Source organism: Nonomuraea sp. NPDC049684, from assembly GCF_044465345.1.
In the GTDB taxonomy this organism is placed as follows: Bacteria; Actinomycetota; Actinomycetes; order Streptosporangiales; family Streptosporangiaceae; genus Nonomuraea.
Genome location: NZ_JBITLO010000001.1, coordinates 614,122 through 844,807, shown reverse-complemented (window position 1 = coordinate 844,807; position 230,686 = coordinate 614,122). Strand labels below are relative to the sequence as shown.

At 73.3% G+C, this 230,686-nt stretch carries 175 protein-coding genes and 2 tRNA genes (2 of these 177 running past the window's edge); 97 read left to right on the top strand and 80 right to left on the bottom strand.

Features of this window, described 5'->3' with window-relative positions; translation table 11 throughout:
- From ACIBST_RS03740 to ACIBST_RS03725, 4 genes are all read left to right on the top strand, one after another.
- Positions 1-1,469 carry the 3' portion of a CATRA conflict system CASPASE/TPR repeat-associated protein gene (locus tag ACIBST_RS03740; protein WP_397168804.1) on the top strand. The gene continues 217 nt to the left of window position 1, outside the view, so 1,469 of the gene's 1,686 nt are visible here — the last part of the coding sequence; the start codon falls outside the window, past its left edge; it ends in the stop codon at positions 1,467-1,469.
- Positions 1,470-1,561: 92 nt separating this feature from the next.
- Positions 1,562-4,174, top strand: coding sequence for a CHAT domain-containing protein (locus tag ACIBST_RS03735; RefSeq protein WP_397168802.1), 2,613 nt, complete (start codon positions 1,562-1,564; stop codon positions 4,172-4,174).
- Complete coding sequence (locus ACIBST_RS03730) at positions 4,171-7,269, top strand: tetratricopeptide repeat protein (protein ID WP_397168800.1); 3,099 nt, start codon at positions 4,171-4,173, stop codon at positions 7,267-7,269. Before ACIBST_RS03735 ends, ACIBST_RS03730 begins: the two co-directional genes overlap by 4 nt.
- Before the next feature lie 403 nt (positions 7,270-7,672).
- Positions 7,673-9,280, top strand: coding sequence for a sensor histidine kinase (locus ACIBST_RS03725; RefSeq protein ID WP_397168798.1), 1,608 nt, complete (start codon positions 7,673-7,675; stop codon positions 9,278-9,280).
- A gap of 33 nt (positions 9,281-9,313) precedes the next feature.
- On the opposite strand, the gene ACIBST_RS03720 is transcribed toward ACIBST_RS03725, so the two are convergent.
- Both ACIBST_RS03720 and ACIBST_RS03715 read right to left on the bottom strand, forming a co-directional pair.
- Positions 9,314-9,988, bottom strand: coding sequence for an alpha/beta hydrolase (locus ACIBST_RS03720; protein WP_397168797.1), 675 nt, complete (start codon positions 9,986-9,988; stop codon positions 9,314-9,316).
- A 162-nt stretch (positions 9,989-10,150) separates the two neighbouring features.
- Positions 10,151-11,254, bottom strand: coding sequence for a hypothetical protein (locus ACIBST_RS03715; RefSeq protein WP_397168795.1), 1,104 nt, complete (start codon positions 11,252-11,254; stop codon positions 10,151-10,153).
- A gap of 106 nt (positions 11,255-11,360) precedes the next feature.
- Here ACIBST_RS03715 and ACIBST_RS03710 point away from each other — a divergent pair, with 106 nt between their 5' ends.
- The gene (locus ACIBST_RS03710; RefSeq protein ID WP_397168793.1) at positions 11,361-11,942 is read left to right on the top strand and encodes a hypothetical protein; all 582 of its coding nucleotides are present in this window, start codon (positions 11,361-11,363) and stop codon (positions 11,940-11,942) included.
- A 46-nt stretch (positions 11,943-11,988) separates the two neighbouring features.
- Here the strand turns inward: ACIBST_RS03710 and ACIBST_RS03705 are convergent, their stop codons facing one another.
- The gene (locus ACIBST_RS03705; protein ID WP_397168791.1) at positions 11,989-12,771 is read right to left on the bottom strand and encodes a helix-turn-helix domain-containing protein; all 783 of its coding nucleotides are present in this window, start codon (positions 12,769-12,771) and stop codon (positions 11,989-11,991) included.
- An 86-nt stretch (positions 12,772-12,857) separates the two neighbouring features.
- On the opposite strand from ACIBST_RS03705, the gene ACIBST_RS03700 reads away from it, so the two are divergent.
- On the top strand, positions 12,858-13,700 hold the full coding sequence (locus tag ACIBST_RS03700) for an NAD(P)H-binding protein (protein WP_397168790.1): 843 nt from the start codon (positions 12,858-12,860) through the stop codon (positions 13,698-13,700).
- A gap of 31 nt (positions 13,701-13,731) precedes the next feature.
- On the opposite strand, the gene ACIBST_RS03695 is transcribed toward ACIBST_RS03700, so the two are convergent.
- The 3 genes from ACIBST_RS03695 to ACIBST_RS03685 all read right to left on the bottom strand — a co-directional run bounded on the left by ACIBST_RS03695 (position 13,732) and on the right by ACIBST_RS03685 (position 16,692).
- Positions 13,732-13,950: an EF-hand domain-containing protein gene (locus ACIBST_RS03695; protein WP_397168788.1), complete on the bottom strand. Its 219-nt coding sequence runs from the start codon at positions 13,948-13,950 to the stop codon at positions 13,732-13,734.
- Positions 13,951-14,191: 241 nt separating this feature from the next.
- On the bottom strand, positions 14,192-15,622 hold the full coding sequence (locus tag ACIBST_RS03690) for an endo-1,4-beta-xylanase (RefSeq protein ID WP_397168786.1): 1,431 nt from the start codon (positions 15,620-15,622) through the stop codon (positions 14,192-14,194).
- A 470-nt stretch (positions 15,623-16,092) separates the two neighbouring features.
- On the bottom strand, positions 16,093-16,692 hold the full coding sequence (locus tag ACIBST_RS03685; RefSeq protein ID WP_397168784.1) for a TetR/AcrR family transcriptional regulator: 600 nt from the start codon (positions 16,690-16,692) through the stop codon (positions 16,093-16,095).
- Positions 16,693-16,745: 53 nt separating this feature from the next.
- Here ACIBST_RS03685 and ACIBST_RS03680 point away from each other — a divergent pair, with 53 nt between their 5' ends.
- Positions 16,746-17,156, top strand: coding sequence for a DUF4345 domain-containing protein (locus tag ACIBST_RS03680; RefSeq protein WP_397168782.1), 411 nt, complete (start codon positions 16,746-16,748; stop codon positions 17,154-17,156).
- Positions 17,157-17,165: 9 nt separating this feature from the next.
- On the opposite strand, the gene ACIBST_RS03675 is transcribed toward ACIBST_RS03680, so the two are convergent.
- The 3 genes from ACIBST_RS03675 to ACIBST_RS03665 all read right to left on the bottom strand — a co-directional run bounded on the left by ACIBST_RS03675 (position 17,166) and on the right by ACIBST_RS03665 (position 20,323).
- On the bottom strand, positions 17,166-17,708 hold the full coding sequence (locus ACIBST_RS03675) for a hypothetical protein (protein ID WP_397168780.1): 543 nt from the start codon (positions 17,706-17,708) through the stop codon (positions 17,166-17,168).
- 152 nt (positions 17,709-17,860) lie between these two features.
- Entirely contained in the window at positions 17,861-19,108 is a 1,248-nt protein-coding gene (locus tag ACIBST_RS03670) for an alpha-L-fucosidase (RefSeq protein WP_397169421.1), read from the bottom strand.
- 27 nt (positions 19,109-19,135) lie between these two features.
- Entirely contained in the window at positions 19,136-20,323 is a 1,188-nt protein-coding gene (locus ACIBST_RS03665; protein WP_397168778.1) for an ROK family protein, read from the bottom strand.
- Positions 20,324-20,418: 95 nt separating this feature from the next.
- Here ACIBST_RS03665 and ACIBST_RS03660 point away from each other — a divergent pair, with 95 nt between their 5' ends.
- The 8 genes from ACIBST_RS03660 (at position 20,419) to ACIBST_RS03625 (ending at position 30,995) form a co-directional block, all read left to right on the top strand.
- Positions 20,419-21,708, top strand: a complete 1,290-nt coding sequence (locus ACIBST_RS03660; RefSeq protein ID WP_397168776.1) for an extracellular solute-binding protein — start codon at positions 20,419-20,421, stop codon at positions 21,706-21,708.
- Positions 21,705-22,673: a carbohydrate ABC transporter permease gene (locus ACIBST_RS03655; protein WP_397168774.1), complete on the top strand. Its 969-nt coding sequence runs from the start codon at positions 21,705-21,707 to the stop codon at positions 22,671-22,673. Before ACIBST_RS03660 ends, ACIBST_RS03655 begins: the two co-directional genes overlap by 4 nt.
- The gene (locus ACIBST_RS03650) at positions 22,670-23,521 is read left to right on the top strand and encodes a carbohydrate ABC transporter permease (RefSeq protein ID WP_397168773.1); all 852 of its coding nucleotides are present in this window, start codon (positions 22,670-22,672) and stop codon (positions 23,519-23,521) included. Before ACIBST_RS03655 ends, ACIBST_RS03650 begins: the two co-directional genes overlap by 4 nt.
- Positions 23,522-23,538: 17 nt before the next feature.
- Entirely contained in the window at positions 23,539-24,513 is a 975-nt protein-coding gene (locus tag ACIBST_RS03645; RefSeq protein ID WP_397168771.1) for a Gfo/Idh/MocA family protein, read from the top strand.
- On the top strand, positions 24,510-25,478 hold the full coding sequence (locus ACIBST_RS03640; RefSeq protein ID WP_397168769.1) for a Gfo/Idh/MocA family protein: 969 nt from the start codon (positions 24,510-24,512) through the stop codon (positions 25,476-25,478). Before ACIBST_RS03645 ends, ACIBST_RS03640 begins: the two co-directional genes overlap by 4 nt.
- Positions 25,475-29,098, top strand: coding sequence for a carbohydrate-binding protein (locus ACIBST_RS03635; RefSeq protein WP_397168767.1), 3,624 nt, complete (start codon positions 25,475-25,477; stop codon positions 29,096-29,098). Before ACIBST_RS03640 ends, ACIBST_RS03635 begins: the two co-directional genes overlap by 4 nt.
- Positions 29,099-29,226: 128 nt before the next feature.
- A complete protein-coding gene (locus ACIBST_RS03630) occupies positions 29,227-29,745 on the top strand; it encodes a SigE family RNA polymerase sigma factor (RefSeq protein ID WP_397168765.1) in 519 nt (172 codons plus the stop codon).
- Complete coding sequence (locus ACIBST_RS03625) at positions 29,742-30,995, top strand: hypothetical protein (RefSeq protein WP_397168763.1); 1,254 nt, start codon at positions 29,742-29,744, stop codon at positions 30,993-30,995. The genes ACIBST_RS03630 and ACIBST_RS03625 overlap by 4 nt, the downstream gene beginning before the upstream one ends.
- 275 nt (positions 30,996-31,270) lie before the next feature.
- Here ACIBST_RS03625 and ACIBST_RS03620 read toward each other — a convergent pair whose 3' ends face one another.
- On the bottom strand, positions 31,271-32,131 hold the full coding sequence (locus ACIBST_RS03620; RefSeq protein ID WP_397168761.1) for a hypothetical protein: 861 nt from the start codon (positions 32,129-32,131) through the stop codon (positions 31,271-31,273).
- A 90-nt stretch (positions 32,132-32,221) separates the two neighbouring features.
- On the opposite strand from ACIBST_RS03620, the gene ACIBST_RS03615 reads away from it, so the two are divergent.
- The gene (locus ACIBST_RS03615) at positions 32,222-35,275 is read left to right on the top strand and encodes a tetratricopeptide repeat protein (RefSeq protein ID WP_397168760.1); all 3,054 of its coding nucleotides are present in this window, start codon (positions 32,222-32,224) and stop codon (positions 35,273-35,275) included.
- A gap of 563 nt (positions 35,276-35,838) precedes the next feature.
- Here the strand turns inward: ACIBST_RS03615 and ACIBST_RS03610 are convergent.
- A complete protein-coding gene (locus ACIBST_RS03610; RefSeq protein ID WP_397168758.1) occupies positions 35,839-36,765 on the bottom strand; it encodes a DUF6924 domain-containing protein in 927 nt (308 codons plus the stop codon).
- A gap of 308 nt (positions 36,766-37,073) precedes the next feature.
- On the opposite strand from ACIBST_RS03610, the gene ACIBST_RS03605 reads away from it, so the two are divergent.
- Together ACIBST_RS03605 and ACIBST_RS03600 are read left to right on the top strand one after the other, a co-directional pair.
- Positions 37,074-38,426 carry a DNRLRE domain-containing protein gene (locus tag ACIBST_RS03605; protein WP_397168756.1) on the top strand — a complete coding sequence of 451 codons (1,353 nt, stop codon included), beginning with the start codon at positions 37,074-37,076 and terminating at the stop codon, positions 38,424-38,426.
- 248 nt (positions 38,427-38,674) lie between these two features.
- Positions 38,675-39,265 carry a pyridoxamine 5'-phosphate oxidase family protein gene (locus ACIBST_RS03600; RefSeq protein WP_397168754.1) on the top strand — a complete coding sequence of 197 codons (591 nt, stop codon included), beginning with the start codon at positions 38,675-38,677 and terminating at the stop codon, positions 39,263-39,265.
- A 42-nt stretch (positions 39,266-39,307) separates the two neighbouring features.
- On the opposite strand, the gene ACIBST_RS03595 is transcribed toward ACIBST_RS03600, so the two are convergent.
- A complete protein-coding gene (locus ACIBST_RS03595; RefSeq protein WP_397168752.1) occupies positions 39,308-39,496 on the bottom strand; it encodes a hypothetical protein in 189 nt (62 codons plus the stop codon).
- Positions 39,497-40,493: 997 nt separating this feature from the next.
- Between ACIBST_RS03595 and ACIBST_RS03590 the strand changes: the two genes are divergently transcribed.
- Both ACIBST_RS03590 and ACIBST_RS03585 read left to right on the top strand, forming a co-directional pair.
- Positions 40,494-42,158, top strand: a complete 1,665-nt coding sequence (locus tag ACIBST_RS03590) for a TROVE domain-containing protein (protein WP_397168751.1) — start codon at positions 40,494-40,496, stop codon at positions 42,156-42,158.
- A gap of 141 nt (positions 42,159-42,299) precedes the next feature.
- A complete protein-coding gene (locus ACIBST_RS03585; protein ID WP_397168749.1) occupies positions 42,300-43,202 on the top strand; it encodes a WD40 repeat domain-containing serine/threonine protein kinase in 903 nt (300 codons plus the stop codon).
- Between the two features lie 37 nt (positions 43,203-43,239).
- On the opposite strand, the gene ACIBST_RS03580 is transcribed toward ACIBST_RS03585, so the two are convergent.
- Both ACIBST_RS03580 and ACIBST_RS03575 read right to left on the bottom strand, forming a co-directional pair.
- Positions 43,240-44,145 (bottom strand): S41 family peptidase, encoded by a 906-nt coding sequence (locus ACIBST_RS03580; protein WP_397168747.1) that lies wholly within the window; start codon positions 44,143-44,145, stop codon positions 43,240-43,242.
- Positions 44,146-44,257: 112 nt separating this feature from the next.
- Positions 44,258-45,232 carry a DUF5937 family protein gene (locus ACIBST_RS03575; protein ID WP_397168746.1) on the bottom strand — a complete coding sequence of 325 codons (975 nt, stop codon included), beginning with the start codon at positions 45,230-45,232 and terminating at the stop codon, positions 44,258-44,260.
- A gap of 68 nt (positions 45,233-45,300) precedes the next feature.
- On the opposite strand from ACIBST_RS03575, the gene ACIBST_RS03570 reads away from it, so the two are divergent.
- Positions 45,301-46,308 (top strand): alpha/beta fold hydrolase, encoded by a 1,008-nt coding sequence (locus ACIBST_RS03570; RefSeq protein WP_397168744.1) that lies wholly within the window; start codon positions 45,301-45,303, stop codon positions 46,306-46,308.
- Here ACIBST_RS03570 and ACIBST_RS03565 read toward each other — a convergent pair.
- Positions 46,206-47,732 (bottom strand): carboxylesterase/lipase family protein, encoded by a 1,527-nt coding sequence (locus ACIBST_RS03565; RefSeq protein WP_397168743.1) that lies wholly within the window; start codon positions 47,730-47,732, stop codon positions 46,206-46,208. The two genes, ACIBST_RS03570 and ACIBST_RS03565, sit on opposite strands and share 103 nt — an antisense overlap.
- 92 nt (positions 47,733-47,824) lie before the next feature.
- Between ACIBST_RS03565 and ACIBST_RS03560 the strand changes: the two genes are divergently transcribed.
- The 3 genes from ACIBST_RS03560 to ACIBST_RS03550 all read left to right on the top strand — a co-directional run bounded on the left by ACIBST_RS03560 (position 47,825) and on the right by ACIBST_RS03550 (position 50,032).
- The gene (locus ACIBST_RS03560) at positions 47,825-48,430 is read left to right on the top strand and encodes a TetR/AcrR family transcriptional regulator (protein ID WP_397168741.1); all 606 of its coding nucleotides are present in this window, start codon (positions 47,825-47,827) and stop codon (positions 48,428-48,430) included.
- 96 nt (positions 48,431-48,526) lie between these two features.
- Positions 48,527-49,498, top strand: a complete 972-nt coding sequence (locus ACIBST_RS03555; protein WP_397168739.1) for a helix-turn-helix domain-containing protein — start codon at positions 48,527-48,529, stop codon at positions 49,496-49,498.
- 129 nt (positions 49,499-49,627) lie between these two features.
- Positions 49,628-50,032 (top strand): hypothetical protein, encoded by a 405-nt coding sequence (locus ACIBST_RS03550; RefSeq protein WP_397168738.1) that lies wholly within the window; start codon positions 49,628-49,630, stop codon positions 50,030-50,032.
- 67 nt (positions 50,033-50,099) lie between these two features.
- Here ACIBST_RS03550 and ACIBST_RS03545 read toward each other — a convergent pair whose 3' ends face one another.
- Positions 50,100-50,942, bottom strand: coding sequence for a universal stress protein (locus tag ACIBST_RS03545; protein ID WP_397168736.1), 843 nt, complete (start codon positions 50,940-50,942; stop codon positions 50,100-50,102).
- Between the two features lie 366 nt (positions 50,943-51,308).
- Complete coding sequence (locus ACIBST_RS03540; protein WP_397168734.1) at positions 51,309-53,129, bottom strand: M4 family metallopeptidase; 1,821 nt, start codon at positions 53,127-53,129, stop codon at positions 51,309-51,311.
- 218 nt (positions 53,130-53,347) lie between these two features.
- Between ACIBST_RS03540 and ACIBST_RS03535 the strand changes: the two genes are divergently transcribed.
- Positions 53,348-54,661, top strand: a complete 1,314-nt coding sequence (locus tag ACIBST_RS03535; protein ID WP_397168733.1) for a hypothetical protein — start codon at positions 53,348-53,350, stop codon at positions 54,659-54,661.
- A gap of 293 nt (positions 54,662-54,954) precedes the next feature.
- Entirely contained in the window at positions 54,955-55,512 is a 558-nt protein-coding gene (locus ACIBST_RS03530; RefSeq protein WP_397168731.1) for a GNAT family N-acetyltransferase, read from the top strand.
- Between the two features lie 84 nt (positions 55,513-55,596).
- Here the strand turns inward: ACIBST_RS03530 and ACIBST_RS03525 are convergent, their stop codons facing one another.
- From ACIBST_RS03525 to ACIBST_RS03510, 4 genes are all read right to left on the bottom strand, one after another.
- A complete protein-coding gene (locus ACIBST_RS03525) occupies positions 55,597-56,142 on the bottom strand; it encodes an NUDIX hydrolase (protein WP_397168730.1) in 546 nt (181 codons plus the stop codon).
- A gap of 60 nt (positions 56,143-56,202) precedes the next feature.
- On the bottom strand, positions 56,203-56,688 hold the full coding sequence (locus tag ACIBST_RS03520) for a hypothetical protein (RefSeq protein WP_397168728.1): 486 nt from the start codon (positions 56,686-56,688) through the stop codon (positions 56,203-56,205).
- A 279-nt stretch (positions 56,689-56,967) separates the two neighbouring features.
- Entirely contained in the window at positions 56,968-57,360 is a 393-nt protein-coding gene (locus tag ACIBST_RS03515) for a peptidase inhibitor family I36 protein (RefSeq protein WP_397168726.1), read from the bottom strand.
- Positions 57,361-57,679: 319 nt separating this feature from the next.
- Positions 57,680-58,105: a hypothetical protein gene (locus ACIBST_RS03510; protein WP_397168725.1), complete on the bottom strand. Its 426-nt coding sequence runs from the start codon at positions 58,103-58,105 to the stop codon at positions 57,680-57,682.
- A 204-nt stretch (positions 58,106-58,309) separates the two neighbouring features.
- Here ACIBST_RS03510 and ACIBST_RS03505 point away from each other — a divergent pair, with 204 nt between their 5' ends.
- Positions 58,310-59,869, top strand: coding sequence for a hypothetical protein (locus ACIBST_RS03505; protein ID WP_397168723.1), 1,560 nt, complete (start codon positions 58,310-58,312; stop codon positions 59,867-59,869).
- Positions 59,862-61,223: a WD40 repeat domain-containing protein gene (locus ACIBST_RS03500; protein ID WP_397168722.1), complete on the top strand. Its 1,362-nt coding sequence runs from the start codon at positions 59,862-59,864 to the stop codon at positions 61,221-61,223. The genes ACIBST_RS03505 and ACIBST_RS03500 overlap by 8 nt, the downstream gene beginning before the upstream one ends.
- On the opposite strand, the gene ACIBST_RS03495 is transcribed toward ACIBST_RS03500, so the two are convergent.
- Complete coding sequence (locus ACIBST_RS03495; RefSeq protein ID WP_397168720.1) at positions 61,119-61,763, bottom strand: TetR family transcriptional regulator; 645 nt, start codon at positions 61,761-61,763, stop codon at positions 61,119-61,121. The genes ACIBST_RS03500 and ACIBST_RS03495 overlap by 105 nt on opposite strands.
- Before the next feature lie 75 nt (positions 61,764-61,838).
- Between ACIBST_RS03495 and ACIBST_RS03490 the strand changes: the two genes are divergently transcribed.
- Together ACIBST_RS03490 and ACIBST_RS03485 are read left to right on the top strand one after the other, a co-directional pair.
- On the top strand, positions 61,839-62,768 hold the full coding sequence (locus ACIBST_RS03490; protein WP_397168718.1) for a zinc-binding dehydrogenase: 930 nt from the start codon (positions 61,839-61,841) through the stop codon (positions 62,766-62,768).
- Between the two features lie 176 nt (positions 62,769-62,944).
- Positions 62,945-64,795, top strand: a complete 1,851-nt coding sequence (locus ACIBST_RS03485; RefSeq protein WP_397168716.1) for an N-acetylmuramoyl-L-alanine amidase — start codon at positions 62,945-62,947, stop codon at positions 64,793-64,795.
- A 31-nt stretch (positions 64,796-64,826) separates the two neighbouring features.
- Here the strand turns inward: ACIBST_RS03485 and ACIBST_RS03480 are convergent, their stop codons facing one another.
- Positions 64,827-65,648 carry an MBL fold metallo-hydrolase gene (locus tag ACIBST_RS03480; RefSeq protein ID WP_397168715.1) on the bottom strand — a complete coding sequence of 274 codons (822 nt, stop codon included), beginning with the start codon at positions 65,646-65,648 and terminating at the stop codon, positions 64,827-64,829.
- Between the two features lie 113 nt (positions 65,649-65,761).
- On the opposite strand from ACIBST_RS03480, the gene ACIBST_RS03475 reads away from it, so the two are divergent.
- Positions 65,762-66,370, top strand: coding sequence for a helix-turn-helix domain-containing protein (locus ACIBST_RS03475; protein ID WP_397168714.1), 609 nt, complete (start codon positions 65,762-65,764; stop codon positions 66,368-66,370).
- 4 nt (positions 66,371-66,374) lie between these two features.
- Here ACIBST_RS03475 and ACIBST_RS03470 read toward each other — a convergent pair whose 3' ends face one another.
- Positions 66,375-66,911, bottom strand: coding sequence for a LuxR C-terminal-related transcriptional regulator (locus ACIBST_RS03470; RefSeq protein ID WP_397168712.1), 537 nt, complete (start codon positions 66,909-66,911; stop codon positions 66,375-66,377).
- Between the two features lie 98 nt (positions 66,912-67,009).
- Between ACIBST_RS03470 and ACIBST_RS03465 the strand changes: the two genes are divergently transcribed.
- Complete coding sequence (locus tag ACIBST_RS03465; protein WP_397168710.1) at positions 67,010-67,411, top strand: rhodanese-like domain-containing protein; 402 nt, start codon at positions 67,010-67,012, stop codon at positions 67,409-67,411.
- The gene (locus tag ACIBST_RS03460) at positions 67,408-67,824 is read left to right on the top strand and encodes a hypothetical protein (protein WP_397168708.1); all 417 of its coding nucleotides are present in this window, start codon (positions 67,408-67,410) and stop codon (positions 67,822-67,824) included. Before ACIBST_RS03465 ends, ACIBST_RS03460 begins: the two co-directional genes overlap by 4 nt.
- A gap of 69 nt (positions 67,825-67,893) precedes the next feature.
- On the opposite strand, the gene ACIBST_RS03455 is transcribed toward ACIBST_RS03460, so the two are convergent.
- Positions 67,894-69,144 (bottom strand): cryptochrome/photolyase family protein, encoded by a 1,251-nt coding sequence (locus tag ACIBST_RS03455; RefSeq protein WP_397168706.1) that lies wholly within the window; start codon positions 69,142-69,144, stop codon positions 67,894-67,896.
- A 154-nt stretch (positions 69,145-69,298) separates the two neighbouring features.
- Between ACIBST_RS03455 and ACIBST_RS03450 the strand changes: the two genes are divergently transcribed.
- Complete coding sequence (locus ACIBST_RS03450; protein WP_397168705.1) at positions 69,299-70,801, top strand: SDR family oxidoreductase; 1,503 nt, start codon at positions 69,299-69,301, stop codon at positions 70,799-70,801.
- A gap of 414 nt (positions 70,802-71,215) precedes the next feature.
- Here ACIBST_RS03450 and ACIBST_RS03445 read toward each other — a convergent pair whose 3' ends face one another.
- Both ACIBST_RS03445 and ACIBST_RS03440 read right to left on the bottom strand, forming a co-directional pair.
- Positions 71,216-71,719 carry a beta-class carbonic anhydrase gene (locus tag ACIBST_RS03445; RefSeq protein ID WP_397168703.1) on the bottom strand — a complete coding sequence of 168 codons (504 nt, stop codon included), beginning with the start codon at positions 71,717-71,719 and terminating at the stop codon, positions 71,216-71,218.
- A 68-nt stretch (positions 71,720-71,787) separates the two neighbouring features.
- Entirely contained in the window at positions 71,788-73,107 is a 1,320-nt protein-coding gene (locus ACIBST_RS03440) for an MFS transporter (RefSeq protein ID WP_397168701.1), read from the bottom strand.
- Positions 73,108-73,207: 100 nt separating this feature from the next.
- Between ACIBST_RS03440 and ACIBST_RS03435 the strand changes: the two genes are divergently transcribed.
- Positions 73,208-74,293 carry a DUF5937 family protein gene (locus tag ACIBST_RS03435; protein WP_397168699.1) on the top strand — a complete coding sequence of 362 codons (1,086 nt, stop codon included), beginning with the start codon at positions 73,208-73,210 and terminating at the stop codon, positions 74,291-74,293.
- Positions 74,294-74,311: 18 nt separating this feature from the next.
- Here the strand turns inward: ACIBST_RS03435 and ACIBST_RS03430 are convergent, their stop codons facing one another.
- Positions 74,312-74,434, bottom strand: a complete 123-nt coding sequence (locus tag ACIBST_RS03430; protein WP_397168697.1) for a hypothetical protein — start codon at positions 74,432-74,434, stop codon at positions 74,312-74,314.
- A gap of 253 nt (positions 74,435-74,687) precedes the next feature.
- Positions 74,688-75,515: a universal stress protein gene (locus ACIBST_RS03425; protein ID WP_397168696.1), complete on the bottom strand. Its 828-nt coding sequence runs from the start codon at positions 75,513-75,515 to the stop codon at positions 74,688-74,690.
- Between the two features lie 192 nt (positions 75,516-75,707).
- On the opposite strand from ACIBST_RS03425, the gene ACIBST_RS03420 reads away from it, so the two are divergent.
- The 9 genes from ACIBST_RS03420 to ACIBST_RS03380 all read left to right on the top strand — a co-directional run bounded on the left by ACIBST_RS03420 (position 75,708) and on the right by ACIBST_RS03380 (position 85,105).
- Positions 75,708-76,961: an FAD-dependent oxidoreductase gene (locus tag ACIBST_RS03420; RefSeq protein ID WP_397168694.1), complete on the top strand. Its 1,254-nt coding sequence runs from the start codon at positions 75,708-75,710 to the stop codon at positions 76,959-76,961.
- Between the two features lie 51 nt (positions 76,962-77,012).
- On the top strand, positions 77,013-78,032 hold the full coding sequence (locus ACIBST_RS03415) for a zinc-dependent alcohol dehydrogenase family protein (protein WP_397168692.1): 1,020 nt from the start codon (positions 77,013-77,015) through the stop codon (positions 78,030-78,032).
- A 14-nt stretch (positions 78,033-78,046) separates the two neighbouring features.
- Complete coding sequence (locus ACIBST_RS03410) at positions 78,047-78,829, top strand: HisA/HisF-related TIM barrel protein (RefSeq protein ID WP_397168690.1); 783 nt, start codon at positions 78,047-78,049, stop codon at positions 78,827-78,829.
- Complete coding sequence (locus tag ACIBST_RS03405) at positions 78,826-79,461, top strand: hypothetical protein (RefSeq protein ID WP_397168688.1); 636 nt, start codon at positions 78,826-78,828, stop codon at positions 79,459-79,461. Before ACIBST_RS03410 ends, ACIBST_RS03405 begins: the two co-directional genes overlap by 4 nt.
- Positions 79,462-79,495: 34 nt before the next feature.
- Entirely contained in the window at positions 79,496-79,744 is a 249-nt protein-coding gene (locus ACIBST_RS03400) for an Lrp/AsnC ligand binding domain-containing protein (protein WP_397168686.1), read from the top strand.
- Positions 79,745-79,840: 96 nt separating this feature from the next.
- The gene (locus ACIBST_RS03395; protein ID WP_397168685.1) at positions 79,841-80,509 is read left to right on the top strand and encodes a hypothetical protein; all 669 of its coding nucleotides are present in this window, start codon (positions 79,841-79,843) and stop codon (positions 80,507-80,509) included.
- Positions 80,510-80,526: 17 nt separating this feature from the next.
- Positions 80,527-83,607: an amino acid adenylation domain-containing protein gene (locus ACIBST_RS03390; RefSeq protein WP_397168683.1), complete on the top strand. Its 3,081-nt coding sequence runs from the start codon at positions 80,527-80,529 to the stop codon at positions 83,605-83,607.
- A gap of 78 nt (positions 83,608-83,685) precedes the next feature.
- Complete coding sequence (locus ACIBST_RS03385; protein WP_397168682.1) at positions 83,686-84,417, top strand: BTAD domain-containing putative transcriptional regulator; 732 nt, start codon at positions 83,686-83,688, stop codon at positions 84,415-84,417.
- Positions 84,418-84,442: 25 nt separating this feature from the next.
- Entirely contained in the window at positions 84,443-85,105 is a 663-nt protein-coding gene (locus tag ACIBST_RS03380; protein WP_397168680.1) for a hypothetical protein, read from the top strand.
- A gap of 30 nt (positions 85,106-85,135) precedes the next feature.
- Here ACIBST_RS03380 and ACIBST_RS03375 read toward each other — a convergent pair whose 3' ends face one another.
- The 4 genes from ACIBST_RS03375 to ACIBST_RS03360 are packed head-to-tail and all read right to left on the bottom strand — an operon-like array spanning position 85,136 to position 94,155.
- On the bottom strand, positions 85,136-85,375 hold the full coding sequence (locus ACIBST_RS03375; protein WP_397168679.1) for an acyl carrier protein: 240 nt from the start codon (positions 85,373-85,375) through the stop codon (positions 85,136-85,138).
- A complete protein-coding gene (locus ACIBST_RS03370) occupies positions 85,372-86,814 on the bottom strand; it encodes an amino acid adenylation domain-containing protein (RefSeq protein WP_397168677.1) in 1,443 nt (480 codons plus the stop codon). Before ACIBST_RS03370 ends, ACIBST_RS03375 begins: the two co-directional genes overlap by 4 nt.
- Positions 86,811-90,515, bottom strand: a complete 3,705-nt coding sequence (locus tag ACIBST_RS03365) for a type I polyketide synthase (protein WP_397168675.1) — start codon at positions 90,513-90,515, stop codon at positions 86,811-86,813. Before ACIBST_RS03365 ends, ACIBST_RS03370 begins: the two co-directional genes overlap by 4 nt.
- Positions 90,508-94,155 carry an amino acid adenylation domain-containing protein gene (locus tag ACIBST_RS03360; protein ID WP_397168673.1) on the bottom strand — a complete coding sequence of 1,216 codons (3,648 nt, stop codon included), beginning with the start codon at positions 94,153-94,155 and terminating at the stop codon, positions 90,508-90,510. Before ACIBST_RS03360 ends, ACIBST_RS03365 begins: the two co-directional genes overlap by 8 nt.
- 227 nt (positions 94,156-94,382) lie before the next feature.
- Here ACIBST_RS03360 and ACIBST_RS03355 point away from each other — a divergent pair, with 227 nt between their 5' ends.
- Together ACIBST_RS03355 and ACIBST_RS03350 are read left to right on the top strand one after the other, a co-directional pair.
- Positions 94,383-95,069, top strand: a complete 687-nt coding sequence (locus ACIBST_RS03355; RefSeq protein WP_397168672.1) for a hypothetical protein — start codon at positions 94,383-94,385, stop codon at positions 95,067-95,069.
- A gap of 237 nt (positions 95,070-95,306) precedes the next feature.
- Positions 95,307-96,572, top strand: a complete 1,266-nt coding sequence (locus ACIBST_RS03350; RefSeq protein WP_397168671.1) for a valine--pyruvate transaminase — start codon at positions 95,307-95,309, stop codon at positions 96,570-96,572.
- A 68-nt stretch (positions 96,573-96,640) separates the two neighbouring features.
- Here the strand turns inward: ACIBST_RS03350 and bla are convergent, their stop codons facing one another.
- Together bla and ACIBST_RS03340 are read right to left on the bottom strand one after the other, a co-directional pair.
- Positions 96,641-97,579 carry a class A beta-lactamase gene (bla, locus tag ACIBST_RS03345; protein WP_397168670.1) on the bottom strand — a complete coding sequence of 313 codons (939 nt, stop codon included), beginning with the start codon at positions 97,577-97,579 and terminating at the stop codon, positions 96,641-96,643.
- 131 nt (positions 97,580-97,710) lie between these two features.
- On the bottom strand, positions 97,711-100,398 hold the full coding sequence (locus ACIBST_RS03340; protein ID WP_397168669.1) for an ATP-binding protein: 2,688 nt from the start codon (positions 100,396-100,398) through the stop codon (positions 97,711-97,713).
- A 168-nt stretch (positions 100,399-100,566) separates the two neighbouring features.
- Between ACIBST_RS03340 and ACIBST_RS03335 the strand changes: the two genes are divergently transcribed.
- From ACIBST_RS03335 to ACIBST_RS03320, 4 genes are all read left to right on the top strand, one after another.
- Complete coding sequence (locus ACIBST_RS03335) at positions 100,567-100,974, top strand: hypothetical protein (RefSeq protein WP_397168668.1); 408 nt, start codon at positions 100,567-100,569, stop codon at positions 100,972-100,974.
- A gap of 94 nt (positions 100,975-101,068) precedes the next feature.
- Positions 101,069-101,431 carry a hypothetical protein gene (locus ACIBST_RS03330; protein ID WP_397168667.1) on the top strand — a complete coding sequence of 121 codons (363 nt, stop codon included), beginning with the start codon at positions 101,069-101,071 and terminating at the stop codon, positions 101,429-101,431.
- Positions 101,432-101,465: 34 nt separating this feature from the next.
- Positions 101,466-102,509 (top strand): DUF5937 family protein, encoded by a 1,044-nt coding sequence (locus ACIBST_RS03325; protein ID WP_397168665.1) that lies wholly within the window; start codon positions 101,466-101,468, stop codon positions 102,507-102,509.
- Positions 102,510-102,598: 89 nt separating this feature from the next.
- Positions 102,599-103,126, top strand: a complete 528-nt coding sequence (locus ACIBST_RS03320; protein WP_397168663.1) for a hypothetical protein — start codon at positions 102,599-102,601, stop codon at positions 103,124-103,126.
- Positions 103,127-103,171: 45 nt separating this feature from the next.
- On the opposite strand, the gene ACIBST_RS03315 is transcribed toward ACIBST_RS03320, so the two are convergent.
- Positions 103,172-103,789 (bottom strand): hypothetical protein, encoded by a 618-nt coding sequence (locus ACIBST_RS03315; RefSeq protein WP_397168661.1) that lies wholly within the window; start codon positions 103,787-103,789, stop codon positions 103,172-103,174.
- Positions 103,777-104,358, bottom strand: coding sequence for an RNA polymerase sigma factor (locus ACIBST_RS03310; protein WP_397168659.1), 582 nt, complete (start codon positions 104,356-104,358; stop codon positions 103,777-103,779). The genes ACIBST_RS03315 and ACIBST_RS03310 overlap by 13 nt, the downstream gene beginning before the upstream one ends.
- Before the next feature lie 468 nt (positions 104,359-104,826).
- On the opposite strand from ACIBST_RS03310, the gene ACIBST_RS03305 reads away from it, so the two are divergent.
- Complete coding sequence (locus ACIBST_RS03305; RefSeq protein ID WP_397168657.1) at positions 104,827-106,218, top strand: S41 family peptidase; 1,392 nt, start codon at positions 104,827-104,829, stop codon at positions 106,216-106,218.
- Here ACIBST_RS03305 and ACIBST_RS03300 read toward each other — a convergent pair.
- The gene (locus ACIBST_RS03300) at positions 106,196-106,873 is read right to left on the bottom strand and encodes a DUF4386 domain-containing protein (RefSeq protein ID WP_397168656.1); all 678 of its coding nucleotides are present in this window, start codon (positions 106,871-106,873) and stop codon (positions 106,196-106,198) included. The two genes, ACIBST_RS03305 and ACIBST_RS03300, sit on opposite strands and share 23 nt — an antisense overlap.
- Before the next feature lie 28 nt (positions 106,874-106,901).
- Entirely contained in the window at positions 106,902-107,276 is a 375-nt protein-coding gene (locus ACIBST_RS03295; RefSeq protein ID WP_397168655.1) for a nitroreductase family deazaflavin-dependent oxidoreductase, read from the bottom strand.
- Positions 107,277-107,402: 126 nt separating this feature from the next.
- On the opposite strand from ACIBST_RS03295, the gene ACIBST_RS03290 reads away from it, so the two are divergent.
- Positions 107,403-108,071: a TetR/AcrR family transcriptional regulator gene (locus ACIBST_RS03290; protein WP_397168653.1), complete on the top strand. Its 669-nt coding sequence runs from the start codon at positions 107,403-107,405 to the stop codon at positions 108,069-108,071.
- A gap of 118 nt (positions 108,072-108,189) precedes the next feature.
- Here the strand turns inward: ACIBST_RS03290 and ACIBST_RS03285 are convergent, their stop codons facing one another.
- Genes ACIBST_RS03285 through ACIBST_RS03270 form a run of 4 tightly spaced genes read right to left on the bottom strand, consistent with a single transcriptional unit; the run spans position 108,190 to position 115,815 of the window.
- Complete coding sequence (locus ACIBST_RS03285; RefSeq protein ID WP_397168651.1) at positions 108,190-109,128, bottom strand: hypothetical protein; 939 nt, start codon at positions 109,126-109,128, stop codon at positions 108,190-108,192.
- Positions 109,125-113,474 carry an NEW3 domain-containing protein gene (locus ACIBST_RS03280; RefSeq protein WP_397168650.1) on the bottom strand — a complete coding sequence of 1,450 codons (4,350 nt, stop codon included), beginning with the start codon at positions 113,472-113,474 and terminating at the stop codon, positions 109,125-109,127. Before ACIBST_RS03280 ends, ACIBST_RS03285 begins: the two co-directional genes overlap by 4 nt.
- Before the next feature lie 42 nt (positions 113,475-113,516).
- Positions 113,517-114,737: a glycosyl hydrolase gene (locus tag ACIBST_RS03275; protein WP_397168648.1), complete on the bottom strand. Its 1,221-nt coding sequence runs from the start codon at positions 114,735-114,737 to the stop codon at positions 113,517-113,519.
- Between the two features lie 46 nt (positions 114,738-114,783).
- Entirely contained in the window at positions 114,784-115,815 is a 1,032-nt protein-coding gene (locus tag ACIBST_RS03270; protein ID WP_397168647.1) for a LacI family DNA-binding transcriptional regulator, read from the bottom strand.
- Between the two features lie 98 nt (positions 115,816-115,913).
- On the opposite strand from ACIBST_RS03270, the gene ACIBST_RS03265 reads away from it, so the two are divergent.
- From ACIBST_RS03265 to ACIBST_RS03250, 4 genes are read left to right on the top strand one after another with little or no spacing between them, the layout of a single operon-like run.
- Positions 115,914-117,194 carry an ABC transporter substrate-binding protein gene (locus tag ACIBST_RS03265; RefSeq protein ID WP_397168646.1) on the top strand — a complete coding sequence of 427 codons (1,281 nt, stop codon included), beginning with the start codon at positions 115,914-115,916 and terminating at the stop codon, positions 117,192-117,194.
- A complete protein-coding gene (locus tag ACIBST_RS03260) occupies positions 117,191-118,090 on the top strand; it encodes a carbohydrate ABC transporter permease (RefSeq protein ID WP_387676257.1) in 900 nt (299 codons plus the stop codon). The genes ACIBST_RS03265 and ACIBST_RS03260 overlap by 4 nt, the downstream gene beginning before the upstream one ends.
- A gap of 1 nt (position 118,091) precedes the next feature.
- Entirely contained in the window at positions 118,092-119,012 is a 921-nt protein-coding gene (locus ACIBST_RS03255; protein WP_397168644.1) for a carbohydrate ABC transporter permease, read from the top strand.
- A gap of 30 nt (positions 119,013-119,042) precedes the next feature.
- Entirely contained in the window at positions 119,043-122,039 is a 2,997-nt protein-coding gene (locus ACIBST_RS03250) for an alpha-mannosidase (protein WP_397168643.1), read from the top strand.
- Between the two features lie 54 nt (positions 122,040-122,093).
- On the opposite strand, the gene ACIBST_RS03245 is transcribed toward ACIBST_RS03250, so the two are convergent.
- Complete coding sequence (locus tag ACIBST_RS03245; protein ID WP_397168642.1) at positions 122,094-122,996, bottom strand: endo-beta-N-acetylglucosaminidase H; 903 nt, start codon at positions 122,994-122,996, stop codon at positions 122,094-122,096.
- 232 nt (positions 122,997-123,228) lie between these two features.
- Between ACIBST_RS03245 and ACIBST_RS03240 the strand changes: the two genes are divergently transcribed.
- The 10 genes from ACIBST_RS03240 (at position 123,229) to ACIBST_RS03195 (ending at position 131,366) form a co-directional block, all read left to right on the top strand.
- Positions 123,229-124,143: a ketopantoate reductase family protein gene (locus ACIBST_RS03240; protein WP_397168641.1), complete on the top strand. Its 915-nt coding sequence runs from the start codon at positions 123,229-123,231 to the stop codon at positions 124,141-124,143.
- A complete protein-coding gene (locus tag ACIBST_RS03235; RefSeq protein ID WP_397168640.1) occupies positions 124,140-124,496 on the top strand; it encodes an ArsR/SmtB family transcription factor in 357 nt (118 codons plus the stop codon). The genes ACIBST_RS03240 and ACIBST_RS03235 overlap by 4 nt, the downstream gene beginning before the upstream one ends.
- A 291-nt stretch (positions 124,497-124,787) precedes the next feature.
- The gene (locus tag ACIBST_RS03230; protein WP_397168639.1) at positions 124,788-124,940 is read left to right on the top strand and encodes a hypothetical protein; all 153 of its coding nucleotides are present in this window, start codon (positions 124,788-124,790) and stop codon (positions 124,938-124,940) included.
- Positions 124,941-124,998: 58 nt separating this feature from the next.
- Positions 124,999-125,400, top strand: coding sequence for a hypothetical protein (locus ACIBST_RS03225; protein WP_397168638.1), 402 nt, complete (start codon positions 124,999-125,001; stop codon positions 125,398-125,400).
- 68 nt (positions 125,401-125,468) lie between these two features.
- A complete protein-coding gene (locus tag ACIBST_RS03220; RefSeq protein WP_397168637.1) occupies positions 125,469-126,338 on the top strand; it encodes a hypothetical protein in 870 nt (289 codons plus the stop codon).
- A 104-nt stretch (positions 126,339-126,442) separates the two neighbouring features.
- Complete coding sequence (locus ACIBST_RS03215; protein ID WP_397168636.1) at positions 126,443-127,858, top strand: hypothetical protein; 1,416 nt, start codon at positions 126,443-126,445, stop codon at positions 127,856-127,858.
- 19 nt (positions 127,859-127,877) lie between these two features.
- Positions 127,878-127,951, top strand: a tRNA-Lys gene (locus ACIBST_RS03210).
- Between the two features lie 156 nt (positions 127,952-128,107).
- Positions 128,108-129,376, top strand: a complete 1,269-nt coding sequence (locus tag ACIBST_RS03205) for a serine hydrolase domain-containing protein (RefSeq protein ID WP_397168634.1) — start codon at positions 128,108-128,110, stop codon at positions 129,374-129,376.
- Positions 129,377-129,553: 177 nt separating this feature from the next.
- The gene (locus tag ACIBST_RS03200) at positions 129,554-130,783 is read left to right on the top strand and encodes a serine hydrolase domain-containing protein (RefSeq protein WP_397168633.1); all 1,230 of its coding nucleotides are present in this window, start codon (positions 129,554-129,556) and stop codon (positions 130,781-130,783) included.
- A 112-nt stretch (positions 130,784-130,895) separates the two neighbouring features.
- On the top strand, positions 130,896-131,366 hold the full coding sequence (locus ACIBST_RS03195; protein WP_397168632.1) for a hypothetical protein: 471 nt from the start codon (positions 130,896-130,898) through the stop codon (positions 131,364-131,366).
- Between the two features lie 453 nt (positions 131,367-131,819).
- On the opposite strand, the gene ACIBST_RS03190 is transcribed toward ACIBST_RS03195, so the two are convergent.
- Positions 131,820-134,825 (bottom strand): BTAD domain-containing putative transcriptional regulator, encoded by a 3,006-nt coding sequence (locus ACIBST_RS03190; RefSeq protein WP_397168631.1) that lies wholly within the window; start codon positions 134,823-134,825, stop codon positions 131,820-131,822.
- Positions 134,826-135,024: 199 nt separating this feature from the next.
- On the opposite strand from ACIBST_RS03190, the gene ACIBST_RS03185 reads away from it, so the two are divergent.
- Complete coding sequence (locus ACIBST_RS03185; RefSeq protein ID WP_397168629.1) at positions 135,025-137,772, top strand: AAA family ATPase; 2,748 nt, start codon at positions 135,025-135,027, stop codon at positions 137,770-137,772.
- A gap of 4 nt (positions 137,773-137,776) precedes the next feature.
- On the opposite strand, the gene ACIBST_RS03180 is transcribed toward ACIBST_RS03185, so the two are convergent.
- From ACIBST_RS03180 to ACIBST_RS03165, 4 genes are all read right to left on the bottom strand, one after another.
- Positions 137,777-138,292, bottom strand: a complete 516-nt coding sequence (locus ACIBST_RS03180) for a hypothetical protein (RefSeq protein ID WP_397168628.1) — start codon at positions 138,290-138,292, stop codon at positions 137,777-137,779.
- The gene (locus ACIBST_RS03175) at positions 138,289-138,753 is read right to left on the bottom strand and encodes a hypothetical protein (RefSeq protein ID WP_397168626.1); all 465 of its coding nucleotides are present in this window, start codon (positions 138,751-138,753) and stop codon (positions 138,289-138,291) included. The genes ACIBST_RS03180 and ACIBST_RS03175 overlap by 4 nt, the downstream gene beginning before the upstream one ends.
- 20 nt (positions 138,754-138,773) lie before the next feature.
- Complete coding sequence (locus tag ACIBST_RS03170; RefSeq protein WP_397168625.1) at positions 138,774-140,219, bottom strand: purine-cytosine permease family protein; 1,446 nt, start codon at positions 140,217-140,219, stop codon at positions 138,774-138,776.
- Between the two features lie 168 nt (positions 140,220-140,387).
- Positions 140,388-141,548 carry a PucR family transcriptional regulator gene (locus ACIBST_RS03165; RefSeq protein ID WP_397168623.1) on the bottom strand — a complete coding sequence of 387 codons (1,161 nt, stop codon included), beginning with the start codon at positions 141,546-141,548 and terminating at the stop codon, positions 140,388-140,390.
- 236 nt (positions 141,549-141,784) lie between these two features.
- On the opposite strand from ACIBST_RS03165, the gene ACIBST_RS03160 reads away from it, so the two are divergent.
- The 10 genes from ACIBST_RS03160 (at position 141,785) to ACIBST_RS03115 (ending at position 156,921) form a co-directional block, all read left to right on the top strand.
- Positions 141,785-142,618 (top strand): alpha/beta fold hydrolase, encoded by an 834-nt coding sequence (locus ACIBST_RS03160; protein WP_397168621.1) that lies wholly within the window; start codon positions 141,785-141,787, stop codon positions 142,616-142,618.
- 25 nt (positions 142,619-142,643) lie between these two features.
- Positions 142,644-143,504 (top strand): VOC family protein, encoded by an 861-nt coding sequence (locus ACIBST_RS03155; RefSeq protein ID WP_397168620.1) that lies wholly within the window; start codon positions 142,644-142,646, stop codon positions 143,502-143,504.
- A 26-nt stretch (positions 143,505-143,530) separates the two neighbouring features.
- Positions 143,531-145,300, top strand: a complete 1,770-nt coding sequence (locus ACIBST_RS03150; protein WP_397168618.1) for an FAD-dependent oxidoreductase — start codon at positions 143,531-143,533, stop codon at positions 145,298-145,300.
- 6 nt (positions 145,301-145,306) lie between these two features.
- Positions 145,307-146,863 (top strand): FAD-dependent monooxygenase, encoded by a 1,557-nt coding sequence (locus ACIBST_RS03145; RefSeq protein WP_397168616.1) that lies wholly within the window; start codon positions 145,307-145,309, stop codon positions 146,861-146,863.
- Positions 146,864-146,958: 95 nt separating this feature from the next.
- Positions 146,959-148,998 carry an acetate--CoA ligase family protein gene (locus ACIBST_RS03140; protein WP_397168615.1) on the top strand — a complete coding sequence of 680 codons (2,040 nt, stop codon included), beginning with the start codon at positions 146,959-146,961 and terminating at the stop codon, positions 148,996-148,998.
- Entirely contained in the window at positions 148,979-150,664 is a 1,686-nt protein-coding gene (locus tag ACIBST_RS03135) for a (2,3-dihydroxybenzoyl)adenylate synthase (RefSeq protein ID WP_397168613.1), read from the top strand. The genes ACIBST_RS03140 and ACIBST_RS03135 overlap by 20 nt, the downstream gene beginning before the upstream one ends.
- Before the next feature lie 260 nt (positions 150,665-150,924).
- Positions 150,925-151,236 (top strand): acyl carrier protein, encoded by a 312-nt coding sequence (locus ACIBST_RS03130; protein ID WP_397168612.1) that lies wholly within the window; start codon positions 150,925-150,927, stop codon positions 151,234-151,236.
- Positions 151,233-155,192 (top strand): amino acid adenylation domain-containing protein, encoded by a 3,960-nt coding sequence (locus ACIBST_RS03125; RefSeq protein WP_397168610.1) that lies wholly within the window; start codon positions 151,233-151,235, stop codon positions 155,190-155,192. The genes ACIBST_RS03130 and ACIBST_RS03125 overlap by 4 nt, the downstream gene beginning before the upstream one ends.
- Positions 155,189-155,923 carry a thioesterase II family protein gene (locus ACIBST_RS03120; protein WP_397168608.1) on the top strand — a complete coding sequence of 245 codons (735 nt, stop codon included), beginning with the start codon at positions 155,189-155,191 and terminating at the stop codon, positions 155,921-155,923. Before ACIBST_RS03125 ends, ACIBST_RS03120 begins: the two co-directional genes overlap by 4 nt.
- The gene (locus tag ACIBST_RS03115; protein WP_397168607.1) at positions 155,902-156,921 is read left to right on the top strand and encodes an LLM class F420-dependent oxidoreductase; all 1,020 of its coding nucleotides are present in this window, start codon (positions 155,902-155,904) and stop codon (positions 156,919-156,921) included. Before ACIBST_RS03120 ends, ACIBST_RS03115 begins: the two co-directional genes overlap by 22 nt.
- On the opposite strand, the gene ACIBST_RS03110 is transcribed toward ACIBST_RS03115, so the two are convergent.
- The 12 genes from ACIBST_RS03110 to selA all read right to left on the bottom strand — a co-directional run bounded on the left by ACIBST_RS03110 (position 156,890) and on the right by selA (position 186,754).
- On the bottom strand, positions 156,890-158,158 hold the full coding sequence (locus tag ACIBST_RS03110; RefSeq protein WP_397168606.1) for an MFS transporter: 1,269 nt from the start codon (positions 158,156-158,158) through the stop codon (positions 156,890-156,892). The two genes, ACIBST_RS03115 and ACIBST_RS03110, sit on opposite strands and share 32 nt — an antisense overlap.
- On the bottom strand, positions 158,139-161,759 hold the full coding sequence (locus tag ACIBST_RS03105; RefSeq protein WP_397168605.1) for an amino acid adenylation domain-containing protein: 3,621 nt from the start codon (positions 161,757-161,759) through the stop codon (positions 158,139-158,141). Before ACIBST_RS03105 ends, ACIBST_RS03110 begins: the two co-directional genes overlap by 20 nt.
- The gene (locus ACIBST_RS03100) at positions 161,756-164,788 is read right to left on the bottom strand and encodes an amino acid adenylation domain-containing protein (protein WP_397168603.1); all 3,033 of its coding nucleotides are present in this window, start codon (positions 164,786-164,788) and stop codon (positions 161,756-161,758) included. The genes ACIBST_RS03105 and ACIBST_RS03100 overlap by 4 nt, the downstream gene beginning before the upstream one ends.
- Positions 164,781-167,909 (bottom strand): amino acid adenylation domain-containing protein, encoded by a 3,129-nt coding sequence (locus tag ACIBST_RS03095; RefSeq protein ID WP_397168601.1) that lies wholly within the window; start codon positions 167,907-167,909, stop codon positions 164,781-164,783. The genes ACIBST_RS03100 and ACIBST_RS03095 overlap by 8 nt, the downstream gene beginning before the upstream one ends.
- A complete protein-coding gene (locus tag ACIBST_RS03090) occupies positions 167,906-171,046 on the bottom strand; it encodes an amino acid adenylation domain-containing protein (protein WP_397168599.1) in 3,141 nt (1,046 codons plus the stop codon). Before ACIBST_RS03090 ends, ACIBST_RS03095 begins: the two co-directional genes overlap by 4 nt.
- Positions 171,039-171,266, bottom strand: a complete 228-nt coding sequence (locus tag ACIBST_RS03085; RefSeq protein ID WP_397168597.1) for an MbtH family protein — start codon at positions 171,264-171,266, stop codon at positions 171,039-171,041. Before ACIBST_RS03085 ends, ACIBST_RS03090 begins: the two co-directional genes overlap by 8 nt.
- Complete coding sequence (locus ACIBST_RS03080) at positions 171,263-176,722, bottom strand: SDR family NAD(P)-dependent oxidoreductase (protein WP_397168596.1); 5,460 nt, start codon at positions 176,720-176,722, stop codon at positions 171,263-171,265. Before ACIBST_RS03080 ends, ACIBST_RS03085 begins: the two co-directional genes overlap by 4 nt.
- On the bottom strand, positions 176,719-181,329 hold the full coding sequence (locus ACIBST_RS03075) for an amino acid adenylation domain-containing protein (protein ID WP_397168594.1): 4,611 nt from the start codon (positions 181,327-181,329) through the stop codon (positions 176,719-176,721). Before ACIBST_RS03075 ends, ACIBST_RS03080 begins: the two co-directional genes overlap by 4 nt.
- Positions 181,326-182,864, bottom strand: coding sequence for a thioesterase domain-containing protein (locus ACIBST_RS03070; protein WP_397168593.1), 1,539 nt, complete (start codon positions 182,862-182,864; stop codon positions 181,326-181,328). The genes ACIBST_RS03075 and ACIBST_RS03070 overlap by 4 nt, the downstream gene beginning before the upstream one ends.
- A gap of 617 nt (positions 182,865-183,481) precedes the next feature.
- Complete coding sequence (locus tag ACIBST_RS03065; protein ID WP_397168591.1) at positions 183,482-184,771, bottom strand: phosphatase PAP2 family protein; 1,290 nt, start codon at positions 184,769-184,771, stop codon at positions 183,482-183,484.
- A gap of 119 nt (positions 184,772-184,890) precedes the next feature.
- Positions 184,891-185,328 carry a DUF6463 family protein gene (locus ACIBST_RS03060; RefSeq protein ID WP_397168590.1) on the bottom strand — a complete coding sequence of 146 codons (438 nt, stop codon included), beginning with the start codon at positions 185,326-185,328 and terminating at the stop codon, positions 184,891-184,893.
- 115 nt (positions 185,329-185,443) lie between these two features.
- Positions 185,444-186,754, bottom strand: a complete 1,311-nt coding sequence (gene selA / locus ACIBST_RS03055; RefSeq protein WP_397168588.1) for an L-seryl-tRNA(Sec) selenium transferase — start codon at positions 186,752-186,754, stop codon at positions 185,444-185,446.
- Between the two features lie 128 nt (positions 186,755-186,882).
- Between selA and selD the strand changes: the two genes are divergently transcribed.
- The 3 genes from selD to selB all read left to right on the top strand — a co-directional run bounded on the left by selD (position 186,883) and on the right by selB (position 189,824).
- Positions 186,883-187,875 (top strand): selenide, water dikinase SelD, encoded by a 993-nt coding sequence (gene selD / locus ACIBST_RS03050; protein WP_397168587.1) that lies wholly within the window; start codon positions 186,883-186,885, stop codon positions 187,873-187,875.
- A gap of 63 nt (positions 187,876-187,938) precedes the next feature.
- A tRNA-Sec gene (locus tag ACIBST_RS03045) sits at positions 187,939-188,032 on the top strand.
- A 55-nt stretch (positions 188,033-188,087) separates the two neighbouring features.
- Positions 188,088-189,824 (top strand): selenocysteine-specific translation elongation factor, encoded by a 1,737-nt coding sequence (gene selB, locus ACIBST_RS03040; protein WP_397168585.1) that lies wholly within the window; start codon positions 188,088-188,090, stop codon positions 189,822-189,824.
- Positions 189,825-189,848: 24 nt separating this feature from the next.
- Here selB and ACIBST_RS03035 read toward each other — a convergent pair whose 3' ends face one another.
- From ACIBST_RS03035 to ACIBST_RS03005, 7 genes are read right to left on the bottom strand one after another with little or no spacing between them, the layout of a single operon-like run.
- Complete coding sequence (locus tag ACIBST_RS03035; protein WP_397168584.1) at positions 189,849-190,892, bottom strand: hypothetical protein; 1,044 nt, start codon at positions 190,890-190,892, stop codon at positions 189,849-189,851.
- Complete coding sequence (locus ACIBST_RS03030) at positions 190,874-191,266, bottom strand: MauE/DoxX family redox-associated membrane protein (protein WP_397168582.1); 393 nt, start codon at positions 191,264-191,266, stop codon at positions 190,874-190,876. The genes ACIBST_RS03035 and ACIBST_RS03030 overlap by 19 nt, the downstream gene beginning before the upstream one ends.
- Positions 191,263-191,805 (bottom strand): hypothetical protein, encoded by a 543-nt coding sequence (locus ACIBST_RS03025; protein WP_397168580.1) that lies wholly within the window; start codon positions 191,803-191,805, stop codon positions 191,263-191,265. Before ACIBST_RS03025 ends, ACIBST_RS03030 begins: the two co-directional genes overlap by 4 nt.
- Before the next feature lie 18 nt (positions 191,806-191,823).
- Positions 191,824-191,997, bottom strand: a complete 174-nt coding sequence (locus tag ACIBST_RS03020) for a hypothetical protein (protein WP_397168579.1) — start codon at positions 191,995-191,997, stop codon at positions 191,824-191,826.
- Between the two features lie 9 nt (positions 191,998-192,006).
- A complete protein-coding gene (locus ACIBST_RS03015; RefSeq protein ID WP_352328891.1) occupies positions 192,007-192,519 on the bottom strand; it encodes a hypothetical protein in 513 nt (170 codons plus the stop codon).
- The gene (locus tag ACIBST_RS03010) at positions 192,516-193,025 is read right to left on the bottom strand and encodes a hypothetical protein (RefSeq protein ID WP_397168577.1); all 510 of its coding nucleotides are present in this window, start codon (positions 193,023-193,025) and stop codon (positions 192,516-192,518) included. Before ACIBST_RS03010 ends, ACIBST_RS03015 begins: the two co-directional genes overlap by 4 nt.
- Position 193,026: 1 nt before the next feature.
- Positions 193,027-193,776 (bottom strand): hypothetical protein, encoded by a 750-nt coding sequence (locus tag ACIBST_RS03005; protein ID WP_397168576.1) that lies wholly within the window; start codon positions 193,774-193,776, stop codon positions 193,027-193,029.
- A gap of 331 nt (positions 193,777-194,107) precedes the next feature.
- Between ACIBST_RS03005 and ACIBST_RS03000 the strand changes: the two genes are divergently transcribed.
- The 3 genes from ACIBST_RS03000 to ACIBST_RS02990 all read left to right on the top strand — a co-directional run bounded on the left by ACIBST_RS03000 (position 194,108) and on the right by ACIBST_RS02990 (position 197,225).
- On the top strand, positions 194,108-194,635 hold the full coding sequence (locus ACIBST_RS03000; protein ID WP_397168575.1) for a hypothetical protein: 528 nt from the start codon (positions 194,108-194,110) through the stop codon (positions 194,633-194,635).
- A gap of 175 nt (positions 194,636-194,810) precedes the next feature.
- On the top strand, positions 194,811-195,467 hold the full coding sequence (locus ACIBST_RS02995) for a CBS domain-containing protein (RefSeq protein ID WP_397168574.1): 657 nt from the start codon (positions 194,811-194,813) through the stop codon (positions 195,465-195,467).
- 87 nt (positions 195,468-195,554) lie between these two features.
- Positions 195,555-197,225, top strand: coding sequence for a GAF domain-containing protein (locus tag ACIBST_RS02990; RefSeq protein ID WP_397168572.1), 1,671 nt, complete (start codon positions 195,555-195,557; stop codon positions 197,223-197,225).
- A gap of 165 nt (positions 197,226-197,390) precedes the next feature.
- On the opposite strand, the gene ACIBST_RS02985 is transcribed toward ACIBST_RS02990, so the two are convergent.
- Entirely contained in the window at positions 197,391-198,656 is a 1,266-nt protein-coding gene (locus tag ACIBST_RS02985) for a cation:proton antiporter (RefSeq protein ID WP_397168570.1), read from the bottom strand.
- 173 nt (positions 198,657-198,829) lie between these two features.
- Positions 198,830-199,162 (bottom strand): STAS domain-containing protein, encoded by a 333-nt coding sequence (locus tag ACIBST_RS02980; RefSeq protein WP_397168568.1) that lies wholly within the window; start codon positions 199,160-199,162, stop codon positions 198,830-198,832.
- Between the two features lie 284 nt (positions 199,163-199,446).
- Here ACIBST_RS02980 and ACIBST_RS02975 point away from each other — a divergent pair, with 284 nt between their 5' ends.
- Positions 199,447-199,974: a hypothetical protein gene (locus ACIBST_RS02975; protein WP_397168567.1), complete on the top strand. Its 528-nt coding sequence runs from the start codon at positions 199,447-199,449 to the stop codon at positions 199,972-199,974.
- An 85-nt stretch (positions 199,975-200,059) separates the two neighbouring features.
- Here the strand turns inward: ACIBST_RS02975 and ACIBST_RS02970 are convergent, their stop codons facing one another.
- From ACIBST_RS02970 to ACIBST_RS02955, 4 genes are all read right to left on the bottom strand, one after another.
- Positions 200,060-201,511 (bottom strand): non-reducing end alpha-L-arabinofuranosidase family hydrolase, encoded by a 1,452-nt coding sequence (locus ACIBST_RS02970; protein ID WP_397168565.1) that lies wholly within the window; start codon positions 201,509-201,511, stop codon positions 200,060-200,062.
- Positions 201,512-201,527: 16 nt separating this feature from the next.
- Positions 201,528-203,546 carry an RICIN domain-containing protein gene (locus ACIBST_RS02965; RefSeq protein WP_397168564.1) on the bottom strand — a complete coding sequence of 673 codons (2,019 nt, stop codon included), beginning with the start codon at positions 203,544-203,546 and terminating at the stop codon, positions 201,528-201,530.
- A complete protein-coding gene (locus ACIBST_RS02960; protein WP_397168562.1) occupies positions 203,543-206,263 on the bottom strand; it encodes a beta-L-arabinofuranosidase domain-containing protein in 2,721 nt (906 codons plus the stop codon). Before ACIBST_RS02960 ends, ACIBST_RS02965 begins: the two co-directional genes overlap by 4 nt.
- Before the next feature lie 469 nt (positions 206,264-206,732).
- The gene (locus tag ACIBST_RS02955) at positions 206,733-208,190 is read right to left on the bottom strand and encodes an endo-1,4-beta-xylanase (protein WP_397168560.1); all 1,458 of its coding nucleotides are present in this window, start codon (positions 208,188-208,190) and stop codon (positions 206,733-206,735) included.
- 409 nt (positions 208,191-208,599) lie between these two features.
- On the opposite strand from ACIBST_RS02955, the gene ACIBST_RS02950 reads away from it, so the two are divergent.
- Positions 208,600-209,919 carry a PHB depolymerase family esterase gene (locus ACIBST_RS02950; protein ID WP_397168559.1) on the top strand — a complete coding sequence of 440 codons (1,320 nt, stop codon included), beginning with the start codon at positions 208,600-208,602 and terminating at the stop codon, positions 209,917-209,919.
- Here ACIBST_RS02950 and ACIBST_RS02945 read toward each other — a convergent pair.
- Both ACIBST_RS02945 and ACIBST_RS02940 read right to left on the bottom strand, forming a co-directional pair.
- A complete protein-coding gene (locus tag ACIBST_RS02945) occupies positions 209,812-210,240 on the bottom strand; it encodes a hypothetical protein (RefSeq protein WP_397168557.1) in 429 nt (142 codons plus the stop codon). The genes ACIBST_RS02950 and ACIBST_RS02945 overlap by 108 nt on opposite strands.
- A gap of 146 nt (positions 210,241-210,386) precedes the next feature.
- Positions 210,387-210,992, bottom strand: a complete 606-nt coding sequence (locus ACIBST_RS02940; protein ID WP_397168555.1) for a CBS domain-containing protein — start codon at positions 210,990-210,992, stop codon at positions 210,387-210,389.
- A gap of 204 nt (positions 210,993-211,196) precedes the next feature.
- Between ACIBST_RS02940 and ACIBST_RS02935 the strand changes: the two genes are divergently transcribed.
- On the top strand, positions 211,197-212,378 hold the full coding sequence (locus ACIBST_RS02935; protein WP_397168554.1) for an acetate/propionate family kinase: 1,182 nt from the start codon (positions 211,197-211,199) through the stop codon (positions 212,376-212,378).
- 24 nt (positions 212,379-212,402) lie between these two features.
- Here the strand turns inward: ACIBST_RS02935 and ACIBST_RS02930 are convergent, their stop codons facing one another.
- Positions 212,403-213,647, bottom strand: a complete 1,245-nt coding sequence (locus ACIBST_RS02930; protein ID WP_397168552.1) for a hypothetical protein — start codon at positions 213,645-213,647, stop codon at positions 212,403-212,405.
- 228 nt (positions 213,648-213,875) lie between these two features.
- Between ACIBST_RS02930 and ACIBST_RS02925 the strand changes: the two genes are divergently transcribed.
- From ACIBST_RS02925 to ACIBST_RS02915, 3 genes are read left to right on the top strand one after another with little or no spacing between them, the layout of a single operon-like run.
- Positions 213,876-214,718, top strand: a complete 843-nt coding sequence (locus tag ACIBST_RS02925) for a universal stress protein (protein ID WP_397168551.1) — start codon at positions 213,876-213,878, stop codon at positions 214,716-214,718.
- On the top strand, positions 214,715-215,191 hold the full coding sequence (locus tag ACIBST_RS02920) for an HPP family protein (protein ID WP_397168549.1): 477 nt from the start codon (positions 214,715-214,717) through the stop codon (positions 215,189-215,191). The genes ACIBST_RS02925 and ACIBST_RS02920 overlap by 4 nt, the downstream gene beginning before the upstream one ends.
- Positions 215,188-215,706, top strand: a complete 519-nt coding sequence (locus tag ACIBST_RS02915; protein ID WP_397168548.1) for a flavodoxin family protein — start codon at positions 215,188-215,190, stop codon at positions 215,704-215,706. The genes ACIBST_RS02920 and ACIBST_RS02915 overlap by 4 nt, the downstream gene beginning before the upstream one ends.
- A gap of 46 nt (positions 215,707-215,752) precedes the next feature.
- Here ACIBST_RS02915 and ACIBST_RS02910 read toward each other — a convergent pair whose 3' ends face one another.
- The gene (locus ACIBST_RS02910; RefSeq protein WP_397168547.1) at positions 215,753-218,290 is read right to left on the bottom strand and encodes a cation-translocating P-type ATPase; all 2,538 of its coding nucleotides are present in this window, start codon (positions 218,288-218,290) and stop codon (positions 215,753-215,755) included.
- A 216-nt stretch (positions 218,291-218,506) separates the two neighbouring features.
- Between ACIBST_RS02910 and ACIBST_RS02905 the strand changes: the two genes are divergently transcribed.
- From ACIBST_RS02905 to ACIBST_RS02885, 5 genes are all read left to right on the top strand, one after another.
- Positions 218,507-219,067, top strand: a complete 561-nt coding sequence (locus ACIBST_RS02905) for a universal stress protein (RefSeq protein ID WP_397168545.1) — start codon at positions 218,507-218,509, stop codon at positions 219,065-219,067.
- Between the two features lie 16 nt (positions 219,068-219,083).
- Complete coding sequence (locus tag ACIBST_RS02900; RefSeq protein WP_397168543.1) at positions 219,084-219,932, top strand: universal stress protein; 849 nt, start codon at positions 219,084-219,086, stop codon at positions 219,930-219,932.
- A 73-nt stretch (positions 219,933-220,005) separates the two neighbouring features.
- Complete coding sequence (gene mgtA / locus ACIBST_RS02895) at positions 220,006-222,771, top strand: magnesium-translocating P-type ATPase (RefSeq protein ID WP_397168542.1); 2,766 nt, start codon at positions 220,006-220,008, stop codon at positions 222,769-222,771.
- 42 nt (positions 222,772-222,813) lie between these two features.
- Entirely contained in the window at positions 222,814-225,099 is a 2,286-nt protein-coding gene (locus ACIBST_RS02890) for a phosphoketolase (protein ID WP_397168540.1), read from the top strand.
- Between the two features lie 134 nt (positions 225,100-225,233).
- Positions 225,234-225,944, top strand: a complete 711-nt coding sequence (locus tag ACIBST_RS02885; protein WP_397168538.1) for a universal stress protein — start codon at positions 225,234-225,236, stop codon at positions 225,942-225,944.
- A 10-nt stretch (positions 225,945-225,954) separates the two neighbouring features.
- Here ACIBST_RS02885 and ACIBST_RS02880 read toward each other — a convergent pair whose 3' ends face one another.
- The gene (locus ACIBST_RS02880) at positions 225,955-226,866 is read right to left on the bottom strand and encodes a universal stress protein (protein WP_397168536.1); all 912 of its coding nucleotides are present in this window, start codon (positions 226,864-226,866) and stop codon (positions 225,955-225,957) included.
- A gap of 222 nt (positions 226,867-227,088) precedes the next feature.
- Here ACIBST_RS02880 and ACIBST_RS02875 point away from each other — a divergent pair, with 222 nt between their 5' ends.
- The 3 genes from ACIBST_RS02875 to ACIBST_RS02865 are packed head-to-tail and all read left to right on the top strand — an operon-like array spanning position 227,089 to position 229,987.
- Positions 227,089-227,928 carry a universal stress protein gene (locus tag ACIBST_RS02875; protein ID WP_397168535.1) on the top strand — a complete coding sequence of 280 codons (840 nt, stop codon included), beginning with the start codon at positions 227,089-227,091 and terminating at the stop codon, positions 227,926-227,928.
- Positions 227,929-227,970: 42 nt separating this feature from the next.
- Positions 227,971-228,816, top strand: coding sequence for a universal stress protein (locus tag ACIBST_RS02870; RefSeq protein ID WP_397168533.1), 846 nt, complete (start codon positions 227,971-227,973; stop codon positions 228,814-228,816).
- Positions 228,817-228,862: 46 nt separating this feature from the next.
- On the top strand, positions 228,863-229,987 hold the full coding sequence (locus ACIBST_RS02865; protein ID WP_397168532.1) for a M50 family metallopeptidase: 1,125 nt from the start codon (positions 228,863-228,865) through the stop codon (positions 229,985-229,987).
- A 24-nt stretch (positions 229,988-230,011) separates the two neighbouring features.
- On the opposite strand, the gene ACIBST_RS02860 is transcribed toward ACIBST_RS02865, so the two are convergent.
- Positions 230,012-230,686 carry the 3' end of a pyridoxamine 5'-phosphate oxidase family protein gene (locus ACIBST_RS02860; protein WP_397168531.1) on the bottom strand. It continues 2,244 nt past the right edge of the window, so only the last 675 of its 2,919 coding nucleotides appear in the window; the start codon falls outside the window, past its right edge; the stop codon is at positions 230,012-230,014.

Below are 230,686 nucleotides of genomic sequence, written 5' to 3'. Positions count from 1 at the left end.
AGGAGGACCCGAGGGCCGACTGCCAGATCATCGCCCGGCAGATCCACGACGTGCTGAACCTGTCCTTGGTGTTCGCCTCTCCGCTGGACGCGGCCGACCGGGCCGCGCGACTCGGCTCGCGAACCTCCAACGGCTGGGTGGAATTCGATCGCTGGTGGGAGGAGCTGTCCGGCGGCGGCACCGGCGCACTGCTCGGTTCGGCCCGCATCTACCAGGCGAAGCACCAGAAGGAGCAGCCGATCTCCGCGCTGGGCGACGCCGTCCGGCTGGGGCTGCCCGCGGCGGAATGGCGGCCGGACTGGGACGAGCAGCGCCACGAGCGTGACGGTTTCCTTCTCTGGGAGACGGGGGCCGGTGGCGACGACCGTGCGGAACGGCGTCTCGTCATCCTCGCCTCCCCGGATCGGGACGCCGAGCTGAGCGCGTGGACGTGGAGCCGCGGGGACGTCAGCCTGCCGCCGCTCGCCCGTCACCTCATGCATGCCGCCAAGGTCCGTTACCAGCTGCGCATCTGGGGCGACGGGGAACAGACCAGTTCCCTGGAGCGGGAGACGGACGCCCGTATCAGCCGGATCCAGCGTCTGCTGCGGGATCGTCCGGCGAGCCCGGAGCTGCTCCTGGAGCTGCGAGAGCTGCGTGTCAGCATGGCGGATCTGGCGACGACCGGCGCTCAGCTCGACAAGATGCGGCACACCGTCACCATCGCGCTGGACAACATGACCAAATCGCCCGGCGAACCGCTGCCCGGTGACCTCGAGCTGGCCGAGTGGTTCATCAGGGAGTTGCAGGACGCGGGCCGCTACGCCCGGCTGACCCTGTCCAACGCCAGAAGCATCGAGGAGATCGCGCGGAGCGAACCGCCGCGACAAGCGGAACCCCCTCCTGGCCGCCCTGTCCGAAGCCGGGATCCAGGCGAGCGCGAGCTGGTCCGCATGGGGTTCGCGGTCGATGTCGTCGAGTACAGCGCCAGGTCGGGGCCCGGCAAGAGAGATGTCCAGGACCGGATGGCGGCGCTGTGCCAGCAGGTTCTGGACGACCTGGGCGTCGACGTCACCACGACCGACCGGCAGGACACCGGCGACGGGATGAACGTGTTCCTGCCCCAGGACCTCGAACTGCACGACACGCTCCCCCGGCTCCTCCACGCCTGGCGCGACCGGCTCGCCGCCGACAACCGGCGCTTCTCCGACCGGATGAGGTTGCGCCTGGCGGTGGTGCTCGGGCCGTTCGGGATAGCCGCGATCGGCTACTCCGGTCCCACCATCATCGAGGTCAACCGCATGCTCAACAGCGAGTCGCTGCGTGAGGTCGTGCGCGACAATCCGGAGAGCGACGTGGTCGCCGTGATCGCGGACGTGCTCTACAGGTACGTGGTGCGCGAGGGCTACCTGGACCCCGAGAACTTCCGCCGGTGCCGGGTGGAGAGCAAGGAGTACGCGGCGGACGCGTGGTCGTGGGTGGGGCGTTGAACCCCGGGCGATGGCGCGCCGACCGTCAGCGATCCTTGACGGCCTTCGCCGTGCCGCAGAACCCTTGAGACCACCATGCCCTGGAGACGCCGATGGTTCGTGACCTCGTTCAGGTGGACGCCATGCTGGCGCAGGTGACCACACTGGTCGACGCGCACCGGTTGCCCGAAGCCGAGGCCCTGCTCAAAGCACTGCTGGAGAGGCTGGACGAGCTGCCCGCCGACCGGCGCGTCCGCGTGCTGCTGGAGTGGGGCTGGCACCAGGGGGCCGTCCAGCGCAACGACGTGGCGCGCGCCGCGCTGGCCGAGGCCGTCGCCCTCGCGGAGCGGTTGGGGGAGCCCAAGCTCCTGTGCGAGGCGCTGCGCGAGGCGGCGATCGTGGCCCGCTATGACGGCGACTACCTGGCTGCCGACCGGCTGCTGGAACGTTCCGAGCAGGTTGCCCGGAAGGGGAACGACGATCTGGAGGTCGGGTACGCGCTGGTGCAGAGGGCCAAGACCGCCCACCTCGACGGCGACTTCGTCAAGGCCCGCGGGTTCCTGCTGGAGGCCCTGCGCGCCGCCGAGCGGTGTCCGCCCGGTCCGGCGGCCGAGCTTCTCCTCGCCGGGGGCCGTGGCGAGCTGGCGCTCTCGGCACGGCTGGCGCGCGACTACGACACCGCCCGCGATCTGCTCGTCCAGTCCTTGGAGGGATATCGCGGCCTCGGGCGCCGGGTGGGAGCCGCGAACGCGGAGCGTGAACTGGGCGCGGTGCTGGCGGAGGTCGGCAAGAGGGAGGAGGCGCGGCGGCACTACGCCGCCGCCTTCGCCGGCCACCTGCGGGCCGGTCGCCGTTTCGGCGCCGCCCAGGTGGCTCGCCGCATGGGGAACCTCGACATGACCGACGTCGCCGACGACCCCGCGGTGGCGGCTCGCGTACGCCGCAGATTCGCGCAGTCGCTGCGCCTGGGGGGTGGTGAGGCGGGCAACCAGGTGCTCACCACCCTGGGCCTGGCTCAGCTGGCCCGCCTCGAAGGCGACCTCGACGCGGCGGAGGAGCTGCTCGACGACGTCGTCCAGATGTACAGCGCCATGGGCGGCGGCCAGAACATCGCCCGCGGCCTGTCGCAGGCCGCCCTTGAGGCCGGACTCATCGCTCGTGGGCGCGCGGACCGCCCCACCGCGATCATGCGGTTCCGCGAGGCGCTCGCCGCCCTGCGGGTGAGCGACGACCCGGGCGCAGCCGGTCTCGTCCACTACCATCTGGCCACCGAACTGATCCTCGCGGATCAGGTGGACGAGGCCACCCGCCATGCCGTGGCCGCATTCGAGCTGGACGAGGAGCACGGCCGGCGGCTGCGGGCGCCCGATGAGCGCCGCTCCTTCTACGAGTCCCACCGGCACACGTACGGGCTGGCCCTGCACTGCGCCGCGCGGGCGGGGGACGGGCGTACCGCTCTGAAGGTCGCGACCGCGGCCCGGTCGGACGCGCTGGCGGCGTTCGTGCGCGCCGGAGCCACGTTCGCCCCCGCGCTGCGCGAGCTGATCGGGGAGATCACGCTGAGGAGGGCGGAACTCCGGTCGCGGGACGCCCGCCCCGAGGACGCCGACCGGCTTCGGGAGCTGTACCGGCGCCTGGAGGACGAGACCTCCCGCCAATTACGGCAGACCGTCGAGGGCGGCGCCGACCTCGACGAGATGATCGCGAGCCTGCCGGAGGGCGGCCACGCGCTGCTGGTGGACGTCCTGGAGGAGGACGACACCTTCTGCCACCGCATCTGGGTGACGTCCGAGGGGGTCCGGGCCGTCGAAGAGGTGATCATGCCGACGGGCGTGCGGCGGCACCTGGACGCCTACCACCAGGCTCAGGACGAGATCGCCTGGCAGCCGCAGGAGACAGAGCTGGCCGAGCTCGGCCGGACGCTCGTCCCCGGCGAGCTGGCGGAGACGCTGGCTGCGGGCGCGAACCCGCCGCTGATCGTCTCCACGGGCAGCGTCCTGGGGCCGGTGCCCGTGGCGGCCCTGATGATCGACGGCCGGTACCTCGCCGAGCTGGCGCAGATCTCCGTGGTGCCGTCGCTGGCCCTGTGGTCGGCGTTACGGGCGCGTCCTCCCCGCCGCGGCCGGGGAACGCTGGCCTTCCTCGATCACGGCCTGCCCGGCTGGCGGCGGGAGAAGGACGCGTTGCGGTCCATGCCGGGCCCGGTCGAGCTGGCCGGGCAGCAGGAGCTGCGCGACCGGCTCGCGGACGCGAGCGGCTACGCGGCGGTCGTGCTCAGCGCGCACGGCGCGGAGCCACGGTCCGGGGACGACGGCCCGTCGCCGCACGCCGGCCTCGCGCAGGCCGTCGAACTCGGCCCCGACGACCTGCTGACGGCGGCGCAACTGCTGGGCTGCCGGTTGCCCGACGCGTTCATCACCGCATCATGCTGGTCGGGCCGGCTGGCCGTACGGGCGGCGGTCGACCCCCTGGGCCTGCCGACGGCAGCGTTGCTGGCCGGCGCGCGGTGGGTCCTGGCCGGGACCGTGGACATCGGCAGCACGCCGACCGCGACGCTGCTGCGGACCTTCTACGAGCTCCTGCGGGCCGGCATCCCGCCCTCGGCGGCGCTCCAGCGGGCACAGCTCGACTACCTCCGGCGGCGGTCGTCGCCGGCGCCGGGAACCTGGGCCGGGCTGACCGTCATAGGCGACGGTCTCTCCCCTCTGCTGCCGGAGTCGTCGTGATCTTCAAGCGGAGGTCGGCCGACAGGGCCGTGCGGGCCGGCGAGGACGCCTACTTCGGCGGCGACCTGGACACGGCCGCAGCCGAGTTCGGCCGCGCCCTGGAGCTGTGGACGGCCCTCGCGCCGGGGTCGGACCGCATCGCCGCCTGCCTCAACTGGCTGGGACGCGTCCGCCAGGATCAGGGCGAGCTGGACGCGGCCGAGGACCTGTTCACCAGGGCGTTGCGGGCGGAGGGCGAGCGCACGGACGACCCGCCCGGCACGCCCGAGGCCGGCAACGCGCTCAACAATCTGGGCCGTCTGGCGTTCGCGCGCGGCGAGCACCGGACGGCCGTCGCGCTCTACCGGCGGGCCATCGCCATCTTCGAGGACGGCGGGCGGCCGACGGCCGAGTCGGCGGTCATCGTGAACAACCTCGGTTCCGTGCACGACGCCTTGGGGGAGTACGACCAGGCGCTGTCCTGCTACCAGGAGGCACTGCGGCTCGCCGGGGACGACGCGCCCGCCTTCGTCGCCACCTGCCTGAACAACATCGGCGGGGTGCATCACGTACGCGGTGACCTCGATCAGGCGCTGGCCGCCTACCGGGAGGCGCTGGAGTTGTGCCGTCGCGCCCGCCGTCCCGCCGCGGGAGCGACGGTCCTGGCCAACCTCGGCCATGTCACCCTGGACCAGGGCGATCACGCGGCTGCGCGGCGCTTCTACGAAGCTGCGCTGGAAACCAGCCGGGCAGTCGACGCCGGGTCACTGCAGACGGCGAACGCGCACGTGTCGCTGTCGCGGGTGCTGCTCGCGGACGGCGATCCGGACGCGGCGAAGCGGAGCGTACAGCGGGCGATGGACATCGCGGTGGCCTCGGCCCCCGGCTCCGCGACGCACGCCGGAGCGCTCGGCGCGCTGGGCCAGGCGTACCAGTTGTCCGGAGACCTCGGCCATGCCCTCGAAGCGCACCGGCAGGCTCTGAAGCTGCATCGCGATCTCGCCGAGCGCTCGACCGGGACCGCCGTCGCGCTCAACAATCTCGGCGCCGTCTATCACGACATGGGTGACCTGCGGCGAGCCTTGAGCTACTACGAGCAGGCCCGTGACCTGCAGCACGCCCTGGCTCCCGTCGCGGTGGCCACCGCCAGCACACACAGCAACGTCGGCTCCGTCCTGCGGACGCTGGGGGAGACGGACGCGGCGCTCTCCGCGTACCGGACGGCTCTGGACATCGATCAGCGCGCCGCGCCGGCATCCCGCGAGCACGCGACGGACCTGACCAACATCGGCGGGGTGTACGCCGCCCGTGGTGACCTGGACGAGGCGCTCGACCACCTCACCCGGGCCTACCAGGCCGACCGGGACCGGCTGCCGGACTCGCCCGCGGTGGCGGCCTCGCTCGCCAACCTGGCCTGGGTCCGGCACCTGCGCGGTGAGGACGACGAAGCCCGGCGACTGGCGGAGCGGGCGCTGGAGATCGACCGGCGCCGCGTGCCCGGCTCGGACCGGGTGGCCGGCGACCTCATGCTTCTCGGGGAGATCGCCAGGGCCCGCGGCGACCTCGACATCGCCGCCGAGAACCTCAGAGAGGCCGTGAACCTCAGCGAGGCGCTGCGCAACCGGTCCGGTACGACGCCGAGCGCCCGTGAGCCGGCGCTGACCGAGCGGCACATCGCCTATCACAAGCTGGTGGCCGTCCTGCACGCGCGGGGCGAGCACGCCGACGCCTTCGACCAGGCGGAGCGCGTCCGCGCGCGGACGACGAGCGACCTGCTCGCCGAGCGCGGGATCGATCTGACGCCTGCCACGGACGAGCAGCACGCTCTCGTGGCCGACGACCGGCGGCTGCGGCACCGGCTGTCCGCGCTCCGCAAGCAGTCCGCGTACCACGGCGAGAACGGCGTCGAGGCCGAGATCCAGCGGGTCGAGGAGGAGCTGGAGAGCGTTCTGACCCGCCTGCGGAAGGTGTTTCCCGGATACGCCGACCTACGTGCGCCCGACCCGCTCACCCTCGGGCAGGCGCAGGCCGTGCTCGGTGACGGCGAGGTCATGCTCGCCTACGCGGTGACGGGCGACATGGTGTTCGGCTGGTCGGTCACTCGCACCGGCTTCCACATGGCGGAACTGCCCGTCTCCCCGGCCGGTCTGGCGGAGCTGGTGGACACGGCCACGGCGGCGTACCGGCGCGGTGAGCCGGGCGGCGACGCCGAAAGAGACGCGCAGGAGGAGCTCGCCCGGCTGGTGCTGCGCCCGCTCCTGCCCGGCGGCGCGGGCCGGGGGCGACGGATGATCGTGGTCCCCGAGGGCCGGCTGGCCTACCTGCCGTTCGAACTGCTCCCGCATCCGGACGGAGGCCACCTGACCGACCACAGCGTGGTGTCGTACGCGCCTTCCGCCACCGTGCTGAGCCAGCTCCGCGGGACGCCCCCCGCACAGGCGGGCAAGATGTTCCTCGGGTTCGGCGACCCCGTGCTGCCGGACCCGGGCGGTGAGGCGGCGCAACCGCTGTGGCCGGGGACGGACGAGGCGTTCTCCCGGTTGCCCGGCACCCGCCGCGAGCTGCGTGCCATCGCCGAGGTGTTCGGCGACCTCGCTCGGGTGCGTCTCGGGCCGTCTGCGACCGAAGCGGCGGTCCGGCGGGAGGCGCCGGAGTACCGGTTCGTCCACTTCGCCACGCACGGCGTCCTGGATGACGTCAATCCGCTCTACTCGGGACTGGTCCTGTCACCTCCGGCGCCTGAGGAACTGGCGGACTTCGACAACCTGGACGAGGTCCTGCAGATGCACGAGATCTTCGACCTCAGGCTGCGCGCCCAGGTCGTCACCTGCTCCGCCTGCGACAGCGGACTGGGCCGGATGCGCGCCGCGGAGGGCATGGTGGGGCTGAGCCGCGCCCTCCTGTACGCCGGGGCGCGGAACGTCGTGCTCACGCTCTGGCCCATTCAGGACGCGCCGGCCCGGCGCCTGATGCGGCGCTTCTACGAGGAACTGGCGCGCGGCCGACCGGCCGCCGAGGCGCTTGCCGTCGCCAAGGCCGCGGTCCGGCGCGCCCACCCGCGGGTCTACCGCGACCACGGGACGTGGGCGCCGTTCATCGTCATCGGCGCCAACTGATCCCGCCGGCCCCGGTGAACTCGTCTGTTCCGCATGCGAGAGGTCCGACAGGGCATCACGCGCCCAGGCCGCGCGCGAGCGGTGTCGCTCCCGGCGCTTGGGGTGCACCAGAGCAGGCGCTGGCGGTCGTCCTCGCTGAAGAGGCCGAGGCAGGTGAGGGCGAGCAGGCCGACGGCAGGGGGGACGATCCGCTTGCGCTCGTCCCTGCGCACCGCTGATGGAGGTGACCTCCGCCCGCGCGTCGGCGCAGCCCGTCGTACGGGCCCAGCCAGCCGCGTCGTCCTCATGTTCGACGTTCCTTCAGGTGGCACCGAAATCAGGCTGATCCGCCGCGCGGCGAATCTGTCGACGTGACGGTAGTTCGGGAGTATCGATCTCCGGGCTGTCTGGATACCGTTGGCGCATGCGATGGCGTGGCAAGGCGCTGGATGTCCTGCTGGTGACGGCCGCCATCGGCTTCGACGTCCTGACCACGTGGCAGACCTGGGGGACCGCGGCGGCGCCCGTGGTGATCTGCGGCGCCTTCTCCGTGCTGGCCGGGGCTCCCATGGGGTTCCTGCGGCGGTGGCCGGTGGCGGTGGCCGGCTACCTGGCGGGGCTGCTCGTCCTCACCGACCAGCTCGGCGCGTTCACCGTCAACACCGTGCAGATCCTGCTCCTGGCGGCCCTCGGCGTCGTCGCGCACAGGGCGCGGCCGCTCACCGTGTCCTGCTCGGCCCTGGTCGTGGGCGCGGCCACCCTGGTCAACCTGGCCGATCCCGGCCACCCCGTCACGGCCGGCGCCTGGTGGTACTGCGCCGCGGCCGTCGTGGTGCCCGTCCTGATCGGCGTCTACCTGCGCGGCCCGGCCGGACGCCTGCCCGAGCGCGACGTCACTCCAGACGTGCTGCTGGCCGGCGGCGGGCTCACCCTGACCGTCCTGAACACCTGGACGGGCTGGGACACCGCCGGGGGGCCGGTCTGGGTCACCGCGTCGGTGGTGGTGCTCGCGGGCCTGTCCCTGGGCGTCGCGCGGCGGCTGCCGGGGCTGGTGTTCGTCCTTCAGGTCGTCCTCATGCCGCTGGCCGGCCGGTACTTCGAGGAGGCGACGGCCACCTGCGTCATGCTCGTCCTCGTCGCCCTGGGCGTGTTCGCCATGCGCGTGGCCTCCCGGCTCTGGACGATCGTCGTCTACCTCGTCGCCGTTCTCGTCGTCGCCGCCTTCACCGCCGCGCCGGCCGACGCCGGGCTGGGCGCCGAGGGGCGGCCGATGCGTGTCCTGGCGCTGATGACGCTCGTCGTGGCCCCCGTGGCGAGCGGCCGCTACCTGCGGGCCCGGCAGGCCGCGAGCCAGGCGGAACGGCTGCGCCTGCGCGAGTCGCGACAGCGCGCGCTGGCCCAGGTGCGCGCCGACCAGCTGGCCGAGCGCGAGAGCATCGCCCGCGAGATGCACGACATCGTCGCCCGCCACGTCGGCGCCATGGTCCTGCGGGCCGGCGCCGCCCGCCACGCCGACCCCGGCGGGCCCTCCGGCCAGGTGCTCACCGACATCCGTGACACCGGCCACCAGGTGCTCGAAGACCTCCACGGCCTGCTCGACCTGCTGCGCGACCCCGGAAGGCAGCCCGGCCCGCCGGCCGACCCGGCTGCCGTGATCCGCCAGTCGGCCGAGCGCATGAGCGCGGCGGGGCTGCTCGTCGAGCTCGACCTCGGCCCCGAAGTGGCGCGGACGCCTCTGCCGGCCCGCGCCGCGGCTGCCAGGATCGTCCAGGAGGGGCTCACCAACGTCCTCAAACACGCGGGGGCGGGCACCCGGGTGCGGGTCAGCCTCACCGCGGCCCCCGGCGGGCTGGCCGTCGAGGTGCGCAACGGCCGCCCGCCCGCCGCCCCGCTCGGCCTGCCCTCCTCCGGGCAAGGGCTGCGCGGCGTCCGCGAACGCGCCCACGCGCTCGGCGGCACCCTCACCGCCGGCCCGGACGAGGACGGCGGCTGGCTGCTGACCGTCCTGCTGCCCACCGGGCACGCGTCGTGATCCGCACGGCCTGGAGATCGGGCGATCCGCGGTTCAGCCGGGCGATGACCGCACGATGCCGTCGACGAGAGCGGCCAGGCGGTCCGGCTGGGACAGGAACGGGCAGTGGCCGCTGGTCAGCCTGCGGATCTCGGCGGCTCGGGCTGCCATCCGCTCCTGCAGGACGGGCGGGAGTGCCCGGTCCCGCTCGGTGATGACGTAGGTGGAGGGGATGTCGTGCCAGCCGGCCGCGCCGGTCTTCTCCGTGAAGGACCGCGCGCTCTGGTTGACCAGGCGGCTCATCTCCCGCTCGGCCTCGGCGTCCGGCAGGTCGCCGTAGAACGAGGTGCGCGGCTGGTCGATGAGGGGGAACAGGCCGCTCGTGTCGTCGGGGTCCGGCAGGCCGTGGAGGGTGCACAACGACTGTCCCCGGTCCGGCACGTACGCGGCCAGGTAGATCAGCCGCTCGACGTTGCCCGCCCCGGCGGCGGCCTCGGTCGCCGGGATGCCCCCGTAGGAGTGGGCCAGCAGCACGATCGGGCCCCCGACCGCGGCCAGTTCCGCGGCCAGCACGGCGGCGTCGTCGTGCATGCCGGCGGTGGGACGTTCGCCGGCGCTCGGGAGGGCGGGCGCGCGCGTGGCGTAGCCGAGGGCGTGCAACTCGGGTTCGAGCCTCGTCCAGGTGCTCGGCCGGTGCCAGGCGCCGTGGACCAGCATCACGGTGGTCATGAAGGGACTCCTGGGCTCCTAGGGGGTCGATGGGTGATGCGTTCTCCGGTCGTGGCCGACGTGCTGCCGGAGCCGTCCTGGCGGAGTCGGCGCAGCCGGCCACGGCTGTATCCTCCGACGTGCGCGAGCCGAGGTCGAGACCGATGAGCGGGCGCGGCCGGGTCAGGGCCCGCCAAGGGGTCCGCGGCGGACCGCGCGGTCCGCATCCTGGACGCCGGGCGGGTGGTCGAGCAGTCGCAGGATCTCGCCGGACAGAAGCTCGTCCGGGCCCTTGAGTGCGTCGGCGAGCTTCGTGTCGGTGCAGAAGATCATCTCTGCGGCGACGTTGTCCTGCACGATCCGGGCGACGTTGTCCAGGGCGACGGCGATCGGCTCGGAGGGCAGCTCGGCCGTGGAGATGTCGATCAGGTGGGTGCCGGCCCGTGCCGGGTCCATGAAGCGCTTGATGATGACGGAGTTCTGGTTCAGGGAGGACGTGGTCCAGATCGTGAAGACGACGACGTACAGGTTCTTCCAGGCGTTGTCGCCGAGCTGCCCGCGCCAGCGGGTCATGACGTCCGTGACGCCGTCGATCTGCGCCTCGGACGCCCAGTACATGTTGGTGCGGATGTTCGGGTACACGCTGCCCGAGTAGTCCTCGAAGGAGTCCAGGTCGAAGGAGCGGCTCCGGGTGGCGTCCACGATGAACTCGCGTGATCTGTCGAGAATGTTCGCGCACGACTGCTGAAGGCCGGGTGGAAGTCTCGCCTCGTCGAGGTGCCGGCGGGCCGTGTCGATCGTGGCGGCGACGTCCTTGAGCGGCTGGATCCAGCCGTCCTCCGGACCCTTGAACGCGACCATGTCCAGGTCGTGCGGATCGATTCTGGCGCTCTGGAACGCCGGGACCTGCTTGGGCAGGTAGGGGGCGATGGCGGTGAAGATGCCCAGCGGGAGGTGGGCGATCGACTTCGCCAGCTCGTAGAGCTCGTCGACCGGGTGCAGCGACTCCACTGCCCGCCCGTTCGAGACGAGGCTGTACCGGCCACCCCGATGGTCGTTCTGGACGACGACGACCGGGCTCAGGTGCTTGGCGAGGTCGGCCTTCAGCGCGGCGTAGCTCCGCCGCGTGCCGGCGTTGACCGCACGGATCGCGTCGCGGGCCGGCCCTTGTCCGGCCGCGTCCGGCGGAGCGGCGACAGCACGCGCGACGGGCAGGACGGCGCCCCCGAGCAGCGTCGTCGCACCGGCTGCGGTGGCGGTGCCGAGGAATCCTCTGCGGGTGACCACTGGCTGACCTGCCTCTCTGGAGCCGCTGTCCGGGACCGGAATGTTGACGTAATGTTTGTGCATGCTAACGGTAAGTAGCCGGCCTGTGAGGTCTCCAGGCCGGGACATGCGAGTTCTCCCGAGCGTCCGGCCGGTCGTGTCCGCCTCGCGCGGGCCTCGGTTCGCCGGGCGGGCGATCGGCGGCCTTGCGCTGCTCGTCGCGATGGTCGCCGCCTTGCTCGGCCCGGCCGCGACCGGCGCGCGCGCCGCGATCGGGATCACCAAGTGCACGGGGTCCCAGACGGTGACCTACAGCCCCGGCCTCACCGACCAGCCCCGGGAGGTGACGGTCAGCGGGAAGGCCCCCTTGATCGAGTGCGCCTCCAGCAGTGATCCCAGCATCTTCCAGGCCACGTCGGCCTTCTCCGCCACGGGGACGTTCTCCTGCACCTCCGGCACGAGGACCGGGAGCCGGATGATCACCTGGAACAACGGCAACACCAGCACGCTGTCCTCCACCTCCACCGTCTCGCTCAACGGCGCGGAGAGCATCGTGCTGATCAAGGGGGTGGTGGTCGACGGCGAGTTCGAGGGGGCGCGGTGGACCGGCACGTTCACCATGTTCAGCACGAAGCCCCAGGCCTGCCTCACCGCGCAAGGGCTCACCGGCGTCTCCGGCCCGCTCGCCCTGAGCATCGGCCCGCTCTGAACCGTCCCGAACGTGAGGCGGGGGCCTTCGGACACCTGCCGGCGGGTCAGCAGGGCTGGAGGGCGGGCAGGCGGCCCTGGAAGTAGGCGGCCGGTGTGACGCCCATCAACGTACGGAACTCGGCCGTCATGTGGGACTGGTCGTAGTAGCCGGTGTCCGTGGCCAGGTCGGCCCAGCGGCCGCCGGCGCGACCGAGGGCGAGGGCTTTGCGGACGCGTTCGATGCGTTCGTAGCGTTTGGGCGACAGGCCGACGGCGTCGGCGAACAGGCCGCGCAGGTGACGTTCGCTGACGGCGAGGTGGCGGGCGAGTGCGGGCAGCGGTTCGCGCCGTGCGCCCGTACGACCGCGCAGCGCCCGGACGGCGGCCTGGACCAGTTCGCGTCTCGTCCCGTCCGCCGAGATCCTGGCGGGCAGCGCCGCCGCCAGATGCCGGAGCACCAGGCCGTGGTCGCCGCCCGCGCGCCTCAGGGCGGCGACCAGCGGCGCGCAGGAGGCGCCCCACAGCTCCCCGAGGGGGATCACCCGGTCCACGACCTCGCTCACCGGGACGCCGAGCAACGGCCGGGTGGCCCCCGGACGCAGCCGCAACCGCAGGCAGAACGGCAGGTCCTTGCCGACGTGGTACGAGGCACGGGTGCGCGGGCCCATGACGAGCAGGTCGCCGTGCCCGGCGCGGGACGTACGGAAGATCAGGGACGTGCCGGGGTCGGGGAGGTGCACCAGCGGCGGCCGCCCGCCCGCCGCGGGATCCTCCGCCCTCAGCGCGCTCACCGCCTCGACCAGCGGGCGCAGACGGTCCGGCACGGTCATCGGGACCTCGATGCTCATGACCCCACGGTAGCCGCGCCGCGGGCTGCGCACGTGTGCCGAAAGTTCCTATCAAGGCTGGTGGGCGGGGCGGCAGAGTGATCCGCATGATTGTTGTCACGGGTGCCACGGGCACGGTCGGCGGTGAGGTGGTCCGGCTGCTGGCGGGCCGGGGCGAGCGGGTCCGGGCGATGACGCGGGAACCGTCGAGGGTCGCGATGCCGCCGGAGGTGGAGGTCGTACAGGGGGATTTCGACGATCCGGGGTCGTTGGCCGGAGCGGCGCGCGGCGCCGGCGCCGTGTTCCTGCTCAGTGCCCCGGGCCCCTGGCTCGCCCGGCACGACCAGGCGATGGTCCGGGCGGCGCGGGCGGCGGGGGTGCGGAAGGTGGTGAAGCTCTCGGCGATCGGCACGGGAGAGGAGCACGGCGGCGCCAGGGTCGGGGACTGGCATCGGGCCGGAGAGCAGGCGTTGCGCGCGAGCGAGCTGGACTGGACGGTGTTGCGGCCGTCCAGCTTCGCCTCCAACGCCTTGAGGTGGGCCGCGCAGGTCCGGCTCGGGCGGCCGGTGCCGAACACGACGGGCCGGGGCCGGCAGGGGGTCGTCGATCCGCGGGACGTCGCGGAGGTGGCGGTGCGGGCGCTGACGTCCGACGAGCACGTGGGGTCCGTTCTCACGCTGACCGGGCCCGAACTGCTCAGCGTCCCGGACATGGCCAGGACGCTGGGCGAGACGCTCGGACGGCCCGTCGAGACGGTGGACGTGCCGCTGGAGGTCTACCGCGCGCAGCTCGTCGCCGCGGGGATGGATGCCGGGTTCGCCGACGTCGCGGTCGACGGCTCCCGGCTGGTGGCGCGGGACGGCAACGCCCGGCTCACCCCTGACGTCGAGCGGGTGCTGGGACGTCCCCCTCGCACGTTCCGCACCTGGGCGGCCGATCATCTCCGGTGACGCCGGCCGCCGGGTCAGGGCGAGCGCGCCGTCACCTGTTCCAGGCCACCAGGAACTCCGCCAGCGAGATGCGCCCGTCCACGTCCCCGTCGCGCTCGTCCGAGACGTGGAAGATCGAGTCGAGCTCGGTCGCGGTGACCTCCTCGCCGCGGGCGGTCATGGCGAGCGCGAACTCCTCGCGGGTGATGTAACCGTCCCGGTCGCGGTCGAACTCCCTGAACGTGGCGGCCGGGTCGTCAAGGTCTGGCATCGGTGACCTCTCCTTCGATGTACTGACAAAGCAACATCGAAGCACAAGCCCGAACCCGGGTGAGGGACGACGGGCCGAAAAGCGCTCACGGCCCCGCCCACCTCCGCGAGGACCCGGCCTGGGCGGCGAGGAGCTCGGCGTACCTGACCGTGCTGAGGCGGTGGGCGATGACGACGCGCGCCCGCCGGGCGGTGGCGAGGACCGGACCGCCCGGCGCCGGCGACCGGGTTCTTTCCGGCTGTTACGGGTGTCCCGGCATGTCGGGCAGCTCCCAGACCGGGGTGCCCGAGCACGGCACCAGTTCGAGGACGGCTCCCGCGGTGGTGCTCCGGTCCTCGACGGCGACGCATCTGGAGTTGCTGACGGACACGATCTGCTGCCCGTCCCCCGACGGACGCAGCTCGAACTGGTAGTCGGTGAGCAAGGGCGCGCACGAGCCGCGGGTCAGGGGGTACTGGATCCCCGCCCTCGGGATCCCGACCTTGAGGCACTGCTCTCCGGACGGGTCGGAGATCTGGTAGGTCTTCGTCGCCGTGCGGCGGAACAGCAGCCGCTGGTTCGTGCCGCACACCGCCTGGACGACCTGCGTGCCGGAGAAGGACAGGCACTTGTCGGAGTGGCCGGCGACGGCGGTCGAGGTGAAGTCCCGGTCCGTCAGCCCGGACCGGAGCTGGAGGTAGGCGGGCTTCTTGGCCAGCTTCTCGTCCAGAGGGTGGGCCGCACCCCAGCCGGAGATCCCGGACGGCACCCACGAGTACTTGTCGGTGAGGCTCCACATGGTCAGGGACACGCAGCGGGCGACGGCCAGGCACGCGGTGGCGGCCCGGCGGTAGACCTCGCCCTGGGCGGCCAGCTTGTCCGCGTCCACCGGCAGCTTGAGCCGGACGTCCAGCTCGGTGACGGCCACGTCGACGCCGAGCGTGGCGAACAGCTGCAGAGTGCTCTTGAGCTGCGTCAGCGGCAGCGTGCCGGGGATCGGGTCCTGGATCATGGAGTGGGTCTGGAAGCCGACGCCGTCGATCGGCACGCCCTGGGTCCGCAGGTCGTGTACGAGTTTGTAGAGGCCGTCCCGCTTGGGGGTGCTCCACTCGGCGCCGAAGTCGTTGATGTAGAGCTTGGCGGCGGGGTCGGCGGCCCTGGCCCACCGGAAGGCGTCGGCGATGTAGCCGGGGCCCAGGCGCTTGAGCCAGATGGACTGCCTGAGGGTGCCGTCCTCGGCGAGGACCTCGTTGACGACGTCCCACACGGCCACCCGGCCGGCGTAACGCTTGACGGTGGTCTCGATGTGCCGCTGGAGCGCGCCGCGCAGTTCCTGGTCGCTGAGCGAGCCGTCGCTGACCCAGGTGGGCAGGCCGCCGTGCCAGACGAGGGTGTGACCGCGGACCGTCTGCTTGTTCTCCTGGGCGAAGGAGACGATGGCGTCCGCCTTGGCCCAGGTGTACACGCCGCGTTGGGGCTCCACGTTGACCCACTTCATGGCGTTCTCGGGGGTCACGCTGTTGAACTCGTACTTGAGCTTGTCGCGGTAGCCGTTGTCGGTCTCCAAAGCGCGGTCGTTGACGGCCGCGCCGATGCGCAGATTCCGGGCCGCCGCCACGGTGCGCAGGGTCTCCTCGGCGGCGGAGGCGGGGATGACGGCCGTCGCCAGGACGCCGAGCAGAACGGCGCTCATCCCGGCGAGGGACAAAAAGGATATTTTCATCTCTTCTTTCGCTAATTGGCTCACGAGCTGGCAGCTCGTCGTGTGTGAGGGGGGCCAGGAGGCCGGGGGGCAGGAGGCCGGGGGCCGGGGCGTCGATCAGGAAGCGGGCCGGGCAGGTGCCGTCACGCGCCCCGCCTTCCACCGCGCCCGTGACGGACCGGGCACGACCGGTGAGGGCCGGTCCCCCCCCACCAGGCCGACAAAAATAGGGCAATCCGCCCTCGATTCGCCCTCGTCCACGCCTCGAACCGGCCTCGCCGCCGCGTCCCCCCGGGTCTCTGCACCGGCGCTCGGTGATCAAGGGTGAAGCATGATCGCCAAGGCCTGGTCCGGCATCTTAGGGCCGACGGACGTCCGGGCGGAAGGCGCCGCAAGAGCCACGGCGGGAAAGGACCCCGGCGGCGCCGCTGCCCGACGCGGGCCGGGGGAGCGCGCGTCTCTCAGCGGCCGGCCGGGTCGTCGGCGAGCAGGGGTTCGAGGGCGCCGAGGGCCGCGCCGACGCAGATGTCGCGCAGCTGGTCGCGCGGGCAGGTCTCGCGGGTGAGCCAGTCGACGCAGAGGACCTGGACGAAGACCAGCCAGCTCTTCAGGACCCCGGAGACGGCCTCGCGAACGTCGTCGCCCGCGAGCGGCAGGACCGCCAGCAGCCTCGCCCGCAGCGCGTCCAGCTCGTTCGACATGATCGTCTGGATCACCGGATCGCCCGCGAGGACCCGGTTCGCGGCCAGGACGGCGTTGCGGTTGGCCACGAAGTAGTCGAGATGGACGTCCATGCCCTGCGCAAGCTGCTCGCGCAGCGAGTGGGCGGGGTCGAGCCGCGTCTCGGCGAGCAACCGGTCGGCGGCCTGCTGGTAGACGGCGGCGAAGAGGGCCTGCTTGCTCGGGAAGTGCCGGTAGAGCAGCGCCCGTGACACGCCGGCCTGCTCGGCGACGTCCTCCATCAGCACGTCGGCGTAGGGGTGCGCGGCGAAGAGCCGGGCGCCGACGGCGAGGAGCTGGGCGTGGCGTCCGTCAGGGGTGAGTCGCCGGCGTGGAGGCATGGCCCCAGTCTAGTTGACACGCGTCTACTAGTGCGTGCACCGTTAGTAGACACATGTCAACCAAGGCGGGAGAGATCATGGTCAAGGCGCTCCGCACGCTCGCGCAGCTGATGGGGTGGGCCTGCGTGCTGATCGGCCTGCTGCACGTGGCGCTCGGCAACGCGGCGATCCCCGGCGCCGCTGCCGCGGGGCCGACGATCGACAGCTGGGGCCGGTTCATGGGGGCCGCCTTCGCCGGCTACGGGCTGGCGTGGGTGTGGGCGGCGCGGCAGCGCCCGATCCCGGCCCGGGTGGTGCGATGGCTGGCCGCCGTCTTCCTGCTGGGTGGGGTGGGACGGCTGCTCTCGCTCGCCGTGTCCGGCCGCCCCCACGGGTTCCAGATCGTGCTGACGGTCGTCGAACTCGTTCTGCCGCCGGTCCTCTTCTGGCTCGCCGGCGAGGACGAGCGCGCCCGCCCGGCCTGACCGGCGGGCTCAGCCCCAGGTCGCCCGCTGGAGGATCGCGCCGAGCCGGCTGTCGCTCCACTGGTCGAAGACGAGGATCTTCGACTTGGGCAGGTGCCAGATCCGCTCCTGGTAGGAGACGCCGGTCCGCTTGGCCGACTGCGTCGTGCAGCCGACGCGCCAGACGCGGTAGGTGGCCTTGTGCCCCGCGCCGACCGGGCGGATGCCACGGACGACGAGCTTGCCGGGGAAGTCCTCTATGTAGCGCTTGTCGGGTGCGCAGCTCGCCAGCCCGTTGCCCGGGTGGTACGGCTCCTCGGGGTCGTAGGGGTTGCCGTGGCGGGCCAGGGAGATGCCCTCCGGCCCGACGAGGTAGAACCCGCGGCACTCGACGGCGAGCCGGTCGCAGCCGCCGGTCCTGACGTGGATGCCCCACCTGTCCGCCTTCCCGGCCTTCCAGGTAGCGGGGATCTGGAGCGTCATGCCGCGGAAGGTCAGCGGCTTGGTCGCCGCGCTCTGCGCGGGGGCGCCGGTGAACAGGAGGGAGGCGGTCACCACCAGGGTCGTCAACATGATCCGAAGGCTAGGAAAGCCCGCTTGTGGCTCGGCTGCAACGCACTTGGAGCGCGCTCGTACGGCCTGGACCCCGGCGCCGTCCCGCGCCGTGCGCATCGTGCGGCGTCGCACGATGCGCTGCGGCTGCTGCCCTGCCCGGTCGGTGACGGCTAGTCGCGGCCGCTGCCGCGGTAGAGGTCCAGCTCGCCGTCGAGTTCCAGCGCGAGCACCGTGGCGTGCGGGTCGATCGCGTGCGCGGGGGGCGCGTCGATCCACAGGACGCCGGGCACCCCGTTGAGCTCCCCGGTGATCGAGTGCCCGAGCTCGCAGTCGGCGCCGACCACCCTGGCGCGCAGGACGGGATTGCGCAGCCCGCGCACCGTCACCGTGTCGCGGGGCGGGTCGAAGCAGGTCAGGTACAGGGTCCTGCGGTCGGCCGACAGCGTGCTCGGGCCGTAGTGATGGCCCGCCGGCAGGCCGGCGGTCGTGCCGTACACCGCCTCGGCGTGCCGTTCGATCCACGCGCCGAGGCCCTTCAGGCGGTCGGCCTGCTCGGGCAGGATGCGGCCGTCGGCGGTGGGGCCGACGTCGAGCAGGAGGTTGCCGCCCGCGCCGATGGTCTCGGTGAAGTAGCGGACGAGATGGCCCACGGGCTTGTGGTTGGTGTCGTGCGGGCGGAAACCCCAGTTGTCGTTGACGGTGAGGCACAGCTCCCACGGGCCGTCGGGCGGCGTGATGGGGACGCCCTGTTCCGGCGTCGCGTAGTCGCCGCGCGAGAGCATGCGCGCGTTGAGCACGGTCCGCGGCTGTACGGCGAGGATGCGGTCGGCGAGGGCGTCGATGCCCCACTGCTCCTCCGAGCGTTCCCATTCGCCGTCGAACCACAGCAGGTCGGGCCGGTACCGCTCGACGAGCTCGTCCACCTGGCCGTCGCGGTAGGCCAGGTAGCGGGCCCACGCGGCAGGGTCCTCCCGCCCCTCCGGAGGGGTCACGTAGGGGCTCGGGTGGGCCTCCGGGCCGACGACGCTGGGGTAGTCGGGGTGGTTCCAGTCGGAGTGCGAGTAGTACAGGCCGACCTTCAGCCCGCGCTCGCGCAGCGCGTCCGCGAAGGGGCCGACCAGGTCGCGGCCCGCCGGGGAGGCTGTGACGTTCAGCTCTCCGTACGCGCTGTCCCACAGCGCGAAGCCGTCGTGGTGCCGGGTGGTGAGCACGGCGTACCGGGCTCCGGCCTGGGCGAACAGCTCCGCCCACGCCGCGGGGTCATAGCCGTCCGCGGTGAATCCGCCGAGCTGGGCCAGGTAGGCCTCACGGGAGATGTCGCCGTAGTAGAACGACCAGGACTCGGCCACTCCTTCGACGGCGTAGAGGCCGTAGTGGACGAAGATGCCGAGCTTGGCGTCGGGAAACCAGGGCTGCATGGGCACGGGGGGATCCTTCTCCGGTTCTTACCATTTCCAGGGCGGCGTCGAGGCGCTGGAGAGCGTCTTGCCGCCCAGGGCCGAGGTGTAGAGCTGTTCCATGACCGAGGTGGCGGCCAGGCCGCCCGCGCCGGTGATCGACGCGCGGTCCTTCAACGCGGAGGGGACGATCGGGGGCGCGGGCCGTACGGTGCACAGCCTCTCGACGTGGCGGCGCAGCGGGTCGAGAAAGGTGTCGCCCGCCTGGACGTTGCCGCCGCCGACCACCACGATCTCGGGGTCGACGGTGAGCACCAGCGCGGCGATGCCGATCGCGATGACGTCGGCGAACCGGTCGACGGCGGCCACGGCGAGCGGGTCGCCCGCGGTGGCGGCGTCGAACACGCCCTCCCTGCTGACCCGCCGGCCGTCGGCGAGCTCGACGTCGTGCAGGTGCTGCTGGGCATGCTCCCAGCCCATCTGCGGCAGCGCGCCGATCTCGCCGGCGGCGCCGTTCGCGCCTCGCACGACGGCGTTGTTCAGGACGACCCCCGCCCCGGTGCGGTTGCCGGAGTGCACGTAGACCATCGAACCGGCCTCGGCGGCGCTGCCCTTCCACGCCTCGGCGAACGCGGCGAGGTTGGAGTCGTTCTCGACGGCGATGGGGCACTCGAAGGACGCCGCGAAGGCGGTGCGGACGTTGAGCCCCTCCCAGTCGTCGAGGCCGCGCGTCACGACGTCCTGGTAGACCACGGCGGGCACGGACACCCCCATCGCCCACACGTCGGCGCGCCCGCGGCCCTGCGCGGCGAGGAGCCGGTCGACGACCTCGACGGCGTCGGCCAGGACGGCCTCGGGCGGGTCGGCGGCGGAGACGGTGACCGACCGGCTGGCCAGCACCTCGCCGTTCAGGTCGGCGAGCTCGGCGCGGGTGGTGTGCTGGCCGATGTCGATGCCGGCGACGACGGCCGCGCCCGCGTTGAACCGGTAGCGGTTGGCCGGGCGCCCGGCTCCGGTGGGGGAGAGGGGCTCGACGCTCGTCACCCAGCCGAGGGTCACGAGGTCGCCCACCACCGTGTCGGCCGCGGTCTTCGACAGCCCGACGACCTGGGCGATCGCCGGGATGGTGAGCGGCTCATGGCGGATCGCCTCGATCACCGCCAGCGAATTGATGCGGCGCAGGCGCGACTGGCCTGCGGGCTGGCGCAGCAGGCTCGCTTCACGTCCGGTCAGCACTCACGTGGCCCTTTCGTTTCCTGGGACGTCTTCCATTAAAACACAAAGTGTATTTATTATTGCCAACCGTGCCTCCCAGCAAGAAGGGACCATCCATGCGCAATCGCGCCATAGCCGTCGCCACCTGCGCCTCCGCCGTGCTCGCCCTCGGCGCGTGCGGCCAGAAGCTCCAGGACGCCGGTTCGCCGGCGCCCGCCGGCGCCGAGCCCGCGAGCCTCCTGTATTGGGGCAAGTGGGCGAAGGGCACCCCGCAGGCGAACCTGTTCGAGAGCGTCATCGCCGACTACACCCGGCAGACCGGCGTCAAGATCGACGTCCAGTGGCTCGCACAGGGCCAGGAGCAGCAGGTCAAGAACGCCGTCGCGACCGGCGCCGGTCCCGATTTCTTCGACACCGCCATCGACCACACCGCCGAGTTCCGCGCCGCCGGCGTGCTCGGCGACCTGGCCCCGATCTTCCGGACCAAGATTCCGGGCGAGGGCAGGACCATCGAGGAGGTCCTGCCGAAGAGCGTGCTCAAGGCCATCAGCGACGACAAGGGGTACGGCTTCGTCCCGCACAGCGTCTTCTCCATCGGCCTCTGGTACGACTCCGCCAAGTATCCCGACTTCGCCCCCAAGTCGTTCGACGAGCTGCTGGAGATCGCCAAGAAGGAGAAGGCGTCCGGCCGCGCGCCGATCGCGCTCGACGGCTCGGTCAACGCCTACAACTCCTTCTGGATCCACCAGATGCTGCTGTCCACGGCCGGCCCCGGCATCCTGCTCAAGCTCGCCGCCGACCCGGCCGCCTGGGACCTGCCCGAGGTGAAGCGGGCGGCCAAGGCGCTGGAGTCGCTGGTCAAGGCCGATCTCTTCGAGCCCGACCACATGGCCACCAAGTTCCCGGCCGCGCAGAACGCCTGGGCGGCCGGCAAGCACAGCTTCATCCTGAACGGCTCCTGGCTCGGCAGCGAGACCGCCTCGCTGCGCGCCCCCGCGGTCAAGCCCCGCATCATCGCCTTCCCGCCCGTCGACCCCGCCAAGGGCGCGGTGGCCACGGTCGGCGCGCTCGGCTGGGGCGTGAACGCCAGGTCGAAGAACCAGCAGGCGGTCGCCGACTTCCTGGCCTTCGCCATGCAGAAGAAGTACATCGACCGCATCGGCACCGACGCCGCCAACATCCCCTCGCGCGCCGACTCGCCCGCCCCGGTGGAGCTCCAGCAGCTGCAGGCGTCCATCCGCGACGCGGAGCAGGTCACGCTCGACGGCGACGGCGTCTCGACCGTGCGGCCCAAGTGGCTGGCCGACGTCTTCCTCCCCCTCGACGACAAGTTCGTCGCCGGCAAGCTCAGCGCCGAGGAGTTCCTGGCCGAGGGCAAGGCGAAGACCGCCGCCATGAACGGATGACCGTGACCGTGTCCGACATCGCCCTGCGGGCTCCGTCCGCGGACCGGCGGGCGAAGGCGGCCCGCGGCGCGCTCCAGGGCGAGCGCCGCCGGCTGTACCTGCCGATGCTGCTTCCCGCACTGATCGCCTACCTGGTCCTCTTCGTGCTGCCGTCGTTGTTCGGCGTCGTGCTCAGCTTCGCCGAGTGGTCGGGGCTGGGGACCGAGCTGTCCTGGGTCGGCTTCGCCAACTACGTGTCGGTGGCCGGGAGCGAGCTGTTCCGTGCCTCGTTCGTACAGACGCTGGGCCTGACGCTGGTCGTGGGCCTGGCCCTGTTCCTCATCGCCGGCGCCTCCATGATCGTATTGCGTACGGCCCGCGGCAGCGCGTTCATCCGGGCGGCCGTCTTCCTGCCGTTCATGATCTCGCCCATCGCCGTGGGCCTGGCCGTCTCGTTCCTGTTCAACCCGGACGGACTGATCAACACCGCGCTGGGCGCCCTCGGCCTGGCCGAGCTGCGGCAACCCTGGCTGGCCCCCGAGCTGATCCTCAACGTGATCATGGCCGGGGTGGTCTGGAGCGCGGCCGGCTTCTACGTCGTGCTGGTGATGTCCGCGGTCGACGGCATCCCGCCGAGCTACTACGAGGTGGCCAGGATCGAGGGCGCCGGCGAGCTCCAGCAGTTCCGCTACGTCACGCTCCCGCTGACCAGGGACATGCTGGCCATCGCCGCCTCGCTCTGGGCGATCGCCGGCATCAAGACCTTCGAGATCGTCATCGCCTTCGTCGGCACGGCGGGCACCCCGCCCCCCGAGGCCAGGACCCTCGCCGTCGAGCAGTACCTCCGGGTCACCGGCGGCCGTGAGGGCGGACTGGCCCAGCTCGGCGAGGCCGCGGCGATCGGGATCGTGATGACGGTGATCACCGCCGTGCTGATCGTCCTGTCCCGCCGGATCCAGCGGCGCGAACGACTGGAGCTGGCGTGATCCGCGCCGGGCTCGCCCTGATCAGGGCGCTGATCTGGGCCTGGGTGCTGTTCAACGTCGGCATGGTGGTCTGGGTCCTGCTGAACTCGGTGAAGAGCTCGCGGGAGATCTTCGACAACCCGGCCGGCCTGCCCGCCACCTGGATGTGGGAGAACTTCGCCACCGCGTGGTCGGACTCCGGGCTCGGCGCCGCCGCGATCAACTCGGTGGTCCTCACGCTCGTGTCCGTCGCGCTCATCATGGCGCTGTCCATCCCCGCCGCCTACGCGGTGGCCCGGCTGGGCGGGCGCTCCAGCGGTCCCGTCGCGACCTTCTTCGCGGTGGGCATGAGCATCCCGTTCCAGGCGTTCGCCGTCCCCATGGTGCTCATCGGGGCGGGGCTGTCCCGGTTCATGATCGACTGGGTCACCGGCGCCTGGGACACGCGGATCACCGTCACGCTCTTCTACGTCGTGCTCAGCCTGCCGTTCAGCATCTTCGTGCTCATCGGCTACTTCCGCTCGCTGCCCGGCGACGTGGAGGAGGCCGCCGCCCTCGACGGCGCGTCGCCGTTCCGCACCTTCCTGCAGATCATGGTGCCGCTGGCCAGGCCCGGCGTCACGACCGTGGCCGTGCTGAACGCGCTCAGCCTGTGGAACGAGACCGTGATCGTGCTGATGCTCGTCCCCGACCAGGGCGCGCAGACCCTCAACGTCGCCCTGCTCAACTTCTACTCCAACATGCAATACACCTCGAACTGGGGTGGGCTCTTCGCCGGCGTCGTCATCGTGGTGCTCCCGATGATCGCGACCTATCTCTGGTTCGGCCGCCGCATCGTCAACGGCATGACGCAAGGCATCGGCAAATGAGAAGAAACGGATCTCCCATGCACGCAACGGTCGGACTCATCGGCGCCGGTGGCATCGCCAACGCGCACCTCCCGGCCTGGCTCGACCTCGGCCACGACGTCGTCGTCCACTCGATCGCCGACGACGCCGAGGCGCTGACCCGGCGCCACGGGGGCGGCCGGACCGTCCCCAGCCTGGACGCCCTGTTCGAGGCGGCGGACGTCGTCGACATCTGCACGCCGACGCACACCCACTACGAACTGGCGCTCGCCGCGCTCGGTCACGGCCTGCCGACGATCTGCGAGAAGCCGCTGACCCGTACGCTCCCCGAGGCGGAGGACCTGGTCGCCCGCTTCGCCGCCGCCCGGGTCCCGCTGTTCCCCGCGCACGTCGTCCGCTACTTCGCCGAGTACGCCGAACTGCACCGGGCCGTCACCCGCGGCGACATCGGCGACGTCGCCGTGCAGCGGCACACCCGCCAGGGCCGCAGCCCGGCCGGCGGCTGGTTCCTGGACGAGGCGCTCTCCGGCGGCGTGCTGCTCGACCTCATGATCCACGACATCGACATGGCCCGCTGGATCGGCGGAGAGGTCGAGCGGGTCTTCGCCCGCACCCACGCGGTCGGCGGCAGCCAGAGCACCCAGGCGTTCCTCACGCACGCGAACGGCTCGATCTCCGTGCTGGCGGCGACCTGGACCACCGCGCCGATCGAGTTCAGGACGCTGTTCGAGGTGGCCGGCTCGCACGGGCTGCTGCACGCCGACTCCGACGAGCGCCGCCCCTACCGCTACCAGGGCGACGCCGTGCCCGCGCCCGACATCCTGCCCCCCTTCTCCCCGCTGACCAGCCCCTACCGGGCCGAGATCGAGGACTTCGTCCGCTCGATCGCCACCGGTGTCCCGCCGCGTGTCACCGCGCTGGACGGCCTCGCCGCCATGCGCGTCGCCGACGCCGTCGCCCGCTCGGCCGCCGAAGGCCGGCCGGTCGACCTCAAGCCCCTGGAAGCCGCATGAAGATCGCCCTGCTCTCCTTCGCCCACCTGCACGCCGCCGAGTACGCCGCCGCGCTCCTGCGCCGCGGCGACGTGGAGGTCGGCGCCTACGCCGACGGCCACGACGGCGTCCCGGACGGCGTCACCGTCTTCCCGACCGAGGACGACCTGTGGGCCTGGCGGCCCGACGGCGTGGTGATCTGCGCCGAGAACACGCGGCACCGGGAGTTCGCGCTGCGCGCCGCCGCCCAGGGCGTGCACGTGCTCTGCGAGAAGCCGCTCGCCACCTCGCCGGCCGACTCCACCGCGATGCTGGCGGCCGCCCGCGCGGCGGGAACCGTCCTCATGACCGCCTTCCCCGTCCGCTTCGCGCCGGCCTACGCCGACCTGCGGGCCGCGGTACGGCGGGGCGACCTCGGCCGGATCGTGTCGATCGCGGCCACCAACTGCGGCGGCGTCCCCACCACCAGGGACTGGTTCACCGACCCGGCCGACAGCGGCGGCGGCGCCCTGACCGACCACGTCGTGCACGTCGCCGACCTGCTCGCCGACCTGCTGGACGACGACCCGGTCGAGGTCTACGCGATCGCCAACTCCATCCCCAACCCGGGCAAGGCCGTCGAGACCGCCGGGCTGGTCTCCCTGCTCTACCGCGACGGGGCCATCGCCTCCATCGACTGCTCCTGGTCGCGCCCGCCCGGCCGGCCCAACACCGGCGACCTGGTCACCCTCACCGTGATCGGCACCGAGGGCGTGGCCGACATCGCGCCCTTCTCCGGGGTCCTCACCGGATGGAACGACGGCCCGCTCGCCCACGGGTACGGCGCGCCGCTCGACGACCTGCTCATACGCGCCTTCCTCGACGCCGTCCGCGACGGCCGGGCCCGCCAGCCCGACGCCTGGGCGGGCCACCGGACCGTCGCCCTCGTCGAGGCGGCCTACCGCTCCCTGCTCGACGCCGCCTCCGTCCCCCTGGAGATCCGATGATCCGCCACGTCCTCGCCGCCACGACGACCGCAGCCTTACTGGTGGTGCCCGCGCACGCCGCCTCCGCCGCCGGACCGGCTGCCGGCCGTACGACGGTGACCTTCGCCGACACCCACGAGATCCTGCACGGCAACCCGTACACCGGCACCGCGTTCGACGTGAACACCCACCGGACGCCGGGCACGCCCGGCTACACCTTCACCAACGACCCGGGCATCACCGACTTCATCGAAGGCAGGAAGAAGATCCCCGCCGACGCCGACGTGGTCCGGCTCCAGATCGCCTGGGCCGACTTCGAGCCCGACGACGGCGTCTTCGTCTGGGACCGCCTCGACGCGTTCATGAAGCGCGTGAACGAGCAGGGCAAGACGGTCGAGTTCCAGCTGCTCATGTCGGAGGCGCCCGACTACAGGAACGACCCGGGCGTCTTCCCGTACGAGTACCCGCCGGCCTGGCTGTTCGACAAGGCCGGGGTGCCCTTCCGGATGGCGCCGTACAACGACCACTTCTCCAAGCAGCCCATCTACCACAACCCGATCTACCTGGACCGGCTCAAGCGCGCCGTGGACGCCTTCGCCGGCCGCTACGACGGCGACCCGGGCGTGGCGTGGGTGGACCTGCGCGCCTTCTCCCTGTTCGGCGAGTGGTCGGGCTGGAACGACGCGATGAACTTCCCGTGGCCCGACAACGCCACCCGCGTCTCGACGCTCCGGGCGATCCTCAAGATCTACGACGACGCGTTCGACAAGTCGATGGTCATGATGCAGAACGCCGGCGCGGAGGTGAACAGGAACGACCCCGATGCCGACACCCAGGCCAAGCGGTTCCACGTGTACGGCTACGACCAGGCAGGCACGTTCGACAACTGGGGCGTGCGGTCCGACACGGTCAACGCCGGCTTCGTCTGGCACAACTACGGCGACACCGCGCAAGCCCCGTACGTCAACCGCAGGTTGCGCCGCGACATGATCCAGGTGTCCGAGGGCTCCAACTGGGACAACCCCACGATCATGCTGAACAACCCCCGGCTGTTCGTGAAGAACTCGCTGGAGGGCTACCACTCCAACCTCCAGGGCATCAACAACACCGGCTTCGAGAACTGGCAGCCGATGAAGGACGCCTACGGCGAGTGGTTCGAGACGCTGGCGCGCTACACCGGCTACCGCTTCCTCATGCCCACCGCGACGTACGACACCGAGGTCAGGCCCGGCGGCGAGTTCCGCATCTCGCACACCTGGACCAACGGCGGGGTCGGCTTCAGCCCCCGCCGCTACCCGGTCGAGGTGCGCTTCACCGACAAGGCCACCGGCCGCGTCGTGTGGCGCGGCACCGACGCCGCCCTCGACCAGACCAAGCTCTTCAAGGGCGACGTCCGCCAGATCGACTCGGCCTTCACCCTCCCGTCCGACCTGCCCGAGGGCTCCTACGACGTGGCCGTCGCCATGCTCGGCCAGGACGGCAGGCCGCGCATCGAGCTGGCGATGCCGGGCGGCGAGGACAAGGTCTACCCGATCGGCGCCGTCCGGGTCGCCGCGGGAGCCGGGCAGGCCGGGCGGCCGGCGTCCCCGCTGACGCAGTTCACCATCCAGAACGAGGACTACACCGCGGCGAGCGGCGCCTACGGCGTCGAGGCCCCGCCCGAGGGCGGCCTCGGCGCGCTCTACATGGACGCGGCCGGCGAGTACGCCGAGTACGACAACGTCGACGTGCCCGCCACCGGCACCTACCGGGTCGAGTTCCGGGCCTCCTCCGAGGAGGCCAACCACCTGAAGGTCGAGGTGGACGGCAAGGAGGTGACCACCGTCAAGGTGCCGGACTCCGGCGGCTACAACACCTACAGGACCTTCGAACGGCAGATCCCGCTCACCCAGGGCCGTCACACGATCAGGCTCACCCGGCCCGACGGGCGCTGGTTCTTCCTCAACTGGATGCGCTTCACCCTGGAACGGCCCGAGTCGATCACCCTCCAGGCCGAGTCGGCGACCGAGCAGCAGGGCACCGAGAACACCGCCCTCACCGACAGCGACGACGGCACCCCCGGCGTCACCTCCGTGGACACCGGCGACTGGTCGCGCTTCGACGACGTCAGCGTCCCCGCCGACGGCAAGTACCTGCTGCAGCTTCGCTACTCGACCGTCAATGACAAGCCGCTGACGTTCCGCGTCGAGGTCGACGGCGCCGAGGCCACCGGACCGCTGAGCCTGCGCCCCACCGGAGGCGTGCTCAGCCCGCGGACCGAGGACTTCGTCCTGCCGCTGACCGCGGGCCGGCACTCGGTCAAGGTCGTCTGGATCGAGGCCGGCGGCGGCGTCGTCTGGAACTGGCTCCGGCTCGACCTGCAGGGCACGTCCGAGCAGACCGTCGAGGCCGAGCACTGGACCATGCAGTGGAACACCGACCAGGAGTGGAACTGGAAGGGCGCCGGCACCGGGGTCGTCACCGAGGGCGGCGTCGTCGGCGGCATCGACCCGAAGGACTACCTGCGCTACGAGAACGTGTTCGTCCCGAGCACCGGCATGTACAAGGTGACCTTCAAGGGCTCGACCGCCCAGGACACCACGTTCAGGTTCGAGGTGGACGGCGACCGCAACACGGTGCTCGTCCCCAGGTCCGCCGACGCGAACGTGACCACCTGGGTCAAGATGTCCGCCGGCCTGCACACCCTCCGGATCGTGAGCGAGGGCAGCGGCCTGGAACTCGACAGGTTCACCCTCACCGCCTCCACCGCCGCGATCAAGGCGCTCGACGTCGCGGGCGCCGGCACCCTCAAGGTCGGCGAGCCCGCCCGGCTGTCCGTCGCGACGGTCGGCGCGGACGGCACCCGCACCCCGGTCACCGAGGGCGTCACCTTCAAGAGCTCCGACCCGTCGATCGCCACCGTGGACGCGGACGGCCTCGTCACCCCCCGCAGCTGGGGCGCCGCCACGATCACCGCGATCCACGACGGATTCTCCGGCGAGCACAGGATCACCGTCACCGACCCGAAGGTGGTGCTCACCTACGTCAACGACACCGACAAGCGCATCGCCTACCCCGCCGACGACTTCACCTACAGCCCCGACCGCGGGATGGGCGACTACGGCGACGACGTCCACGCCGGCTGGCGCGCCGGGCAGGCCGTCGAGTTCGCCTTCACCGGCACCGGCATCAGCCTGCTGTCCGAACGCTACTCCGACATGAGCACCATCGACGTCTACGTCGACGGCGAGCTCAAGGCCACCGTCGACTGCGACTCGCCGATCCGGCTGGCCGCCCAGCGAGTGTTCCAGCTCACCGGGCTGCCGATGGGCGAGCACACCATCAAGGTCGTCAACGGCGCGGACAAGTTCATCGTCATCGACGCGTTCGTCGTCGAGACGCCCAACACCTGGAACGGCGCCGAACTCGGCGTCGGCAACGTCAACGCCAAGTCGGTGACCCTGACCTGGCCGTCCGTGCCGGCCGCCACCGGCTACGCGGTCCTCAACGGCGGCACGGAGGTCATGCGGGTGACGGGGACGACGGCTCGCGTCACCGGGCTCCGGGGCCGCACGAGCTACACCTTCACCGTCCGCCCGCTGGCCGCCGACGGCACGACCCTCCCGCTCGAACTGTCGGCCACGGTCCGCACCAAGGGCTGACCGTCCTGGCTCGAAGCGACCCGGCCGGGCCGGCCGGGTCGCCGGGTTTCTGCGCGCCCGCGCATCGGGCGTGGATCGCCTCCAACCGGTCTCCGACGTCCGACGTTCATTAGGGCGGAAGGAGTCGCATGGACAAATATGAGGGATTCAGGGAGTTCGTCAGCGCCCGCCAGCAGGCGTTGATGCGCACCGCGTACCTGCTCACGGGAGACGCCCACCGGGCTGAGGACCTCCTGCAGACCGTGCTGACCCGGATCGCCAGGCACTGGCCCAAGCTGGCCAGGGACGGAAACCCGGAGGCGTACGCCCGCCGGTCTCTGGTCAACGAGCACGTGTCCTGGCTGCGGCGCAGGCGTACGGACATCCTGACCAGCAGCCCGCCGGAACGGGCCTACGACCCGGAGTCCGCCGGGCTGCACCGGATGGTCCTGCAACAGGCGCTCGTCCGGCTGACTCCACGGCAGCGCGCCGTCCTCGTGCTGCGTTTCTACGAAGACCTCAGCGTCGAGGAGACCGCCGAAGCGCTGAACTGCTCACCTGGCACGGTCAAGAGCCAGACCCACTACGCCCTGGGCCGTCTGCGCGTCCTCGCGCCCGAACTGGCCGATCTGTTGTCCGAAATCGATCCGGTGGAGGTGCCGCGATGACGAGGTTCCGTGACGAGCTCGACGCGATCGCCCGGCAGGCACCCGACGTCGATCTCGCCGAGGCCGCGCTGCGCGGCGCCCGGCGTACGCGGACGACCCTGATCAGCGGCTCCGCGGTCGCGGCCGTCGCCGCACTGACGCTGGCCGTCACCCTTCTCGTCAAACCCGGCGGGCCCGCCGACGTCGGCGCCGTCCCGAGCGGTACGCCCTCGTCCGCTCCTACCTTCCGGGGCATCCCCGCGGGGCCGACGCCGTCGCCGGAGGACCTCGTCCCCGTCCGCGCCGTGCTGCCCGCGTCCGGGGTGGGGCCGGTGCGTTACGCCTACTACGACTTCTGCCAGGACGCGTGGAAGCCCGGCGGGGACAACGCGCCGGTGGCCGACGAGACGTGCCTGCAGTGGAAGGTGGTCCTGCAGGACGGAACCCGGTACCGGGTCGCCGACGCGCTGAGCGTCTACACCGACCAGACCAGGAAGAACTACATGAACACCGCCGCCCCGCTGGCCATCTCCCGCGACGGACGTCGCATCGCCTACTACGCCCCCGCGCGCGAACGCTTCACCGTCCGCGAGCTCGGCACCGGCCAGGTGTGGGAGATCCCGCAGGTGGTCAGGCGCAAGGCCATGGTCAAGGGCGGCGGGCTGATCACCTTCTCGCCGGACGGGCGCCGGCTCGGCCTGAACCTGGCCGGTCTCCCCCAGGTCGTCGTGGACGTGGAGAGCGGGCAGGTCGTCGAGCAGGTGCCCAAGGGCTGGAACTTCCTCTATCCCGCCGACGAGGGCGTGCCCCTGGTCGTGGAGCACGAGGACGGCCGGTTCGGCGTGCTCTCGGACGGCGAGGTGACGGTCTTCGCCGAGCCGAAGACCTGGGCGCTGACGGGAACCGTCGGCCCGGACGGCACGACCGTGGCCATGCTGACCGGCCCGGCGGCGCGGGGAGAGACCGTGTCGAGCGCCGACCCGTACGACAAGGTCGTCACCGTGGACCGGGCGAGCGGCCAGGTCAGGTCCGAGGTCAGGCTCGATCGGGCGCAGCGGCTGAATCCGCACCGGCTGGGGTACTGGCTCAACGAGCGCGAGGTCCTCGCCCTGGGCGGCACCGTACGCGATCCGAACTCCGACCGGTGGCCCGACCTGGGCGAAACGGTCCACGCCATCGACGTGACCACCGGCAGGATCCGGACCCTCGGCACCTACCGGCTGCCACCGTGGGGCGGCAGCGTCTCGGCGCCCGGCTTCCCCAGCGGCTGACCCCCAGGACGACAGCGGCCGGGGCGACGGCCCATGGCGTAGATTTCGTCGAACGTCCGTTTGATCACGAAGGGAGTGACGGGGAACAGTGGAAGCTCGCCGCCCCGGGAACGTGCGTCAAGTGGGGCGGCTATGCCTTCGGCTCCCGTACGAGCTGGAATTCCGACTGGTCACACTGCGGCTGACCGACCGGAAGCGCCCGGCGCGAGCCGCGCCGGGCGCCGCAAGCGATCGAACCCACCGCCCGCTCACCGGTGTTCGCGGTAGGTCGGGGTTCAGTCGTGGAAGCGGCCCTCGCGCGTGTACTTGCAGGAAAGGCAGTCCGGGTCGGAGCCCCAGGTGTCGTCCTGGATGACCCTGCGGTAGCGGTTGACGAGCCCCTTCTCGACGTGCTGCTCCTGACCCGGGTACACCACGGTGTCGCTCTGCTCCGCCCACTTGCTGAGGACGTTGTTGAAGTAGAAGAGCCGATGGCGGGCGGCGATCTGGGGCGGGTTGCCGGCCGCGGCACAGTTGATGAGCCAGCTGTCGGCGTGCACGTACTTGCCGCCGTAGCTGGAGGAGTAGGAGTCCCTGGGCAGCATGCCGGGGTGGCCCACGTCCCGCCAGTGGTACCAGGGGTAGTAGGTCTTGTTGCAGTTGACCGCGCCGGACATGGTCGGGACCGCGGGGGCGGCGAGGCCGTCGGCCTCCACCGGTTCCCCGGTGACCGTCCGGCGCTGGAGCTCGGCAGGCAGGGGCTCGGTGCCATGGGCCTCCACCAGCCGCTGCGGGACCGCGACCGAGACCGGGGTGATCTTCAGGTAGGTCTCGAGGAAGCTGTCGCCACGGTCGCGGACGAACAGGCCGGCGCGGCCGATGAAGGCGGTCTGGACGATGCCCACGTCGCCGGAGGGCCGGCTCTCGTTGAACTCCACGGTCAGCCCGTTGCCGTAGCGCAGCATCGCGAGCTTGACCTCGGTCTCCGCCTCTTCGGCGATCGGCGCCGCCCGCAGCTCCTCCGCTGTGGGCTCGCTCATGGCCTTCGTAGTGGCGGCGGCAGGGGCGGTGGCAGGGGCGGCGGCTGTGGCCGTGGCTGTGGCGGTGAGCATGAGGACGCCGGCGCTCGCCGCGAGCAGGCCTGGAATGACTCTCACGATCTTCTCCTCGTTGTTCGGGACCGGGAACAACGGTAGAAATGGATCTTTCAGTTGCCTTAAAGTCCAGCCCAGCAGATACTTCTCGCTGTGACGGCGACCGAGCCTCTGCTGGCACGAGCGCAACTCACCGCCCTTCTCGACCGGATCCCGCGACACCGGCTCACCGTGGTGACCGCCGGTCCGGGCGGCGGCAAGACCTCGGCCGTACGCGGCTGGACGCGGGCCCGGCCTGATCACCCGGTCGCCTGGCTGACCTGGGCCGACGACGCCACCCTGATCGAAGAGATCTGCCAGGCCCTGGGCGCGCCCGCCGGCTGGATCCGCTCCGCCGGGCTCGCCACCGAGCTGGCCGCCGCCGTCTGCCGGCCGACCGTGCTCGTCATCGACGAGGTGGAGCGGATCCAGCCGGGCACCCCCGGGGCGCGCCTGCTCGAAGAGCTCTGTCACCACGGCGGCGACGACCTTCACCTGGTGCTGATCTCCCGCTCCGCCGTGCCCTTCCCGATCCAGCGCATGCGCGGCCTGGGCCACGTCCTCCAGGTGTCGGCCGAACAGCTCGCCTTCACTCCCGCCGAGACCCGCGCGCTGTCCTCGATCGTTCTGGGGTCGGACGACCTGGCGGAGCAGGTGCACGAGCTCACCAAGGGGTGGCCGGTCGCCGTACGGCTCACGTTGAGCTGGCTGAGCGGCCTGCCCTCGGTGGACCGTGCCAGGCGGATCGCTGCCACGCCGGTGTTCGACTATCTGGTCGAGGAGGTGGTGAAGGACGAGCACGAGGAATTCCTCCGCGCGACCGCCCGGCTGCCCTGGTTCACTGACGAGCTGTGCCGGGCGATGGGGGTCGCCGTCTCCCGCGAGGAGCTGCGCGCTCTGGCCGCCCAGCACATCCTGATCACGCCCTGCGATCAGGGTTATGCGGTGTCGACCCTGGTCCGGGAGTTCATGGGCGAGGCCGGACGGAGGTCGGTGGCGGCCCATTGGTACGAGTCGCATGGATTCGTCCGGGAGGCGCTGGCGGTTTGTGACGACCCCGTCCATCGGGTGGCGATGATCGAACGGTGGCACGCGTCGCTGCTCGCCGAGGGGCACGCGGCTGAGCTCGTCCGGGCCTGCGCTGCCGTGCCGGCGGGGTCGCGGACGTGTGCCGTGGACATGGCCGAGGGGCAGGCACGCCAGGTTCAGGGGGACTGGGCCGGCGCGCTGGAGTGCCTGCGCCGTGTCGATGCCACCGACCCGGCGGTGGCCTGGCGGATGGGGATGATCTACTACCAGCGGGGGGACTACAAGGCGGCGTTGTCGACGTTCGAGCTGGCCGGCGGCTTCGACGGCTCGGCGTACCCGTCGCCCTCGTCGGGCTCCTCCGACCGGGCGATGTTGCTGGCCTGGTCCGCCAGCGCCCGCTGGCTGGTCGGCCAGAGCGCGGAGGCGGCCGAGCTGGCCGGACAGGCCCTGGCGATGGCCACCCTCTGCCAGGACGAGCGCGCCGCCGCCTGCGCCCACACCGCGCTGGCCATGGTCACCCACGACGCCGGCGACGGGGCCGGAAGCGAACGGCACAGCGCCCTCGCCCTCGCCGCCGCGGAGAGCTCGGGAGACCTGCTGCTGTCGGCCCGCGTCCTGGCCAACCGGGCCGCGAGCCGCACGGAGGAGGCCCGCTACGAGGAGGCCATCGCCGACTCCGACCTCTCGGTGCGGCGAGCCGACCTGGTCGGGGACCCCGTCCAGACCGCGATCGCCCTGCACAACCGCGCCGAGGCGCTCATGGGCCTGGGCAGGCTCGACGAAGCCCTGGCCGACTTCCAACGCGCGCGCGACATCTTCGGCCGGGTGGGCAGCGACAAGCTCGGCCACCCGCTGGCGGGGCTCGGCAAGGTCCATCTGGAACGCGGGGAGCTGATGCATGCCCGGATCGGCTTCGAGAACTCCCTGAAGCACGCCGAACAACTCCGAAACGCCCATCTGACCCAGACGGCCCTGGCCGGATTGGCCCGCGTCCACGCGGTCGACGATCCGGCGCTGGCCGTACAGCTGGCCGAACGCGCGGTCGCGGCAGGCGGCGGCTCCAGCCGGGTGGACGCGCTCTTGGCCGCCGGCTGGGTCTGGGCAGAGACCGGCGACCGGGCCAAAGCCGGCGCCTACGCCCGATCCGCCCACGAGGCGGCTGTCAGCCGCCGCGACCGGGCCAGGATGGCGGAGGCCCTGGAACTGTCGGCCTTCACCGTGGCCGAATCCCCGGGCGAGCGGGCGGACCTGCTGGCCTCCGCGGCGGAGATCTGGGCGCGGATCGGCAGCCCTGTGGACATCGCGCGTAACGCCTTCGCCCGCGCGCGGCTCAACGGCTCCGGCCTCGACGAGGCCGAGCAGGAGCTGCGCCGCGTCGGCATCCGCGGGCCGCACAGCTCCGGCGCCGGCCTGCTCCGCGCGATCACGCTCCTCGACCACGACGCCGTGCGGTTGTGCCTGCTGGGCGGAGTACGGCTCAGCCGCCGCGGCGGCGCCGTCGAATGGCAGTCCCGTAAGGCGCGCGACCTGCTGACCTGGCTGGCGTGCCAGCGCGGCCGCACGGTCGCCCGGGAAGCGGCGATGGAGATCCTTTGGCCGGGTGAGGAGCCCGCGTCCTGTTCCAACCGGCTTTCGGTCGCTCTGTCCACCGTGCGCTCGGTCCTGGATCCGCAACGGAAGTTCGGGCCCGGGGAGTTCGTACGCGCCGACAAGTACAGCATCCAGCTTGTCGGACTCCGTACCGATGTCGAGGAGTTCCTCTGCGCAGCCGCCGAGGCGCTCGCCGCCGGGGACGAGGATCTGCTTGTCGCGGCCGAGGCCCGCTACACCGGGGACGTCTGCGAGGACTCTCCTTACGCCGAGTGGCTGGTGCCTCTTCGTGAGGAGGCTCGCGCCGTGCACCAGGCCCTGCTCCGCGAACTGGCCGCACTCGCGGAGGCGGCCGACGACCCCGACCGGGCGGTTCGCTACCTGCTGCGGCTGCTCGAACGGGACGCCTACGACGAGACGGCCCATCTGGACCTGGTTCGAACGTTGACCAAGGCCCGCCGCCACGGTGAGGCCCGCAGACGCTACCGGCTCTACGCCGAGGCGATGAGAGAACTCGACGTGGAACCGGCCCCGCTCAGCCTCACCTGACCCCCCGAAGGGGCCGCGACCCATACTCCGTGATCAGGATGCTCCTTCGGACGGGAGCGGCGGCACTCGCCTCAGCGGCTGCGGGCAGCGACTGGAACGGCTGCAAGTCGGGCAATGTCCGCCTCTACGGCGGCGGCCCGATCCCGAGCTACTTGACGTATCAGACGTCTCGCGACAGATGCCGATGCGGTCGCCAGGCGGGCACGGGCGCAGTTCACCCACCGAAGGGACGAGAGGGGACGACATGACCAAGACGACGCTCAAGCTGGCCGCGATCGGGCTGCTGACCGCGGCCGGGGATCGCCCCGATGGGCGACGACTTCTGGCCCGGCACCGGCGGCTGAGGTCTGTGCGGGCGTCCCGGCGCGGAGCTTGGCCGGGCTCCGCGCCTGACAAGGGCGCGAGGCAGACGCGCGTGCACGGGCCTCGTCATCCTCGCGTTCCGCGACCCGTCCACATGCCCCGCGGCTGCTTTGTCTGCCTGGGCGAGCGCTCGTCGCACCACGGCCAAGCTGTCGACCGGCGGCAGGCGAGCTGTGGCGAGGCGTGATCGTGGCAGCCTTTCAGGAGCCCTGCCACCACGGCTGCGTGCCTTCCACGGCGATGAACTCGTGGAAGTCCATGTTGGCGATCTCCAGGTTGGCCGCCATCGATCCGACCATGCGGCAGGGGAGGACGGCGATCTGTCCCGGGGTGTCGTACAGGTCGACGACGGTCAGTGGGCGGCCGGGGTCGGCGAAGGTGCGGGCGTCGGCGAGGATGACCAGCGAGAGGTCGTCCGTGCCCGGAGGGACCAGCGCCGGGACCTGACCGGGCAGGAGACCCTCGAAGGCCCGGTCGTCGACGACCGACGCCGTGAGCGGATAGTGATCGACGTCGATCGCGTCCAGGTCCAGGTCCGCGCCGATCCAGCCGTCTTCGTCGGCGCCGCCGAGCTCGGTGAGCAGGGCCCGCCAGCCCTGCTCGTCGTCGAAACAGGTGCGGACCAGCAGTACCCCGGTGGGCAGCGCCGGGAACGGCCGATGCGGTACGGCAGCCGGTGTGGGGAAGGCCGGGCGGCCGCCGTCTCCCTGGTACAGGCCGTACACGTCCATGTCGCGTACCAGATGGTCGAATTCGAGTGTGCCGTCCAGCAGAGCCGCCAGGACCTCGCCGAGCCGGGCCGGCGACACCCGGACGCCGCGGCCGGGGGTCGCCGCCAGGTCCACCAGCAGCAGCCCGTCGCCGTACACCGCCGGAATGTCCACCAGGACGGCGACCGGGCCGCCGTCGGCGACCAGCGCCGGGACGTTTCCGCCGCGCAGGGACTCCCACCTGCCGTCCTCGACCGGCCGCAGCCGCACCCCGTCCCCGACGACGAGCACGTCGCCTTCCCGGCGGCCCCCGATCTCGCCGGGCAGCCCGCCCCATAGGTCCGTGTCGTCCTCGTGGCACACGTGGAGCAGCAGCACCTCGCCGGTCTGCGGCTGGGGAAGTTCGGGAAAGGACATGGCTCTCTCCTGCGAAGGGGGACGAACAGCTCATCAGCATCGCAGGCCAACGGAGGTCTCGGACTCCCGGCGGTCGTCGTGGCTGGGGTTGACAAACGTCGGTGACCGGCCGACGATCACCGGGAATGCAGACGTGCAGCCGGGCGAAGAATGGCCGCGGTCGCATTCCATCGATTCTCGCCATGGCATTCTTCGTCGCCTGGTTCGCCTTTTCCTGAAGGTCGCAAGTTCGAGCCGGGCAAGAGGCCTGAACGGACGACCAAAAGATGACAGGGAGAGACGTGCGACCAAGAATGCTCCGCCCAGCCGTGAGATTACGTGCCTGGGCACTGCTTCCGGGCCTGCTGCTCGGCGGCCTCGCCCCGTTGCCCGCCGCGGCACAGGCGGCACGGGACGGCATCGCGCCCGTCGCCGACACCTACGTGGTGGCCGAGGCGCCGGGAACCGTCTACGGGACGTCGGCCAAACTCGCGGCCTCCAACTGGAGCACGCCCTGGCACAGTCAGGCGTACCTGAAGTTCTCCGTGCCCGCCCCGCCCGCCGGGCAGAGCATCGCCTCGGCCCGGCTGGAGATGCTCTACCAGAAGACCGACCAGCAGGCCGGCGTCACGGAACTGCGCTCGGTCGCCGACAACTCCTGGACCGAGTCGATGACCTACCCCGTCCGGCCCGCGCCCGGACCCGTGGTGGCCACCGCCACCCTGCCCGCGCCGGGCGCCACCAGCATCGGCTTCGACGTCTCGGCCACGGTGCGCGCGGCCGGGACGTACTCCTTCGCGATGACCAACCCGAGCGCGGAGTCGGCGACCGTCGTGCACTCGCGCGAGGCCGGTGACCTGGGCCCCCGGCTGATCCTCAGCTACACCCGGCCGACCCTGTGCGGAGCCTCCTTCGCCGCCGAGACCGGCGAGACCTACCAGCAGGCGCTGGCTCGTGAGGACACCCTGTTCGGCGGGCTGAAGGCGGTACGCGTCTTCTACGGCGGCCTGCCCGACCCCTGGCCCGGCAAGCTGGACGCCGGCAAGCGGCCCATGGTCATCTCGTTCAAGGCCGCCCCCGCCGCGATCGTCGCCGGAACCCACGACGCCGCGATGCGCGCCTGGTTCGCCGCGGCACCACGCGACCAGGACATCTACTGGACCTACTACCACGAACCCGAGGACAACATCAGGAACGGCGAGTTCACCGCCGCGGCCTATCGTCAGGCCTGGAGCCACCTCGCCGCGCTGGCCGACGAGGCGGCCAACCCCCGTCTGCAAGCCACGCTCATCCTGATGGGCTGGACGGTGGACCCGGCCTCGGGCCGCGACTGGCACGACTACTACCCCGGCAGCGCCGCCATCGACGTCCTGGCCTGGGACGTCTACAACTACGACAGCGTCGCCGCCAAGGGCCAGTACCTCACCCCGGCCGCCCTGCTCGACCGCACGTACGCCGTCAACCAGGCCGAGAACCTCCCGCACGGCGTGGCCGAACTCGGCAGCCACATCGCCGCGGGCGACGACGGCACCCGCCGCGCCGCCTGGGTCGGCCAGATGACCGCCTACCTCACCCAGCACGCCTCCTTGTGGGCCCTGTACTTCGACCTCGACTGGTCCACAGGCGACTACCGCCTGCGCGACCCGGGGGGCCGTGCCGCCTGGACCTCCTTCTGCGCCTGACGATCCCGCCGCCGCGGGACGTCACGTGAGAATCCTCGGCGGACCGGGAATCGCCGCCCTCTTCTAATGGTTAGTGAGCTTTGCGGCCATTAGAAGAGGGTCGCTCGTCCGGCACGACCTCCGAGGAGGAGCCCCATGCCCCGCTTCCCGTACCAGTGGCACGACGACGGCGGCCGGCGGTCCGCCCCCGACGCGGCCCGCCGTGAGGCCGGCGGCGAGACCGACCGCGCGATCTCCGGGCCGCGGCGATGACCAGCAGGTTCGCCCAGCTCGCCTTCACGCAGGACGTCCAGCGGCACCAGCGCGAGCACGGCAGCGACCGCGCCTACCGCCGCCTGCTGGAAGGACCGCAGGACCCCGACCGGATCGGCGAGAACGAGCGGGCCTTCATCGAGACCCGCGAGAGCTTCTACCTGGCCAGCGTCGGCGAGACCGGCTGGCCCTACATCCAGCATCGCGGCGGGCCGCCCGGCTTCCTCAAGGTCCTCGACGAGCGGACGATCGGCTTCGCCGACTTCCGCGGCAACCGCCAGTACATCACCGTCGGCAACCTCGACCACGACGACCGGGTCTCCCTGTTCCTCATGGACTACGCCCACCAGGCCCGCATGAAGATCCTCGGCCGCGCCCGGGTGGTGGAGGGCGAATCGCCGCTGGCGGTGGCGGACTACCGTGCCAAGGTGGAACGCACCGTGCTCGTCACGGTCGAGGCCTTCGACTGGAACTGCCACCAGCACATCCCGCAGCTCTTCCCCCGCCAGGCGGTGGAGGGTGCGCTCACCTCGATGCAGGACCGCATCGAACGGCTGGAACGGGAACTGCGCGAGGCCCGCGGCTGACTGTCGCAACCACGCCGACCACGACCGTGGCTTCCCGGCCGTTCAGCAGAGTTCGCGGTACGGGGCGTCCGGGATGCAGCGGGACCAGTCCGCCCGGGACGGGGGGCCGCCCACGCGGCTGCACAGCAGGACGGCGGCGCGGGGGCCGTCGGCGACGTAGGCGAACAGGGCGCCGTCGCCGGTCAGCGCGTACAGGGTGCGGCCGTCGGTGGAGTAGGACAGAGCGAGCACGGGGCCCGCGGTGCCGCCCCGGCGTGCAGCACCTTGACCGCCACCCGGTCACCGGCCGGCCCGTACGCCTCGAACACGACGCCCTGGCCGCCCGCACCCAGACGTCCAGCGCGGGTGTACCCGCCGAGGCGCCCGGGGTCGCCGCCGAGGAGCGGGCTCCAAGCCACGACCCATTGTGTGCGCGCGGCCGTCACGAACGTCAATGCCCGGCCGTCCGGGAAGAGCCGGGCGATCTGCCCGCTTGTCCGTGAGGGCGAGCCGGTCATCGCGTGCCATTAAGCGCCGACATTTCCACATCTGGGGAATATTCAGATGTGCTGCGGCGCGCTGATCGCTAATGTGGGGACCAGCTTCGCGAGACCCGGACAGGCGCGGGTCGAATGGGCGTCGGTTATCTTTCTCCAACAAAGAACCCGCCGGTGCCCGTCACGCACATCCGCGCCTTTCCGGGCCGCGCGAGGCCGGTCAGGTCTGGTGTCGGCACGGGTCGAATCTCGTCGGTTATCGCCTTCTAAGCCGGTGGTTGCGGGTTCGAATCCCGTCACGGACTTCGGTTCGTGTAGCTCAATGGCAGAGCACCGTAACGGCCGGCGGGTCCCCCATATCCGTGCCGGTTCCAGACCTGATCGCGCGTCAGCCTTGCCGGCGGTACGGGTCGAATCCGATCGGTTATCGATTCTCATTCGAGTCGTCCGGGTTCGAGCCCCGGCGGCCCGCACTCGCGGGCCGTGGTGTAACCGGCAGCACGCTGAGACCGGTCGGAACCTCCACATCCGTACCGCCGGCAAGGCTGACGCATACAGGCGGGGGAGCGGGTCGAAGCTCGTCGGTTATCGGAACAGGTCGTCGCAGGTTCGAGTCCTGCCCACCCGGCCGGCAACGCCGGGTGGTAGCTCAGCCGGAAGAGCGCCTGTCATAAAAGACCGGCGGACATCACCACATCCGCTTCCCTTCGTCACATCCGCCCTCGGGCGGGTCGAAAGGAAAGGAGCCGACGATGGCGCATGACCCTCTCGCGAACGTCTCGGCGATCGCGACCCCGCAGACGCAGCCGATCCCCGGCCGTCCCGGCCAGGTGACGAACGCCGCCGGCGGCCACGCGTTCGCCAAGGACGTGTGGCGCAGGCTGGAGGACTTCCTCATCCTCGGCACCACCGGCGGCACCTACTACGTGGGCGAGAGCAAGCTGACCGCCGACAACGCCGGCGTGCTGTTCCAAGCCATCGCCGAGGACGGTCCGCGCGTCGTCAGGCTGCTCACCGACATCTCGACGGCCCGGCCGCCGCGGGCGCCGAAGCAGCGTCCGGCCCTGTTCGCCCTCGCCGCCTGCTACGCCGCGGGCGACGCCGACACGCGCCAAGCGGCCAAGCGGGCGCTGGCGAAGGTCGCCCGGACCACCGACCACCTGGCCCAGTTCTTCGGCTACTACAAGAACCTCGGCGGCAAGGCGACCGGCCGAGGCACCGCGCCGACGACGGGACGAAGCCTGCGCACGGCGCTCGGCTCCTGGTTCCTCACCGGTGAGGCCGACGCGGTCGCGTTCAAGGCGTGCAAGGCGGCCCAGCGCAGGACGCCGCAGGGCGAGGCGTTCGCGCTGCGGGACGTGCTGCGGATCGCCCACCCGGTCGCCGACACCGACCAGCGCAGGACGCTGTTCGGCTGGATCGCCGGCAACGTCTCCGATGACGAGGCGCGCGACGAGCTGCCCGCCGTCGACCGGTTCCTGACCGCGAAGGCCGTCACCACCGCCGAGGACGCCGTGCGGGTGGTCACCGAGGCGAAGGTGCCGTGGGAGTTCCTGCCGGACTCGGTCCTGAAGGAGCCGTCGGTGTGGGAGGCGCTGATCGAGACGGTCGGCCTGACCGCGCTCATCCGCAACCTGGCCCGCATGACCCGGCTCGGCACCCTCCAGCCGATGGCGGAGGCCACGTCGCGGGCGGTGCTCCGGCTCACCGACCGGGAGGCGATCCTGCACGCCCGCATCCACCCCATGGACGCCTGGCTCGCGATGCGCGTCTACGCCTCCGGGCAGGCGCAGCCCGGCCCGCGTGCCGACCTGCACACCTGGCAGCCCGTCCCGGCCGTCCTCGACGCGCTGGAGGAGACGTACGAGCTGTCGTTCGGCGCGGTCGAGCCGTCCGGGAGGCGGCTGCTGGTCGCCGTGGACTCGTCCGGGTCGATGAGCTGGGGCGGCGGGGTCCGGGTGGGCGGTTCCCCGATCGGCTCCCCTTACGAGGTGGGCAACGCGATGGCGGTCATGCTGTCGCGTATCGAGAAGGGAAACCTGCACGTCATCGACGTGGATACGTCCGTGCACGCCTCCAAGGTGACCCCGCGCACGAACCTGCGCCAGATCGCCTCGTGGCAGCCGTCGGGCGGCGGGACGGACCTGTCGCTGCCGTTCACGTGGGCGCGCGACCAGCGCATGGAGGTGGACGGCATCGTCGTCCTCACCGACAACGAGACCTGGGCGGGAGCCTCCCACCCGACGCAGGCCCTCGACGCGTACCGGCGCACCGTCAACGCCGACGTCCGCGTGGTCGTCGCCGCGATGACGGCCGCGGGATATTCGATCGGCGATCCCAAGGACGACGGCGTCCTGAACGTGGCCGGCCTGGACGCCTCGCTCCCGCTCATCGTCAACGGCTTCATCCGCGCCTGAAACCACGAAAGGCGTGACGCGTCACCGTTCCCCGGAAATGAATGCCCCGGCCAGGAGAACATCCCCGGCCGGGGCACCCGGTCGCTGGTGCCTTCGCTCCCGAAAACTCTCCCCGGGGGCTGATCCCTGAAACGATCTCCGGTGGACGGACGACCCGGTGACGGCGTGCCGTGGACTGGAACGCTGCCGGGACGTGAACACGGAGGTGCGAGGGACTTGCCGCGCTGGCCGGAGCCGCTGCGGCCGGTTTATCCGCGCCGGCCGGGGGCCTATCGGCTGGAGGGGCGGCTGGGGGGTGGCGGGATGGGGCAGGTGTTCCTGGGGCGCTTTCCCGGCGGACGTCCGGTCGCGGTGAAGCTGGTGCGGCCCGACCTGGCCGACGATCCCGGGTTCCGGCGCCGGTTCGCCCTGGAGGCCGAGGCCGCCCGCCGGGTCGGCGGGTTCTGCACCGCCCAGCTCGTCGACGCCGACCCCCAGGCCGACCCGCCTTGGCTGGTCACCGCCTACGTTCCCCGCCCGTCCCTGCAGCGGGCCGTCGATGCGCACGGCCCGATGCCCACGGAGGCGGTCACCGTGTTGGGCGCGGGGCCGGCCGAGGGGCTCGGCGCGATCCACGCCTGCGGCCTGGTGGACCGCGACCTCAAGCCGTCCAACGTGATCCTCGCCGCCGACGGCCCCCGCCTTATCGACTTCGGCATCGCCCGCGCACTGGACGACACCTCCCACACCCTCTCCCACGCAGTGGTCGGCACCCCGTCGTTCATGTCCCCGGAACAGGCGCGAGGCCGCGAGATCGGCCCGCCCAGCGATGTGTTCTCCTTCGGGCTCGTCGCCGTCGCCTTCAGCCCGGACGGCGCCACCCTGGCAGGGGCCGACAAGGACGGCATCCGGCTGTGGGACGCGGCGACCGGCCGGGCCAAGGCGACCGTGACCGACCGCAGGGCTGCCGCACTGGCCTTCCACCCCGACGGAACCTCCCTGGTCTCAGGAGGCTGGTTCGTGGACGCCGAGGGCTGCCGGCTGCGGCCGGTCGAAGGCCCGTGACCGGGTCACGGAAGGGCGTCCGGTGCCGCCGGCGGCGTCAGCCTGACAGCCGGGCGAGGGCCAGGGCGTGTGCCCGGTCGAGGGAGTCCGCGGCGGCGCAAGGGACGTCCGGCTGCACGCCGGCGCCCTCCCAGTTCGTGCCCGAGACGGGGTTGACGGCCCGGCCGGTGGGGACCGTGGCCTCCAGGTGCGGGTGCACGGTCCAGCCCCTGCACGGGTGCGCGCCGCCGCGGGTGGGCTCGCCGACGACCACGGCCCGGCCGAGCTGCTGCAGGTCGTAGGCCAGTTCCTCGGCGGCGGAGAACGTGGCGCCGCTGGACAGCACGTACAACGGCTTGCTGCCGCCGAAACGCGCGCCGGGGACGTGCGGCAGGCTCCAGGACTGGTCGCTGCGCCCGCCGCCGCGCCAGTGCATGGTGTTGAGGTGGGTGCGCTTGTCCAGGAGGTAGCTGCAGACGAAGGCGACGGTGTCCGGGTCGCCGCCCCGGTTGCCGCGCAGGTCCACGATGAGCGCCCGGGCGCGGGAGGCCAGGGTGAGGGCGGCGCTCAGCGGTTCGGCGGCCCAGTCCAGCGGGAACAGCATCGGCGCCAGCTCCACCACGGCGACCCCTCCGTCGAGCAGCTCCACCCGGGGCGCGCCGCCCAGCGAGGTGTCGTAGTCCCGGCGGATGGATTCCAGGGTCGCCGCGCCCTGCTCGGGCGACACCGGGTCGGCGTGGTGCTTCAGCCTCAGGTGTTTGTCGCCGTTGACGGACTGCAGGTCCGCGGTGACCAGACGGGCGAGTTCCGCCGCCTCGCCGACGTCGTAGGCGCCGTCGGCGAGACGTCGTCTCAGCAGGGCGGCGAGCTGCTCGGCTGTCTCGGGGAAGACGTAGTGCTCGGTCAGCAGGCGGGCAGTCTCGTCGATGACGGAGGCAGGCTGAAGGTTCGTCAGGGGCGTCATGGCGGGAAGTAGAGCACCGCCCTTCGGCAGACGTCAAAGAGCATGCATGTGCAACGCGGCGCGGCCCAGACTCCCCGTGATCCGGCGCCCGCCGGCCCCTGATCGCCGCCGGTCAGTGGCCGTCCGGGACCGGGCCGTCCATCAGGTGGTTGGCTCGGTCCGTACGCAGGTGGAGGGCCGTGCGGCCCATGCGTTGCGTCGACACCAGGCCCGCACCCCGCAGCGCGTTCAGGTGCTGTGACACCGCGCTCGGCGTGACGCTCAGCCGGACGGCCAGGGCCGCGGTCGTCAGGGGTTCGGCCAAGGCGGCGAGGATCAGCGTTCTCGTGTGGCCGAGCACCGGGATCAGGCCCGTCAGCGCCGGCCGGGGCGACTCCCACAGCAGGCCGACGCCCATCGCCGGATAGCGGATCGACGCGGCGGCGACCGGGGCCTTGTCGACGCCCACGTCCGGCCAGTTGAAGACGCTGGGCTGCAGGACGAGGCCATGCCCGCCGGAGTCCACCGTGTGCGCGGCGTGCGGGGTGCGCCGGCCGTGCACGACCAGCTGGCCGTCGTCCCAGGCGAGGTCGCGGTGCAGCTCGGCGAACAGCGCCTGCACCCCGCCCTCGACCAGGGTCAGCGCGCGCCGGCCGATGTCGGCCTCCAGCACGGCGCGCATCCGGCCCCAGTGTGGCGCGATCAGCAGCTCGTGGCAGCGACGCAGCGCCTCGGCCAGCCGCGGCAGGACCGCCGCGGGCTCGGGGGCGTCCTCGGCCGGCATGCCCAGGACCGCGCCGTACTCCTGCCGGAAGAAGTCCTCCCGCGTGGCGCGTACCAGGTCCAGCTCCGCCGCGATGGACGGCAGGCGCTGAGCCGGCGCCGGGAACAGGAACGACGGCAGCGGCCCGGCGATCAGCGCGCGCAGCAGCGGCAGCTCGCTCTCGCGCGCCAGCAGCGGGCGCGCCCGGCGCACCCAGGGCCGGTGGACGGCATGACCGCCCGTGCCGAACAGGATCCGCAGCGCCAGCACCGTCTCGCCCAGCGGCGAGACGGCGAAGCGCACCTTCGCGACCGACGCCGCGGTGAACCTGATCTCGACCGCCATCCGCCCTCATCATGTAGCTGTGGCTGAACGATAGCCGAGGCGCGCGGCTTCCCCGCAGGCTGGCGGGCATGGACTTCTTCACCGCCCACGACGGCGTCGAGCTCGCCTGCCACGCATACGGCGACGGCCCCCCGGTGGTCTGCCTGCCCGGCGGGCCGATGCAGGCCGCCGCCTACCTCGGCGACCTCGGGGGCCTCTCGGCGCACCGGCGGCTGATCATGGCGGACCTGCGGGGCACCGGGCGGTCCGCCGTGCCGCCGGACACCGCCTCCTACCGTTGCGACCGCCTCGTCGACGACGTCGAGGCCCTGCGCGAGCACCTTGGGCTCGACCGGATGGACCTGCTCGCCCATTCCGCGGGCACGAACCTGGCCGTCCTCCACGCGGCTCGCCATCCCGAACGCGTCGGAAGGCTCGTGCTGATCGCTCCGAGCGTCGCCGCCGTCGGCATCACGGTCACCGAAGAGGTCCGGCGGGAGACCGCCCGGCTGCGCGCGGGGGAGCCCTGGTTCCCGGGGGCGTTCGCGGCCCTGGAGCAGGTCATGTCAGGACAGGCCAGCCGCGACGCCTTCCGGGCCATCGCGCCGTTCTGGTACGGCCGCTGGGACGAGACCGCCCGGGCGCACAAGGCCGCCGAGGACGAGCAGCGGAACGACGAGGCGGCAGCCGTCTTCGCCGCCGAGGGCGCCTTCGACCCCGACGCCACCCGTGCCGCGCTCACCCGTCTCGCCTCGCCGGTGCTGCTGCTCGCGGGCGAGACGGACCTGAACTCCCCGCCCGCCGCGGTGGCCGAGCTCGCCGCGCTGTTCCCGCACGCCGAGCTCGTCGTGCAAGCCGGGGCAGGGCACTTCCCGTGGCTCGACGACGCCGGCCGGTTCGTGGCCACGACCTCGGCGTTCCTGCGTCAGGCGCCCATCCGGCCGGAGAGCGCGCCCGTCGCCGCAGTCCCTCGCGGCTTGTCCGCAGAACCGGCTCAGCGGCGCGGCGCCCCGGGGGCCGCGTCCCCGTCCGGCGGGAGGTCGAAGGGCGCGGGGGAGTGGCCCGCCCAGATCCGGCGGGAGACCTCCTCGGGGTAGGGCAGGGTCGCCGGCTCGGCGTCCAGGACGCGGGTCAGCCGCAGGCCGGGCCGGTGCGCGGCCCATCCCGCCTCGCCGGTGGTGACGAAGCGAACCCATGCCTCCTGGAGCTCGCGGGAGAGCGCGACGGCCTCGGGGGCGGGCTCGTCGCCGAGGAGCTGCGCGCCGACGGGGCTGTCCGGCGTGCCGAAGGCCAGGGGGACGTCGAGGCTGTGGCAGGCGCCCAGAGCGCCGCCGAGCGCCGGGGCGGCCCAGCACAGTTCGAACAGGTACGAGCTGCCGCCTGCCACGGCGTTCGCCTCGGCCAGCAGCTGTGACGGCATGCGGAAGAGCGCGTCGGAGTACACCGTCTCCACCAGCTCCTCCGGCCCGGCCTGCGGAAACCCGTCGCGGTACGCCTGCGGGCCGTGCGGCCGGGGCGCGAACAGGTCCAGGGCCGCGTGCGCGTCCTGCTCGGTGAAGGTGCCCTGCCGTCCGCTCATGACGCTGAACAGCCGGAACTCGTCCCGGGTGTGACCGGCCAGCAGCTCGATCCCGTCCGCGCGGCCGCCGGTCAGCGCGGACCAGGGCGTCTCGGGCAGCACCTCGCCGTCGACGACGGGGCACAGGGCTGTGCCGGTCGCCGCGAGCCGTCCCCAGCTCTCCCGGTGGGCATGGAGGCCGGCGTTGAAGGAGGTGAGCTCCGCGGCCAGGCGCCAGGGGTCGGTGTCGCGCAGGGCCGCGGCGGTGGGGGCCGCGCCGAGCCGGTCCGCGAGCGCGGCGGTGACCTGCCGGGCCAGCGCCGGGGTGCTGTGCAGCCCCGGCACGGAATGGGCGACGGCCCGCCGGAACAGGCCGCGCGCCGGCTTCATCGTCAGCAGGGCGGCCACCGACCCCGCCCCGGCGGACTGCCCGGCCACGGTGACCCGGCCGGGGTCGCCGCCGAACGCGGCGATGTTCCGCTGCACCCACTCCAGCGCCGCGACCTGGTCCAGGAGCCCGCGGTTGGGCGGCGCGTCGTCGAGGAACGCGAAACCCTCCGCGCCCACGCGGCTGTTGACGGTCACCACGACGAGCCCCGCCCGGGCCAGCGCCGCCGGGTCGTACATCGGGTCGCTCGACGCCGCCGAGACGTAGCCGCCCACAGGGAGCCACACCAGCACCGGCAGCCCGGCCGCGCCCGGATCCGGGGTGCCGACGTTGAGCGTCAGCCAGTCCGTGCCCTGCGGCGGGCCCACGTCGACCGGCAGGGACAGCGGCGCCGCGGGGCCGAACTCCGCCGCCTGCCGGGTCCCGTCCCAGCGGTGGGGCGGGGCGGGCGCGGCGAAGCGGAGCGCGCCGACCGGCGGCCGGGCGTACGGGATGCCGCGGAACACCGCGTGCCCCCGCCGCCGGCGCCCCTGCACCACGCCTTCCGCGGTGCGCACCCTCGGCTCTTCCGACATGACGGCTCCTTCCTCGAAACGGACCCCCAGGGTTATAGGTCAAGTGTATTATGTCAACTGTATGGAAAAGGCTGACGAGGGAGAGGCCCGCGATGCCGAAACAGGTGGACCACCGCGAACGCCGCGAAGCGATCGCCCGCGCGCTGTGGCGGGTGGTGGCGCAGCGCGGCGTCGCGCACCTGACGACCCGGGTGGTCGCGCAGGAGGCCGGCATCTCCCTCGGGCAGCTCCAGCACTACTTCGCCTCCCGGGCCGCCATGCTCTCCTTCGCCATGGACTTCGCCTCCGAGCAGACCTCGCTGCGCGTCGAACGGGGCCTCGCCCGCCTCGGCGACCGTCCGCACCCCCGCGACGTGCTGCGGCTGACGCTCGCGGAGATGCTGCCCCTGCACGCCGACGCCCGCGCCACCAGCCGGATGAGCGCCGCCTACGTCCTGGAGGCGCTGCACGACGAGGCCGTCCACGAGCAGGCCCGCCGCGGCCTCCTCCAGGGACGGGCCCTAGTCGAGCGGCTGGTCCGCCAGGCGATCGACGACGGGCACCTCGCCCCCGGCCGCGACCCGGCGACCGAGACGAACCTGCTCCTCGCCCTCACCGGCCTCACCCCCCTCCTCGAACTGGACGTGATCACTCCCGAGGACGCCCTCACCGCCATCGACCTGCATCTGGACAGGCTGTTCGCCGACGGGACCCGGTGAGCGCCCGCCGGGCGCCGGGGCCGGGCGGGTTGTGCGCGAGACCTTGAGCGGGTGATGCTGGGGCGGCCCCGGAGCGGAACTTCGATGTGGAGGCCCATGGACGTGGTCAGCTTCGCCGACGTCCCACCGCAGGAGCGGTTCGCCTACTGGCGCGAGATGAGCTCGAAGATGTGGATGCCGCTGGACGCGTCCTGCGAACCGGGCCGGGAAGACGCGTTCCAGGCTCACGTCGCGCTCGGCGGCATCGGCCTCGTGCAGGCGACCCTGCTGACCGCGCCGTCGCTGACGATCCGGCGCACGCCCCGGCTGATCCGCCGCTGCGACCCCGAGACCTTCTTCGTGACCTGCGCCGTCCGGGGTCACGCCGGCGGCGGGCAAGCCGGTCGGCAGGCGGAGCTGCAGGTCGGGGACCTGATGCTGCGGGACAGTTCGCAGCCCTATGTGACCACGTTCGGGTCGAGGGGCCCCGCCGGCGGCCAGGTGCTGTCGCTGCAGTTCCCGCGCTCCTTGCTGCCGCTGCCCGAGCGGGGCCTGCGGGAGCTCAACGCGGTGCCGATCCGGGGCGACCGGGGGATGGGCGCGCTGGCCTCGCAGTTCCTGCTCCAGCTGGCCCGGCGTCTGGAGGAGTTCAGCCCGGCCGAGGCGGCGCGGGTCTCCACCCTGACCCTCGACGTCCTGACCGCCGCGCTGGCCGGCGCCCTGGACGCCCGCAGCGCGGTGCCGCCGGGCAGCCGGCGACGCGCGCTGCTCGCCCGGATCCACGCCTTCGTCCAGGCGAACCTGGGCGAGCCGGACCTGACCCCGTCCGCCATCGCCGCGGCGCACCACATCTCCCTGCGGTATCTGAACAAGCTGTTCCACGCCGAAGGACACACCGTGGCCGGCTGGATCCGCGAGCGCCGCCTGCGGCAGTGCCGCCGCGATCTCGCCGAGCCGCAGCTGGCCGGCCAGCCGATCAGCGCGATCGCGGCCCGGTGGGGGTTCACCAGCCCGGCGCATTTCAGCCAGGCGTTCCGCAGCGCCTACGGGCTGTCGCCGAGCGAGTTCCGCCGGCAGTGCACGCAGTAGCGCACGCGGTAGTGCGCGCTGGCTGAACATCCGTGCACGCAGCCGAAAGCCCTGCTCCGGCCGCGGCGGGCATGCTTTTGCTGGCAGGCAGCACGCCACGGGAATTCCATGAGCAGAGGAGAAACCCCCATGAAGACAGCGGGAACGTTCAGGAAGGGCCGCCTGCTCGGCGCCCTCCTGACGATGGCGACCGCCCTCGCGGTCACCACGACGGTCGCCAACCCACCTGCCTCGGCCGAGGTCACAGACGCCCGGAAGGCGGCCGGGATCAGCAGATGCCTCGGGCTCTGGGCCCAGGACGGCAGGATCAAGCTCCAGCACCAGAGCCGGTGCGGCCCCAACGGCTCGTACCACATCCACGTCTGGAGCCCTGGTCGCGACACCAACAGCGGCACCTACACCTACAGCGGCGTCGCCCTGACGTTCAACAACCCCTGGCCGGTGCCCGCGGGCACCAACATCTGCGCCGAGCTCTGGCACCACGAGCCCGGCGGCGGCTATTCGAGCTGGGGCCTGCCCTGCGACAGGATGTGACGCCGGGCTGAACCGGCACGCGAGAGGCGGCTGCCCCGGTGGCCGCCTCTCGCTCGGCGCCGGCCCGTCAGCCGGACGCGGGGGAGTCACCGCCGGGAGGCACCACCGCCACCGGGCACGCCGCGTGGTGGAGCACCCCGTGGCTCACCGACCCCAGCATCGTGGAGGCGAACTCGCCCAGCCCGCGCGAGCTCACCACGACCAGGTCGGCCGCGGACGACGCGTTCCTGAGGGCGGCGACCGGATGATCGCACACCTGCTCGTCGACGATCCGCACGTCCGGGTTCCCGTCCCGCCACGGGACCACCTTCTGGGCGGCATCGCGGGAGTGCTCCTCGAAGCTCTCGCCGAACGTGCTGTAGGCGGAGGCGTAGGAGGACAGGATCGGCGGACGCCAGGCGTAGAGCACCAGGAGCTCCGCGTCCTGGGCGCGGGCCTGCTTCAGGGCGTACTCCATGGCGGCCGGTGAGCGCCGGCCGTCGAATCCGACCACGATCCGGCCGTGGCGCAGCGTGGCGGCCTCCCGGACGACCACGACCGGGCACGCGGCGTGCCCGGCCAGCGCCAGGCTCGTGGAGCCGAGCACCATCCCGGCGAACCCGCCCCGCCCCCTGCTGCCCAGGACCAGGCTGTCGGCCTCCGCCGACCCCCGCACCAGGTCGTGCACCACCGGGCCGGGCAGGATCTCCGTGCCGACCTCCATGCCGGGAAACAGGCCGCGCACCCGGTCCGCCGCCGATTCCAGCATCCCGGCGCAGTATTCGGCCGTCCCGGCGTCGCCTGCCCACGGCTCGCACACGTGCACCAGGCGCAGGTCCAGCGAGCGCCTGCGGGCGTCCGCCGCGGCCCACTCGACGGCCGCCATCGAGGGCGGAGAGCCGTCCACGCCCGCCACGATCCGTCCAGCCATCTTCCGCCTCCCCCGAGCCCCTGCCCTTCCCCCTACCCCGAAGCCACCCACCGTCATGTCTGGCCTGCCGTGCGTTCTCCGCCGGCGGGGAAGTGGAAGGCGCGGAAGAGCTGGCCGGGGCACACGTCGTCGTTGATCCGGACGCGGTCATGACGGTCCTGGCCTTCCTCCTCGGCCCGTTCCGGTGGCTCGAACCGGTCTTCTGGGCGGCGGTCTGGCCCTTCCGTCAGACCCTGCGGTTGTTCGCCTGGATCGGGCGGGTTCTGTCGGCGTTGGGGGATCTCTGGCGGCGGCGTGCGCGGCCGCCGGCCCCTGCCGGGGCACAGCCCGGCTGGGGTCTCCTGCCGTGCGGTGGGCGTCAGCGGCTCATGGGACCACGGTCACGGTGAGGGTGGCGGTGTGGTCGAGGGCGACGCCGTCGGCCAGCACCGTGATCGGGTACGTGCCGGATGCGGTGCTCGCGCCGGCCGTGACGGTCAGCGTGGAGGTGGCGCCCGTGGTGATGCTCGCCGGGCTGAAGGAGGCCGTCATGCCCGCCGGAAGCCCCTTGGCGTACAGCGAGATCTGCTGCGGGGCGCCCGAGACGACGGCGCTGCCGACGGTGACGCTCACGCTCTGCCCGGCCTGCACGGTCGCCGCGGCGGGGCTGACCGCGACCGAGAAGTCGCACGTGAACGGCTCACCGGCCCGGACGGGCACGCGGACGGCGTTCCACGCGGCCTTGACCGTGTTGTACTCCAGGCACGACCCCGGGAACATGTCCAGGGCCGCCTGCAGCGAGGCGCGGCGGGCCATGGTGTGCGGCCAGGCCGAGGTCTTGCGCAGCAGCGTGCCCATGTAGATCTGGCCCGCCTTGCGCGCGCCGAGCCCGACGATGGAGGAGGAGTCGCAGGTCGGGCTGGGCGGCTGGCCGTTCGCCGGGTTGCTGCCCTCGGCCAGCAGGTAGAACCAGTGGTTCTGGACGCCGGCCCCGACCTGGGGCGGCATCGACGGCACCGCGCTGCTGAAGCAGTCGGGGTGACCGGGGATCAGCGACGGCTTGTACATGTAGCGGATCGGGCCGTTCCCGTCGACGTCGACCTCCTCGCCGACGGTGTAGTCCGGCGGGTCGAGGGTGGCGGGCTCGTTGGCGTACTGCTCGGTCAGCGCGCCGAAGATGTCGCCGGTGGACTCGTTGAGTATGGCCTTCTCGTTGTCGCCGAGGTCGAGGCCGGGCGTGGTGGCGAAGACGGAGTGGCCGTACTCGTGCGCCACGACGTCCATCGCGGTGAGCTGGCGCCGGTTGTCGGAGGTGTGGCCGAAGGCGGCGTTGACGCCGTTCCAGTAGGCGTTGACGTCGTTCAGGCCGACGCGGGCGGGGTAGCCGTCGCCGGAGCCGTTGAAGCCGTTGCGTCCCAGCCAGGACTTGAGCATGTCCCATTCGGTGTCGATCGCGAAGAGCGTGTCGACGCAGGCGGTTTCGAGGTTGGTGCCGCTGCCGTTGCCCCAGAAGTCGTCGGGCCCGGTGAAGGCGGCGCCGTTCGGGCCGCCGCAGCGCACGTTCCGCCGTACCGGGTCGATCATGGCGAAGGACGAGCCGGTCGCCATGGTGCCGATGGTCACCGGGTTGCCGTTGTAGTAGCTGTTGCCCACCCCCTCCTTGACCTCGTCGGACTTCAGGACGACCGCGCCGGTCAGCGCGTCGACGAAGACGTGCAGCCTGCTCTCCCTGCCGTTGACGGCGCCGTGCACGAGCACCTCGTAGGCCAGCCGGCCGCGTCCCTGCGCCATGACCACCAGCCGGGGCGTGCCGATCGAGGACACCCGGGGAAGCTGGCTGCTGGCCACCCGGGCCGCTTCGGCCGCGCCGAGCCTGGGCGTGGTGGCCACGTCCAGGGGGCTTTCCTGGGAGACGGAGGTGCTCACGACCTCGCCGGTGGCGGCGCTGACCACGACGAAGTCGCCGCCGTAGACGGGCAGCCCGGCGTACGTGCGGGTGTAGGGCGTGTAGCGCAGGCCGCCCTGCCCTTCGATCGGGCCCTGCCGGACGTACGCGTCCTCGGGCGAGCTGTGGAGCAGTGCGGGCCTGGCCTTCACCAGGAGGTCGGCGGGATCGCCCTTGGAGGCGTCCGCCGGAGCGGGGACCGAAGTGGCCACGAGCACGCAGACGGCACTCGTGACCAGGGCTAACACGGCATTGCGTCTCATGGGGTCGCTCCTCTTGCGCCGCCGGGCGATCGATGGGGTCACCTGCATTTGAGTTGATGAACTACAGGAGGTCAATATCGAGGTAAATAGGCGGAAAAATCGGGATTTATGGGCTTTTTGGCGGGGGTAACTGGCGGAGCCGGACGCGGGCTGCACGTATCTGAGGCACGCCGGACCCGCTCGGGAGGGGCAGCCACACACATCCCCAGGAGGCGTCCATGCCAAGGATCGGGTTCGAATGGCAGTTCCAGCGTGACGAGCTGAGGTTTCTGGCGGAGACCAAGAACGGCTGGCAGACCGAGGCCGCCCTGCCGTCCAAGGGACGCGTCTGCTCCTGGCAGGACCCCGGGGTCGCCGTCGAGTCCGACGGCGGCGACGTCGAGATCATCACCGACCCGGTGACGACGTGGGCCGACCTGCGCCGTCAGCTCGTCTTCATCGGCGAGCTGATGACCCTGCTGACGGGCCGTTCGTCCGACGCCACCAAGCTCCCCGGCACGTTCCTGCGCTCCGACGAGCAGGAGGGCGACACGACGACCGGCTCCAGACGGTCGAGCAGGGCCCGGACGAGCACCAAGACGCAGGCCGTGCGCGTGGCCCAGGGACACCTGCGGCCCCACGACGACATCCAGCCGACCGACGCGCTGCACTTCGTGCCGGGCACCAACATGGGCAACGTCCTGGCCGTGTCCCTGGCGGCGCCCATCAAGCGGTGCGACTTCGACTCCACCGGCAACCCGGTGATGACGACCGTCTACGCCAAGGGCGACGTGCTGGGCCTGACCGCCGGCAGGGATCTCGCCCACGGCACGGCCCAGGCCACCCTGGACGTGCAGCTGGCCGAGCTGCCCGCCCGGCTCGGCGTGCTCGGCTTCGATCCGAGCGCCCAGGTGGGCGCCTGGCTGAGGGGACGCCACCAGACGCCCAACCTCATCGGGTTCGTCACGCTGATCCAGTACATCCTGTGGGTCTTCGCCCATCAGAACCTCACCACCGGCGACGGGCCGAAGGCGGGCTTCGCGCTGCTGCCGCGCACGAACCTGCGCTCGGTCTACATGAACGCGCTGACGGACGTGGAACGGTCCGCCTTCGACGCCATGGTCAACGCCCTGTCCGACGGGGACAAGAATTCCCGGGTGTGCCCCCGGCCGTACGGGCTGGGCGGGCGGCAGACGTATGACAACCAGCTCACCCTGTTCTGGTGGCTGCGCTCGATCCAGGCCGGCGACCCCGGCCAGGGCGACGAGACGCTGGCCGTCCACATGAGCGGCGACGGCCCGCGCGGCATCGCCTACGACGCGATGTCCCCGCCTCGCGGCTACCCCGCCCACGAGCCCTTCGCCGGACGGCCGGCGGAGTGGTTCACCTACTCCATGGGGCAGAAGACGACGCCGTACAAGGCGACGCACGTGGTCGTGGAGTACCGGCAGACCGACCTCTTCGGCCTGAAGAACGGCATGGGAACGTACGAACAGTTCGTCACCGCGGCGATGGACGCGGCCCGCAGCGCCGGCCTGGACATGCCGCACTGACGGCCCCCGGACCAGCCGGAACGGCTCAGGGGCGGGCGGGGCGGCAGGAATGTCGGGCGGCTCCGTTCTCCCGGGCAGGTTGAGCGGGGAGAGCGGGCTGCGGGCCGGTGTGTCGCCCTGAATTTAATCTACATTGTAAAGGCGTCCGGTCCGGCGGTTCTACCCGCGCATGGGCGCCCCGCTCGTCGGCAAGAAGATCGGCTGCTCGCAGCCGAGGTGACCCTCCGCACGACGCTCTGTCCGTGTCGGGAACGCCGACCGCTCGGCGCGGGCGGCCGGTAAGGTCAGCCTGCATGTACCCGGTCACGATCTCCTCCCCGAGGCTGGCCCTGCGGGAGTTCGTCCCGACGGACGTCGACGGGCTGCTGGCCGTCTACGGCGACCCGCGGGTCACCGAGCACATGAGCTTCGAGCCCCGAAACCGCGAGCAGGTCGAGAGCAGCATGACGGGCGTGATCGAGTCGGCCCGCGACGACCCGCGGACGGACTACAGCCTCGCCGCGGTCCTGCCGGACGGCGAGCTGGTGGCGTTCGCGCGCATCTCGATCGACTTCGGCCACCCGCTGCAGAACAGTGCCCAGATCGGGTTCGCGCTGCGTTCGGACCGGTGGCGTCAGGGATTGGGCGCCGAGGTCGTACGCCTGCTCCTGCGGCTCGGGTTCGAGCAGCTCGGCGTCCACCGCGTGTGGGGCGCGCGAAGCCCGTTGAACGAGGCGTCCGGGCGGGTCATGAGCAGGCTGGGGATGGTCGAGGAGGGCGTCATCCGCGGGCACCTGAAGCTCGCCGGCGGGTGGCGGGACTCGGTCGTCCACTCCATCCTGGCCCCCGAATGGCAGGCGACGTCCGGCTGACCTTCCTCGACGTCTCGTCTCCCGAACGGCGGTCCGAGGCCGTATCCATCCCGGAACTCGGCTGTCGGGACAATGCGCCGGTGCTCACGGCTTCAGGTATCCGGCGGCGACCAGCCCCGCGAAGGCGATGTCGGTGTCGGTCATCTGCCCGCTGAGCACGTGCTGGACGAACGCGTCCACCGGCATCAGCACGGTCTCGACGAACTCGCCGTCACCCGGCCTCGGCTCGGCGACCTTCCGGCATCCGCGGGCCAGGACCGCGTGGCGGCGATGCGAGGCGTACGACGCCAGGAAGGTCTGCATGACCACCTCCAGCGTCGCGGCTTCGTAGCCGGTCTCCTCCAGCAGTTCCCGCGCCGCCGCGGCCTCGACCTGTTCGTCCTGGTCCGCGTTTCCGCCCGGCAGTTCCAGCAGTACGCGTCCAGGCCCCGGCCGGTACTGCCGGGCCAGCACCACCTGCTCGTCGTCGGTGAGGGCGACGACCGCGACGGTCGCGCCGCCCACGAGGATGTCCCACACGTCCTCGTTGCCGTCCGGGTAGCGGTAGCGGCGGGCGCGGACCTCCAGGAATCCGGCCGGCTCGTCCAGTTCACCCGTCTGCGTCCACTCGCTGACCCTGGCATCATCCATATGCCAAGCCTACGGATCGACAGGCCCTCAGCGCGGACGCCGTCGCCGTGGACGGCAGACTCATCCGGAGGAAGAAACGAGATTCACTGTGTAGTCCACGACGATTTTTGCGTCGACATCTTCTGTGAAGGCGTGATAGTTGCACTCGATCGTCTGGAAGCCGTCGATCTCGTCGAAGCGTACCTTGCGGTTGTAGGGGCCCTGATAAGGAAGGTCTTCGTCGAGAAACGCTATGTGTTCTTCCAGGCTCTGGTTGAATACCAGCATCTGGTTGAGATGCCCGTCGGTCTCCTGGTCGAAGTGCGAAACCGTAAGCCGCTTCGTGACGTTGTAGGTGAGGCTCTCGCCTGGCTTGATGCGTGTCGCCCCGCTCGGATGCATGGGTTCTTCGAGGTTCAGGCGCAGATACAGGGATTCGGCCTCGAAGGTTTGCTCGTCGTCCGCGGCGCGGACGATCCTCGCGGTTATGCCGCCTTTCGGCGAGACGCTACGCGTGCCTATGTTGTGAATGGTCGCCAAAGAAACGTCGATTGTTTTGGTGGCCATGATGTCCTCGCCGCTACATCGTGCAATCGATCCATGCCGTACGGTAGCCACGTACCCAGCCGGCGGCGTCGGCAAAGACGTAGGCCGGGCTTTGCTGAGCGAGGCGGGCCTGGGAGGGGGCTCGGGCGGGGGAGTGATGCCGAGGTGCGTCAGGCTCAGATGCCCGAGCGGAGCTCCGTCGGCGATCTGGTTCCGGGTCGAGCGTCCCCGCAAGCCGGTCCGACGGCCTCCGTGGCGTCGGACCGGACTCTTTTCCGCTGGATCACCGGCGGATGCGGACTACATGGCGCAGTTTTCCTTTCTCCACTGGATCCGGGTGACGGTCACGGGGGAGCTGACCGTTTCGTATCCCGCTGCGGGGTGAATGCACTGCGAGACGGCGGTGCCGCTTGAGTAGACGTAAGAGACAAGGACGTGGTCATACGGGGAGGCCGTGCTGTTGTTGAAGAAGGCTCGGATATTTTCGTACTGGCTGTTGGCCGGGGTGACCGGCCCCCAGTCTTCGTCGCCGGTGACGATCATCTGCCCATCTGCCGTATACAGGCAGAAGTAGCCTCGCGGGCAACTGTCGATGGGGCCGGGAAGGGGGGCCGCGCTCGCGGGTGACGCGAACGCCGGTCCCGCCAGAAAGAGGGCGGCGACGACGGCTGCCGGGATGAGTCTTTTCAGCATGAGTTCTCCTCGCCTTGTTGCCTGAGCAAGCCCAGGCTGGGGAAGGGCCGCCTGCCGAGCGGGTAACGGCAGGCGGAGGCCGGTCCGGGTGGCTGGTGGAGTGTCCACTGGGGCCCGGCAGCCGCGCGAGGCCGAGTTCGAGTGCGTGGCCGCTGAGCTCGGCACGGCGCACACCGCATCACCGTCGGCCCCCCACCGGACGGCCAAGCCGACGACCGGGCCCGGTTGGGACGGTCCGGGGCGCGGCCCCGGCAGTCCGGTCCGACGGCCTCCGTGGCGTCGGACCGGACCGGTTCAGCTGGACTGTCGGCGACGCCCGTTACAGGGCGCAGTTTTCCTTTCTCCACTGGATCCGGGTGACGGTAACGGGGGAGTCCACCGTCTCGTGCCCCGCCCCGAGGTCACCGTCCTCCGCGCGGTGAATGCACTTCGAGTACGCGGCGCCGTTCGAGTAGACGTAAGAGACAAGGACATGGTCATAGGTGGCAACCACGCCGTTGTTGAAGAAGGATCGGACGCCCTTGTACGGGCTGTTGGCCACGCTGACCGGCCCGTAGTCCTCGCCACGGCCGATGCTGATCTTCGTGCCTTCGGAGATGACCTCGGTCGAATACATGCAGAAGTCTCCGGCCGCGCACCCGTACGCCTTGTAGGAGGAAAGGGCTTCCGCGCTCGCCGGCGACGCGAACGTGAGCCCAGCCAGAGAGGCGGCGGCGACGGCTGCCGGGATGAGTCTTTTCAGCATGAGTTCTCCTCGCTTTGTTGCCTGGGCGTTCCCAGGTCATGAAAGGGGCGGCCCGCCGAGCGGATAACGGCAGGCAGGGGCCAGTCTTAGCGGCTGCTGCATTGTCTGGAACCCCGATTCGCCACCTGAACAAAACTTGATCAACTCGCACCGGGCTGGGTACGTTGTGCTGGTTTGCCCGTATTCGGGGATATAGGGGATCGTGTGGGACGTCGTGAACGGCCGGTCGATCCGGCGGACGGCCCGGTAGCCGCCTTCGCCGTGGAACTGCGCAAGCTCCGCCAGGAGGCGGGCGGGCCGTCCTATCGCGCGATGGCCGCCCGGGTGCCGTGCTCGGCCGCGACGCTGGCGCAGGCCGCCGCGGGAGACCGGTTGCCGACCCTGCCCGTCACACTGGCCTACGTGCAGGCGTGCGGCGGAGACGTCGAACAGTGGCGGACCCGGTGGGAGCAGGCTCTGGCGACCGCCCGTGAGGCTACCGGCTCGGGCGGGGATCCGGGGCGGGCGCCGTATCGGGGGCTGGCCAGGTTCGAGACGGCCGATCAGGCGTACTTCTACGGCCGGACAGCGCTGGTCGAGCGCGTGGCCGAGCTGGTGCAGGCGCATCGCCTGGTCGTGGTGGTGGGGCCGTCGGGCTGCGGCAAGTCCTCGTTGCTGCGCGCCGGGCTGGTGCCGAGGCTGCGCCCGCGCGGGGTGCGGGTGGTGACGCCGGGCGCCCATCCGCGGGAGACGCTGGCGGAGGCGGCGCTGGCGGGGGCGTTGTTGCCGAAGGCTGGTGGGGAGATCGGTGGGGAGGAGGTGATCGTGGTCGACCAGTTCGAGGAGACGTTCACGCTGCGCCAGGACCCAGGCGATCAACGAGCGTTCATCGACGCCCTGGTCACCGCCGGCACCGACGACCGGGGCGGCCGAGTGGTGCTGGCCGTCCGCGCCGACTTCTTCGACCACTGCGCCCGCCATCCCGCGCTCATGGAGGCCGTCCGGGACTCCACGGTCCCGGTCGGCCCGATGAGCCGATCGGAGCTGCGCGAGGCGATCACCAAGCCGGCCGCGGCCGCCGGGCTGATCGTCCAGCGCGAGCTGACCGCCACCGTCATCGAACAGGTGGCGGGCGAGCCCGGCGGGCTGCCGCTGATGTCGCACGCCCTGCTGGAGACCTGGCGCCGCCATCACGGCAAGGCACTCACCCTGGCCGACTACGAGGCCACCGGCGGCATCCACGGCGCCGTCGCCCACACCGCCGAGAACCTCTACGCCGACCTCACCCCCACCCAGCGGCTGCGATTACGCGAGCTGCTGCTGCGCCTGGTCACACCGGGCGAGGCCGGCGCCCAGGACACCCGCCGCCCGGTCCGGCGCGCCGAACTGCTCACCGGCGACCCGCACGACCCCGGCCCGGTCCTGCTGGAACGACTGGCCGCCGCCCGCCTGATCACCCTGGACGACGACACCGCCGACCTGGCCCACGAGGCGCTGCTGACCGCCTGGCCCCGCCTGCGCTCCCGACGCCACGATCAGCGCGAACGGCAAGGTCATGGCGCTGTGCGTGCCCGGCGCGCCGGTACAGCTGTGGGACCTGGACGACGGCCACAAGACCACGGCGTCCTGGGCGCCGAGGCCGTCGGCCGAGCAGTGCCGGGAAGAACGCCTGTTCCTCGCCCCGGACGGGCAGCACCTGCTGCTGGCCGAGGACGGCCAGGTCCGGCAGTGGCGTCTGCCCGACGGCGAAGAGGCCCCCGCCCTCCCGGCGCCGGACGTGTATGAGATCGGGTTCAGTCAGGACGGCTCCTTCCTGGCCACGGCCGTCAGGGACGAGCTCCTGGTATGGCGGTCGGGCCAGGCCGGCGAGCTGCTGTTCCGGCACCCTCTCGGCGGCGAGCGCGCGTTCGACCTCAGGATCGACCCCGCCGCTGACCGTCTCCGCTACCTGGTCGGGGCGCTCACCGGTCTGACCACCGTCCGCACGCTGCAACTCAACGCCGCCTTCGACAGCGGCCGGCGAGACGACCTCGCCACGGGCGCGACCTTCAGCCCCGACGGCCGGCGCCTTGCCCTCACGTACGCAAACCGCGTGGAGTTGCGTGACGGCGCCGGCGGACAGCGCCTTCCCGGACCACCGCCGATGCCCTGTCCGGCGACCACCTCAGGACGGCCCGGATGCCGCGCCGTCGCCGCCTTCCGGCGTGACGGCCGGGTTCTGGCCTACGGCGACGTCCTTCAGGCCCCGTGGCTGAAGGCATGGCTGTGGGACCTCGACAGCCGGCGCGTCAGCGCGAGCTCGCCTCTGCTGCCGTCGGGACAGGATCTCGCCTTCGCGGGCAACAGCCTGCTGATCAGCGGCGTGACCTTCGCCGGCTTTCCCCCTGGCATCACGACGACCGCCGTCTGGGATCCGATCAAAGGCCGCATCTCCGCGACCGTGCCCGGCATCACCGGCCGCCTCGCCGTCGATCCCGCCGAGCGACTGCTGGTCACGACGCAGGGGCAGATCGCCGATCTCACCACCGGAACACCGGCGCGCCGTGAGGGCGGGACCGGTGTGGCCGGCGCGCTGGCCTTCAGCCCTGACGGACGTTTCCTGGCCGTCGGCAGCGGGGGCGGGCAGACCGCGCTGTGGGACGGCACAGCGCAACGACACCTCGGCACCCTGACGTCCACCGCCCTGGCCGCGGACGTCAGCGCGCTCGCGTTCTCCCCGGATGGGCGCGTGTTCGCCGTCGGGATGACCAACGGCGCGGTTCAGCTGTGGGACACCGACACCCGGCAGCCCATCGGAGCGCCCATCGCCACTCCTGGCGGCACCGTCCTGGCCATGAGCCTGCGCGGCAACGCCCTTCACGTCGCAGCGAGCGCATCCCGTACCAGCGCTTCGACCTCACCCCGGAGGTCGCGGCCGCCACGGTCTGCGACAGGGCGGGTCAGGGTCTCACGCCGGAGAACTGGGCCGCCTATTTCCCGGGACATCCCTTCCAGCCCACCTGCGGTCGTGAGGCCGGGTGAGGGTCCGCGTGGGTCAGGTGTGGACCGGCTCGTCGCCGGTGAAGGTGGCCGCCTGTGGTGCGGCGGTGAAGACGGTACGGAGTTCGGTGAGCAGGTCGTCGAGCGTGGCGCCCGGTGAGGCGGTGGTCCAGCCGCGCAGGGCGGCGTGGAAGGCCGCCACCAGCAGGTCGAGCGCCAGCCTGGGCCGCTGGTCGCGGTCGCCGAGGCCGAGCCGCCTGCGCAGGGTCGTCTCGAAGGCGGCGCTGGTGCGGTCGCAGAACTGCAGCCCGTGCGCGGCGATGGACGGCGTACGCTGCGACAGCTCCTGACTGAGCCGCACGCGGGTCACCCATTCCGGCCCCTCCGCCGCCATCCGGCGCACCGCCGCGAGCATCGCCTCCTGCAGCACCTCCAGCACGGGACGGCCGCCGAGCGGCGCGTGCTCGACGTCGTCGAGGAGCGCGGTCCACAGTGCCTCCAGCGGGGCGGAGGCGACCTCCTCCTTGCTGGCGAAGTTGCGGAAGAACGTGCGCTTGGAGACCTCGACCTCCGCGCACAGCTCGTCGAGGGTCACCTGGTCGAAGCCGCGCTCGGTGAACAGCGCGAGCGCGGTGTCCACCAGGGCGGCCCTGGTCTTGAGCTTCTTGCGCTCGCGGAGCGGCAGCAGGTCGGCGGTCATCGTCCCCAGTGTATCCCGAGGGCATATGCCTCCTATAGGCTTATGCCACTCAGTGGCACTTTGGAGGATGTCGTCATGCGCGCTCTGATCGTCGACCGTTCCGTTGCCGGTGGCCTGCGGGTGGGGCGGGCGCCCGACCCGGTGCCGGCGCCCGGCGAGGCGCTGGTCCGCGTCACCGCCACGTCGCTCAACTACGGGGAGGTCAGACACGCCCTGCAGGAGGCGCCCGAGGGCACGGTGCTGGGCTGGGACGCCGCGGGGGTCGTCGTCCAGGCCGCGGCCGACGGCTCGGGGCCCGCCGCGGGCACGCCCGTGGTCACGCTGGGCCCGGACGGCGGGTGGGCCGAGCTGCGGGCCGTCCCGGCCGACCGGATCGGGGTGGTGCCGCAGGGCGCGGACCCCGGCGCGATCAGCACGATCCCGGTCGCCGGCGCCACGGCGCTGCGCGCGCTCGACCGGCTCGGGCCGATCCTGGGGCGGCGCGTGCTGGTCACCGGCGCGACGGGCGGCGTCGGCCGGTACGCCGTGCAGCTCGCCCGGCTCGGCGGCGCGTACGTCATCGCCGCCACCGGCGACCCGGACCGGCACGGCGACGGGCTGCGCGCGCTCGGCGCGGACGAGGTCGTCGCCGCCCCCGCCGAGAGCGGCGGACGGCTCGACGGCGTCCTGGACATGCTCGGCGGCGTCCCGCTGGTCGAGGCGTTCGACCAGCTCGCCGAGGGCGGCACGCTGGTCGCCGTCGGCCATTCCACCGGCGAGGGGGAGAGCTTCCCGTTCGGCGCGCTGTTCGGCGGGCCCGACCGCCACGACCGCTCGCTCGTGACCTTCCACCTGCTCTACTGCCACGGCCTGCACCGCGACCTGACCTGGCTGGCCGGACGGGTCGCGGGCGGCACGCTGAGCCCGGAGATCACCTGGCGCGGCGGCTGGGACGACGCCGCCGAGGCGGCCACCGCCCTCCTCGACCGCCGCGTGCACGGCAAGGCGGTGCTCGACCTGACGTGAGAGCGGGCCGGACGAGTGAGGCGGAGAGCCTGCACGGGGTCCAGGGTCTCCCGGGGAAGGGGGCCGGGTCCCCGGAAAGAAAGGTCCGAGGTCTCCAGAAAGAAAGCGGAAAACTATGACATGTGACCTCCAGCTGGGCCCGTATCCGTGCGACGGTGCAGGTGGAGGTGGTGGTCATGACGACGACGATGACGATGCCGCAGGCGTTCGAACAGGCCGCGAGGAGACACGGCGTGCCGGAGAGCGTCCTGCTCGCCGTCTCGTACATGGAGTCGCGCTGGGACTGCAACGGCGGCAAGCCGAGTACGGCCGGCGGGTTCGGCCCCATGCATCTCACCGACGGCGCCATGCTGCGCACCTCGCGGCACCACCACATCGACGGGGAAGAGGACCCGCGCGGTGACGACGCGCGGCCCGTGCTGCGTCCCGCCGAGCCGGCGGAGCGGCCGGGCGGCCTGCCCGCGTCCCTGCACACTCTCGAACGCGCCGCCGAGCTGACGGGGGAGAGCGTCGAGCGGCTGCGCAAGGACCCGGCGGCCAACATCGACGGCGGCGCGGCGCTGCTCGCCGACTACCAGCGCGCCCTGGGCGCGCCGGCGAGCGCCGACCCCGCCGACTGGTACGGCGCGGTGGCGCGCTACTCGGGCGCCACGGCCGAGGAGATCGCCGCGAACTTCGCCGACGAGGTGTACGAGGTCATCCACGAGGGCGCCACCCGCATGACCGACAGCGGCACAGAGGTGCGGCTGCCGCCCTCTCCCGAGGTGTCCCCGGTGCGGTCCTGGCTGACCAGGCTGGACCTGCCGCGCCTGGCCGGCGCGGACGCCGTGGAGTGCCCCGACTCGCTGTCCGGCGAGTGGATCCCGGCGCCCTACAGCGAGCTGCCGGCCGGCAAGTACGGCAACCACGACATCGCCGACCGTCCCACCAGCCAGACGATCCAGTACATCGTCATCCACGACACCGAGGAGCTGTACGACAAGACGCTCGACCTCGTGCAGGACCCGAAGGAGATGAGCTGGCACTACACGCTGCGCTCGCACGACGGCCATCTCGCCCAGCACGTGCACACCAAGGACGTGGCCTGGCACGCCGGCAACTGGTACGTCAACGCCAAGGCGATCGGCCTGGAGCACGAGGGTTTCCTCGCCGCCGGCGGCACCTGGTACACCGAGGCGATGTACCGCACGTCGGCCAAGCTCGTGCGGTACCTGGCCGACCGGTTCGGCGTCCCGCTGGACCGGGCCCACATCCTCGGCCACGACAACGTGCCCGGCCTGCTGCCGGACAAGGTGCAGGGGATGCACGAGGACCCCGGCCCGTACTGGGACTGGGCGCACTTCTTCGACCTGCTGGGCGCTCCGCTGAGCCCCGACGGCGACGCCGGCACGGCCACGGTCATGATCCGGCCCGACTACGACACCAACCGTCCGCACTACATCGGCTGCGACAAGGACCATCCCGAAGCCGACTGCCCGGCGCACGGGGCGGGCTCGGTCTGGCTGCACACCGAGCCGCGCGAGGACGCGCCCCTGGTCAAGGACATCGGCAAGCATCCGACGGGCGAGTCCACGTTCAGCGTGTACGACCACGCCGCCCGCGCCGCCACCGGGCAGCGCTACGTCGTCGCCGATCGGCAGGGCGAGTGGACCGCCATCTGGTACCTGGGGCAGAAGGCGTGGTTCCACAACCCGGAGTCCGCGCCCGTGGCCGTGCCCAGCCGGGCCCGGACGGCGACGCCCCGCCCCGGCCTGGACTCCGTCCCCGTGTACGGCCGCGCCTACCCGGAGGAGGCGGCGTACCCGCCGGACGTGGAGGCGCAGCCGCTGGTCCCGCTGCAGTACACGTTCCCGGCCGGGCAGGCGTACACGGTCGGACTGACCACCACCGGCGAGTACTACAAGGCGACGACCTTCGACACCACCCAGCACCGGGTGGTCCGCGGAACCCAGGAGTACCACCAGATCCAGTTCGGCCACCGCGTCATGTTCGTCAGGAGCGAGGACGTCGTGGTGACCGACGCCTGAGCCGCCGCCGCAGCCGCGGCCCGGAACCGGATCAGCCGATCGGCGGCGCGAGGTACTCCAGCGCGTAACCCTCGCCGGAGGGGGTGACGCGGGCGATGCCGGGTGAGTCGAGGTGGGCGCCGGCCACGAAGTGGTGTGGCCGGCTCAGCCTTTCGAGCAGCGCCGCTCGCGCGGCGCGGGCCCGCGACTGGTCGCCGTCGAGCTCCCAGGACACCTCCGGCTGATCGAACTGCAGCGTGGGGACGTGCACGGTGTCGCCCCAGACGAGCAGGCAGCCGGCGCCGCTCCTGATCTCGTAGACGGTGTGCCCGGGGGTGTGGCCCGGCGTCGGGAGCGCGGTGGCCCACTCGTTGATCGCCGCCTTCTCCGACACGGGCACGACCCGGTCGCGGATCGGCTCCAGCCGCCGCCCGGCGAAGACCGAGGCGTCGCCCGCGCCGATCCACACGCGCTCCAGTTCCGGGAACGCCTCCGAGCCGTCCGGCGCGATCAGGCCGCTCACGTGGTCTTCGTGGTTGTGGGTGATGGCCGCGTCCGTCACGTCCGCGCGGTCGAGGCCCGCCTCGTCGAGCGCGTCGTAGATCAGCCCCATGGTGGGGACGTGCCAGGCGTCGGACGCGCCGGTGTCGATGAGCACCGACCGCGTGCCGTCGGTGACGTAGAAGGCGTTGACCGACAGCCGCAGGTTGCCGCCGGCCAGCGGGACGGCGGCCGGCAGCTCGCCGAGCGGGCGCCCGCCCTCGTCGCGCAGCCGCGTGGGCGGCATGTCGATGTACCCGTCGCGCAACGCGATCACCCGCAGCTCGCCGAACTCGAACGTGGCGTGGAGCCGGCCACCCGAACTGAAACGCATGGAACCTCCGTCATGTCGGGCGCGCATCGCCCGTCTTCGATAGAAGACTCTATCTTCTTTAGAAGAAACCCTACACTGTGGGACAGCGAGGTACCGATCGATCGAGGAGCACGGTGGTCGAGAAAGACGGAAACGCGGCCGAACCGCAGCACGGTGACGACCTGGCCGGCGCGTTCGGCGTCAACGTGCGGCGACGTCGCGAGGAGGCGGGGCTGACGCTGGAGCAGCTGTCCGCGCAGTCGTCGGTCAGCCGGGCGATGTTGTCCAAGGTCGAACGCGGTGAGAAGAGCCCGACGATCGGCGTCGCCTCCAGGATCGCCCACGCCCTGGACGCGTCGCTCTCGGACCTGATCGGCGCGCCGGCCGGGGCCGCGTCCGGCGTGGCCGTCGTCATGCGCAAGGACCATCGCCCGGTGTTCCGCGACCCGGAGACCGGCTTCGAGCGGCACATGGTGTCCGCGGCCCCGGGCGCGGGCGGAGCCGAGATGGTCTTCCACCACCTCCCCGCCCAGGTGTCCACCGGGCTGCTGCCCGCCTATCCGCCGGGTACGGAGAAGCAGCTCGTGGTGCTCGAAGGCACCCTCACCGTCGCGATCGGCGGGATCAACGAGACCCTGGAGACGGGCGACTCCCTGTTCTTCCAGGCCGACGCCGACCACGGCTTCGCCAACCGGACGAACGCTCCCTGCGAGTACATCATGTTCATCTCGCGCCGGCCCTGATCGCTCAGCCGGGTCCCGCGTCCGCGGTCTTGAGGGCTTCGAGCAGCTCGGCGGGTGGCGTTCCGCGGCCGGCGGTGAATACGGCGGCGAAGGCCCTCTCGACCGGCCTGCCGGGCGCGGCCGAGGCCAGATCGACCAGGACCGCGGGACCCGGCCCGGCCGCCTCGTGGGCCAGGCGCAGGGCCAGGCGCGTCTTCCCGATGCCCGCGGGCCCGGTCAGGGTCACCATGCGGGCCTCGGCGACCAGCCCGGCGAGGTCGCGGAGCTCGCGCTCCCTGCCGACGAACGACGACAACGCCCTGGGCAGGGCGTGCGCCCGGCTCCGCAGCCGCGCCGCGCGCTCGACCAGGTCCCGCCTGGCCGGATGGCCGAGCTTGCGCAGCAGGGACGACACATGGCTCTCCACGGTCCGCTCCGACAGCCTGAGCCGGTCGGCGATCTCACGGTTGGCCAGCCGGTCGCCGACCAGCCAGAAGACCTCCGCCTCCCGCCTGGTGACCCCGGCGGACCGTAACGCCTGCGGCAGAGCGGCGTCCTTCATGACGCGACCATCCCCCGGGAAGAGCTCCGTACTGAGCACGGATGTGCCGGCTTCGAGCGTGAGGTGTGATGGCGGAAGCCTCCTGGAAGGACCCGCGCATGGCAAGCTCCGTCAGCGAAATGATCGCGCACGCCCGCGCACGGGTGCCCAACCTGTCGGTCGCAGAGGTGGCCGAGGCCCTGGAGTCGGGCCCGGTGACCCTGATCGACCTGCGCGAACCGGGCGAGGTCGCCCGCGAGGGCAGGATTCCCGGCTCCGTCCTCGCGCCGCGCGGCATGCTGGAGTTCTGGGCCGATCCGGTCAATCCCCACCACCGGCCCGAGTTCGATCCCGCGGCCACGACCATCCTGTACTGCGCGTCCGGCGGCCGGTCCGCTCTCGCCGCCCTGGCGCTGCGGGAACTCGGCTACGCCGGCGTCGCCCACCTCGACGGCGGGCTCAACGCCTGGAAGGAGCACGGCCGTCCCGTGACCCTCCAGGCCGAGGGGGGACGCCGGTGACGGCGGACGCGCTCGGGGCGGCGTTCGCGCGGGCGCTCGCCGCCAAGGACCGCGACGCGCTGCACGCCCTGCTCGGCGACCCGATCGACTTCAGGGCGCTCACCCCGGGAGCCCACTGGGACGCCGACGACCCCGGCGAGGTCGTGGACCGGATCGTCCTCGGTCAGTCGTTCGGACCCGGCGACGACATCGAACGTCTCCTGCACGTCGCCACCGGCCGCGTGGGCGACAGGGAACACCTCGCCTACCGCCTCCAGGTGCGTACCGGCTCGGTCCGCTACCTGGTCGAACAGCAGGTCTACTACAGCGTCGCCGGCGAGCGCATCGCCTGGCTGCGTATCCTCTGCTCCGGCTTCCGCCCCGTCCCGGACGGGGAGCCGTCGGAGGACGGTTCCGGGAGAAGGGCCGGCTGACCGGCGAAGGTCCGGCGTCCGTCTCCAGCCGGGTGACGGCCGATCTGAGCCCCCGGTCGTCCTGAGCCGTCAGAGCATCGGACGCGGGTAGCCGGTCGGGGGCGTGTCCAGCAGCCACGGCTGGTGGACGTGGGCGGCCGGCACGCCGGCGAGCTCGGGCACGTACCGGCGCACGTAGTCGCCCGCCGGGTCGAACCGCTGCGCCTGCCGCAGCGGGTTGAAGGCGCGGTTGGGACGCGTGTCGTTGCCGGTGCCGGCGATCCACTGCCAGTTGCCCGAGTTGTTGGCCACGTCGCCGTCGAGGAGGTGCTCGAAGAAGTGCCGGGCGCCGGCCCGCCAGTCGATACCGAGGACCTTGACCAGGTAGGCGGCCACGATGAGGCGGGCCCGGTTGTGCATCCAGCCCTCGGCGAGGAGCTGGCGCATGCCGGCGTCCACGATGGGCAGCCCGGTCATGCCCTCCCGCCAGGACTGCAGCGCGTCCTCGTTGTCGCGCCAGCGGTGGCCGCGGGGGCGGTAGTCCTCCCGGTTGATCCGCGGGAAGGCGTACGCGACCTGGTGGTAGAAGTCGCGCCAGCACAGCTGGCGGACGAACGGCTCGCTGGCCGCGGCCAGGTGCGCCAGCTCCAGCGGGGACAGGCAGCCGAACCTCAGGTACGGGCTCAGGCGGGAGGTGCGGTCACCGGCCAGATCGTCGTGGCCGTCGGCGTACCCCGGCAGGGCGCGGCGGATCCACTGCCGGGCGCGGTCGCGGGCGGCGGTCTCGCCGCCGGGCACGGGTTGCGGCCGGGCCGGGTCCGGCAGCCGCCCGGCGTCGAGGTCGCGGGGCGTCGGCACGTGGCGGGGGGCCGCGAGCAGGGGGCGGCGCCGGTGCCGGCTCCAGGCGCGCCAGTACGGCGTGAAGACCCGGTAGTGATCCCCGCCCCCGGACGGCGTGAGCGTGCCGGGCGGCACCACCGTCACCCCCGGGAAGAGCTGGTAGGAGAGGCGTTCGCGGGCCAGCCGGTCCTGCCTGCGCCTGGCCAGCAGGCTGACGTCGGCACTGGCGAAGACCGCCTCCGCTCCCGTCGCGTGGACGAGCTTCATGGTCTCGGCCACGACGTCGCCGTGCCGTACGAGCAGGTCCCCGCCGCGTGCCCGCAAGGAGGCCCGCAGGTCGGCCAGGCACTCCAGCAGGAAACCGCGGCGGCGGCCGGCGGGGACGGCGTCGTCCAGCACGAACAGGGGCAGCACGGCGCGGGCGCGCTCGCAGGCGGCCGTCAGGGCCGGGTGGTCGTGCACCCGCAGGTCCCTGTTGAGCAGGACGATCACCGTATCCATCGACGGTCCCCTCATGACGGGACGGGATGCGGTCGCGGGAACCTCAGCCATGCCTCACAGATGCCCCGCCTGCCCCACCCGCACGCGCGCGGGGCACCGCTTGCGACCCGACCGCTCTGGCATGAGGCCCGGGGGACGGGGAAGGTGCGGGGACATGGCACTGTGCCTGGTGACAGGGGCGACGGGGTACATCGGCGGGCGGCTGGCGCCCGAGCTGCTGGCCGCCGGCCACGACGTGCGGTGCATGGTGCGCTCGGCCGGACGCCTGCGCGACCTGCCGTGGGCGGAGCGGGTCGAGGTCGTCGAGGCCGACGCCACCGACGCCGAGCGCACCCGCCGGGCCCTGGACGGAGTGGACGTCGCGTACTACCTGATCCACGCGATGGGGACGAGCGGCCGGTTCGCCGAGCGGGACCGCCTGGCGGCCCGCACGTTCGCGGCCGCGGCGGCCGAGGCGGGCGTGCGGCGGATCGTCTACCTGGGCGGGTTGACGGCGGACGAGCGGCTCTCGCCGCACCTGTCGTCGCGGGCCGAGGTGGGGGAGATCTTCCTGCGGGGCGCGGTGCCGGCGGTCGTGCTGCGGGCCGCGGTGATCATCGGGTCGGGGTCGGCCTCGTTCGAGATGCTGCGCCACCTGACCGAGCGGTTGCCGGTGATGACGACGCCGCGCTGGGTGCGCAGCCGGACGCAGCCGATCGCGGTGCGGGACGTGCTGCGCTATCTGGTGGCGTGGGCGCGGGTGCCGGGCACGGTCAACCGGGGGTTCGACATCGGCGGCCCTGATGTCCTCACATATGCCGACATGATGCACGGCTATGCCGCGGTGGCCGGGCTGCCGCCGAGGCTGATCATTCCGGTGCCGCTGCTCACCCCCCGGCTGTCGAGCCTGTGGGTGGGGCTGGTCACGCCCGTCCCGGTGAGCATCGCCCGCCCGCTGGTGGAGTCGCTGCGCAACGAGGCCGTGTGCGGCGAGCACGACATCGCCCGCCACGTGCCCGACCCCGAGGACGGGCTGGTCGGCTTCCGCCGGGCGGTGTCGCTGGCGCTGATGAAGATCAAGGAGGCCGACGTCGCCACGCGCTGGTCCTCGGCGTCCACGCCGGGCGCGCCGAGCGATCCGCTGCCCACCGATCCCGACTGGGCGGGCGGCAGCCTGTTCGTGGACGACCGCAGCCGGGCCGTGCAGGCGAGCCCGGAGGCGTTGTGGCAGGTGATCGAGGGCATCGGCGGCCGTAACGGCTGGTACTCGCTGCCGATGGCGTGGCAGCTCCGGGGCCTGGCCGACCGGCTGGTGGGCGGGGTCGGGCTGCGGCGCGGCCGGCGCGATCCGGCCCGGCTGCGGGTCGGCGACTCGATCGACTTCTGGCGGGTGGAGGAGGTGCTGCCCGGACGGCTGCTGCGGCTGCGCGCCGAGATGCGGCTGCCCGGACTGGCCTGGCTGGAGCTCGGCGTCATCCGCTCCGGCGGCCGGACGATCTACACGCAACGTGCCGTCTTCCATCCGCACGGCCTGCTCGGCCATCTGTACTGGTGGGCGATCTCACCCTTCCACGGCCTGATCTTCGGCCGGATGCCGGTCAACGTGGCCGCCGCGGCCCGCCGCCGGGACCGGCACCCGTGCGGTCAACCCGGCGAACGGGGCTTCCAGGCTCGGTGATCATGACCACAAGCGCGTCAAGGCGGCCGGCGGGAAGATCCGGGAGCGGATCGGCGACGCCGCCCTGGTCGTCGAGCACCTTCTGCGGGAGGCGGGAGCCCTCGGCGCAATGGTCGGCCGACCGGCCCCCTCGAGGACGAGCTCCACCATCTGGGCCATGTCCTCCGAGGCGCGCACGGGGTCCCGGCCGGTCCTACGGTCTTGAGGGCCCTCCGCTGGGAGGTCGACATGGTCGGACGGGAACCGGTCCGCATCGGTGCCTTCACCGTGGGGTGGGAGGGGCACGCGTCGACATCGGCACGTTCCCCATCGTGCGACGACCGTAGCCGAGGACCGGCCCCGGCAGGACGAGCCGTGGCCGGAACGTGGCCTCCGGCCTTCGTCATCAGGATCGCGGTCCCGATGCGGGCGTGCCTACGCGGCGTCCAGCTTGACCTCGTTCAGCCGGCCCGTGGCGACGTCGTAGACGAACCCGCGGACGGAGTCCTTGTGCGGGATGAACGGGTCGGCGTGGATGCGCCTGGCCGACTGGCGCACGTCCGCCTCCAGGTCCTGGAACGCCTCGGCGGACCAGTCGGGCTTGACGCCGACCTCCTGGTAGATGTCGTGCTTGAAGCCGTCGTCGGTGAAGGTGAGCATGCCGCAGTCGGTGTGGTGGATGAGGATGATCTCGCGGGTGCCCAGGAGGCGCTGGCTGATGGCCAGGCTGCGACGCTCGCCGGCGGTCACGACGCCGCCGGCGTTGCGGATCACGTGCGCGTCGCCCTCGCGCAGGCCGAGCAGGCCGTAGACGTTGAGCCGGGCGTCCATGCAGGCCACCACGGCCACCCCTCGGGCGGGCGGCAGCGGCAGGTCGCCGGAGTCGAAGGCGGCGGCGTAGCGTTCGGAGTTGGCGATCAGCTGGTCGGTGACGCTCATGGGGGACGTCCTCCTGTCACGTGCCGCGGCCCGCGGCCGTAGCCCACATTTCCTACTGACTGTACATGTTATTTCCGCGCTGTGGAGTCCCTGCGGCGGTCGGCGACGGCGGAGGCGGACAGGAGGGTGGCGGTGGTGAGGGTGCCCCAGAGGGCGGCCGGGCCGTGGGAGGCGAGGGCGGTGATGACCGCCGGGGAGACGGCGAGGCCGAAGCCCGTGGAGAGCTGGAAGCGGGCGAGGGCGCGTCCCAGGAGATGGGCCGGCGCGAGGGCGGTGACGAGCGCCGTCGCGCTGCCGGCGTAGGTGATCTCGCCGATGGTGCAGACCACGGACACCACGGCGACGGCCGGGACGCCCCAGCCCGGCCCCAGGGAGCTGGCCGCGAGGAAGCCGAGGTAGGACGCGGCGAGCACCACGCCGGCGAGGGCCAGCACGGTCCGCCGGGAGAAGCGGGACAGCAGGACGGTCACCGGCACCTGCAACGTGACCACCAGCACCGTGTTGGCCACGAAGACGGCCGCCGGCCACACCGGGGACGCGTGCATCTGCGTCACCAGGACCAGGGGCACCGCGATCTCCGGGACGTTGAGGCAGAAGACGTACACCACATTGGCGGCCAGCAACGCCCGCATCCGGGGCGCGGACCCACCGCTCATGTCCCCGCCCGGAACAGCGACTGGAACGGCGCCCGGAGCAGCGCCCGGAACAGTGGCCAAGGCAGCGGCCGGAGCAGCGCCCGGAGCAGCGCCCGGGACAGCGGCCGGAGCGGTGGCCGGAGCGGTGGCAGGACGGGCGCGCAGGCGCACCGACCACGCCAGGGCCGCCGCCGCGACATAGGCGACCCCGGTGACGGCCGCCAGCGCCTGCAACGCGGTGGCGCCGCCCGCCAGGCACGCGGTGGCGAGCAGGGCGCCCACGCCCAGAGCGGCGTTGCGCAGGGCGCGGCCCGCCGCGAGGGCGGCGTCGCGTTCGCGGCCGTGGGCGACCGTGGCCACGAGGGCCGCGTGGGCGGCCGGCCAGGACTGGTTGCCGATGCCGAGGAAGAGCGCCGCCGTCGCGAACAGCCAGACGTGCCCCGCCGGGGCGGCCAGCAGCAGCGCCACGCCCAGCACCCGCACCAGCATCGACGCCGCCACGACCGCGCTGCGTGCGCCCCGGTCCAGCCATCGGCCGACCGCGGGCATGCACACCAGGCCCACGACGACGCCGGCCGTCATGGCGACGCCGGTGGCCGGCGCGGACAGCCCCAGCACCGTCACCCCGTAGAGCAGGAGGAAGGGCCGCAGCAGGCCGGTGCCGAGCGCGTCCACGGCCAGGGCGACGGCGTAGCGGGGGCCTCCGGAGGCGCGGACGAGGGCACGCGGCCGGATCTTGGTGGTGGATGCCATGGCGTCAACCATGCGTTCGGCCGCCGCGGGTGGCTCCGCCAGTTGACGGACATCGTCAACCGACGCGGCCGCCCGCCGCCCGGCCAGGGATGATGTGGGGATGACGCTGAGGATCGACATCGGCGGGCCGCCGTCCGGGCGGCTGCGGTTCGCCGCCTCCCCGCTGGCCGAGCTGACCGCGATGCTGCACGTGCTGGCCGAACCCGGGCATCACCCGCAGCTCGCCGGCTGGGCCGGGGACGTCTGGGCCGGGCTGCGGCCGGAGCTGGCCGAGCGGCTCAGGGAGGCGGAGTTCCTCTGGCGTTCCTCGCGGGCCGACTTCCTGGTGCCCGCGCGTCCCCGGCCGACCCTCGCCGAGGAGCTGGACGACGTCGACCGGATCGACGACGAGACCTACGTGACCGCCGCGCTCATCACCACCTGCGGCAGCAACCGGGTGCACTTCGCCGCGCCGTCGCCGCTCAGCGACGCCACGGCGCGCGAGCGGGCGCTGGACCTGGCCCAGGCCCGCGGCGCGCTCCAGGAGGCGTTCGCCGAACGGCTGCTCGCGGACCCGGCCGCCGTGCGGGCGCGGGTGCGCGACACCCTCGAACAGTGCGCCGAGGCGTTCTTCGACGCCGCCTGGACGGGCGTCTCCGCGCAACTCGCCGCCGACCTGCGCCTGAAGAACGACCTGCTGAAGCGCCAGGGCGCCGGGGCGGCGCTGGCGTCCGTCTCCGGCGCGATCGCCCTGGCGCCGGACGGCGACCGCATCATCGTGGACAAGCTGCAGGACAACGCCACCACCGCCCACGGCGCCGGGGTCACCTTCCTCCCCAGCGTCTTCGGCCGCCCGCACCTGGTGGTGGTCCACGCGCCCGGCTGGCAGCCGGTGGTGCAGTACCCCGTGGCCGAGGCGGAGCCGTCGGAGCCGGTGTCGCTGGAGACGGTCACGCTGCGGCTGGAGGCGCTCGCGCATCCGGTGCGGCTGCGGCTGCTGCGCACCCTGGCCCGCGGCCCGCACACCACCGGCGAGCTGGCCCACGCCTGGGAACTGACGCCTCCGGAGGTCTCCCGCCACCTCGCCGTCCTGCGCCGCGCGGGCCTGCTCACGTCCCGGCGGCACGGCCGTTACGTCCGTTACACCGTCAATCTCCCCGACCTGACGGCGCTGGGCGCCGACCTGCTGACGGCCGTCCTGCGCTGAGCGGCTTCCATGAGGACGTCATCCGCGCACCCGCGCGCCGGGCCGCAGGACCCCCAGGTCGGCCCGGCCGAGCAGCCGCGCGGCCCGCGAGGTGGCGGCCCTGAGCACGGCCAGGGGCGTCATCCCCTCCGACACCGGCACCACGACCTCCCGCCGGCCGTCCTCGAACGGGACGGTCCCCGCATCGGTGCCAAGGCGACGGGGACCTGGCCCGACAGCAGGCGGCAGGCGTTGCGCTGGATGTCGTCGGCCACCGGCGCCACCTTGTCCCGGACGCCCGCGCGCACGGCCCGGCGGATGCGCGAGGCTGACGAAGCCGCCGGTCGCGGCGAACTTGATCCAGTGGGCGCCGAGCCGGCGTTCGATCCGAGCGCCGCCGGGGGGGCGGGCCGGGTCACCGGGAGCCCGCCGGCGCGGGGACGATCGCGACCGGGCACGCCGAGCGCCGGATCAGCCGAGCCAGCCCCCACGGCCGCCGCCACGCCGGCATCCCCGCCGGACGCCGGGACGCCACCACGAGCAGGCGGGCCGCGACCGAGGCCGCCAGGAGGGCGGAGCGGGCGTCCCCGTCGCAGCGCTGCTCGTGCACCCGCACCTCCGGATGCAGCCGCCGCCACCCGCCGAGCGAGGGCCCGGCGGCCGGTCCGGCGCGCAGGACGCGCAGCCTGACGCCGTGCGCGGACGCGGTCCGGAAGGCGTAGCCGAGGAGGGCGTCCGGCGCGGGCCCGGGCTCCAGGAGCACGACGACGTCGTCGTACGGACGCGCCGTCGCGCCCTTGGCCACGACCACCGGCGCGTCGGCCCTGGCGGCCAGCGCGAGCGCGACCGAGCCGAACAGCAGGTCGACCACCTCGTTGCGGGGACGGTGGCCGATCACGATCTCGACGGCGTCCCGCCCCGCCTCGCGCAGGACGGCCGCCGGCGCTCCGGGCGCGACGTGCGCCGTCACCGCCGGGTGCCGCCGCCTGCCGCGGACCCGGGCCAGCGCGTCGGCGGCGACCCCCACGGCGATCTCGTACGCCGATTCGACGATCATCGGAGCGGCGAACGCCTTGGCCGCCGGAGGCCCCGCGAAATATCCGGCCAGATCCATGGCATGCACGATCCGCAACGGCCTGTTCCGGCGGATCGAGTCCTCCGCCGCCCATTCCAGGGCGACGGACGAAGGCCCGGAGACGTCGGCGCCGACCACCACAGGAGCCCTGTCCGACGGCCCGTCCATGGAAATTCCTCCTTCGTCGCGCGGCATTGCCGACGATTCGCTGCCACGCATTCCTGACATGGCCCTGAATCCGCGCTGACATCCGCCGCACGCCTGTCGATTCCCCCGGAAGTCGCCGTGCGATCTGCGGGGCGACGGGTAATGGCGCGCTACCGGAGCACGTCCCCTCTAGCTTTCTCAAGGTGAAATGACATGCGCGTCGGAATCGTCGGAGCCGGTCTGTCGGGGCTCACCCTGGCCTGGCTCCTGGCCGACAGTTGCGAGACCGTGGTGCTCGAAGCCCGTGACCGCGTCGGCGGCACGATGCGGTCGGTCCGCGTCCGCGCCGGCGGCGGCGGCGAGGCGACGCTCGACCTCGGCGCCCAGGACATCTCGCCGGACCTGTTCCCCACCCACCGCAGGCTGCTGGAGCTGCTGGGGTACGCCGACGACCAGTTCGTGGACCTGCCGGCCTCGCTCACCGTCCTGAAAGCGGGACGGCGGGAGCCGCTGCTGGTCAGCCCGCACACCCCGGAGCCGTCCTGGCCCCGGGACGAGCGGCTCGGCCCGGCGTGGCAGGCGGTCGGGACGTTCCTCCAGCGGGCCGCCGAATGGGACAAGGAGGACGTCAGCTGGGAACGACCGCTGGCCGACCTGGTCGAGCCCCTGCCGGTGAGCCAGGAGATCAAGCGGGACGTGCTGTACGCCCGCCCGGCCTTCCTGTTCTGCTGCAGCCTCGAACAGGCCATGACCCTCTCGGCCCGCGCCGCCGTCGCCTTCTACGTCAGCACCTCGGGCGAGCCGAGATGGCAGCAGCTCCTCCCGGGGCTGGAGAGCACGGCCTGGGCCCTGGCGGCGCGCGCCCCCGCCGCCCGGATCAGGACCGCGGCCGGGGTGCGGCAGATCCGCCGCGCGGACGGGCGCTACGAGCTCCTCGACACCGCCGGCGAGCGGCACGTCGTGGACGAGCTGGTCCTCGCGGTGCCGCCGTGGGAGGCGGTGCGGCTGCTCGGGCCGCTGGCCGGCGCCCAGGAGGTCCGGGACGTCCTGGGCTGCTTCGAGCCGGTGGACACGACGTACGCGCTGCACCTGGATCCCGCGTACCTGCCCGAGAGCCGCGCCCACTGGTCGACCAGCGCCTTCGAGGTGCACGACGGCTGGAGCGAGAGCACCGACTGGTTCGGCCCGTCCAGGGGCGTCGAGGTCTTCAAGAGCCAGCTCACCCACCGCGACCGGCTGCCGAGGCAGGTGGTCCTGCGGGAGGACTACCGGCACCTGCTCATCACGCCCGCGGCCGTCCGGGCCCAGCGCCGCCTCGACGCGCTGCAGGGACGGGGCGGGCTGCACCTCGCCGGCCAGTACACCACGTGGGTCTCCAGCCAGGAGTCCGCCGTGCGGTCGGCGGTCGCCGTCGCCCGCAGGCTCGCGCCGCGCTCGCCGCGCCTGGCGCAGCTCCTGTCCGCCTGACGCGGGACAGGCCCCAATCAGACAAACCCGACCCAGGCAAGGAGGTATGTCATGCGCGCCGTGCGGTTCCATCATCACGGTGACCCCGCCGCCGTCCTGTCCGTGGACGACGTGCCCGTCCCCGTCAAGGGGCCGGACGACCTGCTCGTACGGATGACCACCCGGCCGATCAACCCCTCCGACCTCATGTACGTGCGAGGCGAGTACGGACGCGAGGCGACGTTCCCCTCACCGGCCGGGTTCGAGGGCGTGGGCGTGGTGGAGCGGGCCGACCGGGCGGGCACGTACCGCGAGGGCGCGCGGGTCGCCGTGGCCGCCACCGGCACCTGGCAGGACTACGTCAGCGCCGCGCCCGCCGAGCTGATCCCGGTCCCGGACGCCATGCCCGACGAGGTCGCCTGCCAGCTCACGGTGAACCCGTTCGCGGCGCGCCTGCTGGTGGACCAGCTCGACGTGCCGCCCGGCGGATGGCTGCTGCTGTCGGCGGGCGCGTCGGCCGTCTGCCGCATGGTCCTGACCTGCGCGGCAAGACGCCGGATCCGGTGCCTGCACCTGGTCAGGCGGCCGGAACAGGTGACGCCGCTGCGCCTGCTGGGGGCGGACGAGGTGATCGACATCTCCGCCGGCCCGTGGGTGGACCGGGTGCTGGCCCTCACGTCAGGCGGGGCGGACGCCGCGATCGACTCGGTCGGCGGCCAGGTGGGCCGGGGCCTGCTGGACTGCCTGCGTCCCGGTGGCCGGCTGGTCGTGTTCGGGGCGCTGTCCGGCGAGCCGATCCCGCTGCCGTCCCGCCAGGTCATCTTCTCCTCCCTCACCGTGAGCGGCTTCTGGCTGCCCGAACGGCTCGCCGCGCTGGACCCGCACGACCGCGCCCGCCTCACCGAGGAGGTGGTCGCCGACCTCGCGGACGGCCGGCCCGGCGTGGACGTGGCCGGCCGGTACGCGCTGCCCGAGATCCGGGCGGCGGTGCGGCACAGCGCCCGGACCGGCGGCGCGGGAAAGGTGCTGCTCACCGAACGACGACCGGACGCCCCCGCCCCGGGGCCGGCCGGCGACCCCCAACCCGAATGACGGAAAGGGACATCATGAACGACCTCATCATCCCGTGCATCGACGTGGCCGGCGGCAGGGCGACGCCGCCCTCGGGGATCGCCGGCCTGGCCGACCCCGCCGACGCCGTCGAGATCGCCTCGGTCTACCTGCGCGACGGCGCCGGGCCGATCTTCGTGGACGTGCAGGAGCCGTGGACGGAGCACGAGACGTTCCTCCCCCTGATCCAGGCGCTGAGCGGGACGGGCGGCACGTTCTGGGTCACCGTGGACAACGGCTACATGCCCTCCATCGAGGCGGCCGAGGCCCTGCTGGCGGCGGGCGCGGCTGCGGTCGGCCTGAGCACCACCTCGGTGGAGCACCCCTCGGTCCTGCACACGCTCGTGCAGCGGCACGGCTCCGGCCGCGTGGTGGGCGTCATGAACGTCGCCCGCGCCGGCGACGGCCGCTGGAACGTCGCCATCCGCGGCGGCGAGCAGGAGACCGACCTGGACGCCGTCGTCTGGGCGAAGATGCTGGCCGACCTGGGCGCCGGCCGGCTGCTGGCCAACAGCCTCGACCAGGAGGGCACCGGCAACGGCTACGACCTGGAGATGACGCCGGCCATCGCCGCGGCGGTGGGCGTCCCCGTCATCGCCTCGGGCGGCGCCGGCTCCGTCGAGCACCTGTACGAGGGGCTCACGACGGGCGGCGCCCGGCACGCCCTGGTCAACAACCTGTTCCACAGCGGCCAGGCCACGATGACCCAGGCGCACGAGTTCCTCGACAAGGGCGGCCTCAGGAACCCGGAGGACGGCGTGGAAGGCGCCGCGGAATGACCGCCGAAACGCTGATCAAGGAACTGGCGCGGGCCCGGGAGCAGTCGCCGCCGCCCAACCCGCTGCTCGCCCTGGCGGCCGACGGCCGGGCCACCGTCGGCCACCTGCGCCGCCTCGTCGCGATCGAGCGCTCCTACCACCATGCCGAGCTCGTGGCCTACGGCGAGCTGCTCACCCAGTTCCCGCACCCGCCGGCCGCCGGTTTCCTGCTCAAGGTGGCCGGGCTGGTGGAAGAGGCGCGGGCCGCGCTCGCCGTGGTGGCCGAGCGCCTGGGCGAGGCGCCGGACGTCGGCGACGACCTGGCCGCGCACGCCTTCTGCGGGTACGTCTCCTGGCTGGCCCTGCACGGCAGCCAGGCGGCCATGGCCCTGTCGCTGTACTCGGCCCCGGACGGCGTCTACTACGGCGGCGCCGTCGAGCTGGTGCGGCTGCTGGGCGAGCGCGGCGTGACGGTGCCCGAGGAGTTCACGGCCTACTACGGCAACACCCCCGACCCGCTGCTGTCCGAGGACGCCGCGGCGGTCGTGGACGACGGCCTGGCCCGGGGGGACGACCCCGGCGAGGCCCTGCGCGCGGCCCGGCTGTGCGACAGGTACATGGCCCTGCTCTGGACGGCGGCGGCCCGCACGTGAGGGGACGACCCGGGCGCCACGGCAGGAGCCCGGCATGACCGCCCCGGTCCGGGCCGACGTGCACGTCCGCCTGGCCCCCGGGGTGACGACGCGGGACTTCGAGCGAAGGCTGCGCGAGATGAGCGGCGTGGTCGGCGCGCACGTGGTCGTCGGCGACTTCGACCTGACCGTACGGGTGGCCTGCGAGGACGGCGGGCAGCTCCGGCGGACGATGGCGCGCCTGCGCCAGGCCGGCGCGCGGGACCTCGCCGCCGAGCTGATCGTCCGCACGCTGCTCGGTTAGGCCGCGCCGCGCGGCAGCCGGATGTCAGGCCCGCGTCAGGCCCTTGTCATGGCCCCGGGGAACGCAGACAGGTTCGCACAACAGAAAGGCTTCACCATGACCGCCATCGCAGACCTCACCCTGGCCACCTCCGCCGTCACCGAGCTCCAACGGCTGCGCGACCGCTCTCCGGTCGGCAACCGCCTGCTGGACCTGGCCGAGGTCGGCGGGCTCACCCTGGAGCACCTGCGCCGGCTCGTCGGGATCGAGCTGCAGTGCCACATCGCCGAGCTGGCCGCGTACGGCACCGTGATCGCCCGCTTCTCCGACAGCCCCGTCGTCGGCCTCTACCTGGACGTCGCCCGCCTGGTGTACGACGCGCACCCCAAGCTGCTGGCCTGCGCCCGCCGGCTGGGCATGGACCCGGACGCGGCGGGGCGGTGGCCGTCCGGGCCCGACGCGCAGGCGTTCAACGGCTTCGTCTCGTGGCTGGCCCTGCACGGCGGCCAGGCCGACAACGCGCTGGCCCTCCACACGGACATGACGGTCTACTTCCCCGGCTGCCAGGCCCTGCTCGAAGCGGTGCGCAAGCAGGGGCTGGAGGTGCCCGAGGAGTTCGTCGCCTACTACGAGGGCGGCCAGTCCGACGAGCTGGAACGGCGGGCGCTGGAGGTCGTCGAGCACGGCCTGCGCGACGGCGACGACAAGGCCACCGCGATCTCCCGCGCCCGGCAGATGGAGGAGCACATCGGCAGCTTCTGGAAGGCAGCCGCGCACACCGGCTGAGCTGGAGAGGACCCCGCATGAGCCTGAAGGAATGGAACGACACCGCCCGCCCCTACCCGCGCGACGCCGTGCTGCCCGAGCTGTTCGACGCCCAGGCCGCCCGGACCCCGGACGCGCCCGCGCTGACCGGCGGCGGCCGGACGCTGACCTACCGGGAGCTGGCCGGCCGCGCGGACGCGCTGGCCAGGGTGCTGCGGCGGCAGGGCGTGCGGGCGGGGACGCCGGTGGCCCTGCCCGTGGAACGGTCGGCCGAGGCCGTCGTGGGGATCTGGGCCGTGCTCAAGGCGGGCGGCGCGTACGTCCCGCTCGACCCCGAGGACCCGCCGGCCCGGCTGCGCGAGCTGACCCGGCGGCTGGGCGTCGAGCACGTCGTGACGCGCGCCCACCGGCCTGCGTCGCCGGACGCGCGGCACGTGCTGCCGCTGGACGGGCCGGTGCCCGAGGCCGGGCCGCTGCCGCCGCAGGTGGCCTCGGCGACCGATCCGGCCTACGTCATCTTCACCTCCGGGTCCACCGGCGTCCCGAAGGCGGTCGCCGTGCCGCATCGCGCGGCTGTCCGGCTGGCGACGGGCACCGACTGCGCCGCGTTCGGCCCCGGCGACGTCGTCCTGGCCGCCACGAACCCGACGTTCGACGTGTCCTGCTTCGAGATCTTCGGGGCGCACCTGAACGGCTCCCACCTGGTCGTGCCCGAGTCCGAGGCGTTGCTGTCGCCGCCGGACCTGGCCCGCGAGCTGCGCGAGCGCGGCGTGACCGTGCTGTGGCTCAGCGCGGGCCTGTTCCACCAGCTCGGCTTCGCCGACCCCGGCATGTTCTCCTCGCTGCGCTACCTGGTGGCGGGCGGGGACGTGCTGAACCCCGACTGCGTGCGCGGCGTCCTGGCCGCCGGCCCGCCCGAGCACCTGGTCAACGGCTACGGCCCCACGGAGAACGGCACGTTCTCCACCGCCCACGAGGTGACCGGGCTGCCGCCGGACGCCGACCGCGTCCCCATCGGACGGCCGATCGCCAACTCCACCTGCTACGTGCTCCGCGAGGACGGCAGCCCCTGCGAGCCCGGCGAGGAGGGGGAGCTGTACGTCGGCGGCGACGGCGTGGCGCTCGGCTACGTGGGCGACGAGGAGCGCACGGCCGAACGTTTCCTGCCCGACCCGTTCCTCGGCGGGGACGCGCGCATGTACCGGACCGGCGACCGGGCGGTCTGGCGGCCGGACGGCGTGCTGGAGTTCCTGGGCCGGCTGGACCGGCAGGTCAAGGTCAGCGGCCACCGGGTGGAGATCGGCGAGGTCGAGTCGGAGCTGGCGGCCCATCCGGAGGTGCGCGAGGCCGCCGTGACCGTCCAGGAGTCCGGGCGGGGGGACCGGGCGCTGGTGGCGTGGGCGGTGCCGCGGCGCGAGGGGGACCGGCGGTCCTTCGCGCTGCGGGTGCGGGCGTTCCTGCGGGACCGGTTGCCCGCGTTCATGGTCCCCGGCCGGGTGGCGGTCGCCGACGAGCTGCCGCTGAACAGCAGCGGCAAGGTCGACACGCGCGCCCTGGCCGAAGCCGGCGACCCGCCGGCCGGTCCCGCCGACCCGCCGCGTGGCGAGGACGAGCGGTGCGCGGCCGAGGTGTGGGCGGCCGTCCTCGGCACGCCGGTGGAATCCCGCGCCGACGACTTCTACGAGCTCGGCGGCACGTCGTTGCAGGCCGTCCAGATCGTCACCGCGCTGCGCGCCCGTCCCGGCATGGGCGGCCTCCCCGGCCCCGCGCTGGTCCGCGCGCTGCTGGACTCGACGTCGCTGGAGGGCTTCGCCACGCGCATCGCCGCCCTGCGCAGGGGGGCCGACGACGGCGGCGGAGGCGAACCGGCCGTGGACTTCGCCCGGGAGGCCCGGCTCGACCCCGGCCTCCGCTTCGGCCCGGCCGACCCGGCGCCCCCTCGCGAGATCCTGGTCACCGGCGCGACCGGCTTCCTGGGCGCCTTCCTGGTCCGGCGGCTGCTCGACGCCACGGACCTGCGCCTGTCGTGCCTCGTACGGGCGGCGGACGCCGAGGACGGGCTCCGCAGGATCGGCGCGGCCCTGCGCGGGTACGGCCTGCCCACGGCGGACCTCGGCACGAGGGTGACCGCGGTGCCCGGCGACCTCGCCCGGCCCGGCCTGGGGCTCACGGCGGCGGAGTTCGACGGGCTCGCCGGCCGCACGGACGCCGTCCTGCACGCCGCCGCCAGGGTGAACTTCGTCTATCCCTACGCCCGGCTCCAGGACGCCAACGTCGGCGGCGTGCGCTCGCTCATCCGCCTGGCCGCCCACGGCGGGCGCGCCCGCCCGTTCCACCACGTGTCCACGGTGGACGTGCTCGCCGCCGCGGACGGGCCGCTCACCGGCGGGCGCGTGCGCGAGGACGATCCGCTGCCGCGCCCGGAACGGCTGCGGCAGGGGTACGCGGAGACCAAATGGGTGGCCGAGGCACTGCTGGCCGAGGCCGCGGGGCGCGGGCTGCCGGTCGCCCTCTACCGGCCGTACGAGATCACCGGCAGCCGGGACCGGGGCGTGTGGAACACCGGCACCATGATGGCCGCCGTGATCAAGGCCATCGCCGAGACCGGGCTCGCGCCGGACGTGCCGCTCCGGCTGGACTTCGTCCCCGTGGACTACGTGGCGCAGGCCGTCGTGGCGCTGCTGACCGGGACGCCCGCGCGCGGCCGGGTCTACCATCTGGCGAACCCGCGCCCCGCCGCCCTGCCGCTGCTGGTCGAGCGGCTGCGCCGGCACGGCTACCCCGTCCGGGTCATCTCCCGGCAGGACTGGGTGCGGGAGATGGAACGTCTGTGCGCCGCCGACCCGGCCGCGCCGCTGGCCGGGTACCTCACGCTGGTCACCGGCGAGGAGGCCCCCGACGGCTCGGTGGCGGCCCGGCAGCTCACCGGCGCCCTGCCCGAGCCGGATCTCGCGAACCTGGCCGAGGCGGCCCCGGACGTGCCGGGCCGCCTGCCCGCCCGTGGACGCCGCACTGCTCGACCTCTATATCGGCTGGCTGCGCGAAACCGGCTACCTGAATCAGAGCACAACAGCACCCCGGGAAACACATTCTCCGCGCGGTTCACGTGGGTAAGTTAATATTTACAGGAATGCCTGCGTGGCGGCGCGGCACAATCGATGCGGGCGATGATGATCTCATTTGACATTCTGGGCCCATTGGAAGTCAGAGTCGATGAAGACCGGATCCAGATAGCCGGCCCGAAAAAACGCTCGTTGTTCGCCGTGCTGCTGCTCCGGCACGGCGACGTCGTTCCGGTCGAGGACCTGGTCGCCGAGTTGTGGCGGGGCGACCCGCCCAGGCAGGCGGCGAACGCGCTGCACGCGCACGCGTCCCGGTTGCGAATGTCCATCATGCGCTGGCGGGAACGCCACGGCCTGGAAATATCGCTGCAGACCCGCTATCCCGGATATTGCCTCCAGGTTCCGGCCGACGCGATCGACGCCGTGCGCTTCGAAAAGCTCGACGCGGCGGCGAACACGCTGAAGTCGGCCGAGCCGGACAAGGCCGTCGCCCTCCTGCGCGAGGCGCTGGCGCTGTGGCGCGGCCCGGCGCTGCAGGACGTGCCGCGCGGCCCGATCAGGGACCAGGCCGCGCAGCTGCTGGAGAGCCGCCGGATGCTGACCACGGCCAGCCTCATAGAGATCAACCTCGAACTGGGCCGGCACGTCGAGATCATCCCCCAGCTGGAGGCGCTGGTGCTGCAGAACCCCCTCGAAGAACGGCTCTATTCCCAGCTGATGGTCGCGCTGCACCGCGCGGGCCGTCCCGCCGACGCGCTCGGGATCTACCAGCTCGCCCGCGTGTCCTTCGCGAAAGAGATCGGGCTGTCCCCCTCACCCGCGCTGGAAAAGCAAATGCTGGCCATTCTCAATCGATCCACCAAATAGCCCGACCAGACAAGGAGAAATCGATATGAAGACCGACCGCAGGCTCGACGCCGGCTCCCTCGTGCGGGAGATCGACCGGCGGACGGCGGAGAACCCGATCGACAATCCGATCGCCGCGAAATTGCGTGACGGACGGTTCACGCCGGCGGATCTGCGGCGGCTGCTGGAATTCGAGGTGCGGCTGAACCGCACCGAACTGGCCGCCTACGCGCTGGCCTCGTCCAGATTCACCGGCCGGCCGGAGGACGTGTACTGCCTGCAGCTCCAGGAAATGGCGTCGCGCGCCCGGAAGAAACTGCTGGACTGCGCGCGCGTGCTGCCCATCGAGCCGCGCACCGGAGCCGACGGCCAGGCCGAGGGCTTCACCGCCTACGCCTACAGCTCCTACCTGAGCTGGCTCGCGCTCAACGCGAACCGGGCCGGTCTGGGCGCCGCCTCCCTGGTGGACGTCCGCTCGTACTTCTCCACCTCCGACGAGCTGGGCGCCTGGTTGCGCGGCCCCGGCGCCGGCGCGCCCGAAGAGGCGGTGGCCTTCTACGGCGGCGAGCCGGAGGGGCTGAGCGCGTCGGCCGTCGCCTTCATCCAGGCCGGCCTCGACGCCGGCGACGACCCGGACGAGGCGCTGCGCCTCAGCGACGTGATGCGCGACGTCATGGGCTACTTCTGGCGGTCGGTGTCGACCGGCTGACGCCCCGGCGACCGGGCCCTGCCCGCATCCCTACCCCCGGCCCGTGTCCAGCGGGCCGGCGACGAGGGCGGTCAGGGCCTCGGGCGTCGGATGCTCCTGGACGGCGGACACCGGAAGCCGGACGCCGCACACCTCCTCGATCCGCTGGACGATGCGGGTGGCCGCCAGCGAGTGGCCGCCGAGGTCGAAGAAGTCGGATCGGGGGCCGACGTCGTCCACCATGAGGACCTCACGCCAGATCTCCACCATGCCGGTCAGGGGGATGGTCATCGTCCGCTCCTGTTCTGCTCCTGCGCCAGCCTGCGCCGCACGCCGGGCCGGTCGATCTTGCCGTTGGGCGTCAGCGGGATCGCCGGGCCGGGCACGACCCGGGTGGGGATGGCGCTCTCCGGCAGTTCCGCCGACATGAAACGCCGCAGTTCCCCCACGGTGGGGCAAGGCCCGGACACCACGACGAGCGCGCCGAGTGCACGCGTGTCGCCGACGGTGGCGACGGCCGCCTGGCGGACGCGCGGATGGCGCAGCAGCGCGGCCTCGATCTCGGCGGCCTCGACGCGGACGCCGCGCACCTGGAGCTGGCCGTCGTCCATCCGCCCCTGGAACTCCAGCTCGCCGCGGGCGTTGACGGTCGCCAGGTCGCCCGTCCGGTACCAGTGGCCGGGAAGGCCGGGCAGGGTGACGAAGCGGCGGGCGGTCTCCTCGGGCCTGCGATGGTAGCCGAGCGCGAGCACCGTACCGCCGATGTGGATCTCCCCGGCGCTCCCCGCCGGCACGGGCCGCCCCCGCGGGTCCACCAGGACGACGCGAGCGCCGTCGATGGGCCGGCCGATGGGCGGCAGGCCCGAGTCCGGCACCCGGCCGACGGTGTGCCAGGTGGCGCAGACGGTCGCCTCGGCGGGCCCGTAGTGGTTGACCAGGTCCCAGCCTCGGGGGAGCCGGCGCAGGCGCAGCGCGTCGCCGCCGGTGAGCATCGTGCGCCAGGGGATGTCGTCGTCGGCGTCCAGCTCGACGATCATCTCGGCGAGCGGGGTGGGGGCGAACAGGATGTCGATCGCCTGCTCGCGGCCGAACTCGACCAGCTCCGCGGGGGAGACCCGCACCTCGTCGGGAGCCACCACGAGCGTGCCACCGGCGCACAGACAGGGCCAGATCTCCCAGACGGCCGCGTCGAAACCCAGGCCGGCGGTGTGCAGCTGGCGGGTGCGCGGGCCCGTCCGGTAGGTGCGGTGGTGCCAGGAGACCAGGTTGGCCAGGCTCGCGTGGCCGACCAGGACCCCCTTGGGCGTCCCGGTGGTCCCCGAGGTGTGCACGATGTACGCGGCCCGGGACAGGGGGCGCCGGGACCCCGTCCCGCCCCGGTCGAGCTCGCCAGGCGTGCGGCCCGAGCGGCCGGACACCAGGATCGTGCCCGGCCCCAGCTGGTCGAGCAGCGCCCGTTGCCGCCGCCGGGGGAGCGCCCCGTCCATAGGCGCGTACGGGCGGCCGGACAGCATGGCCGCCAGCGCGGCGACCACGAAGTCGCGCCCCCGCGGCAGGCGCACGCAGACCGGCGCGCCGGGCGGGCCCGCCCGGTCCAGGGCCGCGGCGCCGCTGACGGCGCGCCGTAGCAGCTCGCCGTACGTGAGGCCGCCGCGGTCGTCCTCGATCGCGACGCGGCAGGGATGGGCGGTGGCGATCCGCGTCACCATGTCGGGCACGGTCACGTTCATGGGCGGCTCACCTCTCGCGTGATCGGGGGCAGGACGTCCTGTACGGCGCGGGCGATCGCGGCGGCCCCCTCGTCGGTCAGCACGCTCCAGTGGTCGCCGGGGATCGGCCGCACCCGTACACCGGCCGGGTACAGGGACGACAGCCACCGTTCAAGCCACCGGCAGCGGCGCGGCGATGCGCCGGCCCGCAGGACGACCGCCGGGCAGGGCGCCGGGCGTGGGCGGTGACGCAGGAGCGCGCGCAGGTTGCGGCGGTAGACCCCGGCGAGGTCGAACCCGTCGCCGGACGCCTCGACGAGCCCGGCGATGCGCCGCCCGGCCCCGGTGGCAGCCCCAGTGTCGGCCCCAGTGTCGGCCCTGGTGGCGGTTCCGGTGGCGTCGGGGCCGGGGCGGCGGCGGGCACGGCGCAGGTGGCGCAGGTGGCTCAGCGCGTCGGCCAGGTGGCGGGGATGAGCGCCCACGGGGATGCCGGGCCCTGGTGGCGGATGGCCGTCCACGCAGATCAGGAGGGCGACCGGGTCACCGTCACGGGTCAGTTGCCTGGCCATCTCGTGGGCCACGACCGCCCCCATCGACCAGCCGAGCAGGACGACGGGCCGCCCGTCCGGCCGTGTCCGCCGGAGCTGTCGCACGTGGGCGGCGGCCAGGGCCTCGACCGTGCCGGGGTGGCGGGTCCCGGGGACGAGCCCAGGTGTGTCGAAGGCGTGGCAGGTCCGGCCGGTCAGGGCGGCGGCCAGCGGCCGGTAGGCGAGAGAGCTGCCCGACGCGGGCGGTACCAGGAAGATCGGGTCGGGCGACGTGCCACGGGCGAGGAGCGTGGGCCGGTCGTCCGGCTCGTGGTCCGGCCTGTCGTCCTGCTCGTCATCGGTGGAGGGCCGGTCGGCGTGGTCGAGCAGCTCGCCGAAGGCGCGGCGTCCGGCGAGGTCGAGCAGATGGCCGAAGGTGGGGCGTTCGGCGAGGACGCCGACCGGGACCTCGGCCCCCAGCCGCTCCCGCGCCGCGGCGGCCAGCCGGACCAGGCCCAGGGACTCGCCGCCCAGCCGGTAGAAGTCGTCGTCGAGGGAGACGGCGTCCACGCCGAGCGCATCCCGCCACAGGTCCTCCAAGGAGGTGCGGGCGGCGTCCGGACGGTCGCGGGTGGTCGCGGGCGGCAGGAGCGGGGTGGCCTCGTCCGGCGTGACCGGGTCGAACGGCGGGGCCGGGAGCGGGCGCCGCCAGGCCCCGGCGTCGTCCCGGCCGTGGTCCTCCACGTCCGCCCAGTTCACGGGGGCGCCGTGGGCCCACAGGGAGCCCAGCGCGTCGAGCACGCCGGTCCGGTCCGTGCCGTGGCGGCCGGGGAGGGCGACGGCCGCGAGATCGGCGTTCCAGAACGGATGGCGTCGCAGGGAGCCCGTCGTCGCGGTCCCCGCGCCCAGCTCGGCGAACAGCTCGGCCGGGCCGGACAGCAGGTTGCCCACGCAGGCGCGCATCCGGACGGTGCCGCACAGCTGCGCCACCCAGTAGCCGGGATCGGCCGCGGTCCCGGCGTCCAGGGGCTCGCCGGTGAGGCCGGACAGCACGGTGAAGTCGAGGCCGCCGCGCACGGGCGTCCGGGCGACGGCCCGCGACAGCGCGTCGGCGGCGGCGCGCATGGACAGGGAATGGAAGGCGTGGCCCGTGCGCAGCGGCGCGTGTGCCACTCCGACCGCCGCCAGCTCCGCGCGCAGCCGCTCGACGCGGTCGCGCGGCCCGGCCAGGATTGTGCGGCCGACGTCCTCGACCGCCACCGACAGGCCGGTGTCCCGCCCGAACCCGGGCACCGCCTCCGCCACCCGGTCGAGCGGCAGATCGACGGCCAGCATCCGGCCGGGCGGGCAGCCGCGCATCGCGGTCGCGCGCTCCGCCACCAGGACCAGGGCGTCCTCGAACGTCCACAGCCCGGCGGCGGCCACTGCGGTGTACTCGCCCAGGCTGGAGCCCAGTGCGGCGACCGGCCGCAGTCCCCAGTCCATGAGCTGGCGCGCGATTCCGTAGCCGAGCACGAACAGGTTCACCTGCTGGACGAGCGTGTCGCCGCTGTCCCGGCCCAGGACGTCCGGGTCGAGCCCGAGCCGCTTCGCGAGGACGGTCCGGGCGCGCGCGTCGGCCTCCCGCACGGCCGGCAGGCAGGCGCGCAGCGCCTCGGCGACGCCGCCGGACCGCGGGCCGCCCTGGCCGGGGAACAGCAGCGCGACCCGCCCGGCGTCCCGCGCCCGCAGCGGACTGGTCTCCCTGGCCAGCTCACGGACGGCCGCTTCCGGCGTCTGCGCCACCACCGCCCGCCGCAGGGGCAGTTCGCGGCGGCCGAGACTTAGCGTGCGGGCGGCGTCTGGCAAGGAGGGGGCGTCCGCGGCGCCGAGCCGGTCGGCGAGGTCCTTGCGGTAGGCGGACAGGGAAGGCCCGCTGTGCGCTGACAGGCACAGCACCCGCGGCCCAGGAGGGGGCGTGCCCGCCGTCGGCGCCGGCGGCGAGGCGAGCACGACGTGGACGTTGGTCCCGCCCATGCCCAGCGAGCTCACCCCGGCCAGCGCGGGGCCGGGCCACGGCCGCCGCTCCGTCACGACGTGGAAGGGGCCGCCGTCCAGGCCCAGGTCCGGGTTGGGGCGCTCGAAGTGCGCGCTCGGGACGATCTCCTCGTGCCGGAGCATCAGCGCGGTCTTGATGAGGCCCGCGACGCCGCTCGCCGCGCCCGCGTGCCCGATGTTGCCCTTGACCGAGCCGAGGCCGCAGAACCCGGCCCGCCCGGTGCGCGCCCGGAACGCCTGGGTCAGGGCCGCCACCTCGACGGGGTCGCCGAGCCGGGTCCCGGTGCCGTGCGCCTCGACGTAGGACACCTCGGCCGGATCGACACCCGCCGCGTCGAGGGCGCGCGAGGTCACGTCTCGCTGCCCCTGCACGGACGGAGCGGTGAAGCCCACCTTGCGGGCGCCGTCGTTGTTGACCGCCGACCCGCGGACGACCGCGACGATCTCGTGCCCCTCGCGCAGGGCGTCCTCCAACCGCCTCAGCACCACAACGCCCACGCCGTCGGCGGGCACGGTGCCGCGGGCCCCGGCGTCGAAGGGGCGGCAGTAGCCGTCGGGCGAGAGTACGTCGCCCTCGGTATGCCGGTAGCCGCCCTCCGGATGGACGCCGATGCGCACGCCCCCGGCCAGCGCCACGTCGCACTCGCCGTCGCGCAGGCTGCGGCAGGCCAGGTGCACGGCCAGCAGCGAGGTCGAGCACGCCGACTGCACCGTGATCGCGGGCCCGCGCAGGCCGAGCTTGTAGGCGACCCGGGTGGCCAGCATGTCCTTGTCCCAGGCGGTCTCGGGAGCGCCCTCCTTGACCAGCGGAGGGTCGCAGCCGGCGAAGACGCCGATCGCGCCGTCGAAGCGGGCCGGGTCGAGGGCGGCGTCGTCGAGCGCGAGCGAGACCGTCTCCAGGAACACCCGCTGCTGCGGATCGATTGACGCCGCCTCGGCCCGGCTGTAGCCGAAGAAGCGCCAGTCGAAGAGGGCCGCCCCCGGCATGACACCGTACGCCGCGACGAACCCGTCACCGGACGGCTCCGCGCCGCCGGGCGGGCTCGGGCGGCGCTCGATCGTGTCGGCGCCGGTGCGCAGGTTGTGCCAGAACCGCCGCACGTCCGCCGCGCCGGGGAAGCGGCAGGCCATGCCCACGATGGCGATCAGGTCAGGCATGCCCGCCTCCTTCCACGGCCGCCGCCACGCCGTCCGCGGCCAGGCGGGCGGCCAGGGAACGCACGGTCGGGCAGGCGAAGAGCACCGTCACGGGCACCTCGGCGCCGAGCTCGTCCTCCAGCCGCACCTGGACGCGGGTGAGCAGGCCGGAGTCGCCGCCGGCCTCGAAGAAGTTGTCGTCTACGCCGACCCCCGGCAGGCGCAGCACCTCGCGCCACACGCCCAGGACGTGCTCCTCCAGCGCCGCCGCCCGCCCGGCCGGGCGGACGGGGCCGTCCACCCGGGGCGGGGCGGCCGCCGACGGGCCGCCGGGTCTCAGCGGCGTGGTCCGGCCCCGGACGAGGTCGTCCAGGGCCGCGGCGACCAGCTGCGCGAGGCGGGCCGCCGCGCCGTCGTCCAGCAGGCCGCCCCGGCAGGTGACCGTCCCTTCCAGGCCGCCGTCCGCGGTCGTCCAGACCGTGATCATGACGGGGTGAGCGGCGTGCGGCCGGATCTCCGGGAAACGCATCCTGGTCAACGGGCGTCCGCCCAGTTCGGCCGGTTCGTCGGCGTCGCCGGTCTCGAAGGCGAGCAGGACCTCGCAGTACGGCGCCGCCTCCAGCCGCCGGGCCGGACGCAGCCGGGCCACGACCCGCTCATAGGGCACGTGCTGGTCGTCGAGTGCTTCGGCGAGCTGGTCGTGCAGGACGGCGACCAGCTCGTCCGGCGTGCCGGCCGGCTCGGCGCGGGAACGCAGGACCACCAGGTTGACGCACGGCCCGACGGCCTGGGCGAGCGCGGGATCGGCCCGGTTCTCGGCGGGCACGCCGAAGGTGACGTCGTCGCGTCCGGTCCAGCGGTGCAGAGCGGCGGCCACGGCCCCGGCCACCACCGTGAACGGGGTCGCCCGCAGCCGCCGCCCGGCGGCACGCAGCTCCTCACCCCGCACCGGCGGCAGCGGAACCATGACGGGCTTGTCGCCGGGATGTGCGGACGGCCGCAGGATCGTGCCCGGCGCGCCGGCGAGACGCCGTTCGGCGCGGGCGAGCGCGGCCTCGTCGTCCCCGGCGAGTTCGGCCGCCGCGACGCCGCGGAACTGCGGCCCCTCCCACGGCGGCGGCGCGTCGCCCGCCAGCGCGGCGGCGTAGCAGCGGCCGAGGTCGCGCACGAGGATGCGTACGGAGCCCCCGTCGGTGACCAGGTGGTGCTGGCGCAGCACCAGCACGTCGTCCCCGGCGGCCGGGCGCAGGACGGCCAGGTGCAGCAGCCGTCCGGCGGCCGGGTCCAGAGCGGGAGCCCCGGCCGTCCACCGCGCGACGTCGTCCTCGGACACCTCCCGCGCCCGGATCTCCCGCACGTCCACGTCCGGCTGCCATGGTTCGCCGACGAGCCGGCGCAGCCCGTGCTCGCCGGAGCGGAAGCGGGTGCGCAGGATCTCGTGCCGCCCGGTCAGCTCGGCCGCGGCCCGGCGCAGCGCGTCGTCGTCCAGCCGCCCGGCGGCCCGCCAGGCGACAGTCTCCTGGTAGGAGCCGGGCAGCAGGCGGTCGGCCAGGTGGATCTGCCGCTGGGTGGCCGTGGCCGGCGTCTCGTCCGCGCCCGTCTTGCGCAGGTCGGCGGCTTTCTCGGCGAGCGCCCGGACGTCGAGCTTGCCGTTGGCGGTCAGGGGCAGCCCGGGCACGGTCGCGTAGGCGTGCGGCATCATGTACGGCGGCAGCCGCCCGGCCAGGTGGCCGCTCAGCTCGTCGGGCGCCGGCGGCGCGCCCGAGAGCACCAGGTAGGCCACGATCCTGCCCTCGGAGCCGCCCTCCAGCCGCACGGCCGCGTCGCCGACGCCGGGGTGCTCGCGCAGCCGGGCGGCGATCTCGCCCGGTTCGATCCGGTAACCGTGCCACTGGAACTGGTCGTCCACGCGGCGCAGGTAGAGCAGGCCGCCGTCGGGGCCGCGGCGGGCCAGGTCACCGGTCCGCAGGAGCACGTCCTCGCCGAACGCGTCCTGCACGAACCGTTCCCGGTCGAGCTCCGGTCGGCGCAGATACCCCGCGGCGACGCCCGCTCCGCCGAGCCACATCTCGCCGGTCGCGCCCTCCGGGACGAGCCGCCGTCCCGTACGCGGGTCCACCAGGCGCACGCTGGTGTGCGGGAGGGGGTGGCCGATCGGGCTGACGTCCCGCTCGCAGTCCTCGGCGGTCACCTCGTGGACCGTGGCGTGGATGGTGGCCTCGGTGATCCCGTACAGGTTGACCAGCCGGGCGTGCCGATGGCGGCGGCGCCATTCGCGCAGGCGGGGCGGGTCCAGCCGCTCGCCGCCGAACAGCACGTACCTCAGGTCCGGCAGCGGTACGGGGTCGGCGTCGTCCACGGCGACGAGTCGGGCGAAGGCCGACGGCGTCTGGTTCAGGACCGTGACGCGCTCGCGCAGCAGCGTCTCGCGCAGTGCCCGGGGGTTCTGGACGTCCCCGTCCGGCAGGACGACCAGCCGGCCGCCGGTGGCCAGGCAGCAGAAGATCTCCCAGACCGACATGTCGAAGGCGCAGGAGTGGAACTGCGCCCACACGTCGTGGGGCGAGAAGCCGAAGGGGAAGTGCGGGCCCGAGATCCGGGCCACCACGTTGGCGTGGGTGACCAGGACGCCCTTCGGCTGCCCCGTCGTGCCTGAGGTGTACAGGCAATAGGCGGGCGACGATCCGGGGACCTTCGGAAACGGGCCGGTCCCGGCCGCTGCCCGGAGGGCGTCCAGCGTGACGGCGCTGTCCTCCCCGGACGGGGTGTCCTCGACCAGCAGCCGGCTGCGGCTGTCCTGGACGATGAACGAGGCCCGCGAGCCGGGATGGCGGGGATCGATCGGGACGTACCAGGCGCCCGCCAGGAGCGTGCCGAGGATGGCCGCCACGGTGGCGGGGGCGGGCGGGAGCCTGAGCGCGACGGGATCTCCCGGCCGTACCCCCATCGTGGCCAGACCGCCGGCGATCTCTGCGGCCCGTCGCCACAGCTCGCCGTACGTGACGCGCTCGCCGTCCCCGACGACCGCCATCGCGTCCGGCTGCGCGTCGACCTGCGCCCGGACGAGACCGTGGATGGTCCCTCCGGACGCCTGCCGCCCCGCCGGTCGCGGATCTGGGGGTGTCACGAGGTCGAGGTCGCCCAGCCGCAGGTCCGGCGATCCCTCCACCGCGTCCAGCAGCGCGCCCAGGTAGCCGGCCAGCTGTCCGACGCGTTCCGCTGCCGGGCGGGGGCCGGACACGCCCAGCCATGCCCTTGGCCGGCCGTCCTCCAGGGCCAGGCGCACGTGCAGCGGGCCGGGTGCGTCCCGGCCGGGATCGGCCGTCCGTACCGTGAGGGTGTCCGGCGATGGGGAGAGCGCGGGGCACTTCGCCACCTCCCGGCACAGCACGGAGAACGGGACGTCCACTCCCACCCGTACCTCGACCGTCCGGGCTGAGCCGTCGCCGGGGCGGTGCAGGGCGAGCCGCACGCCGCCGTCCGCGCCGTACAGGGACAGCAGCGCGGTCAGGCCCGCCACGAGCAGGACCGCCGGCTCCCGCGCCGCGTCCGGCGGAACGGTGACCGGCCGTTCCACGGTCGTCTCGCGCACTCCCGGAGAGGCGTCGCCGCCCACCTCGGCCAGGAATGCCTCGATCCCTTCCTGCGGTCGTCGTGTCACTGGGAGCTCCCGTTCGACTGGTCAGATGGTCGCGTGAGCGGCTGCTCGCGTGACCGTGTGCCCGCCGGATTCCGCGGGCCAGGCGGCCGCCCCTACCCGGCCCTCCGTGGGGGCACACGGCGACCGCCGCGCACGTCAGAGCCCTGTCACAGCACGATCAGCCCCACGTCAGACCCGGTTGGCAGAGGGGGAGGCGGACGCACGTCCCCATCGACGACGGGAGAATCATGTACACCGACTTCGAGCCCACCCCCCTGGCCGGCCAGGCCGTACGACGGCTGCGGCAGATGCGGGACGACAACCCCGTATGCAACCGGTTCCTCGAACGCATGGACGACGGGACGCTCACGATGGACCACGTCAGGCAGCTCGTGGGCGTGACCCACAAGTGCCACCAGGCCGAGATCGCGGCGTTCGCCACGCTGATCGCCCGCGATCCCCACCCGCTCGCGGTCGAGTTCTTCCACGACATGCTCGGCCTGATCCACCGGGCCCGGCCCAAGCTGCGCAGGGTGATGGCCGCCCTGGACCTCGACGAGGAACGCCTGCGCCACTGGCCTGCCGACCCCGCCGCCTATCAGGTCGCCGGGACGTGGGGCTGGCTCAGCCTCCTCGGCACCCAGGCCGACGCCGCGCTCGCGCTGTACTGGGACATGGTCCGCTACTTTCCCGACAGCGACGATATGCTCGCCCGCCTGCCCAAGACCGGGCTCGACGTGCCGGAGGAGTTCGTCGTCTACTACGGCGGCGGGCAGTCCGACGAGCTCGAACGGCAGGCGCTGGCGGTGGCCGAGCACGGTCTGCGGCGGGGGGAGAGCGCGGACGACGCCGTGTTCGCCGCCCGCCTGATGGAGGAGAGCATCGGCCAGTACTGGGCCGCCGCGGCCGCCGGCCCGCAGGAGCCGCGGTCCTGATCCCGGCGATCCCTTCTCGGAGGCGCGGCTCTCGGCCCCGCGACCTGGACCTTCGTGCGCCCCACCAGGCGGCGCGGGCGGCCCGTGCCGGCGCGCGCCGTCACCGTCTTGTGCGGCGGCACCGTCTTGTGCGGCACCGTCTTGTGCGGCGACGACTAATGCGGTGGACTCGCTTGATCACTACGAACCGCGGGTGTGCGCCGGCGGCGGGCCAGATCCCAGAAGGGACACGCAAGAATGAAGTTATCGCGGAGCGGCCAGAAGATGTCTGACATGTCGGGCCTGCGCAGCATCATGGAGGACGTCGCGACCTCCACCGCCTCGGGCGCGTCCGACTGGCTGAACCTGAGCATCGGCAACCCCGCCCAGATCAAAGAGGTCATCGACGCCTGGCGGGACCTGACCGCAACCGTCGTGGCCGAGGACTTCGCCGCGACCAGCAGCCGCTACGGGCCCTCACGCGGCATGCCCACCCTGGTCGAGGAGATCGTCACCGCCTTCAACGCCCGCTACGGCTGGGGCATCACGGCCGACAACGTCGTGGTGGGACCGGGCAGCCAGATGCTCTTCTTCATCGCCACCGCGCTGTTCTCCGGCCAGACCGCCGACGGCTCGTTCCAGCGCGTGGTCCTGCCCATGACCCCCGACTACCCCGGCTACCTGGGCCTGTCCACGGACCCCGACGGCGTCACCGGCATCGCCCCCGAGATCGAGCTGACCGGCGAGCGGTCCTTCCGTTACGCCTTCGACTTCGAGGCGTTGGAACGCTGCCCCGAGATCGGCATGCTCCTGCTGTCCAGCCCCAGCAACCCGACCGGCCGCAGCATCGACGGCGACGAGCTCTCCCGGTTGCTCGACGTGGCCCGCCGCCGTGACGTGCCGCTGATCGTCGACCACGCCTACGGCGCCCCCTTCCCGCGCGTCGCCGCCTCCCGGGTGGGCCCGCAGTGGGACGACCACCTGATCAACTGCTTCACCCTGTCCAAGGCGGGCATGCCCGCCGAACGCGTGGGATTCGCGATCGGGCCGGCCCGGTACGTCCGCGCGATGGTGTCGTTCATGGCCAACTCCGTCCTGCACGCGCCGCAGCTCATGCAGCGGGTGGCGGCCAGGGCGCTGTCCTCGGGGCTGCTGGACCGGCTCGCCGCCACGGTGATCAACCCGTTCTACCGGGCCCGCCGCCTGTACGCCGAACGCCTGCTGGCCGACCTCCTGCCCGAGTCCGTCACCTGGCGGCTGCACGCCGGGGAGGGCGGCATGTTCTGCTGGCTCTGGATCGATCACGACTGGTTCGACGACATGGCCCTGTACCGGCTGATGAAGACCAAGAAGGTCTTCGTCGTCCCCGGCCGCCACTTCTTCGCGAACCCGACGCCGGACGCCACGGCCGCCTCCCACGCCAGGCGGTGCTTCCGGATCAGCCTCACCGCCGACGAGCACGTGATCGCCGAGGGCGTCGGCAGGATCGCCGAAGGTCTCCTGGAGCTGCGGCGCAGCTCCTGAAGGCCCGTGCCGCCCGGACCTGCCGCTCATGAGCCCGGGCCCGGCGCGGCCCCGCCGCCGTGACGCCGCTACCCGGCCAGGCCGAGCCCGCGGACCAGCACGGCGGCCGCCTTGGCGATCACGCTGTTGTCCATGGTCGCGGCCGGGTCGGTGCGATGGGTGAAGATCGCGATGATCACCGGCGCGCCGGAGGGCGGCCAGGCGACGGCGATGTCGTTGCCCGGCGCGTACGCGCCGGCGCCGCCCCCGGTCTTGTCGCCGACGACCCAGTCCCGCGGAACCCCGGCACGGATGCGCTCGGCGCCGGTGACGCTGGCCCGCAGCCAGCCGTTCAGCCGCTGCCGGTCCTCCGGGACGAGCGCGTCGCCCAGGCTGAGCTTGCGCAGGTTGCGGGCCATGAACGCGGGCTTGACGGTGTCGCGCTTCTCGCCCGGCTTCCAGTCGTTGAGCTCCGGCTCCCAGCGGTCCAGGCGCCCGGCCGGGTCGCCGAGCGAGCGGTAGTAGCGGGTCAGCCCCGCGGGGCCGCCGATCTGCTTGAGGAGCACGTTCGCCGCGGTGTTGTCGCTGGCGGTGACGGCCGCGTGGCACAGGCGGTCCACCGTCATGCCGTTCCTGACGTTCTCCGGACGTCCGCTGATCGGCGAGTTCACGACCACGTCCTTGGCCGTCCAGCGCAGTGTGCGGTCCAGCAGGCCGGGGTCGCTCGTCCGGGCCTGGTCCAGGATGGCGCCGCACAGGACGGCCTTGAAGGTGGAGGCGCCGGCGAACCGTTCGCCGCCCCGGTAGGAGAGGGTCTTCCCGGTGCCGGTGTCGATCGCGTAGGCCCCGATCCGTCCCTGGTAGGAGGTCTCCAGCGCGCGCAGTTCCTTCCTGACGGCGGCCTGGCCGCTCTCCGGCCGCGCGGCGTCGGCCCCCGCCGGTCCCGCGACGGCCGCCATCGCCGTGCAGGCCGCGAGCACGGAGGCGCCCAGCCTGGTACGCAGCCCGCCATGACGAACGTGTCTCATCCCGACTCCCCGATCTCGATCTTCCTGAGCGCGACCAGAAGACCAGAGGCGGCAGCGGGATGTCCAATAGCGATATGAGACCCGAAGCCATAGGGATTCGGATATTCACCCAGGTGATCGTACCTCAGAGCTCAGGCGACGATCCCGGCCAGCTCCGCCCGCGAGGAGATGCCCAGCTTCGGGAAAGCCTTGTAGAGGTGGTAGCCGACGGTGCGCGGGCTGAGGTACAGCCGGGCCGCGATGTCGCGGTTGGACGCGCCCGTGGCGGCCAGCCGTACCACCTGCCTCTCCTGCGCCGTGAGGACGCTGAGCGGGTCATCCGGCCGGCGCGGCGCGGCGGGCACGTCGCCGGTGGCGCGCAGCTCCGCGCGGGCCCGCTCGGCCCAGAGCGCCATGCCGAGCCGGTCGAAGGTCTCCAGCGCGGCGCGCAACTGGGCGCGGGCGGCGGCGCGCCGGCGCGCCCGCCGCAGCCGCTCGCCGTAGAGCAGCCGCGTGCGGGCCTGCTCGTGCGGCTGCTCGCCCTGCTCGTGCGCCCGGACGGCCTGCTCGTACAGGTCCTCGTCGTCCTCGACGAGGGCGCGGCAGCGCAGCGCCACCGCATCGGCGGACGGCACGCCGACGCCGGCCGCCCATTCCAGGTAGGACGCCAGCGGCTCGCCCGCCAGCTCGGGCTCCTTGGCCCTGACCGCGGCCTCGATCCGGTCGGGAGCGGAGAAGACGGACACCGGCGCATCGGTGGGCAAGATCTTCTCCAGGATCCGCAGCGACGCCTCCGGACGGCCGAGCGCGAGCTCCAGCCGCCCGAGCCCGGCCACCGCCACCGCCTCGGCCGTGCGGAGCCCGCACGCTCTGGCCTGTTCCAGCGCGGCCGTGGCCGCCGCCCGGCAACCGGGCTCGTCGCCCAGTTCGCCGCGCGTCACCGCGAGCAGCGCGGCGAGCACGACGGCTCCGTTCCGCTGCCCCAGGTCGCCGACCACCGCGAGGCTCTCCTCCAGCCGGGACGCCGCCTCGCGATACCTGCCGAGCAGCATCTGCGCCTCCATCCGGATCTCCACCGCGACGGTCAGCCAGCCCCCCATGTCGTGCGCCCTGCACTCGGCCTCGACGCGCGCCGCGACGGACTCGGCCAGGCCGTAGCGCCCGATCGGCGCGCACAGCCCGGCCATGAAGGTCAGGCCAGGCACCTGAAGCCCGGACAGATCGGGAGCCAGCACCAGCCCCCGCATGAGCGGGACGGCCTCCGACAGCTCGCCGTTGGCCAGTGCGGACAGCCCGAGCGCGCCGCTCACCAGCGGAGACCCCACCTCGGGCAGCGCCCTGAGCAGCTTCGCCGCCCGCGCGGCCAGGCCCGGGTCACCGGCGTACCACGCGCAGCGCATCGCCTCCACGAGCAGGTAGGCCGCCCGTTCGGCGTCGAGCGGGGCGACCCGCTCCGCGCCGGCGATGATCAGCTCGCCGGCCGTGGCGGGGCTGCCCTGCTCGAACTCCCGATGGGCGCGCACCTGGGTCAGGTGGGCGAGGGCCAGCGGGTTCCTGATCTCCTCGCTGGCCCGGCCGGCCAGCGCGCCCGCGCGGGCGAGTTGTCCCGCGTCGCTGGCCGCCACGGCCGCGGCGGCCAGCCGGGCCGACCGCCCGGCGGTGCCGGGGGTGAGCTCGGCGGCCCGTTCGTAGGCCGCGGCCATGGCCGCATAGCCCGACCGCGTGCGCGCCCGCTCGGCGGCCGACTCCAGCTCGGCCGCCACGTCCTCGTCGGGCGTGGTCGCCGCCGCGGCCAGATGCCAGGCCCGGCGGTCGGCGTGCTCGCCGCCGTCGAGCGCCTCGGCGAGCGCGCGATGCACGGCCAGCCGCGACGTCAACGGCGCGCTCCGGTAGGCGGCGGCCCTGATGAGCGGGTGCCTGAAGGTCACCGTGGCCCCGTTCACCGTGACCAGCTTGGCCTGCTCGGCCGTCTCCAGGTCCGCCAGCCGGGCGGAGAAGGACCGCGCGGCGCGCAGCACGATGCCGAGGTCGCCAGTGTCGTCGGCGGCGAGCACGGCGAGCAGCGTCCGCGCCGTGCCGGGCAGCGCCCTGATCTGCTGCTGGAACGCCTCCTGCACCCGGCCGGCGACCGGGATCGCGGTGAACGGGTTCGGCTGCCCGGCCTGCTGCTCCGCGGTGAACGCGGACGGCAGTTCGAGGAGCGCGAGCGGATTGCCGCCCGCCTCGGCCAGGACGCGGTCACGCACCTTCGGCGCCAGGTCCCCGGCCGACTCGGCCAGCAGCGCGACGGCGGCCTCGCGGTCGACGCCGTCCAGCCACAACTCGGGCAGCCCCTGCGGGTCGAACTCCTCCCGGCCCGCGAACACCAGCGCGACGCCTTCCGCGTCCAGCCGCCGCGCCACGAACGTCAGGGCGTCGGCCGAAGCCCGATCGAACCACTGGGCGTCGTCGACCAGGCAGAGCAGCGGCCCGTCGTCCGCGATCTCGGCGAGCAGGCTGAGCAGGGCGAGCCCGACGAGGAACCGGTTCGCCGGAGCCGCCGCGCCCAGCCCCAGCGCGCCTCGCAGCGCCCCCGCCTGCGGTTCGGGCAGCGCGCCGATCCGGTCGAGCTCGGAGCGCAGGAGCAGGTGCAGGGCGGCGTACGGCAGCTCCGCCTCGGACTCGATGCCGACCCCGTGCAGCACCCGCACGCCCGCGGCGCGCTCGGTCAGGTGGCCGAGCAGGGCGGACTTCCCGATGCCCGGCTGCCCGCGCACCACCAGCACCCCGCTGCGCCCGGACCGGGCGTCCGCCAGCAGCCGGTCCACCTGCGCCTGCTCCGCAGCCCGCCCATACAACATGGCCGAAAATCTAGCGGAACGGACATTTGCCCCTTCCGGGTGGTGGTGGTGAGCAATGGCCGTGACCTGGCGCTACCGTCACGATGACAGATTCGGCGCGCCACCGGCCTGCGTAGCTTCGACGGCAGCAGGGATGACGGCATCCCGCACCGACGAAAGGATCTGATCATGGCAGCCCTCGCCGCCGCGCCCACCGCCGCCGCCGGCTCCAAGTTGCTGCGTTTCGCGCTCAGGCAGGACGCGATCGGGTCGGGCGCCAACGGGCTCCTCTTCCTGGCCGTCGCCGCGATCTCCGGCTCGATGTTCGGCCTGCCCGCCGCCCTGCTCGTGCCGGCCGGCGTGTTCCTGGTGGCCTACGCCGCGAGCCTTCTCCGCCTCGCCGCCCGTCCGGTGGTGAGCAGGGCGGCGGTGATCGCGGTGATGGCGGTCAACGTGGCATGGGTGGCGGCCAGCGCCGAGACGCTGATCGCCGGGTGGTTCCCGCTGACCGGGCTGGGCGTCGCCTACGTGATCGTCCAGGCGGTGGCGGTGGCCGGTTTCACCGGCCTGCAGTTCGCCGGCCTCCGCAGGGCCTGAGATGGCGACCATGCCTCTGGACGGACTCGTCCCTGCGGCCCTGTGAGATCCCCACGACGAGCTGGAACGCTGGTCCGGCTCGACCGGCATCGTCGTGGAGGTCTGGGCGCTGCCCGCCAGGCCCCTGCCCGGCGGCGTCGCGGAGCTCGTCCGTGCCACGATCCTCGACGTGCTGGACGGCCTGGCGGAGGACGGCTCGGTGCGGTCCGTGGGCGTCGCGCTCACCGCGAACGCGCGCGGGCTGCGCCTGACGGTCAGCGGCGACGGCGCCGGCCTGCTGCCGGAACGGCTCGCCGATCGCCTGCGCGTCCGGCGTGCCGGTTTCGCGGCGCTGGGCGGCGGGCTGTCGGCGAACGCGGTCCCCGGCGGCGGCGTCACCGTCAGCGCGGCGCTGCCCGCGAGCGGATCCCGCGCCGCCGGTGCCTGCGGGGCCACGGCGTTCCGCTCGGCCCGGTGACCGTCCACCGCGCGGGGATGATGGGATCGGTGCCATGCCCACAGTGATCACCGGCCTCGACCGGTGCATGCAGGCGGGGACCCTGCTGCCGGCGGTGTCGGCGATGACCGAGTTCGGCTCGGCGCTGCATGTCCTGCGCGACCCCCGTCACCACGGCCTGGACGACTGGGCGGCGAAGATCCTCACGGCGATGAGCCCCGGCCTGGCGGCCTGGACACGATCGTGGTGGTGGACGGCGCAGGCCATCAGGGCCACGCCGTTCGTCACCCCCGCACCCCCGGCGGACAGCTTCGACGACCGGCTCGCACAACTGGACGCCATGCCCGCCCGGGAGCTGGCGGGCCAGCTGCTGCGGCCGATCGCGCCCTCGGGCGACCGGCAGGTCGCGCTCCGGTGGTCGCGCGCCCGGGATCCGGCGGTGGCGGCCCGCGTCGAAGCGCTGGTCAGGCGTCCGCGGGAGGCGGTCGCGGACTTCCTGTCGTTCCTGCGTCGCAGCCGGCAGGAGTGGTTCGAGGCCGAGTGGACCCGGATCCGGCCGGCGCTGGCCGGGCGGGCGCGGCGCTTCGCCGACCTGGCGTCCCGGCAAGGGCCCGGCCCCGCCCTCGCCGCCCTCGACCCCGCCGTCGAGCTCGCCCCGGCCGGGGTGGCCGTGCGCATCGCCAAGATCCAGGCCGCCCGTCATGACGTGTCCCGGCGCGGGCTGGTCGTCGCGCCCAGCACCTTCATCCGTCCCCACCTGTACGTGGCCGACGTTCCCGGCCGGCCGCTCCTTGTCCTGCACCCGGTCGACGCGGGCCTCCCCGTGCCCTCCGCCGCCGTGGTGCGGCGACGGCTGGAGGCCCTCGCCCACCAGGGCCGCCTGGAGGTCGCCCGCGCGATCGCCACCGAACCGCGGACGGCCGGCGAGATCGCCATGTTGTGGAACGTGGACCCGACCCAGGTGAACCGGCACCTGCGCGCCCTGGCCGCGGCGGGACTGGCCACCACGGCCCGCCAGGGACGGTTCGTGCGGTACCGGCTCGCCGCCGGCGTCCTGGAGGAGCTCGGCAAGGACGTGCTGTCGCTGCTGGTGCGCTGAGCACGATTGATCGCATCCGTCAGCCCGCTGGCCGGACGGTCGCGGTGGTGCTGAAGTCCTCCCAACCACTTCATCGAGGGAGAACCACCGTGACGATCCTGTCCCCGGAAGAGGCGATCGGCCGCCTGAACGCCGATCGGGACCTCCTCCTCGCTCGCGTCACCGGACTCAGCGAGCAGCAGCTCGACGCCGACCACCTGGTGGATTCCGGGCCGCTCGGCGACTTCTGCCGGTCCCTGCACGACCTCATCGCGCACGTCCTGATGTGGGACGAGATCAACCTGGCCGTGCTGACCGAAGCCGCCGCCGGCCGGTCGCACTGGAGCCTCGATCCACGCTGGGAGGACCCCGCCGTCGGGCGGGCGCTGAACCTCGGCGGCGTGGAAGCGGGCCGGCGCCTCCCCGCGTCGCTGCTCCTGCACCGGTTCGGGGCGGTGCACGACGCCATCCTGGCGGACCTGAGCCGGTACGGCTCGGGGTCCTGGGACGCGTCCGGGCTCGGAGCGGTGGTGCAGAGGGCGTGGACCGTGCCCGGGAACCCGGCGTACTGGCACGCCGCCATCCACCTCCGTGAGCTGCCGTCCGCCCCGCTTGCCGCCGGCCACCGGCCGGGATGATGAGAACGGTGGGCAGAGCGGTGGTGAGCCGGCCCGTGGCGGCCTCTATTGGGCGCCCGGGACGGGCGTGCACGGCTTCACGGGGGTGCCCGCCTGGGCCAGCCACGCGCCGAGTCGCCAGGGCATCTGCGGGTCCCTGTTGTCGCGGAACTCCACCACGAGCGTCTCGTCCGGCTTGATGTACTGCGGGAAGATCTCGATCGTCCGGACCGACTTCACCCGGGTGGCCCTGTACGATCGCGACCCTTCCACCAGCGAACGCAGCTCGCTCGCGTTCGAAGCGGGTTCCCCGCCGTAGGCGCGGTCCGCGCCGGTGAATCGCGGGCCCGCGCACCGCGTGGCCGGGGCCAGGAAGGTCACGTCGGCCTTGATGCCCACCGCGTCGAGCTTGGCCTCAAGACCGGCGGGATCGCGCAGCTCGTTGACGGTGACCTCGACCGTGCCGTCCGGGCCCCTGGTCACCGCGTGGGCGGCGGGCCCGGTTGCGACGATCAACGGCGTGACGGTGAGTGCCGCCGCGACCCCGGCCGCGACCAGCAGCCGAGGGCCGGTGACGACGCGTCGCCGCGGGTGCATCCTGCGGAGCAGCCGCTGCCGCGCGCCGGCGAGTTCGGCCGGGGTGGCGGGGGGAACGGTCTGCCACATGGCCTTCAGGGCGTCCATCGGCGTTCTCCTTGTTCACTCAGGGCTTGCCGGATCCGAAGACGGGCCCGGTTGAGTCGCGAGGCGACGGTTCCCGGCGGGATGGCCAGCGCGTCGGCCACCTCCTGGTAGCTCAGTTCGGCCCAGGCGACGAGCAGCAGCACGTCCCGATCGGCCGGTGCGAGCTCCATCAGGGCCAGCGCCAGCGGGCGGTTGACGGCCAGGGTGTTGACCCCGTCCTCGACCCGGGAGCCGGACAGCTCCGCGGGGTGTACGCCGCTGCGCACGTAGGCGCGGTAGAGGCTCATCTCGGTACGCCGCCGCCGGCCGATCAGGTTGGAGGCGATGCCGTACAGCCACGGTCGGGCGTCGGGGCGATTCCTGTCGTAACCGCCGCGGTGCTGGAAGGCGGCCAGAAAGGTGTCGGCCACGACGTCCTCCGCTTCGCTGGGGCCCAACCGTCTGGCCACGTAGCGGTGGAGGAGCGGCGCGTGCCGGTCGAACAACGTGGCGAAGATCTCGGGTTCGTTCAGCGACCTCTCGATGAGGAGCGCGTCGTCGACCTCGACTGCTTCGCGAGGGATTGTCATGCATACCGACCTTTCCTGGCGTATGCGGTCACCCGTACTTACCGCCCCAGGCCGAATTCCTTCACGGGAGAACGCGGTCGGCACGGGTACGAATCGGTTCGACGAAGCATCCGCAGGCCAGGTGCGCGCGCATCGCCCCCACCGAAAACCCGACGCATCCCAGTGACCACCGAAAACACTGATACGAGGTGCAGGCGTGGCAGACGGACAGGTACGACTGCTCGCCATCTCGGCCCAACCGCCGACGTACGCCTGCGCCACGTTGCGAGCGGTGACGGAGGAGAGACGCCCCTGCTGCCCTCGGTGACGATGAGCCAGGCGGCGCTGCGGCCCAGACCGAGGCTCCGCGCCCGCAGGCACAGGACCACGGACAGCATGTTCTCGTCGCTAACAGCAGCAACGTAAAAGCCGCGCTACAGCGGCGACGGCAGCAGGGGGCAGTGACGGCGACGGCGACGGCAGGGGTCAGTGACGGCAGTAGGGCCAGGGGCGGTAACGCCCGCGGACGCCGCCGCCGGACGGCAGCCGCTGGACGGCCTCTGGCGGGCCGACGGTCACGGCACCGTCTTCGGCATCGGCCAGGGGCGGCTCACCACCTACGACACGACGGCGATCAGCTGCCTGCGCGGAGTGCTCTCGGCGGAACAGACGGCGCGGACCCGGGACTCGGCGTCCTTCACGGCCCGGGAAGGCGGGCGGCGGATCGTCGTCGAGACGCGGGGGCCCGGCCGGGCGCGGCTACGGTATGCGGGCAGCGTCGGCGCCATCGACCTGCGGAGGCTGCCCCGCCTGCCCCGGGCCTGCGCCACCCCGACGCCCGCTGACCCGGTGCAGGTGTTCGACGTCTTCTGGACGACCTTCGCCGAGAACTACCCGTTCTTCGCCACCAAGGGCGTCGACTGGCGAGCCGTACGGGACCGGTACCGGTCCAGGATCGGCCCGAGCAGCGGGGACGAGGAGCTCTTCGCCGTCCTGCGCGACGTCCTCAAGGAGCTCGGCGACGCGCACACCGCGCTCATCGCGGGCGGCAGGCAGTTCGCCAGACCGTTGCGTCCGGGCACCAGGCAACTGGACGGGGTGCCGGCCTTCATCGCCTTCAACGAACGCGTCCAGAAGTTCGTCGAGAAGAACGACACCCGCAAACCCCTGCAACAGTGGGGACGAGGCGTGATCGGGTACGCCGACCTCCCGGACGGCCTGGGCTACCTGCGGCTGGGCGCGTTCGACGGCTACGCCGACGGCGGCTACGAGCCCAACGCGGCCGAGCTGGACCGGGCGCTCGACGAGATCTTCACCGAGTCCCGCACCTCGGGGCCCGGCCGGCTGCGCGGTCTCGTCCTCGATGTGCGCGTCAATCTGGGCGGCTACGACGCGCTCGGCCTGCGGCTCGCCGCCAGGCTCACCGGCAGGCCGTACCAGGCGTACGCCAAGCAGGCCCGCAACACCCCCGGCGATCCGCCCGGGTTCACCCGCCCCCGGCAGGTGCGCGTACGGCCGGCGACCGCCCCGGTGTACACCGGCCCGATCGCCCTGCTCACCAGCAGCCTGACCATCAGCGCGGGCGAGACCTTCACCCAGGCCATGACGGGACGGACGCCCCGGCCCGAGCGGATCGGGGAGAACACCCAGGGAGCCTTCTCCGACTTTCTGTGGCGGAAGCTGCCGAACGGGTGGAGTTTCGCACTGCCCAACGAACGTTTCCTGACCCGCGACGGGACCTCCTTCGACGTCACCGGCATCCCGCCGCACCTGTCCGTTCCCGGCGTCCTCAGCGACGAGGAACTGAACGGCGACCACGACGCCGCCTTCGCCAAGGCCCTCTCCTACCTGACGAACCTCAGGCGTCACGGATCTTCGTGACGAAGCCCCTGGTCATCAACCACACGGCGAAGACGAAGCTCTGCAGGGCCAGGGGCGCATTCATGGCCAGGTAGAGCGGCGTGACGACGTCGACCACGCCGAACAGCACCAGGAGACTCGCGGACACGGCTGCTGCGATCGCCACAAATCCCCACCCGGACAACCATCGTGGGACAGATCTCGACCGCCACAGAATGCGGAACAGCAGCAGGTCTCCAAGGCTCAGCGCGACGATCAATGCGACGTGATTGACCAGGTCGCGAGCCGTCCGCAGTAATTCGCCGACGACCTCGATGCTGGATGCTGCCGCGGCGTCGGCTTGGGTGAGTTCCTGGCCCAGCACGAGAAACAAGGGCAGGAGGATGACGCCGATGAAGTGGAACGTCGCCGCGATCAGTCTGAACCCGAGAAAACCCAGACTGAGTGCTTCGTTCTCCGCCCGTAAAATCGGATACAGGTACAGTGCGAACCCGACATAGGCCGGGATCATGACCGTCTGAGCGACTGCGCCGAGGATGACCTGGCCCTCGTGTGCGGAAATGAGCGCGAGACGGCGTGGTTCGTCGACGGCGGGAACGACGCTCAGCGCGCCGGCGATCATACCCAGGATGACGAGGGCGCCGGCGATTGCGGTTGCCCGCCTGTTGGTGTGCACGATTGTGGTCCCGAAAATGTCGTGGTGGTCAGCGTGTGCGCAGGTCCATGCGCAGGAATTCGGTGATGCGGAGCACCTTCGGCGGGCGCGCCACCTTGTCGGGAAGGGCCTGGAACGCCTCGTCCTTGCCGACAAGGCGCGGGGCGGTGAGTTCCACCTCCCTTCCGTCGGCCCGGAGGCGCGCACTTCTGGCCGCCAGGACGTTCTGCACCCAGTCCGAACGCGATCCGTACACCAGGACGAACAGGTAACCGCCGTCGACGGGATGGGCGTCGAGCGGCGTGCGGTACGTGGCGCCGGAAACGCGGCCGACGTGAATCAGCACCGGCCATTTGCCGCCGGCTATCGCGCGGGGGTTGAACACCTTCTTGTTGACGCGCCCCCACCATTTCGGCATCGGCATGGAAATCTCTTTCTCTCGACACGGACCAAGTGCATCAGGGGAGCCTTACACCAGTAAGGCCACTTACAGGTGTAAGGCTGGCTTACGCTTGTAAGGCTGTCAACCCGTCCACACCCCGGAGCCGTCATGCCGCCGCAACCGCTCAGCAGAGCCCTCGTCCTGGAAGCCGCGATCCGGGTCGCTGATCGCGGCGGCGCGGAGGCGATCACGATGCGCCGGGTGGCGCAGGAACTGGGCGTGGAGGCGATGTCGCTGTACCACCACGTGCCGAACAAGGGCGCGATTCTCGACGGCGTGGTCGACATGGTGTTCGCGGCGATCAAGCTGCCGGGCGCCGAGGGCGACGACTGGCGCGATGCCATCCGTACGCGAGCCGTCTCCGCGCGCGCGGTCCTGTCGCAGCACAGCTGGGCCCTCGGGCTCATGGACTCCCGCCGCGACCCGGGGCCGGCGACGCTACGCCACCACGACGCCGTCCTGGGCGTCCTGCGGGAGGCGGGGTTCACGCTGGCGCTGGCCGCGCACGCCGTGTCGCTGATCGACAGCTACGTCTACGGGTTCGTCCTGCAGGAGACGAACCTGCCGATGACGACGCCGGACGACGTCGAGGACGTGGCCGGCGACCTCCTCCGGCAGTTGCCGGAGGAGGAGCTGCCGTACCTCACCGAGATGATCCGCGACCACGCCCTGCGCAAGGACTACGACCACACCAGCGAGTTCGGCTACGGCCTCGACCTGATCCTGGACGCCCTCGAAGCGCGCCGGAGCGCCCGGCGCTCGGGCGCATCGGGCTGACGTCCTCGGTGCGGGCGGCGAGCGGGAGCGCCACAGGGGCGCCCGGCCGCGTCGGACAGTGCCGTCGCCCGGTCGAGCGCGAAGGGCTTGGACGGGTCCGGCTGGGGCGATGGCGGGATCAGTGGCGGTGGTGGTTGTCGGGTTGTGCGGGGTCGCCGGGGTGTTCGAGGCCCGGCACCAGGCGCAGGCGGTGGGCGCGGGCGTGGTCGAGCCAGCGTACGAACGCCACTCTGCGCGCGGAGTCGAGGAGGCCGTCGGCGGGCGCATCTCGGTTCGCCGGGACGGGGGCGTGGCAGGTGACGAGGGTGGCGGTCCAAGGGCCGGCCGTCACCGTCTGGCCCGGTACGGCGGCGGCCAGGGCTTCGGCCAGGGCGACGGGCAGCGAAGCGGGGTCGGCGTCGAACTCGCCGTCCGGGGTGCGTAGCCGCCATGCCGGTCCGGTGGGCGGTCGGGCGGTGGCCTCCCGGTACGCGGACGCCTCCGACGCGGAGACGGTGACGTCGGCGGTGACGGCCTCGTAGACGGCCCGGACGGCGGCGCTGCCCTCGTAGGCCGCCGCCGCGATCGAACCCAGCTCGACAGCCGCCCGCTGGTCGAGCCGTACCGCGATGACGTCGGTGGGGGGCTGGTCGGGCCGTGCCCCCATGGCGTCGGTGGTGGGTTGGTCGGGGCGGGGTGGTGGGGGCTGCTCCAGGGGGAGTCCGCGGGCTGTGGCCTCGGCGGCGCACAGTTGCTCGGTCAGCACCACCTGGGCCACCCAGCGCGTGAGCTGCCGGTCCTCGGCCGTGCCCGGTGCCGGAAGCGCCGATGACCTCGGTCCGTCCCGCAGGGCTGCGAGCCGTCGGTCCAGCTCGGAGCGGGGGAGCGGGCGGCCGTCGAGCCACCCGAGCACCGGCCCCACACCAGGCGCGACCGGCTCGCCGGTGACGGGCGCATGGGCGGAGGTCGGATGGCCGACGTGAGGAGGGTGGGCGGAGGTGGGGTGGTTCGTCTGGGGGGTGGGGGCGGGGGGTTCGGGGTGGGAGGAGGGAGGGGTGGGGTGGGGAGTGGGGGTCATGGGGTCACCAGCAGTTCGACGGTCGGGGCGTACTGGCAGCGGCCGAACCACATGACCTTGCCCAGTGCCCACGCGGAGCCCGGGGCGGCGTCGCGGGGTGCGGACACCTCGAACTCGGCGACCGTGCTCTCACCGGCCGCCAGGACGAACCCGCGCACCGGGGCGGCGATCAGGTCCCACGTGCCCCAGGGCGAGACGACCTGCAACTCGCCCCGGATCTCACCGTTCGTGCGATTGTGCAACGCCAGCCCCAGCACGGCACGCCCGCCGGGAGCGACGCGCACCGACGGCGTCGTCACGCCCACCGACAGGCCGGTGTCGCGGCCGGGACGGTCCTTGCTGCCCTGCGCGGCCACCCAGTCCTCGGGGACGTCACCGGGCACGGGCAGCACGCCGGGCAGCTCGCCGGACAAGCCGTCGGACAGGTCGCCGACGGCGATGGTGACCACGTCCTCGACGGTCTGGCCGTCGTGCTGGATCCGGGCGGCGACGAAGTACAGGCCGGGCTCGACGCCACGGGGCGGGGTCACGGTCACAGGGAACCGTACGTGCCCGCCCGCCACCAGCCGGTACGGGCGCCGCGTCAGACCGGCCGTCCAGCCCTCGGGGACGAGGATCTCCACGGCTCCTTCCACGTCGGCGTCGAGCAGGTGCGAGGAGAGCACCACCGACAGGTCGGCGGGCTCGCCCTCGGTCCGCACCAGGCCCGGCGACGCCGTGACGCTCACCGGCAGGTAGCCCATCGGCGCCGGCCCCCGGTTGTGCAGCCAGTACCGCGCATGCACCGGCTGCGCCACCTCGGCCGCGGGCCCCAGCACCGCACCACCGCGGGCCGCCTCACGCAGCGGGAGGGCGGCCTCGGTGGGCGGGCCGGGCTCGGTGGGCGGGCCGGGCACCGCCGGCAGGCCCGGGACGGCGATCACGGTGGCGACCTCGGCCCCGTCCAGGGCGACGGCGCCATGGACGGGGCCGAGCCGCCGTTCGAGCAGGTCGGCGCGGTGCGTCTCGGTGAGGGCGAGCGCACCGGAAAGGACGGCGTCGCGGCCGAGCCCGGTGGACTCCATCAGGCGCACGGTCACCCCCGAAGCCGGGTCCGCCGCGGCGGCCGACCCGTGCGCGGTCGGGTTCCCGGCCGGTTTGACGGTGCCGACCAGCACCTCCCGGGCCGGCTCGACCTTCAGGTACGACCGGGTCGGCGGCAGCGGCCCCTCGTGCGGCTCGGCGAGCACGGCGTACAGCGGATGGTTGAACTCCTGCCCCCGGGCGGGCAGCGTCAGCGCGCGCCAGTCGCCCTCGCCGGAGACCAGCGCGTAACGGAACTCGTGGGTCCAGTGCATGAGCTGGAAGCCGGCCCCGTCGGGCAGCGTACGGCGGGGCGGGTCGATCCACACCCCGGACGGCCACCCGGTGCACGAGCGCATCAGCGACAGGTGCAACGTGCCGGCCGGATCGACGGCGAAGCCCGGCAGGCCGTAGGTGAGCAGCGCGACGGTGTGGCCGGTGAGCAGCTCGGACTCCGGGACCTCGCCGGGACAGGCGGAGCTCACGCGGGCGTCGGCGAGGTCGGCGGCCAGCGCGGCGGGGTCGGTGGTGATCAGGGCGGGCAGCGCCCGCAGGTCGCGCAGGTCGGCGTTGGGCCGCCAGACCTCGCGCAGCGGCCGGGCGGCGGGCACCCAGACGCGCCCGTCCCGCTCCAGGACCTCGGCATAGGCCGGGCCGGCGCGGTCCAGCAGCTCGCGCACCGCGTCGTTCTCCCGCGGGCCGCCGATCATGATGCGGAAGTCGGGGAGGTTGGAGTCGACGTCGAGCCAGCCGTACCGGGACCAGTCCGCACCGGCCGTGGTCGCGGTGACCCCGGCCCTGACCAGGGCGACCAGCAGCTCGCGCACCTCAGCGCCGTCGTCCCGGCCGGGGACGATCGCCTGTGCCGCGCCGAGCGCCTGCTCGTCCGGAGAGTGGCCGTCCGGGCCGGGGACGACCACCTCGGCCACGCCGAGCGCCCGCTCGCCCAGCGGCCGGCCGCCGGGGCCGGTGAGCGTGACGCGGGCGGTGGAGCCCAGGCCGAACCAGGTGTTGGCGGGGTTGTCGAGGGTCCACGGCGCCTCGGCGGCGTCCACGTCGGGCAGGGCGAACCCGCGCCCCACCACGGCACCGGCCACCTCGCTCACCGGCAGCGCGCCGGGCAGGTCGGCCGGGAAGCTCAGCCGCAGCAGCCGGTCCGCGCCCCGGTAGTCCAGGACGCGGGTGGTCAGGTCCACGTGGTCCACGCCGTCCCAGAGCGTGACGGTCTGCTCGTAGCCGATGCCGTCCACCGTTCCGGTGATCAACAGGCGCTCGCCGAGCGGGCAGGTCTCGCGCCGCACCTGGGCCGCGCCCTCCGCAGCGCCGACGACCGGGCCCTTGGGCACCAGGTGCCAGGGGCCCTCGCCGAAGTCGGGATGGGCGGGGTACTCCTCGTAGACGCGCAGCTCGTTGCCGACGCAGCCGGGCCGGAGCAGCTCGCGCCCCGCCTTCTTGTCCAGGACGGCCGACAGGCAGCCGCCGCGGCCGGGGTCGGCGGTGACGCGGTAGCGGGCGTTCTCGACGGTGACGCCGGGCGCGGGCGTCCATCCGGACGCGCCGGGCCGGGACGGTCCCGGGAGGAGGCGCCAGGTGCGCCACCCGGTGGCGGGCACGTCCTCGGCCAGGAAACGCAGGGTCCCGCGGTCCACGACGCACGGCACGTCCGCGCCGGCATCGTCGAGCACCCGTCCGCCGTCGATCCCGGCCGGCAGCCGTACGGCCACCGGCGCCGACCGGTCGAACGACAGCGTGTTCGCCACGACCACCGCGACGCCTTCGCCGCCGGTGTCCACGCGGGCGACGAGCGAGGCGAGCGAGACGTCGCGCACCGCGCCGGCCAGGTCGTACGCCTCGCGCCAGCCGGACAGCAGGTCCAGGTAGACCTGGTCGGACTCGCTGCCGGTGATCGCGTCGTGGTGCGCCCCGTAGGCGAGCTGCCGCCACACCTTGTCCAGCGCCGCCTCGGGGTAGGTCCCGAGCCCTTCGAGCGCGGCGAGGGTGGCCAGCTTCTCCGCGTCCACGGCGGCCACCTCGCCCGCCCGCTGCGCCTGCTTGGTGTCGATGTAGGAGACGTCCTTGCCGGTGTAGACCGGGTTCATGTCGCGGGTCTGCGGGCTGGGACGGCGTCCGGTGGCCGCCAGCTCGGCCCGGACCGCGTCGAGGAAGTCGCGCGGGGTGCCGCAGACGAAGCGCGGCCAGACGTAGCGGGCGTTCCAGGAGCGGTGGATCTCGGTGACCCACTTGTTGGGCGGGGTGTAGTCGGTGCCCACGGGCAGCAGCAGGTTCCGCGTCGCCCCGACCGGCTTGAGCTTGCGGTACAGCTCGTACACGGCCTGCTCGGCGCTCGCCAGGTCGGCGGCGGAGTCCATCCACCAGCCGGCCGAGTAGTGGTGCGGCATGAAGTGCGTCAGCACGCCGAGCCCCGACGGGGCGATCCACTCGAACTCGCTCGGGAACTGCATCACCCGGGCGTCGTCCTTGGCCGCGCCGAAGTTCTTCTGGATCGGCCCCCACTGGTGGAACGGCCCGCGCGCCCACGCGCTGCCGGTCAGCCCCGCCGCGGCCAGGTATCCGGGGAACTGCGGGTCGTGCCCGAACGCGTCGAGCTGCCACGCCGTCGCCGGATCCCCGCCGAGGATGTCGCGCTGGTAGCCGATGCCGTACACGATGTTCCTGATCGTGACCTCGGCGCCGGTCAGGTTGGTGTTGGGCTCGTTGTACGTCCCCCCGACCAGCTCGACCTGCCCGCGCTCCATCAGCAGCCGCAGGTCGGCCCGGCGCTCGGGATGGACGTCGAAGTACGGCTTGAGATAGTCGATCTCGGCCAGCACGAACTTGTAGACCGGGTCGCGCAGCGCCAGGTCCAGGTGCGCCTCCACCAGGGCGAACCCGTTGCGCTCCCACAGCGGGCGGGTGGTGGCGTCCCCGGACAGCAGCTCCCACGGCGAGGTGTAGGCCGCCTGCGTGTTCCACCACACCGGGTCGTAGTGGAAGTGGGAGACCAGGAACATCGTCCAGCCGGGCTCGGCCACGACCACCACGGCCTCGGCCCGCGCGCCGCCCGCCGTCACCACGACCGGCAGCTCGGCCCCCGGGACCGGGTCGGCGATCTCCAGCGGGACCTCGACCTGGCCCGAGCCCTCCGCCTCCCCGGACACGCCCGGGCCGGTGACGGCGACCCGGGCGGGCGGGCCGTCGAGCGTCACGCGCAGCACCTGGCGCGGGGCGTGCTCGGCGCCCGCGAACAGGTCCGTGGACTCCACGGAGACGATGGTGACTGACACGGGTGTCCTCTCTGAGTCGGTGATCACATGGTCGGCCTGGCGTCACTCCGGAGTGAGGACGGTGCCGATCCCCCGGGCGGCGAGGTGGCCGGGGTCGTCGGCGCGGTCGCCGGCCACGATGGCCACGGGCCCGGCCTGCCGCAGCCGGACCCACGCGGCGTGGAAGGCGCTGCCCGGCGCGACCTCGGCCCGGCGTCCGGGCTCGGTCCGCAGGTCCACGTCGCACCGCAGGGCCGGACGCGGCGCCTCGGCACGGCCGCGGCGCTCGTCGATGATCGCGGCGAGCTCCTTGGCCGCCGGCTTGGGACGGTGGTCCACGGTGAACAGGCCCAGCTCGTACTCCCGCTCGGGGAAGTCGGAGAGGGAACGGTCCAGGTCGTGGGAGCACCACCAGGTGACGCCCCACAGCGCGGGGTTGGCGGTCACCGCGTCGAGCGTGCGGCGGACGAACTCGGCCGTCCGGGCCTCGGGCACGTCGGGCCTGGGCACCCCGATCTCCTGCAGCCAGACGGGCCTGGCCGGGTCGAGCGAGGTGGCCGCGGCCAGCTCGACCAGGTAGTCGGCGTGCGAGACGGTGGCCGGGCCGAGCGGGCCGTCGATGGCGGAGACGCCGTTGAACACCCAGGAGTGCACGGTGGTCAGGTCGCCCAGGTCCACGTTGTCGGCGGGCAGGAACGGGTGCTCCGGGTCGTACCAGGTGGCGTCGTACAGGGAGTGGAGGGCGAGCAGGCCGGGCGCGGCCGCGCGCACGACGTCGATCAGCTCGGCGGCCCACGCCGTGGACGCCTCGGGGGTGGTGGCGTTGCTGGGGTAGAGGTTGTTGACCTCGTTGCCGAGCGTGACGGCGAACACGTTGCCGCGCGTGGCGACGGCGCGGGTGAGCCGGTCGGCGTAGGCGGCGACGGCGTCGCGCGCGCCGCGGTCGGTGAACAGGCTGCGCCGGTGCCAGGTGAGCACCCAGGACGGCAGGAAGTCGAAGCTGGACAGGTGCCCCTGGAGCAGGTCCACGGCGACGGACAGGCCGAACTCGGCCGCGACGTCGATCACGGCCAGCAGGTCCGCCACGCCGCGCTGCCGGACCAGCCCCGGGTTGGGCTGGATCCACGGCCAGATCGGGAACACGCGCACGTGGTCCAGGCCGATCGAGGCCAGGTCCTCGAAGTCGCGGCGGACCGCGTCGAGCGACAGGTCGAGCCAGCTGTGGAACCAGCCGGCGGAGGGCACGTAGTTGGCGCCGTGGCGGATGGGGTCGAGCAGGGGCACGCGTCCTCCGGGGGTCGTACGATCTCCCGGCGGAGCCTAAAGCGATTTAGTCGCCCTGCCAAGTCCCCGGCGCCGCCGTGCTCTCGCGGACGGTCAGCCGGGGGGTCTCGGTCTTGACGTCCTTGCGCTGTCCGGGGTCGGCGATGACCTCCAGCATCACCTCGGCCAGCCGCTTGCCGAAGGCGAAGGTGTCGCGGGAGAGCGCGGTGATCGCGGGGTGGGTGATCCGCGTGAGCACCGAGTCGTCGAAGGCCACGATGGACAGGTCGTCGGGCACCTTCACCCCCATCTCGCCGGCCACCCCCAGCCCGGCCAGGGCCATCACGTCGCTGTCGTAGACGATGGCCGTGGGCCGGCGGGGCCGCGACAGCAGCGCGCGCGTCGCGGCGGCGCCCTCGGAGTCGCTGAAGTCGGTGTGCACCGACACCGCCTCCTCCAGGGCCAGCCGCCCCGCCCGGTCACGCAGCGCGCGGGCGCGCCGCTGGGTGTGCCGGAACGCCGGCAGGCCCGCCACGTGCGCGATCCTGCGGTGGCCGAGCGCGGCCAGGTAGTCCACGATCGACAGCATGGCCTCCCGGTCGTCGGCCCAGACGCTCGACAGCGACCCGTGTCTGCCCGGCCCGCCCAGGACGACGGCGGGCACGCCCAGCTCCTCCAGCACGGCGATGCGCGGGTCGCGGACCATGAGGTCCACCATGACGAAGCCGTCGACCCGGTGGGCGGAGGTCCACTCGCGGTAGATCTCCATCTCGGCCTCGGCGTCCTCCACGATGAGCAGTTGGAGCGCGACGGCCTGGGCCGACAGCCCCGACTGCAGGCCGGACAGTAACTGGGCGAAGAACGGCTCCACGCCGAGGGCGCTGGCGGGCCGGGCGATGACCAGGCCCACCGCCTCCGCGCGGGCCCCGCCCAGGGCGCGGGCGGCGCTGTGCGGACGCCAGTTCATCTCTTTGGCGACCTGCAGGATTCGCGCGCGGGTGGCCTCTCCGACCCCGGGGCGGCCGTTGAGCGCGAAGGACACCGCGCCCTTGGAAACCCCGACCCGCTCGGCGATGTCGGTGATCGTCGGTCGGCGCACCACTGCTCCTTCACGAATTCGTCTCAGCTATTGACACACGAGTCTAGCCAGGTGAATAGTCCCGCAACTAGAGCGATTTAGTAACCAAGGAGAGCGCCATGCGTAGGTACTGGACGGGACCGGCGGTGGCAGCCGTCATGGTCGTCTCGGGCTGCGGCCTCGGCGGGTCCGGCGAGTCGGGAGCCGCCGCCCCGACCGCCGCGGCCACGGGAGAGGTGAAGGGCACTGTCAGCCTCCAGACGTGGGCGCTGAAGCCCAAGTTCACGGCGTACGTCGAGGGCGTCGTCGCCGCCTTCGAGAAGAAGTACCCCGGCACGAAGGTCGAATGGCTCGACCAGCCGGCGGACGCCTACTCCGAGAAGGTACTCAACCAGGCGGCCTCCGGAACACTCCCGGACGTCACCAACCTGCCCCCGGACTTCGCCAGGCCCCTGGTCCAGCAGGGCATGCTGCTCGACGTCGCCGCCGCCGACCCCAAGCTCGCCGACGAGTACGTCGCGGGCGGCATCGAGGCCTACACCTTCCGCGGCTACCCCGGCACGTACGGCTATCCCTGGTACCTCAACACCGACGTCAACTACTGGAACTCGGAGTTGATGAAGAAGAACGGCCTCGACGCGGACAAGCCGCCGACGACGTTCGACGAGCTGGTCACGCAGGCCCGGACCTACAAGGAGAAGTCCGGCGGCAAGACCTACCTGATGAGCCGCCGCCCCGAGCTGGGCGACCTGGCCCAGGCCGGCGTGAAACTGCTGTCCGACGACGGCAAGAGCTTCGTCTTCAACACCCCCGAGGCCGTCGCGGTGATCGAGAAGTACCGGGCCGCCTTCAAGGAGGGCTTACTGCCGCGCGACGTGCTGACCGACACCTACGCGGGCAACGCCAAGCTGTTCAACGAGGGCACCGTGGCCTGGACGACGGCCGGCGCCAACCACATCATCGCCGTCAAGACCGACAACCCCTCCCTGGCGCCCAAGGTCGTGCCCTCGACCGCGATGGGCACCCCGCCGCTGTACGTGCAGGGCCTGTCGGTGTCGAAGAAGAGCAAGAACCCGGCCGCGGCGATCGCGCTGGCCCGCTGGGTGACCAGCGCCGAGAACCAGGCGGCGTTCGCGCACGAGGTCAGCGTCTTCCCCAGCACCAAGGCCTCGGCCGGCGACCCGTTCTTCACCCAGAGCGACGGCACCAACGCCGGCGACGCCAAGGTCATCGCCTTCAGGTCGCTGGCCACGGCCAAGATGCTGCAGCCGGTCGAGGTGACCGACGCGATGAGCAAGTTCGTCCGCCAGCAGATCGCCCTCGCGCTCAACGGCGACGTCTCCGCCAAGGAGGCGCTGGACGCCGCGGTCGCCAAGTGCAACGAGCTGCTCAACCAGTGATCACCCCCGCTCTCCCCGCGCAGGGCGCCCTCCGCCGCCGGCTCACCCCCTGGCTGCTGGTGGCGCCCGCCGCGCTGTGGCTGCTCGTCTTCAACGTCTGGCCCTCGCTGAACACGCTGGTGCTGGCCTTCACCAACGCCAAGCCGCTCAGCGGCGGGCACTTCACCGGGCTGGCCAACTTCGGCCGCATGCTCGACGACGACCAGCTCGGCGACGCGCTGCTCAACAGCGTCGTCTTCATGCTGGTCTGCCTGCCGGTGCTCACCCTGCTGCCGCTGCTGCTGGCGATCCTGGTGGAGAAGAAGATCCCCGGCATCACGTTCTTCCGCACCGCCTTCTACACCCCGGTCGTCGCCTCCGCCGTCGTGGTCGCGCTGATCTGGAGCTGGCTGCTGAGCGACCGGGGCCTGATCAACGGGCTCATGCAGGCGCTGGGCGTGCTGCAGGGGCCGCTGCCGTTCCTGACCGACCGGTGGCTGCTGGTCCTCAGCGCCATCACCCTGACGGTGTGGAAGGGGCTGGGCTACTACATGATCATTTACCTGTCGGCGCTCGGGAACGTGCGGCGCGAACTGCACGAGGCCGCGGCCGTGGACGGGGCGGGGGCCGTACGCCGGTTCTGGAGCGTGACGGTGCCCGGCGTGCGCAACACGATGTTGCTGGTGTCGGTGCTGGTCTCGGTGTCGGCCCTGCGCGTGTTCTCCGAGCTGTTCGTGCTGTCCAACGGCACGGGCGGCCCCGGCGGGCGGGCGATGTCGCTGGTCATGCTGATCCAGATGTACAGCCGCGGCTTCTACGGCCACTTCGGCTACGCCTCGGCGCTGAGCATCCTGCTCTTCGTCATCACGATCGGCCCGATGCTCCTGCTGACCCGGCTCAACAGGAAGGCGGACTGACATGGCGGCCATGAAGGCGAGCGCGCCACCCGCCGCGACGGCCCGGACGGCCCGCCCGGGGCGGCACGGCCGCAGCCGGGGCCGGGGCGGGTTCGGCGCCACCACGCCGGGCGAGCTGGCCCTGCGGTACGCGCTGCTGCTGCTCGTCCTGGCGATCACGATCCTGCCGTTCCTGTGGCAGTTGTCCACCTCGCTCAAGGGCCCGTTCGAGGACGTCTTCGCGCAGACCCCGAGCTTCGTCCCGCACCAGCCGACGCTGGAGAACTACGCGCGCGTCGCGGACACCATCCCGGTGTGGACGTACGCGCTCAACTCGGTGATCGTGGCGGTCATCGTGGTGGGCGGCAACGCGGTCGGCGCGACGCTGGCCGGGTTCGCGCTGGCCAGGCTGGAGTTCCGGGGCGCCAAGCTGCTCCTGGTGCTGTTCCTGTCCACGCTCGTGCTGCCGGGCGAGGTGACGATCGTCTCCCAGTACGTCACCGTCCGCGGCATGGGCCTGGCCGACACGCTGCTGGGCGTGGCGCTGCCCGGCGCGATCGGCATGCTGAACGTGCTGCTGATGCGCACCGCCTTCCAGGCCATCCCCAAGGAGATGGACGAGGCGGCCGTCATCGACGGGGCGACCCCCTGGCAGCGGCTCGTCCGGCTGGGGCTGCCGAACGTGCGCGGCATGCTGAGCGTGATCACGATCTTCGCGTTCATCGGCGCCTGGGACGACTTCCTGTGGCCGCTCATCGTGCTCAACGATCCCAAGAACTTCACGCTGACCGTCGGGTTGCAGTACCTCAACGGCACGTTCAGCGCCAACCCCCGTCTCATCGCCGCTGGGACAATGATCTCCTTCCTGCCCATCGTGCTCCTGTTCGCCTCGCTGCAGCGCTTCTTCTTCCGTGGCGTCGCCGAGGGCGCGATCAAGGGCTGAGCCGGTTCCGAGAACGAGGAGTCTCTCTCCATGCATGACGACCGCACACTGGTCGAAGCCCGTCTCAAGCGCGTGCTGGACGAACGTCTGCGCCCGGCCCTCTACCCCGAGTCCGTGCCGATGGACGTGCGCGTCTGGACCGCGCCGGGCGAGCCCGTCCCCGTCGCCGAAGGGCTCGCGGCCCCTGCCGAGTCGATCGCGGTCGGCTCGGCGTGGGGCGCGCCGTGGGCGACGAGCTGGTTCACGGTGACCGGCACCGTCCCGCTGTCCTGGACGGGCCGGACCGTCGAGGCGGTGCTCGACCTCGGCTTCGACGAGAACATGCCCGGCTTCCAGTGCGAGGGCCTGGTCTACCTGCCCGACGGCACGCCCGTGAAGGGGCTCAACCCGCGTAACCAGTGGGTGCGCGTCGGCGCGCCGGTGACCGGCGGCGAGCAGGTCGAGCTGCGGATCGAGGCGGCCTCCAACCCGGTCGTGCTCGACTACAAGCCGTTCGTGCCCACCCTGCTCGGCGACAAGGAGACGGCGGGCAGCGAGCCGCAGTACCGGCTGGCGCGCATGGACCTGGCCGTGTTCGACGAGACGGTATGGAACCTGATCCTCGACCTGGAGGTGGCCGGCGAGCTGATGCACGAGCTGCCCGCGGACAGCGGCCGCCGCGCGGAGCTGACCCGGGCGATCGACCGCGCCCTGGACGCGATCGACCTCCAGGACGTCAACGCCACCGCCGGGGCGGCCCGCGGTGAGCTGGCCGGCGTGCTGTCCGCGCCCGCGGTGCCCTCGGCGCACCGGATCAGCGCGGTCGGGCACGCCCACATCGACTCGGCCTGGCTGTGGCCGCTGCGCGAGACCGTCCGCAAGGTCGCCCGCACGGCCGCCAACATGACGGCGCTGCTGGCCGACGAGCCGGAGTTCGTGTTCGCGATGTCGCAGGCCCAGCAGTGGGCGTGGCTCAAGGAGCACCGGCCCGAGGTGTGGGCCAAGGTGACCAAGGCGGTGGCGGCCGGGCGGTTCGTCCCGACCGGTGGCATGTGGGTGGAGTCCGACACGAACATGCCCGGCTCCGAGGCCATGGCCCGCCAGTTCGTGCACGGCAAGCGCTTCTTCATCGACGAGTTCGGCGTCGACAACGAGGAGGTGTGGCTGCCGGACACGTTCGGGTTCGCGGCCGGGCTGCCGCAGATCATCAAGGCGGCGGGCTCGAAGCGGCTGCTCACCCAGAAGATCTCGTGGAGCCGGACGAACACGTTCCCGCACCACACGTTCCTGTGGGAGGGCATCGACGGCACGCGGGTGTTCACGCACTTCCCGCCGGTCGACACCTACAACTGCTCGATGACCGGCCGGGAGATCGCGCACGCGGCCCGCAACTTCAAGGACAAGGGCGTCGCCCGGCACTCGCTGGCCCCCACCGGCTGGGGCGACGGCGGCGGCGGCACCACCCGCGAGATGGTGGCCAAGGCCGCCCGGCTGCGCGACCTGGAGGGCTCGGCCACCGTCACGTGGGAGACCCCCGCAGGCTTCTTCGCCAAGGCCGAGGCCGAGTACCCCGACCCGCCGGTCTGGGTGGGCGAGCTCTACCTGGAGCTGCACCGGGCCACGCTGACCAGCCAGGCCAAGACCAAGCAGGGCAACCGGCGCAGCGAGTCGCTGCTGCGCGAGGCCGAGCTGTGGGCGGCCACGGCCGCCGTCCGGGCCGGCGCGCCGTACCCGTACGAGCAGCTCGACCGCATCTGGAAGACGGTGCTGCTGCACCAGTTCCACGACATCCTGCCCGGCTCGTCCATCGCCTGGGTGCACCGCGAGGCCAGGGCCACCTACGCGGCGCTGGCCGAGGAGCTGACCGGCCTGATCGACGACGCCCAGCGGGCGCTGGCCGGAGACGGCCCCTACGAGCTGGTCTTCAACGCGGCCCCGCACGCCCGCAACGGTGTCCCGGCCGGCGGCGCGGCCCCGGCCGCACCGGCGACCCCGGCGGCCGTGGAACCCCGCGAGGGCGGCGGCTTCGTGCTGGACAACGGCCTGCTCAGGGTCGAGGTGGACGGGCGCGGCCTGATCGTCTCCGCCTACGACCTGCGGGCCCGGCGCGAGACCCTGCCCCCCGGCCAGGCCGCCAACCTGCTCCAGCTGCACCAGGACTTCCCCAACATGTGGGACGCCTGGGACGTGGACGAGTTCTACCGCAACACCGTCGCCGACCTCACCGCGGCCGACGAGGTGACGGCCGGCGAGCGGCCCGGCTCGGTCCGCGTCACCCGCTCGTTCGGCGGCTCGTCCGTCACGCAGGTGATCGCGCTGGACGGGCCGCGGGTCGACATCGCCACCGAGGTCGACTGGCACGAGACGGAGAAGTTCCTCAAACTGGCCTTCCCCCTGGACGTGCGCGCCGAGCGCTACGCCGCCGAGAGCCAGTACGGCCACGCCTACCGCGCCACCCACACCAACACGAGCTGGGAGGCGGCCAAGTTCGAGGCGTGCAACCACAAGTTCGTGCACCTGGAGGAGCCCGGCTGGGGCGTGGCCGTGGTCAACGACTCCACCTACGGCCACGACGTGACCAGGACCGTGCGCGAGGACGGCGGCACCACCACGACCCTGCGGGTGTCGCTGCTGCGCGCCCCCCGCTTCCCCGACCCCGAGACCGACCAGGGCAGGCACACCTTCCGGCACGCCCTGCTGCCCGGCGCGACGATCGGCGACGCGGTCCGCGAGGGCTGGTTCCTCAACCTGCCCGAGCGGGTGCTGACCGGCGCCGCCGAGGTGGCGCCGCTGGTCACGGTGGACGACGACGCGGTCGTGATCACCGCGGTCAAGCTGGCCGACGACGGCAGCGGCGACGTCGTGGTGCGCTTCCACGAGTCGCGCGGCGGCCGGGCGGCGGCCACGCTCACGGCCGGCTTCCCCGTCACCTCGGTGACCGTGACCGACCTGCTGGAGCGCCCGCTGGCCGAGCCGGAGCGGCCCGGCCGGTCGATCCCGGTGACGTTGCGGCCGTTCGAGCTGGTCACCCTGCGGCTCGGCCGCTGACCGCGCGTTCCCGGTGAGGGGCACCCGTCGGGGTGCCCCTCGTTCGCGTCCGGGTCAGGGGGTGTAGACCGCGGAGCTCCCGTACAGCTTGTTGGTGAACGCCGAGATGTAGGAGGCGGTGTTCGCCGAGGTGAGGTTGTAGGTGAGGAAGACGCCGTACCCCTCGTTGACCGTCCGGCGGGCGAGGGACGCGGCGGTGGACGAGCCGGTGCCGGTGAACGACACGGCGGCCGGCGACAGGCGGGACTTGGAGGTCGGGCCGTTCGGCACGGACCAGGTGCCGTACCAGGGGTTCCAGGCGTAGTCGAAGGTGTTGTTGATGCTGACGCCGTTGTAGGACAGGCGGTCGGCGGCCGGGCCGATGTCGTACAGCGTGATGAGCTTGTTCGGCAGCTTCTGGCGCAGGGCCTTGACCAGGTAGACGAAGGAGTAGGCGTTCGGCTGGCCGGTGCCGTTGTTGCCGTACTCGGCGTACTCGTCGTCGAAGTCGATGCCGTCGAGCCCGTACGTCGTCACCACGTCGGCCAGTTCCTGGGCGAAGGCGTCGGCGGCCTGCTGGGACGGGAAGTTCGCGAAGCCGGCCCCCTGGTGGTTGCCGAGGATGGACAGCAGGACCTTGACGCCCTTCTGCTGCAGCGGGCGGACCTCGGTCGCGACGTTGTCGAGCACCCGCTGCACGTTCTCGTTGCAGTGCAGGTAGGCCTTCGTGCCGTCGTAGTTGATGTTGGCGGCGAAGATGACCGCGATGTCGAACACCTGCGCGCCGCCTCTGGCGAGCGTGTACTTCGTGACGTTGGTCATGCTCTCGCTGTTGACCTCGATGTAGACCACCGAGAGCGGGCCGGTCTTGGCGGCCGCGCGGCGCTCGGCATGTGCCGCGGTGGGTAACGCGGCACCGGCGGCGGCCGCGGCCAGCGCTGACAGCAGGGTCCTTCTCCGCATGAGCGGTGAACTCACGATCGGCTCCTCAGGGCATGGGGGGATGATTTGCTATATCGGTTAAGTCCAGTCCACTCGTTCTGGCGAGGCTGCGGGAGGGCTGGAGATAAATCGGTATAGCGCCTCGATCATCGGCAGCCCGGGGCCCGCTGTCAAGGTGTCGCCGGCGCGGAAAAGACGTCGCGGACGCCGGAGATCTTGGCGGTGATAATGTTCTATACATCCAAATATTTAGATGTATGGAGTACGAATGACGAAGGTGCTGATTGTCGGTGCCGGCGCGCTGGGGCAGGTCTTCGGGGCGTGGCTAGCCGCGGGCGGGGCCCGGGTCAGCTATCTCGTGCGGCCGGGCCGGGAGGGCTGGGAAGGGGGCCCGCTGTACCGGCTCAGGCGGGGGCGGGCGCCGGTGACCGAACGGATCGAGCCGCACGAGGTGCGCAGCGAGCCGCCCCGCGAACGGTGGGACATGGTGTGGCTCTGCGTGGACTCCCCGGCGCTGCGCGGCGACTGGACGGCCGCGCTGCGCGCGGTGACCGGCGCGGCCACGGTGGTCACCATCGGCCAGGACCCGGGCGACCTGCGCACCCTCGCCGGGATCTGGCCGCGGGAGCAGATCGTCCAGGTGACCCCGACGCTGCTGGCCTACCAGGCGCCGCTGGAGCGCGAGGTCCCCGCGCCGGGAGTGGCGTACTGGGTGCCGCCCGGTACGGCGACGGGCGTCACCGGGGCGCGCGCGCCGCAGGTCGTCGCCGCGCTGCGGGCCGGCGGCGTGCGGGCCAGGCGGGTGACGCGGGCCGGCGCGGGGGAGCTGACCGCCGCCCGGATGATCCCCTACATCGCCGCGCTGGAGTCCTCCGGCTGGCGGCTGCCCGCGTCCGGCACGCGGTTGCGGGGCGCCGCCGCGGCCGTCCGGGAGGCCGTCGCGGTGGTCTGCGCCCAGCACGGGCTGCGCGCTCCCGTCGCCGCCCCGTCCTGGGCCGTGGGGCTGGCGTTGCGCGTGCTGCCCCGGCTGCTTCCGTTCGACCTGCGCCGCTACCTGGAGACGCACTTCACGAAGGTGGGCGCGCAGACGCGGCTGATGCTGGACGGCTGGATCGCCGAAGGGTCCGCCAGGGCGCTGCCGGTCGGCCGCCTGTCCGCCGTGCGCGACTCGCTGCCCGCATGAGCGGCTCGATCGAGGCCCGGGACGTCCTCGCGCTGTTCGCGCGGACCCGGCCGCTGTTCACCGCCCTGGGGGACGAGCGCAGGCAGGAGATCGTCGTCCACCTGCTGGAGTCCGCGTCCCCCCGCAGCGTCGGCGACATCGCCGCGCACCTGGAGCTGTCCCAGCCCGCCACCTCCCACCACCTCAAGATCCTGCGCGACGCGAATCTGGTGACGGTCCGGCGCAAGGGCACCCTGCGCCTGTACGACCTCAACGCCGACGCCTATCCGGAGCTCCTGACCCCCATGCGCGACCTCATCACGTTGATCATCTCGTGCGCCTCCGACCTGGGCGAACAGGCGGGCGGCCACTAGCGGTCGACGACCGCCCGAGCGCCTGTCACATCGGGACCGGCTGTCCCGTCCTCCCAGTGCTGTCCATCCGGCTGAGGAGACTCCCGTGACACACCACCACGGGCGAAGGAGCAGGGGCGATGATGGTACTGCTGGCCGGGGCGACCGGCGCGATCGGGATCCCGCCGCTGTCGGCGGCCATGGAACGCGGCGGCGCTGGGCAGGCGTACAACGTCGTGGACGACCGGCCGATGAGCTGGCGCGACTTCCTGACCGCGGTCGCCCGCGCGCACGGCACGCCGCCGTCCCGTCGTGATTCCGAGATGGCTGGTCAGGCTGACCGTGCCGTACCTGGGCTGCCTGCTGATGGACACCACGACGCGGGTCTCGCACGCCAAGGCCACCCGCGACCTGGGCTGGATCCCGGTGCACCGCAGCGCGCCCGACGGGCTGAAGGCGCGCTGAGCACCCGCCCGGCCGGTGCCCCTCCTCTCGCAGAGCAAATCCACGAAAGGGACATGACATGACGAACGGCTACAGCAGGCCGGCCAGGATCTTCGTCCAGGCGGCCGTGGCGGTCGGCGCGCTCATGATGCTGGGCTTCGGCGTGTGGATGCGCCTCGACCCGGCGGGGTTCGCGGTCTTCGCCCGCTTCCCCAATCACGTGCACTTCCTGCACGACGCCGGGGTCTTCCAGATCGGCATCGGGCTGACGATGCTGAGCGCGCTGGTGTGGCGCGACGTGCTGTCGGTCGTGCTGGTCGGCTTCCTCGTCGCCAACACGCTGCACGCGGTGAACCACGCGGCCGACCTGGACCTCGGCGGCAACCCGGACAACTGGTGGCAGCTCGCTCTGGTCTCCCTGCTGACGCTGGCCGGGCTCGTGGTGCACCGCCGGCAACTCGGCCGCCGCCGTGAGCGGTGATCCCGGCCCGCCGGGAAATGCCGATAGTTTGCGACAGCCCGCGCGACACGACATAAGGAGCGTTCATCGTGACATCCCAGACGGTTCCCGCGCCTGACCCCCGAGAATGGGACGCCGCGCTGGCCGATGCCTTCGCGATCCTGCTGGGCAGCGAACCGGCCGCCCACCCTGCCGCCGGGTACGGCGTGTACTACGCCTCGGACACCTTCGACGAGTTCCTGTTCCCCAACCCCTGGGCCACCGCCGCGGCGCTGTCGGACCGGAAGGCCAGGCACCTTCCGGACTCCGACGGCGAGCACCCCTTCTCTCCCTGGACCTGGCGGTTCGACCTGAGCGAGTCGCTGTTCCGGTTCGAGGCCGAACTCGTGGCGGGAACCGGGGCGTGGGGTGACGGCGGGCACAAGGGCCCGCGGCCGTTCGACGACGCCTTCGCCGCCGGGCTGCGGGCCGTCTCCTGGGTCGACGAGGCCGACGGCGTGCTGGTGCGCGGCGCGCTGCTGGGGCCGCTGCTGGACCGTCACGGCGTCGACCTGACCGGCCGGCAGGCCGAGAAGCTGAACGGCTGGCTGAGCGTGCTGCTGCGGGTCGCCACCGACGGCACCCTGGACGACGCGATGCGGGCCGCCACGTTCACCGAACGCGGCCCCGGACACCTGGTGTCGATCTCCGACAGGGGACGCCCCCGCTCCGCCGCCGAGCCCTGGGAAGAACGGCTGGGCGCGGTCACGCACCCCGCGCTGCGCGACCACCTGCGCATGCTCTGCCTCGGCGAGAACGACGCGCGCAGCGAGGGCGGCTTCTACTGCGACGCCGGTCAGTGGCCGTGGTCCGACGTCGTGGAAGCGGCCGGCTGCACCGTCGTCGCGGGCTGGGGGTTCGGCGAGTCGCAGGCCGGCACCGCCGTCGTACGGTTGCCGGACGAGCCGGGAACGCGCTGAGCAGGCCGGTCCGAGCACGGGCGCGGCCGCCGGGGCCGAAACGGCGTCGCGCCCGGTGGCACCTGCGGGCTAACCTCCCCATGACTGCTCAGGGAGCCCGCACGATGACCGCCACGCCTCTGCTCGACCTGCACCGCTCGCTCGACCGCCGCATGCGTCCCGAAGACGTCGCGGACCTGATCTCGCTCGCTCTCGACGGCTCGCTCTCCTCGCCGGAGCGGCTGACGCTCGATCGGGCGGCCACGCGCTCCCAGCGGCGCCGCGGCCACGTCAGCTCCATGACGGAGGAGTTCGTGCGGCCCCGGGGCGGCGGGCAGCAGCTCGCCGCGGTGGCGCGGCTGTTCACCCACCCGGAGTGGACGGTGCGGAACGCCGACGACCCCGTGTCGCTGGCGGAGGTGGCGCGGCTCGCCGGGCAGGAGATCGGGTGGAGCCCGGACCGGGCCGACTACAAGTACGACCGCCTCAACCGGGCGGCCCGGCGGGAAAGCGGCATCGACCTGCCCAAGCGGCAGTACAACCGGCGGTTCCGCGCGCTCGGCCGCCTCTCGGCCAAGTCCGCCAAGCTCAGCGACGGCCAGGAGTTGCGGCGGCTGGTGCTGGTCGGCCGCGGCGGTTTCGCCGCCGGCATCTCCTGGGACAGGTTCGCCGCGGATCCGGACGCCGCCTGCTTCGTCGCCTACTTCACCGCCCGCCGCAACCTGCGCCGCCAGTTCGCCCTGCACGGCAAGGACAACCCGTTCGACGACGTCGCGCGGACGCTCCTGGCCCGCTGCGAGAAGAACCCGGACACCGACTGGGCAATGATCGCGCTCGTGTACGCCAAGCCGTCCGTCCTCGCCCGGCTGTCCGACGCCGACCGGGGGGAGATGCTGGGCGCCTGGTACGCGGTCATGCGGCAGTGCGCGCAGCGGCTGGAGAAGGCGTGGCCGGCCCGTCCGCCCGACCGGCAGTCGATGGTGGTGCGCCGCGGCGACGACTCCTCCACCTGGAACACCGTCGCCCAGGCGTACAACGCGGCCCGCGCCGGCTGGCTGGCCTGCCTCCAGTCGATGGACGCCCTGCCGCTGCTGGACGCGGCCTGCCCCGGCAAGGCGATGCGGCTCATGGCCGCGGACCTAGCCTGGTGGCACCAGCGGACCGGCGGCGGCCTGAACCCGGACACGAAGGTCTGGGCGGCGCTGCCGCTGCCGTGGGAGGTGCTGTCCGGGCGGGTGACGTGCACCCGCGCGGATGTGGAGCGGGCGTGCCGGGAAGCGGGGCTCGACCCGGCGGAGAGCGGCTGGACCGCCGGTCCCGCCGGGCACCGGGTGGCGCGGTTCGCCCCGACGCCGGAGCTGGTGCACGGGGTGACGATCGCCGATCCGGTGTGGGCGTCGCTGCTGCGCCGGGCCGGAGTGTTCAGCGGCAGGCGGATCAGGCCCGACCTGGCCGACGACGCCGCTCACGGCCTGGCCGCCGGCGTGGTCGTGTCGGATCTCCCGTCGCCTCCGATTCCGGGTGGCGAGGACGAGCCCTGATGCGCGATGCTCGGAGGATCTCGCTGTAGCTCAGTGGTAGAGCGCCCGGCTCTTCGGACCGGGTGGACGCTGGTTCGAGCCCAGTCAGCGAGGCGTCCAGCAGGCCGGCGAGGCTGGCGGGGGTCGCATCCAGGCCCGGCTCCGGCGAACGCGCGCCGCCCTGCCCGGAGCCCTTCATGACTCCTGTCATGTGCAGCCGATGACAGCCGGGACTGACCCCCGCAACCGCGTCTCGATCATGCTGGGGCCATGAACATCCGGACGCTTGGAAAGAACGCCACGGCCGCCGCCCTGACCGCCGGAATGGTGCTGGCGGCCACCCCGGCCCAGGCCGCAGTGGCCGCCCCTGCGCGGGAGACCGGGCTCGACCGGCAGGCGCTGCGGCAGTCGCTGGACGCCGTGCACGAGGCCGGGATGTACGGCATCTACTCGACCGTCCGCGACGGCGAGCGCGGCTGGCGGGGCGCCTCCGGCGTGGCCGACGTCGCCACGAAGCGCCCCGTGCGCCCCGGCATGCTGCACCGGGTCGGCAGCATCACCAAGACGTTCACCGCGGTGGCCCTGCTCCAGCAGGTGGCCCGCGGCGCCGTCGAGCTGGACGCCCCCATCGCCCGCTACCTGCCCGACGTGGTGCCGGGGGAGCGCGGCCAGAAGATCACCGTGCGGATGTTGCTCAACCACACGAGCCACATCGCCGACCACGTGGGCCCGGCCTTCCCCTCGCTGCTCCGGGGCACGTTCGAGAGCCTCGACGACAACAGGTTCCGCACCTTCACCCGCCGGGAGCTGGTCGAGCTGGGCCTGGCCGCCACGCCCACCGGCGAGCCGGGCGCCACGCCGGGGATCTACTCCAACACCAACTACCTGATCGCCGGCCTGCTCCTGGAGAAGGTGACGGGCGAGAACGCCGAGCGGTACATCACCCGCAACGTCATCCGCAAGGCGGGGCTGCGGCACACGTCGTTCCCGCGCACGCCGGTCATCCCCGGCCCGCACTCCAAGGCGTACGAGTCGATGTTCGGCTTCATCGACCCGCCCAAGGACTACAGCGTCTACAACATGTCGTGGATCACCACGGCGGGCGCCGTCGTGTCCACGATGGAGGACCTCAACCAGTTCTACCGGGTGCTGCTGCGCGGCGGCCTGATCGGCCCGGCCGAGCTGGCCGAGATGCAGAAGACGGTGCCCGTGGCCGGGGTGTCGGGGGCCTACGGCCTCGGCATCTACGCCACCGACCTGCCGTGCGGACGGTTCTGGGGGCACAGCGGCGGCGTCTTCGGCATGGCCACCGACTCCTACACCAGCCCGGACGGCGCCCGCCAGCTCTCCATGGGCGTCAACCGCACGAAGTACCAGAGCCTGGACGAGAACGGCAACATCGTGATCAGCCCGATCGACTACGCCACCGTCGACTACCTGCTGCTCGGGCTCTGCGGCGAGAGCGCGGCGCGCACGAAGGCGGCGCAGCCGCAGGTCGTCCCGTTCGCCGTGGACCGGCTGGTCTCCGTCAAGCGCTAGCCTCACGTCCCTCGAAGGGCGGCCGGACCCGCTCCAGGACGGCCGGCGCCCGGTCGTGTCAGCGGCGGCGTCAGTGCGGTGACGGCCCCGTGTCAGGGCTCCTCGCCAGGGTTGACCCATGAACGCCGGACCGGAACGGATCCGGCGGATCGACCACCGCGACAAGGAGACACGATCATGGCAATCGGCGGGAACGGCTTCTCCGAGCAGGGGCTGCGCAGGCTGCGCGAGGTGCTGGCCCGGCACGTCGACTCCGGGCGGATCCCGGGCCTGGTCGCCCTGGTGAGCCGCGGCGAGGAGACGCACGTCGAGGCGCTGGGCACGATGCGGCACGACGGCGGCGCGCCCATGCGCCGCGACACCGTCTTCCGGATGGCCTCCACGTCCAAGCCCGTCTCGATCGCGGGGGCCATGGTGCTGCTGGACGAGTGCCGGCTGCGCCTGGACGACGTGGTCGACCCGTGGCTGCCCGAGCTGGCCGACCGGCGCGTGCTCACCAGCCCCGGCGCGCCGCTGGACGACACCGTCCCGGCCAACCGGCCGATCACCGTGCGGGACGTGCTGACCTCCACCTTCGGGCTCGGCATGGACTTCACCGCGCTGGGCAAGCCGATCATGAACGCCATCTTCGAGCGGGGCCTCACCCCGAACCTGCCGGTCGAGATGCCCGGGCCGGACGAGTGGATGCGCCGCCTGGGCGAGCTGCCGCTGATGTACCAGCCGGGCGAGCAGTGGCAGTACCACATCAGCAGCGACCTGGTCGGCGTGCTCGTCTCCCGGGTCACCGGCCGGCCGTTCGAGGAGTTCCTGCGCGAGCGCGTCTTCGAACCGCTCGGCATGACCGACACCGGCTTCCACGTGCCCGCCGACCAGATCGACCGGCTGCCCGCCCTGTACGCCCCCGACCCGGTCACCGGCGAGTTCCTCGTCTGGGACGAGCCCGAGGGCGGACGGTGGAGCACGCCGCCGGCGTTCCAGGGAGGCGGCGGCGGCCTGGTCTCCACCGCCGACGACTACCACGCCTACTTCCGGATGCTGCTCAACGGCGGCACCCACCAGGGCACCCGCATCCTGTCCCGGCCCGCCGTCGAGCTGATGACCACCAACCGGCTCACTCCGCAGCAGAACGACGCCCGTACCGCCCTGGCCAGGAACAACGTGCACATCTCCTTCGGCCAGGGGCAGCAGGGCGGCTGGGGCATGGGCATGGCGGTGCGCACCTACCGCGGTGACTACGCCCCGGTGGGTCAGTTCGGCTGGGACGGCGGCAGCGGCACCTCGGCCTACGCCGACCCGGTCAACGGGCTCACCGGCATCCTGCTCTGCCAGCTCGGCTACTCCGTCCCGAACCCGGCCCACCTGATGAACGACTTCTGGACCACCCTCTACCAGGCCCTCGAAGACTGACCCGGGACGGCCGACGAGCGCGCTGACCGGCGGTGCAAGCGCGGGGGCAGCCCCGCGCAACAGCGGTCCTCTTTGCTGAGGCTGTCCGACGTCAGTCTCACAAGGGGGACCCATGACCAGATCGGTGATCGGAACCGGCAGAGCGGCCGGGGCGGCCGGGGCGGCCGTCGCCGCGAGCACTCTGCTGCTCGCGATGGCATCGCCGGCGCAGGCCGCGACTGACATCAAGCTCGACTGTCACACCTACGGCGGCACGGCGCTGCGGTACGAGCTCGACGCGACCGCCACCTTCGAGAACCTGCCGGGCGGGGGCCGCGCGTGGCACAGGCTGACCTTCCGCGTCAACCACGGCGGGTCCACGACCGTGGTGAAGATGCGGATCAGGGACGGCTACCGCAACGCCTGGGCCTTCGAGCGCACCGTCGAGCCGGGCACGACGTACACCGCGCTGCCGCTGGTCGACGGCGGGCGGCCGCTCGTCACGAACACCGGCCGCAAGGACGACCAGGTCGTGTTCGCGGCGTTCTTCGCCACCGCCCAGGAGCCCGCTCCCCGCTGCGTCGTCCGCTCGGCGCCGATGTAGCCGTTGCGCCCATGGGGGAGCAGCGGTGCAACATTCCGGCAACCGCGGCCGCGTAGCCCTGGTCCTGAGGACGACGGCACGGAACGTCGAAGGAGGCACCGAGGTGGCATCCCAGCACACCCCCGATCAGCGAACACCACCCACCCCACGCCGAACAGCCCCGCGAAGGCCCGACGAGGGGCTGTCACGAGAGCCGGGTGAAGACGCGCCACGGGAACCCGCCGAGAAGGCGCCCGGAAACGGCGGTGAAGTGCCGGGAGACGGCGAAGAGGCGCCCGGAGATGGTGGGGAGGCGCCTGGAGGCGGTGGGGGGCCGGTGGAGGTCCGGCCGCCCGGCCGCCGGTTCCTCGCCACCGGCTCGGCGGCGGCGCGGGCGTGACGTGGCCCGCGTCGCGTCGCGGCGGCCCCCGGGCGTGACGTGGTCCGCGTCACCTCGCGGCGGCCCGCCGGGCGTCACGTCGCCGCCTCTTCGGTGGCGGACAGGGCCGTGGCCACGGTTCGGGCGATGGTGCGGCGGCGGCCGGTGGTGTGGCGGGCCTGGTAGGCGTCGGCGCCCAGGGCCGTACGCAGGCCGGTCTCCAACGCGGCGAGGTCGGCCGTCTCGCACGGCGGCACGGGCGCCGAGATCGTCTCGCGGATCGCCGCGGCGCCGCCGAGCAGTTCGGCCGCGGCGGCGTGGGAGCCGTCCAGGTGCAGGGTGCGGGCGATGGCCTCCACCACGCTCGACGACCGGCACAGGTCGCCCAGGCGGTGCTGGACGTCGAGCGCGCGGCCCAGCCGCCGGGCCGCGGCCCCGAGGTCCGCCCCGGACGACCCGGCGCCGGTCAGGTCGGCCAGGTCGGCCAGGGCCAGCAGGTTGTCGGCCCAGCCGAGCCCTTCGGGGAAGCCGACGTCCTCGAAGAGCGCCAGTGCCTCCAGCAGCAGGTCACGCGCGTGTGCGGGGTCGCCGTCGTACAGGTCGCAGGCGGCCAGGTCGAGCAGGGTCCAGCCGATGCGCTCCTTGTCGCCCAGCCGGACGAACTCGTCGTGCGCCTCCCGTGCCCAAGCCCGTGCCTCGGTGAAGCGCCCGGCCAGCCACGAGGCCAGGGCGAGCAGCTCGACCTGGAACGCCTCGCCCCACGCGTCCCCGGCGGTCCGGTACTCCTGCCGCGCCTGCTCGTGGGTGCGCAGGGCGCGGTCGAAGTCGCCGGTCTCGCGGGCGATCTCGCCGAGCATGCTCAGCGCCCGCGCCACGCCGGCCGCGTCGCCGAGCCGCCGGCACGCGGCCAGGGCGCGTTCGGCGTACCCGGTGGCGGGCGCGTAGTCGCATTCGTAGGCGGTCAGCGTCGCGGCGCCGCCCAGCGCCTTGGCCACGTACGGCTCCGGGGCGGCCCCGGCGTGCCGCAACGCGGTCTCCAGCCAGTGGCGGCCTTCGGAGTAGTGACCCCGCAGGTGGCAGTAGCGCCAGACGGCCCCCGCGATGCGCAGCGCCACCTCGTCGGCCGCGCCGTAGGTGCACGCGGCGCGCAGGTTGTCGTGCTCGGCGGCGATGCGGTCCAGCGCCGCGCCGAGCCCCGGCCCCCTGAGCTCGCCCTCCGCCTTCTCGGCGAAGGCCAGGTAGTGCTCGGCGTGCCGCCGCGCGATCAGGTCGCGCCGCTGCGGGGTGAGCTCCCCGGCGGCGAACTGGCGGATCGTCTGCGACATCCGGTACCGGGCGCCGGCCGGCGTGGGTTCGACGGTCAGCAGGGACTTGTCGACGAGCCGTCCCAGCAGGTCGAGAACGTCGGGCTCGGCCGAGACCGCGGCGGCGGCCGACAGGTCGCAGCCGCCGGGGAACACCGACAGGGCGCCCAGCAGCTCGCGCTCGCCGGCGTCGAGCAGGGCGTGGCTCCAGTCGATGACGGCCCGCATCGTCCGGTGCTGCGGCGGCGAGGTGCGCGGGCCGCCGGTCAGCAACGTGAAGTGGTCGTGCAGCCGTTCGGCGATCTGGGGCAGCGTCAGCACCCTGGCCCGGGCCGCGGCCAGCTCCAGGGCCAGCGGAAGCCCGTCCAGGTCGGCGCAGATCAGCGACAGCGCGGCCCGCTGGTCGTCGTCCAGGCGGGCGGCGGGGCCGAGCCCGGCGCGTTCCAGGAACAGCTCGGCCGACGGCGGCGCGCCCAGCGGCGGCACCCGCCACACCAGCTCGCCTCCCACGCGCAACGTCTCCCTGCTGGTGGCCAGGATGTGCACCGACGGGCAGCTCGTGAGCAGCTCGTGCACGACGGCGGCGCAGGCGTCGGCCAGGTGCTCGCAGTTGTCCAGCACGAGCAGCACGCGCCGCGCCCCCAGGTGCTCGGCCAGCGCCCGCAGCGTGGAGTGGCCGCCGGCGGCGTGCACGCCGAGCAGGTCGGCGATCGCCGGCGCCACCAGCTCGGGGTCCTCGACCCGGGCCAGTTCCACGAAGTGCACGCCGTCGAAGCCCGCGTCCACGGCCGCGTCCAGGGTCGCTTCCATGGACAGGGCCACGGCCATGGCCAGGCGGGTCTTGCCGACGCCGCCCATGCCGGTCAGCGTCACCAGGCGGTGGCCTTCGACGAGGGGACGCAGCTCGGCCAGGTCCGCCGCACGTCCGACGAGCCGGGTGATCGGAGCCGGGACGCCGGTGCGCCCGCCCGCCGGGACGGCCGGCGCGGCCGTCACCTGCCGCACGACCGGCGCGCCGCCGGGGGGCAGCAGGTCCTCGGCGGCGAGCCGGCGGCGCAGCACGTTCGCCTCGATCGCGCGCAGCGCGGGGCCGGGCTCGACGCCGAGCTCGTCGTCGAGCACCCGGCGGGCCCGCTGGAAGGTGGCCAGGGCGTCGCCCTGCCGTCCCGACAGGGCATGGGCGATCATGAGCAGCTCCCACAGGTGCTCGCGCAGCGGATGCTCCACGACCAGGTGCTCCAGCTGCTCGGCGGCGGCCCGGTGCAGCCCGAGGCGCAGCCGCGCGGTCAGGACGTCCTCCGTCGCCGACAGCCGCATCTCCCTGAGCCGCTCCATCTCCCCGTGCGCCCAGCCGTGCACCTGGCAGTCGGCGAGCACGTCGCCCCGCCACAGCTCCAGCGCGCCCGCGAGCACGCCGGCCGCCCGGTCCGAGACCTCCTCCGCCAGCAGCCCGCGCCCGAGCAGCACCTCGGACTCGAAGACGGCGGCGTCGACCTCGCCGGGCACGAGCGCCAGCCGGTAGCCGGGCGCGCGGGTCTCCAGCACGCCGGGCAGGCCGGCCTCGCGCAGCCTGCGGCGCAGGTGGGAGATGTAGGTGTGCAGCGTGCGCACGGCCTCGGCCGGCGGCTGCTCGCCGTACAGGCCGTCCACCAGGCGTTCCACCGACACCACCCGGCCGGGCGTGAACGCCAGCAGGCCGAGCACCGCGCGCAGGCGGGATCGTGGCAGGCCGGTACGCCGGTGTCCGGCGACGAGCTCGACGGGTCCGAGTACGGCCACGCGGATGTTTGCGGCCACCGGGTGCTACCTCCGGGCAGGGGGCTGACATCGTCGACGACGAGTAAAGGCGCCGGGGTCTGTCACGTCCTCAGGGAAACCCCTGAACCCGCGGGACGTTTTCCCCGAGGATCATGCTTTGTTACGCTCCACGAGCCGTGACGGGACGATGCCCCAACCGTCCCGGCGGCGCCGAGGGGCGGTTCCACGGCAGGAGAACATGGGCGAACGCCTCCTCGGAAGAGACGCCGAGCTGGACTCGGTGCGCGCATGGCTCGATCTTCCGCACGCCGGCCCCCGCATGCTCATGATCAGCGGCGCGGCCGGCATGGGGAAGACGTCGTTGTGGACGGCCGCGCTGTCCACCGTCAGGGCCGGCGCGGGCCGGGTGCTCGCCTGCCGCCCGGGGGAGACGGAGACCGGGCTGATCTACTCCGGCCTCGGCGACCTGCTCGACGGCCAGCAGGACTCCCCGGCGGTGCGCGCGCTGCCCGCGCCGCTGCGGGACGCGCTGGGCGTGGCGCTGCTCTGGCGGCAGCCCGGTCCCACGCCGCCGGACCAGCGGGCGGTCGCGCTGGCCGTGCTGCACCTGCTCAGACGGTACGCCGACGAGGGGCCGCTGATCGTCGGCGTGGACGACCTGCAATGGCTCGACCCGTCCACCGAGGCGGTGCTCGGCTTCGCGCTGCGCCGGCTGGAGCAGCCCGCCGGCGTGCTGGCCACGGTCCGCACCGGCGCCGGCGACCTGTCCCGCCCCCCGCTCGCCCACGCCGTGCCCCCCGACCGGGTCGACCGCCAAGAGCTCGGCCCCATGGACGCCGACGCCATCGGCGCCCTGCTCACCGCCCGGTACGGCCGGCCGCCGCGGCCCGCCCTGCTGCGGGTCGTCCACGAGGCCGGCGGCGGCAACCCGCTGTTCGCGCTGGAGCTGGCCAGAACCCTGGACGACCGGCTCGACCCCGATGCGCGGCTGCCCGTCCCGGAGAGCCTGCGGCACCTGCTGCGCACCGCGATGGACGGCCTGTCGGAGGCGGCGGCCGAGGTGGCGCTGATGCTCGCCTCCGCCTCCCGCGCCCACGCCGGGCTGCTCGACGGCCTGCCCGCCGCGCACGAGGGCCTGGCCGAGCTGGTCGCCAGGCACGTCGTCGTCACCGGCGGCCCGGTCCCGCGCTTCGCCAACCCCCTGTACGGCGCCGCCGTCCTGGAGTCGGCCGGAGCGGCGAGGCGGCGCGAGATGCACGCCAGGCTCGCCCGTACGGCGGCCGGCCCGGAGGAGCGGGCCAGGCACCTGGCGTTGGCCGCGACCGGTCCCGACGCGGTCGCCGCCGACGCCCTGCACGAGGCGGCGCGGGCGGCGGTGGCGCGCGGGGCGCCGTACACGGCGGGCGAGCTGGCCGAGTGGGCCGCCCGGCTCACCCCGTCCGAGCAGGACGACCTGGCCACCAGGCGGCGGATCGAGGCCGCGGCGAACCTGATCACCAGCGGCGGCGCGTCCCGGGCCCGCGCGCTGCTGGAGGACGTCGCGCAGCGGTGCCCGTCCGGGCCGGTCAGGGCCGAGGTGCTGTTCCTGCTGAACCGGGCGATCTTCTGCGACGGGGACTACGCCGGCGCGCTCGTCCCCAACCAGCAGGCCAGGCTGGAGGCGGGGGAGTCGACCGAGCTGCTCGTGCCGATCCTGGCCGACCTCGCGTACTCGCGCATGCACGTCGGCCACCTGGCCGGAGCCGCCGGGCACGCCCGCGAGCTGCTGGCCGTGGCCGCCCGCACCGGGGACGCCGCCCTGCGCGACGAGGCCACCATCGCCACGATCACCATCGAGTTCATGCGCACCGCCAGGCCGCCCGCCGCGGTGCCCGAGCCGTCCTACGACAACCCGCTGGACCGCTCGCCGTTCGCCGCCCTGCACGTGGCCGGATACCTGTACCGCTCGCTCGGCGACCTGCCGGCGGCGCGGGCGGCGCTCGACACCGTCCGCACGGCGGCGGTGGCGGCCGGCGTGGAGGCATACATCCCGTCCGCGCTCATGTGGGCCACCGAGGTGGAGTGCCTGGCGGGCGACCTCGACGCCGCCGCCGAACGCGCCGCGCTCGCCCGCTGCGCCGGGCAGGAGACCGGGACGCCGTCCACGTCCGCCCTGTTCACCGAGGCGCTGGTGCTGGCCCACCGGCGCGAGCTGGACCGGGCGCGGCCGATCGCCGAGGAGGGGCTGGCCGTGGCGTTGCGGTCCGGCATGGGCACGGGCGCGCTGTGCCTGCGGGCCCTGCTCGGCTTCGTCGAGCTGGCGGCGGGCGACCCGGCCGAGGCGGCACGGCACCTGGAGCACATGGAGCAGGCGGCCACGGCCCTCGGAGCGGCGCTCGAAGTGGTGTGCCCGACCGCGGTGTGCGACCACGTGGAGGCGCTGGTGGCGCTCGGCCGCCTCGACCGGGCGGCCGAGCTGGCCGAGCGGGCCGCCAGGTCGGCGCGGCTCATCGGCCGGCCGCTGGCCAGAGGGGTGGCGGGCCGGGCCCGCGGCCTGCTGCTCGTCGCCACGGGCTCGCCCAAACGGGCCGCCGAGGAACTGCGCGCCGCCTGCGCGGAGTTCACCGCCGCGGGCATGCCGTTCGAGCTCGCCCGCACGCTGCTGGCGCTGGCCCAGGCGCAGACGCGGCTGCGGCAGCGGGCCGCGGCCAGGCAGAGCGCCGAGCGGGCCGCCGCCGTCTTCGCCGGGCTCGGCGCGGACCGCTGGGCCGAGGCGGCGGCGCAGCCCGTCCGCCCGGCCGAGCCGTACGGGCTGACGCCGTCGGAGGGACGGGTGGCCGTGCTCGCGGCGCGCGGCCGGTCCAACCGGGAGATCGCCGAGGAACTGGTGATCGATGTGAAGACCGTGGAGACGCACCTGTCCAGCGCCTACCGCAAGCTGGGCGTGCGCGGCCGCACGCAGCTCGCGGTGCGGTTCGGCGACGACGCGGGCACGGGCCGCGCCTGACCGCTCACCTGTGCCGGGCCGCGGCGGTCAGCTCGCGCAGCCGGGCCAGGAACGCCTGCCCGGCGGGCCCGGTGTCCAGCGGCAGCAGGTACGAGCTGGCCTCCGACGACCCGAACCAGCGCGCCTGTACGTCGACCCCCGCGGCCCGCCCGTCCGGCACGGGGCCGGCGACGTGCAGCGACACGTCCGCCAGCCGGGCGCCCAGCCGCACCTGCGTGCCCCGGTCGGTGACGGTGGCGATCACGATCACGCCCGGCGTGACGACGGCCGCCGTGGTGAACGGCCCGATCTCCAGCCCGGCCGCCCTGGACGCGGCGCCGAACAGCCCGTTCAGCAGGCCGCGCCGCCCTCGGCCCGGCTGCGGGACGGGGACGCTGCGGGTCTCGCAGCACACGTCGGCCGTCTCCGCCAGGTCGCCGAGAAGCTGCTGCGCGGCGTAGTCCGTGACCGCGGCCCGCAGACGGTCGTCCAGGTCGTCCACCGGGCACAGCCGGGTCGCTCGGGTGTGATCGAGGCTCATGACGCTCCCCTGATGAGGTCGGGCAGGTGGGCGCCCAGCGGCGTGCCGGCCAGCAGCCGGGCGGTGAGGTCGGTGTCGAAGCCGCTGAAGTGGCCCAGCAGCCAGGAAGCGTACAGCCCGTAGGCGTCGAAGTAGCGCACCTCTCCGTCGCCGCCGGTCACGTACCGGTAGGCGGGGACGCGGCCGGCCTCCACCGCGGCCGCGTCGAGGGCGCAGCACGGGACCGGGCGAGGACGGGAGTTCCCGCCCGGCCGCCACACGACCGTCTCCGTGGACGGCCCGTGCGCCGGGTCGAACAGGCACGGCGGGCTCTTCCCCGCGTCGGGGTCGAGCCGCCGGCCGGCCTCGGCCAGCGCCTCCGTGCACGCCGCGCCGGACGTCCTGAGCCGGTCGCGGACGAGCGTCCACACCGCCATCGGCACGGCGACCACCGCGATCGACAGGACGACGATGACCGTCATCTCGGTTCTCCTTCCAGGCTTCAGCGGCCGGCGGCGGGCCACAGGTACGTCTGCCGCCAGTCGGGGATCGGCTCGCCGGCCCGGTGCCCGGTGCCGAGCAGCAGGTAGACGCAGGCCGCGACCAGCGCCGATAGCAGGAAGCCGACGTCCAGGCCGCCGGTCAGGCCGACCAGCGGGCCGGTGTAGAGGGGGCTGTCGGCGTCCAGCAGGCCGACGGCGGCGCCGGCCAGCCAGGCGGCGCAGGCGCGCGGGTTCCAGCCGCCGGCGTACCAGTAGCGGCCGCCCGACAGGCTCTTGTTGTGCACCTGCAGGTCCCGCACGTCGTACACCCGTCCGCAGCGCAGGTGGCCGATCAGCGCGATGACCGCCCACGGCGTGGCCAGCACGGTCAGCACCACGACGAACCCGGTCACGGCCTGCTCCACCCCCACCGTGGAACGGCCGGCGAACACCAGCCCGACCGTGAGCGCCGTCGCCACCGCCGCTCCGGCCGTCCTGGACGTGCGCGGGAACAGGCCGTGCAGCTCCAGCCCCATGTTGTACAGCGGCACGCCCGCCGCGCCCAGGCACCCGGCCACGCCGGCGAACAGCAGCAGCGGCACGTACCAGGCCGGGGCCGCCCGCACCAGGCTCTCCAGGTACGCGCTCCCCGCCCGCGTCGAGATCGCCACGAAGGCGCCGAACAACGTGGGCGCCAGCAGTCCGCAGAACAGCCCGGCGGCCGACGACCACACCACGCTCGCCGCGCTGTGCCGTCTGGGCGACAGGTAACGCGTGTAGTCGCCGATGATCGTGGCGTAGGCGACCGGGCCGCTGATCCCGGCCGTGACCAGGGCGAGAATCCACGCCGATGCGCCGCCCGGCCCGTCCGCGACGGCCGCGGACCAGGACGGGTCGAAGCCCGGCGCGTACGCGACCACCCCGGTGGCCAGCACCAGCGCCATCGGCGCCACCAGCAGCGCGCTGATCCGGGAGATCAGCTCGAACCCGCCGACGGCCAGGGCCGCCACCAGCACCGCGATGCCCGCGTAGGCCGCCGCGCGGGCCGCCTCGCCCGGCATCGCGCCGCTCACCCGGGCGAGGACGACCACGACGGCCTCGCCGCCCGTCCAGATCGCCACCGCCGTGTATCCCAGGGACAGCAGCAGCCCGATCAGCGAGCCCACCAGCCGGCCGCGCACGCCGAAGTGCGCGCCCGCGGCCACCGTGTTGCTCGTCCCGGCCCGGAAGCCCAGCAGCGCCAGCGGCGCCGCCGCCAGCAGGCCGAGCGCGGTGCCGGTCACGGCGGCCGCGACGATCTGCCACCAGCTCAGGCCGTACGTGACGGGCAGCCAGCCGAACACCGTCGCGCTGAGCGACAGGTTCGATCCCACCAGCACCCACGTCACGCTCGCGGGGCGGGCGGTGCGGCGATGCTCGGGCATGGCCGAGACGCCGTGCCGTTCGATCACCCTGCGCTGTTCCATGGCGGCCGTCCCTTCCGATCGCGGTCCGGACCACGATCGGCGGAGCCGGTTGCGCGCCGGTCGACGCCGGGCTTGCCGGTGGCGGGCAAGCGGGCGGCAACACGACGGCAACATGACGGCAGGACCCGTCTCGCCCTCCGGAACGGTCCTACAGCGCGGCCACGGCGCTCACTCGTGCGGCCACAGTCCGGCCAGGCGGGCGATGCGCAGACCGGCGTGCAGTTCCAGGCGGACGGACCCGTCGGTGATGTCGCAGCCGATGACCTCGCGGATGCGGTCGAGCCGGTAGTAGAGCGTGCTGCGGTGGATGCGCAGCCGCCGTGCCGCGCTCTGGACCTCGCCGCCGCTGTCGAGGTAGCCCTCCAGCGTCGCGGCGAGCTCGACGCCGTGCGGCGCGGCCAGCAGGCGCCGCACCCCGTCGGGGAACTGGCTCGGCGTCAGCCGGTCGAGCGGCAGTTGCAGGAACAGGCGGTCGAGGCCCAGCTCGTCCCAGAAGACGCGCTTGCCGTACCGCTGCGGATCGAGGCGCGCGGCACGCTGGGCGAGGCGGGCCTCGTGGTAGGAGTCGACCGCCTGCGCCAGCGACGGCTTCACGCTGCCCACGCCCGCCACGACCGCCTCCAGACCCGGCCCGGCGAGCGCGCGTTCGAGCCTGTCGTGATTCACCGGACGCGGGAAGAGCACAATTCCCTCGGCCCCCAGGACCGCGCCGACGATTTTCACCGTGGTCGATCTCGTGGTGAATTCGAGGGTCGCCTCGACGGCCAGCCGGGTAATGGATCTGGGCGCCGACTCAGGGGCCCGGAGAACGAGCACCGAATAATGCTCGACATCGTCGATGAGATTGTCCCGGACGAGTTTCCCGGCCGCCTCCGCGCGTTTCTCCGGCGATTCTCCGAGCAATTCCGCGAGCAGCTGACGGGAATTCTCGGTGCCGTGCCGGCGGTCGGATATGCGCAACGACAGCAGCGCGCCCATTTCCGGCGCGGCCGATTCCAGCACCGCGAGGTCGTCGGCCCGCGGCGTCTCCCGGTCCTCGACGTAATAGACGTAGCCGAGCAGTTGCTGCTCATGGCGCAACGGCAGCACGACCAGCTCGCCGTCGTCCTGGGGGACCCGGACGCCGTGCCTGGCCTGGCGCAGCCGACGCTGCTCCACCAGCGGCTTCGTCAGCGGGGCGGTCGAGCCGGCGAGCAACCGGGCCAGCCGGGCGAGCCGCCCGTCGGTGTCGTGGACGCTGAACGCCGCGGTCCTCAGGTCGCGATCGACCACCACGAGCGCCACGCCCAGGCGATCGGCCAGATCTTGCACGGCGTCATCAAGGCTCACCGGGGTTGCTCCTCTCCTGCGACACAGCGTCGGATCGGCGCCGACAACTAACGACAGATCGTACGAAGCGCATCAACGTGGTGTCCGTCTACGGTGGTGCGACAGCGCACAAGTTAGCAATGCGAGGGGTGCGAGTGGCAAGCCCGCCGTCGCCCCGCGGGCCGATCACAGCCGTCCGCCCGATCAACAGATCATGCCGGGCAATGCCCGTACAGCACGGGAAGGAAACCATTCCAGTGACCGAGCGCATCGTCGAGACCAACGGCTATTCCACGTTTTTTCTGGAAAGCGGCGACGACAACCGCGAGACCGTGATCCTGCTGCACGGCGGCGGCCCCGGCGCCAACGCGGTGTCGAACTGGAGCGGCTTCATCCCCGCACTCGGCGACGACTATCACGTGCTGGCCCCCGACCTCGTCGGCTACGGCCGCACCGACCATCCCGAGGACATGCCGGGCAGCCTGACCGGCTGGATGCGCATGCGGGTCGAGCAGGTGCTCGCCCTGATGGACGCCCGCGGCGTCGAGCGGGCGCACCTGGTCGGCAACTCGATGGGCGGCGCCCTGGCCATGCACCTGGCGATGACGGCGCCGCAGCGCTTCGCCCGGATCTCCCTGATGGGCAGCGCGGGCGGGCACTCGCAGCCGACGCCCGAGGTCATGCGGATGGTGTCCTTCTACAAGGACCCGACGATCAGCGCGCTGGAGAACCTCACCAAGTGGTTCGTCCACGACGAGGACGCGCTCGGCACGTCGATCGCGGAGATCACCGAGACGCGTTACCAGGAGGTCATGCGGCCCGAGGTGCGGCGGTCCTTCGAGCGCTTCTTCTCCTCCTCGCCCGCCGAGATGGCCGTGCCGCCGTCGGCGCTGCGCCGTATGCCGCACCCGTTCCTCATCGTGCACGGCCGCGAGGACCGGTTCGTCACCCCCGACTCCAGCGTCTTCCTCCAGCAGCACCTGCCCAACGCGCAGCTGCACGTCTTCCCGCACTGCGGCCACTGGGTGCAGATCGAGCGCGCCGCCGAGTACGCGGCGCTGCTGCGGGGCTTCCTCACCGACGCGTTCTGACCTCGTACGACAGGAGACATCAGGCATGGACATCAAGCAGCTCGGCTACCTCGGCCTGTCCGCGCGCGAGCCGGACGCCTTCACCGCCTACGCCACGGACATCCTCGGCATGCAGCGGGTCGCGGGGGAGGACGGCGCCACCCACTTCCGCATCGACGACGTGCACCACCGCATCACCGTCGAGGCCGGCGAGCAGGACGGCGGCGCCTACTACGGCTGGGAGGTCGCCGACGCCGGCGCGCTGAGCGCCGCGCTCGACGAGCTGAGCGACCACGGCGTCGTGGCCCACCAGGCGACCCAGCGCGAGCTGGAGATCCGCCGCGTGGCCGGCATGGCGCACTTCCTCGACCCGGCGGGCAACCGGGTGGAGCTGTTCCACGGGGCGTCGGCGGGCGAGGGGCAGTTCACCTCGGCGCGGGACATCGAGCGGTTCGTCACGGGCGACCTCGGCCTCGGCCACGTGGTGCTGGCCAGCCCGGACGTGGCCGCCCAGCAGCGGTTCTACACCGACGTCCTGGGCTTCAAGATCAGCGACACGATGCGCAGGCCGTTCCAGGCCACGTTCCTGCACACGAACCCGCGCCACCACAGCATCGCCTTCGTGGACGGCCCGTTCTTCGGCATCCACCAGCCGTTCCTGCACCACTTCATGCTGGAGGTCCCCGACATGGACCAGGTCGGGCGGACCTACGACCTGGTGCTCGACCGCGACGTCCCGGTCACCATGACGCTCGGCCGGCACAGCAACGACCAGATGTTCTCCTTCTACGCCGAGTCCCCGGTGGGGGTGCACACCGAGTTCGGCAGCGGCGGCGTGCTCATCGACGACGCGACCTGGCAGGTCACCGAGATCCCCGGGCCCGACCTCTGGGGCCACCGGCACTGACGTCCCCCCTTCTAGGAGCCATTGACATGGAAACCCTCACCCCCGTCGTGGAGACGGACGTGCTGATCGTCGGCGCCGGGCCGGCGGGCGCCACCGCCGCGGCGCTGCTCTCGACGTACGGCATCGCCAACGTGGTGCTCAACAAGTACGCCGGGGTCTCGAACACGCCGCGCGCGCACATCACCAACCAGCGCGGCGTCGAGGTGCTGCGCGACCTCGGGCTGGAAGGCGAGGTGACCAAGAACGCCACCCCGCAGCACCTGATGGGCGAGCACGTGTACGCCACCAGCCTGGCCGGCCAGGAGCTCGGCCGCCTGCGCACCTGGTACACCCACCCGCACTTCAAGGCCGAGCACGACCTGGCCAGCCCGTGCTCGGTGTGCGACCTGCCGCAGCACGTGCTGGAGCCCATCCTGGTCAACGCCGCCGCCGCGCGCGGGTCGTCCGTGCGCTTCAACACCGAGCTGCTGACGTTCACGCAGGACGACGACGGCGTGACCGCCCTGGTCAAGGACCGGCTGACCGGCCAGGAGTACGGCATCCGCAGCAAGTACCTGATCGGCGCGGACAGCGGCAACTCGACCGTCGCCGCGCAGGCGGGCCTGCCGCTGGTCGGCAAGATGGGGCTCGGCGGCTCGATCAACGTGGTGTTCGAGGCCGACCTCACCCGCTTCGTCGAACACCGTCCGGGCGACATGTACTGGTTCATCCAGCCGGGCGTCGGCCACGACGGCAACGGCATCGGCGTGCTGCGCATGGTGCGCCCGTGGACCAAGTGGGTCGGCGTCTGGGGCTACGACGTCGAGGCCGGGCGGCCCTCGCTCACCGAGGAGGACGGCGTCCGCATCGCCCACCAGCTGATCGGCGACGACCAGGTGCCGGTGAAGGTGGAGTCGATCTCGACCTGGGCGGTCAACGATGTCTACGCCGCCGACAACATGGCGGGCCGGGTCATCTGCGTCGGCGACGCCGTGCACCGGCACTCGCCGATGAACGGCCTCGGCTCCAACACCTCCATCCAGGACAGCTACAACCTGTGCTGGAAGCTCGCCATGGTGGTGCGCGGCGAGGCCACGCCCGCGCTGCTCGACAGCTACCGGGACGAGCGGCTGCCGGTCGCCAGGCAGATCGTCCAGCGCGCCAAGCGCAGCGACGGGCTGATGCCGCAGCTCTTCATGGCGCTGCGCCTGCCGCCCGCCTCCGGCGCCGAGGAACTGCGCGCCGCCCTCGACGGCCTGCTCCCGCCGACGGCCGAGGGCGCCGAGCGGCGGCAGGCGTTCGACGCCGCGATGCAGGCCACGATCATGTGCTTCAACACGCACGGCGTCGAGACCAACCAGCACTACGCCTCCGGCGCGATCGTGCCCGACGGCACGCCCGAGCAGCCCGCGCCGCGGGACGAGGAGGTCTACTACTTCGCCTCCACCCGCCCGGGACGCCACCTGCCGCACGTGTGGCTGACCCGGGACCAGCAGCGCGTCTCCACCTTCGACCTGTGCGGCCGGGGCCGGTTCACCCTGCTCACCGGCGTCGGCGGCGCGGCCTGGCGGGAGGCGGCCGAGCGCGTCTCCGAGCGGCTGGGCGTGCCCGTCCGGGTGCGGTCGATCGGCCGCGGCTGCGACTACGAGGACGGCTACGGCGACTACCGCGCCCTGTCCGAGGTCGGGGAGGACGGGGTGCTCCTGGTCCGTCCCGACCACATGGTGGCCTGGCGGTCCGCGTCGATGGCGGATGATCCGGAGGCGGCGCTGAGCGCCGTGCTCGGCCGGATCCTCGGCCTGGCGACCAAGGAGTAGCGGGCCATGCGCATCGCGGTGGCCGGCGGCGGGCCCGGCGGGTTGTTCTTCGCCGCGCTGATCCGGCAGGCGGACCCGTCGTCGGAGGTGACCGTCTTCGAGCGCAACCGCGCCGACGACACCTTCGGCTTCGGGGTGGTCTTCTCCGACCGGACCCTGGAGGCGATCCACGAGGCGGACCCCGTGCTGCGCGCGGCCCTGGCCGAGCACGGCAGGCACTGGGACGACATCGAGGTCCGGCTGAAGGGTGAGCGGATCAGGTGCGGCGGCAACGGCATGGCCGCGGTCGTCCGGCGCACCCTCCTCCTGCTCCTGCAGGAGCGGGCCCGCGCGGTCGGGGCGGACCTGCGCTTCTCCACCGAGGCGCGGCTCGCCGACCTGACCGGCTACGACCTGGTGGTGGCCGCCGACGGGGCCTCCTCGCGGATCCGCGAGGAGCTCGGCCCCGGCCTCGGCTCACAGGTGGAGACCGCCGCGGCCAAGTTCATCTGGTTCGGCACCGACCACCTCTTCGACGGGCTCACCTTCGTCCACGAACGCGGCCCCGACGGCGTCTTCGCGGTGCACGGGTATCCGATCTCCGACACCATGTCGACGTTCATCGTGGAGACCGACGAGGCGTCCTGGCGGCGGGCCGGTCTCGACGCGTTCGACGAGAGCCTGCCGCCCGGCGAGAGCGACCTGCGCTCGAAGGCGTACCTGGAGACGTTGTTCGCCGAGCACATCGCGGGCGGCCGGCTGCTCACCAACAACTCCCGGTGGGCCAGTTTCCGCACCCGCCGCACCCGCCACTGGCACACGACGGCCCCGCGGCCCGTCGTGCTGCTCGGCGACGCCGCGCACACCGCGCACTTCTCGGTGGGCTCGGGCACCAAGATGGCCATGGAGGACGCCGTCGCGCTCGCGCGGGCGCTGGCCGACCACCCCGGCGACCTGGCGGCCGCGCTCGCGGGCTACGAGCGGGCCGCCCAGCCGCCGGTCCGGCACATCCAGGACTCCGCTCGGCCCAGCCTCGCCTGGTGGGAGAGCTTCGGCAGCTACCACGACGCCCTTGAGCCGTGGCAGTTCGCCTACCACTTCCTGTCCCGCAGCATCTCCGACGCGCGCCTGGCCAGACGCGCGCCGCGGTTCGTCGCCTCGGCCCATCGCCGGTGGCGTGACCTGCACGGCGCCGCGCCCCTGGAGACGGGCTTCGAGGCCGCCGGGTGGTCGGCGTCCGGCCGGCTGCTCGACGTCCTGCCCGGCGCGGACGGCGCTCCCGCCGCCGTCCGGGGGAAGAACGATCTGCCGCTCTCGGCGACGCCGCTGCCCGGCGCGTGGGGCGCCCTGCTGGAGGCGCCGGACGCCGAGGACGGCCTGCCCGACCTGTCCGGGTTCGCGGCGGCCGGGGCGATCCTGGTCGCAGTGCACGGCGGCACGGCCCTGACCCGTACCCGGCTGTGCGAGGAGGCACGGATGCGCGCGGGACTGCCCGCCCTGCTGATCGAACCGGAAGCCGACCGCGACCGGGCGCTGACCACGGTCCTCTCCGGCCGCGCGGACCTGGTCGGAGTGCTCTCATGAACGGCCTCGGCCCCGACCGGGGGGCCCGCGAGGGCGGCCTCGGATCCGATCGGAGTGCGCACGTGGGCGGCCTCGGCCCCGACCGGGGTGCTCGCGTGGGCGGTCTTGGGCCGTTGTTCGGGCCGCGGGGTGTCGCGGTCGTCGGCGCGTCCAGGGACCCGGGCAAGCTGGGCGCCGCCATGGCCCGCTCGCTGTCCGGTTTCGGCGGGTTCCTGGCGCTGGTGAACGCGCGCGACGACGCCATGTACCCCTCCGTCGGCGCCGCCGCCGCGGCGGGCCCCGTGGATCTCGCGCTGCTCTGCGTGCCCGCCGCGGCCTGCGCCGGCGTGCTCGCCGAGGCGGCGGACGCGGGCGTGCGGGCGGCCGTCGTGTGCGGCGGCGGGTTCGCCGAGACGGGCGGCGCCGGGATCGAGCACCAGCGACGGCTCGCCGCCATCGCCCGTGACGCGGGCCTGCGCCTCCTCGGCCCCAACACCAGCGGCTTCCTCGCCCCGCACGCGCGGCTGACCGCCAGCTTCGTCCCCGGCGCCCACCGGGTGCGGCCGGGCGCCGTCGCCGTCGTGGCCGCCAGCGGCGGCGTCAACCACGCCCTGGCGTTCGCGCTGACCGAGGCGGGGCACGGCGTCAGCCTCGCCGTCGGCCTCGGGAACGCGGCCGGCGTCACCGCCCCCGACGTCCTCGACCACCTCGCCGACGACCCCCGCACCGCCGCCGTCGCGCTGCACGTGGAGTCGGTGGCGGACGGGCCCCGGCTGGTCGAGAGCGTGCGCCGCCTCACCGCGACCCGGCCGGTCGTCGCCCTGGTCGTCGGCCACCACGACGTCGGGGCCTTCGCCGCCTCGCACACGGGGGCGCTGGCGACCTCCTGGCGCACCACGCGCGCCGCGCTGGCCCAGGCGGGGGCGGTCCTCGTGGACGACGAACGCGAACTCGTCGACGCCGTCGGCGCGCTCGCGGTGACGCGGGCCCGCCCGTGCGCCGACCCGGGGGTGGGGGTGGTGACCGCCCAGGCGGGTCCCGGCCTGCTGCTCCTCGACGACCTGCGCGGACGCGGGATCCGGGTGCCCGAGCTGGCTCCCGGCACCCGGGAGACCCTGGCCGGGCTGCTGCCGCCGCTGACCTTCCAGCGCAACCCGGTCGACACCGGCCGTCCGGGGCCCGAGCTGGGCGCGGTGCTCGCCGCCACCGGCGCCGACCCCGGCGTCCACGTCGTCGCGGGGTACGTCCTGCACGAACCGGACGCGGCCGACGTCGTCGCGGCCGTCGCCGAGGGGCTGAGCGGCGGCGTTCCCGTCGTCCTCGGGCTGGCGGGCACCGGCGACGACGTCGTCCGCGACCGGGCGGCCCTGCGCGGGTCGGGCGTGCCGGTGGCCGCCGACGCCCGGGGCGTCGCCGCCGCCACCGCCGCGCTGCTGGCCGACGCCCGCGCGCGGACGCCCCGCCCGGCCGCCTCCGCCCTCTGGCGGGCCCCGGCCGTCCCGGCCGCCCGGTACGACGAGCACACCGGCAAGGCCCTGCTCGGACGGCTGGGCGTGACGACCATGCCCCGCCACGCCTGCGCCGGCCGGGCCGCCGCCCACGCCGCCTTCGACTCCCTCGGGACGGCGGCGGCCGTCAAGCTGCTGGACGCCGACGTCCTGCACAAGACGGAGATCGGCGGCGTGCACCTGGACGTGTCCACCCACGCCGAGCTGGACGCCGCGCTCGACGCCCTGGACGCGGCGGGCGCGCGCCGCTACCTGGTGGAGGCCATGGCGCCGGCCGGCGTCGATCTGGTGGCCGGCGCGCGGCGCGACCCCGTCTTCGGGCCCGTGGTGCTCGTCGGGCTGGGCGGCACGGTGGCCGAGGCCCTGGCCGACGTCGCCGTCCGGCTCGCCCCGCTGTCTCCCGGCGAAGCCGCCGGCATGGCGGCCGAACTGGCCGGGCGGGCCCTGCTCGCCGGGTGGCGCGGCGGCCCCGTCCTCGACCCCGAAGACCTCGGCACGATCGTCTCCAGGCTCGGCGACCTGCTCGTCGCCAACCCGCTCCTGGACGAGATCGAGGTCAATCCGCTCCGGCTCACGCAGCGAGGTCTGATCGCGCTTGACGCCGTGATCCTCACCAGGAAGGCCGACGATGCCCGCACCGATCACTGAGCACACCGTGCCCTGGCCCGACGCCGACGTCACCCGATTCACCGAGCAGGGCTACTGGGCCGGGGTCGCGATCGGCACCCTGCTGCGCGAGGCGGCCGACCGCGATCCGGACGCCGTCGCGCTGGTCGACGGGCCGAACCTGCGCCTCACGTACGGCGAGCTGGCCGATCGCGCCGACGCCGCCGCCGTGCGCCTGCGCGACCTCGGCATCGCGCCGGGCGAGCGGATCGTCATGCAGCTGGGCAACTCGTGGGAGTTCGTCGTCCTGCTGCTGGCGTGCCTGCGCGCGGGCGTCGTGCCGGTGATGGCGCTGCCCGCCCATCGCCGGGCCGAGCTGACGTATCTGGCCGTGCACGCCGAGGCGGTGGCGATCGCCGTCCCCGACCGGAGCAGGGACTTCGACCACCAGCGGCTCGCCCACGACCTGGCGGCCGACGTGCGCGCCGCCACCGGGGCCGGATGGCGGGTGCTGGTCGCCGGGGACGACGTCGCGCCCGGCAGCGTCGACCTGCGGGCCCTGTGCGGCCCGCCCACCGGCCGGACCGGCTTCGACCTGCCCGCTCCCTCCTCCCGGGACGTCGCCGTCTTCCTGCTGTCCGGGGGCACGACGGGCCTGCCCAAGCTCATCGCCCGCACCCACGACGACTACGCCTACAACGCCCGGGCCAGCGCCGAGGTCGCCGGCGTCACCAAGGACTCCGTGTACCTGGTCAGCCTGCCCGCCGGGCACAACTTCCCGCTCGCCTGCCCGGGGATCCTGGGCGTCCTGCTCGCCGGGGGCCGGGTGGTCATGCTGCCCTCGCCCGAGCCGGTACGGGCCTTCGCCACGATCGAGGCGGAAGGCGTCACGCACACCGCGGTGGTGCCCGCGGTCGCCGGCCGCTGGCTGGAGCGGGCCGCCCAGCACGGCGCCGGGCAGCTCGCCACCCTGCGGGTCGTCCAGGTCGGCGGCGCCCGCCTCGCGGACGAGCTGGCGTGCCAGGTCGAGCCGGTGCTCGGGGCGAGGTTGCAGCAGGTGTTCGGCATGGCGGAGGGCCTGCTGAACTTCACCCGCCTCGACGACCCCGCGCAGACGGTGTGCGGCACGCAGGGCCGTCCCCTGTGCCCCGCCGACGAGATCAGGATCGTGGACGAGCAGGACCGGGACGTGCCGGACGGCCAGGCGGGGCTGCTGCTCACCCGGGGCCCGTACACCCCGCGCGGGTACTACCGGGCGGCCGAGCACAACGCCCGCTCGTTCACGGGCGACGGCTGGTTCCGCACGGGTGACATCTGCCTGCGCACCCCCGAGGGCAACCTCGTGGTGGCCGGTCGCGACAAGGACATGATCAACCGGGGCGGGGAGAAGATCTCCGCCGAGGAGATCGAGAACCTCGTGTACCGGCTTCCCGCCGTGAGCCAGGTCGCCGCCGTGGCCATGCCGGACCCCGTGCTCGGGGAGCGCGTGTGCGTGTACGTCGTGCCGCGGGCCGGGGCGACGGTCACGCTGGAGGAGATCCGGGCGGGGATGGAGCGCGCGGAGGTCGCCCGCTACAAGCTGCCCGAGCGGCTGGTCGTCGTCGAGGAGCTCGCCTGGACCAAGGTCGGGAAGATCGACAAGAAGGCCCTCAGGACCGACATCGCCGACCGCCTCAAGGCCGAGCCTCCCGGCGGCGCCACCGGGTGAGCGCCGCCCCCGCCGCCCCCGCCGCCGCTCCCGGTGCGCGTTCCCGGGGGTGCGGTGCGTACGGTCGGCGAGCGGTCCTGCTCGGTGCGTGCTCCCCGGCCGCGTCGCGCCATGTCAGGCCCGGCGCGGCGGCTCCACGGACTTATTGCGTGACCGAAATCCCGATAAATACGGGCTTGTGGTGGATTACGGCGCTCGGGAAGGATGCTGGGAGGCGGACGGTGATCCCGTCCGATCGCAGGCGAGACGAAGGACGCCGGATGACCCAGGCCGACGCGGTTGCATCACTCGTGGAGCGCAGGTTAGGCCGCGCCCTCGACCCCGACCTCAACTTCTTCGAAGCCGGTTTCGACTCGCTCGCGCTGGTCGAGCTGCACGAGGAGATCACCGAGGCGCTGGGCCTGAAGCTGCCGGTCACCGCGATGTTCACCCACCCGAACCTGCGTGCGCTCTCGCACCTGATCGCGAAGGGCCAGACGGCCGCCCCGGCCCGGCAGGACGGCGTCCGCCGCCGTCCGCTGGGCGGCAGCCGCCGCGACGTGCGCGCCAGGATCCGCGAGGAAGGTCGGTGACCTCGCACGAACAGCCCGTCGCGGTGATCGCGGTGGGGCGCTTCCCGCTGGAGCCGGGGGCCGCCGAGGAGGCCGGGCACGATCCAGGAGCGCAGGCCGTCGGGGTGTTCGGCGGGGTGGGCAAGGCGTGCGCGGCGCTGCTGGCCGGGGAGTGCGAGCTCGCCGTGACCGACGCCGCCGAGCTGCCGCCGGGAACGCTGCGCGGCACCCTGGTCCTGCGGCTGCTCGACCGGGCGCTGCTCGACGGCGACCTGGTGCACCGGGTGATCTGGCCCGACGACCTGGCGGTCGAGGAAGGCTACCCGCAGGTGCACGCGCCGGGCGACGGCCGTCCGCGGGTCGTGGTGTGGTCCGGCCGCACCCGGGAGGAGGCCGAGTCGGTACGGCGCGGCCTGGCCGGCTTCCTCGCCGGGCTGCCGGAGGACCGCTACGCCGACGTGGCCGGCACCCTCCAGCAGGGACGCGTCCACCACCCCGTGCGCGGCGCGGTGGTCTGCCGCAGCGCCGCGGAGGCCGCCCGCGCGCTGGGCCGGGAGCACGCCTACGAGCAGGAGCCGGTCCGCCCGGCCCTCTCCGCCGAGACGGCCGGCCTGTACGGCGTGGAACCGGTGTTCACCGAGGCCGTGGACGTGTGCGAAGAGGTCCTCGAAGCCCGCGGCGTCCAGGCGTCGCCCGCCCTCACCGCCGCCTACGGGCTGGCCGCCACCCTCGCCGCCTGGGGCGTCCTGCCGGACGTCCCGGACCCGGCGGCCCTCGCGGACGACCCCTCGCCGCACGACACGCTCGCCGCCCTCACGCGGGCGAACGCCGGGGCCGAGGTCGAGGCAGGTCCCGACCGGGCGGGGTTGCTGGCCGCCGTGGCCAGGTTCTGGACGGGCGGCGGCCGGGTGGACTGGGCCGCGCTCGACCCCGACCATCCGCTGCAACGCGTCCCCGTCCCGCGGCCGCAGCCGGAGCTGCCCGCCTCCGTGGAGGAGCCGCGCCCGCTGTCGGCGGTGCCGTACTCGTTCTGGGTGCTGGAGCAGCTCGCGCCGGACAGCGGCGTGTCGAACCTGGCGGTGGCGCTCAGGTTCGCGACGCCGCTGCGCCGGCTGCCGCTGCAGATCGCGGCGAACCGGCTGGTCAAGCGGCATCCGGCGCTGCGCCTGCGGTTCCCCGTCGTGGACGGGACGCCCGTCCGGCACCTGGTGGCGCCCCAGGACGCCCAGCTGAAGGTCGAGACCCGGGCCACGACGGAGGAGACGCTGGTCGCCGACCTGCGGTCCTTCCTGGACGAGCCCTTCGACCTCGGCCGCGACCTGCTCGTCAGAGTGGGACACTTCACCCTGCCCGACGGCGCGGGCACCGTGGTGTGCCTGGCCGGCCACCACATCATCATCGACGGCACCTCCATGCAGCTCCTGGTGGAGGAGCTGGGCCGCTTCTACGACAGCCAGACCGGGCACGGCCCGCTGCCCCCGGAGCTGGCGGGGCCCGCGCCGATGCTGGAGCCGGGGGAGCCGCCGGAGGAGTCGATCGCCTACTGGCTGGACCGGCTCGACGGCGTCGACCCCGACGCCATGGTGCTGCCGGGCAGCCGGCACTCGCCGGGCCGTCCGACGTTCGCCGGGCACACCTGCTCCTGGCAGGTGGACGCCGAGACGGTCGCGGCCCTGGACGAGCTGCGCGCCAGGCTGCGCACCACCGGCAACATCGTGCTGGCCACCGCCTTCCTGCTGACGCTGCGCGGGCACGGCGCCGGCCCGGACCTGGTGGTCGGCATGCCGGTCAGCACCAAGACCGGCGAGGAGCACCGGCGCGTCGGCTACGCCGTGAGCACCCTGCCGCTGCGCGTCCGCGTCGAGCTGGACGACGACTTCGAGCAGGTCGCCAGGCGCGTGGAGGAGGCGTTCGCCGAGGGCGTCGAGCACGCCGGGGCCTCGGTGGAGGCGGTGCTGACCCGCCGCGGGCACGGCACGGACGACTGGCGGGTCCCGCTGTTCCGGCACATGTTCAACTACCGGCCCTGGAGCGACGAGAAGGTGCACATCCAGGGCGAGGTGCCCGGATACGTCGACGACCTGATCGACCGCAGCCGCCTGGACATGCAGTGCAACGTCATCCAGGAGCCGGACCGGCTCACCGTCCGCATGGTGCACAGCACCGAGGTGCACGACGAGGACGAGATCGCGGCGTTCACCGCCAGGCTGTGCGCGGTGGTGCGGCAGGCGGCGCGCGGCGGCGTGCCGGACGGGTTCTCCCCGGCCGACCGGGCGTTGCTCGACCGGATCAACGACACGGGCCGCACCTGGCCGGGCACGCTGGCCGGGCGCATCCTGCCGGGCCCGGCCGTGGCGGTGCGCGAGGGCGGGCGCGAGGTCACCTACGACGAACTGCTGGGACGCGCGGCCGCCGTCCGCGACCTGCTGCGCGAGCGGGGGGTGGGCGACGGCGACGTCGTCGCCCTGGCCCTGGGACGCTCGGCGGACCTGGTGGCGGCGGTCCTCGGCGTGTGGCAGGCCGGAGCGGCCTTCCTGCCCCTGGACGTGCGGCAACCGGAGTCGCGCCTGGCCTACCAGGTGGCCGACTCGGGGGCGCGGCTGGTCGTCGCGGCGGGCAGCCCGCAGTGGGCGGGCGGGACGCCGGTCGTGCCGATGCCCGGCACGCCGGGGGAGCCCGGACCCGCCGAGGCCGGGAACATCGCGTATGTCATCTACACCTCCGGCTCCACCGGGCGGCCCAAGGGCGTGCAGGTCACGCACGGGAACCTGACGAACCTCGTGCTGGACTTCGCCGACCGGCTGGGCGCGCCCACCAGCGTCCTGTGGTCCACCACCACCTCCTTCGACATCTCCTGGCTGGAACTGCTGTTGCCGCTGGCCTCCGGCGGCACCGTGGTCGTGGCCTCCGACGAGGACCAGCTCCAGCCGGGCAGGTTCCTGGAGCTGATCGCCGCGAGCGGCGTCCAGGTCGTGCAGGCCACCCCCACCGCGTGGCGGCTGATCGCGCCGGAGGCCGGGCGCGAGCTGGCCGGGCGCACGGTGCTGTGCGGCGGCGAGCCGATGCCCGCCGTCCTGGCCAGGGACCTGCTGGAGCTGGGCTGCCGGGTGTTCAACGTCTACGGGCCGACCGAGACGACCATCTGGTCCACCGCCGCCGAGCTGCGCGAGCCGCCGTCCGACCCGGTGCCCGCCGGGGAGCCGCTGGCCAACACCCAGATCTTCGTCACCGACGCCGCGGGCCGCGAGCTGCCGCCGGGCGTGCCGGGCGAGCTGTGCGTCGCCGGCGCGGGAGTGAGCGCGGGCTACCTCGGCCGTCCCGAGCTGACGGCGCAGCGCTTCGGGCACCACGACCGGTACGGCCGGTTCTACCGGACCGGCGACCGCGCGCGCATCCGCCACGACGGCGGGCTGGAGCTGCTCGGCCGCGACGACCGGCAGATCAAGCTGCGCGGCCACCGCATCGAGCTCGGCGAGGTCGAGGCCGCGCTGCACGAGCACGAGGCGGTGCGCACGGCCGCGGTGATCCTCGACGGCGACCCGCAGACCGACGGACGGCTCGCCGCCTTCCTGGAGGTCACCGGCGAGCCCGCCGAGGAGGAGCTGTGGCGCTTCGCCAGGACGCGGCTGCCCGACTACGCCGTCCCCACCCGGTATGTCGTCACCGGCAGGCTGCCCACCACGGCCAACGGCAAGATCGCCTACCGCGAGCTGAAGGTGCCCGACGAGGGCCGCGCCCCGGCGCGCGAGGCGGGCGACGGGCTGGTCCGGCAGGTGGTGGCGCTGTGGAGCGAGGCGCTGAACCGGCCGGGGCTCGGGCCGCACGACAACTTCTTCCTCAACGGCGGCCACTCCGTGCTGGCCGTCCGGCTGATCGGCCCGCTGGAGGAGCTGGCGGGCCGCGCCGTCTCGGTACGGGCCGTGTTCGACCATCCGACGCCGGCCGAACTGGCCCTGCACCTGGGGGAAGCCCGATGACGCCGTGGTACGTCCAGGTCAAGGAGGGGGAGCGGGCGTTGATCGCCTTCCCGCACGCGGGCGGCGGCCCGGCCTCGCTCGGCGAGCTCGCCGGGCACCTCCCGCCCGAGGTGGGCCTGTGGTCGGTCAACCTGCCGGGACGTCAGGCCAGGCTCGCCGAAGAGCCGCGGACCGACCTCGAAGGGCTGGTCGACGACCTGGCGCGCGACCTGGCCGGATGGCGGGAGCCGTACACGCTGTTCGGCTACTGCAGCGGGGCGCTGCTGGCCTTCCTCGTCTGCCGGCGCGTGGTCGAGCTGGGCGGGCGGCCGGAACGGCTGGTCGTGGGCTCGTTCGCCGCGCCGGACGTGACCCTGCTGCTGCGCCGCCTGCCGTCGTTGCCGTCGTGGCTGTTCTGGGAGCAGCTGATCGAGCTCGGCGGCGTCCCGCCGGAGCTGGCCGACCGGGAGGCGCTCTGGCCGGTGCTGGAGCCGGCGCTGCGCGCCGACTTCGGGCTGCTGGCCGGCTACCACCACCGGCCGGGGCCGCCGCTGCCGGTGCCGATCTCCGTCCTGTACGGAGCCAGGGACGCCTCGCTGACCCGGGGCGGCCTCCTGGGCTGGCGGCGGCAGAGCGTGCACAGGCCCGCGTTGAAGGAGCTCGACTCCACCCACTGGCTGGCCGAGGAGACCCCGGACGCCCTGGCCGCCGCGATCGTTGAGGAGATGGGATGCGCCTCGGTTACAGCATGAGCTACTGGGGCGGCGCGGGCCTCGGCCCCGCCGACCACCTGGCGCTGGTCCGCGAGGCGGAGGCCCTGGGCTATTCGTCCGTGTGGGCGGCCGAGACCTACGGGACCGACCCGGCGAGCCTGCTGGCCTGGATCGCCGGGCAGACCGAGCGGATCGCGCTCGGCACCGGCGTGCTGCAGATGTCGGGACGCAAGCCCGTGGTCGCGGCGATGACGGCGGCCACCCTCGACCAGGTCTCCGGCGGCCGCGCCCGGCTGGGCGTGGGACCGTCCGGCCCGCAGGTGGTCGAGGGCTGGCACGGCGAGCGCTTCGAACGGCCGCTGGCCCGCGCCCGCGACTACCTCCAGGTGGTGCGCAAGGCGCTGGACGGCGAGCCGGTCCGGCACGAGGGGCCCACGATGACGCTGCCCCTGCCCGGCAGCGAGGGCAAGGAGCTGACGCTGGCCGTCGCGCCGGTGCAGGAGCGGCTGCCGGTCTACCTGGCCGCGATGGGCCCGAAGACCGTCGCGCTGGCCGGCGAGCTGGCCGACGGCTGGCTGGCCATCCACTTCCCGCCCGACCACCTGGCCCGCATGGCCAAGCACCTGAACGGCGCGGCCCTGGACGTCGCGCCCATGGTGCTCACGCTCGTCGAGGAGGACCAGGAGCTGGCCTACGACATGATGCGGCCCATGCTCGCCCTCTACCTCGGCGGCATGGGCTCGCGCCGGACCAACTTCTACAACCGCCTGGCCGCCACGCTCGGCTTCGAGCAGGAGGCCGCCCGCATGCAGGAGGCCTTCCTGGACGGGCGGCAGGGCGAGGCCATGGCGATGCTGCCCGACGCGCTCGTGGACGCGATGACCATGTGCGGCCCCGCGGGCAAGGTGCGCGAGCGGATGGCGGCCTACCAGGAGGCGGGCGCGACCACGCTGATCGTCGGCCTGGTCACGCCCACCCGGCGGCTGCGCAGCCGTCAGTTGCGGCTCATTGCGAGTCTGGCTGCGGCATCCCGATGAGCTTGGCCAGCGGCGACCAGGCCATCGCCGCGATCGGCACCAGCGCGCCGACGGCGATGACCGCCCACAGCGTCGTGCGCGTCCCCACGGCGCCGGCCAGCAGGCCGGCGCCGAGCGCGCCCAGCGGGGCGGGGATCAGGCCCAGGGAGTAGATCGAGGCCACCACCCGGCCCTGGAGGTGCGGCGGGGTGACCGTCTGCACCAGGCTGGTGTTGGTGACGAAGAAGATCTGCGAGCTGACGCCGCTGACCAGCTGCGCGACGACGAGCATCGCGACCGACACCCAGACCGGCCCGACGGCCAGCGGGATGAGGAAGAGCGCCAGGTTGCCGTACACCATCGACCACACCAGCACCTTGCCGATGGCGTAGCGGCGCATCACCTTGACGGCGACCAGCGCCCCGATGATCGCGCCCACGCCGCCGCCGGCCAGGATGCTGCCGAACCAGGCCGCGGGCACGCCCAGGTCGCGGATCACGTACAGGGCGTAGATCGAGTTCATCGAGCCCAGGATGAACAGCGAGTACACGGCCGAGGAGACGGCCAGCGGCCGGATCAGCTCGTGCCGCATCACCCAGCCCATGCCCTGCCAGATCGCCTTGTGCACCTGCCCGGGGGTGCTGTCGTCCGGCTCGGGACGGGCCTCCGGCCGCTTGATCAGGGACACCGCGATGGCGGAGGCCAGGTACGACACCGCGTCGATGATCAGCAGCGCGGGCGCGGCGAGCACCTTCAGCAGCGCGGCGGCCAGGCCGGGCCCGAACGTCTGGGCGGCCGACTCGGTCAGCTGCAGCTTGGAGTTGCCCTCCATGAAGTTCTCCCGCGGCACCAGGAACGGGAAGTAACTCCGGTAGGCCGTCTGGAAGAGCGTGCTGAGCAGGCCGAGCGCGAAGATGACGCCGTAGAGCCAGGTCAGCGTGAGCAGGTCGGCGAACCAGGCGACGGGGATCAGCATCAGCAGCACGAAACGCGCCACGTCCGTCCAGATCAGGATGGGCCGCTTGCGCACCCGGTCGGCCAGCACGCCGAACAGCAGGAAGAACACCATCGGCAGCCGCAGCAGGAAGCCGACGACGCCCATCTCCGCCTCGGAGGCGTTCAGGACGGTGACCGCGATGACGGGGAACGCGAAGAGGCTGATCGCCGAGCCGAACTGCGACAGGCTCTGGCCCGCCCACAGCCGCAGGAAGTCGGGGTGCTTCCACAGGCTCGTCTGCTCACTGGTCGGGGATGCCATGATCCATCCACCTTCTGATCTCGGTGGCCGCTCCGGCGACCAGGGGTTCGTACAGGATGGGGACGCGTTCCTCGGGGATCGCGACGTGGGCGAGCCGCCCCTTGGCGACGGAGGGCCAGTTGCCGTCCTCGCGCCTGGGCGCGAAGAGCGCGACGTCGCCGTCGTAGGGCTCGTGCCGGAAGCCGCCGACCGCGTGCGCGTTGGCCCGGAACACGGCCAGGTAGCGGCGCGCCTGCTCGACCTCGGCGGTGTCGGGCGCCAGCCGGTCGGCGGCGGAGGCGGCGCCCATGACCGTGAGCAGTTGCTCCTCCGGCGGCCGGGCGGCCAGTTCGGCCGGGTCCAGCCCGAGGGTCTCCTCGGGGCCGCCGGCCAGCGCGTGGAACAGCAGGACCGTGTCGTCCTCCAGCGACGCCTCGGCCACGGGCTCCTCGGCGTTGGCGTAGAGCAGCACGACCAGCGGCACCTGCTCGCCGCGCTCGCGCAGCCGCCGGGCCACCTCCAGGGCGATGTTCCCGCCGATGCAGAACCCGCCCAGCACGTACGGTCCCGCCGGCCGCACCTCCAGCAGGTCGGCCACGTAGGCGTCGGCCATCTCGGCGAGCGTGGCGTGCGGCTCCTCGCCGGGCACCAGCCCGCGCGCGGCGATGGCGTACACCGGCTGGTCGGGGCCGAGGCGGCGGGCCAGCGGGTGGTAGCGGAAGACCTGCCCGCCGAGCGCGTGGATGAAGAAGATCGGCGTGCGGTCGCCGTCCGGGTTGAGCGGCACGACGTGGCTCGGCGGCGCCAGGTCCTCGGGCTGGCGGAGCACCCTGGCCAGCTTGCTGATCGTCGGCGCGGTCAGCACGGTGCCCACGGGCAGGCTCCGCCCCAGCTCCTGGCGGATGCGGGCGGCCAGCCGCAGGGCGCTCAGCGAGTGGCCGCCGAGCTCGAAGAAGTCGTCCAGGATCCCGGCCGCGGGCACCTGCAGCACCTCTTCGTAGAGCGTGGCGAGGCGCGCCTCCACCTCGTCGCGAGGCGGCACGTACGGCCGGCCGCCCGCCGTCTCCGGCGCGGGCAGCGCGGCCCGGTCGAGCTTGCCGCTGCGGGTGAGGGGGAGGGCGTCCAGGCTCACCCACCGGCGCGGGATCAGGTGGTCGGGCAGGACGTCCTGGAGGTCGGGCACGTCGCCCACCACGTAGCCGACCAGGCTGTGCCCGTGCGCCGTGACGGCCGCGTCGCGGACCCCCGGCTGGGCGCGCAGGACGGCCTCGATCTCGCCGGGTTCGACGCGCATGCCGCGGATCTTGATCTGGTGGTCGGTGCGGCCGAGGTATTCGAGTTCGCCGGTGGGGAGCCAGCGGGCGAGGTCGCCGGTTTTGTAGAGGCGTTGTCCGTTGGGTGCGGGCAGGAAGCGTTCGGCGGTGAGGGCTGGTTTGCCGAGGTAGCCGCGGGCGAGTTGGATGCCGCCGATGTGGAGCTCGCCGGGGGTGCCGATGGGGACGTCCTGGAGGTGTTCGTCGAGGACGTGCAGGGTGGTGTTGTCGACGGGTTTGCCGATGGGGACGGTGGGTTCTCCGGGCTGGCAGGGGTGCCAGGTGACGTCGACGGCTGCTTCGGTGGGGCCGTAGAGGTTGTGGAGTCCGGGGATGTCGTGGCCGGGTGGGAGGGCTTCGCCGGAGCAGATGATCCGGGGTGGTAGCTGGATGTCCTCTTCTTCCAGGAAGGCTTGCAACATCGAGGGGACGAAGTGCGTGGTGGTGATGTTCTCGGTCTTGATGAGGTCGCGCAGGTAGGCGGTGTCGCGGTGGCCGCCGGGCCGGGCGATGACCATGGTGGCGCCGGTGATGAGGGGCCAGAACAGTTCCCAGACCGAGACGTCGAAGGTGGTGGGTGTCTTGTGCAGGACGCGGTCGTGCGGGGTGAGCTGGAAGGTGTCCTGCATCCAGCGCAGCCGGTTGACGATCGCGCGGTGGGAGACGCCCACGCCCTTGGGCCGTCCGGTGGATCCGGAGGTGAAGATGACGTAGGCCAGGTTGTCCTCGCGCACTGTCGGCGGCGTGAAGCGGTCTCCCGGATCCGCGCCGGTGAGCACGGTCGAGGCCCCCGCGTCGGCGAGCATGCCGCGCCGCCGTTCCTCGGGATCGGCCGGGTCGAGCGGCAGATAGGCGCCGCCCGCGGCCATCACGCCGAGGAGCACGACGGGCAGGTCCAGGCCGCGTTCCATGCAGACGCCGACGGGCTGGTCCACCCGCACGTCCAGCCCGGCGGCCACCGCGCGGGCCCGGTCGGCCAGCTCGCGGTAGGTCAGCCGGTCGCCCTCGAACACCAGCGCCGTCGCGTCCGGGGTGCGCTCGGCCTGGGCGAAGACCAGCTCGTGCAGGGTCCCGCCCGGATGCTCCCGGTCGGTGGCGTTCCACCGCGCGAGCTGGGCCGCGTCCTGCGGCGAGACGCCGGCCTCCCCGGACAGGGCGCGGATGTAGTGGTCCCGGATCGCCGCGATCTGATCGGCGGGGAACTGCGTGGTGTCGTAGGAGATGGTCAGCGTCAGCCCCTGGCCCGGCGTCCGGACGAAGGCCGTGCTGAAGGCGAAGTCGGTCTGCTCGAAGAAGTCCTGGCCCTCGATGGGCGTGGCGGCGGCGCCGTTCACGTGGAAGTCGCGGAAGTCCACGTGCGTGTCCAGCAGCCGCGCGCGACCGCTGGCCCGCTGGATCTCGAAGAGCGGGAAGTGCCGGTACGGCAGCGCCGCCACCTCCGCCCGGAAGACCCGCTGGACCAGGTCGGGCGCGTCGGCCCGCACCCGCAGCGGGACGGTGTTGAGGAACAGCCCGAGCACCTCGTCACCGGCCTCGCTCTCCGGACGGCTGTGCGTGAGCATCCCCGTCAGGACGTCCGGATCGCCGGTGAGCAGGGCCATGACGCGCACATGCGCCGCGAGCACCACCGAGCGCAGCGGCACCCGGGCGGCGGCCGCCTGCTCGGCCAGCGCCTTGGCCAGGTCGGCGGGGAGCGCCGTGGCGAGCACCGCGACCTCGCGCGGCCCGCCGGTGGGGTAGCCCGGCATCCGGGGCAACCGGCCCTCCGGCGCCTCGGCGATCGCCTCCCGCCAGAACTCCGCCGCCTCCGGCCGGGCGAGCATCGCCTTCTCGGCCGCCACCAGGTCGCGGAAGCGGGCCGCCGGCGGCTCCACCGGCAGCCCGGGGGTCGCATAGCGTGCCAGCAGCTCGCTGACCAGCCTCGCGACGCTCCAGCCGTCGAGGATCGCGTGGTGGAAGTAGACGGTCAGCGCGAACCGGTCGGCCTCGGGCCGCACGTGGACGCGGAGCAGGGGAGCCCGCGTCCAGTCGAACGGCCCGTACTCCGGCTCGCCGCCGGAGACGGTCAGCGGGATCTCCGCGCGGTCGTGCACGAGCTGGACGGGCTCGCTGAACCCGGTCAGGTCGAAGGACGTCCGCAGCACCTCGTGCCGGGCCGACAGCTCGTCCAGCGCCCTGACCAGGGCCCTCTCGTCGAACGTGCCGCGCAGCGTGAGCGTGGTGTGGTCGTGGAAGGTCACGCCGTCCAGCTCGCTGTGGTACAGCATCCCGGCCTGGAGGGCGCTGAGCGGGTAGGCGTCCATGATCATCGCGTGAGCCTCTCTCTGTCCGCCACGCTGAGCAGGTCGAAGGCTCCCGCCGTGGTCTCCGGTACGGCCTGCCGCGGCCGCAGCACGGCGGCCAGTTCGGCGACCGCCTGATGGGTGAACAACTGCTGCAGTTCCACGTCGTAGCCGGTGGCGCGCAGCCGGGCCACGACCTTGAGGCTGCTGATGGAGTCGCCGCCCACCGCGAAGAAGGTGTCGTGCCGGCCGGCCCGGTCGAGGCCGAGAACCTCCTGCCAGACCTGCGCGACGGCGATCTCCGCCGCGCCGCGCGGCGGCTCCCACGGCAGGTCGGCCGGGCGGTCGGGCGCGGGGAGGGCGGCGCGGTCGAGCTTGCCGTTGGCGGTGACGGGCAGGCGGTCCAGCCGCACCCACGCCGTCGGGATCATGTAGTCCGGCAGCGCGTCGGACAGGTCGGGGACGTCGCCGACGACGTAGCCGACCAGGCGGCCGTTCACCAGCTTGGCCGCCGCCGCCGTCACGCCGGGTTGCTCGCGCAGCACGGCCTCGATCTCGCCCAGCTCCACGCGCATGCCGCGGATCTTGATCTGGTGGTCGGTGCGGCCGAGGTATTCGAGTTCGCCCGAGGGGAGCCAGCGGGCGAGGTCGCCGGTTTTGTAGAGGCGTTGTCCGTTGGGTGCGGGGAGGAAGCGTTCGGCGGTGAGGGCTGGTTTGCCGAGGTAGCCGCGGGCGAGTTGGATGCCGCCGATGTGGAGCTCGCCGGGGGTGCCGATGGGGACGTCCTGGAGGTGTTCGTCGAGGACGTGCAGGGTGGTGTTGTCGATGGGTTTGCCGATGGGGACGGTGGGTTCTCCGGGCTGGCAGGGGTGCCAGGTGACGTCGACGGCTGCTTCGGTGGGGCCGTAGAGGTTGTGGAGTCCGGGGATGTCGTGGCCGGGTGGGAGGGCTTCGCCGGAGCAGATGATCCGGGGTGGTAGCTGGATGTCCTCTTCTTCCAGGAAGGCTTGCAACATCGAGGGGACGAAGTGTGTCGTGGTGATGTTCTCGGTCTTGATGAGGTCGCGCAGGTAGGCGGTGTCGCGGTGGCCGCCGGGCCGGGCGATGACCATGGTGGCGCCGGTGATGAGGGGCCAGAACAGTTCCCAGACCGAGACGTCGAAGGTGGTGGGTGTCTTGTGCAGGACGCGGTCGTGCGGGGTGAGCTGGAAGGTGTCCTGCATCCAGCGCAGCCGGTTGACGATCGCGCGGTGGGAGACGCCCACGCCCTTGGGCCGTCCGGTGGATCCGGAGGTGAAGATGACGTAGGCCAGGTTGTCCTCACGCACCCGCACCACGGACGCCGGGCCCGGCCGCACGTCCGCCGCCGTGACCATCAGGTCGGCGCCCGCGTCGGCCAGCATGCCGCGCGTGCGCTCCGCCGGGTGGGCCGGGTCGAGCGGCAGGTACGCGCCGCCCGCCGCCATCACGCCGAGGAGGACGACGGGCAGGTCCAGGCCGCGTTCCATGCAGACGCCGACAGGCTGGTCCACCCGCACGTCCAGCCCGGCGGCCACCGAGCGGGCCCGGTCGGCCAGCTCGCGATAGGTCAGCCGGTCGCCCTCGAACACCAGCGCCGTCGCGTCCGGCGTGCGCTCGGCCTGGGCGAAGACCAGCTCGTGCAGGGTCCCGCCCGGATGCTCCCGGTCGGTGGCGTTCCACCGCGCGAGCTGCTTCCGCTCCTCGTCCGGCAGGATGTCCAGGCGCCCCACCGGCACGTCGGGGGAGGCCACCACCGCACGCAGGAGCGCGGCGAACCGCCGCGCCAGCCGCTCGATCGTCTCCGGCCGGAACAGCTCGGCGTTGTAGACGAAGCGGCCCTCCAGCAGGTCGCCCCGCTCGGCGGCGTAGAGCTCCAGGTCGAACCGGGTGGTCGTGCTGTCCGGCTCGAAGCCCTCGCCGTCGCCGCGATAGCTCTGCAGCGCGAACAGCACCTGGACCAGCGGCGGGCGGCTGACGTCGCGTTCGGGGTCCAGCTCGGCGACCAGCTTCTCGAAGGGCAGCTCCTGGTGGCCGTAGACCTCGATCGCGCCGTCCCGCGTCCGGCGCAGCAACTCGGCGAAGCCGGGGTCGCCCGCCAGCCGCGCCCGCAGCGGGAGCAGGTTGACGAACAGCCCGACCATGTCCTCGAACTCCGGCCGGGACCGTCCGGCCACCGGCGACCCCACCGCGAAGCCGGTCGTGCCCGACCAGCGGGCCAGCAGCACCTGGAAGGCGGCGAGCAGCCCCATGTAGAGGGTCGCCCCCTCGGCCCGGCACAGCTCGCGGAAGGCCGCCACGTCCAGCTCGACGTCGTGCCAGCCGCCGCGGAAGGACTGCCGGGGCGGGCGCGGCCGGTCCAGGGGCAGGTCGAGCACCTGCAACCCGTCCAGCTCGGCGCGCCAGAACGCCAGGTCGCCGGCCAGCCGGTCGCCGCTCAGCCGCTCGCGCTGCCAGGCCGCGTAGTCGCCGAAACCCAGCCGCGGCCCGCTCTGCGGCGGTGTCAGCAGCTCGCGGAGGATCAGCTCGGCCGACCAGCCGTCGGCGACGATGTGATGGACCGCCACCAGCAGCGCGTGGTCGTCGGGCGCGAGCCGTACCAGGGTGGCGCGCAGCAGCGGGCCGTCGGCCAGGTCGAAGGGGAGCGCGGCGTCGGCGCTGAGCACCTGCCTGGCAGCCGTCTCGTCCGGCACGTCCACGACGCGCAGCGGCACCCGCACCCGATCCGCCACCCGCACCTCCGGCCGCCCGTCGGGGCCGGCCGGGAAGGTCATGCGCAGGCTCTCGTGCCGGGCGGCCACGGCGTCCAGCGACTCCCGCAGCCGTCCGGCGTCCAGCGGGCCGCGCAGCCGGGCCGACACGGGCAGCACGTACGCGCTCGTCCCGGGGGCGAACTGCTCCATGAACCACAGCCGCTCCTGCGCGAACGACAGCGGCGGGTCGCTGCCCTCGGCGCGTCGCGGGATCTGCTCGGCGGCGCCCAGGCCCGCGATCGCCTTGCGGAAGCGGGCCTGCACGCGCGCGTTCCGTTCATCCACGCTCGTCGGCCTCCTCGGCCAGGTGTTCCAGGGCCGCGGCCAGCAGGCGTGGCGTCGGGTGGGTGAAGGTCAGCTTGAGCGGCACGTCCAGCTCGATGGCCGCGGCGATGCGGGCCGTGGTCCTGGTGGCCAGCAGCGAGTGGCCGCCGAGCTGGAAGAAGTCGTCCAGCGCGCCCACCCGCTCCAGCCCCAGCACCTCGGCCCAGACCAGGCAGACGAGCTCCTCGGCCGCGCCGGCCGGCGGCTCGTAGGCGGCGCCGCGCGGGCGGCCCGGCGCGGGCAGGGCGTCCCGGTCGACCTTGCCGCCGGGGGTGAGCGGGATGCGGTCGAGCGAGACGATCGCGCTGGGCAGCATGTGCGGGGGAAGCTCGGCGGCGAGGTGCTCGCGTAAGGCGTCCCCGGCGTCGTGGACGGCGTAGGCGATCAGGCGGTCGTCGTGGACCACCACCGTGGCCTGCCGTACCGCCGGGTGGGCCAGCAGCGCCGACTCCACCTCGCCCGGCTCGACGCGGTAACCGCGCACCTTCACCTGCCGGTCCAGCCGGCCGAGGATCTCCAGGCTGCCGTCCAGGCGGAAGCGGGCCCGGTCGCCGGTGCGGTAGAGACGCGAGCCGCCCGGGCCGGGGACGAACCGCTCGGCCGTGCGGGCCGGCGCGCCCCGGTAGCCGCGGGCCAGGCCGCTGCCGCCGATGTGCAGCTCGCCCGCGACGCCGGCCGGCACCGGGAGCCCGTCGGGGCCCAGCACCTGGAGCGTGGTGCCGGGCAGGGCGACGCCCACGGCCGGGCGGCGCAGCGCCTCTGACGGGTCCATGTCGGCGGTGGCGGCGATGATCGTGGCCTCGGTGGGGCCGTAGCTGTTGACCAGGCGCACGCCCTGGGGGCCGGACGCGTACCAGGCGGCCAGCGCGGGGCCGGGCAGCGGGTCGGCGCCCAGGATAACCAGCCGCAGGCCGGGCGGCCACTCGACGCCCATGGCCACCAGCTCCTGCCAGTACGACGTGGGCAGGTCCAGCACGGTGAGCGCGGCGCCCTCCGGCGTCTTCAGGAAGTCCGGCAGCGGCTCGTCCGGGCACAGGACGAGCTCCGCGCCGGCGGCCAGCGCCGGGTAGATCTCCTCGGCGTGCGTGTCGAAGCTCGGCGAGGCGAACTGCAGGACGCGGTCGCCCGGCCCGAGCTCGTAGTGGCCGCGCATCCAGCCCACCCGCGACGCCAGCGCCTCGCGCGGCACCTCCACGCCCTTGGGACGCCCGGTCGAGCCCGAGGTGTAGATCACGTACGCCAGCGAGCCCGGCCCCGCGGCCTCGGCGTGCGGCGCCTGCGGCGACTCGCGGAGCTCGTCCTCGTCCAGCACCAGGGCCGCGCCCGCGTCCGCCGCCATCCACCGCAGCCGCTCCGGCGGGTACGCCGGGTCGAGCGGCAGGTAGGCCCCGCCCGCCCGGCCGACGGCGAGCATCCCGGCGATCAGCTCGATCGAGCGCCCGGCGCGCAGGCCCACGACCGTGTCCGGGCCGACCCCGGCCGCGGCCAGGCGTCCGGCCAGGGCGGCGGCCATGGCGTCCAGTTCGGCGTAGCTGACCCGGCGGTCGCCGTGGCTCACCGCCGTCGCGCCGGGAGCCAGCCGGACGCGCTCCTGGAAGAGGTCGAGCACGTCGCGCGCGGGAGGTTGCGGGGTGTCGAGGACCGGCGGCCGGTCCTCGGGCAGCAGCATGGCCGCGCGCAGCGCGGACAGCGGCGTGCCCGGGTCGCGCACGACCGCCTCCAGCACCCGCTCCCACCGCCGCAGCAACCGCGTCGCGGTCTCCTCCTCGAACAGGTCGCTGGCGTAGGACAACATCGCCCACAGGGAGCCGTCGAACTGGGTGACGTCCAGCATCAGGTCGAACTTCGCCTGGGTCGCGCCCGGGTCGAACATCTCCGCCTCGATGCCGGGCAGCGGCAGGGCGCCGGCCTCCTTGTCCTGGATCACGAACATCGCCTGGAACAGCGGCGTCGTGCTCAGGTCGCGGCGGATGCCGAGGTCGTTGAGCAGGCGTTCGAAGGGGATGTCCTGGTGCGCGAACGCGTCCAGCACCGTCGCCCTGGTCCGCGCGAGCAGCGTGCGGAAGGACGGGTCGCCGGACAGGTCGCCGCGCAGCACGAGCGTCTCGGGGAAGAAGCCGACGACGTCCTGGAGCTCCGGGCGGTCGCGGCCGGCGATGACCGAGCCGACCGTCAGGTCCTCGGTGCCGCAGTGCGTGCCCAGCAGGAGCTGGTAGGCGGCCAGCAGGACCATGAACAGCGTGCCGCGCTCGTCCCTGGCCAGCTGCTCCAGCCGGGCCGTCAGCTCGGGGCCGATGCGCCGCGCGCAGTAGTCCCCGCTGGCCACCCGTACGGCCGGCCGCGGCCGGTCCGTGGGCAGGTCCAGCGGCTGCACGCCGTCGAGCTTGGCGCGCCAGTAGTCCAGCGACTCCCGCGCCGGCTCGCGGCCACGCTGCCAGGCCGCGAAGTCGCGGTAGTCGATCGACGGGACGCCCAGCCCCGCCGCGTTCCCGGTGTAGCAGGCGGCCAGCTCGGAGAAGATGATCTTCAGCGACCAGCCGTCGGCCACCATGTGGTGCAGGACCAGGCAGAGCACGTGATCGGTGGCCGACAGCGTGATCAGGTGCACCCGTACCAGCGGCCCCGTGGCCAGGTCGAACGGCGTGTTGGTCAGCTCGGCCACGATCTCCGTGGCGCGGGCCTCGCGTTCGGCGGCGGGCAGGTCCGCGAGGTCCACCAGCACCGGGTCGAGCTTCAGCTCCGGCTCCACGACCTGGACCGGGCCGCCCTCCACCGCGGGGAAGCGGGCCCGCAGCATCGGGTGCCGCGCCGCCACGGTGGACAGCGCCCCGGCCAGGTCGCGGACGGACAGCTCGCCGCGCAGCCGCTGCACCATGTACATGTTGTAGGAGGCGTCGGCGGGGTCGAGCCGCTGCAGGAACCACAGCCGCTCCTGCCCGTAGGAGAGCGGCGCCGGCGCGTCCGGGTCGCTGCGCGGGGGGATCCCGGCGGGCCGGGCCTTCGGCTGCCGCTGGAGCCTGCGCTCCAGCGCCGCGCGCTGCTCCGGGCTGAGGCGGGCCAGCCGCCCTCTCACCTCGCTCATCCGTCCGCGTCCTCCGCCAGGAGATCGTCCAGCTCGACGTCGCCGAGCTGGAGTTCCAGCACGGCCAGCGCGTGCTCGGCCACCGTGGTGAGCTCGAAGCAGACCCGCAGGTCCATCTCGATCCCGTACGCCTCCCGATACCGGGTGATCAGCAGGACGGCCAGCAGCGAGTGCCCGCCGAGCGCGAAGAAGTCGTCCTCGACGCCCACCCGGTCACGGCCGAGCAGCTCGCCCCAGAGCGCGCACAGCTCCTCCTCCAGCGGCGTCTCCGGCGCGACGTAGGTGGTGCCGAGATCGCTGCGGCCGGGCCCGGTGGGCGACGGCAGCGCGGCCCGGTCGAGCTTCCCGCTCGGGCCCACGGGGAACTGGCTGACCTGCACGAACGCCTGCGGCACCAGCGCCGCCGGCAACGTGCGGGCCGGCCCGGTCCGCAGCTCGTGCGACAACCGGCTCGGCTCGCCCGTCCAGTCCACGTAGGCCACCAGCCCGCGGCCGCCCGGCGCGTCGTCGCGCAGGGCGACGACCACCCCGCGCACCCGCGGGTCCGCGGCCAGCGCCGCCTCGACCTCGCCCAGCTCGACCCGCCAGCCGTGCACCTTGACCTGGTCGTCGATGCGGCCGAGGAACTCCAGCTCCCCGTCGGCGCGCAGCCTGGCCAGGTCGCCGGTGGCGTACAGCCGCGCGCCCGGCGGGCCGTACGGGTCGGGGACGAAGCGCTCGGCCGTCAGCCCCGGCCGTCCCGCGTAACCGCGGGCCACCTGGACGCCGCCGATGTGCAGCTGCCCTGGCACGCCGACGGGCAGCGGCTCCAGGCGCTCGTCGAGCACGTGCAGGCGGCAGCCGGGCATCGGGCGGCCGATGGGGATCACCGTCTCGCCCGGACGGCAGGCGTGCCAGGAGACGTCGACGGCCGCCTCGGTGGGGCCGTACAGGTTGTGCAGCTCCACGCCGGGCAGGCGCTCGAAGAAGCGGGCCGCCGTCCTGGGCGGCAGCTCCTCGCCGCTGCACACCACGCGCCGCAGGGACGTGCACGACTCGATGTTCGCCTCCTCCAGGAAGAGGGCGAGCATCGACGGCACGAAGTGCATCGTGGTCACCGCGTGCCGCTTGACCAGGTCGCGCTGGTGAGCCGGGTCGCGGTGGCCGCCCGGCCGCACCGGCACGAGGCAGGCGCCCTGCAACAGCGGCCAGAAGAACTCCCACACCGACACGTCGAAGCTGGTCGGCGTCTTCTGCATCACCACGTCGCCGGCCGTCAGGCCGAACGTCTCCTGCATCCAGGCGAGCCGGTTGACGATGCCGCGATGGGTGTTGACCACGGCCTTCGGCCGGCCGGTCGAGCCCGAGGTGTAGATCAGGTACGCGGCGTCGTCCGGCCCGGTCACCGGGTCGAGGTCGCCGGAGCCGAGGTCGTGGTCGTCCTCCAGCAGCACCGTCTCGACCGGCCCGAAGGACGGCAGGTGGCGCTGGGTGAGCAGCACCCCCGCGCCGGAGTCGGACAGCATGAACTCCAGCCGGTCCCGCGGGTACTCCGGGTCCAGCGGCACGTACGCCCCGCCCGCCTTGAGCACCGCGAGCAACGCGACGACCAGCTCGGGCGAGCGTTCCGCGCAGACCGCGACGGGCCGGCCGCGCTCCACGCCGATCTGCCGCAGCCGCCGGGCCAGCCGGTTGGCGCGGCCGTTGAGCTCGGCGTAGGTGAGCGTGACGTCGCCGAAGACCACCGCGGGGGCGTCGGGGGTCGCGGCGGCCCGGGCCTCGATCAGCGTGTGCAGGGTGCCGGGCCCGGCCTGCGGGCCGCCGTCCCCGAGTGCCAGCACGCGCGCCCGCTCGTCCGCGTCGAGCACGGGGAGCTCGGGCACCGCCCGGCCGGGGTCGGCGGCGGCCGCCTCGACCAGCGTGCGCAGGTTCGCCTCGAAGCGTTCGATCGTCTCGAGGTCGAACAGGTCGGTGGCGTACTCCAGCCGGGTGTGCAGCAGCCCGTCGCGCATGTTGACGTCGAGCTGGAGATCCACCTTGGCGGTGCCGTTGGCGATCTGCCCTTCGTTGGTGCGGATCGCCAGGTTGAACATCACCTGGTAGATCGGCGGCACGCTCAGGTCCCGGGCCGGCTGCAGGTCCTCCACGAGCCGCTCGAACGGCAGCTCCTGATGGTCCAGCGCCTCGGCCACCGTCGCCCGCACCCGCCCGGCCGCCTCGCGGAAGCCGGGCGCGCCCGACAGGTCCACGCGCAGCGGCACCGCGTTGACGAACATGCCGATGACCGGCTCGGTCTCGGGCAGCAGCCGGCCCGCGACCGGCGTGCCCACCACGATGTCGTCGATCCCCGACCAGCGCGACAGCACGGCGGCGTACGCGGTGAGCATCACCGTGAACAACGTCGTGTTGAGCTCCTTGGCCAGCCGCTCCACGCCCGCCGACAGCTCGGGGGAGTAGACGCCGAGCCGGATCCCGCCCCGGTAGCTGCGGCGGGCCGGCCGCGGCCGGTCGCCCGGCAGGGCGAGGTCGGCGGGCACCCCGGCCAGCCGCTCCCGCCAGTGCACCAGCTCGGTCTCCAGGAACTCGCCGGACAACCTGCCGCGCTGCCACACGGCGAAGTCGGCGAACTGGATCGGCAGCTCGGGCAGCTTCGGCGGACGGTCCTCGCCGAGCGCGTCGTAGCACTCCTCCACCTCGTCCATGAAGACCATGGACGAGACGCCGTCGAAGATCGTGTGGTCGAAGACGACGGCCAGCCGCAGGTCGTCCTCGGCCAGCTTGACGTGCCTGCCGCGGTAGAGCGGCGCCCGTTCCATGTCGAAGGGCAGCACCGCGTCCGCCTTGGCCAGGCGGGCCAGCTCCGCCTCGGCGGCGGCCCGCGGAAGGTGGCTCAGGTCCGTCTCGGTCAGCGCCGTCGGCGGCGCGCCGGGGTGGACGATCTGCACGACCTGCCCCTCCCGGAAGTCGAACGTGGTGCGCAGCGCCTCATGACGCCGCACCACCAGATCGATCGCCCGCTCCAGCCGGCGGGGGTCCACCGGCTGCCTGGCCGCCATCGGCATGACCATGCCGATGTTGTAGACGGCCAGATCGGGCTCGAAGCGCGAAAGGAACCACATCCGCTCCTGGCCGGAGGAGGCGGGGAAGGCATCACTCACTGTCCATGGCCTCTCGCAGACTCTTCGGCCGCATGTCGGTCCACACCTGCTCGATGTGCGCCAGACAGGCGTCCTTGGTGCCGGAGAAACCGGCGTCGTACCAGCCGGAGGGGTTGTCCCGGCCGGCCGGCCAGATGGAGTACTGCTCCTCGTCGTTGCGTACGACCTTGGTGTCCGTGCCGGTCTCTGTGCTGGTTACTGTGCTGGTCTCTGCGCTCATGCGGAACTCCGGGGGAGGCGGGGGATGGTCTGGGTGGCGGGCCCGGCCGGGGCGGGCTCGGGGGCGGCGGCCGTGGCGGCTTCGATCAGGGCGGCGACCCCGGCCACGGTCGGCTCCTCGAACAGGTTGCGCATCGGCAGCCGCACCCCCAGCTCCTTGCGGATCAGGGCGATGAGCTGGACCGCGATGAGCGAGTTGCCGCCCAGCTCGAAGAAGTCGTCGTCGACGCCGATGTGGTCGCCGCCGAGCACCTCGCCCCACAGGCGGGCGATCGTGGCCTCGGCGTCGTTGCGCGGCGCGACGTAGCCCTCGGCGGGCGCCTTGTCCTGCCGGTCGGCGACCGCCGCCGGGTCGAGCTCGCTCTCGACGGTCTCCTGGGTCAGCGAGCCGACCCCGGCGACGAGCTCGGCCACCGTACTGGCCGCCACCACGACCTGGGGGCCGAGCGGGGCGGCGAGCAGCCGGCGCAGGGAGAGGGCGCCGTCGGCCGGCCTGATGCCGGCCACGTCGTCGGCCGCCGCCGGCGAAGCCGCCGACGAAGCCGCCGACGAAGCCGCCGACGACGCGGCCCCGGCCGGGGCGGCGACCTGGGACCCGGCGCTGGAGCGGACCCCGGAGACCACGGCCTCGGTGTCGATCCTGCGCAGGACGTAGTCGGAGATCTGCACCAGCACCGTGCCGTCGGGCGCGATCAACGTGACGTCGACGACCAGCACCTCGTCGGTGTCGGTGCTGGTGATGCGCAGATGGCTCCAGAACGCCTCGGGCAGGCCGCCGAAGACGGTGATGCGGCCGTAGCCGAGCGGCAGGTAGTGGCCCTCGACCGCGACCCAGCTGAAGGTGGTGGCGGCGTCGAGCAGAGCCGGGTGCAGCCCCCACCGGTCGAGGTCGGCCATCAGCACGTCGTTGGCCTCGAACAGGCCGAGCGCCTCCTGCTGCCCGACGTGCGTGGCGGTCAGCGTCCGGTGCCAGTGGCCGCCCAGCGTGAGCAGGCCCGACAGCGGGACGCCGCCCTGCTCGTCCGCCGAGGAGACGCAGCGGTCCATGATGGCGCGCAGGTCCACGCGGTCGGCGGGCGGCGGGCTCACCTTGGCCGCCGTGCCCCTGGCGTGGCTGCGGTGCGAGCCGCCGATGATGCTCTGCACCTGGAACTCGGCGCCGTCCGCCTCCGGGGTGAAGAGCACCCTCACCTCGGCGGTCGCGCCGTCGGCCACCGACAGCGGTTCGACGAACACCACGTCCCGCAGCTCGATGACCCCGTCGCCGGGCAGCACCGCCTCGGCGGCCGTCCTGGCCAGCTCGACGTGGCCGGTGCCGGGCAGCACCGGCACGTCGGCGATGCGGTGCTCGTCCAGCACCCAGTGCGTGGCGGGCGAGAGCGTGCCGCTGCACCAGTCGAGCCCGCCGATCTCTCCGGCGTGCCGCGCGTCGAGGACCGGGTGGTCGAGCGCCTTGATCCGGTCGCCGCGCTGCAAGGCGACGAATCCGGCGGGCGCCGCCGTCTCCACCGCCATGCCGACTTCCAGCCATCTGCCCCAGTTGACGCTGACGACCTGGGCGGCGTTCCAGCCTCGCCCGGCGCGGGCGTGCGCGTCGAGGAAGTTGTTGGCCGCGCAGTAGTCGATCTGCCCGAACCCGCCGGCCACCGCGGTGATCGACGAGCAGAGCACCACGGCCTCCAGCTCCAGGTCGCCGAACGCCTCCTGGAGCGCCAGCGTGCCGAGCAGCTTGGGCCGGAGCACGGCCTCGGCCGCCTCCCGCTCCTTGATCTGGGCCATGCCGCCGCCGGGCAGGCCGGCCGCGTGGACGAGCACGTCCACCCGGCCGAAGGCGGCCAGCGTCTCGTCCCTGGCGCGGCGCATGTCCGCCGGATCGGTCACGTCGGCGGCCAGGGTCAGCACCCGCGCCCCGGCGGCCTCCATCCGGCCGATCGCCTCGGCGGCGCGCGCCTCGCGGGCCGACCGCGGCGGGCCGCCGGGCAGCCCGCTCCTGGACAGCAGGACCAGGTTGACGCGGGCCCGCGCCGCCAGGTCCTCGGCCAGCGAGATGCCGATGCCGCCCAGACCGCCGGTGATCACGTACACCTGGCCGTCGCGCGGCTCGCCCGGCTCGCTGTCCACCTCGACCTGCTCGTATCCGAGCAGCCACCGCTTCCCGCCGCGCAGGGCGACCGGGGCCAGCAGCCCGGCCTCGCCGGGCTCGGCCGCGCGGCCCAGCTCGGCGGCGAGGCTCCGCGCCGCCGCCGGCCGGTTCGCCTCACCGTCCGGCGCGTCGATGTGCCGGACGCGCAGCCACGGCGTCTCCAGCGGGACGACCCGGGCGAAGGCCGCCAGCGTCGCGTGCTCCGGCCTGGTCAGGTCGCCGCCGACGACGTCCATCGTGCCCGCGGTCACCAGGTCGAGCTGCACCCCGCCCGGAGGCTGGGCCGCCGACAGCGCCTGCACGAGACCCAGGACGCCGAAGAAGCCGCGGTCCTGCGCCGCCCACGTCTGCTCGCCGCCGGTGAGCGCCCAGGCGTGCACGATCCGCTCGGGGATCTCGCCGACCGCTTCGAGCAGCGCGTCGTAGTCCTCCCGTACGGCCGGCCGCACCGTGAAGTGCCCGTCGAAGGCGCCGAACGCGGCGCCCGGCCGCACCTCCAGCACCTCGGCCCCGGAGGCGCGCAGCGCGTCGGCCAGCGCGGCCGAGCCCTCGTCCACGAAGGCCAGGCAGCGCGTGACCGGCGACGGCGTCCCCGGACGGGCCGGCGCCTGGCGCCAGACGGGCACGCCGTACCACCGCTCGGGCGGCAGGGGGCCGCCGGCCTGCTGCGGATGGGCGACGCCGCCGGCGAAGGCGCCCTGCGGGTCGGGGTCGATCCAGGCGCGCTGCCGCTCCCACGGGTAGCCCGGCAGGGAGACCCGGAAGCCGGGGGCGCCGAAGTCGTTCAGCTCGATGCCGTGCACCCACAGCGCGCCGACGGCCTGCGAGAAGACCGCGACGTCACCGGCCCGGTCGCGCGGGCCGGGCAGCGACGGCAGCGGGGCGATCGCGCCGGCGGCGAGCTGGGTGCCCGCCAGGCCGCACAGCTGCCGGCCCGGCCCGCACTCGATCATGATCCATTCGCCGTCGGCCAGGAGCGTCGAGACGCAGTCGCCGAAGCGGACCGGTTCGCGCACGTGCCTGGCCCAGTAGGACGGGTCCGTGGCCTCCGCGGCGGTGATCCACGTGCCGGTCACGTTGGACAGGAACGGCAGGCTCGGCGCGGCCGGCCGGGCCGCCGCGACCAGCTCGCGGAACTCGCGCAGCATCGGCTCCATCATCGCCGAGTGGAAGGCGTGCGAGGTGCGCAGCCGGGTGCAGCCGATGCCCTCCTCCTCCAGCATCTCGGCCAGCTCCGCGATCGACTCCGACGGGCCCGACACGACGCACGTGCCGGGGCCGTTGACGGTGGCCACCGAGACGTCGTCGGGCAGCATCGGCGCGATCTCGTCGGGCATGAGCTGCACGGCCAGCATGGAGCCGGGCGGCAGCGCCTGGATGAGCCGGCCGCGCGCCGCGACCAGCCGCATCGCGTCGGGCAGGGTGAAGACGCCGGCGATGGTGGCCGCCGCGTACTCGCCGATGCTGTGGCCGATCATCGCGGCCGGTTCGACGCCCAGCGAGAGCCAGAGCCTGGCCAGCGCGTACTCGACCGTGAACAGGGCGGGCTGGGTGAGCGAGGTCTGCCGCAGCGCCTCGTCCGCCTCCTCGCCGGTGGCGAAGATCTCCTCGCGCACGTCCAGGACGGCCGCGCACTCGTCGACCGCCTCGCGGAAGATCGGCTCGTTGCGGTACAGCTCCGCGGCCATGCCGCCGTACTGGGCGCCCTGGCCGGAGAAGAGGAAGGCGACCTGCGCCGGTCGCTTCGGCTTGGCGCCGGTGACGATCCGCCTGGGGTCGGACAGCGCGGCCACCGCGTCGCCCGGCGAGGTGGCGACGACGACGGCCCGGTGCTTGAGCTCCCGGCGGCCCACGCGCAGCGTGAACGCGGCGTCGGCCAGGTCCGTCTCGGGGTGCGCGGCCAGGTGCGCGGCCAGCCGCTCGCGCGCCGCGGCCAGCGCCGACTCCGTCCTGGCCGACAGCTTCAGCAGGTGGGCGGGCCGCTCACGGGGCAGCGACGGGCGCGGCGGGGCCTCCTCCAGCACGGCGTGCGCGTTCGTGCCGCCGATGCCGAACGAGCTGACCCCCGCGCGGCGCGGGAAGTCGTCGCGCTCCCACTTCGTCGGCGAGGAGACGACGTAGAACGGGCTCGCCGGGAAGTCGATCTTCGGGTTGGGGCTCTTGAAGTGCAACGTCGGCGGGATCAGCTTGTTCTCCAGCGCCAGCACCGTCTTGACCAGGCTGGGGATGCCGGCCGACTGGCCGAGGTGGCCGATGTTGCTCTTGACCGAGCCGATGCCGCACCACTGGGTGTCGCTGGTGTGCTGGGCGAACACGCTGGACAGCGCGGCCACCTCGATCGGGTCGCCGAGCGCCGTGCCGGTGCCGTGCGCCTCGACGTAGGTGACCGTACGGGGATCCACGCCGCCGACGCCCAGCGCCTGCGCGATCACCGCGGCCTGGCCGTCCAGGCTGGGGGCGGAGAAGCCGACCTTGCCCGCGCCGTCGTTGTTGATCGCGTTGCCCAGGACCACCGCGCGGATGTTGTCGCGGTCCTCGATCGCCTCCGACAGCCGCTTCAGCACGAGCACGCCGCCGCCGCTGCCCCAGGTCGTGCCGCCGGCGTCGGCGTCGAAGGAGCGGGTGTGCCCGTCGGGGGAGACGATGCCGTCCTGGTCGTAGATGTAGCCCTCGCCCTGCGGCAGGTCCAGCATGGCCGCGCCGGCCAGCGCCATGTCGCATTCGCCGTTGCGCAGCGCCTCGCACGCGATGTGGAAGGCCACCAGCGCGGTCGAGCACGCGGTGTGCACGGTGTAGCTGGGGCCGCGCAGGTCGAGCTTGTAGGAGGTGAGGGTGGCGCAGTAGTCCACGTGGTTGCCCACCATGACCGCCAGCCAGCCGGCGTTCTTGTGCGCCTGGGCGTTGCTGCGGATGTTGCGCCACTGGTAGGTGTCCGTCCCGGTCCCGGCGTAGACGCCGATCTCACCCGGGTAGCGGAACGGGTCGTAGCCCGCGTCCTCCAGCGCCGTGTGCGACAGCTCCAGGAACAGCCGGTGCTGCGGGTCGCGCACCTCGGCCTCCCTGATCGACATGCCGAAGAACGCCGCGTCGAAGCCCTCGTAGTCGTCCAGCGTCATGGCGGCCGGCACGAAGTTCGGGTCGGCCAGCAGGCTCTCCGCCGTGCCCAGCGCCCGTTGCTCCTCCAGGGTGTACGTGGTCAGCGACTCGACGCCGTCGGCGAGGTTGCGCCAGAACTGCTGCGCGTCACCCGCTCCCGGGACTCGGCACGACAAGCCGATGATCGCGATCGGCTCGGCCGTGGGCTCGTCCGTCATGGGGCAATCCCCTTCTCGTTGCGGTTCCTCAACCTGTCTCGCCGTGAGGCCAGGCGGCGCGCCGCCCGGTCCAGTCCCGGACTGCCGCCCGCGCCATCGAGATGCGCGGCCAGCGTCCGGATCGTGGGATGCCTGAACAGCTCGGTGATCGGGATCTCGCGGCCGGTCGCCGCCCGCAGCCGGGCCTGCACCGCCGCCACGGCCAGCGAATGGCCGCCGATCTCGAAGAAGTTGTCGTCGGGGCCGAGCCGCGGCACGCCCAGCACGGCGCGCCACACCTGGGCGACCGTCTTCTGGGTGGGGCCGTCGAGGCCGCCGCCGGCCTTGGGCTGCTCGACCGGCCGGCCGCGCAGCGCGGCGCGGTCCACCTTGCCGTTGGGCGTCAGCGGCAGCGCGGGCAGCGCCACCACCTCGCTGGGGACGGCGTGCTCGGGCAGCGCGCCGCGCAGCTCGTCCAGGAGGCGGTGCGCCGCCAGCCCCGGCCGGGCGGGCACCACGTAGCCGACGAGCGTGCCGCCCTCGACCCTGGCCGCGGCGGCGCGCACGTCCCGGCAGGCGGCGAGCGCGGCCTCCACCTCGCCCAGCTCGACCCGGAAGCCGCGCACCTTCACCTGGTCGTCGGCGCGCCCCGCCGGGGTGATCGTGCCGTCGGGGTTGCGCCGGCCGAGGTCGCCGGTGCGGAAGCGGTCGCCGGTGAAGCGGCGGCCGGTCAGCGCCGGATCCAGGTAGCCGTCGGACAGGTGGCGGCTGCGGACGACCACCTCGCCGAGCTCGCCCACGCCGGCCCGCCTGCCGTCCGGCGTCACCACGATGATCTCGCTGCCCTCGACGGGCCGCCCGATCGGCACGACCTCCGGGTACGGCTCCGCGAGCTCGTGCCACGCGTGCGCCTGCGGCGTCTCGGTCGTGCCGTAGAAGGCGACGATCCGGGCATCGGGCAGGAACGCGCGCAGCCGGGCCGCCTGGACGCCGGTGAACAGGTCGCCGCCCACCCCGGCCAGCCGCACGTCGGGCAGCGTGCCGCCGGTGCCCGCCAGCATCGCCGCGAGCTGCGGCGTCAGATGCAGGACGGTGATCGCGTGCTCGCGCAGCCAGGTGACGAGCTTGCCGGGATCGCGGACCAGCTCGTGGTCGGGCACGAACAGCTCGGCGCCCGCCACGGCCGGCACGAACATGTCGCGCAGCGCCGGGTCGTGGGCCGGTCCGTGCAGGAGCGCGAACCGGTCGCGCGGCTCGACCGCGAAGGTGCGGACGTACCAGGACAGGAAGTGGGCCAGCGGCCGCTCGCCGGTGACGACCGCCTTGGGCTCGCCCGTGGTGCCCGAGGTCATCGACAGGTAGCCGGGCCCCGGCAGCGGGGCGCCGCCCTCGCGCAGCTCGATCACGTCGTCCCGGAGCACCGCCCGCGCTCCCGCGGCGGCGATCTGCCGCTCCTGGACGGCGGCGGGATAGGCCGAGTCGATCACCACCCACCGGGCCCCCGCCGCCAGCACGCCGAGCAGGACCCCCGGCAGCTCGGGCACCCGGGAGGCGACGACGGCCACCACGGCCCCCGGCTCGACCCCCGCGCTCCGCAGCGCCGCCTCGGTCCGCCGCCGCGCCCCGGCGTGCGCGCCGCCGGCCAGCTCCAGCAGGCCGGGCCCGTCCCAGGCCGGCAGTTCGGCGTCGGGGGGCTCGGGGCGCGCCTGTCCGGTCAGCGACTCGCCGAGCAGCTCGACGTAGCCGTCCACCAGCGCCGTCATGCGCTCGGCGGAGAACAGGTCGGGGTTGTAGACCAGCTCCAGCGCGTAACCGCCGCGCTGCTCGCCCACGTACATCGTCAGGTCGAACAGCGCGCCCGGCAGGCCCGGCCGCAGCGTCTCGCTCGCGCAGCCGTCCAGGTCCAGCTGGGCCTGCGCGAAGTTGTACATGTTGAACATGACCTGCGTGATCGGGTTGCGGCTCAGGTCGCGCGGCAGCCGCAGCGACTCCAGGAGCTGCCCGAGCGGCACGTCCCGGTGCCTGATCGCGGCGTTCAGCTCGGCCGCGCACGCCGTCACCTGCTCGGCGAAGCCGCCACGGGGGCGCAGCCGCAGCGGCAGGACCTGCACGCACATCCCCACCAGCGACTCGAACGCCACGTGCGGCCGGTCGGCGTAGGCCGCGCCCACCACCAGGTCGTCCCGTCCGGCGAGGGTGGCCAGGCGGCGCGCGAAGGCGGCCAGCAGCACCGCGTACGGGGTGGTGCCGAGCTCGGCCGCCAGCTCGGCCACCCGGCCGGCCAGCTCCGCGTCCACCTCGCCACGGACGGCGGCGCCGCGGAAGGTCTGCGCGGGCGGCCTGGGCGCGTCCCTGGGCAGGTCCAGCACCAGCGGGGCGTCGTGCAGGCGCTCGCGCCACCAGCCCAGCGCCTGGCCGTCGCCGTTCGCCCGCAGCCAGCGCACGTAGTCGGCGAACGTGTGCTCGCCCGCCTCGACCGGCTCGCCGCGGTAGGCGGCCGACAGGCCGCGGAAGAGCACGTCCTGCGACCAGCCGTCGAACACCAGGTGGTGCGCGGTCAGGCAGAGCACGTGCTCGTCGGGGGCAGGCCGGAGCAGCCGCGCCCGGAACAGCGGCCCGGCGGCCAGGTCGAACCGTTCCCGCGCCTCCTTCTGCAGCGCCGCGTCCAGATCGGCGGGGGAGAGGTCGTCGATCGGCAGCGGCACCTCACCCGGCGGCGCGACCGTCACGTCGGGGATCCCGTCGCGCGAGGCCACCCGCCAGCGCAACGCCTCGTGGGCCGCCACCACGGCGGTGAGCGCCCGGCGGAGCGCGGCGACGTCGAGCGGGCCCCGGATCCGCTCGGCCATCGCGATGTTGTGCGCGGCCGACTCGGGCGCGAGCTGCTCGACGAACCACATCCGGCGCTGGGCGGGGGAGAACGCGGCCGGGCTGCCGGTGGGCGGCGCGGCGGCGGAGGCCCGCTCCGCGCCCGCCACGAGCGCGCGCAGCGCGCCGTAGGTCCGGCCCTCGTAGACGTCCTGGACCGAGACCACCCGGCCCAGCTCCGCGCGCACCGCGGCCACCAGCCGCATGGCCCGCAGCGAGTGGCCGCCGCGCTGGAAGAAGTCGTCCTCGTCGTCCGGGACGGGCGCCTCCAGCACCCGCGCCCAGATCCCGGCCAGCCCGCTCGCCGTTCCCCGCTCCCGCTGCGACTGCGCCCGCAGGGCGGCGAGGTCCACCTTGCCTGAGGCGTTCAGCGGGAGGAGCGGCAGCCGGACCAGCCTGGTCGGCAGCATGTACGGCGGCAGCCGCACCGCCAGGTCCTCGCGCAGGGCGGCCAGGTCGGGCGCGTCCTGCGGCGTCACGTAGGCGACCAGCTCGCCCGCGTAGTCCACCACCGCCTGCCGCACTCCGGGATGGGCGCGCAGCGTGGTCTCCACCTCGCCGATCTCCACGCGCTGCCCCTGGACCTTCACCTGGCGGTCGAGGCGGCCCATGAACGCGATCTGGCCGTCCTCCTGCCAGGCCACGTGGTCGCCGGTCCGGTACAGCCGCGCGCCCGGCTCGTCCGAGAACGGGTCGGGCACGAACCGCTCGGCCGTCAGCGCCGGCCGGTCCAGGTAGCCGCGGCTGACCTGCGGGCCGCCGACGAGCAGCTCGCCGGGGACGCCCGGCGGGCACAGGTTCATGTCCTCGTCCACGATGTAGGCCCGGCAGCCGGTCAACGGCCGGCCGATCGGCAGCGGCCGCTCCCACACGCCGCGGAACTCGCCGCCCACCACGACGACGGTCAGCTCGGTCGGGCCGTACAGGTTGTGGAAGCGGGTGTGCGCCGACCAGCGCGCCACCTGCTCGGGCGGGGGCGGCTCGCCCGCCGTCACCACGTCCCGCAGGTGCGGCAGCCGGCTCGGGTCCACCAGCGGCAGCAGCGCGGGCGGGAGGTAGCCCCAGGTGACGTCGTGGCCCTCCAGGAAGTGCTGCAACCGGGCCGGGTCCACGCGGTCCTCGTCCGGCACGAGCTGCACGCAGCCGCCGACGGTCAGCGGGAGCACCATGTCCATGATCGAGGCGTCGAAGCCCAGCGCGGAGAAGGCCATCGAGCTGCAACTCGCGTCCAGGCCGAAGCGCGCGACGGTCGCGGTGACGAAGAAGACGGCGTTGGCGTGGCTCACCACCACGCCCTTGGGCCGTCCGGTGGAGCCGGAGGTGTAGATCACCCACGCCGCGTTGCCCGCGACGGCGCCGCTCTCCCGGGGCTCGGCCGGTCCCGGCTGGAAGGCGTCGACGAGCGTGGCGGCGCAGCCGTCCAGCAGCTCGTGGCCGCGCTCGTCCACGACGACCACCGCGATCCCGGCGTCCTCCAGCACCTCCTCCAGCCGCTGGCGCGGATGCCCGGGGTCCAGCGGCACGTACGCGCCGCCCGCCAGATGCACGGCCAGCACCGCCACCGGCATCAGCGGGGTGCGGCGGGTGCACAGCCCCACCCGCGCCTCCGGCCCGACGCCGAGCTCGCGCAGCCGGCCCGCCAGCGCCCACGCCCGCTCGACCAGCTCGGCGTAGGTGAGCACGTTCTCCCACTGCCGGACCGCCGGGGCGTCCGGGGTCCGCGCGGCCTGAGCCGTGATCAGACTGCTGAGGAGTGTCATCCTGCGGCCTCCACACCCGGCCGGACCAGCCGGCCTCGCCGTACCGTCTCGAAACGCAGCAGGAAGCCCGGCGCGCGCACGGCGATCGCGGCGATCGCCCGGCCCAGCGGCAGGTGCGTCACCCGCCACCCCGCCAGCCACTCCGCCTCGGCACCCGTCTCAGCACCCATCTCGGCGCCCATTTCTGGGCCCATCACTGGGCCCGTCTCTGGGCCCGCTTCGGGGGACGCCTCCGGCACCCACGCCCGGCCCGGACGCTGCCCGGCGAACCCGAACCGCGCCGGATCCACCCGCCGCCCGTCGCCGGACGCCTTCAGCAGCGCCTCCTTGGCCGTCCACGTGCGCAACGCGCTGTGCAGCCGCAGCTCCTCGGGCAGCGCGGCGAACTCGGCGCGCTCCCGCTCGTCCAGCATCCGCTCGAAGAACGTCTGCTCGTCCGCCGGCGGGCGCAGGCGCTCCAGGTCGGCGCCCACCTCCCGGCCGGTCGTCAGCGCGACCAGCACGAGCCCGCCCGACCGGGCGACGCTGTAGGTGAGCCCGGTCCCGCCGTACGGCAGGCCGCCGGACCGGCCGGGCGGCTCGGCGAGGCCGGGGTCGGCCCCGTACTCCCTGAGCAGCCGCCGCAGCAGCACCGACCTGCCGACGAACCCGCGCCGCCCGTCCTCCTGCCGGAACCGGGCCGCCCGCGCCGCCTCCCGCGGCGACAGCTCGTCGAGGGCCGCGCACATCTCGGGCAGCTCGTCGAGGTCGGCCAGCCACACGTGCACCTCGTCGGCGGCGATGGCCCGCTCGGGGCCGGCCGCGATCGTCCGCGCCACCTCCTCGCCGTGCGTGGCGAGGAAGAGGTGCGCGGCGTCGAGCGTGTGCAGGCGGAAGGCCGAGGAGGTGTGGCGGGCCCAGGCGAGCATGCTCGGGTGGGCGACCTCCCGGTCGTGCGCGCCGGCGAAGGCGACGATGGGCACGTCCAGGGGCTCCTCGCGGGTGTAGCGGTAGCGGCGCAGCCAGTCCATGTCCGTCCGCAGGGCGGGGATGAGCAGGGCCTTGACCTCGGGCTGCGTCCGTAACTCCGCGGGCGCGCCGAGCCGCAGGATCACCTCGTCGACCAGGTCCTCGTCGCCCAGGCCCGTCCACCGTCCCAGCGTCTCCTGGCGCTCCGGCGGGTGCGCGGCGCCGACGTAGAGGCATTCGGGCGCCCGTACGCCCAGCCGCCGCAGCTCGCGGACCACCTCGAAGGCGACCCGGCCGCCCATGCTGTGCCCGTAGATCGCGTACGGCGTGCGCTGCCGGGCGACCTCGGCGGCGACGGACCGGGCGATCAGCTCAGGGGAGAGGGCTCCGGGCTCGGCCACCCGGCCCTCCCGGCCTGGCAGCATGGCCACCCGTACGTCCAGGATGCCGTCGAACGCCTGCCGCCACGCCCAGAAGGCGGTGACGTCCCCACCGGCGTAGGGGAGGCAGAAGAGGGTCCGAGCGCCGGGCGGGTATCGCGTCAGCGAGGCGAACGGTGTCTCGGACAGCGGCTGTTCTTCTGGCATCGCGACGCGAAGTCACCCTCCGGCAGGTCTGCCGCGCCGGGCGAGGTCGTCGCGCGGGCAGCAGGAAAGACGGGCCGCTCGTCAGGGTTCGACCCGGCGAGGGGCGGCTCACGGCTGAAGCCACGCCATTCCTATTATTTTGTCCGAAAGTCAGTCAAGGGATGAAATTTAAACCAATGATGGAATGCTGGTTTCGGGCATCGACAAAACCGGCTTCCGGTGGGTGTGTCTACGGACGGCGGACCTCCCCGGCTGGGCTGATGATCTCTGCCTGCCCTCGCGTTCTGGGGTTCTGCCACCCTGCGTGATGATCTTGTCCCTCTATGGAATGCCCGTAATTAGGGTTTCGGTCCTGACGTTTGACGGGGTCCCCGTCCCTATTGACTGATTGAGTCGGGTCCGATTCTCCATATCGGTCAGATCGGCGGTCATCCCGCTGGCAGTGGCCCCGCGGGGTGCTGACATCCGCCTGCCCCCGTCGTGTCAGGGCCGGAATCAGGAAGACCTCCCCGTGCTCGGCGCGCACGGGGAGGTCTTCGGAACGCCGCGATTCCGGTCTCAGCGGCGGGCGGGCGCCTCGCCCGGCCTGACCGCTCCCGGCTTCACCACTTCCGGCCTCACCGCTTCGGCCGGAAGTAGTGCCGCACCATGTAGGCGGTGACCTGAGCGCCGATCTTCGCGCCCTGCACGTCCGCCGTGCGCGTGTGGATGCCGCCCCACACGCGGGCCTCGATGACCTCGGCCAGGGCGTGGGAGAAGCCGTGGAAGCTTCTGGTGGTGCCCGAGTCGGAGCTGTGGCCGCTGAAGGGGATGTCGTCCCTGCCGAAGAAGTGGGCCAGCGCCGACATGCTGGCCGCCGTGAAGCACGTGTGCCCGGAGGTGTAGTCCGGGTGCGGCGGGGTGACGAGCAGCGGCGTCCAGTCGGGGTCGGCCGCGGTACGCGGGTTGCCGTCGGTGTCGGCCAGGCGGATCGCCGTGACCGGCCGCCAGAAGGCCCACGCCGCCTTCTCGTTGTAACAGGCGGTCGTGGCGTCGGCCTCGGCCAGGTCGACCATGGCGAACATGCGGGCCGCCTGGAGCGGGTTCAGGCGCCGCGTCGTGGCGAGCTGTCGCTTGATCTCCCATTCGGCCAGGTGCCGGTCGTGCCACCAGATCGCGGCCTGCGTCTGGTCCGGCGTCCTGACCGTGCTGTCCGCCCCGCCGATCCGCTTCAGCTCGTTGATGTCCTTGGCGTAGCGGGAGCTGGTCAGCGCGGGCGGCCCCGAGGTGCGGAACATCGACGCGCTGGGGATGAGGAACGGCTTGAGGTCGCCGACCCAGGCCCCGTCCGAGGCGTTGGTGGGCGGCGTCGGCCGCCACTGGCCGGGCCGGGTGCCGATCGGCCAGGTCTGGTCGCCGAACGCGCCGTCGTTCTCCCTGGCGGCGATCATCGCGGCCGCCGCCTGCTCGCCCACGGCGACGCCGCGTCGTTTCGCGTCGCCGTCGGCGATCGTGGCGAGGTATTCGTCGTACTGGGTCGTCAGCCGGGCCTGCTGGGCGGGGAAGAGCTTGTTCAGCACGCGGAAGGCCGCGGTGGCGACGGCGGCCTCCGTCGACTCCCCGCCGTCGGCCTGGGGCGCGGTCAGGTACGGCTGGTACGGGGTGCCGGCGATCGCGTTCACCGCGTCGTAGACGGCTCCGTGCACCATGGCGAAGCTGCGCGCCTGGACCTGCGGCTGCTGGCCGGCGACGTCCCAGATGGCGGTCTGGGCGTTGCGGTCCCAGACGACGACGGCGTTCCCGGGCGGTTGCGGGCCCGACGCGTACGCGGCCGACGAGCCCGGTCCCGCCGGGATGACGGCGGCGATGACGAGGACGGCCAGCCATCGTGCGATGACCGGCCGTCGCCTACCAGGTGATTGAGGCATTTGTGAAAATTACTATGTCGTCTCCAGGCCGTTAAGCGGCCGAATGAGCGAAAACCCGATAACGACACACCTGAAAAGCGGCCCTCGACTCCACCGCTGGTCGGCGCGGTCATGACCGTTCATGTTCCGCCGCGGACAGCACGCCGGGCGCGATTCTCCCGCACGGCGATGACATTCGCCGCGATGAGCAGCCCGGAAGGGACGATCGCGGTGATGAAACCACTCATTCCGATCAGGCCGACGCCGACGGCCCCCCAGGCGAGGATCGCCCAGCCGACATATCCGGGAACCGGCTGCCCCTGCCGTCCCGCCCGCGCCACCAGCAGGCCCAGCAGCGCCAGCACCACGACGAACCCGCCGGGCAGCGCCCAGAAGACGGCCTGCGACTCGCCGTCCGCGCGGCCGTCGCGCAGGTCTCCGGCGAGCCAGCCGGCCCAGGGGGCGAGGGGCGCGAACACGGCGACGTGCGCCAGGGCGATGAAGATCATGGCTCGTCCGGCCCAGATGGTGAGCCGGCTCGGCGGTGTGGCCCTCGCGAGCGGGGAGGAAGTGCTCATGCCCGCCAGCCTTTCGCCGGGGCCGTCCGGTGTGCTCCCCCGCGAGGGGGAGGCCGCTCCCTCTCCCGGGGCGGTCTCCGGCGACCGGCCACCGCCCCGTCCGCGGCGCGCCCGATCAGCTCTCCGGCCACGCGGTGAGGACGGCGGCCAGCAGCATGTCGTCGTGGCCGGACGGCACCGCGCGCAGGTCGAGCAGGCAGCGGCCGTCCTCCACCCGGGCGAGCACGGGCGGCCGCGCCCGGCGCAGGGCGGCGGCCGCCCGCCGGTCCAGCGCGACGGCGGCGCTCGGCAGGGACACCCCGGGCGCGCCCCCGCCGCCGACCACGCTCCCGCTGTCGACGGCCTCGGCCTCGATCCCCTTGTCACGCAGCCGGGCCGCCAGGTCCTCGGCGCGGGAGCGCAGCGTGGCCTGGTCGGCGTGCAGGCTCTCCCAGGTCGGCGTCGGCGGGCCGGCGACCGTGGCCTCCAGCGCCGCCAGCGTGACCTTGTCCACCCGCAGCGCGCGGGCGAGGGGATGGCGGCGCAGCCGCTCCACCAGGTCGGCGCGGCCGAACAGCAGCCCGCACTGGGGGCCGCCGAGCAGCTTGTCCCCGCTGGTGGTGACGAGGTCCGCGCCCTCGGTCAGCCAGCTCGTGACGTCGGGCTCGCGGGGCAGCAGCGGCTCATGGGTCAGCAGCCCCGAGCCGGCGTCGGCGACGAGCGGGACACCCCGCTCGCGGCACAACGCCGCCAGCCGCGACACCGGGACGTCGGCCGTGAACCCCTCGATCCGGTAGTTGGACGGGTGCACCTTCAGCACCAGGCCCGTCTGCGGCCCGATCGCGCCGGCGTAGTCCGCGAGGGCGGTGCGGTTGGTCATGCCGACCTCGCGCAGCCGGGCCCCCGTGGAGACGAGCAGGTCGGGAAGGCGGAAGCCGTCCCCGATCTCGATGAGCTCCCCCCGGCTGACCACGATCTCGCCGCCCGCCGCCAGCGCGGTGGCCGCCAGCGCGAGCGCCGCCGCGTTGTTGTTCACGACGTGGACCGCCTCGGCCGCGGGCACCGCGGCGGCCAGGGCGGCCAGCGCCGTACGTCCCCGCCTGCCCCGGCCGCCCGTGTCGAGGTCGAGCTCGACGTCGGTGACCCCGGCGGCCAGCTCCACCGCCTGGCGGGCGGCGTCCGACAGCGGGGCGCGGCCCAGGTTGGTGTGCAGCAGCACGCCGGTGGCGTTGATCACCGGCCGCAGGCCGGCGGCGGAGGCGGGCAGGGCCGCCAGCGCCGCGGTCAGGACGTCCTGCGGCGCGAGCTCTCCCTCCCTGGCCCGCCGCTGCGCCGCGACGATCACGGCCTTGACCCGGGCGTGGCCGAACCGCCGCCGGGCCTCGGCCAGCCGGGGGTCGGCGAGCAGCGTGTCCGTCCGCGGGATGGACCGACGATGGTCGGTCATGCCAGGGACGTCCGATTCGGCGTGGGAAGCACGATGTCTCCAGGTCTCGTACCGGGGCCGATCAGGCATCATATGATCAACCGCCGGAAAACCGATCATGACGGCCTTGATCGTCCTAAGGTGTGATCATGAAGAGGCTCACGCAGTACGCCCAGGGCGGCGGCTGCGCCTGCAAGATCCCCGCGGCGGACCTGGAGTCGCTGCTCGGCAACGCGCGAATGCCGGTCCCGCGAGAGCCCGAGGCGGAGCTCGTGGTGGGGCTGGAATCCGGCGACGACGCCGCCGTGGTCCGCACCCAGGACGGGTCCGTGCTCATCAGCACGGCCGACTTCTTCACCCCGGTGGTCGACGACCCCTACGACTGGGGCCGCATCGCCGCGGCGAACGCCCTCTCCGACGTCTACGCCATGGGCGGGCGTCCCGTGGTCGCGCTCAACCTCCTGTGCTGGCCGCCCGACCTCCTGCCCTACGACCTGGCCGCCGAGGTGCTGCGGGGCGGCGCGGAGGTGGCCGCCCAGGCGGGCTGCCATCTGGCCGGCGGGCACAGCGTCGTGGACGCCGAACCCAAGTACGGCCTGGCCGTCACCGGCGTCGCCGACCCCGACCGGCTGCTGCGCAACGACGCCGGCCGCCCCGGCCTGCCGCTGTCCCTGACCAAGCCGCTCGGCCTGGGCGTGCTCAACAACCGGCACAAGAGCACCGGCGAGGTGTTCCCGCACGCCGTGGAGACCATGACCCGGCTGAACGCGGACGCCTCGCGCCAGGCCGTGGCCGCCGGGATCCGCTGCGCCACCGACGTCACCGGCTTCGGCCTGCTGGGCCACCTCCACAAGCTGGCCCGCGCCTCCGGGGTCACCGCCGTGCTGCACGCCTCGGCCGTCCCGATGCTGGACGGCGCGGCGCAGGCGGTGAAGGAGGGGTTCGTCCCCGGCGGCTCCCGGCGCAACCTCGACTGGGTGGCCCCGCATCTCGACCCCGGCGACGTCCCGGAGGAGACCCTGCTGCTGCTCGCCGACGCGCAGACCTCGGGCGGGCTGCTGGTCGCCGGGGAGATCCCCGGCGCCCCGGTGGTCGGCGAGCTGATCGAGCACACCGGGCACACCGTCGTCATCCGGTCCTGAACGGGGCCGGGTTCGCGTTCTACGCGGGAGTTCGACGCCTTCCGCAGGTTTATGATCTCTTCCGGAGGCGTTTGGGAGTCTGGTGATCCTCCTGGTCTTCAAAACCAGTGGCGCCGAGCATCTCGGCGCGGCGGGTTCGATTCCCGTCCGCCTCCGCTGATCGGCGAATCGGGGGATGGTTTGCGCACGGATCGACCCGCCGCGGAGCCCGCGTGCACGTGATCGCGACGGCCGGGCACGTCGATCACGGCAAGTCGACGCTGGTCCGGGCGCTGACCGGCATGGAGCCCGACCGGTGGGCCGAGGAACGCCGCCGCGGCATGACCATCGACCTCGGCTTCGCCTGGACCACGCTCGGCTCCGGGGAGCGCATCGCGTTCGTCGACGTCCCGGGGCACGAGCGGTTCGTCACCAACATGCTGGCCGGGGTCGGGCCGTGTCCCGCGGTGATGCTGGTGGTGGCCGCCGACCAGGGCTGGCAGGCCCAGTCGGCCGAGCATCTGGCGGCGCTCGACGCCCTGGGCGTACGGCACGGCCTCGCGGTCGTCACCCGGGCCGATCTCGCCGACCCCGGGCCCGCCCTGAGGCAGGTCCGCGAGCACCTGGACAGGACCGGCCTGGCGGGGATCGACGGCGTGGCCGTCAGCGGACGCACCGGGCAGGGGCTCGGCGAGCTGGAGCAGGCCCTGGCCCGGCTCGCCGCCGCGCTTCCCGCGCCGGACACCGAGGACGCCGTCCGGCTGTGGATCGACCGGGTGTTCACCGTCACCGGGGCCGGGACCGTCGTCACCGGAACCCTGACCAGGGGCACCCTCCGCGTCGGCGACGAGCTGGAGACCGGCGGGCGGCGGGTCAGGATCCGCGGCCTCCAGACGCTCGGCGAGCAGGCGGAGCGCGTCCCGGCGACCGCCCGCGTCGCCGTCAACCTGCGTGGCGTCGACCGTGCCGAGCTGTCCCGGGGCGCGGCGCTGCTGACGCCGGGGGCGTGGCTGCCGGCCCAGGTCGTGGACGTGCGGCTGAACCCCGCCGTGGAGCGCCGCAGGCAGGAGGCGCACCTGCATCTCGGCTCGGCCGCCGTTCCCGTCCGGGTCCGCTTCCTGGGGCCCGACACCGCCCGGCTCACCCTCGGCCGTCCGCTGCCGCTCAGGGTCGGCGACCGGGGCCTGCTGCGCGACCCCGGCAGGCAGGAGATCGTCGCCGGCGTCCAGGTGTTGGACGTCCGGCCCCCCGCGCTGCGGCGCCGGGGGGCCGCGGCCGCCAGGGCTGCCGCGCTCGGCGAGGCGCCGCTGCCCGACGCCGCGGCGCTGCTGCGCTGGCACGGGCTGCTGACGGGAGGCGACCTGCGGGCGATGGGCTGCCCGCCCGCCGGGTCGCCGGTGGCCGGCGACTGGCACGCCGACCCCGGGCACTGGTCGTCGCTGGCCCGCCGGCTCGCCGAGCACGTCGCGCGGCGGCCCGCGCTCGATCCGGGGATCACCGTGGACGCCGCCGCCCACCTGCTCGGCCTGCCCGACCGGCGGCTCGCCGAGGCGCTCGTCAGGCCGCCGCTGGTGGTCGAGGGCGGGCGGATCCGGCCCGCCGGCGGGTCGCTGCCGCCCGCGATCGCCAGGGCGGTCGCGCAGCTCACCGCCGACCTGGCCGAACGCCCCTTCGACGCCCCGACGGCCGAACGCCTGGCGGAGCTCGGCCTCACGGGCAGGGCGCTGGCGGCCGTGCTCCGGTCGGGCGCCGTGCTGTCGATCGGGAAGAACGTCGTGCTCATGCCCGACGCCCTGGACAGGGCCGCGGAGACGCTCGCGGGACTGCCCGCGCCGTTCACCGTCAGCGACGTCCGGGTGGCCCTGGCCACCAGCCGCCGCGTCGCCCTTCCCCTGCTGGAGTGTCTCGACGCCCGGGGGATCACCCGGCGCGTCGACAACGACCGCCGGACCCTGCTCCCGCCCCGCTGACGCCGGGCGGAACCCGCGGGCCGCCTAGTGCCGGGCTCCGCCCGGCAGGACGACGGCCGCGAGGCCGGGCACGTCGAACAGCGGACGGTCGCCCGACGGGGAGAGCACCGCCAGCTCCTGCCTCCCGCGGACCTGGTCCTGGGGCACCTGGACGACGGCGAAGCCCCCGTCCACCGGCCCGACCGGGAACCGCCCGGCCGCCAGCGGCAGGCGGGCCACCCGCCGGCCCGTGACGTCGAACTCCAGGACGGTGATCCGGTCGCCGGAGTACTCCAGGGTGAAGATCCGCTCGCCGCTCACCTGGACGGACAGCCCGTGGTCGGCGTCGCTGAGGACGCCCGCGCCGGACGTCAGGGCGAGGGGGCGACCGGCGCCGGCGTGCTCCAGCGTGACGCGGTCGAGCGGCGGCCTGTCGTGCCGGCCGGTGTCGAGGAGGAGCGGCTCGCCCGACGGCAGCAGGCCGACCGGCTCCCGTCCGGGCGGCAGGTCGAGCTCGCGGGCGCGGCCGCTCGGGAGCTCCAGCGTCCGGTAGGAACGCACGTCGCCGCTGGCGTGGTAGCCGACGATCAGCCGCCGGGAGTCCGCCGACCACGCCCATGGGCTGTACGCGCTGTCCGCGCCGCCGCCGGACGGCGGTTCGAGCCGGTGGACCGCGACCCCGAGCAGGTCCCGGACCTCGTACCCGCCCCTGACGGGTCGCCCGAGCCAGCGCCCGTCGGGGGAGAGCGTGATGTTGCCGGGCGGGCTGACGGTCCGCGCGCCCAGCAGGAACTGCCGGCCGTCGGCGAGCAGCAGGAAGGTGGGGCACTGCGACTGGCAGGCCGTGTACACCAGGACGCCCCGCCCGGCGGGACCGGTGGCGGGCAGCGCCGGAGCCTGGGCGGGCGGCTGGACGGTGCGGGGCGGCGCGGCCACCGTCACGGAAGCGTCCGGACCGGCGGGCGGACGCGCCTGGAGGACGGCGAGGCCGCCGACGGCCATCATGACGACGGCCGATCCGGCGGCCAGCACCCCGCGGGCGCGCAGGGTGCGGAAGGCCGGGCCGGTTCTCAGACCGCGGCGCCCCACAGCGCCAGCCCCATCAGCAGGACCAGCGCCGCCCGGCCGAACGTGCGGACCGACGCCCGCTCGGCGGTGCCGAAGCACAGGCAAGGAGCCGCCTGCTCGCCCATGACCAGAAGATACGTCTGCGCCACCGTGAACGACAGGCCCAGACCCGTCCCGGCCACGCCAACGAGCACGTCGCCGGCGACGGGAGAGAAGGCGGCGAGGGCGACGAGCGCCTCCACGGTCACCACCGTGAAGGCGCCCGCCCGGGCCACCCGTCCATGGAGCCCGAAGGCCGCCAGGCCGCTCCGGAAGGCGCCGAGGTTGCGCGCCTTCCCGAACGCCGCCAGCACCAGGACGAGGCCCAGCCCGTAGCGGGCGACGAGGGCGATCATCCGATCACCAGCATCGCCACCACGGGCACCGCGAGCACGACGAACAGGACCTTCATCTTCGGCAACGTGAAGTAGAACGCCGTGTCCGCCTCCATCCGGTCCCGCGCGAGGGCGAAGGTCAGGAGCATCATCGCCCGCGCCGCCGCGAAGCCGGCGCCCGCCAGGAGCGCCTCCTGCCAGGACGCCAGGAACAGGATCGCCACCGCCATGATGTGCGGCAGCCCTGTCGGCGAGTACGTGCGCATCCCCGTGCCCATCTCGGCGCCGAACTGCACGGCGCCCCAGAAGGGAATCCTGGTGACGAACTGCGGCACGAGCCGCGCGTTCTGGAGCAACGGGAAGGACAGCACGTCCAGCTCGCGCAGCAGGAAGATCACCGCAGCCGCGGCGACCATGATCTGCAGAACCACTGCGGGGAACGGAGCCCGCAGCACGGAGCCGACGACCACCAGCACGAACGTGACGGCGCCCGCTCCCACGAACAATCCGGCGATGAAGCCGGCGACATCAGCACCCCGCCGGACCGACGAGGACAGCACCCAGGCGCTGTTCAGGCTTCAAACGGAGCCCGAGAGGGAGAAGCCGGCGACGAGGGCGGCCACCAGCCAGGTGAAGCCCTTCGTGTCCGCGCCCGCAACCCTCAGGTACAGCACCAGGGCCTCCGCCGCCACGATCAGTGCCAGTCCGGGCACCAGCAGGCGGACGGATCTTCTGGTGGCGGAGTCGCTCATGGACCCGGGTCAGATCGCCGTACGGCAGATGGAGAAGCGGGAGACGTTGCCGCCGCCGCAGTCGTGGTACTCGTACCAGCCGTCGGAGCACATGCGGCGGGTGCTGGTGGTGCCGCCGCCGTACCACTTCCAGGCGTTGTTGCCGTCGCAGCTGGAGGGGTTGTGGGTGTAGCGGAGGTTGTAGCAGGTGCCGGACGCGCCGTCGTTGCGGTGCCAGGAGCCGGAGCAGTTGCCCGAGTAGAGCGCGGAGGAGGGCACGCAGACGGAACCGGCGTCGGCGAAGCCGTGGCAGGTCTCCCACGCGGTGTAGGCGGCGGCCGTCGCGCCGCGCGGCTTCGACCAGGGCAGCAGGTCGAGGACGCCGAGCCCGGTCGCCACGGCGGCGCCGGTGGCGATGCCGAGCACGCGGCGCCTGCTCCAGCCCTCGCGCGTGGCGCCCACCCGCGTCGGCAGCGCCTGCTCGGGCATCTCCTCGGCGCTGGGTATCTGGTCGAGTATCGAGGTCCGCTTCTCGGCCTTCACAGCTTCACTCCCTTTCTGTTGGCAACCGCTCGCTCGACGATCTCCGTGAGCGCCTCTCCCGACCCGACGGGAGCCGTGAACACCACGACGCCGTTCTCGTCCACGACGAGCAGGGCCGGGCTGTAGGGCACGCTCGCCGCGCGCCAGATCGCCGGGTCCTTGATCACCCGGATGGAGCCGGGCAGGGACTTGTCGAACCCGGGGTCGTCCGACAGCACGGTGAACGACAGGTCCGAGGGCAGGCCGGCCGCCATCCCGGCGGCGGCGAGCAGGACGTCGTCGCAGATGGAGCAGCGACGGTTGACCTTGATGACCATGGTCGTGGCGCCGGGCACGCCCAGTCCGTTCGCCTGGGCCTCGGCCCCGGCCGCGGCGAAGCGCACGCCGACCCCGTTGTAGGTGGCCAGTTCCAGTTCGCGTACCCGCCGGTAGAGTCCGGCGCCCGCCGCGAACAGCAGGGCGACCAGGACGGCCAGGATGATGACCACCGCGGTCAGCGGTTCCACCTCAGGCCCGCCACTCGACGCGCTTGACCTTGTTCAGGAAGTCGGCGGCGGTCTCCGGGCTGCCCGCGGCCGAGCGGGCCGCCACGCCCGCCTTGTTGTAGCTCGGGGCGTTCCAGGGATGCAGGGTGACGATGGCGGTGTCGGTCACCAGGAGGAAGGGCGCCACCGAGTCGGACGGGGGCGCGGGCAGCCGCCACAGCTCGCCGGAGGGCGCTCCGTAGCCCCGCCACTTGGGAATGCGGTTGATGCCCGCCTGCTTCGACTCGACCGTCATGGTGCCGACGCCCGCGATCGAGATCGCGTAGAGCTCCATGGAGACGTCGAACCGCTTGCCGCCGTCGGCCACCATGCCATCGGGCGTGTCCTGCCAGGTCACGCGGCTGAACATGTCGACGATGTCGGACGACTCCCACTCGGGGGAGTAGAAGAGCCCGTGCGCCATGTGCCAGGGGCCGAGCCAGGCGGCCCATCGGGCGTCGGACGGGTCCTCGCAGTCGTAGACGACGACCTCGCCGCCCGCCAGGGAGAAGCGCTCTCGTTCGCGTCCGCGGACCGAGTTGACGCCTGCCGTCAGGGAGGAGAGGGGGGCCAGTTCGAGTCCCCAGGTTTCCGCGGTGGTCTTCCGCGACCCGTATTTCGGGGTGTAGCGGACGTGGCCCGTCCAGGCGGCCAGCGAGGCGGCCTCGGCGTCCTCGACCTCCAGTTGGAGGAGAGAGTTCTTGACGGTACGAAGAGAGGATAAATGCGCCATTAAGCCCCAGCCTTTCGTGGCAGATCGCGGGCGCTAGATCATTTGGCTCGAAGCCTTACACGCGCCATCACCCAGGTCAAGACACAAGATCCACACGTTTCTCCGCCCGTAAATTCGGGAGAAAGGTGCCATTACGGCCGGTCACTTCAGCGTTGACAAATGGCCATATTTACGTCATCAACGGGGGCGCGGTGTGGCTCCTCCTCCCGGCATGGCGGCGAGGACCAAGGTCCTTCGAGCGACGGTCGTAGGGCACTGCCGGCGGAGCGCGGAAAACGGTGCGATGGAGGCGCGGAAGAGAACGACGAACCATCGCTGAAAGGGGATCGTCATGGCCGCCACGATCGACCGGCCCGTCACCTGCACGGGCATCACCGCCGCCGGACGCCGTCCGGTCGAGTACGTCTGGGCCGTCGCCCGGATCGCGATCGGCTGGATCTTCCTGTGGGCGTTCCTGGACAAGACGTTCGGGTGGGGCTTCGCGACCCCTGCGGGCAAGGCGTGGATCGCGGGCGGCAGCCCGACGACGGGCTTCCTGAAGGGCACCGGCGAGAACGCGCTGGGCGGCCTGTTCTCGAACCTGGCCGGACAGGCGTGGGTGGACTGGCTGTTCATGGCCGGCCTGGCGGGGATCGGCCTGGCGCTGGTGCTGGGCGTCGGCACCCGGATCGCCGCGGTCGCCGGCACGCTCATGCTGACCCTGATGTGGGCCGCGGAACTTCCGCTGGCCAACAACCCGTTCATGGACGAGCACATCATCTACGCGATCGTCCTGATCGGCCTGGCGATGGCCGGCGCGGGCGCCACCCTCGGCCTGGGCAACCTGCCGATCGTCCGCCGCAACGCCTGGCTCAGGTAGTGCCCGGCAGCAGACGCCCGCCCCGCACCCGGGGTGGGCGTTCCGCCGTCGTCACGGCACAGGGACGAAAGCCCCGTCAGGTGAGTGCCTTCGGTCCCACCGCCCGGGGACGTTCGCTCCTGCGTGGACCGGCCCCGCAAGGAGCAGGATGGAGACAGGGGCAAGGAGGTACACCATGTCGATCGAGGTCAAGGACGTCATGGGCCGGGTGGCCATCGCCGTGCTGGCGGACGCGTCGTTCGCCGACGTCCTCAACGCGATGAAGCGGTACGCGGTGGGCGCGGTCACCGTGATAGACGCCGACCGGCGCCCGGTGGGCGTGGTCTCCGAGGACGACCTGCTGCTCAAGGAGATCGACCCGGTACGGCACAGCGTGTCGATGTTCGAACCTCACCGCCGGCGCGACGAGCACCACCGGGCGACGGCCGTCACCGCGGCCCAGCTCATGTCCACCCCGGCGATCAGCGTCACGCCGGGCATGTCCGTGCGCGAGGCGGCCAGGATCATGCACGACCGGCGCATCAAGCAGCTCCCGGTGATCGACCCGGCGAGCGGGCGCATCGTCGGCACCCTGCACCGGCGCGACGTGCTGCGCGTCTTCGCCCGTCCGCGGGCGGAGCTGGAGGCCGACGTCCGAGCCGTGCTCCCGGCGTCCGGGGCGATCTCCGTGGAGGTCGAGCAGGGCGTGGTGCGGCTCGGCGGGCGGGTGGCACGCCGGTCGCAGGCGATCGCGGCGGTGGCGGCCGTCCGCGGCGTCGAGGGCGTCGTCGACGTCGTCAGCGAGGTGAGCGCCGACCACGACGACCTGGTCACCGTTCCGCCGCTGCGATAGAGCGGGGAGCCGCCCACTCGGCGGGGGTTTGCGTCGTTCCGTCGGGATGCCAGACTGATCGTCATGGAAGGCGCGCACCGTCCTTTGATGCCGCAGATGCGGCTCGATGAGCTGCTGGCCGAGCTGCAGGTGCGGCTCAGCGCGGTGCTGGCCACCCGCGACCGGGTGCACGCGCTGCTGGAGGCCGTGGTCTCGGTGGGCAGCGACCTCGACCTGGAGACGGTGCTGCGCCGGATCGTCGAGACGGCCACCAAGCTGGTGGACGCCAGCTACGGGGCGCTCGGCGTGGTCGGCGAGGAGCAGACGCTGCTGCAGTTCATCCCGGTGGGGCTGAGCGAGGAGGAGATCGCCCGCATCGAGCACTGGCCGCACGGGCTCGGCCTGCTCGGCCTGCTGATCAAGGACGCCCGTCCGCTCCGGCTGGGCCGCATCTCCGACCACCCGGAGTCCTACGGCTTCCCGCCCGGTCACCCGCCGATGGGCACCTTCCTCGGCGTCCCGGTACGCGTGCGCGACGAGGTGTTCGGCAACCTCTACCTGACCGAGAAACGCGGCGGCGGCGACTTCGACGAGGAGGACGAGGCCATCGTGATCGCCCTGGCCACCGCCGCCGGCGTCGCCGTGGAGAACGCCCGCCTGTACGAGGAGTCGCGCCGCCGCGAGACCTGGTTGCAGGCGTCCTCGGAGGTGACCACGAGCCTGCTGTCCGGCGCGGACCCGCACCAGATGCTGACCGTGGTGGCCGCCCGCGCCCGCCAGATGACCGACGCCGACCTGGTCCAGGTGCTGCTGCCGGACCCGGCGAAGGAGACGCTGATCGCCCGGGTCGCCGAGGGCGAGGGCGCCGAGGGGCTGCGGGGGACCGTCTTCGAGGTCGCGGCCACGCTCGCGGGCGACGTCTTCACCCAGGGGGAGCCGATGTCCGACGCGGACCTGCGCAGCGCCCCCTACCCGGCCTCGCCGCTGCGCCGGCTGGGCTACGGCCCCGGGCTCATGATCCCGCTGGGCGCGGCGTCGGACGTGCGCGGGGTGCTCATGCTGGCCAAGCGCGGCGGACGGCTGCCGTTCAGCAGGGCGGACCAGCAGATGCTGCACGCGTTCGCCGGTCAGGCGGCCCTCGCCCTGGAACTGGCCGAGGCCCGCCGCGACGCCGAACGGCTCGGCCTGCTGGAGGACCGCGACCGCATCGCCAAGGACCTGCACGACGTCGTCATCCAGCGCCTGTTCGCCACCGCGATGACGCTGATGAGCACCGTCCGGCTGGTCGAACGCCCGGAGGCGGGCAAACGGCTCCAGCACGCCATCGACGAGCTGGACGAGACCATCCGGCAGATCCGCTCGTCCATCTTCGCCCTCCAGGGCCCGGCCGAGGGTGCCGCGCCCGGCCTGCGGGGCCGGATCGTCGAGCTGGTGGAGGGCGCGGGCGGGCACCTGGGGTTCATGCCCGGCCTGCGGATGGAAGGGCAGATCGACACGCTGGTGCCCGAGGCCGTGGCCGAGCACCTGCTGGCGGTGTTGCGCGAGGCCCTGTCGAACGTGGTCCGCCACTCCCGCGCCGGCCGCGCCGAGGTGTCCGTCGAGGTGGCCGCCGGCGGCCTCACCCTCGTGGTCTCCGACGACGGCGTCGGCCTGGACGAGCCCGGCCGCCGCAGCGGCCTGCGCAACATCGAGGAACGCGCGAGCGGCCTCGGCGGCACCTCCGAACTGGAGAGCCCGCAGGGCGGCGGCACCCGGCTGCGGTGGCACGTCCCCCTCTGAGCCCGCGCGGGCAGGTCGCGACCGCCGCACCTTCGCCCAGCTCGACCTGCTGCGCTCACGGCCAACCTGGTCGTCCACCGGGGCCGTACGGCCCCGGCGGTGAAGGCGGGTCTCGACGCGCTGCTCGCGGGCCTGCGGTAGCGGCGATCTCCCGAAGGGCGTCTCTCAGGGCGTCCGGTCGCGTTTGCGGAGGCGTCCGAACCAGGCGGGGACGTCGTGCTCGTCGTCGAAGCCGCGGGCCACCACGATGTCGGTGGAGGAGTGGAGCAGGATCGAGGCCACGATGGTGACGGCGACGATCTGGAACACCTGCTGCGCGGCGGCGATCCCGGAGGCGAGCACGAGCAGCCCGTACACCACGGACGCGAACCCCTTCGGGCCGAACCAGGCCACCGCCGCCTGCTCGCGCACCGTCAGCCCGGAACGCAGGAACGACAGCCAGATCGCCGCCGGCCGCGCGACCACCAGTGCCAGGATCGCGAACAGCCACCCCTGCCAGCCCACCGAGCCCAGCAGCGAGGGCGTGATGAGCGCCCCGAACACCAGCAGCGCGGCCAGCTTGAAGATCTCCGCGATGAGCTCGCCGAAGTGCTCGAACGATTCCCGCTGGCGCTGCCCGAAGGTCGCCACGGTGATCCCGGCGGAGAAGGCGGCCAGGAACAGGTTGCCGTGCGTGGCCTTGCCCACGGCCAGCACCAGCAGGCCGATGGCCAGGGCGTTGAGCGGTTCGTAGGCGGTGGAGGCGGCGAACCAGCGGGTCTGCTCCAGCTTGATCGCCGTCCACGGGATCGCCACGCCGATGAGCACGCCGAGGCCGAGCTCCAGCCCCAGCTCGCCGAGGTGCAGGTCGGCCGAGCCGGCGGCGATCGTCAGGAACAGGATGACGAACGGCAGCGCGAGCCCGTCGTTGACGCCGGACTCGACGTTGAGCAGTTGCCGCAGCCGGGGCGGCACCTTCTCGTTGCCGACGAGGGCGGCGGCGAACACCGGGTCGGTGGGGGCCAGGATGGCGCCGATCAGCAGTGACTCGACCCAGCCCAGCCCGAGCAGGTAGTGCGCGCCGGCGGCGGTGATGACCAGGGTGAGCGGCAGGCCCCAGCCGAGCGCGCGGCCGGGCAGCCGCCACGCGCTGCGCAGCTCGGTCCAGCCCACCCGCATGCCGTCGGTGAACAGCACCGCGAACAGGGCCAGCTCGGCCAGCGTGGCCACCAGGTCGTCGCCGGGCCTGAGCGAGACGACGCCGAGCACGCCGTCGCCGAGGACGAACCCGGCCACCAGGAACAGCGCCGCCGTGGACAGGACGGTGCGGTGGGCCAGGCTGGACAGCAGCACCGCCAGCAGCAGCAGGCCCGCGAACGCGGTCAGCAGGGCGCCCGTCACGCGGGCCGCGCAGAAGTGATCATGAAAGGGGCTCCGGTCGTCGTCGTACACATTGCCGACCAGACTTCCCGGCGCACCCGGCGATCACCCTAACAGCTCCGCCGGGCAAGCCTCAGCCCAGGGACTCCAGGACCGTCACGGCGCGGTCGAGACCGCTCTCGGCCCGTACATGCACGCCGTCGGGCAGCTCGGCGGCCTGGATGCCGCCCCCGCACGCCCGCCGTTCACGCGGCGGGGCGGACGTCCGCGAGGGAGACCGGGGAGAACGTCCGGTCGAGGCGGGTCACCTCCAGCAACCGCAGGACGGCCGGCGTCACCCCCGTCAGCCGGAGGCTGCCGTGGCGGGCGGCCGCCAGGTCGCGCGCGGCCACCAGCGCGGCCAGCCCGCGGGCGTCCATGAAGGTCACCCCGCTGAGGTCGAGGACGAGACGCGTGCCCTGCTCGGCGAGGGCGGCGGCGATCCGGGCGCGGAACCCCGCCTGCGTGGCCAGGTCCAGGTCGCCGGAGACCTTCAGCACCGCCCGCCTGCCCGTGCGCGGCCGCGCCTGAGAACCCATGTCCGTCTCCTTACCTTCGGCGGGCGGCCGGTGGCCGGCGTTCGTCAGCGGAAGCACGATGCCCCCGACGCGAAGCTACGAGAACGACGGCCGCCTGGATAGGGCCCAAAGTCCCGCCTCCGGCAGCCGAAGGCCCGAGGCCGGCCGGGCGGGCCCCGGACGGACGGCGCTGAGGACCAAGGTCCTTCCAGCGGGGGGCGTACGACACTGACCGGCAGCGCTCGCCCGCAGTGGAATAGGGGTGAGACGAGGACGTACACCCCCCACCGAAAGGGAGGCCCGCCATGGCCACCACCATCAACCGGCCCGTGATGGACGTCGCCCCCGTGAAGGCGGCGCGCACCCCGGTCGACTACGTCTGGGCCGTCGCCCGGATCGCGATCGGCTGGATCTTCCTGTGGGCGTTCCTGGACAAGACGTTCGGGTGGGGCTTCGCGACCCCTGCGGGCAAGGCGTGGATCGCGGGCGGCAGCCCGACGACGGGCTTCCTGAAGGGCACCGGCGAGAACGCGCTGGGCGGCCTGTTCTCGAACCTGGCCGGACAGGTCTGGGTGGACTGGCTGTTCATGGCCGGTCTGGCGGGGATCGGCCTGGCGCTGGTGCTGGGCGTCGGCACCCGGATCGCCGCGGTCGCCGGCACGCTCATGCTGACCCTGATGTGGGCCGCCGAACTTCCGCTGGCCAACAACCCGTTCATGGACGAGCACATCATCTACGCGATCGTCCTGATCGGCCTGGCGATGGCCGGCGCGGGCGCCACCCTCGGCCTGGGCAACCTGCCGATCGTCCGGCGCAACGCCTGGCTCAGGTGAATCGGACCCGCCACGGGCCCACCCCTCGGCGGAGGGGTGGGCCCGCGGCATTTCACGAGGTGACCGCCAGGAGGTCGCCGCGCCGTCAGCGCTGCAGCGTCAGCACCCCCGGCCGGTAGGGCAGCAGGCCGTAGTCGCCGCCCGAGCTGGGGCTGCGGCCCTGGTAGAGCAGTTGCAGGTTGCACGGGTCGACGGTCATGGTCTGGTCGGCGCCGGTGCGGACCAGCTCACCGTGGCTGATGTCGTTCGTCCAGGTGGCGCCGCTGTTGGCCTTGCCGGCGAACGGGTTGCCCTCGGTCGCGGCCTGGGGCGTCCAGGAACCGTTCAGGCTGGTGGCGGTGAACGAACGGAAGTAGCGGCCCTGCGCGCCGATCGCCTCGACGAGCATCAGGTACCGGCTCTGGCCCTGGAGCTTGTAGACCTGGACGGCTTCGAACAGGTTGTTCGTCGTGTCGCTCATGACCACGGTCGAGGCCGTGCCGAAGCTGCCGGGGAAGTTCCCGATGGGCATGCTCGCCCGGTAGATCTTGCCGTTGTCCCCGGCGAAGAACAGGTACATGTTGGTGCCGTCGCCGATGACCGTCTGGTCGATGGGCCCGGTCCCGGACCCCGAGATGCTTCCGGAGAAGAGCGTCTGCGGCGCCGACCAGCTGTTGGGGTTGGCGGGGTCGCTGGAGGTCCGGTACGAGAAGGCGGGCCCGCCCCACTGGTAGGCCAGCACCCAGACGTTCTTGGGGGCGAAGAAGAACAGCGTGGGCGCGACGGCGGAGAAGGACATCGTGTTCTGGGTCGCCGAGGCCATGTCGGACCAGCTGGCGAGCGGGCTGAAGCTCATCGACCCCCACTTGGTCCCCGTGTCGTGGGTCGTGGCGTAGACCAGGTGCCGCCCGTTGTAGGGGGCGACGGTGAAGTCCTTGAGCGAGACCCAGCCCGCCTTCGGGGTCGCCAGCGGGCCGGTCGAGGTCCAGCGGTAGGTCGAGGGGAGGTCACACATGCCGGGGTTGCCACCGTCCGTCCGTACGAGTTGCCATTGCTGGTTGGCGCCGCCCCAGTCGTCGTACTGGACGATGTTGGCGCCGTCGGCGGTGGAGGCTCCTTGGACCTCCAGGGCCTTGTTGCTGTGGCGGGAGATGAGCCTGACGTAGCCGTCGGGGCTGTCGGTGAGTTTCCATTGCTGGTTGGCGCCGTTGAGGTCGGTCCATTGGACGATCGAGCCGCCGTTGGCGGTGGAGAAGTTGTAGACGTCCAGGACTTTTCCGGAGTGGCGGGACTTGATGCGGTAGTAGCCGCCGCCGGAGTCGACGAACTGCCATTGTTGCTGGTTCTGGTTGTTCCTGGTCCATTGGGTGATGCGGCCGCCGTCGGCGGTGGACAGGTTGTAGACGTCCAGGGCCTTGCCGCTGTTGCGGTTGACCAGGACGTACCAGGCGTTGGTGTCGACGGTGGCCGCCTCGGCGGGCGGGCTCGCGACGAACAGGCTCGCCAGCAGGACGGCCAGCGTCGCGAGGACGGTCAGGGGGCTGTGTCTCTTCACCATGAGCTCCGATGCCGTGTCAGGGGGTGGTCAGGTCGAAGCGGCGCACGGTGACCGCGCCGCCGAGGGACTTGGTGGCGTAGTTGAAGATGCCGAAGCGGTAACCCATGAAGAACTGCCAGGCGTTGTTCAGCGTGAAGGCCGGGCCGAGCGGCACGAAGGCGCTGCCGTCGGTGCTGTAGGAGAAGCGGGCCTGACGGCCGGACCCGGGCCGGATGTCGGCGTTGACCCGCAACCAGATCCGGCCGCCCGGCACGCTCGCGCTCGCCGCCTCGGCGCCGGTGCCGGTGGTCTGCCACGAGCCGTTCATGGTCAGGCCGTTGGTCATCACGACCCGGCTGACGCCGTTGTCGCGCTTGACGCCGATCCAGGCCGACTGGTCGCGCAGCATCGCCAGCCCGGCGCGGTCGCCGTCGGCCATCTGCGAGGGGTCGAGCTCTATCGTCGCCGTCGAGGACGGGCCCTGGATGCGGTGGGTCAGCGTGTTGCGGGCGTTGTACAGGTCGCCGGTGACGGTCGCGGTCTGCAGGCGCAGGCCGTTGCCGGTGGAGAAGCGGCCGGTGTCGGGGTTGTGGTTCCACTCCCAGCGGGGGCCGAGCGTGGCGGAGGTGAAGGTGTCCGGGCCGATCATGGACGTCACGGTCCGGCTGGTCTGGATGTTCGGCTTGGGGTAGTTGACGCCCCAGCCGCCGTTGACGGTCCGCACGACCGGCCAGTCGCCGGTCCAGCTGATCGGCGCCAGGGCCGGGACGCGCCCGCCGGGGTAGGCGTCGACGAACGCCATGTAGTACCAGTCGCCGTCGCGGGTCTGGACGAGCCCGCCCTGGTGCGGGACGCCGCCGCCGGCGACGGGGCCCGGCAGGTCGAGCAGGACCTGGCGCATCTCGTACGGGCCCCATGGCGAGGTCGAGCGGAGCACGTACTGGCCGTTGGCGGGCCGGGTCAGCCAGATGTAGTAGTAGCCGTTCCGCTTGTAGAAGCGGGAGCCTTCCAGGGTGCCGACGTTGCTGGGCGTCTGGAACACCTGCTGCGCGCGCACCTGGCTGAGACCGTCGGCCGAGAGCTGGGCCACGCTGATGGTGCTGTTGCCGTAGGCGACGTACATGGTGTCGTCGGAGTCGACCAGCAGGCCGGCGTCGTAGTAGCAGTTGTTGATCTGCGAGCGCTTGGTCCACGTGCCGTCCACGGCGGAGGCGGTGTAGACGTAGGTGCGGTTGAACTCGACGCAGCCGAGCCAGTAGAAGGTGCCGTTGCCGGGCCGGTAGTTGAAGGCCGAGGCCCAGATGCCCTTCACATACGCCCGGCCGCCGTTGAGGTCGTAGGCGCCGGAGCCGAAGTCGAGTCTCGGCACGGAATGCCCGGCGTACTCCCAGTCGACCAGGTTGTAGGACCGCAGGATCGGCGCGCCCGGCGAGTAGTGCATGGTGGAGGCCGAGTAGTAGTAGGCGTCTCCCACCCGGATGATGTCGCCGTCGGCGAAGTCCTGCCACACGACCGGGTTGGCGTAGTCGCCGCCGCCGCTGCCGGTGACCGGGACGAGCTGCCATTGCTGGTTGGCGCCGCCCCAGTCGTCGTACTGGACGATGTTGGCGCCGTCGGCGGTGGAGGCTCCTTGGACCTCCAGGGCCTTGTTGCTGTGGCGGGAGATGAGCCTGACGTAGCCGTCGGGGCTGTCGGTGAGTTTCCATTGCTGGTTGGCGCCGTTGAGGTCGGTCCATTGGACGATCGAGCCGCCGTTGGCGGTGGAGAAGTTGTAGACGTCCAGGACTTTTCCGGAGTGGCGGGACTTGATGCGGTAGTAGCCGCCGCCGGAGTCGACGAACTGCCATTGTTGCTGGTTCTGGTTGTTCCTGGTCCATTGGGTGATGCGGCCGCCGTCGGCGGTGGACAGGTTGTAGACGTCCAGGGCCTTGCCGCTGTTGCGGTTGACCAGGACGTACCAGATGTTGGTGTCGACCGTCGCGGCCGACGCCTCCTGGGCGGTGAGCAACACGCCCACGAGAAGCAGGGCCGAGACAGCCGCGAGCACCCGTCTCACAGGAACCTCCAGAGGTTGTCGTCGGAGCCGTCGTCGTCGGCGAGCACGACCTGCGCGCCCTGGGACGTGCCGGCGACGCCGAGCACCCGGCCGCCGCCCGCGCACTGGATGCGGAAGGCCGCGCCCGACCCGTGCCGCAGCCGCCAGCGGTGATCGGCGGTGCCGTTGTCGGCCCACTGCACGACCCGCGAGCCGGCGGCGGTGCCCATGTTCTCCACGCCCAGCACCTTCTGGCTGTGGGAGTTGCGCAGCCGCAGGTAGCCGCCGGGGTCGGCGACGGCGGTCCACAGGTGGTCGGCGGTGCCGTTGTCGCCCCACTGGACGACGAGCGCGCCGTCGGCCGTGGACATGCCGGTGACCCCGAGCACCATCCCGGTGCCCACGTTCTGGACGCGCCGCGCGCCGTTCGGCAGGAACCGCCACTGGTTGTCCGGGCTGCCGTCGTCGGCGTCCTGGACGACCTGGGCGCCGTTCGCGGTCGAGCCGTTCAGGACGCCGAGCAGCTTGGAGCTGTTGACGTTGCGGATCTTGACGGAGCCGTCGCCGGCGTCGGTGACCGTCCAGCGGTGGTCGGCGGTGCCGGTGTCGCCCCACTGGAGCACCCGGGCGCCGGCGGCGGTCGACATGTTCTCGACGCCGAGCACCTTGCCGCTGTGCGCGTTGCGGAACCGCAGGGCGCCGCCGTCGACGACCGGGATCCAGTCGTGGTCGGCGGTGCCGCTGTCGGTCCACTGCAGCGCCAGGCCGCCGTCGGCGGTCGACATGTCCTTGATGCCGAGGACGAGCCCGCTGGCCGCGTTGACCAGCCGGAAGCTCGCCGCGCCGGTCCCGCCCTGGACGTTCCAGTAGACGACGTAGTTGTGGCCGACGGCGTCGTGGAACGGCCCGAGCCGCACCGGCGCGCCGTCGGCCGTGGCCGTGAAGGCCAGGGAGGAGCCGCCGGTCCGGGTGATCGAGGAGGGGTTCAGGGCCGGGGCCGAGGACAGGGCGGTGTCGCCGTAGTCGCCGGACAACACGACCGGACCGTAGGTGACGGCCTGCACGCCGGGGTTGTCCGGGGCGGCCTTCATGACCACCCGCATGGGCAGGCGCACGGTCACGGTGTCGCCGGACGACCACGACCGGGTGAGGACGGCGTAGCCGCCCGGCGCGGCCGCGACGTCCTGCCGGACCCCGTTGACGCTGATCGTCGCGCCCTGCGTCCAGGCCGGGATCCGCACGCGCATCGTCCACGATCCGCTCACGTTGCCGGTGACCTGCAGCGACGTGGTGTCGCTGACCGGATAGGAGGTGGTCTGGGTGACCGTGATGCCGCGCGCGCCCCAGTCGAGGACGGAGGGCACGAACAGGTTCACGAACAGCGTGGTGTCGTCGTGGAAGTAGATCGAGTCCATCAGCTTGGTGTTGGTCTCGATCCCGGTGCCCTGGCAGCACCAGAACGTGCCGTAGTCCGTGCTCCAGGTGCCGCCGCCCCAGGCCGGTCCGACGCCGCGCCGTCCACCGGGGTTGAGCGGGGTGAAGTAGGTGACGTGCCCGTGCGCGTCCGCCGGGTTCTGCTGGCCGAGCAGGTGGTTGAGCAGGGCGTTCTCGTAGTAGTCGAAGTAGTCGGCCCGGTCGGGCGACATCAGCCACAGCTCCCGGGTCAGTTTGAGCATGTTGTAGGTGTTGCAGGCCTCGCCGGTGTCCCTGGTCAGGTAGGAGGCGATGGCCCCGGGCGCGCGGAAGTGCTCGGCCTGGCTGTTGGAGCCGTTCACGTACGTGTGCGCGCCGACCGTGACGGCCCAGGCGTTGACGGCGATGTCGCGGTAGCGGGTGACGCCCGTCGCCTTGTACTCGCGGGCCGCGCCGATCCACTTGGGCACCTGGGTGTTGGCGTGCAGGCCGTTGAGCCGGTCCTGACCGGCGGCCAGCGGGTCGAACACGGCCGCGTGGTCGAACCGCTGGGCCGTGGCCAGCCAGCGGGGGTCGCCGGTCGCCTGGTACAGGTCCGTCAGCACGGCGTTCATGCCGCCGAACTCGGTGCCGAGCATGGCCTGCAACTGGGCGGCGGACAGCCGCGACGTCCGGGCGTCCACCCAGCCGGCCAGGGCCAGCAGCACGGTCCTGGCCTGGGTGTCGCCGATCAGCCGCCAGACGTCCAGCAGCCCGGCCAGGGTCTTGTGGACGCAGTAGTAGGGCACGTTGCCGTTGGTCAGCGTGCGGTTCTCCAGGGCCGTGAAGTCCGACTCCGGGAAACCGGACAGGTAACCGGCGGTGAACCCGGCGGCCGGGTTGTTCGCCTGGCACCTGGCCAGTTCCGCCACCATGTACCGGGCCTTGTCGCGGCAGGCGGTGTCACCGAGCACGGCGTACGCCTGCGCCCACGCCGTCAGGAAGTGGCCCTGGGCGTGCGACCGGAACGGGAAGCCGGGCGCGTCCCAGCCGCCGTTGGACGCGGCGCCGCCGGTGGAGAGGCGGTGGTTCGCGCGGAAGACGTACAGCAGCCGGTCGACGTCGACGAAGCGCAGGTAGGCGAGGGCGCGGTTCTGGTTGTCCAGCAGGCGGCCGGAGGTCAGCCGGACCTGGCCGAGGTCGAACTCGTAGGCCGAGACGCCGATGTCGGGCCTGCTCCAGGGGACTGCGGCCAGGGCGGGGGACGCGCCGGCCATCCGGCCGACGACGGAGAGCGCGGCGGTCGCGCCCGTGGCCTGGAAGAGCTGACGGCGGCTCAAGGACATGCGGAGCTCCTTGGGATGGGGGGCGGTGAACGGCCGGGGCCGGTCACGGGGTCAGCAGGTCAGGGCCTTCGAGGGGCCGTTGCCTGGTCGCTCGGCGCGTTGTTAGCGCTAACAACCGGCCGGTCGGGTCGCTGTCGCTTCCCGTGCCGCCGGTTGTGGCATGTCAGGCATCCTTGGGTGGGTCGGGGTTTTGTTAGCGCTAACATCGTCCTGCCGGTGGGGTGACTCCGTTTCGGGGAGTACATCCGACCGTCCGTTCCGGCGTCAATGGGGGAAGCGCCGGCCGAACGGGGCGCTGCCCTGCGGACGCCTTCCCGCCTGGAGTTCCGCCTCCACGGAGCCGGTGTCGCACTGCTCGTCGTCGTGAAAGTTTCACGGAAGACGCCTGGCGCCGACAGGGTGAGGGGCACGGGCGGCGGGTGGAGCCGCGCCGGGGCGCTCAGGCCCCGGCGCGACGGGCCGGTGAAGCTCACGCGGCGCCCGCGTTGTAGGTCCACTTCTGGTTGCTGCCGCCCCAGCACGTGTAGAGCTGCAGCCCCGTGCCGTTGCCGGTGCCGCCGCCCACGGCGTCCAGGCACAGCCCGGACTGCACGCCCACGATCGTGCCGTCGGAGTTGACGCGCCACTTCTGGTTGTCGCCGCCCCAGCAGGAGTAGATCTGGATCTTGGCGCCGTTGCCCGTGCCCCCGGCGTCCAGGCACTTGTTGCCGTACACCTTCAGTTCCCCTGCCGAGGTCTGCGTCCACTGCTGGTTGCTCTGGCCGTTGCAGTCCCACAGCTGCACCGCGGTGCCGTCGGTGGTACTGGCGCTGGGCACGTCCACGCAGCGGCCGGCGGCCGTGCTCCTGATCTGCCCCGCGCCGCCGCCGGGCGGCGGTGTCGTGCCGCCGCCGTTCAGGGCGTTGAGCACCGCCGTGTAGGCGGGCTTCTTGTTGCCGTTGCCGTCGAAGAGCAGCGGGGTGGCGCCGGAGCCGAGCCAGGAGTCGCTGTCGCGAACGCCCCAGGTGGTGATGCCGGCGCACCGCGGCACCGCCAGGCAGTCGTTGACGACGCTGGCGTACGTGGTGGCCGAGCCGCCCTGGATGTCCAGCTCGGTGATCTGCACGTCCACGCCCAGCGCGGCGAAGCTCTGGATGGTCGTGCGGTAGTTGCTGTTGTACGGGCTGTTGCCGTTGAAGTGCGACTGCAGCCCGACGCAGTCGATCGGCACGCCCCGGGCCTTGAAGTCCTTGACCATGTTGTAGACGCCCTGCGTCTTGGCCCAGGTCCAGTTGTCGATGTTGTAGTCGTTGTAGCACAGCTTGGCGGCCGGGTCGGCGGCGCGCGCGGTGCGGAAGGCCACCTCGATCCAGTCATTGCCGGTGCGCTGGAGGTTGGAGTCGCGCCGGCCGCCGCCGCTGTCGGCGTAGGCCTCGTTGACCACGTCCCAGGCGTAGATCTTGCCCTTGTAGTGGGCCATGACGCCGTTGATGTGGTCGATCATCGCCTGGCGCAGCGAGCTGCCCGACAGCGACTGCATCCAGCCGGGCTGCTGGGAGTGCCAGGCCAGGGTGTGCCCGCGCACCCGCTTGCCGTTCTGCACGGCCCAGTTGTAGACCCGGTCGCCGTTGGTGAAGGTGAACTGCCCGCGGTTGGGCTCGGTGGCGTCGATCTTCATCTCGTTCTCGGCCGTCACCATGGAGAACTCGCGGTTGGCGATCGTCGTGTAGGCGGAGTCGCCGAGTTTGCCCGCGGCGATGGCGGTGCCGAAGTAGCGGCCGCTCTGCGCGGCGGCCGCGCCGAGCGTGCTCGCCGCGGCATCGGCGGGAAGCGCCGTCGCCAGTGCCGTGAGCAGGCCGAGCGCGCCGATCGCGCCGGTGATCAGTGCCCGGCGGCGCGCGCCGGGCGGCCGTCCTGCGGCCGGTGGGGACATGGCGTTGACACGCATGCTGGAGCCTCCGTACGCGAATCAGGGGGAAGGTCGTGCGGACGCACTTCGGAGGGGTGCGCCCAAGACGCTCGGGGAGCGGGTGGGGAGGAGCCGGGCTCGGGCACTCAGTGTGTGGATCTGGCCGAAAGTTGTCAAGATTCGGGTAAAACTTTCGGAGTCGCCCTGCCGATGGAGGCAGGCCGTCCAGGACCTCCACCTGTCGAAAGTTTTCGGCCGGCGGGTCGTGAAAGTTTCACCGCGACGCTCGTCCGGGAGTGAGCGCGTTCGGGTCGGGTCGTTCGAGGTGGGGGCGTATTCCCGGCCGCCGCGGGCTTCGGGGGGCTCTTGACAGGGTTGTCCGGCTCGTATTTGCTCCGTCCCGCCAGCACCGCGACTTGTTAGCGCTAACACACGAACAGGCGGAACCATGAAGCGAAGAAGGCACGCGGGCATCGGAGCCGCTCTGGCGGCTGTGATCACGGCGGCGGTCACCGGTCTGTCCATGCTGCTGGTGGGCGCGCCGCAGGCGTCGGCCGCGGTCCTGACCGAGGTGACGAACTTCGGGACGAACCCGGGCGACCTGCGGATGTACCTCTACGTCCCCGACAGGGTGGCCGCCCGGCCGGGCGTCCTCGTGGCGATGCACGGCTGCAACGGCTGGGCCCCCGGCTTCCACCAGGGCACCGAGTTCGCCTCGCTGGCCGACCGGTACGGCTTCGTCGTCATCTACCCGCAGGCGAACAAGAGCGCCAACGGCCTGTCGAACTGCTTCGACGTATGGTCGAACGAGGCCCTGCGGCACGGCGGCGGCAGCGACCCGGTGTCGATCGTCTCCATGACGAACTACGTGCTGCAACGCTACAACGGCGACCCCGACCGGGTGTACGCCACCGGCTTCTCCTCCGGCGCGATGGAGACCGGCAACCTGCTCGCCACCTACCCCGACGTGTTCAAGGCGGGCGCGCCGTTCTCGGGCGTCCCCTACGGCTGCCTCGGGCCCGCCGGATGCGGCGACAAGACGCCGCGGCAGTGGGGTGACCTGGTCAGGAACGCCTACCCCGGCTACGCGGGGCCCCGGCCGCGCGTCATGGCCTGGCACGGCACCGCCGACTCCGTGCTGCCGTACACGATGCTGCAGGAGCAGGTCGACCAGTGGACCGACGTGCACGGCCTGAGCCAGACGCCCGCCTCCACCGACAGCCCGCAGCCCGGCTGGACCCGGCGGGTCTTCGGTTCCGGGCAGGTCGAGGCGTACACCGTCACCGGCGCCGGGCACGACCTGCCTCATCCCGGGATGGCGGCGCTCGCCGTCCACTTCTTCGGCCTGGACGGCGGCTCGTCCACCACGACGCCGACCCCGCCGGCCGCCGGGCAGATCAAGGGGGCCGGCTCGGGGCGCTGCCTGGACGTCCCGGGCTCCGCCACCGCCGACGGCACCGCGGTCCAGCTCTGGGACTGCAACGGGCAGGGCAACCAGCAATGGGCCGCCACCTCGGCCGGCGAGCTCCGGGTCTACGGCGGCAAGTGTCTCGACGCGGCCGGGACCGGCAACGGCGCCAGGATCCAGATCTACTCCTGCTGGGGCGGCGACAACCAGAAATGGCGCCTGAACCCCGACGGCACGATCGCGGGCGTGCAGTCAGGGCTGTGCCTGGACGCCGTCGGCCAGGGCACCGCCAACGGCACCCGGCTCCAGCTCTACACCTGCCACGGCGGAACCAACCAGAGGTGGACCTGGACGCGATGACCACGACGTGAACCTGAGCGTGTCGTACGCCGGCAGGATCGCCGGGTGCCGGGACCGCTCCTTGCCGACCTCGACGTACGCGGCCCGGTGGGACGGCTCCAGCCGCACCCCGATCCGGCCGGCGGGCTCGATCGGGCCGCCGGTCGGCAGGCACACCTCCACCGGGCCGTTCGAGTCCGCGCCCACCGTGCCGTGGAAGACGGCGAACGGCGGCCCGGACAGGCAGCCGCCGGCCGCCCCCGCGGGGCCGTCCAGCCGCAGCGCCTTGAGCGTCAGGTCGGACCGCGCGGCGAACTGTCCAGTGGTCATCAGATCGGGCACCGCCCGAGTATGGAGCCTGCCCCTGGGGCGGACACAAGGCCACCGAGTCCCTTGCCGGAGTGGGCGTCCTGGGCTGGCGGCGGCCGGGTGATCTTCCCGTTCTGCGGCATCGGTCGCGTTCGGCAGGCATGCGGGATGGCCGGTTCTCACGGTGACGGCCGGACATGTCTGACCCGTACGACGCCGGGCACCGTGCGGGCCAGCACGCCGGCGATGTGGTCGGCCTGCTGCTGGGACGGACCGCGCAGCTCGGCCACGCCGTCGCGGACGGCGACGTCCCAGCGCGGGCCCGCCGGGTACTGCTCGCGCAGCGCGGCCTCGACCTCCTGGCGCAAATCTTCGTCGGGGCGGGCGAGCATGGCCATCAGGTCACGGCGGCTGACCATCCCGGCGATCCGCCCGCCGGTCACGACGGGCAGGCTCTTGACCCGCTCGCGGACCATGAGATCGATGGCGACGGTGACGTCGGTGGTCTCGGTGACGGTGACGACGTCGCGGCTCATGACGTCCATGACCTGGCGGGGCGGCGGCTCCTCGGCCGCCGCGACCGGGCGGACGGTCGCGCGGGGATCCGGCTCGAACTCCCCCCGCAGCAGGTCCAGCTCGCTGACCACGCCCACGAGCCGGCCGTCGTCGCCGACGACGGGCGCGGCGGTGATGTCGTGGCCGTGCAGGACGCGCACGGCCCGCCGCACCGGATCGGTGTCGCGGACGGTGACGGCCGGGCCGCTCATGACCTCGCGGACGAGCATCGCTGTCTGGCCTCCCACTCGGAGTCGTCGGTCTTCCCAGGTCAGCTTGCCACGGCGGTCGTCCCCGCGGACCGCTCCGCCCGGGGTGGCGGCCTCGCGGCTCTCCCATCACAGCGCGCGGTGCGGCCCGGCCGGTAGGGCCGGAAGTCCCGAACGGCCTCCGCGCCGCCACCCGGCCCCCGGAACGGACTTAGGGTCATGGGCATGGCCGACCCCATTCTCGTGCTGAACACGGGATCCTCCTCCATCAAGTACGAGCTCGTCGATCCGCACACCCGCGAGCGCGCCGCCCGAGGGCTGGTCGAGCGCATCGGGGAGGAACGCGGGCGGATCACCCACCACGGCGGGGACGGGCCGCCGTACGTCCGCGAACGTCCCTTCCCCAGCCACGGGGACGGGCTGGAGGCGATGCTGGCGGCGTTCGCCGCGGCGGGGCCCGAGCCGGCGCCCATCGCGGTCGGGCACCGGGTGGTGCACGGCGGCACCCGGTTCACCGAGGCGGTGCTCATCGACGACGACGTCATCGCCGCGATCGAGGAGCTGGCCCCGCTCGCGCCGCTGCACAACCCGGTCAACCTGACCGGCATCCGGCTGGCGCTCAAGGTGTTCCCGGACGTGCCGCAGGTGGCCGTGTTCGACACCGCGTTCCACCGGACGCTGCCGCCGGAGGCGTACACGTACGCGGTGCCGCGCGAGTGGCGGGAGCAGGGCGTGCGGCGGTTCGGCTTCCACGGCACCTCGTGCGCGTACGTCTCCCGCCGCGCCGCCGCCGTCCTGGGCCGCGACCTGGCCGGGCTCAACCTGATCGTGCTGCACCTCGGCAACGGCGCCAGCGCCACGGCGATCTCCGGCGGGCGCAGCGTCGACACCTCCATGGGCATGACGCCGCTGGAAGGGCTGGTCATGGGCACCCGCTCGGGCGACGTCGACCCGGCCCTGGCCGCGTACCTGGCCCGCACCGGCGGCCTGGACGCCCAGCAGGTGGAGCACGAGCTCAGCCACCGCGGCGGCCTGCTCGCGCTCACCGGCTCCGGCGACATGCGCCAGGTACGCGCCCGCGACGACGACGAGGCCAGGCTGGCCCTGGAGATCTACACCCGGCGCATCCGCAAGTACGTCGGCGCCTACCACGCGCTGCTCGGCTGCCGGGTGGACGCGATCGTGCTCACCGGCGGCGTCGGCGAGCACGACGCCGCCACCCGCGCCGCCTGCCTGGCGGGGCTGGAGCGGATCGGCGTCGCGGTGGACCCCGCGCTCAACGCCGCGCGGGCGTCCGGCGAGCGCGCGGTGTCCGTCCCCGGCGCCGAGGTGCCCGTCCTCGTCATCCCCACCGACGAGGAGTGGGAGATCGCCCACCAGACGTTCGCGCGGCTGACGTCGCGCTGACCGGGCCGCGCTGACCGGGCCGCGCTACGCGCCCTTGTCGGTGCTCCGGTTGAAGGCGGGAAGCGTGGTCAGGTCACGGGCGGCGGCCAGGTGGGCGGAGAAGTTCGGGTCGAGCAGCCCCAGGAGGAGCACGACGGCCCAGGCCACGACGGCGATCATGGCGCCGTCGTCGAAGGGGGCAGGAAGCCTGAGGCCCAGCCGGTCGGCGGCCACCAGGCCGGCGGCCGGGAGCAGGGCGATCACCAGCGTGCGCACGGTCTCCAGGACGCGGGCGTGCCACGTCCGGCGGGTGGCCTCGGGGGTGGTGTCGCGGGTGGGGAGCCGGTCGTACTCGCCCGTGATGACGGTGCGGGTCAGAGCGGCGACACGGGCGCGGAGGTCGTGGTAGGCGGTCGGGGACGGCAGCGCCACCCCCAGCTGGAGGTCGATGACGGCCCTGGACGCCTCGACCGCGCGGGCGCGGACCACGGCCCTGGTCAGCGGCGTCCCGCCCCGGGCGGCGGTCGGGATGCCGACCCGCAGCAGGAAGGAGACCTTGCCCAGGAGGGCGAGGATCTCCCTGCGCGTCCCCGGCGGGAGCTGCCCGCGGCGGTCGGGCTCGGCGCGGGCCAGGATGGCCGCCAGCTGCTCGAAGAGCGGCTCGGTGGGCGAGGCGCGGGACTCGCGGTCCCACTGCCACATCACCACCTTGACCGGGATCATCCCGATGACCAGGGCGCAGCACACGGTGCCGATGCTCTGGGGGATCGGCATCCATCCCCGGCTCGCCAGGTCGACCGCCCACGCCGGGCCGGTGGCGCGGCCGAGGAACAGGACGGCCGGGAGGCAGCCGATTCCCAGCATGGTGATCAGCGGGTCGAGGAGGTAGCGGAAGAGCGGGCGGTGCCGCCGGTTCTCGATCCAGACGGAGACCCAGATGAAGACCGTGAGACCCGCGACCGCCAGGAAGATCTTCTGCACGGAGGTGACGGAGAACACCGAGACCACGAAGACGACGGCCGCGCCGAGCATGGGCAGCAGAACCCAGGCGCTCACGCAGTCCTCGACGTGCTTGCGCCGCACCGACCAGCGGGCGGTGGAGGCGGCCACCGCCCGGTAGCGGCCGCGCAGGGACGCCGGGTCGTCGGCGGGATCCAGGCTCCGGGCGAAGACCGGCCAGGTGCCGTCCAGCTTCTTGGCCAGCGCGAACATCTCCGCCAGCTGGGGTTTCTCCAGCAGGTCGCCGGTGCGGGCGGGCGCTGCGACGGGGGGAACCGCTTCGTCGGTCATGAGGACGTCCTCACGTTGAGCGGGCTACTGCGCGAGGAGGGGGCGCTCATCGACACTACAGAGCGTGGGGAGGGTGGGCCGGTGGCGTGACCGGATCGTGCCAGATCTTCTCCTCGCGACGCCGATGAGGACCAACGGCCCTGCCGGGCGGGACTTCCTCCTCCGGCGCCGCGCCGACGCCCGTAGGAGCCTGAGGGTGAGAGCTTCGACCGGTGAAGGAGATGCGCGATGAGCACTCACATCGTCGTCGGCGTGGACGGGTCCGTCCCGGCGACCGGAGCGGTGGAATGGGCGGCCGCCGACGCGCGGCGGCGGGGCCTGGACCTGCGTCTCGTGCACGTCGGGCCGCAGTGGCTGCACGAGGTGGACCCCGGGCACTGCGCCCGCCTGCTGGAGGAGGCCGCCGACCGGGCCCGCGCGCTGGCCGGCGACGTCAAGGTGACGACGGAGCTGCTGTCCGGGAACGTGGCCGGGGAGCTGATCCGCGAGTCTGCGACGGCCGCCGGTGTGGTGCTGGGCAGCCGGGGGCTCGGCGGGTTCGCCGGGATGACGGTCGGCTCGGTGAGCCTGGCGGTCGCCGGGCACGCGTCGGGGCCGGTCGTGGTCGTCCGCGCCCCCGCCCCCGCCACCGAGCACGGCAGGGTGGTGGTGGGCTACGACGGTTCGCAGGACGCGCACGCGGCCATGGAGTACGCCGTCGAGCAGGCCAGGGCCCGCGGGGCGCGGCTGCACGTCGTCTCGGCCTGGCAGATGCCCGTCTTCTCCCCGTACGCGGTCACCTACAACAGCCTGATCCAGGACCTGATGCGCGAGGAGACCGGCGCGGCGCGCGAGCGGGTCGTGCCCTGGCGGGAGGCCAACCCGGACCTGGTCATCACCGACGAGCAGCCGTGCGCCCACCCGGTCACCGCCCTGACGCAGGTGGCCGGTTCGGCCGACCTGGTCGTGGTGGGCTCGCGCGGCCGGGGCGGGTTCGCCTCCGCGGTGCTCGGCTCGGTCAGCCACGGCGTGCTGCACCACGTGACCTGCCCGGTCGCCGTGGTCCGGCCGGGCGAGGAGGAGGGGTCGTGAACGGAACGCCGACCGCCGGGCAGGTGATGAGCCGCGTCCTGGTGGCCGTCAAGGCCGAGGAGTCGCCGCTGATGGCGTGGGAGCTGATGCGCCGGGCCGGCGTGCACCACCTGCCGGTCATGGACGGAGGGCGCCTGCTGGGCATCCTGACGCGGGAGTGCCTGGCCGCGTCCTGGTCCGGCGGGCCGCAGGAGCAGGCCGGCCGCGAGGTGCGCGACCTGCTCGGCGGCGCGCGCACCCCCCGGGTGGGGCCGGGCACCCCGCTGAGCCGGGTGGCCGCCGCCATGCTGGACGCCGACGTGGACGCCGTGCCCGTGCTGTCCGGCGACGGCCTGGTGGGCCTGATCACCGCCCGGGACGTCCTGTCGGCGGTCGCCGGCCGGATCGAGCCGCGCCCCGAGCCGAGCGAGGTGGTGACCGGGATGTTCCACCTCGAACCCATCCTGCCCGGGACGGCGGGAGGCGTGAGATGAAGGCCCTGGTCGTCTACGAGTCCATGTACGGCAACACCGAGCGGATCGCCCAGGCCGTGGCGGAGGGGCTGGCCACCCGGATGCGGGCCGAGGTGGCCGAGGTCGGCACGGCCCCCGCGCACGTGGGGGACGAGGTCACCCTGCTGGTGGTGGGCGGCCCGACGCACGCCTTCTCCATGAGCCGGGCCGCCACCCGCGAGTCGGCCGCCCAGCAGGCCGCCGGACCGCTGGTGTCGCGCGGCCGGGGCGTGCGCGAGTGGCTGGCCACGCTGAGCACGTCGTCGGCCGGGCTCTGCTCGGCGGCGTTCGACACCCGCGTGGCCAAGCCCCGCCTGCCCGGCTCGGCGGGGCGGGCGGTCGCCAAGCGGCTGCGCCGCCTCGGCGTCCGGCTCGCCGTGCCGCCGTGCAGCTTCTACGTGACCGGCACGCAGGGGCCGCTGGTGCCGGGCGAGCTGGAGCGGGCCAGGCAGTGGGGCGAGAGCCTGGCGGCGTCCTTCCCGGTGCCCGCGTCCTGACGGCCCGCCGGAGAGCGGCGCCCGGCGGTTCCCGCCGGGCGCCGTTTCAGTGCCGCTCGGGCGTGGGGGACGGGTGCAGGATCCGGTCCAGGCGGGCGGCGGCGTAGCCGAGCGTGGACAGCGCGACGACGACCAGCAGGTCTCCCGGCGCGAGCGGCCGGGTGCCGAGCAGCTCGCGCAGCGGCGGCAGGTAGACCCCGGCCAGTTGCAGGACGAACGCGCCGCCCACGGCGAACAGCAGCATCGGGTTGGCCAGGGTGCCGGGGCGGGTCCTGGTGCCCAGCGCCACGCCGAGCTGGGTGGCGCCGAGGGCGAAGAAGGCCATGCTCTGCCAGGGCCGCCCGGTCATCGAGCCCCAGACGGCGACGCCCAGCGTGACGGCGGTGAGCACCACGGCGATGCGGACGACCCGCTGCCACAGGCCCGCCCCCATGATGCTCTGACCCGGCGGACGCGGCGGCTGCGACATGGTTCCCGGCACCGTCGGCTCACCGCCCAGCGCCACGCCGGGCAGGCCGTGGGTGAGCAGGTTGATCCACAGGATCTGCGCGGGCAGCAGCGGCAGCGGCAGCCCCACGAACGGGCCCAGCAGCATCACCGCGATCTCCGCCGCGCCGCCCGACAGGCCGTAGACCAGGAAACGGCGGATGTTGGCGTAGACCCGGCGGCCCTCCTCGACGGCCGCCACGACGGTGTCCAGGTTGTCGTCGGCGAGCACGAGGTCGGCGGCCTGCCGGGCGACCTCCGTGCCGCGCCTGCCCATGGCCACCCCGATGTCGGCGCGGCGCAGCGCCGGGCCGTCGTTGACGCCGTCGCCGGTCATCGCCAGGACCTCGCCCCGGCCGCGCAGGCCCTCGATGATGTCGAGCTTCTGCTCGGGGGTGGCCCGCGCGTAGACGCCGGCCGGGCCCGCGGCGAGCGCGCCGGGCTCCCGGCAGTCGACGACCCGGTCGAGGACGCGGTCGAGGACGCGGTCGGCATCGCCGATGATGCCCAGGTCGGCGGCGACCGCGCGGGCGGTGCCCGGATGGTCGCCGGTGATGAGGACCGTCCTGATCCCGGCCCGCGCGCAGTCGGCCACGGCCGCGGCCGCCGCCGCACGCGGCGGGTCGAGGATCGCGACGAGCCCGAGCAGCCTCAGCCCCTCCTCCCGCACGGGATGCGGGACGGCGTCGAGGTCGGCGGCGGCGACCGCCAGCACGCGGTAGCCGTCCCGGGCGAACCGGTCGGCGCGTTCGGCGGCGCGGGCCGACAGCTCCGGGTCGCCGGTCAGCACGTCCGGGCGCAGCAGCGCCTCCGGGGCGCCCTTGCAGATCAGCCGGGCGCCGCCGCCGGGCAGCAGGTGCACCGTGCTCATCCGCTTGCGGTCGCTGTCGAAGGGCAGCTCGGCGACCCTGGGGAACCGCTCCTGAAGGGCCGCGCGGTCGAGGCCGAGCCGGGCGGCGGCGGCCAGCAGCGCGGCCTCGGTGGGGTCGCCCAGCGCGGTCCATTCCTCCCCGCTCTCCTGGGGCGGGCGCAGGCGGGCGTCGTTGCACAACGCGGCGGCGGTCAGCAGCGCGGCGAACTCGTCCGGGTCCTGACCGGCGGCGAGCCCGCCGTCGGGGGCGTAGCCGGAGCCGGTGACCGGGGCTTCGGCGGCCGGGGTCCACAGGTGCCGGGCGACCATGCGGCCCTCGGTGAGGGTGCCCGTCTTGTCGGTGGCGAGCACGGTCACCGAGCCCAGCGTCTCCACGGCGGGCAGGTTGCGGACGAGCGCGTCGCGGGCCGCCATCCGGCGGGCGCCCAGGGCCAGGCTCAGGGTCACGACCGCGGGCAGCGACTCGGGCACGGCGGCGACCACCAGGCTGATCGCGGTCACCACCATCAGCTCGACCGGCTGGCCGCGGACCAGGCCCAGGGCCAGCACCAGCGCCGACAGCACCACCGCGACGCCGGCCAGCAGCCGTCCGACCCCGACCAGGCGGCGCTGCAACGGGGTGAGGCCGGCGCCCTTGACCATGAGCGCGGCGATGCGCCCGCTCGCGCTCGCCGCGCCGATCGCGGTGACCACCGCCCGGCCCCTGCCGCGCGCCACGACGGTGCCCGAGGAGACCGTCGCGCCCGCGTCCTTGTCCACCGGGACCGACTCGCCCGTCAGGGCCGACTCGTCGACCAGCAGCGCCGCCGACTCCACCACCTCGGCGTCGGCCGGGACGATGTCGCCCTCGGCGAGCACCAGCAGATCTCCGGCCACGACGTCACCCGCGGGGATCTGCCGCTGGTGGCCGTCGCGCACCACGCGGGCCTCCGGGGTGGCCAGCTCGGCCAGGGCCGTGATGGCGCGGTCGGCGCGCACCTCCTGCGTCACGCCGACGGCCGTGTTGACCACGATGACCAGCGCGATCACCGCGGCGTCCGTCCAGTCGCCGGTGCCGACGGTCAGCGCCGCCGCGATCAGCAGCACGATGATCAGCGGATCGCGGAGCTGGGTGACGACGCGCCGCCACAGCGGGGTGGGCGGTTTGCGCGGGAGCAGGTTGGGGCCGTCGCGTTCCAGGCGTACGGCTGCCTCCGCCGACGACAGGCCAGAGGACGAGGGCGTCACGGGTGTCCTTCCTGCCCGCCCTGGCCCTCGGGCCGGCGGAGTCGCTGCGAGGTGTCTTCAGGATCTAGTCTTCGCCCTGCTCAGGGCGGTAAACGTGCAGGTCGTCCAGCTCCCCCAGCCTCGGGGGACCGGCCGGACGGCGGCAGGGTCGAAAGTCACCGGAAGCAGGGCCTTCGGCACTGTTCCGCCCCGGGCTCGTGGGCGGAACGTGGAGGTATGAGCATTCGCCTGATCGTGGCCGGGACCGACGGCACGGAGGACTGCGCGGCCGCGCTGCTGTGGGCCGCCGACGAGGCGGGCCGCCGCGGGGCGCGGCTGGTCGTGGTGCACGCCTGGGAGCCCGCGAACGAGCACAGGGCGCCGTACGCGCCCTGCCCGTCCAGGCCCGCCGGGTTCGAGGAGGCGCGCGCGAGCGCCGTGCTCGATCAGGCGGCCGCCCTGGTCATGGACCGGTTCCCCGGTGTCGCCGTCGAGGCGCGGCTCGTGCGGGGCCGCCCCGAGACGGCGCTCGCCGACCACGCGCGCGGGGCCGGCCTGCTGGTCCTCGGCTCCGCCGCGCGGCCCGCCGAGGACGCGCGGCTCGGCGCGGTGCTGCTGTCGTGCCTGCGCCGGCCGCCGTGCCCCGTGGTCGTGGTGCAGGCCACGGCGACGGACGGCGGGACGCCGTCCAGGCCGCCGGCCTTCGCGGGACGGCATCGGGGAAGGTCCTTCGGCCCTGGCCCGGCCGACCTTCGGCTCTTCGGGGGACGGCGGGAGGCCGGGTCTCATGGAAGGTGACGAAGGAGGGAACATCATGATCGTTGCTGGAGCCGACGGCTCGGTGGCCTCGCGCGCCGCCGTCGCATGGGCCGCCGACGACGCCTTCCGCATGCGGCTGCCGCTGCGGATCGTGCACGCCGTGGACCGCACGCCGTACCAGATCCACCGGTTCTCCCCCGGCTGGGTGCCCGACCTGCTCGCGGACGAGGGCGAGCGCATCCTGCGGGAGGCCGAGGCGCTGGCCCGGGAGCGGCAGCCGTCCGTCGAGGTCACGACGCAGGACGTCGAAGGGCTGCCGGCGGTCGTGCTGCGCGGGCAGGAGAAGGAGGCTGCCGAGATCGTGCTCGGCAGCCGCGGCCTCGGCGGGTTCGCCGGCGCGCTGCTGGGCTCGGTCGGCACGCACGTCGCCGGGCACGCCCGCTGCCCCGTCGTGGTGGTGCGCGGCGACCGGCAGCAGGTGCGCGGCGAGGTGGTGGCCGGGGTGGACGACTCGCCGGAGTGCGAGCCCGCCCTCGCCTACGCCTTCGAGCAGGCCCGGCTGCGGGCCGCCACGCTGCGGGTGCTGCACGCCTGGCAACTGCCCGTGCACGCGTTCGCGCCGGAGGCCGCCTACGCCATGGACGAGGTCCGCGCGGCGCAGCAGCAGGTCGTGGACGACCTGGTGAAGGTGTTCGCCGCCGACTACCCCGAGGTCGTCGTCGTGCGGGACACGCCGTCGGCGCACCCCGTGGACGCGCTCACCGCGGCCTCCGACCACGCCGACCTGCTGGTGGTGGGGTCGCACGGGCGCGGCGGGCTGGGGTCGGCGCTGCTCGGGTCGGTCAGCCGCGGCGTGCTGCACCACGCCCGCTGCCCGGTGGCGGTGGTCCGGCCCCAGGACTGACGGCACGTCGCCGCGTCGGCACGGGCCTCGGGACGGGCGTCGGGACGGGCGTTGGGACGGGCGTGGAGCGCCTTTGCCTTTGTCTTGGCGGCGGGCCGGTTACCAGAACCAGGAGGAGGCCGAGCGGAAGGCCGGGACGCGGGATGACTCGGACGGTGACATGACCGGACAGGGCGCGCTGGACGTCGCGGTCGCGGCCGCGCTGCCGGTCGACGACGTCATGGCCCGGCTGGGCGGCACGGACGGCGGCCTGACCCAGGCCGAGGCGGAGCGCCGCCTGGCCGCCGTGGGCCCCAACTCCCTGCGCACCCACCGGGCCCGGCGCCTCGCGGTGCTGGGCCGCCAGCTCCGCTCGCCCCTGCTGATCCTGCTGGCGGTCACCGCCGCCGCGTCGTTCTTCCTCGGCGAGCCGACGGACGCGATCATCATCGGCGTCATCCTGACGGTCTCGGTCGGGCTGGGCTTCTTCAACGAGTACCGGGCGGAGAAGGCCGCCGAGGCGCTGCACTCCCAGATCCGGCACCGCTGCCTGGCCCTGCGGGACGGCGCTCCCCGGCTGGTGGACGTGGTCGCGCTGGTCCCGGGCGACGTCGTCACGCTGCGGCTGGGCGACATCGTCCCGGCCGATCTGCGGCTGGTGTCGTCGGCGGGGCTGGAGTGCGAGGAGTCGGTGCTGACCGGCGAGTCGCTGCCCGTGGCCAAGGCCGTCGAGCCCGTCGGCCCGGACCGCGCGCTGGCCGAGCTGGCCAGTTGCGCGCTGATGGGCACCGTCGTGCACGCCGGGTCCGGCGCCGGCGTGGTGGTGGCCACCGCCGGACGGACCGAGTTCGGGCGCATCGCGCTCCGGCTCGGCGACCGCCATCCGGACACCGAGTTCCAGATCGGGCTGCGCCGGTTCTCCATGCTGCTGGTGCGCGTCGCCGCCGCGCTCACCGCCGGGATCTTCGTCGTCAACCTCGTGCTGCACCGCCCGGTGCTGGACGCGCTGCTGTTCTCGCTCGCCATCGCCGTCGGCATCTCCCCGCAGCTCCTGCCGGCCGTGGTCTCGACCAGCCTGGCCGCCGGCACCCACCGGCTGGCCCGGCACCGGGTGCTGGTCAAGCGGCTGGTCTGCATCGAGGACCTGGGCGACATCGACGTGCTGTTCACCGACAAGACCGGAACGCTGACCGAGGGGCGGATCAGCTTCACGCGCGCGCTCGGGCCGGACGGCGGCCCCGACGACCGCGTCCTGGAGCTGGGCCTGCTGTGCAACGAGGCCGTCGTCAGCGGCCAGGACGGGGAGCCGGGCCGGTCGGCGAGCGGCAACCCCCTGGACGTCGCCCTGTGGGACGCGCCCGCCGCCGCCGCGCTCCGGCCGGGGCCGCCCGGCCGGCGGCTGGCCGTCGTGCCCTTCGACCACGAGCGCAGGACCGCCTCGGTCCTGGTCGAGGACGACGACGGCCGGATGATCGTCACCAAGGGCGCTCCCGAGGCCGTGCTGGCGCGCTGCGCCCCCGTCGCCGGCCAGAGCAGGGCCGTGCTGGAGGCCGAGTTCGCCGCCGGCAACCGCGTGGTGGCGGTGGCCACCCGGCGGCTGACCGGCGACGCCGCCCGCCGGACCACCCTCAGCCAGGCCGACGAGCACGACCTCACCTTCCGCGGCCTGCTGGTCTTCCTCGACCCGCCCAAGGCCGGCGCCCGGCAGGCGCTGGGCCGCCTGGCCGGCCTCGGCATCACCGTCAAGGTGCTCACCGGGGACAACCCGGCGGTCGCGGCCAAGCTCTGCGCCGACCTCGGCCTGCCCGGCGGACGGGTGCTGACCGGCCAGGACGTCGAGGCCGCCGACGACGCCCGGCTGGGCGCGCTCATCGACCAGGCCGTGGTGTTCGCCCGGGTCAGCCCCGAGCACAAGGCGCGCATCGTGCGGGCCCAGCGGCGCAACGGCCTGGACGTGGCCTTCCTCGGCGACGGCGTCAACGACGCGCTCGCGCTGCACGCCGCCGACGTGGGCATCTCCGTGGACGCGGCCACCGACGTCGCCAAGGACGCCGCCGACGTGCTGCTGCTGGAGAAGGACCTCGCCATCCTGGCCGACGGCGTCATCCAGGGCCGGCAGATCTTCGCCAACACCATGAAGTACGTCCTGATGGGGACGTCCAGCAACTTCGGCAACATGTTCTCCGCCGCCGCGGCCTCGGCGTTCCTGCCGTTCCTGCCGATGCTGCCGTCCCAGATCCTGCTCAACAACCTGCTCTACGACTCCAGCCAGCTCGCCATCCCCACCGACAACGTCGATCCCGAGCAGCTTCGGCGCCCGTCCCGGTGGGACGTGTCGTCGATCCGGCGGTTCATGCTGTTCTTCGGGCCGGTCAGCTCGCTGTTCGACTTCGCCACCTTCGCCGTCATGCTCGGCGTCCTGCACGCCGGGCCGCCGCTGTTCCGCACCGGCTGGTTCGTCGAGTCCCTGGCCACCCAGGTGCTGGTGGTCTTCGCGATCAGGACCAGGCGGGTGCCGTTCTTCCGCAGCCGTCCGAGCCTGCCCCTGGCGGTCGCCGCCCTGAGCGTCGTGGCGCTCGGCGCGGTCATCCCGGTCACCCCGCTCGCCGGCGCACTGGGCTTCCAGCCGCTGCCCGGCCCGTTCTTCGCGGTGCTGGGCCTGATGGTGGTCGCCTACCTGGCCCTCGTCGAGCTGGCCAAGCGCCGTTTCTACCGGGTCGCCCCGGAGACCCTGGCCGGCGGCGGGCGCACCGCCGCCCACCCGACGCACCGCAGGGCCCACCGGTTCAGCACGGTGGCCGCCGCCCTCGCCGCCGGACGTCCGCCCTCCGCCCCCCGAGAAGGGGACCAAGGTCCCTAGGGCGCGGGAACGCTTCGGGAAATCATCGTCATCATGACGACGATGCAGCACATCGATGCCTACTGGCGCGCGGCGAACTACCTGTCCGTCGGGCAGATCTACCTGCTGGACAACCCGCTGCTGACCGAACCGCTGCGCCCGGAGCACGTCAAGCCGCGGCTGCTCGGTCACTGGGGCACCACCCCCGGGCTGAACTTCTGCTTCGCCCACCTCAACCGGATCATCGCCGAACGCCGGCAGGACATGATCTACATCGCCGGTCCCGGCCACGGCGGGCCCGCCGCCGTCGCGCACGCCTGGCTGGAGGGCTCGTACTCGGAGAAGTACCCCGAGGTCTCCCAGGACGCCGCCGGGATGCGCCGGCTGTTCCGCCAGTTCTCCTTCCCCGGCGGCATCCCCAGCCACGTCGCGCCCGAGACCCCCGGCTCCATCCACGAGGGCGGCGAGCTGGGCTACTCCCTCGCGCACGCGTTCGGCGCGGCCTTCGACAACCCGCGCCTGGTGGTCGCCTGCGTCGTCGGCGACGGCGAGGCCGAGACCGGCCCGCTGGCCGCGAGCTGGCACTCCAACAAGCTGCTCGACCCCTACCGCGACGGCGTCGTGCTGCCGATCCTGCACCTGAACGGCTACAAGATCGCCAACCCGACCGTCCTGGCCCGCATCCCGCAGGACGAGCTGGTCAAGCTCATGGAGGGCTACGGCTACCGCCCCCACCTCGTCGGCCCCGACCACGAGGAGATGGCGCGCACGCTCGACACCGTCTTCGACGAGATCGCCGCCTACAAGGAGGGCCGCCTGGAACGCCTCCCCATGATCGTGCTGCGCACGCCGAAGGGCTGGACCGGCCCGCGCGAGGTGGACGGCAAGCCGGTCGAGGGCACCTGGCGGGCCCACCAGGTGCCGCTGTCGGGCGTCCGGGACAACCCGGCGCACCTGGCGATGCTGGAGGAGTGGATGCGCTCGTACCGGCCGCAGGAGCTGTTCGACGCCGAGGGCCGCCCGGCGCCCGTCCTGCTGGGGACGGTCCCCGAGGGGCCGCTGCGGATGAGCGCGAGCCCGCACGCCAACGGCGGCGAGCTGCTGCGCCCGCTGGCGCTGCCCGACTTCCGCGACCACGCGGTGGAGGTCAAGTCACCCGCGGCGCAGTCGACCGAGCCGACCCGGGTGCTGGGCGCCTTCCTGCGGGACGTGATCGCCGCCAACCCGCACGACTTCCGGCTGATGGGCCCGGACGAGACCGCCTCCAACCGGCTGCAGGCCGTCTTCGAGACGACCACGCGGGCCTGGAACGCCGAGGTCGAGCCCACGGACGAGAACCTGGCGCCGGGCGGCCGGGTGATGGAGGTGCTGAGCGAGCACCTGTGCCAGGGCTGGCTGGAGGGCTACCTGCTGACCGGCCGGCACGGCCTGTTCAACTGCTACGAGGCGTTCATCCACATCATCGACGCCCTGTTCAACCAGCACGCCAAATGGCTGCAGTCGGCGAAGAGGATCCCGTGGCGGCGGCCCGTCGCCTCGCTCAACTACCTGCTGTCGTCGCACGTGTGGCGGCAGGACCACAACGGCTTCAGCCACCAGGACCCCGGCTTCCTCGACGTCGTGGTCAACAAGAAGGCCGAGGTCGTGCGGGTCTACCTGCCGCCGGACGCCAACACCCTGCTCTCGGTGGCCGACCACTGCCTGCGCTCGCGCGACTACGTCAACGTGATCGTGGCGGGCAAGCAGCCGGTGCTGGACCTGTTCACCATGGAGGAGGCCGTCGCCCACTGCACCCGCGGCCTGGGCGTCCTGCCCTGGGCGTCCTCGGACGAGGGGGCCGAGCCGGACGTCGTGCTGGCCTGCGCGGGCGACGTGCCCACCCTGGAGACGCTGGCCGCCGCGGCCATCCTGCGCGAGCACCTGCCCGAGCTGAAGGTGCGCGTCGTCAACGTGGTGGACCTGATGCGGCTGCAGCCGCCGTCGGAGCACCCGCACGGCCTGCCGGACGCCGAGTTCGACGCCCTGTTCACCACCGGCAGGCCGGTCGTGTTCAACTTCCACGGCTACCCCTCGCTGATCCACCGCCTCACCTACCGCCGCACCGGCCACCCCAACATCCACGTGCGCGGCTACAAGGAGGAGGGCACCACGACCACGCCGTTCGACATGGCCATGCTCAACGACATCGACCGCTACCACCTGGTCATGGACGTCGTCGACCGGGTGCCCGGCCTGGGCGCCACCCAGGCGCACCTGCGCCAGCGCATGGCCGACGCCCGGCTGGCGGCCCGCGCGTACACCCGCGAGCACGGCGAGGACGCCCCCGCCGTCCGCGACTGGACGTGGTGACCCGCGAAGCGCGCCGGCCCCGCGCGGCCGGAAAAGGCGGGCCAAGGTCCCGTCAAGAAGGGCCGCTCCACCACGGGCGGCCGGCCTCGCGGGACCGAGGCTGAATCCCAGCGACGTCTGAAGGGATCACGGACATGGATCGCATCGTGCTCGGCTACGACGGCTCGGACTTCTCCGTCCAGGCCCTGGACTGGGCGCTGGACGAGGCCGAGCTCAGGAACCTGCCGCTGACCGTCGTCCACGCCTGGCAATGGCCGTACGGCGAGGCGGAGGAGGAGGCCAAGGCCCATCTGCGCAAGGCGGCCGAGCACGTCCTGTGGCACGGGGCCGAGTGCGCCCGCTCCACCAGCTCGGGCGTCCGCGTGGAGACCGACCTGTACGAGGGCCCGGCCGCCCAGCGGCTGGTGGAGCTGTCGGCCGACGCCACGCTCGTCGTGGTCGGCTCGCGCGGGCTGAGCGCGCTGCCCAGGGTGGTGGTCGGCTCGGTGGCCGGGTACGCCGCCGCGCACGCCGAGTGCCCGGTGATCGTCGTACGCGGGCCGGGGCCGCTGCCCAAGGCCACCCGTCCAGGCCCGGTCGTCCTGGCCGAGCGGGAGCCGGACGCGGCGGTCGTCGAGTTCGCCTTCGCCGAGGCGGCCATGCGCGGGCTGCCGCTCGCGGCCTCGGCCGACCTGGGGGAGTGGGCGGCCCGCCGGCCGGAGGTCCACGTGGAGCAGGGCGAGCCGCACGAGCGGGCGACCCTGGTCGTGGTCGGCCGGCCGCGCGCCGCGCATCTCGGCACCGCGAGCTCCCTTCCGCAGCACGCGCCCTGCCCGGTTGCGGTGGTGCCGGGCGACCGCCCCTGAGCTCCCCGCGTCACCGGGACGCGGGCGGCATCCGCGGGTTCAGCACGGCCGCGGGCGTCACCGCGACCGGGCACCGGGACTCCAGCAGGGCGGCCTGCGTCACGGCTCCGAGCAGCAGGCAGGGAGGGGCCTCGTTCCCCCGATTGCCGAGCACGAGGAGCGTGGCGTCCTTGGAGGCCTCGATCAGCACGCGCTGGGGGCGTTCGGTCAGGAACTCGGTGACCACCGTCACCTCGGGGCGTCTGCGGGCCAGGTGGGCGACGACCTCGCGGAAGCGGTTCTCCGCGCCTTGGCGCAGCGCGTGCGAGTCCACGAAGGGCAGCGGCTCCTGCCAGGACGACGACCCGCAGTCGGCCCAGCAGCACAGGGCCGTCACGGTGCCCTCGCGCAGGGCGGCCTCGTCCAGGGCGAGGTCGAAGGCGGCCAGGCTGGCGGGTGAGCCGTCCAGCCCGGCCACGATCCTGACGTCCTGGCGGGCGGGCGGCTGGAGCGGCGGCCGGACGACCACGACCGGCGTGACGCTGTGCGCGGGCACCTGGACGGCGGCCGACCCCACCTGAAGGCCCTCGAACCCGCCCTGCCCGCGGGAGCCGAGCACCGTCAGCTCCGCCTCGCGCGCGGCCTCCAGCAGCACCGCCGACGGGGTGCCCCGGCCCAGGAGCGGCTGGACGTCCAGCTCCGGCGCCAGTTCCCTGGCCCGCCGGACGCCCTCGTCCACGACGCCGAGCGCCACCGGCTCGACGTGCCGCATGATCTCCTGGGCGACGGGCCTGGGCGCGTAGGGCCAGTGCAGGGCGTGGCAGACCAGGACGGGCAGCCCGCGCAGGCGCGCGTCGGCGACCGCCCAGTGCAGCGCGTGGCGGCTCTCGGTCGAGTCGTCGTACCCCACGAGCACGGGCCGGCCGGCGTGTGCGTCGATCACTGCCGCCTCCGGGAGCGGAATCTGTCCGGTTACCTGCGCGGATGAGCCTTCCCGGGACCGGCGGGCCGAGCCCCACAGGCGGGGAAACTCTTGGTCTGGCCTGCTTGCCCGTCGCGTGCCGCGGCCCGAAGTTGGAGGGGACAGCGGCGATTCTTGGTGTGTTTACGCCCCTTATATCCGTTATGGCGGGTATGGGGACGTCGAAGGCGCGAAGGAGGCAGGATGCGCGGACCGATCGTGGCCGCGGTGGACGGCTCCGCGTCATCGACCGCCGCGGTGGAATGGGCCGCCGGCGACGCGCAGCGCAGAGGGCTGCCGCTCCGGCTCGTGCACGTGTGCGAGCAGTGGGTGCTCGGCGTGGACGGCGCCCGGTACTGCATGGGCGCGCTGGAGGCGGCGGCCGGCAGGGCCCGCGCGATCGGCGGGGGCGTCGAGGTCACCGCCGAGATGCTGGCGGGCAACGTGATCGACGCGCTGATCGTCGAATCGGCCGCGGCCGACAGCCTGGTGCTGGGCAGCCGGGGCATGGGCGGCTTCGCCGGCATGGTGCTGGGGTCGGTGGGCAGGGCGGTGGCCGGGCACGCCGCGGGGACCGTCGTGGTCGTCCGCGGGGTGGTCGCCGTCCGGCACGACCTGGTGGTGGCCGGCGACGACGGCTCGGCGGCGTCGCGGGAGGCCATGGCCTACGCCGTCGAGCAGGCCCGCGCGCGCCGCGCCCGCCTGCACGTGGTCTACGCCTGGGAGGCGCCGGCGGTCTCGCCGTACTGGGCGGCCTACAGCCACCTGCTGGCCGACTCCTTCCAGGAGGAGGCCAGGGCGGCCCAGGCGCGGGTGAACCCGTGCCGGAGCGAGAACCCCGACGTCGTGATCACCGACGAGCAGGTGCGCGGGCACCCCGTGGCCGCGCTCACCGAGGCGGCCGCCGCCGCGGACCTGGTCGTGGTCGGCTCGCGCGGGCGGGGCGGCTTCTCCTCCGCGGTGCTCGGCTCGGTGAGCCACGGCGTGCTGCACCACGCGGCCTGCCCCGTGGCGGTGGTACGGCCGCGCGCGGAGAAGGGATGACGGGACCGGCGGCGGGCCGGCTCCGGAGGAGGAGGGGGCGTCATGGCCGGTGTGATCGTGGTGGGGACCGACGGCTCGGCCCCGGGCGCCGCGGCGGTCGGATGGGCCGCCGACGACGCCGCGCGCACGGGCGCGCAGCTGCGGATCGTGCACGCCCTGGACCGGCAGCCGTACGCCGTCACCAGGTTCCCCGACTACGGCCAGGGCAACTACCTGCTGATGGCGGCGGCCAAGGTGCTGGAGGCGGCCGAGACCGCCGCGCGCGCCCGCCAGCCGTCGGTGCGGCTGCACGCCGAGGTCGTCGAGGGGACGCCCGCGGCCGTCCTGCTGGACCAGGGGCGGCAGGCGGACGAGCTGGTCATCGGCAACCGGGGCCTGGGCGGGTTCGCCGGCGCGCTGCTGGGATCGGTGACCATGCACGTGGCCGGGCACGCCGCCTGTCCCGTGGTGGTGGTGCGCGCCGAGGGCGGCGGGCCGGTCGGCGAGATCGGCGTCGGGATCGGCGACTCCGACGTCTGCGAGCCGGCCATCGGCTACGCCTTCGAGCAGGCCAGGCTGCGCGGCGCCCGGCTCCGGCTGATCCGCGCCTGGCAGATCCCCGTGCACGCCTTCGCCCCCGAGATCGCCTACGACCTGGACGAGGTCCGCGCCGCCCAGCACGAGGCGGTCCGCGCCCGGACGGCCGCATGGCGCGAGAGGTGGCCCGAGGTGACGGTCGTGGAGGACGTCCAGAGCGCGCACCCGGTCGAGGCGCTCACCGGGTCGCCCTGCGCCCTGATCGTGGTCGGCTCCCACGGGCGGGGCGCGTTCGGCTCGCTGGTGCTCGGCTCGGTCAGCAGGGGAGTGCTGCACCACGCCCGCTGCGCCGTCGCGGTGGTCCGCCCCTAGAGGTCGTCCCTGGTCAGGAGGGTCGAGAAGCATGCAAGCTGGAATCATGAGGCAAAACCTGCGCTTCGGACGGGTGGCGGGCATCCCCGTCGGCGCTCACTGGTCCGCGTTGGCCATCGTCACGCTCGTGGCGGTGGGACTGGGCTCCGGGGTCCTGGCCGTCGCCGCCCCGGGCGCGGGCAGGACGGCGTACTGGGTCGCCGGCGCGCTCACGGGGCTGCTGCTCATGGCCTCCCTGCTCGCGCACGAGCTGGCGCACGCGCTGGTGGCCAAGCGCTGCGGCATGGAGGTGGAGTCCGTCACGCTCTGGGCGCTGGGCGGCGTCACGCAGTTCCGCGACGAGGCCAGGACGCCCCGGACCGAGGTGGTGACGGCGGCCGCCGGCCCCGCCGCGAGCCTGCTGCTCGGCGGGCTCGCGCTCGCCGTCACGGCCGTGCTGCCGCCGGGGGTGCCCAGGGCCGCCGCGGCGTGGCTGGCCATGATGAACCTGGTCCTGGGCGTGTTCAACCTGCTGCCCGGCAGCCCCCTCGACGGCGGCCGGGTGCTGCACGGCCTGATGTGGAGCCGCCACGGCGACCGCGCCCGCGCCGACGCCGGCGCCGCGCGGGCCGGTTACGCGATCGGTCTCATGCTGACCTTCACCGGGTTCGTCGTGATCTGGGTGTGGAACCCGCTGGGCGGGATGTGGGTGGTGATCACCGGCTGGTACATCGCGGGCGCGGCCCGCGGCGAGATCATGAGCAGGGCGGCCCGGCGCGGCCTCGGGGGAGTGCGGGTGCGGGACGTCATGACGGCCACGCCGGACCTGGCCCCCGCGTGGCTGACCGTGCAGGGGCTGGTCGACACGGTGGTGCTCGGCTCGCACCAGTCGGTCTTCCCCGTCGTGGGGTTCGACGGGGCGCCGCTCGGGGGCGTCTCGCTGGAGACCCTGCTCGCCGTGCCCGCCGAGCGCAGGGGGGACACCAGGGTGGAGACGCTGGTGGCGGCCCAGCGGCCGCCGCGCGTCCTGTCGCCGGACGACGACGCGACCGCCCTGCTGGAACACCCGTCCCGGGTGGGCGGCCTGTCGGCGGTGGTCGTCGAGGGCGGCCTGGTCACCGGCATGATCACCGACGCCGACCTGGGCAGGGCGCTGCAACAGGCGCTGCTGCGGCCCGCCGCCACCGTCTGACGCGGGTCCACGGCTGCGGCCGGTTCACAGGCCGTGGATGCGGCGGCCCGTGACCTGGTGCGGCACGACCCGGATGTAGAGCTGACGCTCCCCGCCCGCCCAGGGCGTGACGCCCGCGTCGGCCAGCTTGGCGACCTCGTCCTCGGGCACGTGGTGGGCGGGCCCCTGGATCAGGACGCTCCAGCCCTCCTTGCGCACCTCGTCGATCCGGTCCACCTGGAAGCCGATCATGATGTCCACGCCCTCCAGGCCGGTGCGCAGGTCCTGGTCCATGGGGCCGCCGCGGGACGTGCGGAACACCACGGCGCCCTCGTGCAGCCGGTAGTTGACGGGCAGCACCGTGGGCCCGTGCGAGCCGTTGAACGCGATCCGCCCGATCCCGCCCGGCGCGACCAGGCGCAGGCACTCCTCGGGGTCGAGGACCTCCAGCACCGGCTCGTCCGGGCCGGCGCCGGGGCCCGGCGGACGGTCGCGGCCACCGCCCAGCAGGTCCTGCGGGGTCGTCCCCAGGGCCGTGGCCAGGCGGGTCACCGTGTTCCTGTCGGGGATGCCGAGGTGGCCCTCCAGGTACGTGACGTACCCGGGGGACATGTCGGCGCGCTCGGCCAGCTGGTCGACGGTGAGGCCCAGCCGGTCGCGGTGGTAGGTCACCCGGCGTCCGAAGTCGCCACTGTTCGTCATGATCATCTCCTTCTCCGT

Coding starts and splice junctions, on each gene's coding strand:
- ACIBST_RS03085 (WP_397168597.1), bottom strand. CDS start 171,266: ATGAGCGCAGAGACCAGCACAGTAACCAGCACAGAGACCGGCACGGAC.
- ACIBST_RS02885 (WP_397168538.1), top strand. CDS start 225,234: ATGGATCGCATCGTGCTCGGCTACGACGGCTCGGACTTCTCCGTCCAG.
- ACIBST_RS03215 (WP_397168636.1), top strand. CDS start 126,443: ATGACCGCCACGCCTCTGCTCGACCTGCACCGCTCGCTCGACCGCCGC.
- ACIBST_RS02995 (WP_397168574.1), top strand. CDS start 194,811: ATGTCGATCGAGGTCAAGGACGTCATGGGCCGGGTGGCCATCGCCGTG.
- ACIBST_RS03490 (WP_397168718.1), top strand. CDS start 61,839: ATGCGCGCTCTGATCGTCGACCGTTCCGTTGCCGGTGGCCTGCGGGTG.
- selA (WP_397168588.1), bottom strand. CDS start 186,754: ATGACCGACCATCGTCGGTCCATCCCGCGGACGGACACGCTGCTCGCC.
- ACIBST_RS03225 (WP_397168638.1), top strand. CDS start 124,999: ATGACGAACGGCTACAGCAGGCCGGCCAGGATCTTCGTCCAGGCGGCC.
- ACIBST_RS03070 (WP_397168593.1), bottom strand. CDS start 182,864: ATGCCAGAAGAACAGCCGCTGTCCGAGACACCGTTCGCCTCGCTGACG.
- ACIBST_RS03410 (WP_397168690.1), top strand. CDS start 78,047: ATGAACGACCTCATCATCCCGTGCATCGACGTGGCCGGCGGCAGGGCG.
- ACIBST_RS03340 (WP_397168669.1), bottom strand. CDS start 100,398: ATGTTGTATGGGCGGGCTGCGGAGCAGGCGCAGGTGGACCGGCTGCTG.
- ACIBST_RS03265 (WP_397168646.1), top strand. CDS start 115,914: ATGCGTAGGTACTGGACGGGACCGGCGGTGGCAGCCGTCATGGTCGTC.
- ACIBST_RS03635 (WP_397168767.1), top strand. CDS start 25,475: ATGATCCGCCACGTCCTCGCCGCCACGACGACCGCAGCCTTACTGGTG.
- ACIBST_RS03030 (WP_397168582.1), bottom strand. CDS start 191,266: ATGATCGCCCTCGTCGCCCGCTACGGGCTGGGCCTCGTCCTGGTGCTG.
- ACIBST_RS03725 (WP_397168798.1), top strand. CDS start 7,673: ATGCGATGGCGTGGCAAGGCGCTGGATGTCCTGCTGGTGACGGCCGCC.
- ACIBST_RS03590 (WP_397168751.1), top strand. CDS start 40,494: ATGGCGCATGACCCTCTCGCGAACGTCTCGGCGATCGCGACCCCGCAG.
- ACIBST_RS03195 (WP_397168632.1), top strand. CDS start 130,896: ATGACCAGATCGGTGATCGGAACCGGCAGAGCGGCCGGGGCGGCCGGG.
- ACIBST_RS03425 (WP_397168696.1), bottom strand. CDS start 75,515: ATGGACGGGCCGTCGGACAGGGCTCCTGTGGTGGTCGGCGCCGACGTC.
- ACIBST_RS03375 (WP_397168679.1), bottom strand. CDS start 85,375: ATGACCATCCCCCTGACCGGCATGGTGGAGATCTGGCGTGAGGTCCTC.
- ACIBST_RS03105 (WP_397168605.1), bottom strand. CDS start 161,759: ATGATCATGGACGCCTACCCGCTCAGCGCCCTCCAGGCCGGGATGCTG.
- ACIBST_RS03390 (WP_397168683.1), top strand. CDS start 80,527: ATGAGCCTGAAGGAATGGAACGACACCGCCCGCCCCTACCCGCGCGAC.
- ACIBST_RS02900 (WP_397168543.1), top strand. CDS start 219,084: ATGATCGTTGCTGGAGCCGACGGCTCGGTGGCCTCGCGCGCCGCCGTC.
- ACIBST_RS03705 (WP_397168791.1), bottom strand. CDS start 12,771: ATGAGCATCGAGGTCCCGATGACCGTGCCGGACCGTCTGCGCCCGCTG.
- ACIBST_RS03110 (WP_397168606.1), bottom strand. CDS start 158,158: ATGGCATCCCCGACCAGTGAGCAGACGAGCCTGTGGAAGCACCCCGAC.
- ACIBST_RS03685 (WP_397168784.1), bottom strand. CDS start 16,692: ATGCCTCCACGCCGGCGACTCACCCCTGACGGACGCCACGCCCAGCTC.
- ACIBST_RS03580 (WP_397168747.1), bottom strand. CDS start 44,145: ATGACGCCCCTGACGAACCTTCAGCCTGCCTCCGTCATCGACGAGACT.
- ACIBST_RS03670 (WP_397169421.1), bottom strand. CDS start 19,108: ATGCAGCCCTGGTTTCCCGACGCCAAGCTCGGCATCTTCGTCCACTAC.
- ACIBST_RS03435 (WP_397168699.1), top strand. CDS start 73,208: ATGACGCTGAGGATCGACATCGGCGGGCCGCCGTCCGGGCGGCTGCGG.
- ACIBST_RS03365 (WP_397168675.1), bottom strand. CDS start 90,515: ATGCCTGACCTGATCGCCATCGTGGGCATGGCCTGCCGCTTCCCCGGC.
- ACIBST_RS03565 (WP_397168743.1), bottom strand. CDS start 47,732: ATGTCGGAAGAGCCGAGGGTGCGCACCGCGGAAGGCGTGGTGCAGGGG.
- ACIBST_RS03405 (WP_397168688.1), top strand. CDS start 78,826: ATGACCGCCGAAACGCTGATCAAGGAACTGGCGCGGGCCCGGGAGCAG.
- ACIBST_RS03325 (WP_397168665.1), top strand. CDS start 101,466: ATGCCCACAGTGATCACCGGCCTCGACCGGTGCATGCAGGCGGGGACC.
- ACIBST_RS03120 (WP_397168608.1), top strand. CDS start 155,189: ATGACGCCGTGGTACGTCCAGGTCAAGGAGGGGGAGCGGGCGTTGATC.
- ACIBST_RS03655 (WP_397168774.1), top strand. CDS start 21,705: ATGACCGTGACCGTGTCCGACATCGCCCTGCGGGCTCCGTCCGCGGAC.
- ACIBST_RS03545 (WP_397168736.1), bottom strand. CDS start 50,942: ATGGCTGGACGGATCGTGGCGGGCGTGGACGGCTCTCCGCCCTCGATG.
- ACIBST_RS03295 (WP_397168655.1), bottom strand. CDS start 107,276: ATGCCGATGCCGAAATGGTGGGGGCGCGTCAACAAGAAGGTGTTCAAC.
- ACIBST_RS02870 (WP_397168533.1), top strand. CDS start 227,971: ATGGCCGGTGTGATCGTGGTGGGGACCGACGGCTCGGCCCCGGGCGCC.
- ACIBST_RS03690 (WP_397168786.1), bottom strand. CDS start 15,622: ATGAGCGCCGTTCTGCTCGGCGTCCTGGCGACGGCCGTCATCCCCGCC.
- ACIBST_RS03315 (WP_397168661.1), bottom strand. CDS start 103,789: ATGGACGCCCTGAAGGCCATGTGGCAGACCGTTCCCCCCGCCACCCCG.
- ACIBST_RS03555 (WP_397168739.1), top strand. CDS start 48,527: ATGGACGTGGTCAGCTTCGCCGACGTCCCACCGCAGGAGCGGTTCGCC.
- ACIBST_RS03170 (WP_397168625.1), bottom strand. CDS start 140,219: ATGGAACAGCGCAGGGTGATCGAACGGCACGGCGTCTCGGCCATGCCC.
- ACIBST_RS03440 (WP_397168701.1), bottom strand. CDS start 73,107: ATGGCATCCACCACCAAGATCCGGCCGCGTGCCCTCGTCCGCGCCTCC.
- ACIBST_RS03710 (WP_397168793.1), top strand. CDS start 11,361: ATGCGAGTTCTCCCGAGCGTCCGGCCGGTCGTGTCCGCCTCGCGCGGG.
- ACIBST_RS03205 (WP_397168634.1), top strand. CDS start 128,108: ATGAACATCCGGACGCTTGGAAAGAACGCCACGGCCGCCGCCCTGACC.
- ACIBST_RS03510 (WP_397168725.1), bottom strand. CDS start 58,105: ATGCTGAAAAGACTCATCCCGGCAGCCGTCGCCGCCGCCTCTCTGGCT.
- ACIBST_RS03480 (WP_397168715.1), bottom strand. CDS start 65,648: ATGCGTTTCAGTTCGGGTGGCCGGCTCCACGCCACGTTCGAGTTCGGC.
- ACIBST_RS03550 (WP_397168738.1), top strand. CDS start 49,628: ATGAAGACAGCGGGAACGTTCAGGAAGGGCCGCCTGCTCGGCGCCCTC.
- ACIBST_RS02955 (WP_397168560.1), bottom strand. CDS start 208,190: ATGCGTGTCAACGCCATGTCCCCACCGGCCGCAGGACGGCCGCCCGGC.
- ACIBST_RS03135 (WP_397168613.1), top strand. CDS start 148,979: ATGCCCGCACCGATCACTGAGCACACCGTGCCCTGGCCCGACGCCGAC.
- ACIBST_RS03610 (WP_397168758.1), bottom strand. CDS start 36,765: ATGTCCTTTCCCGAACTTCCCCAGCCGCAGACCGGCGAGGTGCTGCTG.
- ACIBST_RS03645 (WP_397168771.1), top strand. CDS start 23,539: ATGCACGCAACGGTCGGACTCATCGGCGCCGGTGGCATCGCCAACGCG.
- ACIBST_RS03310 (WP_397168659.1), bottom strand. CDS start 104,358: ATGACAATCCCTCGCGAAGCAGTCGAGGTCGACGACGCGCTCCTCATC.
- ACIBST_RS03600 (WP_397168754.1), top strand. CDS start 38,675: ATGACCAGCAGGTTCGCCCAGCTCGCCTTCACGCAGGACGTCCAGCGG.
- ACIBST_RS03735 (WP_397168802.1), top strand. CDS start 1,562: ATGGTTCGTGACCTCGTTCAGGTGGACGCCATGCTGGCGCAGGTGACC.
- ACIBST_RS02960 (WP_397168562.1), bottom strand. CDS start 206,263: ATGTCCTTGAGCCGCCGTCAGCTCTTCCAGGCCACGGGCGCGACCGCC.
- ACIBST_RS03235 (WP_397168640.1), top strand. CDS start 124,140: ATGAGCGGCTCGATCGAGGCCCGGGACGTCCTCGCGCTGTTCGCGCGG.
- ACIBST_RS03060 (WP_397168590.1), bottom strand. CDS start 185,328: ATGAGCACTTCCTCCCCGCTCGCGAGGGCCACACCGCCGAGCCGGCTC.
- ACIBST_RS02970 (WP_397168565.1), bottom strand. CDS start 201,511: ATGGTGAAGAGACACAGCCCCCTGACCGTCCTCGCGACGCTGGCCGTC.
- selD (WP_397168587.1), top strand. CDS start 186,883: ATGAAGAGGCTCACGCAGTACGCCCAGGGCGGCGGCTGCGCCTGCAAG.
- ACIBST_RS03415 (WP_397168692.1), top strand. CDS start 77,013: ATGCGCGCCGTGCGGTTCCATCATCACGGTGACCCCGCCGCCGTCCTG.
- ACIBST_RS03465 (WP_397168710.1), top strand. CDS start 67,010: ATGGCAAGCTCCGTCAGCGAAATGATCGCGCACGCCCGCGCACGGGTG.
- ACIBST_RS03570 (WP_397168744.1), top strand. CDS start 45,301: ATGGACTTCTTCACCGCCCACGACGGCGTCGAGCTCGCCTGCCACGCA.
- ACIBST_RS03420 (WP_397168694.1), top strand. CDS start 75,708: ATGCGCGTCGGAATCGTCGGAGCCGGTCTGTCGGGGCTCACCCTGGCC.
- ACIBST_RS03255 (WP_397168644.1), top strand. CDS start 118,092: ATGGCGGCCATGAAGGCGAGCGCGCCACCCGCCGCGACGGCCCGGACG.
- ACIBST_RS03005 (WP_397168576.1), bottom strand. CDS start 193,776: ATGGCGCATTTATCCTCTCTTCGTACCGTCAAGAACTCTCTCCTCCAA.
- ACIBST_RS03080 (WP_397168596.1), bottom strand. CDS start 176,722: ATGACGGACGAGCCCACGGCCGAGCCGATCGCGATCATCGGCTTGTCG.
- ACIBST_RS03520 (WP_397168728.1), bottom strand. CDS start 56,688: ATGGCCACCAAAACAATCGACGTTTCTTTGGCGACCATTCACAACATA.
- ACIBST_RS03700 (WP_397168790.1), top strand. CDS start 12,858: ATGATTGTTGTCACGGGTGCCACGGGCACGGTCGGCGGTGAGGTGGTC.
- ACIBST_RS03370 (WP_397168677.1), bottom strand. CDS start 86,814: ATGAACGTGACCGTGCCCGACATGGTGACGCGGATCGCCACCGCCCAT.
- ACIBST_RS03470 (WP_397168712.1), bottom strand. CDS start 66,911: ATGAAGGACGCCGCTCTGCCGCAGGCGTTACGGTCCGCCGGGGTCACC.
- ACIBST_RS03525 (WP_397168730.1), bottom strand. CDS start 56,142: ATGGATGATGCCAGGGTCAGCGAGTGGACGCAGACGGGTGAACTGGAC.
- ACIBST_RS02905 (WP_397168545.1), top strand. CDS start 218,507: ATGAGCATTCGCCTGATCGTGGCCGGGACCGACGGCACGGAGGACTGC.
- ACIBST_RS03130 (WP_397168612.1), top strand. CDS start 150,925: ATGACCCAGGCCGACGCGGTTGCATCACTCGTGGAGCGCAGGTTAGGC.
- ACIBST_RS03485 (WP_397168716.1), top strand. CDS start 62,945: ATGACGACGACGATGACGATGCCGCAGGCGTTCGAACAGGCCGCGAGG.
- ACIBST_RS03380 (WP_397168680.1), top strand. CDS start 84,443: ATGAAGACCGACCGCAGGCTCGACGCCGGCTCCCTCGTGCGGGAGATC.
- ACIBST_RS02975 (WP_397168567.1), top strand. CDS start 199,447: ATGGCCACCACCATCAACCGGCCCGTGATGGACGTCGCCCCCGTGAAG.
- ACIBST_RS03515 (WP_397168726.1), bottom strand. CDS start 57,360: ATGCTGAAAAGACTCATCCCGGCAGCCGTCGTCGCCGCCCTCTTTCTG.
- ACIBST_RS03075 (WP_397168594.1), bottom strand. CDS start 181,329: ATGACACTCCTCAGCAGTCTGATCACGGCTCAGGCCGCGCGGACCCCG.
- ACIBST_RS03335 (WP_397168668.1), top strand. CDS start 100,567: ATGGCAGCCCTCGCCGCCGCGCCCACCGCCGCCGCCGGCTCCAAGTTG.
- ACIBST_RS03145 (WP_397168616.1), top strand. CDS start 145,307: ATGCGCATCGCGGTGGCCGGCGGCGGGCCCGGCGGGTTGTTCTTCGCC.
- ACIBST_RS03495 (WP_397168720.1), bottom strand. CDS start 61,763: ATGACCGCCGACCTGCTGCCGCTCCGCGAGCGCAAGAAGCTCAAGACC.
- ACIBST_RS03290 (WP_397168653.1), top strand. CDS start 107,403: ATGCCGCCGCAACCGCTCAGCAGAGCCCTCGTCCTGGAAGCCGCGATC.
- bla (WP_397168670.1), bottom strand. CDS start 97,579: ATGAGACACGTTCGTCATGGCGGGCTGCGTACCAGGCTGGGCGCCTCC.
- ACIBST_RS03445 (WP_397168703.1), bottom strand. CDS start 71,719: ATGAGCGTCACCGACCAGCTGATCGCCAACTCCGAACGCTACGCCGCC.
- ACIBST_RS02980 (WP_397168568.1), bottom strand. CDS start 199,162: ATGGGTTCTCAGGCGCGGCCGCGCACGGGCAGGCGGGCGGTGCTGAAG.
- ACIBST_RS03020 (WP_397168579.1), bottom strand. CDS start 191,997: ATGAGCGACTCCGCCACCAGAAGATCCGTCCGCCTGCTGGTGCCCGGA.
- ACIBST_RS03400 (WP_397168686.1), top strand. CDS start 79,496: ATGACCGCCCCGGTCCGGGCCGACGTGCACGTCCGCCTGGCCCCCGGG.
- ACIBST_RS03180 (WP_397168628.1), bottom strand. CDS start 138,292: ATGAGCCTCGATCACACCCGAGCGACCCGGCTGTGCCCGGTGGACGAC.
- ACIBST_RS03540 (WP_397168734.1), bottom strand. CDS start 53,129: ATGAGACGCAATGCCGTGTTAGCCCTGGTCACGAGTGCCGTCTGCGTG.
- ACIBST_RS03285 (WP_397168651.1), bottom strand. CDS start 109,128: ATGACCCCCACTCCCCACCCCACCCCTCCCTCCTCCCACCCCGAACCC.
- ACIBST_RS03630 (WP_397168765.1), top strand. CDS start 29,227: ATGGACAAATATGAGGGATTCAGGGAGTTCGTCAGCGCCCGCCAGCAG.
- ACIBST_RS02875 (WP_397168535.1), top strand. CDS start 227,089: ATGCGCGGACCGATCGTGGCCGCGGTGGACGGCTCCGCGTCATCGACC.
- ACIBST_RS02915 (WP_397168548.1), top strand. CDS start 215,188: ATGAAGGCCCTGGTCGTCTACGAGTCCATGTACGGCAACACCGAGCGG.
- ACIBST_RS03560 (WP_397168741.1), top strand. CDS start 47,825: ATGCCGAAACAGGTGGACCACCGCGAACGCCGCGAAGCGATCGCCCGC.
- ACIBST_RS03155 (WP_397168620.1), top strand. CDS start 142,644: ATGGACATCAAGCAGCTCGGCTACCTCGGCCTGTCCGCGCGCGAGCCG.
- ACIBST_RS03095 (WP_397168601.1), bottom strand. CDS start 167,909: ATGAGCGAGGTGAGAGGGCGGCTGGCCCGCCTCAGCCCGGAGCAGCGC.
- ACIBST_RS03175 (WP_397168626.1), bottom strand. CDS start 138,753: ATGACGGTCATCGTCGTCCTGTCGATCGCGGTGGTCGCCGTGCCGATG.
- ACIBST_RS02935 (WP_397168554.1), top strand. CDS start 211,197: ATGGCCGACCCCATTCTCGTGCTGAACACGGGATCCTCCTCCATCAAG.
- ACIBST_RS03640 (WP_397168769.1), top strand. CDS start 24,510: ATGAAGATCGCCCTGCTCTCCTTCGCCCACCTGCACGCCGCCGAGTAC.
- ACIBST_RS03660 (WP_397168776.1), top strand. CDS start 20,419: ATGCGCAATCGCGCCATAGCCGTCGCCACCTGCGCCTCCGCCGTGCTC.
- ACIBST_RS03680 (WP_397168782.1), top strand. CDS start 16,746: ATGTCAACCAAGGCGGGAGAGATCATGGTCAAGGCGCTCCGCACGCTC.
- ACIBST_RS03450 (WP_397168705.1), top strand. CDS start 69,299: ATGGCACTGTGCCTGGTGACAGGGGCGACGGGGTACATCGGCGGGCGG.
- ACIBST_RS03065 (WP_397168591.1), bottom strand. CDS start 184,771: ATGCCTCAATCACCTGGTAGGCGACGGCCGGTCATCGCACGATGGCTG.
- ACIBST_RS03695 (WP_397168788.1), bottom strand. CDS start 13,950: ATGCCAGACCTTGACGACCCGGCCGCCACGTTCAGGGAGTTCGACCGC.
- ACIBST_RS03200 (WP_397168633.1), top strand. CDS start 129,554: ATGGCAATCGGCGGGAACGGCTTCTCCGAGCAGGGGCTGCGCAGGCTG.
- ACIBST_RS03350 (WP_397168671.1), top strand. CDS start 95,307: ATGAAGTTATCGCGGAGCGGCCAGAAGATGTCTGACATGTCGGGCCTG.
- ACIBST_RS03240 (WP_397168641.1), top strand. CDS start 123,229: ATGACGAAGGTGCTGATTGTCGGTGCCGGCGCGCTGGGGCAGGTCTTC.
- ACIBST_RS03250 (WP_397168643.1), top strand. CDS start 119,043: ATGCATGACGACCGCACACTGGTCGAAGCCCGTCTCAAGCGCGTGCTG.
- ACIBST_RS03625 (WP_397168763.1), top strand. CDS start 29,742: ATGACGAGGTTCCGTGACGAGCTCGACGCGATCGCCCGGCAGGCACCC.
- ACIBST_RS03530 (WP_397168731.1), top strand. CDS start 54,955: ATGTACCCGGTCACGATCTCCTCCCCGAGGCTGGCCCTGCGGGAGTTC.
- ACIBST_RS03185 (WP_397168629.1), top strand. CDS start 135,025: ATGGGCGAACGCCTCCTCGGAAGAGACGCCGAGCTGGACTCGGTGCGC.
- ACIBST_RS03455 (WP_397168706.1), bottom strand. CDS start 69,144: ATGGATACGGTGATCGTCCTGCTCAACAGGGACCTGCGGGTGCACGAC.
- ACIBST_RS02930 (WP_397168552.1), bottom strand. CDS start 213,647: ATGACCGACGAAGCGGTTCCCCCCGTCGCAGCGCCCGCCCGCACCGGC.
- ACIBST_RS03395 (WP_397168685.1), top strand. CDS start 79,841: ATGACCGCCATCGCAGACCTCACCCTGGCCACCTCCGCCGTCACCGAG.
- ACIBST_RS02925 (WP_397168551.1), top strand. CDS start 213,876: ATGAGCACTCACATCGTCGTCGGCGTGGACGGGTCCGTCCCGGCGACC.
- ACIBST_RS02950 (WP_397168559.1), top strand. CDS start 208,600: ATGAAGCGAAGAAGGCACGCGGGCATCGGAGCCGCTCTGGCGGCTGTG.
- ACIBST_RS02990 (WP_397168572.1), top strand. CDS start 195,555: ATGCCGCAGATGCGGCTCGATGAGCTGCTGGCCGAGCTGCAGGTGCGG.
- ACIBST_RS03000 (WP_397168575.1), top strand. CDS start 194,108: ATGGCCGCCACGATCGACCGGCCCGTCACCTGCACGGGCATCACCGCC.
- ACIBST_RS03355 (WP_397168672.1), top strand. CDS start 94,383: ATGTACACCGACTTCGAGCCCACCCCCCTGGCCGGCCAGGCCGTACGA.
- ACIBST_RS02865 (WP_397168532.1), top strand. CDS start 228,863: ATGAGGCAAAACCTGCGCTTCGGACGGGTGGCGGGCATCCCCGTCGGC.
- ACIBST_RS02940 (WP_397168555.1), bottom strand. CDS start 210,992: ATGCTCGTCCGCGAGGTCATGAGCGGCCCGGCCGTCACCGTCCGCGAC.
- ACIBST_RS03675 (WP_397168780.1), bottom strand. CDS start 17,708: ATGTTGACGACCCTGGTGGTGACCGCCTCCCTCCTGTTCACCGGCGCC.
- ACIBST_RS03575 (WP_397168746.1), bottom strand. CDS start 45,232: ATGGCGGTCGAGATCAGGTTCACCGCGGCGTCGGTCGCGAAGGTGCGC.
- ACIBST_RS03720 (WP_397168797.1), bottom strand. CDS start 9,988: ATGACCACCGTGATGCTGGTCCACGGCGCCTGGCACCGGCCGAGCACC.
- ACIBST_RS02890 (WP_397168540.1), top strand. CDS start 222,814: ATGCAGCACATCGATGCCTACTGGCGCGCGGCGAACTACCTGTCCGTC.
- ACIBST_RS03150 (WP_397168618.1), top strand. CDS start 143,531: ATGGAAACCCTCACCCCCGTCGTGGAGACGGACGTGCTGATCGTCGGC.
- ACIBST_RS03115 (WP_397168607.1), top strand. CDS start 155,902: ATGCGCCTCGGTTACAGCATGAGCTACTGGGGCGGCGCGGGCCTCGGC.
- ACIBST_RS03535 (WP_397168733.1), top strand. CDS start 53,348: ATGCCAAGGATCGGGTTCGAATGGCAGTTCCAGCGTGACGAGCTGAGG.